Origin of the sequence: Microvirga puerhi, assembly GCF_020089865.1 — a bacterium.
Classification (GTDB): Bacteria; Pseudomonadota; Alphaproteobacteria; order Rhizobiales; family Beijerinckiaceae; genus Microvirga; species Microvirga puerhi.
On the sequence record NZ_JAIRBM010000003.1, the window covers coordinates 1 to 226,782 of the forward strand.

A 226,782-nucleotide genomic window follows, 5' to 3' on the forward strand; every position below is an offset into this window, starting at 1 on the left:
AGCGCAACGCGATGATGGCCTTTTTAGGATCCGTCACGACGGGCGTCAGCAGATGCGGGATGCCGTCGTAGACCGACAGTTCGAGCATCTTCGGATCGACCATGATCAGCCGGCATTCCTCCGGCTTCAGGCGATAGACGAGCGACAGGATCATGGTGTTGATGGCGACCGACTTGCCCGAGCCGGTGGTGCCGGCGACGAGCAGGTGCGGCATGCGCGCCAGATCCGCGATCACCGGCTCGCCGCCGATCGTCTTGCCAAGGCAGAGCGCGAGCTTCTGCTTGGTGGATTCGAAATCCTGGCTCGCGAGAAGTTCGCGCAGGAAAACCGTCTCGCGTTTGTGGTTCGGCAATTCGATGCCGATCGCGTTGCGGCCCTGCACCACCGCGACGCGGGCGGAAACCGCGCTCATGGAACGGGCGATGTCGTCGGCGAGCGAAATGACGCGCGAGGATTTGGTGCCGGGCGCCGGTTCGAGTTCGTAGAGCGTCACCACGGGACCGGGGCGCACGTTGATGATCTCGCCCTTCACGCCGAAATCCTCCAGCGTGCCTTCGAGCAGAGTCGCGTTCTGCTCCAGAGCGTCAGCCGAAATCGTGGGCACCTGCGGCTTCTTCGGTTCGGCCAGAAGGTTGAGGGCAGGCAGCTGATAGTCGCCCTGATCCAAGAAGGATGGCTGGGCCTCGCGCACCATGCGCTTTCCCGGCTTGGGCGCCGTCGGTGCGGGCCCAACCCGCGAGGGTGCGGGCTCCGGCATCGACACGCGGCTCGGCGCTGCGGGCGGGGCCTCGTCCCAGTTCTCGTCATCCTCGTCGTGAAGCGGCGCGGCCGCAGGAGCGGGCCTCGGGCGGCGCGGGGCCGCATCGTCCAGGATCGGCTCGCGCCGCGTCCAGATCGCATCAGGAGCGCCACGGCGGGCCGTCGCTCCGGCTGGGGCAGGCTCGTAATCGTCCTCCGGCGTGGCCCGGCGTTCGGCCCAGCGGCGGGCAGCGGCACGCAGGCTCATGGCGCCGTGTGCCAGGGCGCCGAGAGACACGATTCCCCAGCCGGGCTCATCCGCAGAAGCATCCTCCGGCTCGTCCCATTCGGGAGCCTTGCGACGGCTGCGCTTCGCCTCGGCCGGCTCGTCGAGATCGTCCGGCTCGGTCTGATGCCGCTCCTCGGACAGACCAAGGCCGCAGGCGGCGCTCAGCGTCAGGATCGCGATACCCGCGAAGACGAGACCGAGAATGGCACTGGCGGACCCGCTGGAGAGGCCCGTCACGGCCTTTCCGGCCGCGAGGACGGCGTCTCCGACCACCCCACCGAGCCCCGTCGGAAGGGGCCAGCGATCCGTCGCCGGCAGGGCACTGGCAAGCGCGGTCGCTGCGCCGGCACCGAGAACCCACAGGGCGAGGCGCAGCTGCGCCCGGCCGAGATGGCCGGATTTCATCAGGCGCCAGCCCCAGAGAGCCAATGGCAAAAGGGCCGCGATGGAGCCGAGCCCGAGAAGCTGCATCAAAAGGTCGGCAACGATGGAGCCCGGCCAGCCGAGCAGGTTGCGGATCGGCGCGTCGGTGGCGTTGTTGAGACTCGGATCGTCGACGGACCATGTGGCGAGCGATGCCGCCACCGCACCGGCGACGGCCAACAGGCACAGGCCGATCATCTCCTGAGCGCGCCGGGCAACAAACGCCCTTAGCGCGCTGGAGAGACCATCATAGGATGACGAGGAGCGGCGTGCCGTGCGCATCGAGAACCCTGAATCGCAATCTCTTTTCGACGAAATCGACCTGCGACATTAGAGGGATGGGGTTAAGGGTCCTTTAACCCTAAGCGCCCGCTCTTCCCGGTTGACGCCGTGCCTACGACGGACCAGTGTCCGCGCCATGACGAACAGGGCATCCCTCGCACGCTGGCAGCGGGCCGTAATGACGGCCGCGATCGCCTATGCCCTGGCGCTTCAGGCGCTGCTGTACTCCTTCGGCGGGGCACTCCATGCGGAAGCGAGCCTCTTCGAAGGCGTCGTCTGTGCGCAGACCTCGGAAAGCTCAGGTGCCCACGGGCCGGCGCAGGCGCATGACGCTCTCTGCTGCATCCTGAGCTGTCATGTCGCAGCCGCCTCGGGCGTGCCGATGCCGGATGCAGCGAGCCTCCTGCGCCCGGCCTCCCTTTCGGCTGTCGTTGCTTTTCTGCCGGACGAATCTCGCTTCGTCCGCTCCTTCGGCTTCCTTCCTGTCGGTTCGCGCGCGCCACCGCGCCGGGCTTGAACGTCTTTCGCGAAGATCGTTTCAACCCGACCACAGGACCAATCTCATGAAGCTCTCTCTTTCCGGCGGCGCGCTGGCCGCGTCGGTGCTCGCCCTCTCGGCCACCTCGGCTCTCGCCCACGTCTCTTTCGAGACGGCGCAAACAGCGCCGAATTCCACTTACAAGGCCGTCCTGCGCGTGCCTCACGGCTGCGGCGGCCAGCCGACCCTGAAGATCCGCGTGCGGATCCCGGAGGGCATCATCGCGGTCAAGCCGATGCCGAAGCCCGGCTGGACGCTGGAGACCGTGAAGGGCGCCTATGCGCGCTCCTATTCCCTCTACGGTGATCCGGTCGGCGACGGTGTGAAGGAAATCGTCTGGACCGGCAGTCTCGACGACGCCTTCTACGATGAGTTCGTCTTCCAGGCGCGTTTCACCGATGCGTTCCAACCGGGTGCGACGGTCTATTTCCCGGTAGTCCAAACCTGCAGCAACGGCTCCGAGCAATGGACGCAGGTGCCGACCGCCGGCCAGGACCCGAACAGCCTGAAATCACCGGCGCCCGCAGTGCGGATCGCGGCCGCAGGGATGGCGAATGCGGTGGCACCGGTCATCAAGGCGGGCGATCTGACCATCGAGCAGCCCTGGTCCCGCGCGACCCCCGGTGGCGCCAAAGTGGGCGGCGGCTATCTGCGTGTCACGAATACCGGCAAGGAGCCCGATCGGCTGATCGGCGGCTCGTTCCCGCTCGCCGATCGTGTCGAGCTGCACGAAATGTCTATGGCCGACAACATCATGCGTATGAAGCCCGTCGAGGGCGGGCTCGTCATTGCGCCCGGCGCGACCGTGGAACTCAAGCCCGGCGGCTACCATCTGATGTTCATGGATCTCAAGGAACCGCTCAAGGACGGACAAAGCGTGAAGGGCACGCTGGTGTTCGAGAAGGCCGGAACCGTCGATGTCACCTATGTGGTTCGCGGCATGAACGGCGCCATGGGCGGCCAGGATGCGGCCCCCATGGAGCACAAGCACTGAGGCGGAGGATACGATGGTTCTCAAGCGATCCCTCCTGTTGCCGCTGTCGGTCTTCCTGACGGCGGCGGTCGTCCTGCTCGGGACCCTGCTTCTGGTCCTGCCGGAGCCGAAGCCGGCCGGATCCGCCACGCGGGTTCCGATCGGCGGGCCGTTCCAGCTGACGTCGCAGGACGGTAAGCCGTTCTCCAGCGACAGCCTTAAGGGCAAGCCCTTCGCGATCTTCTTCGGCTTTACCCATTGTCCGGAGGTGTGCCCCACCACCCTCTACGATCTGACGCAGGATCTCGAGGCGATGGGTAAGAACGCGGATAGGCTCAACGTGGTCTTCGTCACCGTCGATCCAGAGCAGGACACGCCGGAGCTGATGAAGACTTATCTGTCCTCCTTCGATCCGCGGATCATCGGCCTGTCGGGCACGCCCGAGCAGATCGCCGCGACTGCGAAGGCCTACAAGGTCTTCTATGAGAAGGTTCCGACCGATTCCGGCTACACGATGAATCACACGGCAACGATCTTCCTCATGGATTCGAAGGGCGACTTCTACGGCTCCTCCAATTTCCAGGAGCCGCAGGAGACCCGGCGGACGAAGCTGAACAACCTGGTGAAGAACGGATAGCGCACTGTCATTCCGGGACGCGCCTAAGGGCGCGGGCCCGGAACCTATAAACGCGACACAGCAGGATTGGGCGCGACGACAATCACTGCGATCTTTCTTCAGGCGCTGGGGTGTATGGGTTCCGGGCTCCGCTACGCGGCCCCGGAATGACAGTGACGTGGTTCGCGATGATGCAGAAAACAAAAAGCCCCGGCCGTGAGGCCGGGGCTTCTCCTTTTGACGATCCTCTGGATAGTTTGTCTTAATCGTCGGAAAGCTCAGTAGTTGTACGCACGCTCGCCGTGGTCCGCGAGGTCGAGACCTTCGCGCTCCGCCTCGTAGGTGGCGCGCAGGCCCAATGTGAGGTCGACGATCTTGTAGAGGATGAGCGAGCCGATGCCGGTCCAGAGCAGGGTCACGACGACCGCGATGAACTGCGTCCAGACCTGCCCGGCGATCGTGTATTCGCCGGCCCCGTAGCCGCCGAGCGAAGGCGCCGCCACGATGCCGGTGCCGATGGCACCGACGATGCCGCCGATGCCGTGGATGCCGAACACGTCGAGGGCATCGTCATAGCCGAGTGCGTTCTTCACCGTCGTAACCGCGAAGTAGCAGACCACGCCCGCCACGAGACCCAGCACGATGGCGCCCATGGGACCCGCGAGGCCGGCTGCGGGCGTGATGGCGACAAGGCCTGCGACCGCGCCCGAGGCGATGCCAAGAAGTGACGCCTTGCCCTTCTCAAAGGACTCGACGGCCGTCCAGGCGAGGCCCGCTGCGGCGGGAGCCAGGATGGTGTTGAGGAGCGCGAGCGCCGCGCCGCCGGTCGCTTCCAAGTTTGAGCCCGCATTGAAGCCGAACCAGCCGACCCACAGGAGGCAGGCGCCCACGAAGGTGAGCGTCAGCGAGTGCGGGGCGAGGAGATCGCGTCCGTAGCCGATGCGCTTGCCGACGAGGAGCGCACCGATTAGGCCCGCGACGCCCGAGTTGATGTGCACCACCGTGCCGCCCGCGAAATCGAGGGCGCCGAGCTTGAAGAGATATCCTTCCGAGAACCACACCATGTGGGCGATGGGCAGATACACGAAGGTCAGCCACAGGAAGGTGAAGAGCATCACGGCCTTGAACTTGATGCGCTCCGCGAAGGCGCCGACGATGAGCGCCGGGGTGATCGCCGCGAAGGTCAGCTGGAAGGCGAGGAACGTGAATTCTGGAATCGCCACGCCCTTGGTGAAGGTGTCGGCGGTGGAATCCGTCGTCACCCCTGCGAGAAAGACCTTGGAGAAACCGCCAATGAAGGCGCCGATGCTTTCCGATCCGGTGCTGAAGGCGAGGGAATAGCCGTAGATCACCCACAGGATGGCGACGAGGCTGAATACCGAGAACACCTGCATCAGCAGGGACAGCATGTTCTTGGTGCGCACCAGGCCGCCATAGAACAGGGCGAGGCCCGGGATCGTCATGAGAATCACCAGGATGGTCGAAATCAGCATCCAGGTGGTGTCGCCCTTGTTGACGGTGGGCGCGGCGTCCTGCGCGAAGGCCGGATCGAAGGCCATGAGCGCGAGCCCGATGCCTCCGAGAATCGTGGCGAGGTTCAAGCGAAGTTTCATCGGATTCAGACTCCGGACGAGGGAAAGGGAGCGGGTGTCACAGGGCATCGGCATCGGCCTCGCCGGTGCGGATGCGAACCGCCTTTTCGAGGGGAACGACGAAGATCTTGCCGTCGCCGATCTGGCCCGTGCGGGCTGCCAGGGTGATGCCTTCGATCACCTTCGGGACGATCTCGGTGGGAACTGCCACCTCGATCTTCAGCTTCGGCAGGAAGCTCACGGCGTACTCGGCGCCGCGATAGATCTCGGTATGTCCTTTCTGCCGTCCGTAGCCTTTCACTTCGGTCACGGTGAGGCCGTGCACGCCGAGCGAGGTGAGCGCGTCGCGGACCTCCTCCAGCTTGAACGGCTTGATGACCGCCATCACGATTTTCATGGGTGAAGCCCCCTTCTGAAGGTTCCCATGAGCCGGCCGGGACCCGCTCATGAGACGATGCCATGCGAACCCGACCTGCCGGGCGGGTCTCGACCAGAGGCTAAGCAAAAGCCGTGCCAACTTGGACAGGCCCGGAGGTCGCCTCGGTGCCTCTGGAATGGGCAGACGAAAAACGGGCAGAATCTCAACTGGCCTGCCCAAAAAACAGGCAGTCGGCCTGCTACCTTTGGGGAATTCACGACCCTTTGGGAGGGTCAGGGCTCTTGCCATCGCAGGATGAACCCCTAGGCTGATGGGCAAGCGTCGCTCAAAAGACGCGGGAAACGCCCGATTCGATGCCCCTGACCGATAGTGCCGCCGCCGTATCCCTCCGCAATATCGCCATCACCTTCGGTGTGAAGGAGACCGGCTACAGAGCCGTCGCGGCCATCGACCTGGCGGTTCGTCCGGGCGAGTTCATCGCCATCGTCGGCCCGACCGGCTGCGGAAAATCGACCCTTCTGAATGCGTCCGCAGGGCTCCTCAAGCCGTCCGAAGGTGAGGTCGCGATCTTCGGAGCGCCCCTCACGGGCCTCAACCGCCGCGCCGGCTACCTCTTCCAGCAGGACGCCTTGATGCCGTGGAAAACGGCGCTGCAGAACGTCGCCGTCGCACTGGAGCCGAAGGGGGTGCCGGCAATCGAGGCGCGGGAAAAGGCCCGCGACTGGTTGCGCCGCGTCGGCCTTTCAGCCTTCGTCGACCGCTACCCGCATATGCTCTCCGGCGGACAAAGAAAGCGCGTGGCGCTGGCGCAGATGCTGATCCGCGATCCGGAAATCCTGCTCATGGATGAGCCCTTCGGTCCGCTCGACGCCCAGACGCGGCAGATCATGGGCAATCTTCTGCTCGACCTCTGGGCGGCGGACCGCAAGGCCGTGCTCTTCGTCACCCACGATCTGGAGGAGGCGATCGCGCTCGCGGACCGCGTCGTGGTGATGTCTGCAGGGCCGGCCGCACGCATCATCGGCGAGTTTCCCATTTCGTTGCCGCGTCCCCGCGACATCGCGGAGGTGCGGTTGGAGCCCGCCTTCCACCACATCCACAAGGAGATCTGGGCGCGCCTGCGCACCGAAGTGCAGAAGGCTTATGCGCAGGGTGAGGAAGCAATGCTGTGATGATTCAATCACTGTCATTCCGGGGCGAGCGTAGCGAGAGCCCGGAACTCATAAAAACCAGCGGTGGAGATATGAATGCAGCGATGGCCGCTGCTCTTTGTTCTGCGATGTCAGCGGCTATGGGTTCCGGGCCCGCGCCTTGCGCGTCCCGGAATGACGGTGAGTGCGATTCCGGAATGATCGAGGAGAGGACACCATGAAACGCATCAAACTCCTCGCGTTCCAGGTCGCGGTCGCCATTGCATTTCTGCTGCTCTGGCACGTCCTCACCACTTATCCGATCCTCGCGCCCGTCAAACAGTCGCAGTTCTTCTTCTCGAATCCTATCGACGTGTTCGTCCGCGTCGGACGAGAATTCGCGAGCGGAGAGATCTGGCGCCATCTCGGCATCACGCTGCTCGAGACCATATTGGCCTTTGCGTTCGGAGCGGCGGGAGGAATTCTATTCGGGTTCCTGTTCGCCCGGCGTGAATTGCTCGCGGCGGTGTTCGATCCCTACATCAAGGCCGCGAATGCGCTGCCGCGCGTGGTGCTCGCGCCGATCTTCGCCCTGTGGTTCGGGCTCGGCATCTGGTCGAAGGTGGCGTTGGGCTTCACCCTCGTGTTCTTCATCGTGTTCTTCAACGTCTATCAGGGCGTGCGCGAGGTGAGCCCGGTGGTGCTCGCCAATGCGCGCATGCTCGGCATGAACGAGCGCCAGCTTCTGCGGCACGTTTATTGGCCGGCGGCGCTGACCTGGATGTTCTCGTCGCTCCATACCTCCGTCGGGTTTGCGCTCGTCGGTGCGGTGGTCGGTGAATATCTCGGCTCGTCGGCGGGTCTCGGCTACAAGATTCACGAGGCGGAAAGCGTGTTCGACGTGACGGGCGTCTTTGCAGGCATGCTGATCCTGTCGATCTTCGTCATCCTCATCGACATGATGGTGACGGCGATCGAGCGCCGGCTCCTCGTCTGGCGGCCGGGATCGCCGACAAGCGGGCAGGGTTGAGCCATCTTTTTTTCGAAACCACAACGCGACAGGGAGACGAACATGGAACGCCGCACATTTCTCATCGGAACGGGCGCCGCCGCTCTAGCAGTGGGTCTCGGCCGCAGCGCTCTCGCGCAGGACAAGCCGGAAAAGACCAAGGTCACGCTCGGCGTCGGCGGCAAGCCGCTGCTCTATTACCTCCCGCTGACCATCGCGGAGCGCAAGGGCTTCTTCAAGGACGAAGGGCTCGATGTCGACATCAACGATTTCGGCGGCGGCGCGAAGTCGCTTCAGGCGCTGATCGGCGGCTCCGTGGACGTGGTGACAGGCGCCTACGAGCATACGATCCGCATGCAGGCAAAGGGCCAGGACGTGCGCGCCGTGACCGAGCTCGGACGTTTCCCGGCCATCGTGATCGCGGTGAAGAAGGAGAAGGCCGGGCAGATCAAGTCGGCTGCCGATTTCAAGGGCCTGAAGATCGGCGTCACGGCGCCGGGCTCCTCCACGGCGCTCACCGCGCAATACGCCATGGTGAAGGCGGGGCTGAAACCGTCCGACGCTGCCATCATCGGCGTCGGCTCCGGCGCGAGCGCAGTTGCGGCCATGCAGAAGGGCGAGATCGACGTGCTCTCGCATCTCGATCCGGTGATCGCGAAGCTCGAATCCGACGGCGATATCGCCATCCTCATCGATACGCGCACGGAAGCCGGCACCCGCGCCCTGTTCGGAGGCTCGAATCCCGCCGCGACGCTCTACACGAAGAAGGATTTCATCGACGCGAACCCCGTGACGACGCAGCGGCTCGTCAACGCCTTCATGAAATCGCTCAAATGGCTGCAGAATGCGAAGCCCGAGGACGTGGCGGATGCGGTGCCGCCGGAATATCACCTCGGCGACAAGCCGCTCTACATCAAGGCGGTGCAGAACTCGCTGGAAAGCTATTCTCGCACCGGCATCGTCCCGCCGGACGGCATGGCGAGCGTCATGGACATGCTCAAAACCCTCGATCCAGAGCTGAAGGACGCGAAGGTCGATCTGGCGACGACCTTCGACGATCGTTTCGTGAAGAAGGCAGCCGGCTGAAACGGCGCGATTGCTATTGATGGGGCGCGGACGGCTCGATCGTTCCGCGCTCCCCTTCATCCGGCTGCTCCGTCGTAAGGCAGCTTCACCGTCTCGGCGAGATAATCGATGAACGCGCGCACCCGCGCCGGCAGGCGTCCGCCCTGGCCGACGAAGACGGCGTGAATGTCCTCCGAATCGCCCGGGTTGAAGGCTTCGAGCATGGGCACGAGGCGTCCCGCCGCGATGTCGGGGCCGATATGGAACCAGGCCAAGCGCGCGAGCCCGACGCCGGCGAGCGCCATCCGGCGCGAGGTCTCGCCGTCGCCGGCCAGGGCATTGCCCACAGCCGGCAGCGTCCGAACCGCGTCGTTCTCCTTGAAGGGCCATTCGTCGAAGCTGCGGGCGAAGTTGAAGCCGATCCGGTTATGCGCTTCGAGATCGGTAGGGGTCTTCGGCGTTCCGTGGCGCGAGAGATAGCTTGGGGCTGCGACCACCACCATCCGGCTCGTTCCGAGCTTACGCGCCACGAGCTGCGACGTCCGCAAGGGCCCGACCCGGATCGCTACGTCGGCCCGCTCCTCGAACAGGTCGACGACCTGATCGGTCAGGACGATGTCGAGCCGCACGTCCGGATAGCGATCGAGGAAACCCGGCACGAGCGGCAGCAGGTGGTGGAGGCCGAACGGCACGTTGCTGTTGACCCTGACGCGGCCCTTCGGCGCCGCCCCGAAGGAGGCCTCCCGTTCCGCATCGTCGATCTCGGCAAGGATGCGCTTCGCCCGCTCGAAGAAGGCGACGCCCTCCGGCGTCAGCTGCAGACGCCGCGTCGAGCGGTGCACGAGGCGCGCCCCGAGCCGGGCTTCGAGCCGCGCCACCAGCTTGCTGACGGCGGATGGAGTCATGCGCAAAGAGCGCGCGGCGGCCGAGAAGCCTGACTGCTCGACCGCACGGACGAAAACTTCCATCTCTCCTGAGCGGTTGATGTCGAGCCGCGCCATGGGATCTCCGATACGTGAATTCAAATCACAAATGATGTTCCCATCGGCATTCTAATTCAAAGGCCCCCGACCTCCTAGTTTCGCGACACCACTTCGCAACGGTCACGACAGGAGCTTGTCCTTGCCCCTTGCCCTCTACACCCTTACCGCCGGGGCCTTCGCCATCGGCACTACCGAGTTCGTCATCATGGGCCTGCTGCTGCAGGTCGCCGGCGATCTCGGCGTTTCCATTTCGCTCGCCGGGCTCCTCATTTCCGGCTACGCGCTCGGCGTCACCGTCGGCGCGCCGCTTATCACGATCCTGACGCGGCAATGGCCGCGCAAGACCGTCCTGGTGGCCCTGATGGTGATCTTCACCATCGGCAACATCGCCTGCACCATTGCGCCGAGCTACGGCGCGCTGATGGCTGCGCGCATCGTGACGGCGCTGGCGCACGGCACGTTCTTCGGCGTCGGCTCCGTCGTTGCGACCGCACTCGTGCCGCCGGAGCGCAAGGCCTCGGCCATCGCCATCATGTTCACAGGCCTGACGGCCGCAACCTTGCTCGGCGTCCCGCTCGGCGCCTGGATCGGACTCGCCTATGGCTGGCGTGCCACCTTCTGGACAGTGGCGGTCATCGGGGCCCTGGCAACCGTCGTGCTTGCCGCCTTCGTCCCGTCGTCCGATAGCCGCAACAACGAAGCGGTGTCGCTGCGCGAGGAACTCGCCGGCTTGCTGCGCCTCCAGGTCCTGCTCGGCCTGGGCATGACCGTGCTCGGCTATGCGGGCGTCTTCGCGGTGGTCACCTATATCCAGCCGATCCTGACGCAGATCACCGGTTTCTCGGAGGCCGCCGTCTCACCGATCCTGCTGATCTTCGGCGCAGGCCTCGCCATCGGCAATCTCGGTGGCGGCTGGCTCGCGGACAAGCGCCTGATGCCGACCCTGATCGGGACGCTGGCGACGCTCGCCATCGTGCTCGCCGCCATGACGTTTGCCGTCCATGAGAAGACCCTTGCCGTCGCGTTCGTCGGGCTTCTCGGCGCTGCCGCCTTCGCCACCGTAGCGCCGCTGCAGCTGCGCGTCCTCGAAAAGGCCGGTGGCGCGGGCCAGGGACTCGCATCGAGCCTCAACATTGCGGCGTTCAACCTCGGCAATGCACTCGGCGCCTGGATCGGCGGCGTCGTGATTGATCACGGCCCCGGTCTCGGGTCGGTCCCCTTCGTCGCCGCGCTCGTCACCCTGGCCGGGCTCGTTCTCGCCCTGGTGAGCCATGGGCTCGACCGGCGCATACCCGCCTCCACTCTCTCGCATCAGGGAATCTGACCATGGAATACAGACGTTTGGGACATTCGGGCCTCGAGGTCCCGGTGCTCAGTTTCGGGGCCGGCACCTTCGGCGGCAAAGGTCCGCTCTTCGGAGCCTGGGGCGATACGGACACGGCGGAGGCGCGCCGACTGATCGATATCTGCCTCGATGCCGGCGTCACCCTCTTCGACACCGCCGACGTCTATTCGGACGGCGCGTCCGAGAGCGTGCTGGGCGAAGCGATCAAGGGGCGGCGAGACAAGGTTCTCCTGTCGACCAAGACAGGCCTCCCGACGGGCGAGGGGTCGAACGAGGCCGGCACGTCCCGCAGCCGGCTGATCGGTGCCGTCGAAGCAGCCCTGACGCGCCTTGGCACCGACTATATCGATCTGCTGCAGCTCCATGCCTTCGACGCCCGCACGCCGGTCGAGGAAGTTCTCTCGACCCTCGATGATCTCGTCCGGGCAGGAAAGCTCCGCTATGTGGGCGTGTCGAACTTCGCCGGCTGGCAGCTCATGAAGTCGCTGGCAGTGGCGGAGCGCTATGGCTATCCGCGCTACGTGGCGCATCAAGCCTATTACTCGCTGGTCGGCCGTGATTACGAATGGGAGCTGATGCCGCTCGCCCGCGACCAGGGCATCGGCGCGGTGGTCTGGAGCCCGCTCGGCTGGGGACGTCTGACCGGCAAGATTCGCCGGGGCGAGACGCTGCCGGAAACGAGCCGCTTGCATCAGACCGCCGAATACGGCCCGCCCGTCGACGACGAGCACCTCTTTCGTGTCGTCGATGCTCTCGATGCGGTGGCGGAGGAGACCGGAAAGACGGTGCCGCAGATTGCCTTGAACTGGCTCCTGCAGCGGCCGACCGTCTCGACCGTGGTCATCGGCGCGCGCAACGAGGAGCAGCTGCGTCAGAACCTCGGCGCCGTCGGATGGTCGCTGACGCCCGAGCAGATCGCCCGCCTCGATGCGGCGAGTGCCGTCGTGCCGGCCTATCCCTATTGGCCCTCTTATCGTCAGGCCGGTTTCGCCCGGGTCAATCCGCCGGCTGTCTAAACTCCGCCGGCCGACTAAACGAAGAACGCCGCTGCGTGGACGAAGATCCGCGCGGCGGTCCCATAAAGGTTATGCGTCCTACGCGCTGCGATCGCGGATCAGGCCCTCTTGGGCTACGGACGCGACGAGCGTCCCGTCCTGGCGGAAGATCAGCCCGCGCGAGAAGCCGCGGGCGCCGCCGGCAAAGGGCGTATCCTGGGCGTAGAGCAGCCATTCGTCGGCCCGGAAGGGGCGGTGGAACCATAAGGCGTGATCGAGGCTCGCGCCCTGAATAGTCGGATCGAACACGGTTCGGCCGTGAGGGACGAGAGACGTATCGAGCAGGGTCATGTCGGATGCGTAGGCCAGCACGGCCTGATGCACGGCCAGGTCGTCGGGCAGACGATCCGTTGCCCGGATCCAGACATGGAAGATCGGCTCGCCCGGATCCTTCGACATGTAGCGCTGCATTTCGACGGGACGCATTTCGATCGGCCGCTCGCGTTCGAAATAGGTTCGCATCGGCTCCGGCATCTTCTGCAGAAGCTCCGCCTTCACCTCGGTTTCGTTCGGGAGCTCATCCGGGCCGGGCACGTCCGGCATCGGCGCCTGATGCTCGAACCCTTCCTCCGCCACCTGGAACGATGCGGACATGGAAAAGATCGCTTGGCCGTGCTGGATCGCCACGACCCGCCGCGTGGCGAAGCTGCGCCCATCGCGGATGCGGTCGACCTCGTAGATGATCGGAACCTTGGGATCGCCCGGCCGCATGAAATAGCCGTGGAGCGAGTGGGGCAGCCGACCTTCGACGGTGCGGGCGGCCGCGACAAGCGCCTGGCCGATCACCTGCCCGCCGAACACCCGCTGCCAGCCCTCTTTCGGGCTCTGGCCGCGGAAAAGATTCACTTCCAGGGGCTCTAGGTCGAGAATCTTGAGCAGGTTGGCGACGGCGCTGGACATGGACGGCGGATCCTTTCGCGGAAATCCATCCATCGGAGAGCCGGTGACGAACGTCAAGCTTGACGGGTGCGCATCCATCGCGGACATCCCTTTGTGCCCTAGATTCCCTTTTGGGGCCATTGTCGGGAGAGCGCCATGAGCACAGAGCGTCCACGCATCGTCATCGCCGGTGGTGGCCTGGCCGGATTATCCCTGTCCTTGGCCCTGAAGCAGGCGCTCGGCGATGCCATCGAGGTCGCCATGTGCGATCCGGCTCTGAAGCGTGATCCCCATGGGGACAAACGCGCCTATGCCATCGCGGCATCGGCACGGCGGATGCTGGAAACGTTGCATATCTGGGACGCGGTCGCCGACAAGGCGCAGCCCATCCGCGACATGGTGATCACCGACAGCCGCTTGCAGGACCCCGTACGGCCGACCTTCCTGACCTTCGCGGGCGAAGTGGAGGAGGGCGAACCCTTCGCCCATATGGTGGCGGGCGGCGACCTGACCGCCGCCCTGGTCGAATCCTGCCGGAACGCCGGCGTCGCCCTGATGCCGACCAGCGTGGAGACCTTTTCCGCGCATCCGGGCGGAATCGATGTCGTAACAAATGGCGGCGGCATCACGCTCCGCGCTTGTCTTCTCGTGGCCGCCGACGGGGCTCGCTCGCGGCTGCGCGAACAGGCCGGCATCAGCTGGATCTCCTGGCCGTATCGCCAGTCGGCCATCGTGGCGACGATCCTTCATGCACGCGACCATGAGGGCCGGGCGGTCGAGCATTTCCTGCCGGCGGGGCCCTTCGCGATCCTGCCGCTCAAGCCGGAAACCCTGCCGGACGGGCGCATTCAGCACCGCTCCTCCATCGTCTGGACGGAGCGCAGCGAGGAGGTGCCTCATCTTCTCGATGCCCATACGGAAGATCTCCTGGATGAGCTGGAGCGCCGCTTCGGGCTCCAGCTCGGGGAACTCTCCTTCGAGACCAAACCACAGGCCTTTCCTTTGTCCTTCGGCGTCGCCCGTCGTTTCACCGCCGAGCGCCTCGCGCTGCTCGGCGATGCCGCTCATGTGATCCATCCGATTGCCGGGCAGGGGCTCAATCTCGGCTTGCACGATGCAGCAGCCCTGGCCGAGATCGTCGTGGAGGCTCTGCGCCTCGGTCGCGATCCTGGCAGCGCCGACGTGCTCGACGATTACGAGCGGGCGCGGCGGGCCGACATCACCGCCATGGGGCTGATGACGGATGGGCTCAACCGCCTGTTCTCTAACGATGCCCTGCCGGTCAGGCTGGTTCGGGATCTCGGCCTCGGCCTCGTCGACCGGATGCCGGGATTGAAGAAGTTTTTCATCCGCGAGGCAGCCGGCCTTGCCGGCGGCACTGCGCCGCGGCTGCTCCGAGGCGAGGCTCTGTAAGCCAGGAGAGGCCGCAGACCTTTATTATTGTAACGACATATCGTAATAGTTCGGAAATCCATTTCTCGATTCCTGGCGGATTTCCATGACCAATTACTTTTTCGACGCCACCCATCCGTTGCCGCAACCGGGCACCAACGCCCTCGTCGAACTTCCCGATGCCGGCACGACCTTCGTCGGCCTCGACATCGTCAACGCGACCGGCGTCGCGCTCATGACCCAAGCCAAGCAGAGGATCTCGATCGCCGAGACCTTCAAAGTTCAGGGCAACGGCAATGCGGTGGAGGTGAAGGGCAACGGTAGCGCCATCTATAACGACGGGACCATCCAGTCGACCAATGGTATCGGCGTCCACTTCCTGGCAGCTGGAACGGGCTTCGTCACGAATTACGGCCAGATCACCGGAACCAAGGGGATCGTTGTCGAATCCGCCAATGCGCAACAGCCCTCAGTCGCAGACAAGCTCGATCTCTACAATCTCGGAACCGTCTCCGCTTCGGGCCTCGCGATTCAGGGAAATATCGGCGCCGATCATGTCACAAATGCCGGCCTGATCAAGACGACAGGCAATGATGCGAGCGTCACGATCATTGATCTTGGAGCTGGCAGCGATTTCTATGACGGTACCCAAGGAACCGTGGTCGGACGGATCGAACTCGGGGCGGGAGATGATACGGCTTATGGCGGCGTCGGAAATGAGACCTTTTCCGGCGGCCCCGGCAGCAACTACATCGACGGCGGAGTCGGTACCGCCGATACGATCGATTATTCCTGGGCAACGGCGAGTGTCACACTCAGCCTGGCGCTGTCTGGAAGCCAGTGGATCGGCTTTCAGTCCGATCAGATCCTCAATGTCGAGAATATCATTGGCAGCGCCCAGGCCGACAAGCTGACCGGCAGCGATGTCGCCAACAAGCTCCAAGGCGGTGCCGGCGCCGATACGCTCGAGGGTGGGTTTGGCAACGATACCCTTGATGGCGGCGATGGTATTGATACGGCGCGCTATTCAGGCTCGTCCGGAGTCACTGTCAGTCTCGCGATCAATGGAGCACAGGACGCCGGCGTCTATGGCAGCGATACGCTGATCGGAATCGAGAACCTCGAAGGCGGCTCTGGAGCGGACAAGCTCACGGGCAACGACGGCAACAACACGCTGACGGGGGGCAACGGTAACGACACGCTGACGGGGGGACTCGGAAACGATCTTCTCGATGGAGGCGCCGGTGAGGACAGGGCGGTCTATACTGGCAACAGCACGGCTTACACGATCACGTCCAACACCGACGGTACCTTCACCATCGCCGGGCCCGAAGGGCAGGACATCTTGAAGGATGTCCGGCTTGCGCAGTTCGCTGACAAGACCATTGCGTTGGTCAACGGTGCGCCATCGAGCATTTTTCTGTCGGGAAGCACCATATCCGAGACGGCGGCGCCCGGCACGACCATCGGGACCCTATTCGGATCTGATCCTGACAACGACACGCTGACTTATTCCCTCGTTTCGAACGCGGGCGGCCTGTTTGGTCTCAACGGCACGAATCTCGTCCTGCAGGGAGCGCTCGATTACGAGACCGCGAAGCAATACACCATCGCCGTTAAAGCCAGCGACGCTTACGGCAAGGATCTCGTCAAGGCGGTCACGATCAACGTCCGCAACGTCGTCGAAACCAATCCGCTGAAACTGACCGGCACCGCGAAGCAGGATTCCCTTGTGGGAGAAGATGGCAACGACCTGATCAAGGGACTTGGCGGCAACGATACCCTATGGGGACAGGGCGGCAATGACACGCTGATCGGCGGCGCCGGAAACGATGCGCTTATCGGCGGCATCGGCAAGGATGTGTTCGTGTTCGACACGAAACCGAATGTGCGCTCGAATGTCGATACCATCTACGGCTTTACGCCGGTCGACGATACGATCGATCTGTCGCGAAAGATCTTCTCCAAGCTGCCCAAGAAGGGCACCCTCGCCAAGGGCGCCTTTTGGATCGGCGACCACGTCCACGACAAGGACGATAGAATCATCTACAACAAGAAGACCGGTGCCCTGTTCTACGATCCCGATGGAACCGGCAAGGCTTCGGCGATTCAGATCGCAGTCCTGTCGACCAAGCTCAAGCTCACCTATCACGACTTCATGGTGATTTGAGTCAATCACCGATTTGTCCTGGATTTCCTGCTGGTCCTGTAGGGCTCCGCCGTTTCATGCATAGGCCAGGAACGCGCGACTTGACCGATGACTGACTTGGATACCCAACACCCATGGGCATCGCCGTTGCCGGACCGTGGCAGTGGGCTTCACACTTAGCTCCGATACGTCCTACGGTTCGGGCGGAGTCGACATGGCGAGCGGTCCAGATGCCGGTAAGGGCGGCAAATATTCCATTCCGCCGCTGGCTACGCGGATGTGGCATGGCGGGATTCGTCTCCCTCCTAAGATTGCTCTCAACTCGTCGCATCCTTGCATTGTGATCCTGCAAATGGCGGAGCCGCATTCTCAGGCTTTGCCTAGTGTCGTTTCTTGCTATGATCGGCAAAATAGGTTGGGGGCGTCTGCAGATCGGCCGAAGACCAACGGCTGAGGGAGCGGACCGATGGATGAGCTCTCCTCCCAGGAAGTGGACCGGGTTGCAGCCCTTGCCCTGTATCGGGTCCTGAATACCGCTCCGGAATTTTCCTATGATGCACTGACCGAGCTGGCGGCCGAGATCTGCGGCTGTCCGGTTGCCCTGATCAGTCTCATGGACGAGCGGCGCGCATGGCTGAAATCCAAGTATGGCCTGCCGGCCGATATGGTCGAGTGTCCGCGTGAGATCACGATGTGCAACACGACACTGTGTTCCAACGATCTGATCTACGAGCCGGATTTGACGGCGAGCGAGCGCTTTCGTGATCTGCCCATGGTGACCGGCGAGCCCTTCGCCCGGTTCTATTGCGGGATGCCCCTGATCAACCGGGAAGGCTTCGCCCTCGGCACGCTCTGTGTCATCGGGTTCGAACCGCTCGAGCTACGCCCGTCGCAGCGGGAAGCAGTGCGCCGCCTAGCGCAGCAGGCCATGGCCCAGCTCGAACTGCGCAGGCAGCTTCTGGAGCGCGACGAGCTTATCGGCGAAGTCTCGCAAGCACGAGCTGCTGCCGAAGCGGCGCGCGAGCGTTCGGAAAAGCTTCTCAAAAACATCCTGCCGGAATCAATCGCCGAAGAGCTTCAGACGAGCGGCAGAGTCGAGCCGCGCTCCCACGAGGCAACCACCATTCTCTTTGCAGACTTCAAGGCGTTTACGCGTCTCACCGAAACCCTCGATCCGGCCGGACTGATCCGACAGCTCGACCTGAATTTTGCGCGCTTCGACGAGATTGCGCAAAGCCACGGAATGGAGACGATCAAGACGGTCGGTGATGCCTTCATTGCGGCAGGCGGCCTGCCGGTGGAAAATCGCAGCCATCCCATCGATGCATGTCTTGCTGCATTACAGATGCAGCGGTTCATTCACACTTCCAACCTGCAGCGTGAAAAGCTGCGCTTGCCGCTGTGGGAGCTGCGGATCGGTGTCAATTCAGGTCCCGTCGTGGCCGGAATCGTCGGACAGCGCCGCTTCACTTATGATGTATGGGGCAATGCGGTGAATGTGGCGCAGCGTTTGGAGGAGGCCTGCGAGCCAGGTCGCGTGAATATTTCCGCCAGCACATTGCATCACGTCTCCCGTCTGTTCGAGATCGAGGCCCGAGGTTCTGTCCAGGTAAAGCATATCGGTGCTATCGACATGTATTTCCTGGACCGCATTCGCCCGGACCTCTGTACGGATTCGGACGGCGTCAGTCCCAGCGATGCATTCTGGCGAATGAGCGGTATCCGGAGAAGCGCGGGATCTGACAACGCGGGGATCCGAGCCTGAACGGAAGACGAGTTCCCAGCTTGGCCTCTTGCATCGACGGTGCGTCTTCACCGTTCAGAGCATAAAGGCGCGGTTTCGTCCGGGGCTGTCTTCGAAAGGGGGAGAGCCATGCACTCCAAGGCTGTACAGGAGACCGTGAATTCCTCGGAGCAGACGGCCTCTCAGGAAGGGTCCTATGTCGAAAAGGCGATCGGCCTGGTCTTGCTCCTGGTTCTGATGGCCGGCTGCTTCTTCGTTCTGAAGCCGTTTCTGACCGCCATCTTGCTTGCCGTCATTCTCTGCGTGTCGACATGGGGATTGTTCCGACGCGTTGAACATATGTTTGGCGGACGGCAGAACCCCGCAGCCCTCGTCACAACCCTCACGATTGCGGGTTTTCTCGTGGTGCCGCTCGTGATCTTGGGCGCAAATCTGGCGGATGATGTCGCCCGGCTCGCTGCGGCCATCCATGTCGCGATCGATCAGGGGCTTCCACCGCCTCGCTGGCTGGGAAGCCTGCCTCTGGTTGGAAAAGAAGCTGAACGGATATGGACTGACATATCGCAGAAAGGTGCGGAGCTTTGGCCGACGCTCGCGCCCTATGTGCAACCGCTGCGCGAGGAGGCGTTATCGACGGGAGCCTCTCTCCTTTCGGGAACGCTCCAGGTCATATTCGGAATCGTTCTTGCCTTCTTTTTCTATCGCGACGGTGCCTATGTCGAGAGGCGCCTTGAATGGGCCATGAGTCGGTTAGGTGGCTGGCGAGCGCAGCATGTCTTGCAGATTGCGGGCAAGACCATCGTCAGCGTGGTCAACGGGGTGTTGGGTACGGCCCTCATTCAGGGCATCCTGTTGGGTGTCAGCTTCGGGATCGCCGGTGTGCCCGGCGCCGTTGTGTTCGGCGCCGTGGGATTGATAGCCACGTTACTTCCATTGGGTCTCGTGGTGCTCTGGCTCCCGGCCGGCCTGTGGCTGATGTCGCAGGGCCATACTGGTTGGGCCATATTCGTGATGATCTGGAACGGCGTTTTCGTCGGCAGCCTCGACAACATCCTGCGCCCATATCTCATTAGCCGTGGCGTCAGGATGCCGATGTTGCTGATCTTCCTGGGCGTGCTCGGGGGGCTTGTCACTTTCGGGATCGTCGGTGTTTTTCTTGGCCCGGTCCTGCTTGCGGTTGCTCATACCCTGTTTCAGGACTGGGGGCGTACCAGCGAAGCTGCATCTGAAACCGCGTAGGCTCTCACGCGATGCGGTTCATTGCTTCGTTCCGTATGGGCGCCGTTCTTCCCGTCAAACATGCAACAACTCCCTAGGCCGAACGTTTGTCCTCCGTCCGGGTTCGCCTGGATGCGTCCCATCCGCAATGTTGCAACAAGGGCGTCTGATGCCGCGGGACAGGATTTCCCGTCGCTTCAAGGCGAGGGGAGACTATCATGGCAGAGGAGATTCAGGGCGTCAGGCTGCAGGTGGCCAACGCACGGCCGGAGGATGCCGGACGTGGCGTCGCGCGGGTCAGTCAGAAGGTCTTGGCGGAACTCGGTCTCCAGGAGGGGCAGCCGATCGAAATCGTCGGCAAGCGGCACACCACTGCGATCGCCGTTCCTCCCTATGCAGAGGACGAGGGTCTCAACATCATCCGCCTTGATGGTCTGCAGCGCGTGAATGCGGGCGTCGGCAGCGGCGATCACGTGGAGATCAGGCGCGCCGAGGTGCGTCCCGCGACCAGAATCGTACTGGCGCCGGCGCAGAAGAACGTCCGTCTGCAAGGTTCCGCCGAGGCGCTGCGGCGGACCTTCTACATGCGTCCTCTGGCTGCCGGCGACGTGATTTCGACCTCGGTCCATTCACCCCGTGCCATCGACCCACGTCTCCCCGAGGAACTGCGCGGCCTCTTGAACATGCCTGCCTACGGTCTGCAGGAAATCCGCCTCGTGGTGGTATCGACTCAGCCTCGGGGAATCGTGCAGGTCACCGCCGAGACCGAGATGGAGCTGCGACCGCAATTCGAGGAGCCGAAGGAGGCGCGCCGGGCCGATGTGACCTATGACGACATCGGCGGCCTGGGCGACACCGTCGATCAGGTCCGTGAAATGGTCGAGCTGCCCTTGCGCCACCCGGAGCTGTTCCAGCGCCTCGGCATCGATCCGCCGAAGGGCGTCCTGCTCTACGGCCCGCCCGGTACCGGCAAGACGCTGCTGGCCCGCGCGGTCGCCAACGAGACGGAGGCACAGTTCTTCCATATCGCGGGCCCCGAGATCATGGGCCGGCACTATGGCGAATCCGAGCAGCGCCTGCGGGAGGTCTTCCAGGAGGCGCAGCAGAATTCCCCGGCCATCATCTTCATCGACGAGATCGACAGCATTGCGCCCAAGCGCGAGGAGGTGACGGGCGAGGTGGAGCGCCGCATCGTGGCGCAGCTCCTCACCTTGATGGACGGCCTTGAGCCGCGCCAGAACATCGTGGTGATTGGCGCCACCAACCGCCGTGAAGCCATCGATGAGGCTCTTCGCCGACCGGGACGGTTCGATCGGGAGATCGTCATCGGCGTGCCGGACGAGCCAGGGCGGCGCGAGGTTCTGGCGATCCATACCCGTGGCATGCCGCTCGCCGAGGATGTGGATCTCGGCGAGATCGCCCGCACGACTTACGGCTTCGTCGGCGCGGATCTGTCGGCTCTGGCGCGCGAGGCGGCCATGGATTCCCTGCGCCGCATCCTGCCCGGCATCAATCTCAAGGAAGGAATTCCCGCCGAGGTCCTGGAGAAACTCCAGGTTACGCGGGCGGACTTCATGAATGCCATGAGGCGCGTCCAGCCTTCTGCCCTGCGGGAAATCATGATTCAGGTCCCGAACGTGACCTGGAGCGATATCGGCGGCCTGGAGGAGGCGCGGACGAAGCTGCAGGAAGGCGTCGAGCTGCCTCTCAAGAGCCCGGAGGCCTTTCGGCGAATGGGGATCCGCCCGGCCAAGGGTTTTCTGCTCTTCGGCCCGCCCGGAACCGGCAAGACGCTTCTCGCCAAGGCGGTGGCGCGTGAGGCGCAGGCGAATTTCGTCGCGACGAAATCCTCCGATCTTCTGTCCAAATGGTACGGCGAATCCGAGCAGCAGGTCTCGCGTCTCTTCGCGCGTGCCCGGCAGGTGGCTCCGACCGTGATCTTCATCGACGAGATCGATTCCCTCGCACCGGTGCGCGGCGGCGGCCTCGGCGAGCCTGCCGTCACCGAGCGGGTCGTCAACACGATCCTGGCCGAAATGGACGGTCTTGAAGAGCTGCAGGGTGTGGTCGTGATGGCTGCCACCAACCGGCCCAATCTGGTCGATCCGGCGCTCCTGCGTCCGGGACGCTTCGACGAGCTGATTTACGTCTCTGTACCCGATGCCCAGGGGCGGCGGCATATTCTTGGCATTCACACCAGAGACATGCCCCTCGCCGAGGATGTCGATCTCGACAATCTGGCCGAGCGCACGAACCGCTTCACCGGCGCGGATCTGGAGGATCTGACGCGCCGCGCCGGCCTTCTTGCCTTACGCGAATCCATCGAAGCGCAGACGGTGACCATGGAGCATTTCGAACGGGCTTTACGCGAAACCCGGCCCTCCGTGACGCCCGAAATGGAGCAGGAATATCAGGAGATGCTCCGCACCCTGAGGCAGGAAGGCCCACAGCGCCAGCCGATCGGTTTCATGCCTGTCCGGCAGGCGGCGGAATAGGCCGGTCTTCAGCGCCAGAAGCGCTGCGCCGCGAAGGGGGTAGGATCGACCGGGCTGCTTCGTCCGTCGATCATTGCCGCCGCCATCCGCGCGGTCACGGCAGCCTGCGTCAGGCCATGATGACCGTGTCCGAAGGCATAGAGGATCCTACGGTCCATGCTGGCCGGGCCAATGACGGGCAGCGAATCGGGAAGCGAGGGACGGAAACCCATCCACCGTTTGGCCGGTTGCGTTTCGTCTAGATGGGGCAGGAAGCGCTTCAGCCGCTGCAGGATGGCGTCGGTGCGGCGATGATTGGGAGGTGCCTGCGTTCCCGCGAATTCCACCGCACCGCCGACCCTGTCCCCCGTATCGAGCGGTGTCGTGACGAAGCCTTCGCCCTCGAACATGACCGGGCGGCCGAGGCCGAAGGTGCCTTTTGGAAAAGTGGCGTTGTAGCCGCGCTCCGTATCGAGCAGGATCCGGTCACCGAGCTGTTGTGCCAGAGATCGCGACCAGATTCCGGCAGCGATCACGATCCGGTCGGATGTGACGTTTTTTACGTCTCCGTCCGTGTGGACGTGCACGATATCGTCCTTCGGGTCGACGGCCACGGCCTGCTCCGCGACCTGCACGGCGCCCCGTGCAAGGGCGAGCTTGAGGAGTTCGGAAGCCAGGATCGCGGGATCGGAAACGTGGCATATTTCCGGATAAAGCACCGCCGCTTCGACATTCTGCAGTGCCGGCTCGATACGTGCGACGTCTTCCGATGCGAGGGCCTCAACCGCGATTCCGAATTGGTGTTGTCGGGCGAAGACGTCTTCCGATTTTTGGAAGGCGCTGCGATCGCGCCACACCGTCAGGAGGCCGCGCTCGCGCAGATGATCTGCCAGGTCGAGCGAGGCAAGGAGCGCCTTCCAGGATGGCAGGGCCTCGGCGTTGATGGCGCGGATGGCCGTGATGCTCGATTCAATGCGGGCCGGAGAGGAGGCCAGCACGAAGCGCATCAGCCAGGGCGCCAGATGCGGCAGGTAGCCGGGCCTGATGGCGAGCGGGCCGAGGGGATCCATCAGCCAGCGCGGCAGATTCCGCCAGACCTTCGGCGAGGCCAGAGGCATGATATCGGTATGGGCGATCCAGCCGGCATTGCCGTCCGTCGGACGTCCCTGTTTCCCGCCTGGGTCGACGAGGGTGACCGCGTGTCCCTGGTCGAGAAGCGCGTGAGCCGTCGCGAGGCCGACGATGCCCGCACCGATGATCGTGATCCGCATGGCGTCTGCCCTCAGGCGCGACCGGTCTGGTCGACCACCTGGAAGCCGTGGGCGAAAGGATCACGGTCGTCGATGACGATGGTGTTGAACCCCGTGACGCGCGCCCAGCCCTCGATCGACGGGATGATGGCATCCCGGTCTCCGACCTTGGCGCGTCCCTCGATGCGGCCCGTGAAGGTCGAGCCGATGATGCTCTCGTGCACGAAGTCGTCGCCTTCCTTCAGTTCGCCGCGCGCGGCGAGCTGCGCCATGCGCGCCGAGGTGCCGGTGCCGCAGGGCGAACGGTCGATGGCTTTGTCGCCGTAGAACACCGCATTGCGCGCCGTGCCCCACGCCGTCTGCGGCTTGCCGGTCCACATCACATGCGTGAGGCGGTTGATGGCCGGATTGGTCGGATGGGCGATCGTGTGGCGGGCGTTGAACGCCTCGCGCAGCTTCGGACTCCAGCGCAGGACGTCGGATGGGTTGACCGCCGACAGGTCGGCGTAGCGTTCCTGCGGCTCGACGATGGCGTAGAAATTGCCGCCATAGGCCACGTCCACCTTGAGCGTCCCGAGACCTTCGACCTCGACCTCGTAATCCGTTCCATAGAGAAACGACGGCACGTTCGTGATGCGGACCTTCTCGATGAACGGACCGTTCTGCTCGTAGCGCGCCTCGACGAGCCCAGCGGGCGTATCGAGCTTCAAGAGGCCCGGCGTCTTCGGGTGAATGAGCCCGTTCTCGATCGCGATGGTCACGGTGCCGATCGTGCCGTGGCCGCACATGGGCAGGCAGCCGGACGTCTCGATGAACAGAATGCCGACGTCGCAATCGAGGCGTGTCGGCGGATAGAGGATCGAGCCCGACATCATGTCGTGTCCGCGCGGCTCGAACATCAGCCCGGTGCGGATCCAGTCGTGCTCGGCCAGGAAGTGCTGGCGGCGGTCGAACATGGTCTCGCCGTGGAGCGTCGGAATGCTGCCTCCGGTCACCACGCGGACCGGGTTTCCGCAGGTATGGCCGTCGATGCAGAAGAAGGTGTGCCGCGTCATGAGGAATTCTCGGGTGGCAATCGGTCGTCACGTATAGCGGAAAACAAAAGGGGCGGTCGAGCCGAGAGGCTTTCGACCGCCCGCGGGATCAGGCCGCCGGCTTGAGGCCTACTTCGGGGAGAGCGGGGCGGGTCTTCAGGGCCTTGGCCATGATGGCCTCGACGGTGGCGCGCTCCTCGTTGCTCAGGGGCAGCCGCGGCGGCCGCGTGATGGAGGAGCCGCGTCCCATGATCTCCTCGCACAGCTTGATGCATTGCACGAGATCGGGGCGGGCATCGAGGTGGAGCAGGGGCATGAACCACTCGTAGAGGGGCATGGCCTCGTCGTAGCGGCCGGCCTTGGCGAGGCGGAACAGGGTCTCGCCCTCGCGCGGGAAGGCGTTCGACATGCCGGAAACCCAGCCCTGCGCGCCGAGCATCACGCTCTCCACCACCACGTCGTCGAGGCCGGAGAAGATCACGAACCGGTCGCCCACCATGTTCTTCACATCGGTGAAGCGACGGGTATCGCCGGAGGAGTCCTTGAAGCAGACGATCGTCTCGCAATCGGCGAGGGAGACAAGAATCTCGGGCGTCACGTCGTTCTTGTAGATCGGCGGGTTGTTGTAGACCATGACGGGAAGGTCGGTGGCCTTGGCGACGCTACGGAAATGCGCCGCGGTCTCATGCGGCTTCGAGGAATAGACGAGGGCCGGCATCACCATGATGCCGTCGATGCCGACACGCGCCGCTTCCTTCGCGGTCTCGCAGGCGAAAGCCGTGGTGAATTCGGCGACCCCGGCGATCACCGGAACACGGCCACGGGAGATCGCCTTCGCGGTCTCCATCACCGCGACCTTCTCGGCCCGGCTCAGCGACGTGTTCTCTCCGACCGTGCCGCACACGATCAGACCCGAGACGCTGTCCCGGATCAGGCCCTCGAGGACCTTCGCCGTGGCATCGAGATCGAGGGAAAAATCGGATCTGAACTGGGTCGTGACTGCCGGAAAGACGCCTTCCCAGCCGATTGCCTTCGCCATGGCGCCATACTCCTGTTGGAGGTTGAGATCGCATAATGTAGATTGTATAAAATCTTCTCTGTCAACCCAATGCCGTCCGAAGGTGCTATGGTCCTGTCCAACCTATCCATTCTCATTTCGTCGCAATGACCCTCAAAGCTGCCTCTGCCGCGAAGCCGGTTCAGAAAACCCTTCGGCATCGGACGATCTCCGCCGCCGTCGCGGAGGATTTGCGCCGCCGGATCATCGACGGCGACTTCGCCGCGGGCTTTCAGCTGCGCCAGGACGCGCTGGCGAGCGAGTTCGGCGTCAGCCGGATTCCGGTCCGCGAGGCCCTGATGCAGCTCGAAGCCGAAGGCCTCGTAAAGATCCACCCGCATCGCGGCGCCATCGTATCGGAGCTCTCTACCGAGGAGGTCGAGGAGCTCTTCGAGCTGCGCGCGCTCCTCGAACCTCGCCTCCTGAAAGCCTCCGCGCGCCATCTGACGGAGGAGGACTACCGGCAGCTTCGGGCGATCCTTCAGGAATATGGCGCCGAGCTGCGGGCTCAGCATGTGGGCCGTTGGGGCGAACTCAATACGGAATTCCATCGCCTGCTCTACCGCCACGCGGAACAGCCCCGCACCATGGCGATGGTGTTCAACCTTCTCCAGGAATGCGACCGGCATACGCGGCTGCAGCTCTCGCTCACCGATGGCATGGAGCGCGCCGAGGCCGAGCATGCCGAATTGGTCGAGCTTTGCGCCGAAGGAAAGATTGCAGCGGCCTGCGCCTTGCTGAAGACGCATATCGAGAATGCGGGGAAGTCCCTTCGCGAATATATCAGGGATCACCATAAGGCGTGATACCGCGACCGTTTGAAGACCTAGACATTCAAAAGTCTAAGTAGGATGGAGCAGAGAGATGAAGCCGAATTACATTGCGGGTGCGTGGACCGAGGCGGCGCATGGAGCGCCCAACATCAACCCATCGAATACCAATGACGTGGTGGGCGACTTTGCTCGCGCCGAAGCGGCCGATGCCGAGCGCGCTATTGCTGCGGCTTACGATGCCTTCCCGGCTTGGTCGCGGTCCTCGATCCAGAAGCGGCACGATATCCTGAAAGCCATCGGCGACGAGATCATCGCCCGCAAGGACGAGCTTGGCCGCCTCCTGTCACGCGAGGAAGGCAAGACCCTGCCCGAAGGCATTGGTGAGGTCGTCCGCGCGGGCCAGATCTTTCTGTTCTTCTCCGGCGAAACCCTGCGGATGGCCGGCGACAAGCTGCCATCCGTGCGTCCGAACGTCGATGTGGAGATCACCCGCGAGGCAGTCGGTGTCGTTGGTCTGATCACACCGTGGAACTTCCCGATCGCGATTCCCGCCTGGAAGATCGCCCCTGCGCTCGCCTACGGCAACACCGTGGTGTTCAAGCCGGCGGAACTCGTTCCCGGCTCCGCACATGCCCTCTCCGAAATCATTGCGCGGACCGGCATTCCGGCAGGCGTATTCAACCTGGTGATGGGCAAGGGCTCGACAGTGGGCGAGGCCATGCTCAAGAGCCCGAAAGTCTCGGCAATCTCCTTCACCGGTTCTGTCGCAACCGGCCGTCGGGTGGCTGCCACCGCTATCGCCGCCGATCCGATGAAGAAACTGCAGCTCGAAATGGGCGGCAAGAACCCGATGGTGGTGCTCGACGACGCCGATCTCAACGTGGCGGTGGACTGCGCCATCAACGGCGCGTTCTTCTCCACGGGTCAGCGTTGCACGGCCTCCTCGCGGCTGATCGTGACGGAGGGCGTGCACAATCGCTTCGTCGATGCCTTGAGCGAGCGGATGAAGAGCCTCGTCGTGGACGATGCTCTGAAAGCCGGCACGCAGATCGGTCCGGTGGTCGACCAGAATCAGCTCGATCAGGATCTGTCCTATATCCGCATCGGTCAGGACGAGGGTGCCAAGCTCGTCGGTGGCGGCGAGCTTCTGAACCGGGACAATCCCGGCTTCTATATGGCTCCCGCTTTGTTCACGGAGGTGGACAATTCCATGCGCATCGCCCGCGAAGAGATCTTTGGGCCGGTCGCGACGGTGACGCGGGTGCGCGACTACGACGAGGCGCTGGCGGTGGCGAACGACACGCCGTTCGGGCTTTCGTCCGGCATCTGCACTACCAGCCTGAAACATGCCAGCCACTTCAAGCGCAATGCGGAAGCAGGCATGGTGATGGTCAACCTGCCGACGGCGGGCGTCGACTATCATGTGCCATTCGGCGGCCGCAAAGGCTCGTCCTACGGTCCGCGCGAACAGGGACGTTATGCGGAAGAGTTCTACACCACGGTGAAGACCGCCTATACGTTTGACGGCAATACCGGCGAACCGCCGAAGACCCGCTCCAGCGAGTGAGCGGATCCGCATCGGCGCAGCCAATCGCAACAGCAAGCGCCCTTCCGGTTCACAGGACCGGGAGGGCGTTTCTTATTCGGGCTCAGGACTTATTGATCGAAAGCGGAACGCATAATCTGCCGGAAAATTGGCAGATTCGTGCGATGGACGTATCGGTCGCATCGGGGGTCATGAGTACTTGCTTCTCCACAAGCCCCGGAAAGGGAAAATCTTGCCCGAGAACGACTATGATGCATTCGCGGCCGATTATGACGCCGACAACGAAGCCAACGCCTGGAATGCCTATTATGAACGGCCGGCCATTCTTTCGCTCGTTGGCGAGGTCGCCGGGCTTCGGGTGCTCGATGCGGGATGCGGCGGCGGGGCTCATGGTGCAGCGCTTCTCGACCGAGGGGCGATCCTGACCGGTATCGACTCAAGTTCGGGCTTGCTGGAAATCGCACAACGTCGTCTTGGAGGGCGTGCGCGATTGCTGTCGGCTGATCTGAACAAGCCACTGCCCTTTGAAGATGGCGCGTTCGACGTGATCCTCGCCTCGCTTGTCATGCACTATCTGCCTGACTGGTCGCTGCCCCTCTCGGAGTTCAATCGCCTTCTGCCCCAAGGCGGTCGTCTGGTTTTCTCCACGCACCATCCCTTCATGGATCACCCGTCGACCGGACACGACAATTACTTCGAGACCTACAGCTTCAACGAGACCTGGCAGCGTGGCGGGAAGGACATCGTGATGCGCTTCTGGCATCGACCGCTTCATGCCATGTTCGACGCACTCAAAGCGGCTGGATTTCAGATCGACGTCCTGAGCGAGCCGCAACCCGACCCTCGCGCCCGCACCCTTTTTCCGGAGGCCTATCAGAGCCTGACGACCAAGCCGCGATTCCTGTTCTTCTCGGCGGTGAAAGTGTGAGCCGTCCAAAGGGACGCGCCGTCGTAGCCTTGATCTGCAATCAGGACTTTGCCGGAGGCAGGGTCAGCGCCTTCCAAGGCTAATCCTGATCGGGCAGCACCACATAGATCAGGACGGCCAGGATCGTCACGACGAACCGGAAGGCGGAAGGCACGCCGTTCCATTGCTGCGACATCCACATTCCGAACCATTCGCCGCCGATCGACATGAAGCCCACCTGCCACACGAGAAAGCCCAGCGTGAGCCCGGCCACGGCGAAGGATTTCGATGCCTGGAAGGTGGCGGCATTCTGCCGAATGGCGGTGAACATCCTGAAGGCACCGATCCAGCAAAGAAGTGCCGTGGCGACCTCTGCGGCGATGATCAGGAGATAGGCCGCCTGATGCAGGGCCGGGCTTGTGATCGCCCGGTAGCGGATCGTCGTATCCGGGAACAAGGTGTCCATGTCGAGGACGTGGTGCACGAAGGCGAAATTGGTGCCGTAATCGGTGATGTTGCCGAAGCCGACGAGAGTCGCGAAGAGGGCGATCGCCGCCACCATGATGGTCTTCGACAGGCGGATCATCATGTCTCACTTCTCCATGCCGGCTGCGCAATTCCACTGCGGCATGGACGGAATTGTTAGGACCAGAGTCCGTCAGGCGCAAGGAGAGTGGCTGCCGGAAACAGGAGCATCAAACGCAAAATAGGAACCGGCTTTGTATGAAAAGATGCTTCAGGTCACGGTTGCCGTCGAATCCCGCACGATCAGGCGGCAAGCGAGCTCCGTGCGGCGCACCAGATGCGGTCCGCCCTCCGTGAGGCCGATCAGGCTTTCGACGGCCGTCTCCCCGAGTTCCCGCGCGGGAATATGCATGGTCGTGAGGCGCGGCGTCAGCAGGTCGGAGATCGGCAAATCGTCGATCCCCATCACGGATACGTCGCGGGGGCAGTGAATCTGGCGGGCTGCAAGCGCGGACAGGACGCCGAGGGCCAGACTGTCCGCGGCGCAGAGGAAGGCCGTGACGTGGAGCGTGCCCTTGTCGAGCCGGTCACCGATGGCGCGTTCCGCACATTCGGGCGTCCAGTCCTCCACCTCGATGATGTCGTCGGACGGGCAGGCTAGTCCGTGTTCCAGCAAGGCGTCGCGCCAGCCCTCGAGGCGGCGCTGGATGGTCAGGCGGCCGGGCCGCATGACGAAGGCGATGCGTTCGTGCCCCAGGCCGATGAGATAATCGCAAGCGAGCCGCGTTGCGGAGCGATTGCACGGGCTGACGCTGGAGATGCGCATCAGGGGATCGTCCCCGTTGATGAGGACCGCCGGCTTTCCACTCTCCGCGACGAGGGAGAGTACTTGAAGGTCGTCCACCGTGAGCAACAGAGTGCCACAGATGTCCTCGCTCTCCAGGGCCTCGACGAGCGGTGCGCGATTCTCGTCCGGGTCTGGGAGGGGAATGAGCGAGATCTCCAGCTCATGCGCTGCGGCCGACGATTTCAGGCCTTCCAGAACGTGCCAGGTGAACTGGGTGCGGCTGTAATCGGTCATGGCCGCCTTGCTGGCGATCACGGCGATTCGTGAGCCACGGGCCATGGTGGGCAAGGGATAGCGGACGTGCTTGGCGGCAGAAAGGATGCGCTGCCTAAGGTCCTCCCGCACCCCTTTCTGGCCCGCGAGGGCCCGGGACACCGTGCTGATGGAGACGTCGCAGGCAAGAGCGATGTCGCGGAGGCGGCTCCGTCCGAGGGTTGATTTCATAGCGATATCCGCAGGTTCATCAGTCGGCTCTAGATAGAAGCCACTCTGCAAAAAATTTTCATGTTGCGCAACTCGTGCCATTCATGAAAACTCCTCCCAAGTTCAGAAGAACGCCAGGGATGAAGCGCCGATGTGGGAACGGGATCGCCTGATCCGTCAGCTCGACCGTTTGGTCGATGGAATGGTCGCGTTGCAGCACGACGGTAGTTTCCATGAGCCGAATCTCGACGGGACTCCAGGCGACTACATCAGCTTCGACGGTTGGGAATGGCCGCAGGGCGTCGGGATCTATGGTCTCGTGCGCTACTGGGAGTTCAGCGGCCAGGACCGGCATCGCCAGCTCGTCGAAGCGTGGTACCAGCGCCAGCTCGGCCGACCTCTGCCCAAGGCCAACGTCAACACCACCGCGCCGATGCTGGCGCTCTCGATCCTCTGGGACAGGACCCGCGATCCGCGCTGGAAAGAGCCTCTCGAGCGTTGGGCCGGAATCGTCATGGACGACCTGCCGCGGACCGAGGAGGGGGGCTTCCAGCATATCGTGTCGGATAGCGTCAATCCGGGCGAGCTGTGGGACGACACGCTCTTCATGGTCGGCCTGTTTCTCGCCAGCTACGGACGCGCCGCAGGCCGCCGGGATCTCATCGACGAGGCCGTGCGGCAGTTCCTGCTTCACACGCATTACCTCACCGATCGCAAGACCGGCCTGTGGTATCACGGCTGGACTTTCGAGGGTCGCCACAACTTCGCCGGCGCTCTCTGGGCGCGCGGTAACGCATGGATCACCGCAGGTCTTCTCGACTTCATCGAACTCGGCGGCATCGAAGGCGGCGTGAGGGACTTTCTCCTCGGCTGCCTGCGCACGCAGGCGGCCGCGCTCCTGCGCTACCAGGACAAGAGCGGGGGCTGGCATACGCTTGTCGACGATCCGACGTCCTATCTCGAAGCGTCCGCCACGGCGGGCTTCGGCTACGGCCTCTTGAAAGGCGCGAGGCTCGGCATCCTCGGGGAGGACGCACGCGAGGCGGGTCTCAGGGCTCTCGATTACGTGCTGTCGAATATCGACGAGACCGGCACCCTGCAGAACGTCTCCTATGGCACGCGGATGGGCCGCAATCTGCAATTCTACCACGACATTCCGCTGCAGCCGACGGGTTATGGCCAGGCGCTGGCGATCCTGCTTCTGGCCGAGGCCGTCCGTCATACGAACGATGTTGAATTGGAGTCCGCATAGATGATCGAGGTGCGATATGGCGCCGGCCCGGAAAAGATCGGCCAACTCTCGACGGAGGAGTTGCGTTCGACCTTCCTGATCGAGAACGTTTTTCCGAAGGATGAGGCGCGGCTCGTCTATACTCATATCGACCGCATGATCCTAGGCGGCTGCAGCCCCGTCACCAGCACGGTCGAGATCGGCGACGGCACGGCCATCGGCACGCCGCATCTTCTCTCCTATCGCGAGATGGGGATCGCCAATCTCGGCGGACCGGGGCGCATTGAAGCCGACGATCAGAGCTTCGATCTCGCCAACCGCGACGTCCTCTATGTCGGGCGCGGCACGAAGCGCCTGCGCATGCAGAGCGCCGATCCCAACAATCCAGCATGCTTCTACATGACCTCCGTTCCGTCGCAGGTCGACATCCCAAACCGGCTGATCACGAAGGGTCAGTCGAAACTCCTCGAACTCGGCGAGGAGCGGCGCGCCAACAAGCGGTCCCTGCGCATGTACATCCATCCTCAGGTGGCCCCCTCTGCACTGCTGCTCATGGGAATTACGGATCTCGCGCATGGCAGCGTCTGGAACACTATGCCGCCGCATCTGCATGAGCGGCGCATGGAGGCCTATGTCTATTTCGACATGGAGGCCGAGGACCGGGTGGTTCACTTGATGGGTCGGCCGGACGAGACGCGCCATCTCATGGTGGCGAATGGCGACGCCATCCTCTCGCCGGCATGGTCCATCCACATGGGCGCGGGCACGGGGCCTTACGCCTTCGTCTGGAGCATGACGGGCGAGAACCAGGAATACACCGACGTAGACCCGGTTCCGGTCAGCACGCTGCGATAATGACAACAGGTTCGGGGACGCCCAGGATGCATCTGACCACTCCTCTGAAAACCGGCGACGCCATCGCCCACTGGCAGCTCGGAAGCGTGCATGAGGAGCGCTACGACGTTCCGGACCGCACCATGGAAGGGAAGATGGATGCGTTCTTCTTCCTGACCAAGGACCGCAACTTCATCCCGCACCAATATCCGTGCCGGACGGACTTCATCGCGGCCTTTCGCGGCAAGGCTCCGAAGCCCGTCACCAGCTTCGCGCCTACGCGCGTATGGCTGCCCTTCGGCTCGCCGCGGGTGGATCTGTCCGGTTTCTGGTTCCGCGCGACGCGTGTCGAATGCTGGGCTCGGACGATGGTCGAGAGCCCAAGCGATCAGGTGGCACGGGTGCGCTTCGCCACCTGCGGCGGCGCCTTCCTCGAAGTCAACGGCCGGCGCGTCCATGAACTGACCCGCTACCAGCGCAATTTCGAGGAGAATGTGGAGGTCGAGATCTCCCTGCAAAAGGGGCTGAACGAGCTCCGCGTCTGGTTTGCGGATCTCTGCGAGCGCGATGCCCGCTATTATTTCAGCCTTGAATTGCTGTCGGGCGAGGGACTTTCGACTGCCATGCCGTGTCCGGTCGACGGCAATCGTGCCAAGGCCATCGAGCAGCTCCTTGAAGGCATGCGGTTCGAAAAGCCGTTCTACGGTGGCGGCGAGGTCGCCGTCGTGTTCGATCAGGCATCGGATCGGGATCTCGGTCTGCATGTGGAAGTGCGCGGCGACTTCATGTCGACGGAGGGCAATGCCACCCTCGACCGTCGCCTGCCTGCCGGCGCAACCCGGGTGTCACTGGCGGACACGAGCGAGCTTCCCGCCGATTTCCGCCATTTCGACATCACGCTGCGCGACGGCGATTTCGTGGCGACGCGCGTGCTCGGCGTCGAGATCTGCCACCTGACGGACAAGCCCGTTCCTTCCGATATCCAGGCCAGGGCGCAAACCGTCCTCGACCACGTGGCGGAGCACGGCGAGCGAGACATGGTGGCGGTGCTGGCGCGTCTCGCTTTGGGACGGGGCGGACCGGAAACTGACCACATCATCGAATCATGCCTGCCGATCATCGGCGATTGCCATGATTGCGCGGACTTTCTCCTCGTGCCGCTCCTGTGGTCGCGCATCGCCTGGCCGGAGCGGATCGCACCGGAGACGCGCGCCCGCATGGACGACGTCATCCTGCGCTTCCGTTACTGGATGGACGAGCCCGGCAACGACGTCATGTGGTATTTCAGCGAGAACCACGCGCTGCTGTTCCACACCGCCTGCCATCTCGCCGGCACACTGTTCCCCGAAGAGACTTTCCGGCGTTCCGGCCGCAAGGGGAAGGAACAGGCCGAGATCGGCCGCCAGCGCCTCCTGGAATGGCTCACCCATTTCGAGGCCTGCGAGATGGCCGAGTGGAATTCGGCTCCGTACTTCCCCATCGACCTCAAGGGGCTTTGCGCTCTCTATGCGCTGTCTCCAGACAAGGGAATCCGCGAGCGTTCCGGCGCGGCCATCCGCAGGCTCCTCGAAATCATGGCCTTGTCGAGCCATCACGGCCTCATGACCGCTTCGCAGGGACGCAGCTACGAGCATACGCTCCGGCCGGGTCGGACGCTGGAGCTCTCCGGCATCATGTATCTGGCCTATGGCAAGGGCTGGCTCGGCCGCCGCTTCCATGCGCTGCCGCAGCTGGCTCTCTGCTTCGCGAAGCACGGGCTTTCCATTGCCGACAGTCTCGCCAGCTTTGCCGATTACAACGGCGACAAGGCCTATGAGTGGCGCTATCGCCAGGGCGAGAACGGAATTGCGTCGCTCTATCACTTCAAGTCGAAGGATTATGCGCTCGGCAGCATCGCGGCCTATCGCTGGGGCGAGTGGGGATATCAGGAGACGATCCTTCACCTGCGCCTGGGCAACCGTCCGGAATCGCAGATCTGGATCAATCATCCCGGCGAAGTGATCCATAGCGGCTACGGCCGCCCGTCCTATTGGGGTGGCTGCGGAACCGTACCGCGCGCCCACCAATACCGGTCCCTTGCGGTCCTCGATTTCAACGCTCACCCCACGCAGCCCGATTTCACGCATGCCTGGCTGCCGGAGGCGGAGATGGACGAAGTCATCCATCTTGGCGACCGGATTCTCGTGCGCTCGGGCGACGGTCTCTGTCTGCTCGTTGCAAGCGGCGTGCTGAAGCGGGTTGCAACGGGACCGACCGCAGGATGCGAGATTCGGCTGCCGGGTCATCGTGGACGCTGGATCGTCCGCCTCTCCGATCTGAAGACGGAGGGAAGCCTTGCCGCCTTCGGCCGGCGTTTCGCCGGATTGTCGGCCCAGGATCGGGGGGACAACGCCATTCTCCTCAACGATCCGGACTATGGAATCGTCGCCTGCGGCCCGGACGGCATCGTCCAGGCCGGCTCCGAGAGGCTCGATCCGAAGAGCTGGACTCTTTCGGGCGAGCTGACCCTCTACCCGGAGGGAGCGTCCATCGCGCTTCCCTCCCAATCACGACCACAAAAAGAGCATCTCAAGATCGCCTGAACAGCTTCATCATGGGAGGAAAATGATGAAAGGATTCAAAACTCTGGCCTGTGGGGCCCTGGCGCTCGCGTTGAGCGCATCGACTGCGTTTGCCGCCACCGAAGTCCGCATCATGTGGTACTCGGACGGCAACGAGGGCGAGGTCCTGCAGGACATCGTCAAGCGTTTCGAGGCCCAGAATTCCGACATCAAGGTCGTCATCGACAATGTCGCGTTCGGCATCATCAAGGATCAGCTGCCGGTGCAGCTGGAGGCCGGGCGCGGTCCGGATATCGTCCGCGTGGTCGAGTTGAAATCCCAGGCCAAGCACTGGCTCGACTTGCGGCCGCATCTCAAGGATGCCGCGACCTTCGAGAAGAACTTCTCCAACACGCTCGACTGGATGCGCGACGACGGCAGCAACGCGCTTCCCGGCTTCATGACCCAGCTCACCATCACCGGGCCTTTAGTGAACACGACCCTGTTCGAGCAGGCCAATGTTCCCGTCCCTGGCGACAAGGCGACATGGGACGAGTGGGCCGACGCTGCCCGCAAGGTCGCCAAGAGCCAGCAGATTCCGATCGCGCTCGCCTTCGACCGTTCCGGCCACCGCTTCATGGGGCCTGCGATCTCGATGGGCGCGAAGGTGATCGGTCCCGACGGCAAGCCTGCGGTCATCGATGACGGCTTCAAGGCCATGGCCCAGCGCATCGCCGACTGGCACAAGGACGGCACCATGCCCAAGGAGATCTGGGGTGGCGTGGCCGGCACTACCTACAAGGGCGCCAACGACGAGTTCGTGAACGGACAGGTCGCCGTCTATTTCTCCGGTTCCTGGCAGGTGGCGCAGTTCTCCCAGAAGATCGGCGACAAGTTCGACTGGTCGGCCGGATCGGAGCCTTGCGGGCCTGCCGCCTGCACGGGCATGCCGGGCGGCGCCGGTCTCGTGGCCGTGAAGTACACACAGCATCCCAAGGAAGTCGCGCGCGTGATGGAATATCTGGCGAGCGAGCCGGTGGTACGCGAGTTCTCCGAGCGCACGCTGTTCCTGCCTGCGCATCAGGGCGTGGCGGCCAAAGGCGTCGACTTCAAGTCGAACGATCCGAACGTGAAGAAGTCGCTCGATGTCTTCCTGAAGGCGACGCAGACGGCATCTCCGCTCGCGCTCAAGATGCAGAGCTACAAGTGGTCGGGCGCCATCTTTGCCGCCGTCATCAGCCGCCTCGGTCAGGTAGTCGCCGGCGAAGCGAAGCTCGACGATGCCTATGCGCGGATCGACGACGACATCAAGCAGAAGGTCGCCGAGGCCTCCCGCTGACGAGGCGTGACATCATGGCACTCGTGACAGAAGAGAGAGGGCAGGCGTCTAGCCTGTCCTCGCTGTTGGCCCTGCCGTTCCACTGGTTCATGGCCGCGCTGAACGCGCCCATGAGCTTTGTGCAGCGGCGGTTCGGCATTGGCGGAATGGGTGTCGTGTTCCTGGCACCGAACATGCTGATCTTCGGTGTGTTCGTGCTCATTCCCGTGGCGATCAACGTCGCCTATTCGCTCACTGGCGGCACGGCGATCTTCATGGACGGGCGTCATTTCGTCGGTCTCGATCAATATCGTTCGCTTCTCAACTGCGAGAACTATGCGATTCCCTCCACCTGCCAGGAGGATGCGTTCTGGCAGAGTGTCCACAACACGGCGTTCTTCGTCGTCGTGCAGGTGACGGTCCTGGTCCTCGCGGCTCTGGGCACGGCCCTGGTGCTCAATCGCGAAATGCGCAGCCGCGGCTTCTGGCGCAGCGTCTTCTTCTTCCCCGTGCTGCTGTCGCCGGTGGTCGTCGGCCTGATCTGGAAATGGATCCTGCAGCGCGACGGGCTGCTCAACGCGATCCTGCTCGATTTCGGATTCGAGCGTACGCTCTGGCTCGCCGAACGCCACTGGGCCATGTTCTGGGCGATCTTCGTCTCCGTCTGGGCTCATCTCGGATTCTACACGCTGATTCTGCTCGCCGGGCTCCAAGCGATCCCGCGTGACCTCTACGAGGCGGCGATGATGGACGGCACTGGACGCCTGCGCACCTTCTGGCGCATCACCCTGCCGCTTCTCTGGCCGAACCTTCTCGTGGTCGTGATCCTGGCCCTCATCCGCGCCGTACAGATCTTCGACGAGGCTTTCGTTCTCACCGGTGGTGGTCCCGGAACCAGCACCATGTTCATCACGCAGTACATCTACGAGACGGGCTTTGCCCATGTGCTGCGCAACCTCGGCCTCGCCTCGGCAGCCTCGATTCTGATGGGCATCGTTCTCGTGGCGCTCACCGCGCTGCAGCTCGCGGTTTCGAACCGGCGCGCGAAAAAGGAGGGCGCATGAACGCGTTGACCACCTTCCTCCTGCGCCGCCGCGGCGGTCAGAGCTGGCACTGGACCGACATGCTCGCCTATCTCTGGCTTGCGATCGGTCTGGTGCTGATGTTCGGGCCGGTGCTGTGGCTGACGGTCTCGTCCTTCAAGACCCCGGCGACCCTGGCCGAGTTCCCGCCGACGCTGCTGCCGCTCGACACCCAGGTGGCGACGGTCCCCGGCTACGACAAGCCGCTGCCGCTCTACCGCGTGACGATGGAGGACGGGAGCCAGCGGGTTCTGGCGCAGGTGCGCCGGGTCGGGATCATGGCGCAGATGGTCGACCCGCAGAGCCCGCAGGCCATCGTGCGGGTACCGATCGACAAGCGCGTGCCGGTGCGCGAGATCAGCCTTGCGACATCGAATTACAGCGAGCCGCTGCGGCAGTTCGACTTCCTGCGCTATTTCCAGAACTCGGTCTTCGTGACCGTCATGGCGACTTTGATCACGCTGGTCGTGAATTCCATGGCCGCCTTCGCGCTCTCGAAATACGAGTTCAAGGGTAGGGCGGCGGTGCTCGGGATCATCCTGGCGACCCTGATGGTGCCGCTCTCGGTGATCGTCGTGCCGCTCTATCTGGTGGTGAACCAGCTCAATCTCTTCGATACACTTTGGGGGGTGATCCTGCCCACCGTCGCCACGCCAACCGGTGTCTTCCTGCTGCGGCAATACATGCTGACCATTCCGGACGAACTCATCGATGCCGCGCGCATGGACAAGGCCTCGGAGTGGCAGATCTATTGGCGTATCGTCCTGCCGCTGGCGGCGCCTGCGCTCGCGGTGCTTGCGATCTTCTCCGTCATGTGGCGCTGGAATGACTTCCTGTGGCCCCTCATCGTGCTCTCGCGGAAGGAGCAGTACACCCTGCAGGTCGGGCTCAACGCGTTCTCCGGCGAATTGAACGTGCAATGGCACTATGTGCTGTCCATGACGGTGCTGTCGATCCTGCCGGTGGCGCTGATCTTCCTGTTCCTGCAGCGCTACATCACCGCCGGCATCGCCAATACCGGCCTGAAATGACATCCGTGAACGCGAGAAAGACACCGCCGTGAGTGACCTCGTTCTCAACCAAGTCGTCAAGGAATTCGGTGCCGTTCGCATTCTGCACGGCATCGATCTCGCAATCCGCGACGGTGAGTTCGTGGTCTTCGTCGGCCCGTCGGGCTGCGGAAAGTCGACTCTGCTCCGGGTCATCGCAGGCCTTGAGCGGGTCAGCAGCGGCGAGATCCGTCTCGACAGCCGTCTCGTCAACGACGTGTCCGCCGCCGATCGCGGCCTTGCCATGGTGTTCCAGTCCTACGCACTCTATCCGCATATGAGCGTGCGTCAGAATCTGGCCTTCGGGCTGGAGAACAGCCGCATGCCGAAGGCGGAGATCGACAAGCGCGTGGCGGAGGCCGCGCGGATGCTGCTCATCGAGCCGCTTCTCCACCGCAAGCCGCGCCAGCTCTCGGGCGGACAGCGTCAGCGTGTCGCCATCGGCCGGGCCATTGTGCGTCGGCCTGGCATCTTCCTTTTGGACGAACCGCTGTCGAACCTCGATGCGGAGCTGCGCGTCGTCATGCGCGCCGAACTCGCGGCCCTGCACAACAGCCTGAAGGCGACCATGATCTACGTCACGCACGACCAGACGGAGGCCATGACGCTTGCCGATCGGATCGTCGTGCTGAAAGACGGCCGTATCGAGCAGGTCGGCACGCCACTCGAGCTCTACAACCAGCCCGCCAATCGTTTCGTGGCCGGCTTCATCGGCTCACCGCGCATGAATTTCATCGAGGGTGAGGCGGCTGTTGCTGGCGCTGTTTCCATCAACGGCCGCACGCTGCCGCTTCCGGGCCTCGCGGCTCAAACGGGTGCGTCCATCGTTCTCGGCGTGCGCCCGCACGCGGTAACGCTGACGGCTCCGGAGGATGCGGCCATCCCGCTCGAAGTGACTCTGGTGGAGCAGCTGGGTGCGGAAACGGTTCTGCATGGACGCACGGTGAAGGGAGAATCCTTCACCGTCACGGCGCCGGGCCAGGGCCGTTTCTCCATCGGCGAGCGCGTCGGCGTGACCTTCGCACCCGAGCACGTTCATGTCTTCGACGGCGAGGGCCGGGTGATTTCGCGATCCTGACGAATCGGCTACAATCACCCGATTTCTCCGCAACAAAAAAAGGCCGGAGACATCTCCGGCCTTCCGTCGGTAGGAAAAGCGTTCAGGCTTTTTCCTTCAAGCTTTCTTCTTGGCGCGCTCGATACCCTCGCGAATGAGGCGCTTCGCGTCTTCCGCGTCGCCCCAGCGGATGATCTTCACCCACTTGCCGGGCTCGAGGTCCTTGTAGTGCTCGAAGAAATGCTCGATCTGCTTGAGAGTGATCTCGGGCAGGTCGGTATAGGTCACGACCCGGTCATAGCGCTGGGTGAGGGCGTGGGACGGCACGGCGATGATCTTCTCGTCCTCGCCCGCATTGTCCTCCATCACCAGAACGCCGACTGGACGTACATTCATGACCGCGCCGGGAATGATCGCGCGGGTATTGGCGATCAGCACGTCGCAGGGGTCGCCGTCGCCAGAGAGCGTGTGGGGAATGAAGCCGTAATTTCCCGGATAGCGCATGGCCGTGTAGAGAAAGCGGTCCACGAAAAGCGCGCCGGATTCTTTTTCCATCTCGTATTTGATGGGCTCGCCGCCGAGCGGTACTTCGATGATGACGTTCACGTCCTCCGGCGGGTTCTTTCCGATCGGGATCGCATCCAGGCGCATTCACTCATTCTCCGAGGAGGGATTTCTTTGGGGGCTTCCTAACCGGTGAGGGCGCCAGCAACAAGGTGCCGACGCGATTTTCGGGGAATTCTTCCGCCCAGCCGTGACAGTCTTCGCTCAGGCCGGCCGGCCGTCACCGAAGAGATAGGCGACTTTGGCCAGCGGAATGCCGCCGATTCGCTCCTCCACCCGGGCGATACGGCGTCCGCCCAGCCCCTCGTAGAAGCGGCAGGCGCGCTCGTTGTCCGCCAGCGCCCAGATGGCGATGCGGTCCATGCCCTTGTCGTGCAGATCGTTGCGCACCGCCTGGAACAGGCGGCGTCCGAGGCCGATGCCCTGGTATTCGGGCAGGAGATAGAACTCGTCGATCTCGCCCTCGGCGGGCAGGGACCGGTCACGGCAGCGGCCGTAGGAGATATAGCCCGCGACCCCTTGTCCGGGATCGATCACCACCAGGGGGCGGCCCCGGGTTACCGTAGAGCGCCACCAGCGTGGCCCGCGCCGGGTCAGCATCTTCTCCAGCGCCACTCCCGGAATGATGCCCCGGTAGGCCTCCCGCCAGGCGGTCTCGAAGACATGAGAGAGAGCCTCCGCATCGGCGGCTTTGGCGTGGCGAATACTGACGAGAAGGTCGCTCATGAACGGTTGGGCCAAGAGAAAAGCCAAGGGTGAAGTGTCCGCCCGACAGAGTTAACGGGCCGTTAACGGCGCCTCGCTCTTTGGGGGTGCAGGCCTGGCCTTAATAAGGGATTGAGCAGCGGCCGGGGGCGGGCAAAAGGACGCAAGGGCCAGCGGCGGAAACAGCTCAGATCCGCAGTCGGCGGCAAAGGCCAACAAACGACCGGTAAATCCGCACAGAAGTGTGAGCGTGTCGAATGGCACGTGACGCATCCGGGCAAGGGTTGATTTTTAATAACATTACGTTAAGTCGGAAAACAACATCTCATCCCATTAAAAAACCAAGTTTCAGCCTGCCCCCAACACAGCAAGGCTCAGTCCTGCCCATAGGAACATAAGGTTTACGGAGGTCGATCATGACGATTCCTGATCTGTGGAGCGATATTACCTCCATTGAAATGCATGTACCCTGGGTTTTGGAGCCAGTTGCCAACACCACCGTTTTGCGAGACGGATGGATCGTTGCGACCTGGTTGGATGCTGATGACCAGGTTTACAGGGGCCAAATCCTTAACGCCGATGGCACGCCCTTTGGGCAGACATTCATCATTGGAGACTCAGGTACATCAGCAGCCAGAGCTCCATCGGTCGCGGCACTGCCGAACGGGCGTTTCATCGTTGCTTACGGCCATTATGACGGCAGTAATAACTACACTCTCATCCAGAAAACCTTCGATGTTTTCGGCGGTCAGCTCGATGAAAATGCTATTGCGTCAGCAAACTTGATCGCAGGAATAGGACTTAGTCCTTCCGCCAATGTCTTTGCAGATGGTTCTTTCGACATCACCTATAATAGCGATGGAGCAGTTAAATACTTCCGGCATTCGGATGCCGGCGCTTTTTACGGCACGATCAGTTCAAGTGGTCTTAACATGGGAAAAAGTGCTGTATCCCAGAATACTTTCGCGAATTTGGAATACAACGATCAAAAACTTTACCTCTCGGTTTCATTCGCAAATGGCTTTCGCATAATCCGGACTGCCGTGAGCGATGCATCTTATGAGCTTGCTCAAGCCAGCGATGTGACGGCCCTTGCTGACGGGACGTTTGCAGTAACCTATGTGGAGAATACTGCCACATCGGGGAGCCTGAAGGCGAAAATCTTCTTTGCAGACGGCCGTGTCAAGGAGACGATCATTCTATACGATAGCAATAAGCCTCTAGGGCCCACGGCTATACAGCATCTGTCCGGTTCGGATTTTGCCTTCTCAGTGATCGATGGCGACGCTACCGGGCCGCTTCACGTGGGCACATTCCGGGATGGACAGGTTGATCAGTGGGATATGCCAACGGCGAGAGCTATCCATCCCGAAATCGTCGCCCTGAACGACGGGCGGTTTTTAGTTCAGTGGAAGACCGCAATCATCGGCGGCCCCGCGCAGTTTGCCATCTACGATCCGCGCACGGCAGCGGTCAATTGGACGGGCGACGAGATTGGCCAGCAATATGCCGGGACGAAGTTCGGCGATCAGCTTCATGGCGGCGATGGGGCGGACACGCTCTACGGAGCTGGAGGCGATGATCGCCTTGGTGGCGACGGCGGCAACGATACCCTTTACGGCGGCACAGGCAATGACACGCTCGAAGGCGGTGACGGCAATGACCTGCTCGTTGGCGGCGTTGGCGCCGATAGTCTCGACGGTGGCAACGATGATGACACCGTCACCTATATCGCCATGACAAGCGGCGTCATCGTTGATCTGTCGACCAACAACAACGGCGGGGCGGCGGCGGGCGATTTTCTCGTCAATATCGAGACCGTCGAAGGCACGAACCAAGCGGATACGCTCATCGGCGTCAAGCTGGCGAACGGCAACGGCGTCACGCTTTGGGGCAAGGGCGGCAACGATCATCTGATCGGCAAGGATGGCGCCGACCATCTTGACGGCGGCGAGGGTAACGACACGCTCTTCGGTGGGTTAGGCAGCGACACTCTCGATGGCGGAACCGATACCGACACGGTGTCCTATCTCGGAATGACGAGTGGTGTCACCGTCGACCTGTCGAACAGCGCGAATAATGGCGGCGGGGCGGCGGGCGATATCCTGATCAGCATCGAAGCGGTGCAGGGAACCGATTCCAGCGATACGCTGATAGGGATCGATCTTGGCGGTGGCCGCGGCGTCGCGCTCGATGGCATGGGTGGCAGCGACAGTCTGGCCGGCGCCGCTGGCAACGACCGGCTTGATGGCGGCGAGGGCAATGACACGCTCAACGGCGGCAAGGGCGACGATACCATGGCCGGCGGCGCTGGCAACGACGTCTACTATGTCGACAGTGCGGGCGATAAAGTCTTCGAGCTGGGCAACGAAGGGACGGACACGGTCCATAGCACGGTCGATTTCGACATTACAATCTGGGCGATCGAGAACGTAATTCTCGAAGGCACAGCCGACTTGAACATCGTCGGCAACCACTACGACAACATCCTGACCGGCAATGCCGGCAATAACCGCATCGTCGCTGCGGAGGGCAACGATACCGTCAAGGGTGGCGACGGTAACGACACGCTGATCGGCGGCGCTGGAGCCGATCTCCTGGACGGCGAGGGCGGCATCAACCGGGTGAGCTATGCGACCTCCTCCGCAGGTGTGATGGTGAATCTCGGCTCCGGCATCGGCAAGTATGGCGATGCCGAAGGCGATCAGTTGGTCAATATCCAGCAGCTCGAAGGCTCGAACTATGCCGATACGTTCATAGCAAGTGCGGCCGGCAGCCTGATCTCGGGCTTGGGCGGCAACGACACCATTACCGGCGCTGGCGGAGAAGATGTTCTCGGTGGCGATGAGGGTGACGATGTCCTTGATGGCGGTGGAGCGCACGATGTTCTCTACGGCGGTGCCGGCAACGACATCATGACCGGCGGAGCAGGCAACGATTACCTGGATGGGGAAAACGGCGTCGACACGGCAAAGTTCAGCGGCTCTTACGCCAGCTACAACATCGTCGAGAATGCAGACGGAACCTTCACCGTCAAAGGCCAAGACGGAGAGGACACCCTCAAGAACATCGAGTTCGCGGACTTCGACGGTCAGATCGTGAGGCTTGCACCGGGAGGCGCCAACCTCGCCCCGATCATCGATGGCCTGTCGAACAACGTTGTCGATGAGGACAAAGCTCCCCAAAGCGTAGTCGGCGCTTTCTCGGCCCATGACCCTGAGGATGGAACAACCGGGCTCGTCTATGAGCTCAAGGATGCGAACGGCCAGGCCGCTGATGCAGACGGTCGGTTCGAGGTTGATGCCAGCGGGAATCTGAAGGTCGCGAAGGAGCTTACGGGCGGCCCCGGAGACCAGACTTTCCAGGTGACGCTCAAGGTCTCGGACCAGAATGGCGCTGCCGCTTACCAAACCTTCACCATCACTGTGAAGGACGTTGTGAACGGCAACCACGTTCCAAATCAGCTTGAACTGAACAACAGTACGGTCGTCACGATCAACGAGAATGCCGCCTTCACCGGCAACCTCTCGGCGCATGACAGCGATCCAGGTGATACCACCTTCACCTGGACCTTCGACAATACGGTTGCCGGCAATGCCAACAACCTGTTCGAGATCGTCGACGATGGCAATGGCCACAAGCAGCTCAAGCTGAAAGCCCCCTTCGACTATGAGAAGCTGCCGGCCGGTCAGAAATACGTCATGGTCTATATGAAGGCCGATGACGGGCATGCTGGCGGCATCAGCGCGACGCAGGCCTTCAAGATCAATGTCGCCGACGTCAACGAGAACATCAATCATGCTCCGACCGGCATAACGTTGTCCGGAGCCTCGGCCGACGAATATGCCATGGCGGGACAACAGGTCGGCACCCTATCGGCGATCGATGCGGACAAGGATATCTTGTCCTATGCGCTGATCGACAACGCAGGTGGGCGCTTCGCTCTCTCCGGAAACCGAATCCTGGTCGCCGATGGCTTTCGCCTCGACTACGAGCAGGCGCACTCGCACAATGTCACCGTTCAGGTCTCGGACGGCAAGGGCGGCGTTGCCAATCAGACCTTCGCGATCAACATCAATGACATCAATCCGGAATTCACTTCGGGAACGTCGGGCAACGATGTCTTCTTTGGCGGCGCATCGAACGACGTTCTTCTCGGCAGCGCCGGCCATGATCGCCTGTTCGGCGGTGCAGGCAAGGACACGCTCAAGGGCGAGGCTGGCAACGACACCATCGGGGGTGGTGCGGGCAACGATAAGCTCTACGGCATGAAGGGCTCGGCGAGCCGAGACGCCTTCGTCTTCGACACTAAGCTCACCAGCAAGAGCGTCGCCGCGAAGAACACGGACACGATCTACGATTTCGGGCCAAAGTACGATTCCATCTTCCTCGACGATGCGGCGTTCACTAACAAGACAATCGCCAAGTACCTGAAGGGGAAGAAGGCAGGACTCGACAGCCCCTATAAGATGAAAAGCAGTTATTTCCGGGTTGGTGACAAGGCGCTCGATAAGGATGACTTCCTCATCGCCAAGAAGATCAAACCGACCGAGTATAAGCTGTACTGGGATGCAGACGGCTCGGGTTCGAAAGCCATGCTGGAGATCGGTACCGTAAAGCTCCAGAAGGGCGAAGGCACAACCCTCACCTACAAGGATTTCTTCTTCATCTGAGAGTACAGCGAGTGCAGCGCACATCGCGCCGCCGCCCAACAAAAAGCCCGCCTCTCGGCCGAGAGGCGGGCTTCTTTATTCAAGGAAACGCGGAACGTTACGCCGCGAGCTGACGCAGGACGTATTGCAGGATGCCGCCGTGGCGGAAGTATTCCAGCTCGTCGAGCGTATCGATGCGGCAGACGAGCGGGACCTTCTTCACGCTGCCGTCGGCGGATTTGATTTCCGCTTCCATGCGCTGGCGCGGCTTCAGGTCACCGGCGAGGCCATGGATCGTCACGGTCTCGTCGCCCTTCAGGCCGAGCGAAGCCCAAGAGGTGTCGCCCTCGAACACGAAGGGCACAACGCCCATGCCGACGAGGTTCGAGCGGTGGATGCGCTCGAAGCTCTCCGCGATCACGGCGCGCACGCCGAGAAGGTTCGTGCCCTTGGCCGCCCAGTCGCGGGACGAGCCGGTGCCGTATTCCTTGCCGGCGAGAACCACCAGCGGCACGCCGTCCGCCTGGTAGCGCATGGCGGCGTCGTAGATGAACATCCGCTCTCCGCTAGGCTGGTGGATCGTGTAGCCGCCTTCCACCACGTTGCCGGTCTCATCCTTCACCATCTGGTTCTTGATGCGGATATTGGCGAAGGTGCCGCGCATCATCACCTCATGGTTGCCGCGCCGCGTGCCGTACTGGTTGAAGTCGGCAACGGCGACCTGGTGCTCCTGCAGGTATTGGCCGGCAGGCGAATTCACCCGGATGTTGCCGGCGGGCGAGATGTGGTCCGTGGTGATCGAGTCGAGGAAGAGGCCGAGGATGCGCGCGTTCACGATATCGGTGACCGGCTTCGGCTCCTTCGTCATGCCTTCGAAATAGGGCGGGTCCTGCACATAGGTCGAGCCCATGTCCCACTGGAAATTCAGGCCCGGTTCCACCGTGACCTTCTTCCAGTTCTCGTCGCCCGTGAACACGTCCGCGTAGCGGGACTTGAACAGCTCGCTGGTGATCGTGCGGTCGATGAACTCCTGCACCTCGGCGGAGGACGGCCAGATGTCCTTGAGATAGACCGGCTTGCCGTCCGAACCGTTACCCAGCGGCTCCTTGGTGAGGTCCACCAGCATGGAGCCGGCGAGCGCATAGGCCACCACGAGGGGCGGGGAGGCGAGGTAGTTCGCTCGCACGTCCGGATTCACGCGGCCTTCGAAGTTGCGGTTGCCGGAGAGCACCGACACGGCCACGAGGTCGTTGTCGTTGATCGCCTTCGACACGTTCTCCGGCAGCGGGCCGGAATTGCCGATGCAGGTGGTGCAGCCGAAGCCGACGAGGTTGAAGCCGAGCGCGTCGAGATCTTCCTGCAGGCCGGCCTTGTTGAAGTACTCGGCGACGATCTGCGAGCCGGGCGCGAGGGAAGTCTTCACCCACGGCTTGGTCTTGAGGCCCTTCCTCACCGCGTTGCGGGCGAGGATGCCGGCACCGATCATCACGCTCGGGTTCGAGGTGTTGGTGCAGGAGGTGATCGCCGCGATCACCACGTCGCCGTGGCCGAGGTCGAAATTGGCGTCTTCGACCTTCACGCGCTTGCCGATCTCGGCGGCCTTCCGGAACTCCTTCTCCATCGCATTGCGAAAGTCGGTGTTGGAGGTGTCGAGGGTCACACGATCCTGCGGACGCTTCGGGCCGGCGAGCGAGGGCTGCACGTCGTTGAGATCGAGCGCGAGGGTATCGGTGAAGACCGGATCCGGCGTCTCGGCCGTGCGCCACATGCCCTGTTCCTTCGCATAGGCTTCGACGAGGGCAATGCGCTCGTCCGTGCGGCTGGTGGTCTTGAGATAGTCGATCGTCTTCTGATCGATGGGGAAGAAGCCGCAGGTCGCGCCGTATTCGGGTGCCATGTTGCCGATGGTGGCGCGGTCGGCAACCGTCATGTCGTTGAGGCCGGGACCGAAGAACTCCACGAACTTGCCGACCACGCCCTTCTTGCGCAGCATCTGCGTGACGGTGAGCACGAGGTCGGTGGCGGTCACGCCCTCACGGAGCTTGCCGGTGAGCTTGAAGCCGATCACTTCGGGAATCAGCATGGAGATCGGCTGGCCGAGCATGGCGGCTTCCGCCTCGATGCCGCCGACGCCCCAGCCGAGAACGGCAAGGCCGTTGACCATGGTGGTGTGGGAATCGGTGCCGACCAGGGTGTCAGGATAGGCGACGTCGAACTCGCCGGCCGCCATGTCCTTGCGGGTCCATACGGTCTGCGACAGGAACTCGAGGTTGACCTGGTGGCAGATGCCGGTACCCGGAGGCACGACCGAGAAGTTCTCGAAGGCGCTCTGGCCCCACTTCAGGAAGCGATAGCGCTCGCCGTTGCGCTGGTATTCGAGCTCGACGTTGCGGTCGAAGGCTTTCGGCGTGCCGAACTCGTCGACGATCACGGAGTGGTCGATCACGAGGTCAACCGGCACGAGCGGATTGATCTTGCGCGGGTCGCCGCCGAGGTTTTTCATGGCGTCGCGCATGGCCGCGAGGTCCACCACGGCCGGAACGCCGGTGAAATCCTGCATCAGCACACGGGCGGGGCGATAGGCGATTTCCTTTTCCGCTTTGCCGCGGTTATGGAGCCACTCGGCCACGGCCTCGACATCGGCCTTGGTCACGGTGCGGCCGTCCTCGTAGCGAAGCAGGTTCTCGAGGAGGACCTTCATGGAAAAGGGCAGCTGCGAAATGCCCTTCAGACCGTTCTTCTCGGCTTCGGCGAGAGAGTAATAGGTATAGATCTTGTCGCCCACCTTCAGGGTCTGGCGGGCATTGAAGCTATTGGAAAGCGTCACGGCGAATCCTCGCGTGCATTTGGGTTACGAACAGGTTGTTCGGCCGAAAGCGCGATAAGCGCGCGCCGCTCCGGGGGTGCCCGGACAGGGGAGAAGCGCGCGAAGCGGATTGGACGCCATGGCGCGCGGCGCAGCCGAGGGTGGTATAGATCATTTCCAACGACCCCGCTACACGGTTTAGAACCATTCTGGGGTGGATTCAGGGCAGGACTCCCAAAAGCGGAAACGGCTTTCGGGATTGTCCTTAATCAATGGTGATCCGTCAGGATCGCGGCAGGGGCGACAGGGTTTTGCGTCTTCACGTTGAGAATTTGGCCTGCAGCCGGGGCGAGCGCCGGATCTTCGAAGGGCTCTCCTTCGCTCTCGATTCGGGAGACGCTCTCCTGGTGCTCGGCCGGAACGGTGCCGGAAAATCCTCTCTTCTCGATATCCTCGCCGGGCGGCTTGCGCCCGCCGGAGGTTCTCTCGCTCTCGAAGAGGCGGGCGGCCGCAGCCTGTCGGAATGCCTTCACTATGTCGGCCACCGGGACGCTTTGAAGGCGGCTCTGACGGCCGAGGAGAATCTCACGTTCGCGCGGGACTTTCTCGGATCCCCGGCCCTGGCGCCGCGCGAGGCACTCGCCGCTCTGGGCCTCGCCCACGCGGCCCGGCTGCCGGTCGCCTATCTGTCCGCCGGCCAGCGCCGGCGTGTTGCTTTGGCGCGGCTTCTCGTAGCCGAGCGTTCCCTCTGGCTCCTCGACGAGCCCACGGCGGCGCTCGATGCCGCCTCCCAGGAAACGCTCCTTCGGCTGATCGACGAGCATCGCCGGAAAGGCGGGATCGTCATTGCGACGACCCATCAGCCGCTCGCTTTGGCTGAGGCCAAGACCATTCGAATCGAGCGTCCCGCACCGGATCGATCCGCCTTCGTCGTCGCGGACGGGGAGGGTGCCTGATGCGTCCGTTCCGCGCCCTTCTGATCCGGGACCTGAAGCTTGCCGCCCGCGTCGGCGGCTCGGGCCTCATGGGCCTCGTATTCTTCCTTTCCATCGTGACGCTGATCCCGTTCGCACTCGGGCCCGATCTCAACCTGCTGTCGCGCATCGGCCCGGCCATCCTGTGGATCGCCGCGCTGCTGGCCACCCTCATTGGGCTCGACCGGCTGTTCCAGGCCGATCAGGAGGACGGCTCCCTCGATCTCCTACGCCTGTCGGAGACCCCAATGGAGATGGTGGTTCTGGCCAAGGTCACGGCCCATTGGCTCGTCACCGGGCTTCCGCTCGCGCTCGCGGCTCCCTTTTTCGGCCTTCTGGTCGCTCTCACGCCGGAATCCATGCTCGCCATGGTCGCAACCCTTCTGGTCGGCACGCCGGCCCTGACCTTCATCGGGGCCGTCGGGGCGGCGCTCACGGCCTCCTTGCGGCGCGGCGGGCTGATCCTCGCGATTCTCGTCCTGCCGTTCATGATCCCGACCTTGATCTTCGGGGTGTCCGCCGCTACCGCGGCCACGGGCGGCACGATTCCCTTCGCAACACCCTTCCTGATCCTGATCGCCCTGTCTCTCGTCGCCGCCGTGGTCGGCACCGTGGGTGCCGCTGCAGCGCTGCGATCGGGAGAGTAGCGTCGGCTGATCGGTTCTTTTCTAGAGACTGCCTAAGGCCGCAGGCTGATTCCGAAGGCCTGCTCGATGGCGGGCTTTCCCTCGCGCGTGACCTTGTAAATGGCGCGATAAAGGCCGGGACGAAAACCGCCGGCGGGGCGTTTGAGGCCCGCAAACATCATCCATTGTGCCTTCGTGCGGTCGAGGGGTGGTGCGTCGTTGCGGGCCACGGGCGTGCCGTCCGGATCCAACAGGATCAGAACCTGCTGGTCGCCGCCTTTCAGATTGATGGCGCGCACGAAGGCGACGAGCGCCGGAGATTGCGTCGTTGGCAGGTCCTGTTCGGCCATGCCCGCCTCGATGGCCCCCATGGTCACCGGGCCAGGCGCGAAACCCTTGTTGAGAACGTGGCCGGCCTCGTAGTCGAGGCTGCGCCCGAGGTTCTCGGCCCAGAGAGAGGAGCCGCCATTGCAGGATCGCTCTTCGGCCCCATAAGCGAAAGGATCCACCACCTTACCGTCCTTGCGGATGGTAAGATGCAGATGCGGGAATTCGGTAAGACCGGAGAGGCCGACCAGGCCAAGCCGGTCGCCTGTCTTCACCTTGTCACCGGGATGAACTGCAAGGCTCCCCTTGGCCATATGACAGTACTGCGCCTCCCATCCCTCACCGAGATCGATGAGGACGCCGTTGCCGCATTCGATATTTTCGACGCGATCTCGTCCTTGAGCCGCGACGGAGACGTCCGGAACGCCGTCACGGACACGCAGGACGGTTCCTCCGGCTGTGGCGAGAACCGCCACGCCCCTCTTTTGCGCCGCCATGCTCGGGAGACGGATGTCGGTGCCGTCGTGGCCGTCATAGGTCGCCGTCCCGCAATGATAATCCTGCGCCTCCTTTCCGGGATCATGATCCACATAATGCTGAACGACGCAGCTCCGCCCGGCCTCGCAATCGAGAGGCCATCGGAGCGAGGGAGAGGCGGACGCGGCCGGGACGACGAAGAGGACGGCCGTAAGAGACATCGATACGCGCATGGAAACTCCATCGAAGGGTCGCGCAAACGTTAAAACGTGTCATGTGGCGATTTGAAGATGCCGTGATTGCGGCAATCCTCTCGTTGCAGCCTCACGCGCGGCCCGCTACATCGGTCTCATGATCCGCGATCTCGCCAACCCGACCCGTTTCATGACGCTCAGCGGCGCTCTTCTGCCGTGGCTGGCGGGGGCGGCGGCGATGATCCTGATGGTCGGCCTCTACATGACCTGGTTCACGGCCCCGGCCGACTACCAGCAGGGGGAGACGGTTCGGATCATGTATCTCCATGTGCCGGCTGCCTGGCTGTCCCTGTTCTTCTACATGATCATGGCGAGTTCGGCGATTGGCACCCTCGTCTGGCGCCATCCGCTGGCCGACGTCTCGCAGAAGGCAGCGGCGCCCATCGGAGCCGCCTTCACCTTCATCTGCCTCGTCACCGGCTCCCTGTGGGGCAAGCCCATGTGGGGAACCTACTGGCAATGGGATGCGCGGCTTACCTCCATGCTGGTGATGCTCCTGATCTATCTCGGCATCCTGGCCCTGTGGCGTGCCATCGAGGAACCGAACCGGGCCGCGCGGGCCGTTTCGATTCTCACGCTCGTGGGGGCCGTCAACGTGCCGATCGTCAAGTTCTCGGTCGACTGGTGGAACACGCTCCATCAGCCGGCTTCCGTCTTCCGCCTCGGCGGCCCGACGATTCACCCCTCCATGCTGATTCCGCTCTTGGTCATGGCGGCCGGCTTCACGCTTCTCGGGGTGACGCTGCATCTTTCCGGCATGCGGACGGAAATTCTCCGGCGCCGGGTCAGGACGCTCACCATTCTTGAGGCCGAGCGCCTCGATGCGCAGGCTGCCTGACATGTCCTCCCACGCGCTCTTCATCGCCAGCGCCTATGCAATCACGGCTCTCGTCGTGGTCGGCCTGATTCTCCGGGCCGTCGTCGATCACCGAATCCAGCGACGAGCGCTCGCCGAACTCGAGGCGCGCGGAGCGGGCCGGAGGTCGCGCCGTGGCTGAGATGGCGGCCGCCGCGCCGCGCCGCCGCCTGATCTTCCTGCTGCCGGTCCTCGTGTTCGTCGCGCTCGCAGGCCTCTTCGTGTTCCGCCTCGGGGACGGCGATCCCTCGCGGATTCCGTCCGCCCTGATCGGCAAGCCCGCGCCGACCTTCGCGCTGCAGCCCCTCGAAGGGCTCATGGCGAGCGGCAAGGCGGTTCCCGGCTTCTCCAACGAGGATCTCAAGGGCAAGGTCACGGTGGTGAATGTCTGGGCGTCCTGGTGCGCGCCCTGCCGGCAGGAGCATCCGCTCCTGGTGGAGCTCGCCAAGGATCCGACGATCCGGGTCGTGGGCATCAACCAGAAGGACAACCCGGACAATGCCCGCCGCTTCCTCGGTGCGCTGGGCAATCCCTTCTCCGCGGTCGGCGTCGACCCCAATGGCCGCGCCTCCATCGATTGGGGTGTCTACGGCGTGCCGGAAACCTTCATCGTCGGGCCGGACGGCACGATCCGTCACAAGCAGATCGGCCCGCTGACGCCGGAGAATTTTGGATCGTTCAAGGAAAAGTTGCGCCAAACCCCGCCCGCTTGAGCCTGACGACCGCCAGATCGAGCGCGGACAGGAAGGCCGAGCGATCCTTGCCGGAAAAGGGCTTCGGGCCGCCCGACACCTGTCCCATGGCGCGCAGGTCCTCCATGAGGTCGCGGGTGGCGAGCGCCATGCCGATGGAGGCTTCCGTGAAAGGCTTGCCAGTGGGGCCGATCACGTCGGCCCCGGCCGTAACACAGCGATGGGCGAGGGGGATGTCGGCGGTAATCACTACGGCGCCGCGCCGGGCCCGGGCGGCGATCCAGTCATCCGCCGCATCGAAGCCGCCGCCGACTACGACACGTTCGATCAGGGGACTAGGTGGGATCATCAGGAAGCTGTTCGCCACCACGAAGACTTTTACTCGATGCCGCTCCGCCACCTTGTATACTTCGGCTTTGACCGGGCAGGCATCCGCATCCACATAGATGGTGAGGTCCTGGGGCGATGCGTCCATGAATTCTGTCCTCTCTTCCGTCGCAGGCTTGGCATTGTTGTGCCAGAATCGGGTGACATGGCCTGCCGCGCCGCATGGTCCTGCTCAGCGACCTCGGAGGGTCTGCCATGTGGTCTGCCATGTGGCTGAAGTCCGGTCCACCTCGAATGGAAGTTCCCGCCTATGACGAGCCGCCTCTTTCCTGCCTGGACATTGCTCCGCAAGCTTGGGGCGCGGCGCTCCTTGAGCGATACCACGGACCGGCTCATGCGCGAGGCCGATGTTGCCGCCCTGCGACGGGCGGGCTTTGCGCGGCTGGTGGTCTCCGGTCTGCTGCTGATTGCCGTTTTGATCGCCACGCGGGATGTGCCTTCCGATTATATGATGGCGATCCACCAGATCCGCGCCGCTGAAATGACCCTGACATTGCTCGGGCTGGTCGGTCTCGGCAGCGCCTGGCTCGCCTCCCGTCGGATCGCTGTCACCTGGCTTCCCGGCCTGACGGCCACCCTCGACGCGGTGCTCGTTTTCGCCAATCTCGGCTACAGCCACTGGGTTCTCGAAATTCCGGGGGGCTTCTTCTCGGTATTTCCGGGGATATGGGTCATCCCGATCACCATGGCGGCGAGCGCGATCCATTACAGCCCGCGTCTCCAGGCCTATGTCGCCGCGCTCTACGTGACCGGGCTCGGATCGCTGGTCGTGTCGGGAGCATCTCTCACCTTTGCGGAAAGAGAGCAGGCCCTGGGGGCTTTTGCCGGCCAGTTCGGCTGGGAAGCCAACATGATCCGCGTCGCCATGGTGCTCTCAACCGCTCTCATCCTCGTCCTGGTGGCGCGGCAGGGTCGGCTCCTGCTGGAGCGGGCCGTGCGCGAGACCACGATGCGTCTCAATCTGACGCGCTACCTGCCGCGTGAGCTGGCGCCGATCCTGTCCGAGCGCGCCTTTGCGTCCTTGAGGGCGGGACGGCGCATTCCCGTCACCCTGCTGTTCGTCGATATGCGCGATTCCTCCGCCTATGGGGAGACCATGGATCCGGCACGGCTTGCGGTCTTCATCTCGTCATTCCGCCGCCGGGTCATGCGTGCGGCCGCCAAGCATGGCGGCGTCATCGACAAGTTCACGGGCGATGGAGCCCTGATCCTGTTCGGAGTGCCGACGGAATCCGGTTCGGATGCGGCGCGCGCGCTCTCCTGCGGCCGGACCCTCATCGAACTCATCGATCGCTGGAACGCCAAGCGCCATTTCGATCCGCCCGTGCGCATCGGCATCGGGATCCATACGGGCGAGGTCTTCTGCGGCGTAGTGGGCGACGAGGACAGGCTCGAATTCACGGTGCTCGGCGAGACAGTGAACACCGCGGCGCGCATCGAGCAAGCCACGAAGTCCGTGGATTGCCCGTTCCTCGTCTCGACTCAATGCGTGGTGGCCGCCGGCGAGAGTGACGACTGGATCACCATCGAACATCCGCCTCTGCCGGGCGTGACGCGCCCGATCCAGCTGATGAAGCCGCGGGCTTAGAGCTGTTTCCACTATCGTGGAATCATCTCATTATCCTTGGTGTGCCGCATTTTTCGGCGAACCGAATCCACTTCGCCGAAAAATGCTCTAGGCCTCTTCCGCTTTCTTGCTCGAATCGTAGCGGAGCAGCAGCGGTGTCTGCGCGAGCGCGAAGACGATGGTGAGCGGCATGATGCCGAATACCTTGAAGGCGACCCAGAAGTCGGTGGTCTGCGTGCGCCACACCACCTCGTTGAGAATAGCGAGGACAAAGAAGAACAGCGCCCAGCGAAAGGTGAGCTTGCGCCAGCCCTCGTCCGTCAGCTCGAACATGCTGTCGAGAACGATCTCGAGCAGCGGCTTGCGGAAATACAGGCCGCCGAGCAGCACGAGTCCGAACATCGCATTCACGATGGTGGGCTTGAGCTTGATGAACATGTCGTTCTGCAGGAACAGGGTCAGCCCACCGAACACCACCACCACGACGCCTGAGACGAGCGGCATGATCGGCAGCTTGCGGATCAATCCATAGCTGATGCTCAGCGCCACCAAGGTGGCGACGATGAACAGGGCGGTCGCCACATAGATCCGCTGATTTTCCGCGTAGCCGAAGCGGTCCGCATAGGCATTGGCGAAGAAGAACAAAGCCAGCGGCCCAAGCTCGAGGACGAGCTTGACGAGGGGCAGCAGGCGCTTGGCATCGGACTTGGTTTCGATCAGGCCTTCAGTCATGCGGTTTCTTCCAATCCGGCAATGGCACGGGCGAAATCCCGGGCTTCGAAGGGTTCCAGATCCTCGACGCGCTCGCCGACGCCGATGAAATGGACGGGGAGGCCGAATTTGGCCGCCAGCGCCACCAGAATACCGCCGCGCGCCGTGCCGTCGAGCTTCGTCATCACGAGGCCGGTGACGCCTGCGACCTTCTGGAAAAGCTCCACTTGGCTCATGGCGTTCTGGCCGACGGTGGCATCGAGCACGAGGAGCGTGGCATGCGGCGCGCTCTCGTCGAACTTCTTGACGACGCGCACGATCTTTTCGAGCTCGGCCATGAGCCCGGCCTTGTTCTGCAGGCGTCCGGCGGTGTCGATCATAACCACGTCCATGCCGGTGGCCTTTGCCTCCTGCAACGCGTCGAAGGCGAGGCCCGCGGCGTCGGACCCTTGCGCGCGGGCGATCACCGGTGCGCCCACCCGCTCGCCCCACACCTTGAGCTGTTCGATCGCGGCGGCCCGGAAGGTGTCGCCGGCCGCCAGCATCACCTTGAGGCCCTGGGCGCGGAATTTCTGCGACAGCTTGCCGATCGTGGTGGTCTTGCCGGCGCCGTTGACCCCGACCATGAGGATCACGAACGGCTTCTTCTCACGCGCGACGGTGAGCGGCAGCGCCACGGGAGCGAGCGCCTTTTCCACCTCGCTGGCCAGGATCGTCTTTACTTCCTGCGGGGAGATCTCCTTGTTGTAGCGCCCGGCGGAGATCGCCTCGGTGATGCGCAAAGCCGTGTCGACGCCGAGATCGGCCTGAACGAGAGCGTCTTCCAACTCTTCGAGTGTCGCCGCATCGAGCTTGCGCTTGGTGAAGAGACCCGTGACGCTTTCCGACAGGGACGTGGAGGTCCGGCGCATGCCTTCGGTCAGGCGCTGCCACCAGCTCTGCTTTCCGGGCGGCGGGACCGCGGGCGCCTCCGGCTCAGGGGGGAATGCAGGCTGTGCTTCCGGCTCCGGCTCTGGCGTGGCTGCGGGCCGTGCTTCCGGTACCGGTTCGGCGACGATCTCCTTCAGGTCGTGTTCCGGCGCGAGGCCTTCTACCGGCTGGAGGTCGGCACCGGTCAGTTCCAGAGCGACCTTGTCCTCTTCCGGCGTATCCGGAGAGGCAGCCGTGACAGTCGGGGGAGCAGGCACAAGGTCGTCGGCCGCCGTCGCGGGCGGCGATGGCATGGTCTCGGGCTCGCCGCCGGCCTGCGGCACCGCCGGAGCGGCCGGGACTGGTACATCGGCCTTGCGCCCGAACAGGCGGGACAGGAATCCGGGCTTCTCGGGCTTCGTCTCAGCCATGGGTTCTCGTTCCGCCTTTCGCTTTGCTGCTTGCCTTAACGCGTGGGCCTCGATAGCCGAGGCATCATGAATGCGGAAGAGATAGTATCGAAGATCTTATATCGCGATGCCCTGATGCTCGTGATCGACAAGCCCGCTGGGCTGCCCGTGCATCCGGGCCCCAAGGGGGGCGAAACCCTGTTCCAGCATCTCGATGCCCTCCGCTTCGGTTTGCCGCGGCGCCCGGAAGCGGCGCACCGGCTCGATAAGGACACCTCGGGCTGCCTTGTGCTCGGCCGTCATCCGAAGGCCATTGCCCGCCTCAACGAACTCTTCCGCAAGAACGAGGTCGACAAGGTCTACTGGGCGGTGGTCGAAAGCGGACCGCATGACGACGAGGGTGAGATCGACCTTCCGCTGGCGCCGAAATCGCCCGATCGCGGCTGGTGGATGAAGGTGGATCCCAAGGGCCAGCCGTCATTGACGAAGTGGAAGGTGCTGGGACGGGGAGAGGGCCTCACCCTCCTCGAGCTGCGCCCCGTCACGGGACGGACCCATCAGCTGCGCGTCCATTGCGCCGCCATGAACTTCCCGATCCTGGGCGATCCGATCTACGGCACGGCGCCGCGCTTCGGCGGGCCGGGTCTGCATCTCCATGCCCGCAGCGTGACGATTCCGCTCTATCCGAAAAAGCCGCCGATCACCGTCGAGGCGCCGGTGCCGGAACATATGCGGGAGCGCATAAGGGCATGTGGTGTCAGACCCGACAGCGCAACGGTTCCAGGGAGGACTGGCGAGTAAAATCCTCGTCATGGCCGGGCCTGTCCCGGCCATACGCGTCTTAAGGAAACACAGCGCTGCAAAGACGTGGATCCCCGGGGGAAGCCCGGGGATGACGCCGGTTTACGCCGCCAGCAGCTCCTTGCCGTCATGCCCGGCGATGGTGACGGGGAGGATCTCGCCCGGGGCAACGCTTCTGTCGAAGCGAACCAGGGTGAAGCCTTCCGTGCGGCCGAGCTGGCCGGTCTCTACAAGCACGTTACGTCGGGCTCCGACCTCTTCCCCGAGATGCTTCAGGAGCGCCGCCTCGCCCCTCTCGCGCAGGCGCCGTGCGCGGTCCTTCACCGCGTCGCGGGCCACTTGCGGCATGCGGGCGGCCGGGGTGCCGGGGCGGGGGGAGAAGGGAAAGACGTGGAGATGCGTCAGGCTGCATTCCTCGACGATGTCGAGGGAGCGGGTGAACATCTCCTCGGTCTCGGTCGGAAAGCCCGCGATGATGTCGGCGCCGAACACCATGTCGGGACGAAGCCGCTTCACCTGATCGCAGAAGGCAATCGCATCCTTGCGCAGGTGCCGGCGCTTCATGCGCTTGAGGATCATGTCGTCGCCGGCCTGCAGAGAGAGATGCAGATGCGGCATCAGCCGGGTCTCGTTGGCGATGGCGTCGAGAAGGTCGTCGTCCGCCTCCACCGAGTCGATGGAGGAGATGCGCAGCCGTTCGAGTTCCGGAACGTGCCGCAGCAGGCTCTTCACCAGGGAGCCGAGCTTCGGCTCGCCCGGCAGGTCCTTGCCGTAGCTGGTGATGTCGACGCCGGTGAGCACCACTTCGCGGGAGCCGTGCCCGATCAGGGTGCGGACCTGGTCCACGACCGCACCCATAGGCACCGAACGGGAATTTCCGCGGCCGTAAGGGATGATGCAGAAGGTGCAGCGATGGTCGCAGCCGTTCTGCACCTGCACGAAGGCGCGGGTCCGCCCACGCATGCCATCGATGAGATGCACGGCGGTTTCCTTCACCGCCATGATGTCGTTGACGAGAACCTTCTCGCTCGCTCCCACGCCGAAATCGCGTAAAGCGCCCCAGGTCTCCGCCTTCATCTTCTCGTGGTTGCCGAGAACCTTCGCCACCTCGGGCATGGTCGCGAAAGTCTCCGGCTCGACCTGCGCCGCGCAGCCGGTGACGACGATGCGCGCGCCCGGCTTCTCGCGGGCGATCCTGCGGATCGACTGGCGCGCCTGGCGCGTCGCCTCCGCGGTGACCGCGCAGGTATTGACGATCACCACCTCGCCGAGGCCTGCCTCTTCCGCATGGCGCTGCATCGCCTCTGACTCGTAGGTGTTGAGCCGGCAGCCGAAGGTGACGACCTCGATGCCCATCAGGCGGCTCCCGCGAAGAGGGCAGGGGAGAAGGTTCCCTCGTGCTCGAGTTCGGTGGGTCCGGTCATGAGCACGTGATCGTCGCCCTCCCGCCATTCGATCAGGAGATCGCCGCCGGGAAGCGAGACGATTGCCTTGCGCCCGGTCAGGCCCTTGCGGGCGGCGGCGACCACCGTGGCGCAGGCGGCGGAGCCGCAGGCGCGGGTGATCCCGGCTCCGCGCTCCCAGACGCGCAGGATGATGCGGTCCGATCCGACGACCTGGGCGAGGGAAATGTTTGCCCGCTCCGGAAACACCGGATCGTGCTCGAACTTGGGGCCGATCGACTTCAGATCATAGGCGTTCGCATCCGCAACCCAGAAGATCGCGTGGGGATTGCCCATGCTGACGGCCGAGGGGCCGGCGAGTTCCGGGGCCTCCGCCAGAGAGGTCTCGATTGCGATGGTGCGGGTGTCCGGGAAGGGACGGCTCAAGGGAATCTCGTTCCAGGCGAGACGCGGCGGGCCCATATCGACCGTAAAGACCCTGTCCGAGACCTGCTCGGTCGGCAAAAGCCCGGCCTTGGTCTCCAGCACGAGCGTTCGCCCCGAGGCATGGCCCATGACCGGGTCGGTCATCATCGCCCAGCCGACGCAGCGGGTCCCGTTGCCGCAGGCGCCGGATTCCGAGCCGTCGGTGTTGTAGATCCGCATATAGGCGTCGGTGCCGGGCGTGACGGGATCGTGCAGAACCATCAGCTGGTCGAACCGCGACCGAGGATCTGCGGCAATCGCGCGCGCCTCTGCGGCGCTGACGCGCAGGGGCGTGCCGCGCAGATCGAGCACGGTGATCTCATTGCCGAGACCGTTCATCTTGAGAAAGCGATGGTTTGCGAGAAAACTCATGGCCGCTATATGGCCCAAATTCGAGAAAATCGCGAGAGGCAACGCGTCACTACCGGCATCAGCGACGGATGATCGGCCTGCCACGGACCGCATCATTCGGCCTCAGGACGGCTTCTGACCCAGCGGCATGGCCTCGCGGCTCCTTTGAAAGGCCTCTATGGTGCACCGAAAGATCCTTTTCGTGATTCGATGGGTGGACCCCTGATGCGGCTCCGTTTTTCCCTTCTCTGCCTCTTGGCGTCCCTCTCTGTAGGGCCCGCATTCGCGCAAACGCCGTCCCCGGCCCCGGCAGGAGAGGCGGCCATGCCGGCGCCCGCTACCCCCGCGCCAGTTGTCCTTCCCTCTGCCGAGAAGGCCGCCCCGACCGCGCAGAACGAGGCGCCGGCCCAGCCTGCGCCAGCTCAGCCTTCCGCTCCCGCACCGACCCCGAACCAGGCTCAAGGCCAGCCGGCACCGGTCCAGCCGGCCCCGAGCGCTCCTGCGAGCCCGGCTCCTTCGGCGACGACGCTGCCGACTCTGATCCCAACGCCCGGCGATCCGACCGGCGTCGAGGAGGTGGTGTTGCCGGCGAAGCCCGCGGCCATCATCACCGGCACGAGCAACTGGGAGGATGCGTTCAGCAACCTCAAGGGCGTGTTCGGCAAAATCGAAGGCGCGCTCAAGGCCGCCGGAATCGCCCCAGCCGGCAAGCCGATCACGGTCTTCGCTCAGACCGACGACAAGGGTTTTCGCTACGAGGCCATGATCCCGATCGCTCAGGCGCCCGAGGGCAAGACGGAGCTCACCCCCGAGGTCAAGCTCGGCAAGACGCCGGAGGGCAAGGCCCTGCGCTTCGTCCACAAGGACGCCTATGACGAGATCGATGGCACCTACGAGACCATCACCGCCTATCTCGACGCCAAGGACATTACGGCCAAGGATGCCTTCATCGAGGAATACGTGTCCGACATGACCGAACCTTCGGACACCAATCTTGAGATCAACATCTACGTCCAGCCCAAGGAATAAGCGCTTCCGATGATCGCCCTCTTCGACCTCGATGGGACGCTGACCGATCCGAAGGTCGGCATCACCCGCTCGATCCAGTATGCCCTGGAGCGGCTTCATCGCCCCGTCCTCGAAGCGGATTCCCTGACCTGGATGATCGGGCCGCCGCTGATCGACGGTTTCACCAGGCTCCTCGGAGGTCCGGAGGATGCGCCGGAGGCCGTGCGGCTCTATCGCGAGCGCTACAGTGAGGTGGGCCTCTTCGAGAACGAGGTCTATCCTGGCATTCCAAATCTTCTCGATCGCTTGAAAGGGCAGGGCATCCGGCTCCTCGTCGCGACCTCGAAGCCCCACGTCTATGCCAGACGGATCGTCGAGCATTTCGGCTTGTTGCCTTCTTTCGCGGCGGTCTACGGCTCCGAACTCGACAATCGCAATGCCGACAAGCGTGACCTGATCCGCCATATCCTGGATCTCGAGGGCTTCGAACCGCGCGACGCCATCATGATCGGCGATCGGGAGCACGATGCGATCGGGGCGCGGGCGAACGGCCTTACCCCCATCGGCGTCACCTGGGGCTACGGCTCGCGCGAGGAGCTTCTCAAGGCTGGCGTCGCGCGTCTGGTGGATACGCCTGCGGCGCTCGAAGCGCCGATCCGCGAGCTTATAGGGTCCACACCTCTCCGGGCCGCAGGGGCCTGAACCGCTCGGCCGGCGTAGCGGCTTCCGCCAGTGCTGCGGCGAGAGCCTGAGGCGGCGCATCGATGGCTTCGTCGGTGAGCCGGAACGTGCCCCAATGGTGGCCAAGGGCCTGCTCCGCTCCGAGAAGCTGGAAGGCCTGCACAGCGTCCTCCGGATTCATGTGCTGCGGCTTCATGAACCAGCGCGGCTCATAGGCGCCGATGGGCAGATGGGCGACGCGCGGCGGACCGAAACGGGCTCGCACGGCGCGGAAGATCTCGCCGTCGCCGAAACCCGTATCCCCGATGTGATAGACGGTCCCCGCCGGGGTGGTAAGCACGTAGGCGCACCATAGGGCCATGCGCCGGTCGCGCATGCCGCGAGCAGACCAGTGATAAGACGGGGTCAGATGCGCCGTGATCCCGTGGCCGAGATCGAAGGCATCTCCCCAATCTCCCGTCGTCACCGGAATGTCGGGATAGCGCGCGCGAATGATCGTGTCGTTGCCTAGCGGAGCGACAAAGCGCGGCCGATGATCACGCCAGAGGCGTCCCAGCGTTGCGAGATCGAGATGGTCGTAATGGTTGTGCGTGATCAGCACGACGTCGATGGGCGGCAGATCGGAAAACGCGATTCCGGGCGGATTCACCCGTTTCGGCCCGGCGAAGGGCAGCGGGCTTGCCCGCTCGGAGAAGACCGGATCGGCCAGGATATTGAGCCCGGCCGCCTGGATCAGGAACGATGCGTGGCCGATGAGGGTGATCCGCAGGCCCTCGACGCGCTCCGGCGGCTTGTCCCGGAACGGACTCGGATGGCGCTTCGGCCACGCAGCCCCTTTACCCTCTCGCCGCCAACGCAGCAGATCCTTCAGCGTCTTGTCCGGGGCCTGGACCGGCGAGAAGAAGCGAAGGCCGTCGAAATGGTCGGAGGCCGGACCGGAATAATAGGGATTGCGCACGGCTTTGGGCGGCTTGTGGTGTTTCATCGGCGGTCACGGAATGAGACGTGGCCTTAAGCGTGGGGTGGCGAAGAGATCTCCGCAAGGGGAATCCTCACCGCCGTCATTCCGGGGCCGCGTCAGCGGAGCCCGGAACCCATAAACGTCAACGGTTCAGGATAAGTGCAGCGGCAACCATAGCTCTCATTCTGAAATGTTAGCGGCTATGGGTTCCGGACTGGCCTTCGGCCATCCGGAATGACAAGGGTGGTGCGCGGAATGACAGGCATGGCCTTAGCCCAAACTCCCCCAGGAGGCCACCTTTCCTTGACTTTGCCCCGTTTCACCCTTACGTGCTGGCCTCAAATCTGTAGAGCGAGCCCTTGAGCCGCCGACCAGCCCGCGAGGCTGGAGGTCAACGCCCGACAGCGCGATGCGCCCTCGGGCGCGTTCTCATTTGGGTCTTTCTCTCGCCCGTTATGACCGGGCTCGTCCCGGTCATCCATGCCTTGGCATCGTGCCTTAAAAGACGTGGATGGCCGCATCGAGTGCGGCCATGACGAAAAGGATGAAACGGATGTCGAACGACACATTGCGGATCGAGGACGCGGTCAACGAGACCTGCCCGTGGTCGGGAAAGCCGATCGCGGCGGATTCGCTCACCCTCTATCGTGGCGAGGTCGTCGGCTTCTGCAATCCGGGCTGCCGGGACAAGTTCGCGGCGGCCATCGACCACTTTGAAAAGGCCCTTGCGAAGCGCGATGTACCGCTCATCGCAAAAGAGATGGATTGATCATGTTCGAAGGCCTTTCCGACAAGCTCTCCAATATCCTCAACTCCCTCACGCGCCGCGGCGCGCTGACGGAAGAGGATGTGAATGCGGCCCTGCGCGAGGTGCGCCGCGCCCTGCTCGAAGCCGACGTGGCCCTCGAGGTGGTGCGCTCCTTCACCGACAAGGTCCGCACCCGCGCTGTCGGTGCCGAGGTGATCAAGTCTGTCTCGCCCGGCCAGCAGGTGGTCAAGATCGTTCACGATCAGCTCGTGGACATGCTGGGTGCCCAGGCCGAGGTCATCGACCTGAATGCGGCGCCGCCGGTCGGCATCCTGATGGTCGGTCTCCAGGGTTCGGGTAAGACCACCACCACCGCCAAGATCGCCAAGCGCCTGACCGATCGCGAGAAGCGCAAGGTTCTGCTCGCCTCCCTCGATACCCGCCGCCCGGCCGCCATGGAGCAGCTCGCGGTGCTCGGCAAGCAGGTCGGCGTCGATACCCTTCCCATCGTGGCCGGCCAGTCGGCGGTGCAGATCGCCCGCCGCGCCATGGAGGCCGCGCGCCTCGGCGGCTACGACGTGGTCATGCTCGACACCGCCGGCCGCGTCACCGTGGACGAGGGCCTGATGATGGAGGCCGCCGAGGTGAAGGCGGCCACGAACCCGCATGAGGTGCTCCTCGTCGCGGACGCGCTGACCGGCCAGGACGCGGTCAACACCGCCCGCGCCTTCGATCAGCGTCTCGGCGTCACCGGCATCGTGCTGACCCGTATGGACGGCGATGCCCGCGGTGGCGCGGCGCTCTCCATGCGCGCGGTGACCGGCAAGCCGATCAAGCTCGTCGGCACGGGCGAGAAGGTCGATGCGCTGGAGGAGTTCCATCCCTCGCGCGTCGCCAACCGCATCCTCGGCATGGGCGACATCGTCTCCCTCGTCGAGAAGGCGGCGGAAAACATCGACCAGGAAAAGGCGATGGCCCTGGCGCAGAAGATGCGCAAGGGCAAGTTCGACCTCGAGGATCTGCGCGATCAGCTCGCCCAGATGGAGAAGATCGGCGGCATCGGCGGCATGCTCGGTATGTTGCCCGGCATCGCCAAGATGAAGTCGCAGCTTGAGAACGCCAATCTCGACGACAAGGTCATCAAGCGCCAGCGCGCCATCATTGATTCCATGACCCCGGCGGAGCGCCGCAATCCGGACATCCTGAAAGCGTCGCGCAAGAAGCGCATCGCCGCCGGTTCCGGCATGAAGGTCGAGGACATCAACAAGCTGCTCAAGATGCACCGCCAGATGGCCGACGTCATGAAGATGATGGGCGGCGGCAAGGGCAAGGGCATGGCCGGTGCGCTCGGCAAGATGTTCGGGCTCGGTGGCGGTGGCATGCCCGGAATGGGCGGCATGCCCCAGCCGACGCCGGAGCAGATCGAAGCGCTGCAGAAGCAGATGGGCGGCAAATTGCCTGAATTTCCGGGCGGAGCCGGCGGCCTGCCGCAGATGCCAAAGGGCCTGCCGGGCCTGCCCGGCCTCGGTGGACCGAAGATCCCCGGCCTTCCTGGTCTTGGCGGCTTCCCGTTCGGGGGCAAGAAGAAGTGAATTTTTGAAATTCGCTGTCAGCCCCGCGCCGCATGAGCGGCGAAGGGTGATGACAGTGAGAGGTTTGATCGAAGGACACTACAGGAGAAACGAACATGTCCCTCAAGATCCGTCTGACCCGTGGTGGCGCGAAGAAGCGTCCCTACTACCGCATCGTCGTCGCCGACTCGCGCTCCCCGCGCGATGGCCGCTTCATCGAGAAGGTCGGCACCTACGACCCGATGAAGCCGAAGGACGACGCCGGCCGCGTCATTCTCGAGACCGAGAAGATCCAGGCTTGGCTCGCCAAGGGCGCCCAGCCGACCGACCGCGTCCTGCGCTTCCTCGATGCAGCCGGCCTCCTGAAGCGCACGGCGCGCAACAACCCGCAGAAGGCCGTTCCTGGCAAGAAAGCCCAGGAGCGCGCTGAAGCCAAGGCCGCTGCGGCTGCGGCTCCCGAAGGCGAGGCTGCGTAAGCGCCATGAAAAGGGAGCGCTTCAACCAGCGCTCCACTTCTTCCCTCCCCCTTGCGGGGAGGGACAGGGGTGGGGATGTGAGTGCCAGGAAGCCAGAACGTGGTGCTGACATCCCCGCCTCCTCCCAACAAGGGGGAGGAGAGTTTCGTCTACCGCCGCGAGACGATCTCGTTCTCGTCGGCGAGTTCGGCCGTGCCCATGGCCTCAAGGGCGAAGTGCGGCTGAAATCCTTTACAAGCGTTTCCGCTGCGATCGTGGATTACGATCCACTGATCACGAGCCAGGGGCGCACGATCTCTCTCAAGAATGCCCGTCCGGTTGGCGGCGCCGCGCCTGACATGCTGATCGCGCAGGTCGCTGGAGTCACGTCGCGCGAAGCTGCGGAAGCGCTGAATCGCATCCAGCTCTTCATCGCACGCGAAAAACTTCCTCCCCCCGAAGAGGAGGACGAGTTTCTTCTGGCCGATCTCATCGGCCTTACCGTCGAGAACGAAACCGGCGAAAGCACCGGAACCATCGTCGGCGTGCCGAATTACGGCGGTGGCGATCTTCTCGACATCAAATCCGCAGCGACGGGTGCAACCGCGCTTCTGCCTTTCACCAAGGCCTTCGTGCCTGTCGTCGATATTGCCGGAAAGCGTATCGTCGCCGCGCTGCCGGAGGATTTTTTCGCGCCCGCACGGCATCAGCCCGAGGACGAGGCGTGACGTTTTCGGCCACCATTCTGACGCTGTATCCCGAGATGTTTCCAGGCCCGTTGGGACTGTCGCTCTCGGGCGATGCGCTTGCACGAGGCATCTGGTCGCTGGAGGCGCGCAACATCCGCGATCACGGGATCGGTCGCCACCGCAACGTGGACGATACGCCGGCCGGCGGCGGTGTCGGCATGGTTCTGCGTTGCGACGTGATGGCAGCTGCGCTCGATGCCGCCGTTACCCCGGACGATCTGCGTCCGAAATTGCTCATGAGCCCGCGTGGCAAGCCGCTGACTCAAGGTCGCGTGCGCGAGCTCGCAGCCGGTCCCGGCGCCGTGATCGTCTGCGGCCGGTTCGAGGGCGTCGATGAACGGGTCATCGAGAGGCGGAACCTCGAAGAGGTCTCGATCGGCGATTACGTGCTGTCCGGCGGCGAGATCGCGGCCATCGTGCTTCTCGATACATGCGTGCGGCTCCTTCCCGGCGTTATGGGCAAGGAAGCCTCGGGCCATGAGGAGAGTTTTGAAGGCAATCTCCTCGAATATCCGCAATATACGCGGCCCCGCGAGTGGGAGAGCCGGTCGATTCCGGACGTGCTGCTCAACGGCAACCACGCCGCCATCGAGAAATGGCGACGGGCTGAAGCCATGCGGATCACGAAGGAGAGGCGGCCGGATCTCCTCGACAAGTCCAGCTAGTCCTCGATCCGTCCCTAGTCTCGGGCCGCAAGCGGCCGCAACGGCTCGCTGAGGCCGAGTTTCCATTTCAGGTTCACGCCTGCGCTTCCGAGCAGGATCAGGATGATGCCGCTCCACTGTGCGAGCGAGAGGTCGCGTCCGTAGGCAATGTAATCGACCAGGATCGCAACCGCCGGATAGACGAAAGACAGAACCGCAACCCGTGTCGTCGGCAGCTTCTGAATGGCCGAATAGAGCAGGATATACATGATGCCGGTATGAGCGACGCCGAGCGTCACCAGATAGCCCCACTGAAAGCCGTGAGCCGGAAGCGCCGTGAAATCGGCGAAGGGCCACAGCATCAGCGTGCCGAGCACGGCCTGAACCAGCGCGATCAGATGCGGTGGAAGGTCCTTCAGATGCTTCGCGACGACGGCGGTAACGGCATAGAGCGCGGCCGCGCCGAGTGCGAGCCCAAGGCCGGCAAGATATCCACTGGTCAGCGAAAACCCTGACGGATCGATCTTCACGACCAGCAGCAATCCGATGAACGCGAGGGCGATGAAGCCCCAGGCGTCACGGGTCGGTCGCTCGCCGAACAGCACGATCCCCAAGAGGATCAGGAAGAAGGGCTGCATGTTGTAGACGGCGGTGGCAATCGAGATCGATGTCAGCCGGTAGGACGAGAACAGCAGGACCCAGTTCAGCACGATGGCCGCGCCGCCCAAAAGCGACAGCAGAAACGTCCGCGTGGTAAAGCGCCAGGGGAAGAGAAAGCCGCGCCAGCCGCAATAGACCAGGAGGCTCATCGCGCCGAAGAGACAGCGGAAGAACACGACGTTCCAGATCGACTGCCCCGACTCGATGACGAAATAGCCGATGGTCCCCGACATCGCCATGGCGCCGACCATCTCCAGCCAGCCTGTTTTCCCGGTCCGCTCGCCCATGAGGTGCTCCTGCCTTAAAAGTTACGCCACTTTACGAGGCGTTTAGCGAAGAGTACCCTTTGAATGGAAGGCAAAGGGTAAAATGGGTCTTTGAAATCATGGCTATTTCGACAAAAAAGCCCAGAAATCAAAATGCCGATCTCGATGACGTCGATCGGGCCCTTATCGAAGCGCTTGCGGAGAATGCGCGCCTGTCCCTGGCGGATCTTGCCAGGGTGGTCGGCTTGTCGGCTCCGAGCGTTGGCGAAAGGCTTCGCCGCCTGGAGGACGGCGGCCTGGTCAAGGGCTACACGGTTGATCTCGATCACCGGGCGCTCGGCTTCACCCTCACGGCCATCGTCCGCGTGCGCCCGCTGCCGGGGCAGCTTCACCTGGTCGAAAAGCTCCTGATCGAGAGTCCCGAGGTCATCGAATGCGACAAGGTTACCGGTGACGACTGCTACATCGCCCGCTATGCCCTGCGCAGCATCGACGAACTCGATCCGATCCTGGACAAGATCGCCCAGCGGGCGCAGACCAGCACCTCGATCGTCAAGTCGACGCCGGTCAAGCGGCGGCTTCCGCCCTTGCCAGCCGCTTGACGGGGCATTTGCCCATCGACACGAGCTGGAAATTCCTGTATAGCGCCCGCCTCAACTGAAAACAGGACGCCGAAATCCAGCGGACTCGGACATTCCGAGAATTCGTAACGGCAGGAGCTTAGACCATGAACCTCATTCAGCAGCTCGAGCAAGAGCAGATTGCCAAGCTTGGCAAGACCATTCCGGACTTCCAGCCCGGCGACACCGTCATCGTCAACGTCAAGGTGAAGGAAGGCGAGCGCACCCGCGTTCAGGCCTATGAAGGCGTCTGCATCGCCCGTTCCGGCGGCGGCCTCCACGAGAGCTTCACCGTTCGCAAGATTTCCTACGGCGAGGGCGTCGAGCGCGTCTTCCCGATCTACTCGCCGATGATCGATTCCATCAAAGTGGTGCGCCGTGGCGCCGTTCGCCGTGCCAAGCTCTACTACCTGCGCGACCGTCGCGGTAAGTCCGCCCGTATCGCCGAGCGCGCCGAGCGGCAGGACAAGGGCGGCGCTGCTCCGGCTGCAGCCGAGTAAGCCTTTCCGTTCTGTAAGGCTCAAGGAAAGCGCGGCACCAACGGCCGCGCTTTTTGCTTTCTGCAGGTCTGGCACGGCATACGCAAAAATTTTCTTGCGCGGCTAAGGCTGCCCGCTATGCAATGATTTCAAGGCCGTGCGCGCTCTCGACATCTTTTCGTCGGCGGAATGACCGGCTAAACACCCAATTCCGTATTCGTTGTTTGTGGACCGAGAACATGGCTAACCCCCGCACCCTCTACGACAAGATCTTCGACGACCACGTCGTCGACCGGCAGGATGATGGGACGTGCCTCCTCTACATTGACCGCCATCTCGTGCACGAGGTGACGAGCCCGCAGGCCTTCGAGGGGCTGCGCATGGCCGGGCGCAAGGTGCGCCAGCCGGGAAAGACCTTGGCAGTGGTGGACCACAACGTGCCGACGACGGATCGTTCCAAGGGCATCGACGACCCGGAATCCGCCACGCAGGTGCAGACCCTGGCGGATAACGCCAAGGAATTCGGGGTCGAATATTACAATGAGCGCGATACCCGCCAGGGAATCGTGCACGTGGTCGGTCCGGAGCAGGGCTTCACGCTGCCGGGCATGACCATCGTCTGCGGCGACAGCCACACCTCGACCCACGGTGCCTTCGGAGCCTTGGCCCATGGCATCGGGACGTCCGAGGTGGAGCATGTGCTCGCTACCCAGACCCTGATCCAGAAAAAGGCTAAGAACATGCGCGTGACCGTGGATGGGCAGTTGCCCGCCGGCGTCACTGCGAAGGACATCATCCTGGCCATCATCGGCGAGATCGGCACGGCCGGCGGCACTGGTCACGTGCTCGAATATGCCGGCGAAGCCATCCGGTCCCTGTCGATGGAAGGCCGCATGACGGTCTGCAACATGTCGATCGAGGGCGGCGCCCGTGCCGGCATGGTGGCGCCGGACGAGAAGACCTACGCCTACCTGAAGGATCGCCCCAAATCGCCGAAGGGCGAGGCCTGGGATGCGGCCCTGCGCTACTGGGATACGCTGCGCTCGGACGAGGGCGCGTTCTTCGACACCGAGATCCGTCTCGATGCCGCCAACCTGCCGCCGATCGTGACCTGGGGCACGAGCCCTGAGGACGTGATCTCGGTGACCGGTGCAGTCCCGAATCCGGACGAGATCCAGGACGAGAACAAGCGTCGTTCCAAGTGGCGCGCGCTCGAGTATATGGGCCTCAAGCCGGGCCAGAAGATCACCGATATCATGCTGGATCGCGTCTTCATCGGCTCCTGCACCAATGGCCGCATCGAGGACCTGCGGGCTGTCGCTCAGATCGTGGAAGGCAAGCGCGTTGCCGAGAGCGTGAACGCCATGATCGTGCCAGGCTCCGGCATCGTGAAGATGCAGGCTGAGGCTGAGGGTCTCGACAGGATCTTCCGGGCCGCCGGCTTCGACTGGCGTGAGCCGGGCTGCTCCATGTGCCTGGCCATGAACGCCGACCGCCTCGCTCCCCATGAGCGCTGCGCCTCCACCTCGAACCGCAACTTCGAGGGCCGCCAGGGCTTCAAGGGCCGCACCCATCTCGTCTCTCCCGCCATGGCGGCGGCGGCGGCGATCGCAGGACGGTTTGTGGATATCCGCGCCTGGGGCTAATGGCCTTTCATATTTTTCGTAAAAAAGGCGGCGACCGATCCGGTCGCCGCCTTTTTTGCTTTCGAGAGGGCACCGGTCCCCTGTCCTGGTGAAAGTGGCGCGCGAACTCCTTATCTCTGATAAAACGACGCTTGCTGTGGCGCACGAGAAGCGTCGCCATGGAGCGTCGGCACATTGGGGAAGCGGGAGGAGATCATGAGCGAAAGACAGGATGAATCCCGTGAAATTCTCGATCGGGTTCAACGCGACTCGGAAACCCTTGGATCGTCTTCACTCAAGCGCATGACCCAGCGCATGGCGGATCACTTCGGCGGGCGCGATGCTATCGGCGAGGCAGCGGGCGGCGGTACCGACCCGATCGAGCTGTGGGGACGCCGCATCGGCCGGAGCCTGTCCCTGGTCGGCGTCGTCGTTCTGGCGTACTGGCTGGCCGTGCAGCTGAAGCTTCTTTGATGCACCTCATGACGACTCATTCACTCGCCTCTTTGCAGGCCCCTTCCGTTGCCGATTTCGAGGCGCTCGCGCACGAGGCCTTTGCGCGTTTGCCGGAGACGTTTCGCAAGCTCTGCGAAGGCGTCGTGATCCGCATCGAGGACTTTCCCGATGACGAGACCATGCAGGACATGGGCTGCGAAAGCCCCTTCGATCTGCTCGGCCTGTTCCGCGGCATCGGTCTGGCGCAGGACAACGCCGTGATGGCGACCGGCCAGTTTCCGAACATGGTCTGGCTCTACCGTCGTCCCATCCTCGATTACTGGGCCGAACACGAGGAAAGCCTGGGCGACCTCGTCACGCATGTGCTGGTACACGAGATCGGCCATCATTTCGGCTTGTCCGACGACGACATGGAAGCCATCGAGGCTGCGGCCGGCTAGCGCCTTTGAAAACGTGGCTTCAAAAGCCAGCGATCGCGCCATAGACCTGAGAAAAGGGCGCACTGACTTACCTGCCGATCCTGAGGCGGAGACCGCGCAAAAAGCGCCGGGCCAAGCTCCGGCGCGACTTCGCCCGTCAGCTCAGGCTGTTCCAATTTCTCACTCGGAACCGCCTGCTGGGCCGCACCAGCCGGGCAAATATTCGGCCTCCCGGCTCTTGGCGAGCGTCAGCGCCCGCTCCAAGGCCCTCTCGAACTCATCATCCACCCACTTTCGCTTGATGTTGCGCCGAAGGAAGTCGGCCCAAAGAAACTCGCTGTAGAGAGTCGTGTCCTTGGCGAACCCACCCATGCGCCGAAGCGCACCGGCGAGGGAGCGATAGGGATCGTCGACGAGGCCCTCGATCGACTTTGGAATGTCCCGATGGGTCCTGAGGCGGCCCTCGGCATCATAGACATGCATCCAATTCTTGTGGGCGAGCACAAACCAGAATGCATCCCTCTCCAGCCCGCTCAAATCCGCCACGACCGAGGCCATCAGATGCTCGACGCCTTCGAGATGGAGCGCCAGGGCCAAATGGTGGTGATCGAGAATGTAGCAACGATGCTTCGGCCCGATGATCACCGGGATCGTGGGCATGTCTGAAGAGTCGGTTCCCTTCTTGTCCCTGTCGCGCCAGCGGCGGCGCTTCTCCTCTACCTCTCGCATGCCCACGGTGATCTGCGTGGGTCGCAGATCGGCAATCACGACGGAGATGAGACTTGGCTCTTGCATGCCGATACCCATCCTTCATGGTCAGCAGCGAGCCGCCACGCTGACCCTTCCATCTGGGATGAAACCGTGCTCCGTCATGTAGGGCGGGGCGCAGCGCGCATCCATAGGAAAGCTCATGAGAGTGGTTGGCCGCTGGAAGCAGCTCTAATCCGGTTCGCGCAGCCGGTATCCCACGCCCGTCTCGGTGAGGATGTATTGCGGCCGCTCCGGGTCGGCTTCGATCTTCTGGCGAAGCTGACGGACGTAGACGCGCAGATACTGCGAATCCGTGGCGCCGCCCCAGACCTCGTGCAGAAGGAAACGATGAGTGAGAACCTTGCCCGCATGCTGGACGAGCGTTCGCAGCAAATCATACTCCTTGGGTGAGAGCTTCACGTCCGTATCGCGGATCTTGACGATCCGGCGGACGAGATCGACGGACAGATCGCCGACACGGAAGACCGGGCGTTCTCCCTGCTGCTGCAGGCGATGGCGCAGAGCAGTGCGGATCCTCGCCAAGAGCTCATTCATGCCGAAAGGCTTGGTGACATAATCGTCCGCGCCGAGATCGAGAGCCTGGACCTTGCCCGCTTCGTCTTCGCGACTCGAGAGAATGACGATCGGTATCGAGATGCCGCCCTCGCGCCATTGCCGGAGCAGTTCGAGTCCCTGCACGTCCGGAAGCCCGAGATCCAGAATGATCAGGTCAGGCTTCTCTGCGAGCTTCTCGGTTGCCGTCCTGCCGTTCTGCGCCTCGATGACGGGATAGCCATGCGCCCCGAGACCCATGCGCAACAGCTTGCGGATCGGCGGCTCGTCGTCCACCACGAGAATGCGGATGGGAAGGTTGCTCATGCGGCAGGTTCCAATTCTTTCATATCCTTCGGAATCGGCAGGGTCAGGGTGAAGACCGCGCCGACGCGGTCGGATCGATTGCCAGCCTTGATGGCGCCTCCCATCGCTTCGATGAATCCGCGGGAAATCGCAAGTCCGAGGCCGGTGCCGGCGCGAACGCGGTCGCCCTTCTGAGCCCTGTGAAACTTGCCGAAGATCGTTTCCAGTTCCTCTGATGGAATTCCATCGCCCTCGTCGAGGATCTGAAGGTAGACGGACGACGCGTCCTGCCAGCCCTGGATTCGAATGGTCGTACCGGGATCCGAATATTTCGCTGCGTTGTCGAGGAGATTGAACAGCAGCTGCTCGAACAGCACGGCATCGAGCTTAAGCATCGGCAGGTTTGCTGCGAGATCCATCTCGACCTCATGGTGCGACAGGATCTTGCTGGCTCGGCGCAGCGCCGTTCCAACGATTTCGCCGACATCATGCAGCACGACGTTTGGAGTGACAGCGCCTGATTCCAGACGCGTCATATCGAGAAGATTGGCAATGAATCGGTTCAGGCGCTCGGCCTCGTCGATGATCGTTGCCAGGAGATCAGTCTTGGACGCATCATCGAGAGCCAGGGAATAGTCGCGCAGCGTCCCGGCCGAGCCCAGGATCGACGCTAACGGCGTCTTGAGATCGTGCGAGATCGAAGTCAGCAGCGCTGCGCGAAGCCGGTCCGTCTCGACGGCGAGCTTCGCTCGATCGAGATCCTCAACCAGAAAGACCCGCTCGATCGCAAGCGCTGCCTGATCTGCAAGCGCGTCGAGGAGGCGCCGCTGCTCGGGCGTGAGGAGAGCTCCAGGCTTGTCGCCGTCAATTCCCAAGACGCCGACGGCGCCGCGTCCCGTTCGCATGGGGAAGAACAGGCGTTTCGCGCCGGGAAGCGTATCCGCGCCCCGGCCCGCCGGATGGTTGTTCTCCCAAGTCCACTTTGCGGCGGCAAGATCGGCTCCATCGAGCGTATCCTCGGGGGGATATCCGGCCTTGACCGCGATCGAACCGTTCTCCGGGAGCAGGATCACGACACGGACCTGCAACATCGACGCGACTTGGAAGGCCGTCGCCCACAGGACGTCATCGAGCGTCCCGACGCCGGCGAGCTTGCGACTGAAGCTATAGAGAGCCTCCGTCGTTCGCGCGCGTCCTTGTGCCGTCACCGCCTGGCTCCGGACGCGCGCGGCGACGTTTGAAACGACCACGGCGACGATGGTGAAGAAGATCACAGCCGCGACGTTCTTCGGGTCCGCGATGGTGAATGCATAGAGTGGTGGAAGAAAGAAGAAGTTGTAGAGGAGCGATGCCGCAACGACAGCCGCGAGGGAAGGGCCAATACCAAGCCGGACCGCGACACCGATGACGGTGGTCAGGAAGATCAGGTCGACATTTTCGACGCCGATCAGCGGCTGAATCAGCTTGCCGACGAGCAGTGCCGATGCGACGCTCGCCAGGGCGATCCCATAGAACGCCCAATTGACCGGTTCGCGACCCTCTCCGGTGCTGACGGTTTTTCGGGGAACCGGCTCCCCGTCGAGGTCCTCGCCAGCGATCACGTGAACGCTGATATGGCCGGCGCGGCGCACTAGATCATGTACCACGGAGCCGTTGAGAATCTCGAACCAGCGGGACCGCATCGATTTGCCGATCACGATCTGCGTGATGTTGTTCCTCTGCGCGAATGAGAGAACATCGTCCGAGATGCGTCGCCCCCCGCCTGGCTCGGCATGGGCCTCGCCTCCGAGCCGTTCGGCCAAGCGGAGCGTGTCGGAGACACGATCGCGTTCCTCCTCCGAGAGCTGAAGGCTGCGACGGGTCTCGATGTACAGCGCCGTCCAGGGCGCGTGGAAGCGATCCGCGAGGCGTTTGGTGTAACGCACGAGACCGGCGCTGTTCGGATGCTCGCTCGCGCAGACCAGGATCCGCTCCCCGGCTGGCCAGGGACCGCGAATGGCATGAGCCTGCATGTGCGTGAGGAGCTGCTCGTCAACACGTTGGGCGGTGCGTCGCAGAGCCAGTTCCCTCAGGGCCGTGAGATTACCGGACGAGAAATAATGGTCGAGGGCAGCCCTGGCGGTTTTTGGTACATAAACCTTTCCCTCTCTCAGACGCCGGATCAGGTCGTCCGGTGTGAGGTCGACCACCTCGATGTCGTCGGCCCGGTCGATGATCGAGTCCGGAACGGTTTCCCGCACCCGGATCCGCGTGATCTGGGCCACGACGTCATTCAGACTCTCGACGTGCTGAATATTCACGGTCGTGTAGACATCGATGCCGGAGGCGAGCAGCTCTTCTACGTCGAGGTAGCGTTTAGGATGTCGGCTTCCCGGCGCATTGGTGTGTGCCAGCTCGTCCACGAGCACGAGCCGGGGTCGGCGCGCCAGGATGGCATCGAGGTCCATTTCCTCAAGGATATGTCCCTTGTAATCGACCGGGTGGCGCGGGATGACTTCAAGCCCGGACAGGAGCGCTTGGGTCTCCTTGCGGCCATGGGTTTCCACCACGCCTACGATGACGTCCGTGCCTTCCCGACGCCGCGCTTGCGCCGTGAGCAACATCTCGTATGTCTTGCCGACGCCCGGTGCGGCTCCCAGGAAAATCTTGAGACGGCCCCGGCGCGAATCCTCGCGCCTGGCGGCTTCAAGCAGAGCTTCCGGCGACGGGCGTTGGTCCGGATCGCGCCACGGATCGGACATCCAATATTCCCTCAGGAGACACAGACCTAGCGGGAGAGGTCGTCCAGGGCAAGGTTCAGGGCTAGCACGTTCACGCGGGCCTCGCCCATGAAGCCGAAAAGGCGCCCGTCCACATGCTGCGCGACGAGCTGCCGAACCCGGTCTTCGGGAAGCCCGCGCGCTCGGGCAACCCGCGGAACCTGGAAGAGTGCCGCTTCAGGAGAGATGTCGGGATCGAGCCCGGACGCCGTCGTCGTCACGAGATCGATTGGGACGGGAGCTGACGGGTTTTCCTGCTTGAGGCGCTCCATATCCGCCTGAACCCGGTCCAGCAAAGCCTGATTGGTCGGACCGACATTCGCGCCGGCGGAATTCGCCGCATTGTAAGGTGCCGGCACGGATTTCGAGGGGTCCGCCGGATCGGCGGCCGTCGTGGCGGAAGGACGGCCATGGAAGTAGCGCTCGCTGGTGAAGGACTGGCCGATCAGCGCTGAGCCGACAAGCTGGCCGTTCCGCTCGATCAGGCTGCCATTGGCCTGCTTCGGCATGACGGCCTGTGCGATGCCGGTCATGGCAAGCGGATAGGCAAGTCCGGTCACGGCGGTCAGGAGCAGGGCCAGGACGACAGCAGGACGGAGTTCTTTGAGCATGTTCATCTCCTCAGACGAGGTGCAGGGCCGTGACGGCGAGGTCGATGGCCTTGATGCCGATGAACGGCACCACGATGCCGCCGAGGCCGTAGATCAGCAGATTGCGACGCAGCAGCGCCCCCGCGCCGATCGCCTGGAAGCGAACGCCGCGCAAGGCGAGAGGGATCAGTGCGATGATGATCAGGGCATTGAAGATGATCGCCGACAGGATGGCGCTTTGTGGGCTTGCGAGCCGCATCACGTTGAGGGCCTGAAGCTGCGGATAGAAGGCGAGAAACATCGCCGGGATGATGGCAAAGTACTTGGCAACGTCATTGGCGATCGAGAACGTCGTCAAAGCGCCGCGGGTCATGAGGAGCTGCTTGCCGATCTCCACGATCTCGATGAGCTTGGTCGGATCAGAATCGAGATCCACCATGTTGCCGGCCTCGCGTGCCGCAACGGTTCCGGTGTTCATGGCAACCCCGACATCCGCCTGCGCTAGGGCCGGAGCGTCGTTCGTGCCGTCACCACACATGGCGACGAGCTTCCCCTTCGCCTGCTCTTCACGGATGAGCAGGAGCTTGTGCTCCGGCGTCGCCTGGGCCAGAAAATCGTCGACGCCGGCTTCCGCTGCAATAGCTGCGGCGGTCATGGGATTGTCGCCGGTAATCATCACGGTCCGGATTCCCATCCTGCGCAGTTCGGAAAAGCGCTCGCGAATGCCGCCTTTCACGATGTCCTTGAGGTGGATGACACCGAGCAGACGTCCATCTTTCGCAACGGCGAGGGGCGTGCCGCCGGTTTTCGCGATCTCGTCGGCAATGGCCTGAACCTCGCGGATCGCTTCCATGCTGACGAGCGGACGCAGCGTCTGAACGGCTCCTGTGGGCGTGACGGCCGTGCCGGAGGCGTGGACGGCAGTGAGAACCGCGTCGACGGCGCCTTTGCGAATCGAACTCCCTTCTACGTCGACCCCGCTCATCCGGCTCTGCGCGGTGAAGGGGATGAAGTGCGCATGAAGCTGGTTCATGTCGCGGCCGCGGATGCCGTAATTTTCCTTCGCAAGAACTACGATGGAACGGCCCTCCGGTGTCTCGTCGGCGAGAGAGGCGAGTTGAGCGGCATCGGCCAGCTCACGCTCGCTGACGCCCTTGATCGGTCGGAACCCGGTGGCCTGTCTGTTGCCGAGCGTGATCGTGCCGGTCTTGTCCAGAAGGAGCGTGTCCACATCGCCGGCGGCCTCGACCGCGCGGCCGGACATGGCCAGCACGTTGAACCGGACGAGACGGTCCATTCCGGCAATGCCAATGGCCGAGAGGAGCGCGCCGATGGTGGTCGGGATCAGCGTCACGAAGAGAGCGACCAGAACCACGACCGGAATCACGCCGCCCGCATAGGCGGCAAAGCTCGGGATGGTCACGGTCGCGAAGACGAAGATGATCGTCATTCCGGCCAGCAGGATGTTGAGTGCGATCTCGTTCGGCGTCTTTTGCCGCTCCGCGCCCTCCACGAGCGCGATCATGCGGTCCATGAACGTCGAACCCGGAGCCGCGGTGATCCGTACCTTGATCCAGTCCGACAGAACCTGTGTCCCGCCCGTGACGGCCGACCGGTCTCCGCCGGATTCGCGGATGACGGGCGCCGACTCACCTGTGATCGCCGCCTCGTTGACGGAGGCGACGCCTTCGATCACTTCGCCGTCGGACGGAATGATCTCCCCCGCTTCCACCAGGACGACATCATTCACCTTCAGGCTCGTGCCTGGAACGACCTTGAACGGTGTCCGGCCAGGACCGGCCAGGAGTTTGGCCTGCGTCTCCGTCCGGGTGCGGCGAAGCGAATCCGCCTGCGCCTTGCCCCGTCCCTCTGCGACGGATTCGGCAAAGTTGGCGAACAAAACGGTAAACCAGAGCCAGAGAATGATCTGGAAGGAGAAGCCAAGATCAGCGCCGCCGACGGCTACGTCGCGCGCGAACAGGACCGTGGTCAGTGCGGCCACCACCTCTACGACGAACATGACCGGGTTGCGAACCATGACTCGTGGATCAAGCTTGCGCAGGGATGCGCCAAGCGCCGGAAAGAGAATGTGTCGGTCGAAAAGAGATGTCTGGGTCTTCGCCATGGAAGTGGGCTCCAAAGCCTGGGATCGGAAGGGTTAGTGGGTGCCGGCGAAGAAGCTGGCCGCCAGTTGAACGAGAAACCCTGCGAGGATCACGGTTGCGGTAAGCGCGAGAACAAGGTTTGCGGCTTGGCGCCTGCGTTTCGCGCTATGTGACGAGCGGGTGGCAAACCCGACGCTGCTCTCGTGGGGTCTGCTCGGCGATGTGGATGCCATGGCTAGCCTCCACCGCCGAAGGTCTGTCCGGCGATCATCGCCAGATGCTCGACAATGGGTCCGAGTGCCAGGGACGGAAAGAAGGTCAGCCCGCCGACGATGATAATCACGCCGACCAGCAGGCCCACGAACAACCCGCCGTTGGTCGGAAAGGTGCCCAACGAGGCTGGGACGATCTTCTTTGCTGCGAGGGAGCCCGCAATGGCCAGCGCGGGAACGATGACCATGAAGCGGCCCATCAGCATGGCGATGCCGAGCGTGAGGTTGTACCAGAGAGTGTTGCCTGAGAGCCCACCGAAAGCGGATCCGTTGTTGGCTGCACCTGACGTATAGGCATAGAGCACTTCGGTGAAGCCGTGCGGTCCGGGATTGGCGATCGAGGAAAGGCCCGTCGGCAGGACGACGGCGATTGCCGTGAAGCCGAGCATGGCCAGGGGCAGGCACAGGACAGCGAGGACCGCCATCTTGACCTCCTTGGCCTCGATCTTCTTGCCGACATATTCGGGCGTGCGCCCAACCATGAGGCCGGCGACGAAAATAGCGATCACGGCGAAGATCAGCATGCCGTAGAGGCCTGCGCCGACACCGCCGATAATGATCTCGCCGAGCTGCATGTTGATGAGCGGGATCATGCCGCCGAGAGGCGTGAACGCGTCGTGCATGGCGATGACGGCGCCGCAGGAGGCTGCCGTCGTGACAACGGCGAAGAGGGATGACAGGGCGATGCCGAAGCGGATCTCCTTACCCTCCATGTTGCCGCCGTCGAGACCAAGATTGGCCAGGAGAGGATTGCCTGCCGCTTCGGACCAATAGGTGACGGCAACACCGATGAGAAAGAGGGTTCCCATGGCGGCGAAAATGGCCCAGCCTTGGCGTTCGTCGCCAACCATCCGCCCGAACACGTTGGTCAGTCCGGCGCCGAGCGCGAAGATCGACACCATCTGCACGAAGTTCGAGAGAGCATCCGGATTCTCGAAGGGATGCGCGGAGTTTGCATTGAAGAAGCCGCCGCCGTTCGTTCCCAGCATCTTGATCGCGAGCTGCGAGGCGACGGGCCCGATACTGAGCGTCTGCTTGGCACCCTCCAATGTCGTTACATCAATCGACGGCCCCAGGGTCTGGGGGACACCGCAGAACACGTAGAAAAGTGTCAGCACGATTGAAAGCGGCAAGAGCACGTAGAGTGTGCTGCGGGTCAGGTCGAGCCAGAAATTGCCGATGGTCTTCGTGGATGCTCGCGCGAAACCCCGGATCACGGCGACAGCAATCGCGATGCCTGTGGCGGCTGACACAAAGTTCTGAACCGTAAGACCCGCCATCTGCACCAGATAGCTCATGGCGGTTTCGCCACTATAATTCTGCCAGTTGGTGTTCGTGACGAAGCTGGCGGCCGTGTTGAAGGCAAGATCCGGCGCGACCGCCGACATGGCCGTGGGATTGAGCGGCAATGATCCCTGGAAGCGCTGCAGGCCATAGAGAATGACGAAGCCCGCGGCATTGAACAGGAGCAAGGCGACTGCATAGGAAAGCCAATTTTGCTCGCGGTGTTCGTCGACGCCGCTCAATCGATAGAGCACCCGCTCGACCGGCCGCAAAAGGGGTGAGAGAAACGTCCATTCTCCGTTGAAGGTGCGCGTCATGTACCAGCCGAGAGGCTTCGCGAGGGCGATGATGACGGCGCAGAAGACGAGGATCTGGATCCAACCATTGAGTGTCATGGCAGTGGACTTTCAGAAGCGCTCGGGCCGCAGCAGAGCATAGGTGAGATAGACGAGGAGGCCGGCGGTCACGAGCGCTCCCAGAACGAGATCGAGGAACATAGGCGTCTCCTCAAAGTCGATCACATGCGAAAGCGTAGCCGACAAAAAGAGCGATGGAGCCGAGCCCAACGGCCAGCATGACGACATCCAACAGCATCGGGATTTCCTCTCGTTTCGGCCGTGACCACAAAGCCTGTCGGTTGTGGCGCAGCCCTCGGATCAGTACTTGCTCAGGCGCACGATTCCGTCGCCCGGCAGTCCTTCAATTGCACGGGCTTGCGTTAAGGATCGAGAGGACACGAGACGGCACAATATAAAGATCCCATAAAGGCCGACGCGCAGTGCAGACAGATCGACACGGCCATGCTGCCGCGCTCCTTACGGCGCAGCATGGCGGCAAGCCGCCTGATCGATACCTTGAGTGAAAGCGCCTTCGCAGCGAATATTCATCCTGCGGACAGAGCCTTTTACCGAGTCTGCCTCGCGCCAGCCGTCTTTATGGGATTTTTATATGACTGTGCCGGCGTGCTCATAGCATTTATATACGCCGGTCTTTACCTGGAACGGCAGCGCCGAAGCGGTGAGCTCGAAAGCGGCCTGCCGGTCGTTCAGCAATGTCTCGTGCAGGCGGGACAAGATTCATGTGGCCGAAACAGAACCAGATTCGTGAACTTGAGATCGTCCTGGCAAGAATCCAGGCTGCTTCGGCGATCGACGATGGTCTGGCGAGGGACGTCATGACTCATGCCTGTCCACGGCTGGCTATTGCCCTGCGGCCGAGCTTGGAAGCAACGCGGCTGATCGATGCGGAGGCATGGGTTGATCTTGGCTTCTGGCTTATCAGCTGGGAGCTGCCCGACTGGGTCATTCACCGTCTCTCGTGCGATGATCGCGGCTGGAGCTGTACGATCTGTATCCGAGGTCTAGCGATCAACTGGGTCGAGGATTTTGCCGAGTTTCAGCATCACAGTCCGGCGCTCGCCATCCTTGGCGCGTTCGTTCAGGCGCAAATTCTGAAGGTTCAAGGAGAGGCCCCGAGCAACGTCACGCCTTTCAGGCGGCACGGGCATGTCGAAGCGGACCTTCTGGAAAATAAGGCAGATCGATAAATGACCGTTCCGGCATCGAGCCGACCACATGTTTCGGAAGCTTCCGAGGTTCCGTCCGTACAAGCCTCCAATTTTTGGATGCTGACCCTCGGCACCCTCGGCGTCGTTTACGGCGATATTGGAACGAGCCCTCTCTATGCCCTGAAGGAATCTCTCTCGGCGGCGGCAGGCGAAGGATTGCCTACGCGCGAGATGGTTTTCGGAATCACGTCGCTGATCATTTGGGCCCTGATCGTTATCGTCACGGTCAAATATGTGCTGTTCATTCTCCGAGCTGACAACAACGGCGAGGGCGGAACGCTGACTCTGATGGCGCTGGCGCAGCGCGCGATGGGTCACAACATCTTCCTTATCGCTTTGCTCGGGATGGTCGGTGCAGCCCTGTTCTATGGCGATGCGATCATTACTCCGGCCATTTCGGTCCTCTCGGCCGTCGAGGGATTGAACGTGGCAAGCCCATCCTTCGAGCACTATGTTCTGCCGCTCAGCCTCCTGATCCTCATTGCGCTGTTCGCGGTGCAAAGCCACGGGACCGCGCGCGTCGCCGCCTGGTTTGGTCCGATCATGGTGGCGTGGTTCATGCTGCTCGCGCTCGGCGGGCTTCGTCACATCGCGGACGATCCGGGTATCCTGGCCGCCATCAGCCCGACTTACGGCATCACCTTTCTTGCCACGCATGGCACGGCCGGTCTGTTCGCTCTCGGGGCCGTATTCCTCGCGGTGACGGGAGCGGAGGCGCTCTACGCGGATATGGGGCACTTCGGACGCCGGCCCATTCAAATTGCATGGCTCGGCTTTGTCCTGCCGTGTCTTGCTTTGAATTATTTCGGTCAAGGCGCTCTTCTGCTGGCCGATCCGGCCAAGATCGAGAATCCGTTTTTTCTGCTCTATCCGGATTGGGCATTGCTGCCGATGATCATCATGGCGACGGTGGCGACCATTATCGCGAGCCAGGCGGTGATCACGGGTGCGTTCTCAATCACCCAGCAGGCAATCCAGCTCGGGCTTCTCCCGCGTATGGAAATCCGTTGGACGTCCGAGACTGAAAAGGGGCAGATCTACATGCCGAAGGTGAACTGGCTGCTCCTGGTGGCGGTTCTGTTCCTTGTGATCAGCTTCAAGAGCTCGAGCGCCCTGTCTCACGCTTATGGTCTCGCCGTGACGGGAACGATGGTGGTCACGGCCATCATGGCGTTCTTCGTGGTCCGATATTTCTGGAACTGGTCGCTCTGGACCTCAGTCGCCGTGGTCGCGCCGTTCTTGATCGTGGACACGATCTTTCTCGCCGCCAATGCTCTCAAGATCCCGCAAGGTGGCTGGATGCCTCTTCTCGTCGGTGGGCTGCTGGTGATGATCATGATGATCTGGCGGCGTGGCACCCGCATCCTCTTCGAAAAAACCCGTAAGAACGATGTCCCTGTGATCGACCTCATCGGCATGCTTGGAAAGAGCCAGCCCTACCGGGTGAGGGGAACTGCCGTGTTTCTCACGAGCGATCCCGACATGGCTCCCGCGGCTCTCCTGCATAACCTCAAGCACAACAAGGTGCTGCATGAGCAGAACGTGATCCTGACGATCAAGACGGAAGATGCGCCCCGTCTCAGCGACAGGGACCGTGTGCGGATCGAGTCCATCGGCGATTCGTTCTGGCGGGTCATCATGAGCTATGGCTACATGGAGACGCCGAACGTGCCGCGTGGCCTGGCGCTCCTGCGCAAGCAGGGCTTCAAGTTCGATATCATGGCGACGTCGTTCTTCGTCTCGCGGCGCTCGATCCGGCCTTCCGTCCATGGCGGCATGCCGCTCTGGCAGGACAAAATCTTCATCAGCCTTGCCAAATCGGCCAGCGATGCGACGGACTTCTTCCAGATCCCGACCGGACGTGTTCTCGAAGTCGGGACGCAGGTGACGGTCTGAGGCATCCGAGGACCCGCGAGAACCCGCTTCAAGCCCGGGGGAGGGGAGCGGTTTCGAATCTTGGCTCCGCCTGACATCTCTCGTGCGCCGGTGTTGGACCGCTCGGTGGGTCCTACATTACGCGACGACCGTCTCGTCCTGCAGGGAATGCAGGGTGCCCGCGACCGCGAAGGGCCTAGTCCTCTCGAAAGTCGTTTGATATGAGGCTGCCAGGGCAGGTCCGCTGCCGCTCGAGGATGGATGAGACCATGGACAAGTTCACTGTGCTGGAAAGCGTCGCGGCGCCGCTGCGGATCATCAATGTCGATACCGACATGATCATCCCCAAGCAGTACCTGAAGACGATCAAGCGCACGGGGCTCGGCAAGGGGCTCTTTTCCGAGATGCGTTACCGCGAGGACGGCACCGAGAACCCGGATTTCGTCCTCAACCAGCCAGCATACCGCAAGGCGCAGGTCCTGGTGGCCGGCGACAATTTCGGCTGCGGCTCATCCCGCGAGCATGCTCCCTGGGCACTCCTCGATTTCGGGATTCGCTGCGTCATCTCCACGAGCTTCGCCGATATCTTCTATAACAACTGCTTCCAGAACGGCATTCTGCCGATCACCGTGAGCGCGGAAGACCTCGAAAAGCTCTTCGACGATGCCGAACGGGGCGCCAACGCGACGCTGACAGTCGATCTGGAAAACCAGGAAATCCGCGGCCCGGACGGCGGCAGGGTCAAGTTCGACATCGACCCCTTCCGCAAGCACTGCCTGCTCAACGGTCTCGACGGCATCGGCCTCACCATGGAGAAGGCTAAGACCATCGACACCTACGAGGAGAAGCTCGCCGAGCGCGCCTGGGCCTAAGCAGAACCAGCCACTCTCGCGAAGAAGGGGCAATCCCAACCAGAGTCCGGTCCTTATGCGGCCGGGCTCGTCTGCCGCCGGTTGCCAAATATTAACCAAATTGCCAGCACATTGGGGGGCATGACCCGTCTTTTTGCCCCCACGCTTCTCGCATTCCTCGGCTTGGCCGCGGCAACGCCGGCCCTCGCCCAGGCGGATTTCCGTTCCTGTCTATCGTCCCTGCGTGGTCAAGCTGCCGCCAAGGGCATTTCCGGCCAGGCTTTCGACCGGGCAACCAGCGGTCTTGCCCCGGACATGAGCGTTCTGCCACTCATGGACAATCAGCCCGAATTCAAGACGCCGATCTGGGATTATCTCTCAGCCCTTGTCGATGACGAGCGGGTGCAGGATGGCCGCGCCGCCATGCGCCAGTGGGGGCAGGCCCTGGCTTCGGCGGAGTCGCGCTTCGGCGTCGATCGCTACGTGATCGCAGGCGTCTGGGGCGTAGAATCCAATTTCGGCAAGGATATCGGGGGGCGCCCCCTGGTGCAGTCGCTGGCGACGCTCGCCTGCTACGCTCCCCGCCGCCGCGAATACTTCACCGGCGAACTCATGGCGACGCTCAAGATCGTCCAGGACGGCGACATTGATCCGGCGAACCTGCGCGGCTCCTGGGCCGGGGCCTTCGGCCATACCCAGTTCATGCCCTCCACCTTCCAGCGGCTCGCGGTCGACGGCGATGGCGACGGACACCGGGACATCATGACATCGGTGCCGGACGCGGTCGCTTCGACGGCGAATTTCCTCAAGAAGGCAGGTTGGGTGAACGGCCTGCCCTGGGGTTACGAGGTTCAGCTCCCGGCCGGTTTCAATACCGGGCTTGCTGGACGCAAGAACAAGCGTCCGCTCTCCGCCTGGGCCGCGATGGGGGTCCGGCACGTGGATGGCCGGCCACTGTCGGGAAATTATGCTGCAGGGATCATCGCCCCGGCGGGTCTCAACGGTCCGGCCTTCGTGGTGACCAAGAATTTCGATGCGGTCTATTCCTACAACGCGGCGGAATCCTATGGCCTCGCCATTGCGCTCCTCGGCGACCGTCTCAAGGGCCAGCCTGGCATCCGCACGGCATGGCCGACGGACGATCCGCCCCTCTCTCGCGCGCAGCGCCGGGAGCTGCAGCGGCTCCTCGCCGCTCGCGGCTACGATGTCGGCGAGCCGGACGGCAAGATCGGTCAGAAGACCCGCGAGGCGATCAAGGATGTGGAGCGGCAGATCGGCATCGAGCAGCGCGGCCGCCCCGGTGCCAAAGTCCTGCAGGCCCTGGGAGGCTAGGGACCTGTCATGGCCTGGAACAGCTTTCTGCTCTTCGTTCCCGCCTGCTTTGCCCTGAACCTTGCGTTCGGGCCCAATAATCTCCTGTCTCTCACCTATGGGATGCGTAGCGGCGTTCGCATGGCGACGGCTGCTGCCGTCGGGCGCCTGGCAGCCTTCGCGCTGATGATCGCTGTGACGGCGTTCGGGCTCGGCGCGGTCCTCGCAGCGTCGGAATTTGCCTTCTCGGTCATCAAATGGGTGGGCGCAGCCTATCTGGTGTGGATCGGCGTTAAGGTATTCCGCTCGGCCGGGGAGACGTCCGGCGCGGCCGCCGATACGGCGTCTCGCCGAACACTCGCCCCGCTAATGGCCCAGGAATTTTGGACAGCACTCGGCAACCCCAAGGCGATTCTGATCTTCACGGCCTTCTTCCCGCAATTTCTCGAACTTGAAGCCTATGGAACGAGCTTCGCGGTGATGGGGATAACATTCCTGAGCCTCGAGATCGTCGCGGTCCTTCTCTATGCCCTTCTGGGGCGCCGGCTCGGATCCCTGGCCCGGACGGGCCGGACGCTGGCTTGGTTCAACCGTCTCTCCGGGTCGATGATGATCGGTTTCGGCATCGCCCTGGCCTTCACGAGGCGACCCGCCTGACGTCATTTTCTGAAAGGCGCAGCTTCCATTCCTCAGCGTGAGCGTTACGTTCCCCTGACGGTCCTTGCGGGTGGGCAGGGGAAATTCAAAGTTTGACAAGGGGCAGCGGGAGGATCGATGCGGCGTATAAGTTCCATCGTGTTGGCGACCCTGGTGGGCGCCGGCGGGGCGTGGGCTGCGGATCTGCCATCCAAATTCCATGCCAGAGGCGAACGCGGAGCCGCGACCCTGGTCTATGAAGCTTCGGAAGATCGCGGCCATCGCCTGCGGTTCACCTGCGATCGAACAACCGGCGCCATCGTCGTGCGTCCTGAGCTGGCTGTGACAGGTTTCAAGGCTGGCGATCCGACGGCCATCACATTGTCGAGCAAAGGCGGGCGGAGCGTCATCGCCGCCACCGTTTCGCGGGATAGGCGCTCCGGTGAGATGATGGCGGCGGGAAAACTCTCGCGGCCGGGCGATCTCGTGCGGCTTCTCAACAGAGGCACGCGCCTCGAAGTCGACGTGTCCGATACATTCATGTCGGTGCGACTCAACCGGCGGACCCGCGCGGAATTCGCGCAATTCCGCGCTCGCTGCCCATCCCTTCGCTAGATCCTTCTTCGCGAGAACGGCCCGGTTCGCGGTCAAAAAAGACAGCACGGACAAGGGTGATGATCACACACAAGGGGGATCGGCTCTCGTTCGCCTAACGATCGCTGCGAAGGATGCTTGCCAAACCTGGGCCGGCAAGCCTAAACCCTCACCGTCATTCTCAGGCATGGCCCTGTGAATCCACGCCTTCAACCACGGCGTGCTCAACGTGGATGGCCGGGCTCGGATCCGGTCATGACGGCATGTCATCGGATCAGGGTTCTCTCATGGCAACGCACAAGCTCCTCCTTCTCCCCGGCGACGGCATCGGTCCGGAAGTCATGCGCGAAGTCGAGAAGATTGTGCGCTGGTTCGCCAAGAACGGCATCGGCTTCGAGACCGAGACGGATCTTGTCGGCGGCGCCGCCTACGACGCTCACGGCGCATCGATCTCCGAAGCTGCCATGGTGCGCGCGCAAGAGGCTGACGCGGTGCTTTTCGGCGCGGTCGGCGGCCCGAAATGGGACGGCGTTCCCTACGCGGTGCGGCCGGAAGCAGGCCTCCTGCGCTTGCGCAAGGATCTGGGCCTCTTCGCCAACCTGCGCCCGGCGATCTGCTATCCGGCGCTCGCTGACGCCTCGTCCCTCAAGCGCGAGGTGGTGGAAGGGCTCGACATCATGATCGTGCGCGAGCTCACCGGCGGCGTCTATTTCGGCGAGCCGAAGGAGATCGTGACCCTGGAGGACGGATCGCAACGCGCTGTCGATACGCAGCTCTACACCACGGCGGAGATCGAGCGCATCGTGCGCGTCGCCTTCGACCTCGCCCGGAAGCGCCGCAACAAGGTCTCGTCCGCCGAGAAGAGCAACGTCATGAAGACCGGCGTGCTCTGGCGCCAGATCGTATCGCGGCTGCACAAGGCGGAGGGCTCCGACCTGCAGCTCGAACATGTCCTGGCCGACAATTGCGCCATGCAGCTCGTGCGCAACCCGAAGCAGTTCGACGTCATCGTCACCGACAACCTGTTCGGCGACATCCTGTCGGATATCGCCGCGATGCTGACCGGCTCGCTCGGCATGCTTCCCTCCGCGTCTCTCGGTGCGGAAGACCCGAAGACCGGCACCCGCAAGGCCCTCTACGAGCCAGTCCATGGTTCGGCGCCGGACATTGCCGGCAAGGGACTTGCCAATCCCATCGCGATGATCGGCTCCTTCGGCATGGCTCTGCGCTATTCCTTCGGTCTCATCGAGGCCGCGGATATGCTCGACAAGGCCATCGCCAACGTGCTCGCTTCCGGCACGCGGACAAAGGACATCGCAGCTCCGGGTGCCAACGCTGTCGGCACCCAGGAGATCGGCGATGGGATCGTAAAGGAACTCAGCGCTCTCTCATGAGCGGACACATGCGGCGGCTGCGGGGTGATCTTCGCCCCCGGCCGTCAGCGAATCGAACCTGTCGATTCGACGTTTGGATTGAAATCGAGTGGTCCGAATGGATTCCGCGATCCGACGAAGGGACCGTTAAGGACCGGATCGGGTAGCACGCTGGCTCCGCCGAAGCGCTCGTTGTTCTGGCCGTAGGGTGGGTACAAGAGATAGGACTGCGTCTGGCCCTGGCCGGTATAGCCCGGGTTGATCGTATTCGGAGCGACCACATTCCCGGGGTCGAGGAAGCTGCGGGGCGTGACCCTGAACGTGAGGGGACGATTCCTGTTCTGCGCTTCCGCCGCGCCCGAGACGGCTACGGCGACGAGGGATGCCAAGCTCAAAACGACGAAGCGGCGCATCTTAGCCTCCAGCAAGAGCATTGAGGAAAGGCGCCGTTCCATCCCGCCTGCGCCTTTGTATGGAATCGGCGGACCTTGGAAAAAGTGCGCCGTTGCCTAAATTGTTCCGCTCTCCGGAGCGAGGCTTACGGATGACCTCAGAAAGGACGACGGTTGGATCGGCGCGACGATATTCCTGAGTTGCGAGGCAAGGATCGCCTCTCTGTCCTGGGCCGCGTTCCTCTCGTGGCCGAAACGCCGGAAGAGGGACTGGACGATCCGACGACTCCCGTTGCGCGCTTCTTCGTCCGCAACAATGGCTTGTTGCCCGAGCCCGTGGAGGATCCGGAAACCTGGAGCATCATGGTCGACGGCGAGGTCGAACATCCGCTCCGTCTGACCCTGGCCGAATTGAAGAGCCGCTTCGCCGTCAAGACGTTCCGCATGGTGCTGGAATGTGGTGGGAACGGACGCTCCTTCTTCACCCCTGCGGCCGAGGGAAATGCCTGGACGAATGGCGGCGTCGGCTGCGCCGAATGGACAGGAATTTCCCTGGCCGACGTCCTGCGGGCCGCCGGGCCGAAGCCGTCTGCGGTCTATACCGCTCATTACGGGGCCGATCCCGATAAGTCTGGTAGCCGCGACGCCGCATCGATTTCCCGAGGGATGCGACTGGCAAAGGCGCTCGAAGAGCACACGCTTCTGGCCTTCGCCATGAATGGGGAGCCGCTTCCTTTCCTCCATGGCGGGCCGCTGCGCCTCGTGGTGCCGGGTTGGCCTGGGTCGCTAAGCCAGAAATGGCTGACGCGGATCTGGATCCGCGATCGGGAGCATGACGGCCCGGGCATGACCGGTCTGTCGTATCGCGTGCCCGTCGATCCGATCTCGCCAGGATCGTCCGTGGAGGGTATTCCGCTCCGCATTCTCGAGTCGATGCCAGTGCGCAGCATCGTCACCGCGCCGGCGGATGGCGCAACTTATCCAGCCGGGACGAGGCAGATCGCCATCCGTGGTGCTGCCTGGGCGGGAGACGATACGGTCGTGCGGGTCGCGCTCTCCGTTGACCGCGGGAAGACCTGGGTCGACGCAACTCTCGAACCCCTTTGCAACCGCTACGATTGGGCGCGCTGGGCCGTGTCCCTCGCGGTCCCTGGGGATGGGGCATGCGAGATCTGGGCCCGGGCAACGGACGCGACGGGGCGGACGCAACCTCTTGCTCCGGAGAACTGGAATCCCAATGGCTACGGCTGCAACGCCGTGCACCGCGTAGCAATCACGGTCGGACCGGCGATTTGACGGCAATGGCGGCCGTCCGGGCCGCAAGCGCGCAAGCTTCCGTGCGATTGCGCTCCGCGTGAGCGAAGAATGCCTTTAAGATAAGGCTGTCGGTTCCGGCCAACGTCACCCGGTCGATGAAGCAGGCCGTCTGTGTGGGGTCGATGCTCTGCGGATCCACCCCGCACAGCCAGCCCTGGATGCCGAAAGCGGAATCCGCATCCGCGAACCGGAAGGCTTGGCAGGTCTGCTCGGTTGCACCCGCCAGCGTCATCTCCGCGATTTCCACAGGGCCGAACTTGGTCGCCATCAGCCGGCTCTGCGCATTGCGGGTCACCGAGAGCCCGGCTTCAGCGGCCTTGCGGACCGTGTCGACGAAGAAGCTGCGCTTCCCACCGTCCGGGCTGCCCTGGGTCACGACGAGCCTGGCATGACGCGGATCGCCGAACTGTCCGAGAAGGACGGTGTCCTCGCGGGCTCCGGACGTATGTTGACGCGCGGTAAGAAGTGGCGGAGCGAAAGCCTTCTCCAGGCCGAAGACAGCGCTGGCCTGGGGCAGTGGCCGCCATGCTGGAGGCGGCGCGATGAGGGGAGAGGCCGGAACATCCTTCGGTTCGGCTGTCGGGCGGCTCTGTCGGTCGTCCTGCCGAGCGAAATGAACCAGAGCCGCGACGGTCAGCCCGGAAATCAGGCACATCCGCAGCCAGGGCAAGCGGGAGCGCCCACGCTGAGACGGCCGCTCGTCATCAAGATCGAGCGGATCGTCGTCCCAGTCGGCGTCGATCGCCTGCGGCATGGTGCTCCCGTTCCAGGTGGTGACGTAACTTGAGCGAGTGTTCTACCGTAGCATTCGCGCGCATTCGAAACCTTTCGTTCAGCATCGTGAACGAAAGGTTACCGATCCCCACCCTATCGACAGCTCATCCCCGGCCTCTCCAGGCTCGGCGACGACCGCGGTGAGAGGCGTTCGCTACCGCGGCGATCGACGGTTGGGCGTCCGGAAACGCCACCCGACGGCATGAAACAGGATCAGGTCTTCTGCCGTTTCCCTCCCGGCGCTGCCGGAACGCGCTTTCGCCGTAAGAATGACTTGACGCAGCTTTGCCTTTGATGTGTTGGTGGAGGGATCTTCGGCCCGACAATGGGCCATGCGATGGACGATGGCTATGACGCTGCTCAGCACGACGAGCAAAACGAAAACCGTCACGACGGCCGTGAAAACGGCCGCCTAAGCCTCGTCGTCCCCGGTCCTCTCTCCCGTCGGGGCGAGAGGCGACACCCGACAAGGGTCTTCATCATCTCCCGGGGAGAGCGAAAACAGGAGAAGTCCAATGGGTTACAAGGTCGCTGTGGTCGGCGCGACGGGCAATGTGGGCCGTGAGATGCTGAGCATTCTCTCCGAGCGGGCCTTCCAGGCCGATGAGGTGGTGGCGCTGGCCTCCCGCCGCAGCCAGGGAACGGAAGTTTCCTATGGCGACAAGACGCTGAAGACGAAGGCCCTCGATACCTACGACTTTTCCGACGTGGACCTCTGCCTCATGTCGGCGGGCGGCGATGTGTCGAAGGAATGGTCGCCGAAGATAGCCGCCCAGGGTGCCGTCGTGATCGACAACTCCTCGGCCTGGCGCTACGACCCGGACGTGCCGCTGGTGGTTCCGGAGGTGAATGCCGACGCCGTGCGCGGGATGAAGAAGAACATCATCGCCAACCCGAATTGCTCGACCGCCCAGCTCGTCGTGGCACTCAAGCCGCTTCACGACCGCGCCACGATCAAGCGGGTGGTGGTCGCAACCTATCAGTCGGTGTCTGGCGCCGGTAAGGACGGCATGGACGAGCTCGATCGTCAGACCAAGGCGCTCTATTCGCTCCAGGACGTGCAGGAAAAGAAGTTTCCCAAGCGCATCGCCTTCAACCTGATCCCCCATATCGACGTGTTCATGGAGGACGGGTACACGAAGGAAGAGTGGAAGATGATGGCCGAGACCAAGAAGATTCTCGACCCGAAGATCAAGCTCACGGCCACCTGCGTGCGCGTTCCGGTCTTCATCAGCCATTCGGAAGCGGTGAACGTGGAGTTCGAGAAGCCGATCTCCGCCGACGAGGCCCGGGACATCCTTCGTTCCGCGCCCGGCATCGTCGTGATCGATAAGCGCGAGCCGGGCGGCTACATCACGCCCCATGAGGCCGCCGGTGAGGACGCAACCTATGTGTCGCGCATCCGCGAGGACATCACGGTCGAGAACGGCCTGTCCTTCTGGTGCGTGTCGGACAATCTGCGCAAGGGCGCAGCCCTGAACGCGATCCAGATCGCCGAAGCGATGGCCAATCGCAACCTGCTGCCCTCGAAGAAGAAGGCAGCCTGATCGACGGCAGATCCAAGCCGATCAAGCGACAATGGCCGGGACATTTCCCGGCCATTTTCATAGGGGCTCTCAAAAGTCAGGATGCATCGATCTCGTTTGCCAGCGGACGCCCTGCTGCGAAATCCGAGATGCTGACGAGAGTCGTGTTCAAAATCGTCTCTAGAGCCTCGCGCGTGAAGAACGCCTGATGCCCGGTGAGGATCACGTTTGGAAACGACACGAGGCGCTGGATCACGTCATCCGGGATGATCGTGCTCGACAGATCCCTGAAAAAGAGGCCGGCTTCCTGCTCATAGACGTCGATCGCGATTCCGCCGAGCTGGCCGGATTTGAGGGCATCGATCGCGGCCTCCGTGTCGACGAGACCACCGCGGCTCGTGTTGATCAGCAGAGCGCCGCGCTTCATTCGGGCCAGCGTCCGTGCATTGATGATGTGGTGGGTCTGCGGCGTCAACGGGCAGTGCAGCGAGATGACGTCTGCTTCCTCTAGCCCCTCGGCTTCGACATAGCGGCCGCCGATTCTTTCGAACTCGGGTGAATGGTACATATCGAAGCCGATCACGGTGCAGCCGAAGCCCGCCATGATCCGGGCGAAGATCGTTCCGATCTTTCCCGTGCCGATTACAGCGACAGTGCGACCGACGAGATCGAAGCCCATCAGGCCGTCGAGCTCGAAATTGCCCTCGCGCGTGCGATTGTAGGCCCGCGGAATTTTGCGATTGAGCGCAAGCAGCAGGCCGACGGCGAATTCAGCGACAGAGTTCGGAGAATAGTCGGTGACGCGTACGATCCTGATGCTGAGCTCTTTTGCAGCTTCGACGTCAATATGGTTGAATCCTGTCGACCGCGTCGCAACGAGTTTTGTCCCACCGGTAGCGATCTGCTTGAGGACATTGCGATCGACGGAATCATTTACGAAGACGCTGACAACCGGGAATCCCATCGCGAGCGGCGCTGTACCGACTTCGAGCGGTGTTTCGAAATAGACGAGATCGTGCCCGTGCTTTTCGTTTAACTTATCGAGAATCGTGCGCTCGTATTTCTTGGCACTGAAGACCGCGATCCGCATTGGGGCAGCTCCCTCGTGATGTTCTCAGGCCGACAAGCCGGCGACCGACCATGCCCTGGGTTCGCCAGGGACAGCACCTCAAGCAAGGACCATCAGTAAGAAGCCTGGTTCGAGCCGAAACCGTCCATGCGATCATAAAGGGCTGAGGAGCTTCGGCAAGGCTTGCACGAAGCAGTGAATATCGAAGGGCTTTTCCCAATGCGGAACGTCCTGAAATTCGGACGGGATCGAACTATGGTCGAAGCCGGACGCGAAGACAAAAGGGATACCTCGGGAGCGCAGGACGCGGGCGACGGGATAGACCGAAAGGCCCTGCAGATTGAGATCGAGAATGGCCGCATCGACGCGCTCGGCCGCCAGGAGGGAGAGAGCGAGCTCTGGATTGGGCGCCGGACCGACGACCTCGAGACCGGCGCTCTGCAAAGCCAAGACCATATCCTCGGCTATGAAATACTCGTCTTCGACGACAAGGATGCGACGAGAACCCAGGTTGTTTTCCGTATGCGATCGAAACATGAAAGCCCCGAGTCCAGCTACCGCAACAGTAACGACAGTTAAACGTAGAGCACCCAAACCCAATGTCCAAACGTGATCAAGTAATCGATCGCATTGGTCGGCTCGTTCGAGGCGCAATCGAGCTGCTGATCGGAACATCTTCTCCTCGCAGCTCTTACAGAATTGCAGTTCATGCGTGATGGAACTGCTGAGGTAGGGTCCCATGTCCAATCGAGATATCATCGTCATCGGGGGCTCCAGCGGCGCAACAAACCCTCTCAAGCAAATCCTGGGCAGCCTGCCCGCGGATCTGCCGGCTGCGGTCTTCGTCGTCCTTCATATTCCTGCCCGTAGCGTCGGCATTCTCGCAACCGTGGCTTCTGCGGCAGGGAAGCTGCCTGTTCAGCAAGCGGAAGATCAAATGGTCATCAAGCAGGGCCATATCTATATCGCTGCTCCCGATCACCACTTGCTGATAGCGGATGGTCATATTCGCCTTGGCCATGGCCCGAGAGAGAATCTGGTCCGGCCCGCCATCGATCCGTTATTCCGGTCAGCTGCGGTCGCCTACGGCCCCCGCGTGATCGGTGTCGTGCTGAGCGGCCTGCTTGGAGACGGAGCGTCCGGCCTCAACGCGATCAAGCGTTGCGGTGGGTTTGCGCTGGTGCAGGATCCGGAGGACGCGATTGCTGACGAGATGCCGGTCCGTGCTCTCGAGGCGACGACCGCGGATCTCTGTGTGCCGGGAGGCAAGCTTGGCGACGTCCTCTCGGAGCTCGCCCGGGAAACGGCAGGGCCCAGATTGCCGATCCCACCCGAAATCCGCCTTGAGGTTGATATTGCAGCCGGCGAGCGTATCGACAGCGACGTTCTGCGTCAGATGGCAGATCCGGTTGCTCTCTCATGCCCTGCCTGCGGCGGCGTTCTTTCAGAGATGCGGTCCGGCCATCCGCTCCGCTTTCGTTGCCAGGTCGGTCATGCCTACACGGCGGACATTCTTGCCAAGGAGCAGGAAAGCCAAGTGGACGAGGCCATGAGAGTTGCCCTCCGCATTGTGGAGGAACGGGCTGAACTGGTAACGCGCATGGCCGAGGATGGCGCTCAGGCTGGCCGCACCGCAATTGCCGAGCTGTATACGGAGCGCGCAAAGGAGTATCGCAGCTATGCCGATACGATCCGGCGCGCCGTGTTGCTGTCGTTCGATCGCCAGAACAAGACGTAGTTGGGCAAGACAGCGAAATCTACAGACGTCTCGGCAGTCACTCTAACCGGCGTTTTTATGATCCGGAGAAGGATTGTCGTGCATTTCTTCGATGATCATGCGGCGATGGATATAGAGCTGCTCCAACGTCTCTCGGAAGTTTTCCAGCAGCCGTTTGCTCTCGGTGGTATCTTCACCAGCCGCTTCGGCCGCGGCGACCCTTTGCTCCTGCTCAGTAATGCGCAGCTCGGCGGCAGCAATGTGCCGGTCGGCCTGTGCAAGGTGAGCGGTCTCGTCAACCATCTCTCATTATTGCACGGAACGGGTTTTCGTATCGCAAATATTTAGACATTACCGTATGCTTACCACTTGGACATGCATAGGTATGGAGCCAATGGGATCTGCCGCCTGGTCGAGAGCTTGGATGTCTCGGATATGAACAACCGCAAGATCAATAAGGCCAACAAGGCCAACCAGGCAGGCAAGGCAAAAACGGCCAAGGCGAAAGGAAGCTCAGATAGCGGCAAGGCACCGCTGATTGTTGCAATCGGCGCCTTGAGCACTTCGCTTGAGTCCTTCGAGCGCCTGATTGCGAGCCTCGGTGGTCTAATTGAGATGGCCGTCGTTATCGTCCTTCAGCAACGCGAGGCCCTCGACGAGGAAAAATTCCTAAAGGCGCTTTCCCAGGCTCGCGGATTCACAACGGCTCCCATCGAGCATGGCGCCGCCGTCGAGGGCGGCCGCATCTACCTCGCAGGTCCGAACATTGCACTGACCATCAAAGGCGGCAAATTCCAATCCCAGCCTGCACAGGAGACTCCGGGCAGACGGGCCACCATCGACAGCTTTCTCCTCTCGCTGGCCGAGGACCAGCATGAGAGGGCCATCGGGATCGTCTTCAACGGCACGGGAGGTGATGGCACGCTCGGCGTTGCCGCGCTGAAGGAATATGGCGGCCTCAGTATCGCTGAAAGCGACGGAAATGATTGGGAGCACGACTTGGCTTCCAGCAACACCGCCGCCGCGCTCGCAGACTTTCTCCTGCCTGTGGAGCGCATCCCTGAGTGCATTGAAGCTTATGCTCAGCATCTCGCATCGTTGCAGGAAGCCGCGCCGCTGGACACGGTGCAGCCTGAAGTCACGGCAGCGCTGACGCGGGTCGCCGCCATACTGCGCAATGCCACCGGCCATGACTTCCACGGCTACAAACAGAACACCTTCCTGCGTCGCGTCCAGCGCCGCATGCAAGTGGTTCAGGCTCCGGATATCGACGCCTATGCGGACTTTCTTCGAAACGACCCGAGCGAGGCGCAGAACCTCTTCAACGATCTCCTCATTGGAGTGACGCAGTTTTTCCGCGATGCCAAGGAGTTCGAACTCCTTGAAACCGAGGTCATCCCGAAACTGTTCGAAGGCAAGGGAGCCAGAGATCAGGTCCGCGTCTGGGTCCTAGGCTGCGCAACTGGCGAGGAGGCTTACTCGATCGCGATCCTGCTGCGCGAGCACATGGCCAAGCTCGACATCGTTCCGCAGGTCCAAATCTTTGCCACCGATATCGACGGTCGAGCGCTCGCGGCAGCGCGTGTCGGACGTTATCCCGAAACCGTTGCCAATGATGTTTCGCCGGAGCGGCTGGCACGCTGGTTCATCAAAGAGGGCAAGACCTATTCCGTGGTCAAGGAGCTACGGGAGATGTGCATCTTCTCGGCTCACAATGTCATCAAGGATGCGCCCTTTTCACGACTCGATCTGATTTCCTGCCGGAATCTGCTGATCTATCTCAACAGCGACCTGCAAAGCCGCGTCATTCCGCTCCTTCACTTTGCCCTGCGGCCGAACGGCTTTCTCTTCCTCGGCAACTCGGAGAACGTCACTCGGCATCCCAAGCTGTTCACGCCGATTGACCGGCGTGCCCGCATCTTCCGGCGCCTTGAGACGGCGGGACGCGTGCTTCCTGATTTCCCCATCACAACAGCATCGGGCCATCGTCCCGATACCGCCATCGCGACCGGACGCCCCCGCATGTTCGCAACCCGGTTGCTCCGAGGTGCCGAGCACATCGCGCAGAGCTATGCGCCGGCTTACGTTATCATTGATGAGCATCTTGAGGTTCTTCATTTTTCGGAGCGCACTGGACGGTATCTCGATCCGCCCGGCGGCGCGGCAAGCCTCAACCTGCTCAATCTGATCAATCGCGATCTTCGGCTCGACCTGCGAGCAGCGCTGCAAAAAGCGGCTGATCATGATGAAGTCGTGAAGGCCGAGAAGCTGCAGATGAGGACGAATGACAGCCGCGTCTTCGTCGATCTTGTCGTCGAGCCGGTTCGGGACGGATCTGACACGCCCAGAAACTACGTGGTCATCTTCAAAGATTCCGTTGCGGCTCCCGATACCGTAGATGCCGTCGTTCAGCATGGAGGCTTGAGCGAGGAACACGTTCAGCAGCTTGAGGCGGAGCTTCGCAGCTCCCGGGATCGTTTGCAGGCGACCATCGAGGAGCTGGAATCGACGAATGAAGAGCTGAAATCCTCAAATGAGGAATACCAGTCCCTGAACGAGGAGCTGCAATCAGCCAATGAAGAGCTCGAGACTTCCAAGGAAGAGCTGCAATCCGTCAACGAGGAGCTGACGACGGTCAATACGGAGCTGGCTCAGAGAGTGCAGGAGCTGGCACGGCGGAACAGCGACCTGAAGAACTTCTTTGAAAGCACCCAGATCGCAACGATCTTTCTCGACAACGACTTTCGGGTAATGAGCTTCACACCGGCGGTGACTGAGATCTTCCATCTCGTCGAGACCGACATCGGGCGTCCGATCACACACATCAAGTCACGCATTATCTACGAAGAGTTGCACGACGATATTCGCCGGGTCATACGTACTCTCGCCACGGTGGAGCGCGAAATCGAGAACGAGATGTCGGGCGCCCGCTATATCGTGCGCATCCTGCCCTACCGCAGCGTCGACAATTTCATCGGCGGTGTGGTCGTAACCTTCGTGGATGTGACGCCGCTTGCTCGCGTCCAAGAAGCGCTGCGTGTAAGCGAGCGTCGGCTCTCAGCGATTCTTGATCAGTTGCCGGTGGGCGTCGGCGTCTTCGACCGGGAAGGGGACGCCGAGTTGAGCAATCGCGTTCTTGCGAATTATGCTCTAGAGCATATTCCATCCCGTGACACGATCGATAGTTCTCGTTGGCGAGGGTATAGGCCGGACGGCTCGCCGCTCGATCGCTCGGAATACCCAGGAGGCCGGGCACTGCGTGGCGAAACCGTATCGCCCGGCGTGGATTTCCTGTTCACGACAGCGGATGGACAGGAGCGATGGACGCGAGTGACCTCGGCGCCGTTCCGAAATGCGGCCCAGGAAATTACCGGGGCCATCGTCGTCGTGCAGGACGTTGATCGCGAGAAGCGGGCCGAGGAGCACCAGAAGCTGTTGCTGGCCGAGCTGCAACATCGGGTTCGCAATACCTTGACAATCCTGAGATCGGTTGCCCGGCAAACAGGGAAGACCAGTTCGACGGTCGAGGAATATGTCGCGAACTTTGACGGCCGCCTGAACGCCTTCGCGCGGGTTCAGACCCTTGCAACGCGCGATCCCACGTCCGGCGTCGATCTCGAGTATCTGATTGCCGAAGAACTGTTTGCCCACGCCACCCGCGAGAGCGAGCAAGTCACGCTTGCCGGGCCCGAAATTCGTCTTCAGCCCAAGGCGGCCGAAACATTCGGCCTTGTGATGCACGAACTTACGACGAACGCCGTAAAATATGGGGCTCTCTCCTCGGCGAATGGACGCGTCTCGGTGGACTGGCATATCGAATCGGACAAGCAGGCGCACCGCCTTGTCTTCAACTGGGTCGAGTCGGGTGTTCTGCTCACGAGGCAAACCCCATCCCGGCGCGGTTTTGGAACCGAGCTCATCGAGCGGACACTGTCCTACGACCTGGACGCGCAGGCGAGCCTGTCCTTCCCTCCCGAGGGCTTCCGCTGCACCATCATGCTACCTTTGACCGAGAGGATCATGAAAAGCCCGGGTCCCCAGAGTCCATAAATTCCTCGGGACATTCGGCGCTCAATGCGGAATTGAGACTGCCTTGTGAGACATACAGAGAGCACTCCGAGGCTCCGCGCTTATCCCGACGCATGTCTGCCGCCCGGTGCGGGGCTCTCGAGGCCGTAACGTGCCGATGTCCCAATAGCACCGAAAATGGGCCGGAAAAGGCATTCCGTCACACCGCGTCCCGACGATTTGACAAACCTAGCAATGTGTACCAGCATGACACCATCATGTTGAGCATCGCACAATACCATCGCGGTCTGCATCGGGCAGGCAACCTCATCGCGGGCACGTAGCCCCGAGCTCAACGCGCATCCGCGCCCCGGGCTCGGGGTGCTCCAGGATATCTAAACCTTCAGACATCTTGTGAGGCCGGCTGCCGACGCAACCGGTATTGCGGCATGCTTCAACGCTTCTCCAAATTCATGCTCCGCGTGGCGGACAATAGGGCCGCTTCGTCGGCTGGCAACAAGCGCGAGGTGTCGGGACCGACGCTGACGTTCATCACGCCAGATCAACGACAAAGCCACGCAGAGCAGGATCCGGCGTCTCTCCCGTCAAGCGCGGAAGATGCCGTGCCATGCGCCACTTCTCGAGTGAGTAAATGGCGTGATGTCCTCCTCCGGATGGAAAAGAGCCATCCGGAAAAGAGGTCCGGCTGACGCCCGGCCAGGGGCCCGCGCCGGACCAAATGCCGGATCGAACGATAGCCGACGACGATAATTCCAGCTTGCAGGCAGCGTGAGCGCTGCCATTGCGCACAACCGAACAGGAGACATTCTATGACGAAGAGTACCAAGCCCCGCATTATTCTGACGGCCACAGATCACGAAAAGCTCTCGGTACTGGCGAATGCGGCCGTCAATACCATGCCGGACGTGGCAGCCGGGCTGACGGAGGAGCTCGAGCGGGCACATGTTCTTTCGCCAGGGCGTCACGCGGCCGACACCGTGTGCATGGGTTGCGTGGTCGATTTTCGGGATGACATGACTGGCCGGGTACAGACGGTGACACTCGTCTATCCGAACGAGGCCGACATCTCGAAGGGCCGCATCTCCGTATTGACGCCGATTGGTACGGCGCTGATCGGACTTCCCGTCGGCAAGTCGATTCATTGGACCACGCGGACAGGCGAGAACAAGCGCCTGACGGTGCTTCAGGTCCGCGAGCCCGCGGTCGCGGAGCCCCAACCTGCCTAACGCACGCCTAGGTATATCACATGAACGATCGCCACGCGGCCAGTCGCGTGGCCCATCCCCGTCTTGCCATCGGCAGAATTCCTGCCAACGGAGTACTGAATGGCCGAACCGAACCGCCGCAGCGGAGTTGCCGCCTCCGACCTGCGCCCGCCCGCGCATGGCTTCGAAAGCCGCTCGCGTCATGCTGGCCGGAAAACACCTCTCTCGATTCTGCCACCGACTCACGAGCCGTCCGATGGCGGTCGCCTCGACCATTTCATTCGACGCGACGGACTCCTCTTTGCGGGGACGCATCTGATCGTCGACCTCTGGCATGCGACGAACCTCGATGACTTGCCTGTTGTCGAGCAAGCCCTGAAGGATGCTGCAGTCCGCGCGGGCGCGACATTGCTGAACATCGATCTCCACCACTTCACACCGAATGGCGGCATCTCCGGCGTTGCGGTTCTGGCGGAGAGCCACATCTCCATCCATACCTGGCCTGAGATTTCTTATGCGGCGGTCGATGTCTTCATGTGCGGAAATGCGCAGCCGCATAAAGCCGTTGAGATTCTGAAAGGCGTATTCCTGCCCGGGATCGTGACACTCGCCGAGCATAAACGGGGAGTCGTCGTATGAGATGGTTTCAAGAAAAGTTATACGAGCATCATAAGCAAGCGCTTTCCATCGATACCGTTCATTATCATTGGCGGACTGAGTTCCAGGACGTGCTGATCTTCGAGAACGCGACTTTTGGCAAGGTCCTCGTGCTCGACGGCATCGTACAGCTGACCGAGCGCGACAATCACATTTACCACGAGATGATCGTTCACGTGCCCATGCTGGCGCACGGGGCCGCTCGAAACGTGCTCATTATCGGCGGAGGCGACGGTGGCGCCCTGAAGGAGGTCCTGAAGCATCCCGTCGAACGAGTGACCCTGGTCGAACTCGATGACGAGGTGATCAGTCTTTCCCAGCTCTACCTGCCGAACGTATCGGATGGAGCATTTATCGATCCGCGAGCCAGCGTGCAGGTCATGGACGGCACACGGTACGTCGAGCAGACGCGAGAGAAGTTCGATGTCATCATCATCGACTCGACGGATCCGCTGGGACCTGGAGAGACACTCTTTACCGCAGCATTCTACGAAGCATGCCGACGACGACTCCGGCCCAGTGGCATCATCGTGGTCCAGAGCGGAGCGCCCTTCTTCCAGCCGAAGGAGTTGGAGATGGTGTGCAGATCTCTGTCGGAATCTTTCGACGGGGTAAGGCCTTATCTTGCGCCGGTTCCGACCTATGCAGGCGGAATGCTGGCGCTTGTCGCCGCGGGCGCGTCCCGCGACGCATTGCGCCCGCCGTGCAAAGTCCTGCGCGAGCGATTCCGACCTTTGCAGGGCCAGACGCGCTATTACACACCCGAGGTGCATCGGGCCGCGTTCACGCTTGCGCCTATTTTCGCGCCATAGTGCCCTACAGACTGCCGTGAGTCGAAGGTCGGAGGGGCATCAATCCTGAATTCAGACGAGCCGGAGAATGCATCTCACAAGCCTAGGCGCCTGGCCATCAGTTCCGCGACATGGAGTGTCTCTTTCCCGGCTCCCTGCTCGATCTGTTCCCGGCAGCTATAGCCATTCGCCAGGATCAAGGTTTCAGGCTCGGCCGATCGCACAGTCGGCAGCAGCACCCGCTCGCCCGCCGCCATGGCGACATCGTAGGTTTTCGCGCTGAAGCCAAAGGCTCCGGCCATGCCGCAGCAGCCTGACCGCATGATGTCATAATCAAGGTTGAGCCTGTCGAGAAGCCTGCGCTCCCCGCCGTCCTTGATCACCGCATGCTGATGGCAATGGATCTGCACTAGGGCCTTGGCATGCGAGTCCGGTTGTAGCGTGCGGCCATCGGCATGCTGGTCCATGAAGTCGCTGAAGAAGACGCTTTGTTCGGAAAGCCGCTTGGCGATTTCATCCTCGGGATAGAAGTTTATAAGCTCGTCCTTGAAGGAGGTCAGACAGGCAGGCTCGAGACCGATAAGCGGCGTTCCGGCGCGGATCTCCTCGCCCAGAACCGTCATCGTCTGCCGCCACAATCGCTTGGCCGTTCCAAGCCAACCCCAGTCGTATAATGGGCGCCCACAGCACAGCGGCCGATCGGGAATGACGACCTGAAAACCGAGCTCTTCGAGAATCTTCGTGGCGGCGATGGCAGTTGCAGGGCGAAAGTAATTGTTGAACGTGTCCGGCCAAAGCAGGACCCGTCGACCTCCGTTCCGTGGTGCCTCACGGCGGCGGAACCAGTCGGTAAAGGGCTCGGGGGCGAAGCGAGGGATCGAACGCTGCTGCGCGATTCCGCCCGCGGCCTTGGCAAGGCCGCGCAACACCGGCGTCTGCGTGAGGAGGTTGGCGGTCCGGGGCATGCGCGACGCCTCGCGCGCCAGCCAGTAGATCCAGCCCATCGCATAGGCATGTCGGGGCCGCAGGCGCCAGGCATAGTGATGAGCACGAAACTCGGCCTTGTAGCTCGCCATGTCGACGCTGACGGGGCAGTCGCTCTTGCAGCCCTTGCAGGCCAGACACAAGCTCAGCGCATCTTCGACGGCATTGCTGCGCCAGCCGTTGTTGATCGGTCCTCCGTGCAGCATCTCGAACAGAAGCCGCGCCCGTCCACGGGTCGTATATTTCTCCTCGTGCGTCGCGAGATAGCTCGGACACATCACCTCACCGTCACTGTTGTGACGGCGGCATTTCCCGACGCCGACGCAACGCTGGGCAGCGCGCTCGAAACCTCCTTCGTTCGGAAAAGTGAAGTAGGTCTCGAGCTTGCGGGGGTGATAACTTGGCCCGAGCCGAAGGTTGGATGTGATCGGGTACGGATCGATCACTTTGCCGGGATTCATGAGCCATTGCGGGTCCCAGATCGCCTTGAACTCTCGAAAGGCGCGGACCAGATCCGGCCCATACATCTTCTCAAGAAGGGCTCCTCTTGCTTGCCCGTCTCCGTGCTCGCCCGAGAGGGAGCCGTCGTGACGAACGACGAGCTCCGCCGCCTCATCCAGGAATTCACGCCAGCGCTCTATCCCCGGTTCGTCGTAAAGTTCGAAGGCGATGGCACAATGGACGACGCCGCCTGCGAAATGACCATAGATGACGGGATCATAACCATACTTGGCGAAGAGCGTCTTAAGCTCGCGAAGATAATCACCGAGCTGGTCCGGAGAGACCGCGCTGTCCTCCCATCCCGGCCAGGTATCGGGATGATTCGGGACGTAGGATTCAGCTCCAAGGGAATCATCACGAACGTTCCAGATCCGCTTCTGCTGGTCTTTGTCCTGGATCAGCTTCGGGTCGACGCCATCGCTCCCCTTGAATGAATCGACAAATTTCTGGGCTTTCGCGACGGCGTCATCGTCGTTCTCGCCACCGAACTCGACGAGGAGCCATCCCTTTCCTTGCGGGAGAACTTTCAGGTCGTCGGTGTGCAAGCCCTTTGTCTTGTATCGATCGATCAGGGTTTCATCGAAGCCCTCAAGGCCGATCGGCTGGTATTTGAGAACGTTGGGAACGGCGTCGGCAGCCTGAAAGATGTCCGGAAACCCGACAATGGTGATGACGCGTGCCGGAGGATTGTGAATGAGGTTGAGGGTCGCCTCGAGAACGATCACGCATGTGCCTTCGGTTCCAACGAGGGCACGGGCAACGTTCATGTCTTTCTCTGGCAGGAGCTGGTCGAGATTCTCATAGCCCGAAACCCGACGCGGGATCTCCGGGTATTTCTGTCGGATCAGGTCACCGTATTGACGGCGCAGTTCGTCGAGACGACGATAAATCTCGGCACGGCGTCCACCAGCGCGCAGAATCGACCGAAAGGCCTCGTCGTCGGTGGGACCGACTTTCAGCTGCAGCCCCTCATAGGTCAGGATCTCCAACGCATAGACGTTGTGCACCGTAATCCCGTTCATGACCGCATGGACGCCGCCGGAATCGTTGCCGATCATGCCGCCGAGGGTGTTGTGATCGTGCGTGGCGGGATCGGGACCGAAGGTGAGACCGTATTTGGCGGCTTCGTCCCGCAGATGGTCCAGAATGCAGCCAGGTTCGACGCGCGCCAAATGGCGTTCGGGGTCGATTTCGAGCACGCGATTGAGATATTTCGAGAAGTCGATCACAACAGCCGTATTGCAGCACTCGCCCGCAAGGCTCGTTCCTCCGCCACGCGGCAAGATGGGCGCGTGGTGGCGACGGCAGATCTCGAGGGTCTTGACGACAGCTTCACGGGTTCTCGGAAGCACGACTCCGATCGGAACCTGCCGGTAGTTCGAGGAATCCGTCGCATAAAGAGCCCGGCTTCCATCATCGAAGCGAACTTCGCCATCCACTGCGGCCTCAAGCTCCCTGAACAGAGCCTTGGGATCGAGACCGGGTACGTCCGTGTATACAGTTCTGATGCGGCCCCCAGGAGCGCGCTCAATTCTTCGTTCCGGGTGCCTTTTGCGGTTCTCCGACGACAGCTCGTTCGCCTCTGTCACCGCCACGTTGGCCATTGCGGCATCCTTCCGTTAACGTCGGGCCTCGTGCATTCCAGCAACGCCTATGGGACCTTCAGTGCACGATGACATCGCGCTGGACGGTCTTCACATCCGTCACGCCTGTGAGCGCCATGCCGGCATCGAGCTCCTCCGATATCAAGGACAGGGCCTTGGAGACCCCTGCCTCTCCACCGGCCCCCAGCCCGTAGAGATAGGCGCGTCCGATAAGGCATGCCTGTGCGCCGAGAGCGAGAGCTTTCAGGACGTCGAGACCTGAACGGATTCCGCTGTCGAAGAGGATCTCGGCGCGGTCACCGACTGCATCCCGTACCGCCGGGAATGCCTCCACGGTCGAGGGAGCCCCATCGAGCTGGCGACCGCCATGGTTCGACACGAGGACCGCGTCCGCGCCTGCGGCAACCGCGATCTCGGCATCTTTCGGATCGAGGATGCCCTTGATGATGAGCTTGCCCGGCCAAAGCTTCCGCACCCACTCCACGTCATGTCGGTCGAAGGAGGGATCGAACTGCTGCTTCACCCATTCCGACAGGATCCCGAGATTGCCCGAATGCTTGATAGCGTCCTTGAGGTTGCCGAAGGTGTATTCCTTGCTTCCCAGCATTCCGAAGGCCCAGCGCGGATGCATGGCGATGTCCATGACGTTGGACAATGTCATTCGCGGGGGAATGCCGAGGCCGTTATGGACGTCAGCCGTGCGCTGGCCTTCGACATGGAGGTCCATGGTCAGGATTAGCGTCGGGCATTGTGCTGCATGCGCCCGCTCGATCAGAGATTGGCTGAAGCCCCGATCCTTCATCAGGTAGAGTTGAAACCAGAAGGGTTTTCCGGTCGCGGCAGCAACGTCCTCTATGGAACAGACCGACATGGTGCTCAGGCAAAAGGGCACACCTGACGATTGCGCAGCCCGCGCGGCATGAATTTCACCGTTGGGATACACGGCGCCCGTCAGACCCGCCGGCGCGAGTGCGACCGGCAGTGATACGGGCTCACCGACGATGGTCGTCTCCTGTATCCGTGCGGAAACGTCGACCATGACCCGCTGGCGCAGCTCCAGCGCATCGAGAGCCTCCCTGTTCGCCCGCAGGGTGAGTTCGTCATAGGATCCAGCTTCGACATACTCGAAGAACGTCCGTGGCATGCGCCTTTTCGCAATCTCGCGAAGGTCTTCAATATTGGCGATCGTATCCCACGACGGGCGTGTCTCTGTCTTAGCGGCCGATGCAGAAGCCAGCTCCTTCGATCCGACAATGGCATTGATGAAGGGCATGGCTGCCTCTCAGATGATCTCGCGTACCTTATCCGACGCAATCGTGAGTGCGATGGAGCCGGCATTCGATGTGCCGCGTGCGAGCGCTTCCGCAAAGTGGGCAGCCTGCTCGGGGCTGATCTTCGGCGGCATGGGAGGCTCATTTGGATCCACGACAGCTTCGATCACGACAGGTCCCCGGGTCGCGAGCGCTTGCCGCAGGATTTCACCACAAGTCTTCGGGTCCTCAATGGTGAAGCCGGTGCAGCCGAAGCCTTTGGCGACGGTTGCGAAATCGATCGGCTGGAGCGCGCAGACATATTCCGGATTGCCGAGGAAAACCATCTGTTCCCATTTGATCTGACCGAGAACGTTGTTCTTGATCACGATGATCTTTACATCGAGATCATATTTGACAGCCGTCGCCAGCTCTCCGAGCAACATCGTGATCCCGCCATCTCCGACGAATGCGACAACCTGCCGGCTCGGATAGGCAAGGGCAGCGGCGTTCGCATAGGGAAGGCCGCAGGCCATCGTGGCGAGATTTCCGGAGCAGGAGAACATCATGTTCCCGCGCATGTCGAGGTGACGCGCCGCCCAGGTCGTAATCGTTCCGGAATCGGTGGCGATGATCGCATCGTCGGACAGGAGGTTGTTGAGTTCGTGGGCGACGACCTGCGGCTTCATCGGCATGCCGGTCCGTGTTCCGCGCTCCCGCATGAGTTCGCGCCACTTGGTCATCCCGGCCTGGGCCGTTTCCAGAAACGAGCGATCTTGGTGGTGATCGAGTTTCGGCAAAAGCGCCCGAAGAACCCGTGCGGAATCGCCGACAAGCGCCGCATCGACAGGGTAGCGAAGGGAAACGCGCTTAGGGTCGAGCTCAACCTGAACGCATTTGGCCTTGCCGGGCTTCGGGTAGTACTCGATGTATGGGAAACTGGAGCCGACGATCAGAAGCGTATCGCAGCTTTCCAAAGCTTCCTGGGATGGCCGCGTCCCCAGAAGCCCTGTTCCACCTGTGGTGTAGGGATGATCATCAGGCAGGACGCCTTTGCCGAGAAGCGGCTTCACGACCGGCGCGCCGAGTCGCTCCGCGACGGTCTCGACCTCGCCTCCTGCGCCGAGGGCGCCCCTTCCTGCCATGATAACGATTTTCCGCCCCTCGTTCAGGATTGCCGCCGCGCGGGCGAGCTGATCGTCCGTCGGGATATGGGCGCTTTCGGCCATGAGTGCCGAGACATGATCGGGCCGATTGCGCTTCGAGCGGAGATCCTTCCTGACAGGCTGATCCTGAATGTCCGCCGGTGCCGTGATGTGAGCGACACCCCGGTAGGCCAGAGCCGTGCGACAGGCGAGTTCGGTTACATTCTGAACATGGGCGGCGCCCATGATCCGTGAATTATAGACACAAACATCCATGAAGAGCTTATCGAGCTCCACATCCTGCTGCGTGTAAGTGTGCAGGAGATCGTGGAACTGAAGGCCTGTGATGGCGAGAACCGGTTGCCCGTCAAGCTTGGCGTCATAGAGCCCGTTGAGGAGATGGATCCCGCCGGGACCGGAGGTGGCGATGCAGACGCCGAGTCTGCCCGTCCATTTGGCATGAGCGCAAGCCATGAAGGCAGCCGCCTCCTCGTGCCGAACTTGAATGAACCGGATTCGATCCTCGGCTTTGCGTAGCGACTCGATAATGCCGTTGATTCCATCGCCTGGAATTCCGAAGACCCTGTCGACGCCCCAGTCGATCAGAGTTTCAACGAGGATGTCTCCGGCAGTCATTGACATGATCATCTCCTCGATGAATGGGCGGCGGATCGCCAGCCAAATGAGGCCTGGCCTGTCGGCTGCCGCCGCGCAGGAAGCGTGCGCTCGCGGGGAAGCGAGAATTGCCAAGGTCAGGCTTGACTCCGCAGCCCCCACGCGACGACGAAAATGAGGCCTCATCTCACCGCGCGCTCCTTCGACCGAAACTGGGTGACTAAAAGGGCGCCTCGTGCGAGAGTTCCAGGGTCGACGAAAGTTTGTCCGCTGCCGTACCATGTTGCCGGGTAGATCCAGGCGGCCGAGGCTCTACCATGGTCAAGCTGGAGCGTGAGCGTGACGGAGAGCCAAGGCGCGGCAAAGCATCGGCAAATTCCAATCCGAAATCGCCTGCTGCAAGCCATTTCGTCCCGAGATCTGCAGACGCTTTGGCCTCGTTTGGAGAGAGTAGAGCTTAAGCCCCGACAGACGCTCCATCATTCCGGCACTCCGGTGGAGTCCATCTATTTCATCGAAAGTGGACTTGTCTCCGTTTCGGCCAAAGCATCACCCGGTACATGGGTGGAGGTCTGGCTGATCGGCTCCGAGGGAATGACCGGCGTTCCGGTCCTCCTGGAGGATACGGACGACCCTCCGTTCCGACGCGTGGTCCAAGTGGGCGGAAGCGCACACCGGATCTCCCGCCAAGAGTTTCAGGATGCGGTCCAAAGGTTGTCGTCGCTGCGGGCGATATTGCTCAAATATGCCCAGTTCGTCTTGCTGCAAACTTCCCAATCGGCTGTTTGCGAAGCGCACCATCCCCTGAAGCAACGCCTGTGCCGCTGGCTCCTGCTGGCGCGGGATGGGTTGGAAAGAGACGATATCCCTCTCACACACCAGATGCTTGCGCGACTGCTCGGCGTAAGGCGCGCAAGCATCACGGAATGTTTGCGTATCCTTGAGGAAGAAGCAGCCCTTGAGAACACACGAGCGCTGATCCACGTGAGCCACCCGGAGAGATTGGAGGGCCTGGCGTGCAGTTGTTACAACCTCATCAGAAGCGAGTACCGGCGGCTGATCACGTGAAGCCCCATAGTCGCAGTTGCTGCACGAACGACTCCGGCGCGAAGTCGCCGAAGAGACGTATGTCCGAGGAGCCGTCGCAGATTCTCTAATCCCTCGATCCGATCGAGGTCTCGGGTAGACTTCTTAGGAAGGGCCTTTTCCTGAGACCGCCAGTGGTGAGACGACGAGGCAAAGGAGAAAGCGATAGAGACGTGAAGTCACGCATATCCTCTCCCCGGATCGTGAAGCGGGGAGAGGATATGAAGGCAGGAGAGGATCGTCAGATCATGAAGAAGTCCTTGTAGGTCATCTTCAGTCCCTTCTTGAGAGTCGCAATCTCAATGGCGGCCTTGGCACCCGATCCGTCCGCGTCGTAATACAGCACGCCCTTCTTGTTGTCATAGATCAGATAGTCGTTCTTATCCTTGGCCTTGTCGCCGATGGTGAAGAACTTGGCGTTCAGCTTGAGCGGCTTGGCCTCCGTGCCCTTCTTGGTCGCGGCATAGAGGGCCTTGTTGGCCTTGAAGAGCGCGTTGTCGAGCCAGATCGTGTCATCCTTGACGTTGAAGTCTGTGATCTTGTCGAGATTGGTCTTCCGGTTGAATTTCGTGTCGAAGACGAAGATGTCCTTGCCCTTGCCGCCGGTGAGGACGTCCTTACCGAGGCCGCCCCAGAGTACGTCGTTGCCGGCATCACCCTTCAGGGTGTCGTTGCCTGCGCCGCCATAGAGCTTGTCGTTGCCGAGATTGCCGGACAGGCGGTCGTTGTATTTTCCGGCCTTGAAGATGTCGTCTTCGAGGCTGCCGGATGTTATCTCCTGAGCAACATCGGCAACCGCGAGGGCGAAGGACTTGATCTCGCTTCCGCCATGACCATCGGTGACCTGCACGGTCACCATATGGGATGTGGCCTGCTCGAAATCGAGACGGAAGCCATTGTCGACGAGAAGCTGGTTGCCTTCGAGTTTGAAGCGCCCATTGGCCCCGTCGAGGAGAGTATAAGTAAGGGTGTCGCCGGCATTGGTCTCAGTGGCGCCAAGCGTTCCGACCACCGTTCCCGTTACCGCATATTCCGCCGCCGAGAGAGCGCCGGTGAGAGTCAGACCCGTCGGTGCGCGGTTGACGGCGGAAGCCTCGACCTTGATGAAGCTACTGGAATCCTGCGCGTTGTGGTCGTCGGTGACCGTCAGTGTGAAGGTCGTTGTCTCCTTGTCGCCGACTGCTCCGTTTGGTCGGTCGCGCGGATCGAACACCAGGCCTTGCAACGCAGTCTGCACCGCCGCCACCGAACCCGTCATGGAATAGGTGTGCGTCTGCGTATTGTAGGCGAAGCCATTCAGACTTGCGGCCGTGAAGGCGCCCTTGGCGTCGACATCGAGAGCGATGGTCGCCGTGACCGTCGCGCTGTCAGGATCGGTAATCGTCACGGTCTTGAACGGCGTTGCGGTCCCGATGTCCAGGGTCGATGCGACGACCGGATTGGCTGCGCTGCCGCCGTTGCCGATGACCGGCGCCACATTGCTCGACTTGTCCGCAATAGTAGTGACGACCTGCACCGCGTTCGGATGGGCGCTCGCAGCATGGAAGTCATCCTTCAAGGTGAAGGAGAACTGCGTCGTGAACTGGCCCGAATTCGCCGCGCTGTCTGTCGGATCGAAGGTCACATCGCCAAGGAAGGCCTGGAGATCGGCTGCCTTGCCGACCAGGGTGATGGTCCGCGTGGTAGCGGTCGGATTCGGATCGCTCACCGTGACAGCGGCGGTCGAATCGATATGGCCGATTGCGCCGTCCGCATTGGTGAACGAAAGGGTGAGCGTCAGCGTATCGTTGTCTGTCCCATCCGAAAGCACGACGCCTCCGAAGGGCTTCACGGCCGGGCCGTTATCTGTCGCTGGTGTCGATGGGCTCCCGGTGACCGTGAAGGTCGGATCGCTGTTGCCATCCACCACCGGGTTCACGGTGATCAGGAAGTCCTTGTAGGCGGAGGCGGCGCCGGGGCCTCCATTCTTATCCGTAACCTTGACGCTGACCGTGTAGGTTTCCGTTTTGGTAATGTCGGAGAGTGCGGCCACCTTGAGCTGGCCGTTCTCGATCTTGAAGCGGCCGCCCGCATTGCCGGCGCCGCTCGATCCGCCAGCGCCGCTCGTATCGAAGGCATAGATGAAGGTGCTGGCGGCAGCGCCCTCCGGATCGATCGCTTGCAGGGTTCCGACGACGGTCCCGTCCGTCGCGCTCTCGAGAATCGTCGCTGTCGTCGTGCTATTCGTGAAGCTCAGGCTCGTCGGCGCTTCGTTTACGTTGTTGACGTAGACCTTCACGGTAGTCGTGCCGGACGAGAGGCTGGTCTCGGTATCCGTTGCCCGCACTTGGAGGAGATAGAACTTGCGCTCCTGCGGCGTGCCGCCAAACTCCGTCTGGAGGTCGGGATCAGCCGCGACCGAAGCCTCGTAATCCACGTCGCCGACCAGGCTGATCGCCCCGGAGGCCTCATCGATCATGAACTTGCCGCCGGGATTCGTGGCCAGCGAATAGGCAAGGGAGCCTGAGGCGAGGCTCGGAGAGTGCACACTCGCCACGTAAGTGTAGAACGGCGCATTCTCGTTGATGGCGTTTACGCCGCCCTGCACCAAAGGTGCATCGGGAGCGCTCGTCGACAGCGTCAGGGTGCCGTCGGCAAATTTCAGCATCTCGATGTTGTGCAGAGTGTCGCGGCCGTCACGGCCGGCCTGCTTGTCGAGAACTTCGACGCTGCCGTCGGCATGGCGGGTGATGATGTAGTCGGCCTTGGAGCCGTTATAGACCGCCGTGTCGAGACCAGCGCCGCCGTCGATGTCGTCGTCGCCTCCGCCGCCCTCGAGAATATTGCTTCCCACGTTGCCGACGATGATGTTCGAAAGCGCGTTGCCGGTGCCGTTGATGCTGCTTGACCCGGTGAGGGTGAGATTCTCGACGTTCGCGCCGAGAGCATAGCTGACGGAGGCGAGAACGGTGTCGGTTCCTTCGCCCGCCTCCTCGGTCACGGTGTCGCCGGCATTGTCGACCACGTAGGTATCGTCGCCCCGGCCACCGGCGAGAATGTCCGCTCCAGCGCCGCCGTCGAGGACATTGTCTCCGATATTCCCGATGATCGTGTTGGCGAGCGCGTTGCCGGTTCCATCGATGTTGTCGGTCTTGATGAGCACGAGATTTTCGACATTGGCGCCGAGAGCATAGCTCACCGAGGCCTGGACCGTGTCGTTGCCCTCATTCGCCGCTTCGATCACCAGATCGTCGGCATCGTCGACGATGTAGGTGTCGTTGCCGAGACCGCCGCGCAGGATATCGGCGCCTTCGCGGCCATCGAGGATATTGTTTCCATCGTTTCCGATGATGATATTGGCCGACTCGTTGCCGGTCCCATCGATGTTGCCGGTGCCCGTGAGAATCAGATTCTCGACATTCGTCGACAGCCCGTAGGAGACGGACGCCCGCACGGTGTCCAAGCCTTCGTCCGGACGCTCGACGACGATATCGCTCGCATTGTCGACGATGTAGGTGTCGTTGCCGCCGTGCCCCGTGAGAATGTCCGCGCCGCCGCCGCCGTCGAGCACGTTGTCGCCGTTGTTCCCCATAATGGCGTTGACGAGATCGTTGCCGGTGCCGTCGAGATTGGCCGAGCCTTCGAGGATGAGGTTCTCTACGAACGCCGAGAGGGCATAGCTGACCGTTGCATGCACGGTGTCGTTACCGTCGCCGGCGGCTTCGATCACACGGTCGCCCTCATGGTCGACGATGTAGGTGTCGTCCCCACCACCGCCCAAGAGCAGATCCGCGCCTGCGCCGCCATCGAGAATGTTTTTGCCCGCGTTGCCGGTGATGACGTTCGCCAGCTCGTTGCCGGTGCCATTGATATCGCCGGTGCCGCTGAGGATGAGGTTTTCTAGATTGTCAACAAGTCCGAAGCTGATCGAAGTCCTGACCGTATCGAGACCCTCGTCGATACCCTCGATGATCACGTCATTGATATCGTCGACGATATACGTGTCGTTGCCGATACCGCCTTGCAGGCGATCGGCGCCCGCCCCACCGTCGAGGGTGTTGTCCCCGTCATTGCCGGTGATGATATTGGCGAGTTCGTTGCCGGCCCCGCTGATATGCGCGGAGCCGGTCAGGACGAGATTTTCCAGATTTCTGCCGAGGGTGTACGAGATCGAGGTTTGAACCGTATCTCGACCCTCGTCGAAACCTTCCGTCACGACGTCGCCGGCATTGTCGACGACGTAGGTATCGTTGTCCGTGCCCCCGACCAAGGTATCGGCGCCGGCGCCGCCATCCAGATAATCCTGCCCGATGCCACCCACGAGGCTGTCATTACCGCCGTTGCCGAAGAGGGAATCGTCGCCGGCGCCGCCGAGCAATGTCTCGACGCCCGCGCCGCCATAGGCCGTATCGTTCCCTTTCCCCATGTCGACGACATCGGTCACCGTTCCGCCGCGTCCGTCATAGAGGTCATTGCCGTCGTTGAGCAGGACGGCGCCCTGGACGATTCCCTGGTTGAGGAACGTATCCCCCTCCAAGGAGCCGGAGACGGCCATCTGCGCAGCGATCGTGCCGGTATTGTTTAGGAAGGCATTGCCAGCCGTGAAGCTCACGCCGACGCTGCCCGCCTGTATGAGGCCGCTATTGGTCACGTTACCGGATAGCTCGACGAAAATCCCCGTCACGCCGGCAATGATGACGCCGCTGTTAAAGACGCCGTAGGGGCTATCCGGTGTCACAGTCGTGGAGGGGGCAAAGCTGGCGCCACCGGTCAGCTTAATACCGGTATCGGTCGCCTCGATCCGACCGACATTGACGATATGATTGAGCTCGCCGCTGCCTAGATCACCGTTGGCGCGAATGCCGTAAAAACCGGACAGGAGACCATTGTTGAAAATATGATTGTCAGATCCGTTCAGATAAATGGCGGCGGTATCATAATACGTCAGGGAGCCCGATATCTGACCGTTGTTGATCACGACGTTGGCGTCGTCCCCCAGAACAATGCCATTGAGGGTGCCTCTGACGGTGCCGGTCGAGCCGACTGTGATGGCATTGCTGTCTCCGCCGAAAGCGATGGCATCGGCTTGCGAGCGGATCGACCCGTCGACGACGACGGTCGATCCCGGATACCCCGTGACGGCCGTATTGGTCGTGATGATTGACCCGCTTTGCGTGACCTGCAGCGTGTCGAAGGTCGTCGGATCGAGAGTGGTTTCCGTGGTTCGTGTCGCTGAAACAAATAAAGTAGACATGCCGGCCCCCTGAATATTTCTGCCATGTTATTACATGTCATGGGGCCGTCAATCTCTAAACAGTCCAGAAATGAACGGAATGGCCACCGTCTTGCGGCCGAAACGCCCCTGTCAGGGCGCGTCGACGCGGCGGGCGTTGAACATGGAGATTCGCTGGGGCATGTCCTCGACGGCGGCCTTGAACTCGCCCGTCTCCGGATCGCGGACCATCAGGACGCCCGAGGCGACGCCGAAGAAGGCACCGTGGAGCTGCAGCTTGCCCCGCTCGACGAGAATGCGGACGCAAGGGAAGGTCATCAGGTTGTTGAGGCTGTTCTCGATCGCCGCCAGTTCGAGCCGGGTCAGATAGTCGGAAAAGTCGGCATCCCCTCGGGGGCCGATCCGCTCGGCGGCCGGGGCGATCAGGTTCATCCAGCGGCCGATGAAGTCGCCGGGAGAGAGGGGGGCGGTGTCGTCCGCGAAGGCCCGGATGCCGCCGCAGCGGGCATGTCCCAGAACCACGATATGCTTCACCCGCAGGGCCTGGACCGCGAATTCAAGGGCGGCGGAGGTGCCGTGGTAGTCACCGCCGGTCTCGAAGGGCGGTATGAGATTGGCCACGTTGCGCACGACGAAGAGCTCGCCCGGACTCGCGTCGAAGATCACCTCCGGCGAGACGCGGCTGTCGCAGCACCCGATGATCAGGACCTCCGGCGACTGCCCCTGCTCGGCAAGAGCCTCGTATCGCCCCTTCTCGCGGGAGAAACGCTCGTCGAGAAAGGCACGGTAGCCGTCGGTCAGGCGCTGTGGAAACATGGGCAGGCTCCTTTTCCAGTCCCCCGTGTCCTAGTCCCATCCGGTCGGGATTGGCAACTGGGGCGGGGTTTCACTCGATTCCGGTGAGCGGTTCGGAAGCCCGCCTTCCCGGCCAGAAGCCGGCATGGCATGAAGAGAATGCTTAACGAGGATCGGTCATGGTCGACGCGACGACGCTTCTGGCTTTCGCTCTGGTGGCTCTGGGCATGGTGCTGACGCCCGGCCCCAACATGATCTACCTGATCTCGCGATCGATCTGCCAGGGACCCATGGCCGGCTTGATCTCGCTGGGCGGCGTTGCCCTCGGGTTCCTGTTCTACATGCTCTGCGCGGCGCTTGGGATCACCTCGCTCATCTTCGCGGTCCCTTACGCCTACGACGCCTTGCGCCTTACCGGGGCGGCCTATCTCCTTTATCTCGCCTGGCAGGCCCTGAGGCCGAACGGCAAATCGCCGTTCCAAGTGCGTGACCTGCCGCGCGACGGCGCCGGCAAGCTGTTCACCATGGGGCTCGTCACCAACCTCCTGAACCCGAAGGCGGCGATGCTCTACCTCTCGCTCCTGCCGCAATTCATCGATCCGGCCCGGGGCAACGTGCTCGGCCAGTCGCTGCTCCTTGGGACGATCCAAATCTCGATCAGCGTCACGGTCAACGCGCTGATCGCGATCACAGCGGGAACGGTCGCCGCCTTCCTCGCCAAGCATCCTGGCTGGGTACTGGCCCAGCGCTGGCTCATGGGCACGGTGCTCGGTGGCCTTGCCGTGCAGATGGCGATCGAGGCGAAGAAATAACCTGAAGCGTCAGAACCCAGCGACGCTCTCAAGCTTCGACAGTTCTACATTGGCGCCGCAGAGGAGCACGCCGATGCGTTCGCCGTGTGCCGGCCGATAGGCGCCGGAGAGCAGCGCCGCGAGGGCTGCGGCCCCGCCCGGCTCCGTGGCGATGCGCCAGTCGCGCCAGAGCAGTCCTTGCGCCTCGCGGATGGCGGCATCGGTCACGAGCGCCACGTGGTCGACGGTCCGGCTGCAGATCGCATGGACGAGTTCGCCCGTGTTGCGTGCTCCGAGCGAATCGGCCGCGACCGAATCGACATCTACGTCCACGGGTCGTCCCGCTGCCAGCGCCGCATGGAGCGCCCGCGAGCCTTCGGGCTCCACGCCCACCACCTTCACACGGCCGGCCCACCAGCTGGCGAGGCCGCTGATCAGGCCACCGCCGCCCACCGCCACCAGGACCGTGTCGAGGGAAGGACCATCCTCCTCCCATTCGAGCGCGGCGGTGCCCTGGCCGATCATCGTGGCCTCCGCTGCGAAGGGGTGGACCCTCAAGGCGCCGGTCTCGGCCACATAAGCATCGCAGGCCGCCTGGGCATCCGCATAGCGGGCCCCGCCGATCACCACCTCGGCTCCGTGAGAGCGGATGACGGCTATCTTCGCGGGACTCGAGATTTCGGGCACGAAGATCCGCGCCCGGAGCCCGAGCTGCCGCGCCGCATAGGCTACCGCCGCCCCGTGATTGCCACCGGAGGCTGCCGCGGCGCCCGCGGCAGGAATCGGCATCGAGAGCAGGGTATTGAAGGCGCCGCGCGTTTTGAACGAGCCTGCATGCTGCAGGAATTCCAGCTTCAGGCTGACGGGACCCTCATGGCCGAAAGCCTGGGGCAGGGTCCAGACGGGCGTCCGGCGAATATGGGGAGCGATGCGGGCGTGGGCCTGCGCAATGTCATCACGGGTGATCGGAAGGGCGGAGGAAGCGGACATCGAAGCGAACCTGGGAGCCTGGGAGGACAGAGTCCAGATGGCGACCGGAAGACCATGGGAATCCCGGCCGGGAGGATTGGGGAAGGAGCGTCCTCCACCTCTAGCGATGTCGAGGGCCACGGCCAACCCCGCCAGTGCATCGACGAGATCGTCTTCCGCCGCTCCGCGCGGCGGCTGCGCTCCCACGAGGTTGGGCGGGAGCCCGATTCCCATGAGAAGACCCCGCCGCAAGGCGAGGCCGGGCGGATAGGGCCTGCTCTTTACTTTCTTCGGTTCGGCAAGGGCGCGGTCGCCGTTCATCGCCCAGAATGCGAGTTCGGGATGAGCCTCCACGATCCGGTTCACGAGATCCCGCCTTTGCCGCAGCAGAATGTCGATTTCGCAGATCTTCGTGAAGAGATGAAAACCCTGCTTCGAGACCTTGCGTGGCGGATCCGAGGTCGCGAGCGCCGCCGTGCAGGCGGCGCGATAATCGGCCGTTTCCACGGCGCGGCGCGAGGGGATCGCGAAGACGGAAGATTGCCGTGCCCCGAGGAGAGGCCGGACCAACTGCTCGGGATGGCGCCCCGAGCCCGTCGTCCATTCCGGCAATCCGATCGGCATGTCGATCGCGACCATGTCGGGACGCTCGGGCGCATCGAGGATCTCGGCGATGTGCCTGACGACGCGGATCACCGGCGCTGCAAGTCCGTCGCGATGCGCGAAGACCGCGATCCATCCCGCCGGGCATCCATCGACGCCTGCCACCCACATCCTTTGCGTTTCCTTCTGTTTCCCGTGAGGCCGATGCGCGATTACACTTCCCCATCGACCGGGAGATCATGATGACCGAGATTCGTCCGCGCCGCAGCGCCCTTTACATGCCGGGTTCGAACCTGCGCGCGATCGAGAAAGCCAGAACCTTGCCTGCCGATGTGCTGATTCTCGATCTCGAGGATTCGGTTGCGCCCGATGCCAAGGCAGAAGCACGCGCGCAGGTCTGCGCCGCTGTCGAACAGGGCGGCTTCGGTCCGCGGGAAGTGGTTATCCGCATCAACGCCCTCGATTCGCCATGGGGCGAGGATGATCTCGCCGCAGCAGCCAGGACCGCGCCGGATGCGATCCTGGTTCCCAAGGTATCGTCGCCCGAAACGCTCGCCGCCGTCGGCCTCAGGCTGCGCCGCCTCAAGACCGCGGAGACCGTCCGCATCTGGGCGATGATCGAGACCGCGCACGCGATTCTCCGGGCGGATGCCATCGCGAGCGCCACGCATGACGTGGATACGCGCCTGTCCTGCTTCGTGCTCGGCCTGAACGATCTGGCGCGGGAGACGCAGACCCGTCTCGTGCCCGGTCGCGCGCCGATGCTGCCATGGATGATGATCGCTCTCGCGGCGGCGCGCGCGAACGGCATCGCGATTCTCGACGGCGTCTACAACAACCTGTCGGATCAGGAGGGCCTTCGCGCCGAGTGCGAACAGGCGCGCGATGCTGGCTTTGACGGCAAGACTTTGATTCATCCGAATCAGATCGCTCTCGCCAACACGATCTTTTCGCCGACCCCCGCAGAGTTGGAGGAAGCGCAGGCCGTCGCGTCGGCCTTCGAAAAGCCAGAGAATGTCGGACGCGGCGCTATCGCTCTGAATGGGCGCATGGTGGAAAGGCTTCATGCGGACATGGCGCAGCGTGTCCTCGGTCTCGCGCAGGCGATCGAGAAGCGATGTGTGTGACACCATCATTCCGAGGCTGCGGAGCGGTGCCGAAATAGTGGAATTTCAGTCCGTCAGAGGCCGCGCTTCTTCCGGCAGCATGATTGGGATGCCGTCGCGGATAGGATAGGCGAGTTTCGCCTGACGGCTGATGAGTTCCTGCCGGACGGCATCGTAATCGAGCGATTCCTTGGTCAGAGGACAGACCAGCATTTCAAGGAGCTTGGGATCGATGCGCGTGGCTTCCACGGGCTGGGGCGTATTGTCGGTCATGGCGTGTTTCCTATTGCAGTGGTGTATCGGATCCGTTGCTGCCACGGGCGAGTTCGATCTCCGTCAGGGCGATCAGAACCTCGGCGCGGGTCTTGAGATCCTGCGCTTCGAGCAATGCCTGTTTCTCGCGCACGCCGAAGGGGCTCATCATGCATAGCGCATTGACCAGGGCTTCGTTGGGCGCCTCGTCGATGCCCTTCCAGTCGACGCGCACGTCCGCTGCCTTCACGAAGTCACGCAAGGCACGCACGACGCCGGAGCGGTCCACCTCGCTTTCGCCGGCGCGCGCGACGAAGTCGGTGCGATAGCGGTCGAAATCGACGCGACATTGCCGGTAGAGCGTGGTCGTCGCCATCTCATCGATGATGCGGAAGCGGGAGATGCCCACCAGGGTGACCAGATAGCGGCCGTCGCCGGTCTCGGCGAATTGGGTGAGACGTCCGGCGCAGCCCACATGGTAGAGCTGCGGGTTGAGGTGTGTGCCACCGCCGTCCGCGTCCGGCTGCACCATGCCGATGACACGATCGCCCTTCAGGGCATCGTCGACCATGGCGAGGTAGCGCGGCTCGAAGATGTTGAGGGGGATCTGGCCGCGCGGCAGGAGGAGGGCGCCGGGAAGCGGGAAGACGGGTATGACCGATGGGCAATCTTCAGGCCCCCGGTAGACCGCGTTCATTCCCATTCCCATCTCCTGCGCGTGGATCGGTCGGCGTCAGGCAAACAGGATCGAGGAAAGTCTCCGCCTCCCTGCGAGCGTCGCCTCGTCCATCGGGCCCCAGGCCTCGAAGAACTGGACGAGCTGCTTGCGCGCGCCGTCCTCGTTCCAATTGCGGTCGCGGCGCACGATTTCAAGGAGTTGATCGACGGCTTCTTCACGCTTGCCGCGCGCGTTGAGTCCGACCGCGAGGTCGAAACGCGCCTGATGATCGAGGGGATTCACCTGGATCCGATGCTCGAGGTCCGAAAGGTCTCCGAGCGAGCCCGCCTGCTCGGCAAGCTCCACTGCTGCGCGGGCGCCCGCGATCGTCGGATCGTTCGCCTTTTCCGGAGGCACCATCTCGAGCAGGCGCTTGGCGCCCTCGATGTCTCCGAGTTCCACGTGAAGCTTCGCCAATGCGGCAAGCGCCGGCACATGGGATGGGTCCTGTGCCAGGATGCCCGCATAGAGTTCCGCCGCGCCGGATGCGTCACCCTCGGCAGCAAGGTGGTCGGCTTCCGCCATGATCTCCTCGGTGGCGCTCGGGCCCAAGGGGCCGATGAGGCGCTCGATGAAGGTCTTGATCTGGCTTTCCGGCAGGGCGCCCATGAAGCCGTCCACCGGCTGGCCGCGCTGGAAGGCGAAGACCGCGGGGATTGACTGCACGCCGAGCTGTCCGGCGATCTGGGGGTGCTCGTCGATGTTCATTTTGACCAGCTTGACCTTGCCGCCGGCCTCGCGGACGACCTTTTCGAGCACGGGGGTCAGCTGCTTGCACGGACCGCACCAGGGAGCCCAGAAATCCACCAGAACCGGCTGCTGCATGGATTCGGTGAGAACGTCCTGACGGAAGGTCGCCGTGGTCGTATCCTTGATCAGGCCGTCGGCGGGGTTGCCGTTGGGGGGAGTGTCGGTGAGCATGCGATCCTCGAATGCGGTCTTGAGGGATACGAAGTCTGTCTCAGATGGGAGCGTCGGCACTGTCTGGCAATTGCTCCGGCGGTTCGGGCAGGCGTAAAATCACCGGCTCGTGGCCCGTGGCGCGCAGGAACTTGAGCAGATCGTCCCGCGAGACACCGGTGGTCATGGAATTGACCAGCGGATGAAAATTCATCCGCTCATGCTCCATGAGATTGGCATCCAGGATCATCGTTACCTGACCCTCGCGGTCGTTCGCTACGGCGAAAGGCGTCACCGAGCCGGGCTCGACGCCGAGCAGGGCGCGCAGCTGATCTGCCGAACCGAAGGACAGGCGTCCCGAGGCCCCAATGGCCGCATGAGCCCGCTTCAGGTCGATTCTCGTCTCGTCCTTGGCGGTGATCAGGAAATAGCGGCCCTTTTTGTCTTTCACGAACAGGTTCTTGGAGTGGGCGCCGGGGATCTGCGCCTTGACGGGACGCGATTCGGCGACGGTGAAGACGGGTTCGTGCTCGACCGTTTCCGCCGCAATGCCCAGGGCGGCCAGCCGGTCGAGGAGAGCGCGGGGCGAGAGATGGGTCACGGGATAGACAACCTCCGGAAGACCGGGAGGGTTCTAACGGCCTGCCGCTCCCGCCTCAAGTCGCCGGGGCGAAAGATTGCCGCGGTTCTGGCGGCAGCCTCGAAAGAACCCCTTGCAATATGACTCGTTTTGGGGCACATCAGCGGCCTCGCAACGGCGCAAGCCGGGGAGCGCGGGTGTAGCTCAGGGGTAGAGCACAACCTTGCCAAGGTTGGGGTCGAGGGTTCGAATCCCTTCGCCCGCTCCAATTTCCAAAGCCATGCTTCGGATCCGCAAAGACCGCCTTCAGGGCGGCTTTTTGCTGTCTTGCCCGGGCGTCATGTCCGAACGGGCATGCCGATCCGCTCGTCGTGCCGGCGGAGCCAGCCGATCACCGGGATGCTGAGAATCACCATCCAGGCCTTGCCGATGATCTGCGCCCCGAGGAATTCCAGGCTGCCGAAGGCGAGCGACAGGAACACGATGCTGTCGATCACGAGGCCGACGAAGCTGCTCGCTACGACGGCCAGCACCAGCCCTCGGCGCTGGAGCGGCGTATAGACCCCGAAATCCGCAAGCTCTGACAGAAGGAAGGCGGCCGTCGAGGCGACGATGAGGGAGGGCGGCGCGACTGCCGCCGAGAGAAACGCTCCGAAAACGATGGCGGCGAGTGCCCAGGGGCGCCCAAGGCGGCGCTGCACGAGGTCGCGCAGGATCAGCGCCAGTCCGACGACGAGCACGCCGCTCGGTGCGGCGATCCCGGGTGCGACAGGAACGAGGCACGGGCCGCCCGGAACGCAGACCGTGCCCACATGGCCGATCATCCAGTTCGCCAGCGGAACGCAGGCGGCGAAGCAGGCCAGAAAAGCCGAGCCCTCGATCTTCCGACGTGTCTCCACATTCATAACGGGCTCCTGCCGTCAGGCGGCGCCGACGCTCTCCTTTTCGGCCGCCACCGACTCGGCGATGCGCCGCTCGATCTCGACGCGATCGATGATGCCGGAAGGATTGTCCTTGGAGGGCATGAATTTGCGATAATGCAGGTAGCGACCGCGGCTGACCTCTTCGAGCCGCGCAAGTTCGGCGAGCGGATCCGCGTGGTCGTCGACCCGGATGTCGAGGAAGGGATATTCCTCGCCGTCGTGGATGAGCATGGCGGCCGATTGCTTGCCGCGCTTGTCGCCGCCTGCCGCTTCGCCGGCCTTCAGCGCCGCCAGGAAGCGCCGTGGCAGTGGAAGATGTGCTGAGGATTCGAAGACGCGTGCCGTCTCCTCGATGACCTGCGAGCCCGCCAGCATGTTGCCGGCGACCGAAAATCCATCACGAATCAAGTGCCCGCACCAGGGCACGCAATCGGCGCCCGTATAGGCTGCGGAGCGTCCTTGCGTGTCCATCACATGAACCTGCCGTTGTCCTCGGCCCTCGTCCGCCGCGGTGACGATCCGGATCACGTCCTCGGCGGGGGCGCCCGCCCGCAGGAGTTCGAGGCCGCGATAGCCGTAGAACGGATTGACGAAAGCCTGCGTCGCCACGGCACCGGCGCCCGTCGCAACGAACGGCACGCGCGCGCCGACGGCAAAGGCGCAGGTCGACACCGCGATCCCGATCTGCCCCGTCGCCTCGTCTCTGGCCACGATCGACCATGTCATTGTGATATCCCCTGCTTGAATGCGTTCCGTTTCCTATTCAACCGGGCACTCACACCGTGCGCAATATGCCCTAAGCCATCACCCGCAAGGTCGTGGCGATCGGCGTGCCGCGTTTCAGGGTTTTCGTGACCGGAGTCTTCTCGCAGATCTCCGCGAGCCGCGTCTGCTGCTCCGGGCTCAGGGGAGCGCTGAGGCGGACCTCGCGGGTGATCGATTCGGTGCCAGCCTCGTCGCGTGCGAAGCGGGCATCCACCTCGACGCGTCCGAGCTCCCAGCCTTTCCGGTCCGCATACATCCTGAGCGTCAGGGACGTGCAGGCGGCCAGCGAGGCGAGCAGCAATTCGTAAGGCGAGGGGCCGCTATCCGTCCCACCGAGACTGGCCGGCTCATCGGCCGTGAGAGTGTGAGTGCGGGCACGGATCTCCTGCCGGTAGCCGGCGGCGCTCGCGAGATGGATGGTGGCCATGAAATCTCCTCGTTCGAGAAAGCTATTCGGGCAGGGGGATGAATTCGCTCTCGTCCGGCACGTGGGCGAAGCGGCCCATCTTCCAGTCCTCCTTCGCCTGCTCGATGCGCTCGCGGCTTGACGAAACGAAGTTCCACCAGATGTGGCGCGGTCCTTCCAGGGCAGTGCCGCCGAGGAACATCATGCGCGTGGGCTTCACGGCCCGCACCGTGATGCGGTCGCCCGGTCGGAAGATGAGGAGCCGCGGTCCCTCGAAACGGTCGCCGGCGATGTCGACCTCGCCCTCGACCACGTAGATCGCCCGCTCCTCATGGTCGGCATCGAGGGGAGCGGTCATGCCTGCGTCGAGGGCGACCTCCACGTAGAACCAGTCGGAGACCTGCTCCACCGGCGCCGTGACGCCGAAGGCCGAGCCGGCGATCACCCGAGCATAGAGCCCCGTATCGCGAATCTCCGGCAGGCTCGCCGCATCGTAGTGCTGGAAGGAGGGGGCGATTTCCTCCCTGGCAGCGGGGAGGGCGATCCAGCTCTGCAGGCCGAGCATGCGCCCGCCATGTCGCTCCGCTTCCGGAGAGCGCTCGGAATGGGCGATTCCCCGTCCGGCGGTCATCAGATTCATGGCGCCGGGTGCGATGTCCTGCACGTTGCCGTTGCTGTCCCGATGGGTGATGCGGCCATCGAACAGATAAGAGACGGTCGCGAGCCCGATATGGGGATGCGGCCGTACATCCATGCCCTTGCCGTCGATGAATTGCACCGGGCCGAAATGATCGAAGAAGATGAAAGGCCCGACCATCTGGCGCTTGCCGTGCGGCAGGGCGCGGCGCACCGAGAAGCCGTCGCCGAGATCCCGCACGCGTGGGACGACGATCAGTTCGAGGGCATTGCAGGATGGGGCATCGCCCAGGATCGGATCTTCGCTCGGAAGCCAGCTCATGGCGCTTCTCCTTGTTCTCACCTGCGTCGTGACCGCAAGATAGGCACTCTCACGGGCAAGCCAAGCGCAATCGGGAAAGGCCGCCTTTGCACGGCTGCCGCTTGACGCGGCAATCCGTTCCGTCCTTCACCCTGGGGTTTGGGAATGACCCTGTGCTAAGGAGCGCTCTCCCGCCGCGCCGGCACAGCCAGCTTGCCATGAGGAATTGAGACGGATGGAACTGCCGCCGCTTTTGCGACAGGGCGTGGATGCCGCGCTTGTGGGCATCAGCCTTTCCGATCTGGGCAGGGCGGCCGGGACTTTGTCCGCGCGCTACCGGGCCGAGATCCGCGACGGGCGCTTCCATCTCTCCGATGATCTCGCGGCGCGGGCCTATCTCGCCACGCGCCTGCCGGCGACCTATGCGGCGATCCGCGCCGCCATGGTGGCGATCTCCGATCTGCGCTCCGATTTCGCGCCCGCCGACATGCTCGATCTCGGTGCCGGCCCTGGCTCCGCGTTCTGGGCGGCGATGGATTGCTGGCCTGGTCTCAGCCATGCCCTGCTGGTGGAGGGCAGCGCCTCGATCCGGGCCTGGGGTGAAAAGCTCAGCCTGAGCGCGCCTGTCGAAGCGGAATGGCGCAGCGGCGATGTGAGCGGGTCCCTCGCCGATCTACCATCCCGCGATCTGGTCACGCTGGCCTATGTGCTCGACGAGTTGGACGAGGCCGCACGAGGGCCGCTCATTGCGCGGCTCTGGGAACTGACCCGGGACACGCTTCTCGTGGTCGAGCCGGGAACGCCTGCGGGCTGGGAGCGCATCCTGGCCGCGCGGGAGCGCCTGATCGCTGCCGGTGCGACGCTGCTTGCGCCCTGCACGCATGCCGCCGCCTGTCCGCTCGTCCGGCCGGACTGGTGCCACTTCTCCCGCCGGGTCGCGCGCTCGCGCCTGCATCGGCAGGCCAAGGGAGCGGAGGTGCCGTGGGAGGACGAGAAATTCATTTATCTGGCGGCGTCGCGTTTTCCGGGCGACCGGCCGGCGGCCCGCGTCATCGCGCCGCCCCGGCTCGGCAGCGGCCAGGTCCGCCTGAAGCTCTGCCTGAGCGACGGACAGGCGCAGGAAAGCCTTTTCACGAAACGCTCCGGTGCCGATTTCAAGCAGGCGCGGCGTGCCGAATGGGGCGATGCGCTGTAACACCTGTTTGCCGCCGACAGCGCCCCCGTGCTAACGCGACAGCCCGTTGGAATAAGAGTTTTGAGACGATGGCTGGCAAGAACCTGCTCCTGCGCGGCGATACGCTTCCCCTGATCCGCCGCCTGTGGCGCGACTGGATGCGGCCGCATGCCCGGACGCTGGCGTTGGTGCTCATCCTCGTGGCCCTCGTCTCGGGAGCGACCGGCCTCTATCCGGTCCTGATCAAGGCGGCCTTCGACGCCTTCACGGCCAAGGACCAGACCGCGATCCTGCTGGCGCCGCTCTTCGTCATCGCGGTCACTTCGGTGAAGGGCTTTTCGCTCCTCGCCCTCACGGTCCTGACCAACCGGGTGGTGACCAAGATTGAAGCCGACATGCAGACCGCTCTCTACGGCCATATGATCGACGCCGACATCGCGCAAATCGGGCGCGAGAGCCCTGCGGCCCTGACCCAGCGCTTCACCACGGATTTCCTATTCATCAAGGAAGCACTGACCCGCATCTCCACCGTGTTCCTGCGGGAGGTGACCACCATCATTGCGCTCATCGGCGCCATGCTGTGGATCGATCCGGTCCTCACCCTCGTCGCCGGCCTCACCGTGCCGTTCATCGCTCATCCGATCGGCAAGATCGGTAAGAAGCTGCGCCGCGTCGCGATCTCCACCCAGGAACAGACGGGCCAGATGGCGAGCCTCATCACCGAGAGCCTCGCCGGTACGCGCATCGCCAAGACCTACGAGCTCGAGGGCTATCTCAAGAGCAAGGCCGCCTTCACGTTCGACGAGGTGCGCAAGCTCAAGATGAAGGCTGCCAATGCCCGCGGCCGCCTCGATCCGCTGCTGGAGGCGGGCGGCGGCTTCGCTGTCGCGGCCGTGCTGGTGCTGATCGGCCAACGCATCGTCTCGGGGGGCAGCACGGTCGGCGACTTCACCGGCTTCGTCAGCGCCTTGATCCTCGCCGCGCAGCCGATCCGGGCGCTGGGCAATCTCAACGCCATCGTGCAGGAGGCAGCAGCGGCCCTCCAGCGCACCTTCGACGTGATGGACGACAAGCCAAAGATCAAGGATCGGCCGGGCGCCACGGCGCTCAAGGTCGCCGGCGGCGAGATCCGCTTCAAGGACCTCGGATTTTCCTACAATACCGAGCAGGTCGCGGTTCATCACGTGGATTTCACGGCCGAGGCTGGACGCACCACGGCGCTCGTCGGCCGTTCCGGGTCGGGCAAATCGACTCTCCTGTCCCTCGTGCCCCGGCTCTATGACGTCACCTCCGGAACCGTGCTGGTGGACGGGCAGGATGTGCGCGACGTGACCCTTCATTCCTTGCGTGCAGCCATTGCGGTTGTGAGCCAGGAGGTGGTGCTCTTCGACGATACGGTGCGCACCAACATTGCCTTTGGCCGACCGGGCGCGACGGAGGACGAGATCATCGCAGCCGCCAAGGCGGCGGCGGCGCACGATTTCATCATGCGGATGCCTCAGGGCTACGACACCGTCGTCGGGCCCGGTGGCGGGCGACTCTCAGGTGGCGAGCGTCAGCGTGTGTCGCTGGCTCGGGCTTTCTTAAAGGATGCGCCGATCCTGCTTCTCGACGAGGCGACGAGCGCGCTCGATTCCGAGTCGGAACAGCTGGTGCAGGAGGCGATCCGCAAGCTGATGAAGGGCCGCACGACTCTGGTGATCGCGCACCGCCTGTCGACGGTGCGGGATGCGGACAGGATCGTGGTGATGGAAGCTGGGCGTGTGGCCGAGATGGGCTCCCACGAGGCGCTGATCACGACTGGCGGCACTTATGCCCGCCTGCATCGCCTCCAGCTGTCCGGCGAAGCGGAGCCCGCGAGCCCGGCAGCCTAGAGCATTTTCAGGCGAAGTGGGAATCGGTTCGCCGTCCGAAAATGCGGCAGATAAAGACTTTCACAGACGCTTCGCGATTTCGGGGAAACGCAACCGCCCCAGGTTTTCCGGTATATTATTACAATATTAAGGTGACCCTCTTAGGCTGGCTGTGCCTTCAAGGAGGAAATCCATGCTTCGCTCCCTTCTCGCAGCCGCAGCGCTGATCTTCGCAACCTCGCTCGCCGGAACGACGGGCGCCGCCGCCCAGGGCCTCGTTCCCTGCGCGCCGGAGCACGGCTTCTGCCGCGTTCCCTATCCGACGCGCGTCATCTACGGCGTCCCTGGCCGTCAGGCGGTGATGGACGTCGCGGGACGCGGCATTCCCTGCTCCAACGAGGCCTTCGGCGATCCAGCGCCCGGAATTCCGAAGCGCTGCGCCTACATTGCCCGCGGCTATGGTGGAGGTTTCGAGGAACCGGCACCGCGTCCCCGTCGCGACTGGCACGGCTGGCGCGAAGCCACCTATAGCGAGCCGGCCTGGCGGACCTGTGCTGACGAGAACGGCTTCTGCGGTTTCAGGGGGCAGAAGCGGGTCCGCTATGGCGCTCACGGCCGCTACGCCGAGGGCTTTTACCAGGGTGGGGTCGGCTGCAACAACGGCACCTTCGGCGATCCGATGCCCGGCGTGCGCAAGCAGTGCCAAGTACTTGATTGACCACGTGCTCGATTGATCAAGGGATCGATTGATTTGTGATCGAAGGATCGGTGCGAGAGAGCTTCGTCCTCACTCGCGCCGCATGATCCGATCGACGAGCATGTTGGACCAGAAACCCGGGCGGAAATCGCGCTCGAGGGCCTCCGGATCGTAGCCCGTTTCGAGCCAGGTCAGGAACGGAATGCCCTTCGCCTCGCCATTTCTGCGATACTGTTCGAAGAAGGCATCGAGAATCCCGGTCTTGGAGAAGCGGAAATGGCCGTAGCGGGCCGAGAGTTGGCGCAGAGCCTCGTCGACGCTGCGCCCCTCATGGACGATGAGATAGAGCGCGGCCACGAAGCCCGCCCGATCGGCGCCCGACTTGCAGTGCAGGACGGCCGGATATTCTATCGTCTCGAAGAAATCCTTGGCGGTGAGAAGCGTCTCCCGGTCCGGTGCGCCGCGGGAGCGCACCACGAACTCGACGAGATTGATGCCGAGCCGTTCGCAGACGTCCTTCTGAAGCTGCCATGAGCCGTGCTCGCGCCCGCCGCGCAGGTTGACGATGGTGCGCACACCCTCGTCCTTGAGGCGCGAGATCTGGTGCGGCGCCGGCTGCGCCGAGCGCCAGAGCCGCCCTGAGACCCGGTGCTTGTTGAGGTAGAGCAGACGGAAGACTCCGTGATCGACCAGAAGCATATTGGCCCAGGCGCGCACGCGCGCGAGACTGCCCTCCACGGGCTTGTCCCAGCGGGCGATCCGGGCCATGCGGCGCGCATAGCGGGTCTCAGGCTTGAGGAACCTGTTGATCACGGCGATCCAATGTTGCGGTTTCAGAGCGTCAGCCGACCCTGCGGTCAGGCCGCCTTATCGACGATCAGTCGCCATTAATCAATCATATGGCCGGAATGCCGTCCTCTCCCAGGCCTGAAGCCGATCCTATCTGTTGCCGCCCCGCGCCCCGTCGTGTAAGGGGTGCGTTTCGATACAACCCTCCTTGACGGATATGGCCGCCGAGTTCGGGCCTGAGACTGCCCGAAGGTCGCCTGCCGTCGAGACCAAGCACTTCAGGAGAGCGGCGTCATGTCGTCCACCTTCGAGACCGTCGCCGGCATCATTTCCGAGACCGCCGACATCCCGCGCGATCAGATCACGCCGGAAAGCCATGCCATTGACGATCTCGGCGTTGATTCGCTGGCGTTTCTGGACATCGCGTTTGCCATCGACAAGGCTTTCGGGATCAAGTTGCCTCTCGAGCAGTGGACGCAGGAGGTCAACGAGGGCAAGGCTCCGGCCGAGGAATACTTCGTCCTGAAGAACCTCGTGGCGCATATCGACGCGCTCGTCGCCGCCAAGACCGCCTAAAGACACGCAACGAAAGCGTCCGTCGCGGACGCACGACCCGGCGGGCCGGCCGCGCAGCCGGCTCCAGACGATGGAGCAGCTTCGGCCGGAATGCCGTCCCTGCTTGGCCCGCCCGGGACGACAGGAGAATGGTTCGGATCGCGGATGCGCCTCGAATATTTTGAAATGATCGATCGGGTGACGCGGCTCGACCGGGATGAGCGGCGAATCGAGGCCACCTCCACGGTGCCGACCGAAAGCCCCGTCTTCGAAGGCCACTTCCCGGGCCATCCCCTGGTACCGGGCGTCCTCCTGACCGAGACCATGGCCCAGGCCTCCGGCTATCTCGTGCTCGGCCTGATGAACTTCACCCACATGCCGTTCCTGATGGCCGTCGACAAGGCGCGCTTTCGCACCTTCGTCGGGCCCGATACGGTGCTCACCGTCACGGCGCAGCTCGAGCATGAGGGTTCGGGCTATGCGGTGACGAAGGCGAAGATCCTGGCCGAGGGCAAGCCGATCTGCGATGCGGAGCTGCGCTTCCGGATCATGCCCTTCCCGGCCGGGATGGACGAGCTGATGCGGGCCCAGGCGCGCCGCATCAGCCTCTTGGCGGAGACAGCTTGATGCGCGACGTCGTGATTACCGGGATCGGGATCATCTCTGCGGCGGGAGAGGGAGTCGAGGCGCATCTGAACGCCCTCACGGCCGCTTCACCACGGGTCGATGCCGAAACATTCGCCCCCTATCTGGTCCATCCGGTCGCGACGCCCGACTACGACAAGCAGATCGCCAAGAAATCCGACCAGCGGCAGATGGAAGCCTGGCAGAAGCTCGGCTGCTATGCGGCGGGCCTCGCCCTCGACGCGGCCGGGGTGAAGGAGAATGCGGAGCTGAAAAGCCGCATGCACCTGATCGTGGCGGCAGGTGGCGGCGAGCGTGACTATGCGGTCGACGGGCAGATCCTCACGGGCCTGCGCAAGGCCGACAATCCCGGCGTGTTCCTGAACGAGCGTCTGATGGGCGACCTGCGCCCGACCTTGTTCCTCGCCCAACTTTCGAACCTGCTCGCCGGCAACATCGCCATCGTGCACGGCGTGACCGGAGCCTCCCGCACCTTCATGGGTGAGGAATCGAGCGGTATCGATGCGATGCGCATCGCCCATTCGCGCATCGCCTCGGGCCAGAACGACATCTTCCTGGTCGGCGGGTCCTACAATGCCGAGCGGCCCGATGCGCTGCTGATCTACGCCATGGGCGGCTTTCTCTGGAAGAACGCCCATCGGCCGGTCTGGGAGCGTCCAGCGGAGGGCGGCGGCATGATCCTGGGTTCCGGCGCCTGCTTCCTCGTGATGGAATCCCGCGAGCATGCCGAAGCGCGGGACGCAAAGCCTCTCGCCGCCATCGCCGGCATTGCCTCGGACCGAACCCGGCGCGAGCCGGGGAGCGTCGCGAAAGCGGTCCGCTCGCAGATCGATCTGCTCGGGGCGAAGCCCGACGTGGTTCTCTCGGGCGCGACGGGCGTCAAGGGGCTGACCGAGGAGGAGCAGGGCGCTCTCCTGGACGCGCTTCCGAACGCCGCCATTCATGCGACGAGCGACGTGACCGGCCACCTCATGGAGGGCCTGGCTCCCGCGGGCGTGGCTCTCGCGGCCGCGCTCATCGCGCAAGAGCAATCCAACGAGGCGCTCGTCACCTCCGTCGGCCATTGGCGCGGCGAGGGTGCCGTGCGGCTCACCAAAGCCAACTGAAGGGGGACCGGCATGGCGCTTCGCGACAATCAGGGCCGCCCGCTCGTCGCCGTCACCGGCATGGGCGTGATGACCTCCCTAGGCCAGGGCAAGGACGATACCTGGGCCGCGCTCACGGCGGGGAAGTCCGGCATCCGCCACATCTCCCGGTTCCCGATCGAGGGACTGCGCACCAGCATTGCCGGGACCATCGACTTCGTCGAGGCGGACCCTTTCTGCGCGCCGGTGCTCTCGGAACATCTCGCCGTGCGGGCAGCCGAGGAGGCCGTCGGCCAATCGGGCCTGGGTGCGGGCGATTTTCCGGGTGCCCTGTTCATCGCGGTGCCGCCGGTCGAGATGGAATGGCCGCAGCGCGAAGCCCTCGCGGAAGCCTCCGGCCAGGATGGGGACATCACCTACCGCGATCTCCTGAAGGCCGCCGAGACCGGCCGGTTCAAATCCTGGCACGACCTGTTCATCTTCGGCACGGTGGCCGACCGCGTGGCCGACCGTTTCGGCGCCAAAGGCTCGCCGATCTCGCTCTCGACCGCCTGTTCCTCCGGCGCCACCGCGATCCAGCTCGGCGTCGAGGCGATCCGGCGTGGTGAGACGGATGCGGCCCTGTGCATCGGCACCGACGGCTCCGTAAATCCGGAATCCCTGATCCGCTTCTCGCTTCTCTCCGCGCTTTCGACCCAAAACGAGAGCCCGGAAGGCGCGTCGAAGCCGTTCTCCAAGAACCGGGATGGCTTCGTCATGGGCGAGGGCGGCGCGGCCCTCGTCCTGGAGAACGCGGAGACCGCGAAAGCGCGCGGCGCGACCATCCTGGGCTATGTGCTCGGCTGCGGCGAGAAGGGTGACGGCTTCCACCGCACCCGTTCCTCGCCGGACGGCATGCCCGCCATCATGGCGATCCGCGAGGCTCTGTCGGATGCCGGTCTGGCGCCGGATGATATCGATTACATCAATGCCCACGGCACCTCGACGCCCGAGAACGACAAGATGGAGGCGATGAGCTGCACCGCCGTGTTCGGCGAGCGCATGGCGCGCCTGCCGATCTCGTCGAACAAGTCGATGATCGGTCATACGCTCACCGCTGCCGGCGCCGTCGAAGCGGTGATGTCTCTCCTGACCCTCGCCAACGGGCGCATTCCGCCGACGATCAACTACAAGGTTCCGGATCCGACGATCCCCCTGGACGTGGTCCCGAACGAGGCGCGGGACGCCGATGTCCGCTACGTGCTGTCGAACTCCTTCGGGTTCGGCGGCCAGAACACCTGCCTCGTGTTCGGGGCTGAGCCGAAAGGGGCTTAAAATCATGGGCCGGATCTTCGTGACGGGCGGCGGCAAGGGCGTCGGCGCCGCCATCGTGCGGGCGCTGGTCGCGTCCGGCCACGACGTGGACTTCACCTATCGCTCCTCGACGGAAGCGGCCCTGGCGCTCGCCGACGAGCTGATGGCCGCCCATCCAGGCCGCACGGTGAAGGCCCATGCGCTCGATCTCACCCGCAAGGAAGCCATCGACGATTATTGCGCGAGCCTCGAATCCGAGACTTTCTTCGGCTTCGTGCACAATGCCGGCCAGCCCTACGACGCGCTCGCCGCCATGATGCAGCAGGACAAGGCCGAAACGGCCATGCAGGTGAATTTCTGGTCCTTCACGCGGATCGCGAAATCGCTCATGCGCGGCATGATCCGCGCCCGCGCCGGGCGCATGGTCGCCATCGGCTCGGTGGCGGCGCTCCAGGGCAATCCCGGCAACGCCGCGTACGCGGCATCCAAGGGCGCCCTGATCTCCTATTGCCGCACGCTCGCCATCGAGACGGCGAAGCGCGGGCTCACGGTCAACGTGATCGCGCCGGGCTTCATCGATACGGACATGATGGCTCCTTATGCAGCTTACCGCGAGAGCATGGAAAAGCAGATTCCTGCCGGCCGTTTCGCGAAGCCGGAGGAGATCGCCGGCGTCGCGGCTTTCCTGATGAGCGAGCCCGCCGCCTATGTGACCGGCGCCGTGCTGCCCATCGACGGCGGCCTGACATCGATGATCGGCATTCACCGCTGATCGGCGGCGTCGCCGGTCAATCGATCCTGGTCACGTCTCCCGGGCCGAGCAGTTTAAGAGCCTCGGCGACGGTCGTGCCTCGGATCGCGAGGTCTGGGGCGATCTCCGCAAGCGGGACGAGCACGAACCGGCGCTCCAGCACGAAAGGATGCGGCAGCACCAGTTCGGGCGTATCTATGGCGACGTCGTCGTAGGTGAGGATGTCGATATCGATGATCCGAGGCCCCCACTTCACCTCGCGGATGCGGCCGAGGTCCCGCTCGACTTTCAGGCACAGGGCGAGCAGATCGGGCGCCGACAGCGCCGTCTCGACGAGCACGCAGGCATTGACGAACCAGTCCTGCGCCACCGGCCCCCACGGCTCGGTGCGGTAATCGGCGGACCGGGCGACAGTCTTGGCGCCGCCGGCATCCAGAGCCGCAATGGCCCGTGCGATGGTGCCGCGCTTGTCCCCGAGATTGCTCCCGAGACTCAACGCCGCCCTGATGGGCTTCGGCTCAGTCATGACGGGAGCGCCTGATCTCGATGGCGACGCTTTCCAGGATGAGTGGAATGGGAGCCTCCGGCTTCTCGACGCGCACCACGACCTCCTCGATCCGCGGGAAGGCCTGCAGCACGTCAGCGGCGATCGCTTCCGCGAGGCCCTCGATGAGGTTGAAACGCCGGTTCACCGCAAGGTCGTTCACGCGCTTGGCGAGCGTCGCATAGCAAACCGACAGGCCGTAATCGTCGGCTTCCCCAGCCGGTCTGAGATCGACCTGGCAGGTGAGGGTCACGTAGAAGCGCTGGCCCAGCTCCGCCTCCTCCTGATGGAGGCCGTGATAGGCATAGACCGCAAGGCGGGAGAGAATGATGCTATCGCTCATGACCGACCTCTGACCAGTGCATCCGCCACGCGGCAGGCCTCCTTGTGGGCCTTCACGTCATGAACGCGAAGGATGTCCGCGCCGCTGCAGATCGCGACCATATGCGCGCCTAAGGTCCCAAAGAGCCGCTCCTTCGGCGGCACGCCGGGCGGGTAGAAGCGGCCGATGATCGATTTGCGCGACACGCCGACGAGCACCGGCAGGCCCAGGGCCTTCAGCTCCGGCAGGCGCCGGAGGGCGTCGAGATTCTGCTCCGCTGTCTTGCCGAAGCCGATGCCCGGATCAAGGATCAGGTGGTCGTCGGGAATTCCGGCCCGCCGCGCGAGGGCGAGAGAACGCTCGAAGAAGTGTAAAGAATCGGCCACGATGTCGAGGGCGGGGTCGATCTCGTGCCGGTTGTGCATGAGCACCGCGTAGGCGTCGTGATCGGCAACCACGGCCGACATGTCGGGATCGTGCTGAAATCCCCAGATGTCGTTGACGATCCGGGCCCCGGCCGCCAGGGCGCCGCGAGCCGTGGCGGCCCGATAAGTGTCGATGGAGATTGGCACGCTCACCTGCGCGGCAAGGTCGCGGATGATCGGGATCACGCGTCTTTGCTCCTCTTCCGCCCCGATCGGCGTATAGCCGGGGCGGGTCGACTCACCGCCGATATCGAGGATGTCGGCGCCCTCCAGCGCCAGCTCAAGGGCATGGGCGCGCGCCGCGCCGGAATCGAAGAAATCGCCGCCGTCGGAGAAGGAATCCGGCGTGACGTTGAGGACACCCATGATCAGGGTGCGCGATCCGAGTTCGGCGAGAAGGGCTGGCATGGCAAGCGTCCGAAGGGCAGGTCGTTTCTTTTTCGCGATTTGGACGGATTGTCGAGAGCGGGCCTGTCCATTTCCCATGATGGCAGCGAGGGTGTGGTCCTGGGAAAGGAGCCGAGGCTTGTCATTCAGAGGCCTGCGCTTTAAGCCCCGTCTCAAATCTCCCGTCATGGCCGGGCTTGTCCTGGCCATCCACGTCTTAAGACGCTTGAGAAGGCGTGGATCCCTAGAACAAGTCCGGGGATGACGACGAAAAGGATCTTAAAAATGCGTGCCCTTCAGCTTTTCGGCGACCGCGATCTCCGCCTGACCGAGATGGACGCTCCGCCGCCTCCCGGTCCGGGCGAGGTGCAGGTCCGCGTCAAGGCACTGGCGCTGAACTATCTCGATGTTTGGGGCTTTCGCGGCATGGCTTTCGCCAAACGCAAGATGCCCCAGGCGGTCGGTGTCGAAGCCTCCGGCGAGATTGCGGCGGTGGGCGAGGGCGTCACGCGGTTCAAGGCAGGCGATCCGGTCACCATGTACGGCGCCGAGACCTGCGGCCATTGCAAGGCCTGCCGGGAGGGCCGCGACAATCTGTGCGAGAACGTCGCCGGCATCATGGGCTTCCACATCGACGGCTTCGCCCGCGAGCTGATCAACCGGCCCGAGCGGCTCGTCATTCCGGTGCCGCAGGGCGTGTCCTTCACCGACGCGGCCTGCGCGCCCATCGGCTTCGGTACCGTTCAGCACATGCTGTTCGACAATGCGAAGCTGGAGCCGGAAGAATCGATCCTCGTCCATGCGGGCGGGTCGGGCATCGGCACCGCGGCTATCAAGATGGCGAAGGCGATCGGCTGTACTGTCTACACGACGGTAGGCGACGACGAGAAGGGCGAGAAGGCGAAGGCGCTCGGCGCCGATCACGTCATCAATTACCGCACCGAGCGCTTCGAGGGCGAGGTCCGCCGGCTCACCAAGCGCAAGGGCGTCGACGTGGTGTTCGAGCATGTGGGCACCGATACCTGGAACGGGTCGCTTCTGTGCCTCAAGCGCGGTGGCCGCCTCGTGACCTGCGGCTCGACAAGCGGCGTCTCCACCACCATGAACCTGATGCAGCTCTTCCAGCAGCAATACCGGATCTTCGGCTCCTTCGGCTGCTCCATGCGCAACATCCGCGAATCGCTCGCCAAGATGGCCGGCGGCATGAATCCGGTGATCGATTCCGTGTTCCCGCTCGACGAGTTCCAGAAAGGGCTGGAGCGTCTGGAAAGCCGCAAGGTGTTCGGCAAGGTGGTCGTGACGTTTTAGAGCAGAACCGCTCCCTGTCATTCCGGGACGGCCCTTTGGGCCGGGCCCGGAACCCATAAACGCCGAGCTTTACGAAGAGGACGCTGCGGCTTGAGTTGCATCCTATCCTAAGCTGTCAGTGGCTATGGGTTCCGGGCTCCACTTCGTGGCCCCGGAATGACAAGGGTGGCCGGCCCGCTATTCCGTCCCAAGAACCGTCCTGATCACCTCTGCCGTCTCGGCGGCCCTGACGTCCCAGGAATGCGCGGTGGCGATCAGCGCCGCGCCGGCCGCGCCCATGGCCGTTGCTCCTGAGGGATCGGCCACGAGCCGGGCAACGGCGTGGGCCAGCGCCCCAGGAGCGCCCGAGGGAACGACGAGGCCGCAGCCTCCGCCCCGGACGATGTCCGCCATGCCGGGGAAGTCGCTGACGATCACCGGCCGTCCGCAGGCCAGCATTTCGAAGAGTTTTAGGGGCGTGATGCCGTGGGCCGTGATGCCGCTCGGATCGACGCTCGGCACGAGGGCCGCCACGGCGCTGCGGATCAGGGCCGGCAGCTCCGCCTGCGGCACCCGGTCGAGCCAGGTGACGGGGGCGGAGGCGCCTTCCAGGGCAGTTCTCAGGCTCTCGTCGACGATGGGGCCGGCCATGACGAGCTCGACGCCCGCGGGCCAGGCAGGCGAGCGGGCGGCCTTGAGCATCACCTCGACCCCGTGCCAGCGGGTCATGCCGCCGAAGAAGAAGGCGTAGGGACGTTCGCGCTCCGCGCATGGACCTTCCGGGCTGAAGACCTTCGTGTTCGCCCCGTTGCCCACATGAAAGGCGCGGGCATGGCCCGCCTCCGCCGATCCCCAGGCTACAAGCTGGGGCGTGACGGCGATCAGGGCGCTCGCCCAGCGATATTGCAGCCTCTGGAGAGAGGTGAGGATCCCTTTCAGCCGCTTGAAGCGGGGATGGGTGACGAAGGCCTCCGCATAGACGCCGTTGATCTCCTGAATCACCGGCTTTCCAAAAATCTTCGCCGCGAGCGCGATAGGGAAGGCCGCGAAATGCGAGCGGAAATAGACGAGATCGGCCCGGCGCAGTTTCGCCAGCGCCGACAGAGTAACGCGGGCATAGCGGCCCAGCTGGCCGGCAAGGCCGCTGCGAGAGGCTCCCCGTTCGGCGACGAGCGTCACCGGATAGCCCCGTCGCTCCAATCCCTCGCAGATCTCCAGCACATGCGTCGCAGCAGCGCTGCCGGGGACGATCCGCTCGCAGCAAACGTAGAGAATACGGGGTTTTTCGGTGGCGTTCAGGGGAAGCGCTCGCAGATTTTGAGACGAGGCGGCCTTGTACAGAGCCATGGCGGCACCGTCGAGTGTTTCGCGGCCCTTACTGGACAACCTTGCCCGTGCGGTCTATCGGCGCGGTTCAAGGATTTTCATCGCCCATGCGCATTGCCGTCCTCGATTTCCATTCTCTCGCCAACGATTCACGCGTGCTGCGGACGGCCGAGGCGTTGCATAGGGCCGGCCACGAGGTGCTGCTGATCGGCTATGGGCCTGCACCGAAGGACGTGCCCTACCGTGTGGCGCTACTTCCCGATCTGCCTTCGCCGTTCCTGATTAGAGCCGGGATTCTACTTCGGCAGGCGCCCGCCAACCTGCTGCCGGCCTCCTCGCATTTCTTCTATTGGCTGCACGAGGGGCGACGCAGCGCCCGCAAGCTCCTGCGGGATTTCCGGCCGGAGGCGGTCCATGCCAACGATTGGACGACCCTGCCGCTCGCCCTTGACGCAAAGGCCCGCTTCGGTGCCCGCATCGTCTACGACAGCCACGAGATGGCGATTGCCGAATACGAGCACAGCCTGAAATGGCGGATCGCCGCCCTGTCGCATGTGCGGGCCATCGAGGGGCGCGGGATCCGCGCCGCCGATGCGGTGATCACGGTCAGCCCGGGCATCGCCGATGCGCTGCCGGAGGCCTATCCGGGTCTTGCCCGGCCAACCGTCATCCGCAACGTGCCCGATGCGACGCTGGCCCCGTTCCGGCCCGTCGGTGCGACGATCGAGGTCCTGTTCCACGGTCTTTTGCGCGACAACCGGGGCCTTGAGGCCATCGTCGATTCCCTGCCGCATTGGCGCGACGAATTTCGCCTGACCCTGCGCGGGCAGGCTGCGCCTTCTTACCTTGAGGCCCTGAAAGCCCGCGCCGAGGCGAGAGGCGTGACGCAGAGAATTCGCTTCGAACCCGCCGTCGCGCCGCAGGAGGTCGTGTCCCGCGCCTCCGAGGCGGATCTGGGATTGTGCATCCTCCCCGATTCGAGCCGTCACAACCGCTTCGCCCTGCCCAACAAACTGTTCGAATACCTGGCCGCAGGCCTCGCGGTGGTGGTCTCGCCGCTGCCGGACATGGCGGAGATCGTCACCCGCTATCGCTGCGGCAGTCTCGCCAGCGACGATGCATCTGCCATCACGGAGGTCATCAACGGCCTCGACCGCACGGCCCTCGACCACATGAAGCGGCAGGCCCTGGTTGCCGCTGCGGAACTGAGCTGGAACCGGGAGCGGGAGACCCTGGTCGGCCTCTACGACCAATTATCGCGCACCCGTCCTGGGGGTTGACGAAGCTCGCTGAGCACGGAATGAGGCATGGCCTTTTCCGAGACGGATTTTCAGGAGACTCCGTGGTTCATCGTTCCCTCCGCCCCCGCAGCCTCGCCTCGCGCGTGACCGAGACGGTCATGGTCGGCCTCGTGCGGAGCGTGTTCGCTCTGTCGCGGGTCCTTGGCCCGGAACGGTCCGGCGCCGTCGGAGCGGCCCTGGCGCGGACGATTGGTCCTCTGCTTCCGACCCACAGGACCGCGCTCGCCAATATCCGGGCAGTCTATCCCGGCAAGCCCGAGAGCGAGGTCCGGGCCCTGGCGCGAGCGGCCTGGGACAATCTCGGACGGGTTGGCGGCGAATACCCGCACCTCGGCACGCTCTTCGATTTCGATCCCGACCGGGCCGAGCCCGGCCGCACCGAGGTGGATGGGATCGAGCATTTCCTCAGTCTCAGGGACGACGACAAGCCGGGCATCATCTTCTCCGCCCATCTCGCCAACTGGGAATTGCCGGCGATCTGCGCGGCCCGGTTCGGGCTCGACGCGACGGCGGTGTTCCGCGCGCCCAACGATCCCGCGATTGCCCGCGTCCTGCACGAGATCCGTTCCGAGACTATGGGCGGGCTCGAAGCCGCGCGTCAGGGCGCGGCGTTCGCCATGCAGGGAGCGCTCGAGAAGGGCGGCCATCTCGGCATGCTGATCGACCAGCATTTCACCCGTGGCGTGCTCGTGAACTTCCTCGGCCGTCCGGCCCTGGTGAACCCGATCCTCGGCAAGTTCGCCCGCCGGTTCGATTGTCCGGTCCACGGAGTCCGCGTCATCCGCCTGCCCGGACATCGCTTCCGGCTGCAATTGACGCCGCCTCTCGATCTGCCGCGCGATCCGGACGGGCAAATCAACGTGCAGGGTGCCATGCAGGCGATGACCTCGGTGGTGGAGAGCTGGGTGCGTGAAAATCCTGAGCAATGGCTGTGGATGCACCGCCGCTGGCGCGCGCCTGCGGGCCTCAAGCTAACGTGAGTTTCCTTTGAGGTTGTTTTCGTGGTTCTCTAGCGGGACCATGGTCTCACGTTCGAACAGTTCCCGTGTGAAGACGGTCCTGGCGGCGCTCGGGCTCGCCATTCTCATTCAGCCGGCCCTTGCGGAGCCGCCGCGCGCCGTCATCGAACTCTTCACCAGTCAGGGCTGCTCGTCCTGCCCGCCGGCCGATGCGCTGCTTTCGAGCCTCTCGCATCAGGCCGATCTCGTGGCGTTGTCGTTCCCGGTGGATTACTGGGATTATCTCGGTTGGAAGGACACGCTCGCGCAGCCTCTCTTCACGGCCCGGCAGAAGGCCTATGCGGAATCGCGCAGCGACAAGCAGGTCTACACGCCGCAGATCGTCGTCAACGGAACGAAGCCCTGCATCGGCTCGGATCATGCGCGGATCGAGAAATCCATCCAGACCACAAATGAGGGCCGACCTTCCTTGCCGCTCGATGTCAGTCTCAAGGAAGAGAACGGGATCGTCACGATCTCTGTCGAAGAGACACCGCACAGCAATCTGAGAAGGGGCGAGGTGTGGGTTCTACCGGTCCTGCGTTCCCAGAGCGTCACCATCGGCCGTGGCGAGAATCGCGGGAAAACCGTGACTTACGCCAATGTGGTGCGCGGCATGACGCGGGTCGGTGAGTGGCGGGGCGGTGCGGCGCGATTCCAGATCCCGCTCGCCGCCGCTCGCCGCGAGGCAGACGGCTATGTGGTGCTCGTGCAGTCCGGCGAGGACAGCAGGCCGGGACCGATCCTCGGCGCCGCGAAAGGCGGCGGCCTTTAATCCCTAAAGCAGGATGACCTTGTTCGGCAGTTCGTCGACATCGTCGAAGCGGGGCGGCGCATGTTCGGCGAGAATAGCGCCGGTGCGCTGGATCGCCGCCACGAGCCCGTCCGTGAGATGTCCATCGCCGATCTGCCGGGTCAGGTCGGCGATGATGTCGCGCCAGACATCCGGCGCGACCCGGTCGGCGATGCCGACATCGGCCAGAATCTCCGCATGATGCTCGGCCAGCGCGATGTAGAGGAGGACGCCGGTGCGTTCCCGCGTGCGCGTGAGGCCGCGGCTTAAAAACTCCCTCGCCGCCGCCTCGCGGGCCCGCGCCCGCTTGATGAATCCCGGCACCATGCTGTGACGGCGGGACGGCCAGGACAGGAAGAGGCTCAAGAAGAGCGCGACCAGGAGCTGGATCAGGAAGATCCGCGACGGGCCCAAGGTGGTGATTGCGATGAGCGGCCACGGCACCACCAGCGCGATCAGAAGCGCCCACAGGACGGGAATCGACCGATAGCTGCTCGCCTGTTCGGCGATCACGACGACGATCTCGCCGGCGGTGAGATCCTCCACATCACTGATGGCCTGGGTCAGGCGGGCATGGTCCTGCTGCGAGATCATCTACCAGCTCCCCGATGCGCCGCCGCCCCCGGAGGAGCCGCCTCCGCCGGAAAAGCCTCCACCCCCGCCAGACCATCCGCCTCCCGAACCACCGGACCAGCCGCCGCCGGTCGGGATGATCCACGGCCCGCCGCGGCCACGACGGAGCGGCCGTCCCCGCGCGTCGCGGACGATGCTGGAAATGATGATGAACAGGAACACCATGACGACGATCGCGACCCAGGGGTCGATGGAATCGCTTTCATCCTCGCGCACTTGGGCGCGTCGCTGCCATTCCTCCGCGTCGCCGGTCAGGATCGACAGCATGGCATCGACGCCGGCATTGATGCCGCCGGCGAAATTTCCCTTCTGGAATTGCGGTGCGATGGCCGTGGTGATGATCACCTTGGAGAGCGCGTCGGTCAGCGCGCCTTCGAGCCCATAGCCCACCTCGATACGGACCTTGCGCTCCTTGGGGGCGACGAGGAGGAGGGCGCCGTTGTTTTTGTCGCCTTGTCCGAGCTTCCATTGGCGGAAGAGGCGGTTGGCGTATTCCTCCACCTCCAGGCCGTCGAGGGACGGAACGGTCGCTACCACCACCTGGTCGGAGGTCTTGTCCTCATGCGCCTTGAGCTTCGCTTCGAGTGTCGCCTTTTCGTCGGGCTTCAGGAGGTTCGCCGCATCGACCACCCGGCCGGTGAGGGCCGGAACCGACTGGGCGAGCGCCAGGACCGGAAAAAGAATGAGGAGGACAAGGAAAAGGGCCGCGCGTACTCCCTCCCCCTTGCGGGGAGGGGTAGGGGTGGGGGTGGTTCGACGGGGGACGAGATCCGACGCGGCCGGTAATGGCCTCAGCTTTCTTAACCTCGAGAAAGCCGCTTTGACTTTGCGACCCCCACCCTCGGTCCCTCCCCGCAAGGGGGAGGGAAGATCGCGTGCCGTCACCCTCATCCGCCTAGAACTTCACCGTCGGGGGGCGCTCGGAATTGGGTGTCGCCGTGAAGGTCTCCATCGGCTTGGCCTGCGGATAGAGAACGGCGGCGATCCAGCGGCCCGGGATGGTGCGCAGCTCGGTGTTATAGGCCCTGACCGCTTCGATATAGTCGCGCCGCGCCACGGCGATCCGGTTCTCGGTCCCTTCGAGCTGCGACTGCAGGGCCAGGAAATTGGCGTTGGATTTCAGCTCAGGATAGCGCTCCACCGTGACGAGGAGGCGGCCCAATGCGCCGGAGAGCTGGTTCTGCGCATCCTGGAACTGGCGGAATTTCTCCGGATCCGTGACCGTCGAGGCATCGACCTTGACTTGGCTTGCTTTGGCGCGGGCTTCCGTCACCTGCGTCAGTACCTCGCGCTCCTGATTGGCGAAGCCCTTCACCGTCTCGACCAGGTTGGGGATCAGATCGGCACGGCGCTGATACTGATTCTGTACCTCGCTCCAGGCGGACTTGGCCTGTTCCTCGAGAGTCGGCACGTTGTTGATGCCGCAGGCGGAGAGCCCGAAGGCCATGGCGATCATGGCCAGGGCGACGCGAAGCCGCGCCGGCAACAGCAAAGTCGTCATGTATGTCCTCTCGCGAATCGCTCACCCCGTCGACGGTTTCACAAATGGAGCAGCGCTGCCGTTTCAACAAGCCGCTTCCGTATGGCCCGGACGATCGGTTTGGGGCATAATCCCCCGCAATTTCCCGTTTCGAGACGATCCATGACCTTCCTGCCGGATCTGAGCACGTTCCTGACCTATTCGCTCGCCTGCACGATTCTGTTCATCACGCCGGGGCCCGACATGAGCCTGTTCCTGGCGAAAACCATGTCCGGCGGCCGCAAGGCCGGTCTTGCCGCCATGCTCGGCGCCATGGCGGGAAGCTGCGTCCACACGCTGCTTGCTGCGCTCGGCCTCTCGGCCCTGCTCGCCGCCTCGGTGACGGCATTCACCGTCCTCAAGATCGTCGGTGCGCTCTATCTCATGTGGATGGCCATCGATGCCGTCCGCAACGGCTCGGCCCTGCACGTGAAGGACGAGGGCCGGATCGAGGTGTCGTTCTGGAAAACCTTCCTGGTGGGAGTCGGTATCAACCTGACGAACCCGAAGGTCGTTCTGTTCTTCGTGACCTTCCTGCCGCAATTCGTCCAGGCGACCGATCCGCATGCCTCGGAGAAGCTGCTCTTTCTCGGGCTCTATTTCGTCGCTGTGACGGGGCCGATGGGCGCCGTCATGATTCTTGGCGCCGACAAGGTCCTGGCCCTCCTGCGCAGCCGCCCGAAGCTCATGCGCGGCATCGATTATTCCTTCGCCGGCCTCTTCTCCGCCTTCGCTCTCAAGATCCTGGCGACCGCTGCGCGGTGAAACGCGCCCCGTCATTCCGGGACAGCGCAAGCGCTGGGCCCGGAACCCATAAACGCTGACGGTAAAGGATAAAGAGCAACGGCTACCTCTGCGCCCTATCCTTCAACACTGGCGTTTATGGGTTCCGGGCTCTCGCTGTGCTCGCCCCGGAATGACAGGCGTCTATGGCGCCGCCCTGCCGGGAAATGGCGGATCAGATGGCTTGAAGCCGCCGGCATCCCGGCCCGCAATCGCCCAGTAGATCAGGCCGGCCACGGCGCCGGTGAGGCCGAGGACGGCGCTGACATGGAGTTCACCCGGCGTCGCGATGCGGGCGCTGCCGCGCAGAACCCAGGGAATCGCGGCGGTCAGCACGGCCATGGCGCCAGCATACCAGATCACGCTCCGAGCCCGCACGACCTCTCCCACCACCGCGACGAGAAGCGGCGGGAAGACCAGCAGCAGGAAGGCGACGCGACCCACCGCGAAGGCCGTCTCGGCGATCATCGGACCGGGATCCTCGACGGAGAACACCTCGTCCACGAAGGCCCAGAATCCGACGAGCAGCGTGTCGCCGGTGAGCGTTCCCATGACGGGATCGACCACGGAAGCGATGAAAAGGAAAAGCGTGCTCGCGCCGACCGCGATGAGCAGCGCGAGGGGGATAAGGAGAAGATAACGGATCATGCCGTCCCATGGTCGCAAAGTTCGGCCCATCGCGCCAGTGCGGATGGAACGGCCCGACTCAGCTTTGCGTTCACCGGGCATCCCATGCGCAAGAGGAGAGAGCCCGATGTCCACGTCGAAACGCAATGAGCGGCGGCTCTTGAATGACGAGGAATACACCCTTGTGGAGCAGACCCGACATCCGGTGCTCGGCAAGCTGGAGGAGGCGGCGCTCAAGGACCTGACTCAGCGTCTCCGCGAGCGGCGCGACCGAGCGCGCGATATCGCCAGCAGGCAGCGGCGCGAGGTCCGCGGCAAGGGCCGGCAGACGACGACCTTCGAGAAGAAGGATGCGGGAAACCGGCACAAGGCAGGCGTGCTCGCCGAGGCGCTGACCCGCATCAACGGCGAACATGCGCGGCGCAAGGCCGATGAACTGCGCACCAATGCCCGCCGCGCCCTCGCGTTGCGCCAGGAAGCGCCGAAAGCCGCCCGCCCGAAATCCGGGCGCACGCCGCGCGAGGGCATGGCCAAGAAGCCGAACACCCGTCGGGAGAAAATCGGCAATCCCATGGATGCGGGCCGCATCTCGCAGGCCGGCAAGTCTGCCCAGGCGAAGCGCGACAAGGGGTGATCAGGGGAGACGGCTACTCCGCATCCCCCAGAGCATAGACCCCCTCGGCGCCGATGCCCTGTTCGGCCATCATGCGGGCGCGGGCGCGCAGCTTTTCGGTCTCGCTCTTGAGCTGGCCGCAGGCGGCGAGGATGTCGCGGCCGCGGGGCGTGCGCACGGGCGAGGCGTAGCCGGCGCGGAAGACGATCTCCGAGAAGCGCTCGATCCGCTCCCAGTCCGAGCACTCATATTTGGAGCCCGGCCAGGGATTGAACGGGATCAGGTTGATCTTCGCCGGAATGCCTTTCAGGAGGCGCACCAGCTCTCTGGCATCCGCGTCGGAATCGTTCACGTCCTTCAGCATCACGTATTCGAAGGTGATGCGGCGCGCGTTCGAGAGGCCCGGATAAGCGCGGCAGGCATCGAGAAGCTGCGCGATGTCGTATTTGCGGTTGATCGGCACCAGCACGTCGCGCAGGTCGTCGCGCACCGCGTGGAGCGAGATGGCCAGCATGGTGTTGGCCTCCGTGCCGAGACGCTCCATCTGCGGCACGACGCCGGAGGTCGAGACGGTGATGCGCCGGCGCGAGAGGCTGAGGCCCTCGCTGTCCGACAGGACGCTGATGGCGGCGACCACGTTGTCGGTGTTGTAGAGCGGCTCGCCCATGCCCATGAACACGATGTTCGACACGAAGCGCCCGCCGTCGCTGGGCACGAAGGCGCCTTCCGGCGGCGTCGCGTCCGGCCAGTCGCCGATGCAGTCGCGGGCGACGATGAGCTGCGCCACGATCTCGGCAGAGGTCAGGTTGCGCACGAGGCGCTGGGTGCCGGTGTGGCAGAACGAGCAGGTGAGGGTGCAGCCGACCTGGCTCGACACGCAGAGCGTGCCGCGATCGGTCTCGGGGATGTAGACGCACTCGATTTCGGCGCCCTTGTCGAGGGGGCCGGTGGAGGGCATGCGGATCAGCCATTTGCGGGTGCCGTCCTTCGACACCTGCTCGGAAACCACCTGCGGGCGCGCGAGGGTATAGGCCTCTGCGAGCGCCGCCCGCAGGCCCTTGCCCACGTTGGTCATCTCGTCGAAGTTCTTCGCGCCGCGGAAATAGATCCAGTGCCAGAGCTGCGCGACGCGCATCTTCTGCTCGCGCTCCGGCACGCCGATCTCGGCCAGCTTGTCCTTCAATTCGTCGCGGGTCAGGCCCACGAGAGAGGACTGGCGGGCAGCCTCGACGGTGAAGTCGGCCTTCTTTTCGATGGCAAGTTTCTCGGCGGCAAGAGCATCCTTGCCGGCCGCGCGCGCGGATTCGGTCACGGCCACCGGGGCCGCATTCGTGTTGTGCTTGGCGATGTCGAGCGCCGTCGCCATGGGAAATCACGCCTTCGTTTTATGGGATCGCAGGCGGCATATAACACGAAAGCGGCGGAAACGTGAGAGGGCCTGACGATTTCGTGTCGGGCCCGCCGGAACGGCGCTTACTGAGAGCATTCCTTGCGGGCGCGATCGAGGGCCTGGCTGAAGCCGGTCAGGGAATAGCGGTCGGTCAGCTGGTTGCCGCGGGCGGAGTGCGCCTTCACGACGACGTTCGGCGATTTGGCCATGGTGCCGATGGCCTGGCTCTCTTCGGCCGGGTTCTTCAGCCAGGCATTGGTATCCTTGGTGAGGAGGGCATAGGTGGCCTTGCCGATCACAGCCTCGGCGGGGCCGTTGTCTTTGGCGGCGAAGCCCAGCACCACCGCCACCTCGTTCTTCACGTTCTCCGCCGGGCGGAACGACACGAAGAGATAGGCGGCATCGCGGTTGAGGTTCTTCGGCTGCCGGTCCTTAGGCTGGCTCAAGGCATAGCAGATCTCGGAGCGTCCGGTCTTGGCGGTATAGACGCCCCAGTCGCCATACGAGGCGAGAAGCGTCGCCCCGCCAGGGCCCGAAGCGGCCTGTCCGCCCTTCGCGGCGGCCGCACCGGCGCCGGCAGCAGCGGCTGCCGCGGCAGGCTTGGCTGCCGAGGGCTTTCCGGGTGCCGTCTTGGCCGCCGGCTTTGCGGCCGGCTTGCTCTGCGTCGCAGGGGCCGGCTTCTTGGTGCCCTGGGCCATGGCCTCAGGTCCCAATCCGACGGCGAAAACGGCGGAAATGACGCCCGCGGCCAGGCCGCGCTGAAGAGATGCGAGAATCATGAGACGAACTTTACGGAGAGATGGTTAAGAACTCTTCACCATCTCCGTTAAGCTTAAACACGGCGCTTTGGCGATGCGTCGAAACGCGGCGGCCAGCGCCTCAGTCCGTGCCGTCGAGCGCCTTCTTCGCCTTCTCCCGGTGCTCGTCGGTGATCGAGCCTGCCACCTGCGCGATGGCGGCCGCGAGCACCGCCGCGTCGTCGGCGAAGCCGATGATCGGCAGGAAATCCGAAATCGCATCGGTGGGCAGGATGAAATAGGCGATCGCTCCCATGAGGATGAGCTTGACGCGCTTCGGCGTCGCTGGATCCGTGGCGCAGTAGAACGCCGCCACGAGATCCTCCGCGAACGGGATCTTGCCGCCGACACGCCTCAGCTTGCCCCAGAATTTCCGGATCACGCCGTCGTCGCCGCCGGCCTCCCGGCGGATCGCGTCCATCTCGGCCTTGGTGAACGGCCGTGCGAACTCGCTCATTCCGCTATGCTCCTTCGATACCTTTCGTTCCAACCCGGCGAATCTTGGCTTATGAACGCCGCGAGACACAGGAGGAAACGCATGAAGCTCGACAAATTCATGGCAGCCATCGTCACGGGCGGCGCTTCAGGCCTCGGGGGCGCCACCGCGCGCATGCTGGCCGCTGATGGGGTTAAGGTGGCGATTCTGGACCGCGATGTCGAGCGGGGCGAGAAACACGCCCGCGAGATCGGTGGCCTGTTCTGCGAGGCGGACGTGACGGACGAGGCCTCCATCGACGCGGCCCTCGCCAAGGCTCGGGCGGCCCACGGCACCGAGCGCATCCTCGTCAACTGCGCCGGAATCGCGCCGGGCAAGCGCACGGTGACGAAGAAGCGCGAGACGGGCGAACTCATTCCTCACGATGTGGCGAGCTTCCGCCGCGCCATCGAGATCAACCTCATCGGCACCTATGCGATGATCGCCAAATGCGCCGCCGCCATGGCTGGTCTCGACCCCGTGACCGAGGATGGCGGGCGCGGCGTCGTCGTCTCGACCGCCTCCGTCGCCGCCCAGGACGGGCAGATCGGCCAAGCGGCGTATGCGGCCTCGAAAGGTGGCGTGCTCGGCCTGACGCTTCCCGTCGCACGCGATCTGTCCGGCTTCGGCATCCGGGTCATGACGATCATGCCCGGCCTCTTCCATACGCCGCTTTTCGAAGGCATCGCCGAGGATTACCGCAAGGCGCTGGAGGCCAACGTGCCATTCCCGTCCCGCCTCGGGCGGCCGGAGGAATATGCGGCGCTGGTGCGCAGCATCATCGAGAACGACATGCTCAACGGCGAGGCGATCCGCCTCGACGGAGCATTGCGCATGCAGCCGAAATAGAACGCCGAATCAGGCGAGAGCGAAAAACCGTGCGGTATCGGGATCGATCGGGATTCCGGTCCGCTCCCGCTCCTCCATGACCCGCCATTCCCGATCGCCGGGCGCGAGGGCCGGCGCTGCATTCTTCCCGGGGGTCGTCCGCAATCCCGCCAGATACCGGGCCATCAGGCCATCGTAGGCCTGTCGTCCCACGAAGCGCTCCGGATCGATGGCGAGGCAGAAATGGCCGATGTCGTAAGGCTGGACGCTTCCGCCGTCTGGGTTCATCGGCGGAACGAACGGGTCGGGCGACGCGCCGGTGAGGATCGCGGAAAGAATCGTCACGAGGCCGGCGAGACCCGCTCCCTTGAAGCCGAAATTCTCGCCGCCCAGCGGCATCAGCATCTGGGCGAGATGGGGATTGCGGGTCGGCTCGCCATCGAGACCGGCGGCCACATCGGCGGGCAGTTCCCGCTGCAGGGAGCGGAAGAGCAGAACCCGATTGAACGGAACGGAAGAGGTCGCCATGTCGAGGAGCCACGGCTTCGCGCCCGCGACGGGGGCCGCTGCGGCGATCGGGTTGGTTCCGTGGAACGGCGTCGTGCCGCTATAGAGCGAGACGATCGAATCGGCATTCGTGGTCGAGATCGCGATGAAGCCGCGCTCCGCTCCCGCGAGTGCATAGGCGCCTGCTGCTCCGTAATGGGTCGAGCGGGCGACGCCGACCGCGCCAATGCCGCTTTCCGCGGCGATCCGGCAGGCCTCTTCTATGCCCGCATAGGCAGCCACGTGGCCGAGCGCATGGTCGGCGTCCAGCGTCGCTGTCGCGGCCGCCGTGCGCCGCACCTTGAGCGCCGGGCGGCTGTTGACGCGGCCGGTCCGCAACTCCTCGGCATAGAAGGGCGTGAGCCTGACGCCGTGACTGTCCACGCCGAGACGGGAGGCGTGCATCATCGCCCGCGTGGCGGCAGCAGCAGACGATTCATCGGCGCCTGCATCGCGCAATGCCGCGAGCGCCCGTTCTTCCAGGATTCCGGCAGGAAACCGCAGATCTTCGCTCAGACGGGCCATCGTTTCGGACATCGCGCATCTCCAGTGATTGCGCAGATTGTTTTTCAGGTCCGGTGCCCGAAAGGCAAGCTCTTTAACGCTCTGTTCGGCCGCCTGCGAAGAGATCCATCTTCTGAGCCAGCTCCACGTCGCGGCGCGTCAGGCCGCCGGCATCGTGAGTCGAGAGGGTGACGTCGACCTTGTTGTAGACGTTGAACCATTCCGGATGGTGATTGGCCTTCTCCGCCGCCAGGGCGACGCGCGTCATCCAGGCAAAGGCGGCGCCGAAATCGGCGAAGACGAATTGCTTGCGAATGGCATCCCGGCCCTCCATGAGGCTCCACCCTTCGAGGGCGGGCAGGAGTTCGGTGCGCTCAGTCTCGGAGAGAGGTCTCATGGCTTCATCCACGCAGGGCAGGGCTGTCGCTATTGATGAAGCGCGTCCACCGAGTTTCAAGCCCCGGCAGACCCAAATCCTCCGTCATTCCGGATTGCCGTCAGGCAAGTCCGGAACCCATAAACTCTATCGGTTCAGAATGAAGAACTGCGGCCGCCGCTGCATCTTATTCGCAAAGCTCCGCGGCTATGGGTTCCGGGTTCTCGCTACGCTCGCCCCGGAATGACGGCGGAGCACGGGTGTTCCAGCCGGACTCACGCCACACCGAGCAGGCGGATGAGGCCGATGCTGATGCCGAGGAGGACGAGGAGCGACAGGCTCACGGCCAGCGTCACCCGTCCGCCGACACGTCCGAGGACGCGCAGGTCGACGCCGAGCCCGAGGGCGGCCATCGACACGATGGTGAGCGCCGTCGCCACCGGCAGCACGGCTTTGAGTGCCATGTCGGGGATCGCACCGGCCGAGCGCAGGGCCGCAAGCGCCAGGAATCCGATGATGAACCAGGGCACGAGCCGCTTGAACGACAGGTTGGTGCTGCCGGAGCGCGTGCCGGCGAAGATCGACAGCAGAATGACGACCGGTCCCAGCATCAGGACGCGCACCAGCTTCACGAGGGTGCCGAGCTGGGTGCTCACCATGCCCACCGGCATCGTGGCGGCGAGAACCTGCGGCACCGCATAAACGGTGAGGCCGGCGAGAACGCCATATTGCGTCTCGGAGAGATGCAAGAGCGGGACAAGAAGCGGCAGCGACAGCACGACGATCACGCCGAGGATCGCCGTGAAGGCGATGGAGGAAGCGACATCCTCGCTCTTGGCGTCGATGACGGGCGCCACCGCGGCGATGGCCGAGTTGCCGCAGATGGAATTGCCGCAGGCCACCAGGACGCCCATGCGCCAGGGCAGGCCGAGCAGCCGGCACAGGCCGAAGCTCGCGGCAATCGCCGCAAAGACCACGACGGCGATGCCGAGGATCAGGCCGGAGCCAGCCTGGGCCACCGCCTGGAAGCTGATCGAGGCGCCGAGCAGCATCACGGCGATCTCCAGGAGCATCTTGCCGCTGAACACGATGCCGGGAAGAAAACGCTGGCTCGGGGTCCAGGCCGTCCTGACGGCGGTCCCGAGGAGGATCGCGAGGACGAGCGCCTCGATCCAGGCGCGCCCGGTCCAATGTTCCTCGACCAGTTGCAGGCCGAAGGCGGCAAGGGCGATTCCTGCACAAAGGATCACACCCGGTCCGTTACGCATCCATGCCTTGGCCGTCATCGCAGAACCTCTCGCGAACAATTGCGATTGTCCTGACGCCGGAAGCGATATAACTCAAATATATCTTTCTCATTGAACTATGCATTTAAGTTATAGGAATGAATCTTCATCTGCTTCGCCTGTTCGATGCAGTGGCCCGCCACCAGAGTTTTTCCCGCGCGGCGGAGGCATTGCATGTCAGTCAGCCGGCCGTCTCGAAGGGCGTGCGTGAGCTCGAAGCGCAGCTCGGCAGTCCACTCCTCGAGCGCGGTCCGGGCGGCGTCCGCCCCACCGAAGCCGGGCTGCTTCTCTTAAGTCATGCCCGCACCGTCTTTTCCGCCGAACAGGCGGCTGAGGAGGCGCTCGACGCCTTGCGCGGCCTGCGGCGCGGAACGTTGCGCATCGGCGCTTCGACCACCATCGCGACCCATTTCCTGCCGCCTCTGCTCGGCGCCTTCCACCGGGCCAATCCCGAGGTGGACTTACGTCTCACGAGCGCGAACACGGTGACGATCGCCGGGCTTCTGACGCAGCGCGAACTCGACGTGGCGATGGTGGAGGGGCCGCTCGATTCCGGAGAGATCATCGTCCAGCCCTGGCGCGAGGACGAGCTGGTCTTCATCGCTGCCGCGACCCATCCGCTCGCGTCCCGGGCGGCTCCGCTTCCGCTCGACGCATTGGCGGACGAAACCATCGTGCTGCGCGAGCCCGGCTCCGGGACCCGCGATATCGCTCAGAGCGCCCTTGCGCGCGCCGGCTTCATACCCCGCCGGATCTTCGAAGTCAGCGGCAACGAGGTCATCGCCCGGATCGTGGCCTCCGGGCTCGGCATCGGCATCGTGTCGTCCGTGGTGGTCGCCGATCAGGTGGCGCTCGGGCGGCTGAAACAGCTTTCCATTTCAGGAGTGATCCTACGGCGCTCCCTAACGCGGCTGATCCTGCCCAACCGGCAGCCGAGCCCGGCAACGCTCGCCTTCGACAGGCTGCTCGACCGGGCCTCCATCGCGCCTTAGGCCGCCTGGTAATCCTCGATCGTCCGCCAGTCCTGCTGGAGGGCGAGGGGGTTGCGTGAGGTCACCAGAAAACACCCGCCGCCGGGATGGGACGGACGGCTCCCCTTGCCGATCTCGAGCTTCTGCAGATGGTCCGTGAGCAGGCTGCCGACGCCGCCGTGGGAGACGATGACGATGTCGCCGGAAGTCTCATCGGCTGCGGCGCGGTGCACCGCCTTCACGATGCGGGTCTGGGCATCGACGGCCCGTTCCCATCCGCGGATGCTTTCATGGGGGCGGCCGAAGAATTCCGCGACCACCTCCCAGAATTCCGGCGGCGCGATGTATCCGGTGGCCGAGCGGTCGTTCTCGCCGAGGTCCGGATCGACCACGATCGGTAGGCCGAGCCGGCTCGCGAGAATCTCCGCGCCGTCCCGCGCCTTGCGTTCGGCGCTGGCATAGATGGCGGAGATGTTTCGCCCCGCGACGGCCTGCGCGAAGTTCTCCATGCGGGCGCGCCCGACGCCGGACAGGGGCCAGTCGGGGACCGGCACCTGCGGATCGATGACCACTTCGGGATGGGTGACGAAGATGAGCGACGGCATGGGCGACACATAGCCGAGCTTGCGTGTCTCGTCGATGACGCTTCCGGTCATGGGCGATGGGTGTCTCTTACTCGAGCGGATAGGCGGCTTCGACCACGTATGGTCCGCCGCCGACGGAATCCCGGGAGGAGAAGAGCACGAAGCGCGGTGCCGTGAAGGTGAGCTTCTGGAAAGGCGCGCGTGCCGCGAAATAATCGGCCACGGCCAGGGCCGAAGCATCGCGCAGGCGGGCCAAGGTCACGTGCGGGGTGAACTTGCGCTTTTCGGGGGGAAGCCCGACGCGGCGGACCAGACGCTCCTGTTCGGATTGCAGGTCGCTCAGCGCCTCGGTCGCGGTGGCGCGGGCGAAGACGGCGCGCGGACGTCCGCCGCCGAAACTGTCGAGGCCCTCGATGGTCACGGTGATCGGATCACGCTGACGCCTTTCGCCGAGGACGGAGAATAGATCCTGGGCGGTCCGGTCGTCCACGTCGCCGATGAAGCGAAGGGTGATGTGATAATTCTCGGGATCGATCCAGCGCGCGCCCGGCAGGCCGCCGCGATAGGTGGAGAGGGTCCGGCCGATCTCGGGAGGAATTTCGAGGCCGGTGAACAGACGGGGCATGGCGGCCTCCCGAACCGGGAAGAAGAGAGCAGGGCCGGGGCAGCGTGGCCGCCCCGGCAAAGATCAGAATCAGACGATTAAAGGCCTGGTTGGTTCCGGATCCGCACCCTCATGGGCACGGATTGCAGTGGTCGAGATGGATCGCGTCGATGCGCTGCTCCAGCTCCGGCGTGATCGTCACGTCGATGGAGGCGATGTCCGTCTTCAGCTGCTCCATGGAGGTCGCGCCGATGATGTTCGACGTCACGAACGGGCGGGAATTCACGAAGGCCAGAGCCATCTGCGCGGGATCGAGGCCGAATTCCTTGGCGAGCGCGATGTACCTGCGGATCGCCGGTTCCGCACCGGGCGTCTCGTAGCGCTGTCCGCGCTGGAAGAGCGTGGTGCGGGTGCCGGCCGGGCGGGCACCATCGAGATACTTGCCGGTGAGATAGCCCTGGGCGAGCGGCGAATAGGCGAGCAGGCTGACGGTCTCGCGCAGGCTCACCTCGGCGAGTGCCACCTCATAGGTGCGGTTGAGGAGATTGTATGCGTTCTGGATCGACTGTGCTCGCGGCAGGTTCGGATTTGCCTCCGCGGCCTTGAGGAAGGTCATCGTGCCCCAGGCGCTCTCGTTCGACAGGCCGAAATGACGGATCTTTCCGGCTTTCACCAGGTCGCCCATGATCTCCACGGTTTCCGCGATCGGGTGCGACGCGCCTTCCTGGTGACGGTAGATGGTGGGATTCGATCCCCACTGCATCGGGCGGTCCGGATAATGGATCTGGTAGAGGTCGATATAGTCGGTGCCGAGACGCTTCAGGCTCTTGTTCACCGCTTCTTCCATCTGGGCCCGCGAAAGCTCCGTCGGCGATCCGTCGTCCCGGAACCAAGTGTTGGCGGAGCGTCCGACGATTTTCGTGGCCAGGATGACCTTGTCGCGGCTGCCGCGGGACTTGAACCAGGAGCCGATGATGCGTTCCGTCGATCCTTGCGTCTCCGGCTTGGGTGGGATCGAATAGAGTTCAGCGGTGTCGAAGAAGTTGATGCCGTGGTCGACGGCATAGTCCATCTGGGCGTGGCCTTCGGCCTCTGTGTTCTGCTGGCCCCAGGTCATGGTGCCGAGGCAGATGAGGCTGACATCGAGGTCCGTGCGACCGAGGCGGCGATATTCCATAAGACGAGGCTCCTCGCGGCAGGAGCTGCCGCGTTCAGGCAGGAAGAGGGCGCCGACGGACGTCAGCGCTGGGGGAGGGTGGCGAGAAACTTCTCGACGGTGGGCAGGATGCGCCCGACGATGATCTCGATCCCCTTGGCCGTGGGATGCAGGCCGTCTGGGAGATTGAGGCTGGTATCGCCGGCCACTCCGTCCAGGAAGAAGGGATAGAGCACAAGGCCGTGCTTCTCCGCAATGTCCTGATACAGCGAATCGAACTTCTCGGCATATTCCGGGCCGAGATTGCGCGAGGCGAGCATGCCGACGAGCATCACCGGGATGTTGCGGGCCTGCAGCCGCTCCACGATGGTCTCAACGGCCTTGCGCGGAATCGCAGGGTCGAGGCCGCGCAGCATGTCGTTGGCGCCGAGTTCCACGATGACGCCATCCGTTCCATCGGGGATCGACCAGTCGAGCCGGTCGAGGCCGCCCGACGCCGTGTCGCCCGAGACGCCGGCATTGGCGACCTGCACGTTGTAGCCCTTGGCCTTCAGGGCCTGCTCGAGGACATTCGGGAAGGCGGCACCCTGTGGCAAGCCATAGCCGGCCGTCAGGCTGTCGCCGAGAGCGACGAGGCGGACAGGGTCCTTCTGCGGTGCGCCCTGGGCCCTCGCGGATCCGGGCGCAACGAGGGCGAGGGCGGCGGCACACGCAAAAATGATCGCCATGAGAGGGCCGAATTGGCGCTTCATCGATAGGCTTCCCATATGGTTCGGACGACAAACGGATTGCGCCCGGCCTTGGCCGGGAGCGTTTCTCAAGAGTTTCTCCGAAAGATCGGGTGAGTGGGCATGCAGGACAAGGCCATTGCGCTGCAGGATGTGGATCTGAGTCTGGGCCGCGGTGCTGCGCGGGTGCATATCCTGAAAGGCATTTCCCTCGATATCGGACAGGGCGAGGCGGTCGGCCTCGTCGGTCCCTCGGGTTCCGGAAAATCCACCCTGCTCATGACGATGGCGGGCCTCGAACAGCCCGATTCCGGCAAGATCCTCGTGGACGGGACGGACCTTGCAGCCCTCGACGAGGACGCGCTGGCGCGGTTTCGAGGCCGACGCATCGGCATCGTGTTCCAGTCCTTTCATCTCATTCCCACCATGACGGCGCTGGAGAACGTGGCGCTGCCGCTGGAACTTGCCGGCGAGGCTGACGCCTTCGCGCGAGCAGAGGCAGAGCTCGAGGCCGTAGGTCTCGGGCACCGTTTCCATCACTATCCGGCCCAGCTCTCGGGCGGTGAGCAGCAGCGGGTGGCGATCGCCCGGGCCATCGTGTCCAATCCCGCGATCCTGGTGGCCGACGAGCCGACGGGGAATCTCGACGAAGCGACCGGCCAGGCGATCATCGAATTGCTCTTCGCCCTCAAGCGCGGCCGGGGCGCGACGCTGGTCCTCGTCACGCACGACCTCAATCTCGCCAGGCTCTGCGATAGAACCGTGCGCCTGCGCTCGGGCCGCATCGATACCGATGCGGTCGTGACGGCCTGAAGGACAGCGCCCGATGCACGGCACCCTCTCATCCCCGGCACGGAAGCCGCTTCAATCCGCCTTTCCGCCGCTCATTCTCCGCCTGGCCCTGCGCGAGCTGCGCGCCGGCCTGAAGGGCTTCGGGATTTTTCTTGCCTGTATCGCACTCGGCGTCGCGGCCATTGCCGGGGTGTCCTCCTTATCCCGCTCCCTGACGGAGGGCATTTCGAAGGAAGGGCGCCGGATCCTGGGCGGCGACATGGCCTTTTCCCTGCTCCAGCGGGAGGCGAACGAGGCCGAGCAGATCTATCTCGCATCGAAGGGCATGGTCGCGTCGGTCGCCACCATGCGGGCCATGGTCATCGCGGGGGACAAGGGTTCGGCCCTCGTCGAGCTGAAGGCGGTGGACCCATCCTATCCGACTGCCGGCACGCTCGAAACCGATCCTGCCATGACGCCGGCCGATCTCTTCGCCGTCCGCGACGGGGCCTATGGAGCGGCGGTGGATACCGCTCTGCTGGCCCGCCTCGACCTGAAGGTCGGAGACCGGATCAAGGTGGGTGGCGCTACCATCGACCTGCGCGCGAGTCTCGTCTCCGAACCGGACAAGATCGCCAACGGAATCGGCTTCGGGCCGCGGCTCCTCGTCTCGCAGGAGGCTCTGAGGGCGACTGGCCTCGTCCAGCCCGGCAGCCTGGTGCGCTGGACCTATCGGGTGACCGTCCCGCCGGCCCAGTCGACGGAGGCGGGCCTTGCCGCGATCGAGGCGGATGCGAGCCGGGCCCTGCCCGAGGCCGGGTGGGATGTCCGCAACCGGCTCAATGCCGACCCGCGTTTTGCGCGCAACATCGAGCGCTTCACCCAGTTCCTGACCCTGGTCGGGCTCACGGCCCTTCTCGTCGGCGGTGTCGGCGTCGCCAATGCGGTGCGCGGCTTCATCGACCGCAAGCGGGCTTCCATCGCCACCTTGAAGAGCCTCGGCGCACCGGGTGGACAGGTCGTCGCGCTCTATCTCGTCCAGGTGCTGCTCATCGCCGCCGTCGGCATCCTGATCGGCCTTGTCGTCGGCGGGGCGCTGCCTTTCGTGGTGACCGGCCTCTTCGGCCATCTCCTTCCGATTCCGATCGAGCCGACCCTTGCCGGGACGGAGCTGGGCATCGCGCTGCTCTACGGGATCCTCACCGCCCTCGTCTTCGCCCTCATGCCGCTCGGGCGAGCCCACGACATTCCGGTCTCGGGCCTGTTTCGGGACCAGATCGAGCCGGAGCGGCGCTGGCCCCGCCGGCGCTACCTTCTGGCCCTCAGCCTCGCACTCGCCGCTCTTGTCGGGCTCGCCGTGATCGCTGCCTACGACCGCCGCATCGCCCTGATGTTCGTCGGTGCCGCGGCCGCATCCTTCGTGCTGCTTCGCCTAGTGGCGGTCGGCATCATGGCGCTGGCCCGGCGACTGCCCCGGCCGCACAGGACCGCACCGCGGCTGGCGCTCGCCAATATCCATCGTCCCGGTGCGCTGACGCCGTCGCTGGTCCTGTCCCTCGGGCTTGGGATCACGCTGCTGGTGACCCTCGCGCTGATCGATTCCAATCTCACGCGCCAGCTGCGCCAGATGCTGCCCGAGCACGCCCCGAGCTTCTTCTTCCTCGACATTCCCAACGCCCAGGCGGATGCCTTCGAGGGCTTCATCAGGCAGCAGGCGCCAGAGGCCGCGATGGAACGCGTCCCGATGATGCGCGGGCGGCTCGTGACCTTAAGGGGCGTGCCCGTGTCCGAGATCAAGGCGAACGAGGAGGTCTCCTGGGTCCTCGACGGCGACCGCGGCATCACCTACGCGAAGACTCCGCCGGAAGGCTCGCAACTGATGGCCGGCTCCTGGTGGCCGGAGGATTATCGCGGCAAGCCCCTCGTCTCCTTCGACGCTAAGATCGCGGACGGTCTCGGCCTCAAGCTCGGCGACGAGGTGACGGTCAACGTGCTCGGCCGCAACATCACCGCCACCATTGCGAACCTGCGGCAGGTGGAATGGCGCTCGCTCGGCATCAATTTCGTGATGGTGTTTTCTCCCAACACCTTCGCCGGAGCCCCGCACACGCATCTGGCGACTGTGACCTTCCCCAATGGCTCTGACGCGGCAACCGATGCCCGTCTGCTCCGCAGCGCCGCGCTGACCTATCCCATGGTGACGAGTGTACGCGTGAAGGATGCGCTCGAGGCGGTCAACGACGTGGTGTCTCAGCTCGTCACGGCGATCCGGGGCGCGAGCGGGATCGCGCTTCTGGCCAGCCTGCTGGTGCTCGCCGGCGCGCTCGCGGCCGGCCATAGGGCCAGACTCTATGACGCGGTAGTCCTGAAAACCCTAGGAGCCACCCGCGGACGGCTCGTCCTCGCCTATGCTCTGGAATACGGATTCTTGGGCGCCGCGACGGCAATCTTCGGTCTTTTAGCCGGGAGCTTGGCCGCCTACCTGATCACCACCCGTGTGATGAACTTAAGCTTTGTACCTGATCTTTCCGGCGCGCTCCTCGCATCTCTCCTCGCCGTTCTGGTAAGTGTATGTCTAGGGCTCCTGGGGACATGGCGGATCTTGAGTCAAAAGCCTGCACTATACTTGAGAGATCTTTAACCGCCCGTGCTGGTATAAAAGTACGCTCCGAGAGGGCACGAGTGTAGCCTCGCGCTTTAAACTTCACTGTTCTTTATCACGAAGCGTTGAAGCTTGACCTTGCCTCTTGCAGAAGCAGAGGCGACCTCTCATATTCTGGCTGTCGCCGAAAATCGCGGCGGCCGAGGGCTGACTTCCCAGCCTTTCGAGGGAACATCAACGGGACACCGTGAGAAAGGGCTCCGATGCAACCGTATGAGCAAAACCAATACGCCTCTGGCACCGGCTTTGCCCGGACGGCCGCACAGGTCGACCAAGGCCTGCGCGCCTTCATGCTCGGCGTCTACAACAACATGATCCTGGGCCTTGCCATCTCGGCCCTGGTCGCGCTTGGCATCAACATGCTCGCCACCACGAGCGATCCGTCCATGGCTGCCGCCCGCATGGGCAGCATCTACGTGACCGAATTCGGTCGCCTGCTGTACGGCTCGCCGCTCAAGTGGGTCGTGGCGCTGGCGCCGCTGGCGTTCATCTTCCTCTTCTCGTTCCGCATGGACCGCATGTCGGCAGCCGCGGCGCGCGGCACCTTCTTCGCCTTCGCTGCGGTGATGGGCGCTTCGCTCTCGACGCTGCTCATCGTTTATACGGGCGCGAGCGTCGTGCAGGTCTTCTTCATCACGGCAGCCGCCTTCGGCGCGCTGTCGCTGTGGGGCTACACCACGAGCCGCAGCCTGTCGGGCATCGGCTCGTTCCTGATCATGGGCCTGGTTGGACTGATTCTCGCCTCGCTCGTGAACATGTTCCTCGCGTCGAGCGCGCTGCAGTTCGGCATCTCGATCATCGGCGTTCTGATCTTCGCGGGCCTCACCGCCTACGACACGCAGAAGCTGAAGGAGATGTATCTCTACGGCAATTACGACAGCGAGGCGGCTGCGAAAGTGTCGGTCTTCGGCGCACTGCAGCTCTATCTGGACTTCATCAACATGTTCCAGTTCCTCCTGGCGCTGTTGGGCAACCGCAATAACTGATCGCCCGGAACGAGAACGTTCTCCCAGAAGCCCCGGCCTTTTGCAGGCCGGGGCTTTTTTCATGGCGTATTCGCGGGCTTCCGGCGCGGTAGATCGGCTGTCGACCGGTAACCGAACCAGGCGCTCACGATGGCCGCTGCGGCGCAGATCAGCGCGACAGCCTGAAACCCGCCGATCATGGCGCGCGCATAGAGGCCGGGGGCCGTCCCGTCGAGCCGGGCGGGCGGCGTGCCGAACGTCGCTTCCGCGAACAGGTGCGCCAGAGCCGGCTCCATGACGGCCGCGCTGTGCTGGAATCCTAGGGTCGCGACGATGCCGAGGCCCGCGACGGCGAGAAGACCAGCCACCCGCGAGACCGCGTTGTTGATCCCCGAAGCCACGCCGATGCGATCGTCGGGAACCGCATTCATGACGGTGGTGGAGAGGGGCGCCACCGTGATGCCCATGCCCAACCCCATCACGATCATCACCGGAACGACAGCGGTCCAGTAGTCGCCGCGGGCGACGGCGGGTGCGAGGAGCCCGAAGCCGAGACCCGTCAGAAAGGGGCCGGCCGTCAGGAGAATTCTCACACCGAACCGGTCCGCCATCACGCCGCCGAGCTGCGACAGGACCGCCATGACGAGGGTGAAGGGCAAGAAGACCGAGCCGGCCTTCGCCGCCGAATAGCCATGGGCCTCAATCAGCGTGGTGGGCAGGAAGAACAGGGCTCCGCTCAAGGCGAAATACAGCAGCAGCGTCAGGATGTTCACGCCCGAGAAGGCGCGCACCCGAAACAGATCGAGCGGCATCATCGGCGCTTCGCTGCGGGACTCATGGACCAGGAAGGCGCCGAGCAGAATGACACCCACGACCGTCCCTAGGATCGCCAGCCGATGGCTCGCAGCCACCTCGCCGAAGGCGGTAAGGCCGTAAGCGAGGGCGCCGAGACCCGCGACTGCCAGAACGCTGCCCCAGACGTCCATGCGTGCCTCTCCCCCTGGCCGGCTTTCCGGGACTTTTCGCGCGCAGAGCCAGAGGGCGAGAGCGGCGAGCGGCACGTTGATCCAGAAGATCGCCTGCCAGGGGCCGATATCGATCAGCCAGCCGCCGAGGATCGGCCCCAGGGCAGCTGCGATCCCCGAGGCGGCAGCCCAGGTGCCGATCGCCCGGCCGCGCTCGTCTTGGGGAAAATTGGCGCTGATCAGGGCGAGCGAACCCGGCACCAGAAGGGCGCCGCCGATGCCCTGGATCGCCCGGGCGCCGATCAGCATTTCCACCGTTCCGGAAAGGCCGCAGGCGATGGATGCCAAGCCGAAGATCGCGATGCCGATCATGAAGATGCGCTTCAGACCGTAAGCATCCCCCGCCGCGCCGCCGAGGAGGAGGAAGGCCGAGAGGGTCAGAGCATAGGCATTCGTGACCCATTGCATCGCGGAAAGCGAAGCCTGAAGGCTCTCGCGCATCTGCGGCATGGCGACGGTGACGATGGCGCCGTCGGCGAACACCATGCTGGAGGCCAGAATCGCCGTCCAAACCACAAAAGGCTTCGTCGACGAGGCGTTGTCGGAAGTTCGAGGATCCACGGGGCGGCGTCCTGCTCGGCTTCATGTTAGAGCCTCGGACCCAAAAGTGGATTCCACTTTTAGGATCATGCGATGCTTTCCCTCCGAGGCCCAAGAGACCGACGCCCAGGCACCAACCCGGGGTGGAAGTAATATCATTCCCACCGCCGTGAAGATCGTCTACGAAAGCGCTATGACCATTCTCGTCCGCCCCTCCGTCGCATCCGACCTTCCCGCTATCACGGCCATCTATGCCCACGCGGTGACCCATGGCACCGCCTCGTTCGAACTGGCGCCCCCAGACGCAGCCGAGATGGCCCGTCGGCGCGATGCGCTTCTCGATGGCGACTACCCCTATCTCGTGGCGGAGCGGGACGGCGAGATTCTCGGATATGCCTATGCGGGTCCTTACCGGCCGCGTCCTGCCTATCGCTCGACGGTGGAGGATTCGATCTATGTGGCTCCTTCCGCTCAGCGGCTCGGCGTCGGCCGCCAGCTGCTCATCCGGCTCATCGAAGAGAGCGAGGCGCGCGATTTCCGGCTCATGGTCGCAGTGATCGGCGACGAGGAATCTCACGGTTCGATCGGACTTCATGCGAGCCTCGGATTCGAACCGGTCGGCGTCCTCAGCGGAATCGGCTACAAGCACGGACGCTGGCTCTCCACCGTGCTGATGCAAAAAAGGCTCGGACGCGGGATGGAAGAACCGCCGACGCGGCCCATTCCCTGAAAGCCCGGCGATGTTTCAAGCCTTGTCCGCGCTCGGTGGTCCCCTCCGGCACAATCCCGATTTCATGAAGCTGTGGGCGGCGCAGAGCCTCTCGGCAATCGGGACCCGCTTCACGCGGGAGGGGCTGCCGATGATCGCCGCGCTGCTGCTCGATGCGAGCGCCCTGGACCTCGGTCTGCTGGTGGCGTTGAGCGGCCTGCCGGGCGTGGTGCTCAGTCCTTTCGCAGGCGCCTGGATCGACAGAACACGCCGGCGTCGCGTCCTGATCATGGCCGATCTGGTGCGGGCGGGAGCACTTGCGACTCTGCCCGCGATGGCCTGGTTCGGCAGCATCACCATCGGACAGGTCATGGGCGTGGCGACTTTGGTGTCGCTGTTCTCCGTGCTGTTCCAGACCGCCGACAATGCCTATCTGCCGACGGTGGTGGAACGTGACGAGCTGATAGACGGCAATGCGAAGCTCGCGACCACGGACGCGGTGGCGGAGATCGTCGGCCCGGCCCTCGCGGGCGTCATGATTCAGCTCCTGACGGCGCCATTGGCGGTGCTCTTCGATGCACTGTCCTATCTCTGGTCCGCAGCGCTCCTGGGATCGATCAGGCGCAAGGAGCCGGCGCTCGTCACCGGTGACCGTGCGCCGCATCTCTGGGAGGAAACGAAGGAAGGGCTGCGTTTTGTCTTTTCCCATCCTGTGCTGCGGCCGCTGACGCTTTGCCAGGCGACGCTCACCTTTTTCCTGTCGTTCTTCGGTCCGCTCTATGTGCTCTACGCGGTTCGCGATCTCGGCGTTCCGCCTGGAACGCTCGGCTTCGTCGTGGCGCTCGGCGGAATCAGCGCCCTGGTCGGTGCTCAGTTCTCTGCCGTCGCCGCGCGGCGCGTTCCTCTCCGCACGCTCCTCTTCCGGACCCTTCTCGCCTACAGCCTCGTGATGGCGTTCATCCCGCTGGCGCACGGAGGTCTTTGGACGGCGGTTCTCTTGCTCTGCATTGCGCAGCTGCTAGGCGACGGGCTTTCGGTGGTGTTCTTCACCAATGTCGCCGCCTTGCGTCAGAAGGAGACGCCCGATGCCTTGCGAGGCCGCGAGGGCGGAACGCTGCACATGCTGACGGGAGGCCTCGGCATCGTCGCGGCGCTGATTGCAGGCGTGGCGGCCGACCGGTTCGGCATCCGGCCGGTGCTCGTCGTTGCGATGCTCGGCGCCGTCGCATCGAGCCTGTGGCTCCTGGCCCTGCCGAAGGACAAGGACCTCTAGCGCATTGGACGTGAATGCGAATTCACGTCCAATGCTTTCATCTTTTGATTTTGAGCATCTTTTCACGCAAAACCGGTTCCCACTTTTGCGTTCGATGCTCTTGCGCGTCATCAGTATTCCTGGCTCGTGGGGCGGAACAGGATCTCGTTGATGTCCACGTCGTCCGGCTGGCTCATGGCGAAAGCCACCGCCCGCGCAAAGGCATCGGCCGGGATCGCGCCTTCATAGGCTTTGTGCATGGCTTCTGCGATGTCGGGCTCTGTGATGCTGTCGGGTAGTTCGGTGGCGACCATGCCGGGCGAGATGACGGTCGTGCGGATGTTGTAGGGCTTGACCTCCTGACGCAGCCCCTCGGAGATGACGCGCACCGCATGCTTGGTCGCCGAATAGACGGCGCCTCCTGCCCGCACCTTGTGGCCGGCTACCGACGACACGTTGATGATGTGTCCACTCTTCCGCTCCTTCATGTGGGGAAGCGCAGCGCCGATGCCATAGAGCACGCCCTTGATGTTCACGTCGATCATGCGGTCCCAGTCCTCGGCCCTGCCGCGGTCGAGGGGCGAGTGAGGCATCAGGCCGGCATTGTTGAGGAGGACGTCGATGCGCCCATGGATCTGCACCGCACGGTCGATCAGGCGTTTGACCTCATCGTAGCGGGTGACGTCGGTCTGCACGGCGACGTCATTGCCCAAGGAAAGATCCCTGGCGAGCGCCTGCAGCCTGTCGAGGCGTCTTGCGCCCAGCATCAGCTTGGCGCCGTTCCGCGCGAGGTGGCGCGCGGTCGCTTCTCCCAGCCCGCTGCTGGCTCCGGTGATGACGACGACTTTGTCCTGAATGCCTTGTGTCATGGTCAGCCTTCCTTTTCTTTCAGCCGTCGCCCTTCGGTTCCGTCACCCGATCGTGCCGCGCTGAGCCGTCTGCGCATGTTCGACGCCCCCGGGGTCGGACAGCGATGCCATGTCGATCACGAAGCGGTAGCGGACGTCAGAGCGTTCCATGCGCTCGTAAGCCTCGTTGATCTGGTCCATGCGAATCGTCTCGGTCTCCGGCAAGATGGCCTTGCGGGCGCAGAAGTCGAGCATCTCCTGGGTCTCGCGAATGCCGCCGATGGGCGAGCCGGCGACGCGCCGCCGTCCCAGCAGGAGCGGAACGGTGGACATTTCGTCGAGCGGACCGATCTGGCCCACGATCACCAGCGTGCCGTCCACATCGAGCAGCGGCAGATACGGATCGAGGTCATGCTTGTTCGGAACGGTGTCGATGATGAGGTCGAAGCTGCTGGCGGCCTGCGCCATCGCGTCCGGATCGGTCGAGACGAGAAGCCGGTCGGCCCCGAGGGCCATTGCATCCGCCTTCTTGTCGGGGGTTCGGCTCATGACGGTCACATGAGCGCCGAGACCGGAAGCGAGCTTCACCGCCATGTGGCCGAGGCCTCCTAGGCCGATCACGCCGACCCGGCTGCCGGGGCCGACATTCCAGGTGCGCAGCGGCGAATAGGTCGTGATGCCCGCGCATAAAAGCGGAGCGGCACGGGACAGATCTAATCCATCGGGCACGCGCAGCACGAATTCCTGTCGGACCACTACATGTTTGGAATAGCCGCCCTGGGTCATCTCCCCGGAGATTCGATCGCGGCCGCCATAGGTTCCGGTATTGCCTTCACGGCAGAGTTGTTCCTCGCCCTTGCGGCACTGGTCGCAATGCTGACAGCTGTCGACCATGCATCCGACCGCCACGTGATCGCCCGTCTTGAAGCGCGTCACCTCAGAGCCGACCTCGATCACGCGGCCGACGATCTCGTGACCCGGCACGACCGGATAGTCTGACCAGCCCCAGTCGTTGCGCGCCCAGTGGAGATCCGAATGGCAGACGCCGCAATAGAGGATTTGCATGGCGACGTCGTTCGGCCGCAGGGCCCGCCGTTCGAACGAGAAGGGTTCGAGACGTACACCGGCAGAAGGCGCCGCATAGCCGAAGGTGTTGTAGCGAAAGCTTGCCATATCCTGAATTCCATTCACGGGATGGGCTGTCGAGCGACAGCATTGAGACACACATAGGCCGCCCTCGCCGATGTCATAGAGACGCCGGCGAGGATGCCTGATGGCGAAGACGACATCTGTCGATCAGCGATCGACTCTCGCCTGAAGATGCGGTGGGTAGCGGTCCCCCTGCACGGTGATGTGCGAGACGGCATCATCGATGGCGCGCAGATCGTCCGGAGTCAGCGCGACGGCTGCGGCACCGATATTCTCTTCCAGACGATGCAGTTTCGTCGTTCCGGGGATCGGCACGATCCACGGCTTCTGTGCCAGGAGCCAAGCGAGGGCGATCTGGGCCGGTGTCGCCTTCTTCCGGCTTGCAATGGCTCCGAGCAGATCGACCACGGCTTGGTTTGCCTTTCGCGCTTCCGGCGCGAAGCGCGGCACGATGTTGCGGAAGTCCTTGCTGTCGAACGTCGTCTTCTCGTCGATGGTGCCGGTAAGAAAACCCTTGCCGAGTGGGCTGAAGGGCACGAAGCCGATGGCGAGTTCCTCGAGCGTCGGCAGGATCTCCTTCTCCGGCTCCCGCCACCACAGGGAATATTCGCTCTGAAGCGCCGTGACGGGCTGCACCGCGTGGGCACGACGGATCGTCTGCGCACCCGCTTCGGAGAGGCCAAAATGCTTCACCTTGCCGTCGCAGATCAGGTCCTTCACCGTGCCGGCGACATCCTCGATCGGCACGTTCGGGTCGACGCGATGCTGATAGAACAGATCGATGCGGTCCGTCCTCAATCGCGTGAGCGCGGCGTCCGCAACATCCCGGATGTGCTCCGGACGGCTGTTCATGCCGCTCTGCCCGCCATCTGCCCCGAACTCGAAGCCGAATTTGGTCGCGATCACCACCTGATCACGGAGCGGCGCCAGCGCTTCCCCGAGAAGTTCCTCGTTCTTGTAAGGCCCGTACGCCTCGGCGGTATCGAAAAACGTCACGCCGCGTTCGAACGCCGCGCGGATCAGCTTCACGGCCTCCTGCGTATCCGTCGCAGGGCCGTAGCCATGGCTCAGGCCCATGCAGCCGAGGCCGATGGCGGAGACCTCAAGGCCGCTGTTACCCAGTTGACGCTTTTGCATAGGGATTCTCCTCGACGACGAAGGTTGCGCGATCATCGCGCCTGGTATTGTCCGTCGGTGACGTGCTCCATCCAGTCGACGGTTTTCCCGTCGAGGGCTTCCTGGATGGCGATGTGAGTCATCGCGGTCGTCGGCGAAGCGCCGTGCCAATGCTTCTCGCCAGGCGCGAACCAGACCACGTCGCCCGGCCGGATCTCCTCAATGGGGCCGCCTTCGCGCTGTGCCCGGCCGAGACCCGCCGTCACGATCAAGGTTTGGCCGAGCGGATGCGTGTGCCATGCAGTTCGCGCGCCGGGCTCGAACGTGACGCTGGCACCTGCGACGCGGGCCGGATCAGGAGCCTGGAACAGAGGATCGATGCGAACGGTGCCGGTGAACCATTCCGCCGGTCCTTTGCCGGAGGGTTGAGCGCCGCTGCGCTTGATTTCCATCGTTCTTCTCCTTCGTCGAACGGGCCTGCAGATCTGCCGGAGCAGTCGGTATGCGCTGATCTAGCGGGTTCGGCCGCAGGCGATTAGGTGGTAGAACGCGCATGGACTTATATCTGGAATTCATGAATGCAGCGCGGCGAGTTGGGCGACCTGATGGCATTCCTTGCGGTCGCGGAGGAGCGAAGCTTCACGCGGGCGGCCGCCAGGCTCGGAACCTCCCAGTCCGCACTCAGTCACACCATCCGCCGCCTTGAAGCCCGGCTCGGGGTGCGGCTGCTGACGCGCACCACCCGCAGCGTCGCGCCGACTCAGGCAGGCGAGCGCCTGCTCCAGACCCTCGGTCCGGCCTTCGACGGGATTGACGCGGAACTTGCAGCCCTCAGCGAGTTCCGCGAGAAGCCGGCCGGCATGATCCGGATCACGACAGGCGCGCATGCAGCCAGCTCGATTCTCTGGCCCACGCTGCGGAGGCTGCTGCCGGACTATCCTGACATCAAGGTGGAGGTGGTCGTCGATCCCGGTCTGACCGACATCGTGGCCGAGCGTTACGATGCCGGGATCCGTCTCGGCGAGCAGGTGGCGAAGGACATGATCGCGGTTCGCATCGGGCCGGAAATGCGCATGGTGGTCGTGGGCGCGCCTTCCTATTTCGCGAGGCGGCCGCGACCGGTGCGGCCGCAGGATCTCGTCGGCCATGACTGCATCAATCTGCGTCTGCCGACCTTGGGCGGTCTCTATGCGTGGGAATTCGAGAAGGATGGCCGTGAGCTGAAGGTGCGGGTCGAGGGGCAGCTCGTCTTCAACGACCTCGCCTTCATCCGCGAGGCGGCCCTGGCCGGTGCAGGCCTTGCTTACCTGCCTGAGGACTATGTGCGGCCATATATCGGCGATGAGAGCCTGATCTGGGTGCTTGCGGATTGGTGTCCGCCCTTTCCGGGCTACCACCTCTATTACCCGAGCCGCCGGCAGCCGACACCGGCCTTCGCGCTGCTGGTGGATGCGCTCCGCTATCGCGGATGAGCAGAGCTGCCCCGGAGAAATCCGATTGTTTCGATCAGGAGACGATCTTCAGGGGCTTGTCGAGGACGCGCAGAACCGCCGCCAGTTCATGGCCGCGTTTCAGAATGAGGCCGGACGAGACGATGACCGAATAAGCGCCCTGCTTGCGGGCGAGCTTCGGAGCCTTTTCGATCCGGTAGAGGGGCATCTCGGAGGTGCGTCGGAAGATGGAGAAGACCGCTCTATCGGTCAGGAAATCGATCGCGTAGTCGCGCCATTCGCCATCCGCTACCTTCCGGCCGTAGAGATTCAGGATGGTCTGCAGCTCCAGGCGGTCGAACGAGACCTTTCGGGGAGTGGGGAAGGGCAGCACATGGCCCGACGAAGGGGCCAGGCTGCCGCGAAACGGCTCCGCGATATCACCTTCGCTCATGCATCCTCCAGCAAACAATGATCATTAGCCAGATGATGGGTCTCCCTAGCCACGGGCGCAACCCCGTCCAGGCTCGCTCCCTCACGTCTTCGTGGGGGTGATCTTAGTTTTGCCACATTCGCGCCGCGCCTCAGCCCTACTAAGGGATGATAACTAGACCGTTGCCTCGACGGCCCGGTCTGCAGATCGCCTCGGACACGTCAGCCCCCCAGCCCCCGGGGTAATCGGTGGGCCGGGCCTCACATATGTCGAGGGTAAAAGCCGCCTGCTCAGGGCGGCTTTCTTTTTGGTCCCGTGAAATCGGGCTATCCTCCCGCGTCTCAGAATCCCTCCAGTACGATCTTGCCCCGGGTCTTTCCGCTCTCGATGAACGCGTGGGCGCGTTTCAGATTGGCGGCATTGATGGTGCCGAATGTCTCGGCCAGGGTCGTGCGGATCGTGCCCGCATCCACCAGGCGCGCGACTTCGCCCAAGATCTCGTGCTGGCGTTCCATGTCGGAGGTCTGGAAGACCGAGCGGGTGAACATGGATTCCCAGTGCAGGGACACGCTCTTACGCTTGAGCAACGTCACGTCTACCTGCTGCGGATCGTCGATAAGCCCAAGCCGTCCCTGCGGCGCGATCAGATCCGCAAGGGCCGCGAAATGCCGGTCCGTATGGGTGATCGAAAAGACGAAGGCAGGAGCGCCGAGACCGAGCGCCTGCACCTGATCGACGAGGGAAGCAGTATGGTCGACCACGTGATGGGCGCCGAGCTCCCGGCACCAGGCCTTCGTCTCCGGCCGCGAGGCGGTGGCGATGACCGTCACGTCCGTCAACCGGCGCGCGAGCTGGATGGCCATGGAGCCGACGCCGCCGGCCGCTCCGACGATGAGAAGGGCAGGGGCCGCCCCAGGCACCTCCCTCCGGATATCGATCCGGTCGAACAGGGTCTCCCAGGCGGTCAAGGAGGTCAGCGGCAGAGCCGCTGCCTGGGCAAAGCCCAGCGTCCGCGGCTTGTGGCCGACGAGGCGCTCGTCCACCAGATGATACTCGGCATTCGTACCGGCTCGGGCGATCGAGCCCGCATAGAACACCTCGTCGCCGGGGCGAAACAGGGACACGCCCGACCCGACCTCGCGGACGATTCCCGCCGCATCGAAGCCGAGCACCCGGGCCGTGCCCGGTTCCGGGGCCACCTTGGAGCGCACCTTCATGTCGACCGGATTCACCGAGACCGCCTTGATCTCGACCAGGAGGTCGTGTCCCCGGGCTTCGGGTCTCGGCAGGTCGAGATCGATCAGGGACGATTCGGCGTCGATAGGCAGGGGCTCGCGATAGGCGACGGCACGCATGGTTGATCTCCTGGCGGGTATGAGCCAAGGTGTGACATACGTATGATCGGCGCAAGAACGCACATTCTGTGCACATAGTGTCGAAAAGGATACCATGATGGCCCGTCTCTCCCGCAAGGAGATCCCAGGCACCACCTGCTCGGTCGAAGGCACGCTCAACCTGATCGACGGCAAGTGGAAGATCGTGATCCTCTACAAGCTCCTACGGGGCACCCTGCGCTTCAATGAGATTCGTCGTCTCCTGCCCGGCGTCACGCAACGCATGCTGACGAATCAGCTGCGCGAGCTGGAAGCCGACGGCTTGGTGACCCGGACGGTCTATGCCCAGGTGCCGCCGCGGGTGGAATACGATCTGTCGGATCTCGGGCGCAGCCTGGAGCCGGTCCTGGTCGCAATGAAGACTTGGGGTGATGCGAACCTGAATCTGTCGTCGCCGACTGCAAAGGCAGCCTAAACGGTCGTTTGCATCGGTCGCGACCGGGTTCCGTGTGCAGAATGGCAGGCTTTGGTTGCTTGTCCTGCCCGTCTGTGGCAACGCTCCCGCAACGACGATAAGCGAGGATGCGCGCATGAAGCTGGACCCATCTACCAGCGGAGGCGATCTGACGGCTCAAGCCGTCGCCGTGCTCGAGACCGGGCATGCGGACGTGCCCCCTACTTTCCCCCACGTGCTGTTCGGCCGGGTTCCTTCGGAGGACCTGGCGTCCTATTCGCCGCAGGCCCTCGCGGATCTGGCGGCGGCGGCCTATGCGCATCTCAAAGCGCCGCGCCGCGAGACCGACGCGGATATCCGCCTGATCGATATCGAGATTGAGCGCGAAGGCCGGCCCCGAGACGTGACGGTCCTCGAGGTCGTCAACGAGAACATGCCGTTCCTGCTCGATTCCACCTTGGCGAACCTCGTCGACGAGGGTTACGAGCCGCTCCTGGTGGCACATCCGATCCTGGCAGTGGAGCGTGATGCGAGCGGTGCGCTCGTTCGCCTCCTCGGCGAGGCGACGGCCCAGGCCCGCGTCGGCGTGAAGCGGGAGAGCTTCATCCACATTCATCTGCCCCGCATCGACAATGCAGAGGAGCGCGACCGGCTGGTCGACACCATGCGGCGGGTCTTCAAGGACGTGGCGCTTGCGGTGAACGATTGGCCAGGAATGCGCGCCCGCGTCACGGAGATCGTGCAGAATTACAGGCTTCATCCGCCGCCGCTGCCGGAAGACGAGGTGAGGGAGGCCGTCGCCTTCCTCGACTGGATTTCCCAGGACAATTTCACATTCTTAGGGTTGCGCGAGTATCGCCTGCCATCCGGTGACACGGCGGCCGACCCGGTTGAAGGATCGGGCCTCGGTCTATTGCGCGATCCCTCGGTGAAGGTTCTGCGCCGTGGCCGCGAGCTCGTGGCCATGACCCCCGAGATCCGGTCGTTCCTGGATCTGCCGAAGGCTCTGATCATCACCAAAGCGAACGTCAAGTCGCGCGTCCATCGCCGCGCCCATCTCGATTATGTGGGCGTGAAGCTCTTCGACGGGGCAGGACGCCTTGAGGGCGAATTGCGCATCGTCGGGCTCTTCACGGCGAGCGCTTATACGAACACGACCGGAGAAGTTCCTTATCTGCGCCATAAGGTGGCGAAGATCGTCGCCCGCGCCGGCTTTGATCCGTCGAGCTATTCGGGCCGTTCGCTCCTGAACGTGCTTGAGAACTATCCGCGCGACGAGCTCTTCCAGATCGACGAGGACACGCTCTACCGCTTCGCGCTGGACATCATGAGCCTGTCGGAGCGGCCCCGGATCCGCGCGCTTGCTCGGCCGGATCAGTTCGACCGCTTCGTGTCGGTGCTCGTCTACGTTCCCAAGGATCGCTACGACACCGATATTCGCCGCCGCATCGGCGAGTTCCTGGCAAGCGTCTACGAGGGGCGCTTGTCGGCCTCCTACCCGGCCTATCCGGAAGGTCCGCTCTCGCGCACGCACTACATCATCGGGCGCGACGAAGGCGAGACGCCGGACGTCTCCCGGGAGACGCTGGAAGCGGGCATTGCCGGGATCGCGCGGACGTGGAGCGACTCGCTGCGCGATCAGCTCGACGACACGATCGGCGGCGCCCGCGCGCGGGCGCTTGCATCCCGCTACGCGCATGCCTTCAGCGCCGCCTATCGCGAAGCTTTCGGAGCCGAGCAGGCGATCGCCGATATTTCCATCCTTGAGCAGCTCTCCGAGGCCCGTCCGCGCGCGGTCGATCTCTATCGTCGCGAAGGCGACGAGGACACGCGCGTCCATCTCAAGGTCTTTTCGCGCGCCACGGCTCTGCCGCTGTCCGAGCGTGTGCCGCTTCTCGAAAATCTCGGCTTCCGGGTCGTGAACGAGAGGACCTATAGGGTCATCGCTTCCGGCGTCACCGGCATGGACCGGGTCTGGCTCCATGACATGACATTGGAGCGCGCGACCGGCGGGCCCATCGACATCGATGCGATCCAGGATCTCATCGAGGCTGCACTGCTTGCGCTGTTCCGCGGCCTCGCCGAATCTGACGCCTTCAACCGTCTCGTGCTTGAAGCAGGGCTCGGCTGGCGCGACGTCGCCATGATCCGCGCGTTCGGGCGTTATCTGCGTCAGATCCGCATTCCTTATGCGCAGGACTATCTCGCCGAGACGCTGGCGCGCCACAGCGCGATCGCGGTGAAGCTGGTGGAATTGTTCTATGCCCGCTTCGATCCGCGCATCGAGGATGCGGAGGTCCGAGCGAACAGCGAAAGCACGCTTCGGGCGGAGATCGAAGATCTCCTGAAGAACGTCACTAGCCTCGACGATGACCGCATTCTGCGCCGCTTCACGAACCTGATCGAAGCGGCCGTGCGCACCAATTTCTTCCAGCTCGAGGACAATGGCCTGCCGCGGCAGACCATCGCGTTCAAGTTCGAGTGCGCGAAGGTCGACGGACTTCCGCTGCCAAAGCCGCTCTATGAAATCTTCGTCTATTCGCCGCGGGTCGAAGGCGTGCATCTGCGTTTCGGCAAGGTTGCGCGCGGAGGATTGCGCTGGTCGGACCGGCCGCAGGATTTCCGTACCGAGGTGCTGGGCCTCGTCAAGGCCCAGCAGGTCAAGAACGCGGTGATCGTGCCGGTAGGTGCTAAGGGCGGATTCGTACCGAAGCAGCTGCCGCCTCCCGGCGACCGGCAGGCGTGGCTCGCCGAGGGAACGGAGAGCTATCGCATCTTCGTGCGCACGCTGCTGCAGCTCACCGACAACATTGAGGGCGATCACGTCGTTCCGCCGCTCGAGACCGTGCGGCACGATGGGGACGATCCCTATCTCGTGGTCGCTGCCGACAAGGGTACGGCGACGTTCTCCGATACGGCGAACGCACTGTCAGTCGAGAAGCATCATTGGCTCGGCGATGCGTTCGCATCGGGCGGCAGCCAAGGCTACGATCACAAGAAGATGGGCATCACCGCCCGCGGTGCGTGGGAGGCGGTGAAGCGCCACTTCCGCGAGATGGACGTGGACATCCAGAGCGAGCCCGTGACCGTGGTCGGCGTTGGCGACATGTCGGGCGACGTGTTCGGCAACGGCATGCTGCTGTCGCGCTCGCTCAAGCTGGTCGCAGCCTTCGATCACCGGGACATCTTCCTCGACCCGAATCCGGACCCGGAAACCGCCTTCAAGGAGCGCGAGCGGCTGTTCAACCTGCCGCGTTCAAGCTGGCAGGATTATGACAAGAGCCTGATCTCGAAGGGCGGTGGCATCTTCTCGCGCAGCGCGAAGTCGATCCCACTGTCGGAAGAGGTCCGCGCCGTGCTCGGAATCGACAAGGCACAGGCGGCGCCGGGCGAGGTGATGAGCGCGATCCTGAAGGCGCCGGTCGGCCTCCTCTGGTTCGGCGGTATCGGCACCTACATTCGCTCTTCGTCGGAAACCGACGAGCAGGTGGGCGATCGCGCCAACGATCCGATACGCATCACCGGATCGGAAGTGCGGGCGCAGGTGATCGGCGAAGGCGCCAATCTGGGGATGACGCAGCGCGGCCGCATCGAAGCGGCACGCTCCGGCGTTCGTCTCAACACGGACGCGATCGACAATTCCGCAGGCGTCAACACCTCCGACGTGGAGGTGAACATCAAGATCGCCCTGGCCGTTCCCGAGCGAGACGGGCGGCTCAGTCAGGATGCACGCAACGCACTGCTTGTCGAGATGACCGACGAGGTCGCCAAGCTCGTGCTGCGCAACAATTACCTGCAGACTCTGGCTCTGTCGCTCTCCGAGCGGCGCAGTGTCGCCGACATGGGCTTCGCGCGGCGTCTCATGCACATGCTCGAAGCGCAAGGCCGCCTCGATCGCAATGTGGAGTACCTCCCCGACGACAATACGCTGGCCGAGCGCGCCCGCCGCGGCGAAGGCCTGACGCGGCCGGAAATCGCCGTGCTTCTCGCCTATGCGAAGCTCTCGCTGCATGACGAGCTTCTCGAAAGCACGGTTCCGGACGATCCCTATCTCGGCAAGGAGCTGGATCGTTACTTCCCGGTGGAGATGCGGGAACGTTTCCCCGATGCCATCGCCAGCCACCGGCTGCGGCGCGAGATCATCGCCACGCAGCTCGCCAACGCGATCATCAATCGCGGCGGCCCGACCATGGTGGCACGCCTCGTCGACCAGACGGGAGCCGATGCGCCGACCATCGCAGCGGCCTATGCAGCAACCCGCGATTCCTTCGGTCTCACGGAACTCAATGCCGCCATCGATGCCCTCGATGGCGTGGTGCCGGGCGCCGTGCAGCTGCGGCTCTACGGCGACCTGCAGGATCTGCTCATGAGCCGGATCGTGTGGTTCATCCGCAATGTCGACTTCACGAGCACGACCCTCGACGAGGTGATCGGGACCTACGCGGCCGGCATTGCCGAGATCGAGCGGGGCCTGCATGACACCTTGTCCCACGAAGCCCGGGAAACGTGGGACGCCCGCACGAAGGCGCTGGTGGATGAGGGGACGCCCGAGGATCTGGCGCGTCGCCTCGCGGCTCTGCCCGATCTGGTCGCCGCCCCGGACATCGTGCTCACCGCGCACAAGACCGGCAAGCCCGTTACCGAGATCGCACGCACCCATTTCGCCCTCGAAGGCACGTTCCGTCTGGGTTCGCTCATCGGTGCAGCACGGGAGATCAGCGTCAGCGATTACTTCGATCGTCTGGCGCTCGATCGGGCGATCGACAGTGTCGCTTCCGCTCACCGCAACCTCACGGCCGAAGTCGCCGCGCAGGAATCCTCGGGAGAGGAAGCGGTTCAGGCCTGGAGCGAAAGGCGTGGTGCCGACGTCGCGCGGATCCGGAACGCAGTCGACAGCATCGTCCATTCGGGACTGACGCTGTCGAAGGTCACGGTCGCGGCAAGCCTTTTGGGCGACCTGGCGCGGGTGTAAGGCACGAACGAAAGGACTCGCCGCATGGCGGCGGGGCGGTCTAAGGAGATTCCATGAACGATCACGACGTCCTGGAATCCCGACCGCCGGCGGTTGCGCGGATGACAGAGCCGGCCAGGCGAGCGTCGCGCTCCGCCATTCTCGGCTGGCTCCTGTTCGACTGGGCCTGCCAGCCCTTCTTCACCCTGGTCACGACCTTCGTGTTCGCGCCGTTCTTCGCGGCGGCGCTGGCGCCGGATCCCGTCACCGGGCAGAGCCTCTGGGGCTACGCGACGGCCTGCGCGGGGCTGACTCTCGCCTTCCTGTCGCCGGTGCTCGGCTCCATCGCCGATGCCACCGGACCGAAGAAGCCGTGGATCGCGGCCTGCGGGCTGGTGCTCTTCGCGTCTTCCTTCGCCTTGTGGTTCGCGGCGCCCGGCGCATCCTATGCAATTCCTGTCGCCCTCGTCGGCTTCGGAATCGGGACCGTCGCAGTCGAAGTCGCGGCGGTCTTCAACAATGCCATGATCCCCCATCTCGTGCCGCCGGAACGTTTCGGACGCCTCTCGGGGACCGGATGGGCCATCGGCTATCTGGGCGGGCTCGTCTCCCTCGTGATCGTGCTCGGCTTCCTTGCGGCCAGCAGCGATACTGGCAAAACCGTCCTGGGCCTTGCGCCCCTGTTCGGACTCGATCCGGCGCTGCGCGAGGGCGATCGCATCACGGGCCCGCTCTCGGCGGTGTGGTTCCTTATCTTCATTATGCCGCTCTTCGTCTTCACACCGGACATTGCCCGCTCGTCTCTGAGCCTGCGCGATGCCGTCGCCAAGGGACTGGCTCAGGTCCGGACCACGATTGCCGACGCCCGCCGGCACGAGAGTGTCGGCCGCTTCCTTCTCGCCAACATGGTCTACCAGGACGCGCTCGTGGCGCTCTTCGCCTTCGGCGGCATCTATGGCGCCGGCGTTTTCGGCTGGCAGGCGACGGAGCTTGGCGTTTTCGGCATCCTGCTCACCATCACGGGCACCGTTGGGGCTCTGATCGGCGGACGCCTCGACGACCGGTTCGGCGCGAAACCGGTCATCCTCGGTGCGATCGTGATCTTATGTCTCGTGTGCTTCGGCGTGTTGTCCCTCGGTCCGGGCCATGTGCTGTTCGTGATCGAGACCATACCCGCCCGGCCCAGAGACGGCCTCTACGGCAGTGCGCCGGAGAAGGTGTTCCTGGCCCTGGGCCTCGTGATCGGTGCCGTGGCCGGTCCGCTCCAGGCCTCGTCCCGCAGCCTTCTGGCACGCCTCGTGCCGGCCCATGAGGCGGGGCGGTATTTCGGACTTCTCGCTCTGTCGGGCAAAGTGACCTCGTTCATGGCGCCCCTGATGGTCGCGGTCGCGACCAGCCTGTTCCAGACCCAGGCCGCAGGCCCTGCGGTGCTGATTCTTTTCTTTCTCGCCGGGGGTGGATTGATCGCCGGCGTGAAGCGCGCGTGATTGGACACGCGCCGGGACCGGTGACGCTTGAGCCCGTTCGGCCATGACGTTACGATGACGCTGATTGAAGGAGGCCATTTATGTCCCTGAAAAGGTTGTTCACAGAGCATCCGGACGCCGTCGGCGAGTCCTATTTCGAGCATATGGGCGTAGCGCTCAGCTTTGCCTGGCCGCTGCTCGGTGCGGGCTTGGCTGCGCTCGTCCATGCTTTCCTGCCTTTCCTGTGCGTGACGACCGCCAGCAAGACGGTGAAGCAGCTCTACGCGCGCATGACCAACCGCACTCCCCGGCCAGTCCAGCAGGGCGCGAACGATCGCATGCTGGCATGGGATCCGGTGATCTGATCCCACGGATGCTCTGAAACACGCGACTCAAAAGTGCATTCCACTTTTGAGATCCGGCTGATGCATCTTTTTGAGCAGTGCATCGTTTGATACCGGTCGCCAGGCCGACTTTTCCGCATGATGCGCCGGAGGGCCGGAACCGTTGCCTTTCCTTTTGCGTCTCACCTCTGTTGAGCTTGCAACAGGAGGTTCGCGATATGGGAAGGAGCATCGCTGTCGTGGCAGCCGCCGTCATGGGAGCCATGAGTCTCGGATCGGTTGCAGTCGCCCGCGAAATCGTGCCGTTCGATGGCGCGGTCGCGCCTGGCACCATTCTGATCCGCACGGCCGAGCGCAAGCTCTACTACGTCCGCAGCGACGGCACGGCTTTGCGCTACCGGGTCGCTGTCGGCAGGCCGGGCAAGCAATGGTTCGGTGAGGCGCGGATCGACGGGAAATACGTCAAGCCAGCTTGGGCTCCTCCTCCCGAAGTCAAGCATGACAATCCCCGCCTGCCCGCTGTGATCCCCGGCGGTTCTCCCGGCAATCCCATGGGTGCACGGGCCCTGACCCTCGACGGCGGCGAATATGCCATCCACGGCACCAATCGCCCGGCCTCCATCGGCACCTACGCTTCTTACGGCTGCATCCGCATGCTCAACGAGGACATTGTCGATCTCTACGATCAAGTCGCCGTTGGAACCCGCGTGATCGTGGAACGATGAAGCATGGCCCTTAGCCGCCGCGCCGATCTGCGCCGGGTGCGCCCACATTTCCGCTTCAGGCAAGGGCTGCCGGAACTCCGCCTGTATGAAGAACGCAAGCACCTTCCTCAGGGAGGATCACGCGCCTCGTAACAACATCGATAAGCCCGGCAAATGTCTTGGCCACGTAGGTCTGCTCGAGGACAAGCGCCTCAAGCTGCCCGAAAAGACGGCTGGCGTGAAACGAGTCCTCCGTTGGCGCGCCATAACCTTGGCCGAGTTGGTTCATGTGAACACGCACTGAGTCCATCATATTGATCGCTGGTACGAAGCCCGTCAGGCGACAGAGGTCATCCAATATGTCGGCAATTCTCTTCCGGAGAACCTCTTCCTGATATTCGACGCTGACGAGATGAAAGGTCCAGGATTGCCTTAGAATGGCAGCGCCGAAAATCATGCCGGCCTCCGTCACGCCCATGGAACCGGGCATTATGACGTGGCGAAGTTCGATCTTCTGGTCCCTGGTCTGGTCAAATAACTCTTGGGCTGCGCGTGCATAGCCCAATGCGCCGACAACTGGGTCGCCAATCAGATAGGGCCGTCGTCCTGCGGCCTCCAGTGCGATCATATGGCGTTTGGCCAGAAGACCACGTTCTTCCTCGTCGACCGGACCGAGAAAATGGATCTTTGGGCCCATCAACGCGGCGATGCGGAGGTTGGGATGGGTCCTTTCATCACCGGCATAAAGGATGTGACATTCGAGTCCGAGTTTTGCCGCCGCCGCCGCCGCAAGGCGGCACTGGTTGGACGCAGTCGCACCAGCAACGACAAGCACGTCGCAATTCCGATCCAGGGCCTCACCGAGCCAATATTCGAGGCTTCGAACCTTATTTCCGCCGAGAGCCAGCGACATGCAGTCGTCGCGCTTGATCCAGAGACCCGGATGATTCAAGTGCGCTCCAGCCCTCAGCATGGTCTGCAAGGGGGTCGGACCATCGAGGAGTGCGACGCGGGAAATGGTGCTCAGCATCCGCTCAATCCAGATCGACGGTCCGAGCCATTCCGACGCGACGCTCGGCCCAGCGAGCAAAACGCAGGACAGGATAGCAATACAAGAAATAAATGAAGGCGATCAGGCCGTAGATGAAGAGAATGTCGCGAGGATAGCGCAGGATCGACACTTCACCCTGGCGGGTCAGCTCCGAGATGCCGACGACCGACAGAATCGCCGTGCTCTTGATGATCATCACATAGACACTGCTCATGGGTGGCACGGTCAGCTTCAGAGCCTGCGGAAAAACGACATACCAAAGGCGCTGGATTCGATTCATGCCGAGCGCCGTCGCAGCTTCGGATTGTCCGCGCGGCACGGCTTCGATCGCGGCCTTTATGATCTCGGCGACGTAGCTCGATGTATAGACCGAAAGCGCTACGAAGGCAGCCGTGCGGGAATCCCAGCTGAGCCAGGAAATGCCGGTATTCGGCAGGACGAAATAGAACACATAGAGCTGCACGAGAAACGGCGTACCGCGCAGGACATGGATGTAGAGCCCGAAGAGCCCGGTCAGGAGCGGTATGCGCTGACTCCGGACGACGCCGATCAAGGCGCCGATCAGGGAGCCGACGACAATCGCCACGAGCGACACGTAGAACGTCTCGAGAAAGCCTTTCCATAGGAAGGGCAGAAGGGATGTCGTGACGGACCAATAGTGCTCGAGCATGACGTCAGGCCTGCGCGTTCCAGGCCGGGCCCGCCAACCATTGTTTGACACCGCGGGACAGGAGCAGGATGGCCAAATAAATGAGCAGATAACCGAGCGCGATGGTGAGAAAGCTCTCGTTCGGTTTCACGCGCTCGCTGTTCAGGAGAATGCCTGCGCTGGTGAACTCGAAAACCGTAATAATCGAGAGAAGGGACGTATCCTTGATGAGAACGGCGGTTTGCCCGAGGAGGGGAGGCAGGGTGTTGGCGAAAGCCTGGGGTAGAACGATGTACCGAAGCCGCTGCCCGTAGTTCATGCCGACTGCCTTGGCAGCTTCGATCTGCCCGCCGGGAACGGATTCGATGCCGGCACGGATGATCTCGCCAATATACGGCGTGCTGTTGAGAACAAGAGCCGCGATTCCGAAATACATGTCGTTCCAGCTCTTTGCGAACGGCAGCAGAGCCGGAAACCCGTAATAGACCAAGTAGATCTGCACCAGCAGCGGCGTTGCGCGAATGAAGGCGACATACGCTGCTGCGGGGCGATGAAAGGCATCGCGCTTCGAGAGAAGGGCAAGGGCGATGATCGTGCCGAACACGAGTGACAGGACAAGGCTAACCCCGGCAGCCGTCAGCGTATTGCGAAGCCCTTCCGCGAAGCGGTCGAGATACTGCGCGACAATGCGGTAATTGTAGAAATCGAGAAGCCAGGTCATCCGGGTGTTTCAGTCTTCGCCAGAGAGAAGACGGCCGGTACGGTGACCGGCCGTCAGACTGCACTACTTGTGGTCTTTCTCCCAGTCGGAGCTGTTCCACCAATAATTGACCTGGTTCTCCAGTCGGCGGTCGGCCGTGATCAGCTCCACGTAGTTGTCGAGCCACATCTTGAGATGAAACGCATTGCCTTGAACGGCGAAGGCGAGGGGTTCGCGGGTGATGACGCCGTCGAGGATTTTCAAATTGCCGAACTCCTTCACGAAGTTGGTGACGTTGCCGAGGTCGGAAACTGCGCCATCGAGACGGCCGCTGGAAAGCGCCTGGGCCACTGCCGCGGTGCCGCCTGCGAACTCCTTCAGAGTTGCCTTCGGCATGTATTTCTTGACGGCGTCACCGTAGGAACTCGCCTGCGTCGCGCCGATGTTCAGGCCCTCCTTATTGAGATCCTGCCAGGACTTCGCCTGGGAGTCCTTGGCGGCGACCGCTACCGTCTCCTGATAGAACATGGGGCGGGAGAACAGGAGCTGGGCTGCCCGTTGAGGAGTGGGCGTCATGTCGGCAGCGATCATGTCGACCTTGCCGGCGAGGAGGGCCGGGATGAGGCCTTTCCAGTCATAATCCTGGATCGTCAGCTTTACTCCGAGATCCGCCGCCATCATTTTTGCAAGCTCGACAGCGAGGCCGGTACGCTCGCCCTTCTTGTCGACGAAGCTGACAGGAGCTCCCTGGGTCTGAACGGCAATGCGCAGCTCGCCGCGCTTAAGGATTTCATCCATCTCGTCGGCATGGGCTGCAGCCCCGAGTCCGAAGCAGGCGGTCACTGCCGCCAAGATGATATTGCGAAGTTTCTTCATTGTTCTCCCCTCTGGTGAATGGTTGAGGCGTTCTTCCTAAGCGTACGTTCGCCTCAGAGAATTTGGTCGAGAAATGCCCGGGTTCTCTCGTGAGACGGTGAAGTGAAGAAGGAGCCGGGCGTCCCTTCCTCCACAATCCGTCCCGCATCCATAAAGATGATACGGTCCGCAACCTCGCGTGCGAAGCCCATCTCGTGCGTCACCACCGCCATCGTCATGCCTTCGGCCGCAAGCCCTCGCATCAGGTCGAGGATGCCACCGACCATTTCCGGATCGAGCGCCGATGTCGCTTCATCGAAGAGCATGATCTTAGGGTCCATCGCGAGCGCCCGCGCAATCGCCACGCGCTGCTGCTGACCGCCGGAAAGTTGGCTAGAATAGTGGTTGGCGCGATCGGCGATGCCGACCTTCTCCAAGAGACTTTGCGCACGGGACAGCGCTTCGCTGCGCGACCGCTTTCGAACGACAATCTGTGGCAGCACGACGTTCTCGAGGGCCGTCTTGTGCTGGAACAGATTGAAATTTTGAAACACCATGCCGATCTCGGCCCGCAGGCGGTTGAGATCGGTGCTCCTGTCCGCCAAAGAGACTCCGTCGACCATGATGCGGCCGGAATCGAAGCTTTCAAGGGCGTTCAGCGTTCGGAGCAGGGTGCTTTTGCCAGATCCAGACGGGCCAATGATGACAAGGACCTCACCCTTCTCAAGAGTCAGCGAGATATCGTCGAGGGCGCGATGCGCGCTGCGTCCGTGGGCAGAGCGGAAGGTCTTGGAAATATGTTCGACGGATACAATGGGGTTTGCAAACATATCTTATGAGTTCTGTAGAGGATCTGCCTAGAACAGCTCGACAAGGACCGCCGGATCAGGCTGATGAGAGTACCGGCATTCTGGATATCGGCCTTTAAAATGCCTCCGAGCCCCCCCGCCATCAAGTGTTCTTCCAGTGGAAGCCTAACGACGGTCGGAGTGATCTCTTGTGTTCGTCGACAATAACAGAGTCGTTGCCGCACTCGCGCACTTTCAGAAACGGCCAGGGTGTACGAAAGAGCAAGATCTATCCTGCGCGGGGAATGAAGGCCATAACCGGAACGTCCGACAGATGAAAAGACTGAGTGTTCCCTTTCGCATTGTCAAGCTAACCGGAATATATGAAATAGGAATAGTTGCATTCAATGTGCCCCCGCTAAGCTTTTGAGGGCGAACCTGTTCGCCCCACAGCAAAGATTCAAAGTCGACCTCGCCGAGCTTCTGGGGATGCACTGGCGTTCCGACACTCTTTTGGAGCTGGAACATAGCTGTATTTGAGATGGTTAGATTAGGCTGTCCGGAGATCGTGGATGCGCCTTCGCCGTCGAGATTTTCTGCTGACAACGGCTGCTATCCTGGGCGGAAGCCATATCGCGCTGGCTGACAGCATATCGGGCAGCTTACCTTGGGAGCCTGATGCGGGCATCCCACCCGAGCGCATAAAACTGGGATCCTGGCTTTATTTTACCAGCGAGGAGGCGAGGACCGTCGAGGCTCTCGCGGACCGGATCATCCCGCCCGATCCTGCGACGCCCGGGGGAAAGGACGCCGGTTGCGCTGTTTACCTTGATCGCCAGCTGGCGGGGCCATACGGCAGCCAGCACGGTCTTTATGTAAAGCCGCCCTTTCTCAAGGGGCTCAAGCAGCAAGGCCCTCAGACAGAGGATGGCCCGGCGCAGGTCTATAGAAAGGGCCTCGCCGCCCTGAACCGCTATAGCTCCCAAGGGCAGGATGGAAAGGTTTTCGCGGAACTGACTGGCGAGCGTCAGGATGAAATCCTGAAAGGTTTGGAGAGCGGCAAGCTCCAACTTCCGGAAGCCGACGGGCAGGCTTTTTTCGAAGCGCTTCTTAAAGATATCCAGCAAGGTTTCTTCGCCGATCCGATTTATGGCGGCAATCGCGACATGGTCGCCTGGCGGATGATTGGCTTTCCAGGTGCGCGCTACAATTACCGGGATTGGGTGAATCGTCACAACGAGCGTTACCCGCTCCCGCCTGTCGGCATCACGGGACGTCCCGAATGGACGCCGAAGAAGAGCTGAAAGGGGTGCGATGAGCCGCAAGCTTCCTCACAAAGATGTCGTTATCGTCGGCTTCGGCTGGGTAGGCTCGATCATGGCGCAGGAGCTCACCGACGAGGGGCTGGAGGTTATCGCGATCGAGCGCGGTCCCTGGCGGGACACGGCCACGGACTATCCGCCGACTTATGATCAGGACGAGCTCCGCTATCGCATCAGGCATGAGCTTTTCCTGCGGCCGGACCAGACCACGTTTACATTCCGCAACAAGATGAACCAGACGGCTCTTCCCATCCGCACATGGGGTGCCTTCATGCCGCCGAACGGTGTTGGAGGAGGCGGCGTTCACTGGAATGCCGAAACATGGCGCTTCCTCCCATCCGATTTCGTTCTGAAGACACATCTCACGGAACGCTACGGGGCAGATTTTCTGCCTTCCGACATGACTATTCAGGATTGGGGCGTCACGTATGAGGAGCTGGAACCGCACTACGACCGCTTCGAATATCTTTGCGGTACGAGTGGAACAGCGGGCAATCTGCAAGGTCAGATCCAGGAGGGAGGAAACCCCTTCGAGGGGCCGCGATCAAGGCCCTATCCCAATCCGGCCCAACCGCAGCCGTTCAGTCACACGCTCTTCGGCAAGGCGGCCCGCGAGCTTGGCTACAAGCCATTCCCGCAGCCGTCGGGTAACATGTCCCAAGCCTACACCAATCCCCTGGGTGTGCGGCTCGGACCCTGCACCTATTGCGGCTTCTGTGAATGGTTCGGGTGCGGCAATTACTCGAAGGCCAGCCCGCAGACCACGATTCTGCCGGTGTTGATCCGGAAGTCCAATTTCACGGTCCGCGACAACAGCGAGGTTGTTCGGATCAATCTTGACCCGTCAGGGAAAACTGCGGCCGGCGTCACCTTCGTCGACACTAGCGGCGAAGAATGGGAGCAGCCCGCCGACATTGTTATCGTGTCGGCCTATGCCATCTTCAATGCCCAATTGATGCTGCTTTCCGGCATCGGCAAACCCTACGATCCTCTGACAGGCGAAGGCGTGATGGGCCGAAACTTCACGCACCAGACCATTTCAGATGCCGTCGGGTTTTTCGACAATACGAAATTCAACTTCAATCCGTTCATTGCCTCCGGCTCGATCGGGATGTGCATCGACGAGTTCAACGGCGACAATTTCGATCATGGCCCGCACGGTTTTGTGGGCGGCGGCTATATGGGGCAGGTGCAGAGCAATGGACGTCCCATCGAGACGACGCCCGTTCCCTCAGGGACGCCGCGCTGGGGCGCGGAATGGAAAGCCGCCGTGCGCGACAATTATCTCAGCTCGGTCAAGCCGGGAACGGGCGTGCATGGAAGTTTCTACAGCTACCGGGATGTCTATCTGGATCTGGACCCGATCTACAAGGATCGCTTCAACCGCCCTTTGATGCGGATGACCATCGATTTTCATGACAACGAACTGAAGCAGAACGCCTTTCTGACCGATCGCTTCGCCGAGATCATCCAGGCCATGGGGGCCAAAAAAGTCGATAAAGAATATCGCCAGGGCCCTTATGACATCACCAAGTACCAGACGACCCATCTTTGCGGCGGCGTGATTATGGGAACGGATCCGCGGACAAGCGCGGTCAACCGCTACCTTCAAAGCTGGGACGTCCCCAACCTCTTTGTCGTCGGAGCGAGCGCCTTTCCGCAAAACGCCGGCTACAACCCCACGGGCACGGTCGCTGCGCTGGCCTATTGGGCGGCGGCCGCCATCAGAGAGCAATACCTGAAGAATCCTGGAGTTCTCATCCATGCCTAGGCATTCGGGAGCATCGGGCGTTGCGCTTTCCACCCTTGTGGCCTTGGCGTTCTGCACCAGTGTATCCCCTCGAGCCGCAGAGAAGCAGGACGCACAGGATTTCACGCAAATCGAGCGGGGCCGCTACCTGACAACGGCAGCTGATTGTGCGGCCTGCCATACCATGCCGGATCAGAAGCAGCCCTTCGCCGGCGGACGGCCGATCGAGACGCCTTTCGGTGTGATTGTCGCGCCGAACATCACACCCGACCGCGAGACGGGCATCGGGACATGGACCGATGATGAGTTCGATGCGGCCTTAAGACAAGGCAAGCGCCCCGACGGGTCGCGGCTTTATCCGGCGATGCCGTATCCGGCCTATACCAAGATGTCTCGGGAAGATGTCCAGGACATTCGAGCTTATCTTGCCACGATTGCCCCGGTCCACAATCAAGTGGAACCGAACCAACTACCATTCCCGTTCAGCGTCCGCGCTGCCATGATGGCCTGGGATGCTCTCTACTTCCAGGAAGGCGAATTCCGACCGGACGCGACCAAGTCCGCAACCTGGAACAGAGGCGCCTATCTGGTTCAAGGACCCGGGCATTGCGCCTCCTGTCATACGCCGAAGACAGTTCTTGGCGGCGACAAGACGGAGCAGGCTTTTCAAGGAGGCGTCATCCAGGGATGGTTTGCACCGGATCTTACGAACGACAAGGCCACGGGCCTTGGTTCCTGGAGCGCCGAGGACATCGTCGCCTATCTCGGGACAGGGCATAACGCCAGTACGGCAGCGACCGGACTGATGGCGGAGGTGGTCGAACGCTCGACCTCGAAAATGACCAAGGCGGACCTGGAGGCTATTGCGGCTTATCTCAAAGACCAGCCCGCCGCGGGCCATACGGCGACAGCGGTCCAAGCCACGGATCCGCTTATGGTCGCAGGTGGGGCTATCTACCACGACGTCTGTTCCGCCTGCCATGCCATCGACGGCACCGGCGTGCCCCACCTTATTCCATCCCTCGCCGCATCTCCCTCCGTCCATTCGACCGATCCCACGACGCTCGTCAGAGTCACACTGAGCGGAGCCCGCAGTGTCGCCACGGATCAGGAGCCGACGGCTCCGGCAATGCCGGCATTCGCTTGGCAGTTTAATGACGAACAAATCGCAGCGGTGCTGACCTATGTGCGAAACAGCTGGGGTTCTGCTGCTCCTGCCGTCACTGCGCATGATGTGGAGACAAAAAGAGTGGAGCTTAAGACCAGAGGCGAACATTAACGGCAGACAAGAAACTGGTCGGAGCCTTTGCTCGACAGGTGGTCAAGCTATGCCCGTGACTTATATGCGATAGAGTTGCCGATACATCGCAAGCGCAACAGGCAAGAATGGCGGTGGCGACATCATCACTTTCGCACCTCCGCCTCGGTAACGAGCGGGCGACCTGCCGAGTGACAACGCTAAAGTGTGTAGGGTTCAATGCCCCAGATCTTTACAGCGTCGGCCGACACGCGCCTTCGCGCCATCGCCCTGATCTTGGCGGCCGGCATCCTCGGCGGTGGGATGTTTATTGGCGGCTATATGAACTCAACCTATACGACACGCATCGGCTGGGTCCAAAACCAGCCCGTTCCCTTCAGTCATGAACATCACGTGGGTGGTCTTGGTATCGATTGCCGCTACTGCCATACGGCGGTCGAAACCAGCGCGCGTGCCGGCCTGCCGCCGACCCATATCTGCATGACCTGTCACTCCCAGATCTGGACAGGAGCACCAGCACTGGAGCCTGTGCGCCAAAGTCTCGCATCTGACAAACCATTGGAGTGGAACAGGGTCGCGCGCGTGCCCGACTATGTTTTCTTCAATCACTCCATTCACATCAATCGCGGTGTCCCTTGCGTGGAATGCCATGGCCGTGTCGATCAGATGCCGCTCATGATGCAGGCCAAGCCGTTCCAGATGCAGTGGTGTCTCGACTGCCACCGGGATCCCGCGCCGCACTTGCGCCCTCCCGATCAGGTGACGCGTCTCGACTGGACGCAGTGGGAGGCTGACAAGGACCATGAGGTCTATGGCAAGCTCATGGTCAAGGCCTTTGGCATCGAGCCGAAGCACCTCGATTCCTGCAACATCTGTCACAGATAAATCTGGCATGAAGCAGCTCCCCAGCCAGCACCCGGAAACAAAGACTCGCTCCGCCATTCGGCGCCATCCGGAGGGGAAGGGCGAGCGTTCGTTCTGGCGTAGTCTTGAGGAACTGGCAGGCACGGAGGAGTTCCGCCGTTCCTTGGAAGCAGAATTCCCATCTCTTGCGCCCCTCGATCTTGATCGTCGCACCCTGCTCAAAGCCATGGGCGCATCCCTCGCCCTTGCCGGGCTCACAGGCTGTCAGGTTCAGGAGGATGAAAAAGCACTTCCTTATGTGACCGCGCCTGAGTTCAATGTGCAGGGTGTCGCCAAATGGTACGCCACCGCCGTGACCATGGGCGGCTATGCGCAGCCTGTTCTCGGGAAAACCCTTGACGGACGCCCCGTCAAGCTTGAGGGCAACCCGGATCACCCCTTCTTCGAAGGCCGGAGCAATTCCTTTACCCAGGCAGCCTTGCTCGATCTCTATGATCCTCACCGGTCGCGCGCGCCCCGTTATCTGGGCAGGACAGCGACCTGGGACGCATTTGACAAGGCCATGCTCGAGAATGCGGCCCGGATGGACGCATCACAAGGAGAGGGCTTCCGTCTTCTGACGGGAACCGTGACATCTCCGACCTTGCAGCGTCAGATCGCAGAGCTGCTTCAACATTGGCCCAAAGCGCAATGGCATGTGTTGGAGCCGATCAACGAAGATTTCCGACGCGAGGCTCTGCAGCTCTTGTTCGGGCGTCGGTTGGACGCGCACTATCGGCTTGAGGAAGCAGACGTCATTGTCAGCCTCGACGACGATCTCTTAGGCTCAGGTCCTCGTCAGACCTTGCATGGGCGTTCATGGTCGAAACGCCGTCTGGCTTTTCAAAAGGGACAGGGTCGTTGTCTCCTTATGGCGACCGAGCCGTCGCCGACGCTGACGGGCATCACGGCATCGGACCGCCTGATCGCTTCGCACAGCAGGATCGAGACTCTGGCAAGTGCACTGGCCCATCAGTTGGACGCCGGCATCGGCCGGGCTGCCAATCTGACGCCGAAGGAGCAGACCTGGGTCAGCAAGGCCGCCGATGCCCTCACAGCCAGCAGGAGCCGCTGTCTGGCCACGATCGGCGCACATCATCGACCGGAGGTGCAGGCTCTCGGTCTCCTCATTAATGAGCGTCTCGGGAATTTCTCACGCACGATCCGGTTCACCGAACCCATCGCTACAATGCCTCCGGAAGGCGAACGCTCCTTCGATCGGCTTTGCGAGGATATGGCATCAGGGCGGGTCGCCACTCTTGTGATGATAGCCGCAAATCCTGCCTACGCTGCGCCCGAGGATAGGGGCTTTCGTGACCATCTCGGCAAAGTCGGCCTCGCGGTTCATGCAGGTCTTCATTACGATGAGACTGCAGCGTTAAGCCAATGGCATGCCCCCTTACCGCACGAGCTCGAGTCCTGGAGCGATGCGCGAAGCCCGGACGGGTTGGTGGGTCTCATCCAGCCCCTCATCCGTCCCATTTACGACGTCCGCTCTGCCCATGTCGTGATGGAGAATCTGCGTGGGCAATTCGGAGGTGACGATCACGCGATCGTGCAGGCCACGTGGCGTCAGGCGTGGAGCGGCGCTTTCGATCAGCTATGGCGTACGAGTCTCCATCGCGGCTTCATTGAGAGGAGTGCCTATCCCGACATCGTCATAGAAGCCATTCGAGCCATCCCGCCGACTCCGCCCTCCCAGAGCGAGCCAACTCTGCATCTCATCGTCAGGCCCGATCCGACGATCTGGGATGGACGCTATGTGAATAATCCCTGGCTCCAGGAGTTGCCTAAGCCGCTGACGAAGGTGACATGGGAAAACGTCATCCTCGTCTCTCCGCAACTTGCCGAGGAACGCAAGATCAGCAATGGCGATACGATCCGGCTTGTCACGGATCGGACCAGCGTCACGGGCCCGGCCTGGATCATGCCTGGCCAGGAAGCCGCGACGGTTGTCGTCACCCTGGGTTATGGCCGAGGTCCCTTCGGGAGTGCGATGGATCAGATGGGCTATGACGCCTATCGACTCCAGGCGGCCGAGAGCCCATGGCACCGATCCGATGTGAAGCTCGAGACGACAGGGCTGAAACAGGATGTGGCGACGACGCAGAAGCATCATGCCATCGATGGCTTTGACTTCATCCGCACGGTCGCTGCTCCAGATGAAGAAGTAAAAACAGGCCGGAACTCTCCACCACCTTCCTTTTATCCTCCCACGGTGAAAAACGATCCTTCCTGGGGTATGTCGATCGATCTCGATACTTGCATCGGATGCAATGCTTGTGTCGTCGCCTGCGTGGCGGAAAACAACATTCCCATGGTGGGAAAGGAGCTCGTGGGGCAAGGCCGTGAGATGCACTGGCTGCGGATCGATCACTATCACGAGGGCGAACCGAACGATCCCCGTCATTACTTTCAGCCGGTACCCTGCATGCATTGCGAGCAGGCTCCATGCGAGATGGGATGCCCCGTGAATGCCGCCGTTCATAGCTTCGACGGCATGAACCTTCAGGTCTACAATCGCTGCATCGGCACACGCACCTGCTCATCGTTCTGTCCCTACAAGGTGCGCCGTTTCAATTGGTTCAACTTTACCGAGAACGATCCGCCGGAGATCCAGGCTGTCCGAAACCCGAACGTCACCGTTCGTGCCCGTGGCGTCATGGAGAAATGTACTTACTGCGTGCAGCGCGTGAGCGACGTCCGCATTCAGGCCAAGAAGGAGGGAAGATCCATTCGTGATGGAGAGGTCGTGACAGCTTGTCAGCAGGCATGCCCGACCAGCGCCATCGTCTTCGGCAATGTCAGCGATCCCCAGTCGCAGGTCAGTCAACGCAAGGGATCGGGACGCGACTATAGTCTACTGGAAGAGGTCAACACTCGCCCGCGCACAACTTATCTGGCGCGGATCGAAGAAGACCTCGCTCCCCAAAAGCAGAGCAAAGAGGGTAAGGAATGACGCAACAAGTCAGTCCCGGCGCCCACGGTTCGTCTCTGAATCGCTATGCAGCGATCACCGGCGAAATCACGCAAATTCCAATCTCGTTCCCGCAGAGGCGGAATTGGTGGATCGCCTTTGCCTTCGCTCTGACCTTGCTATTGATCTTCTTCGTCTCGGCCATCGTCGTTTTCTGGAACGGAGTCGGTGTGTGGGGCATCAATATCCCTGTCAACTGGGGCCTGGCGATCTCCAACTACATCTGGTGGCTCGGCATCGGCCATGCCGGGACCTTGATATCAGCCATGCTGCTTCTCATGAACGAGCATTGGCGTAACGCCCTCAACCGCTTCGCCGAAGCCATGACGCTTTTTGCCGTCGTTTGCGCGGGTCTCTATCCCATCCTGCATCTCGGGCGCTTCTGGTACTTCTATTGGATGGCTCCCTATCCCAATACGATGAACATCTGGCCGCAATTCAAGAGTCCGCTGACCTGGGACTTCTTCGCGGTTCTCACGTATCTCATCGTGTCCGTTCTCTTTTGGTATATCGGCGTCATTCCCGATCTCGCCGCCACGCGTGACCGTACCCAGAAACGGCGACAGCAGGTTTTCTATGGCCTTTTCGCACTCGGATGGCGCGGTTCGGCGCGGCACTGGGCGCGCTGGCAACAGGCCTATCGCCTGACGGCGGCCATCGCGGTGCCGCTCGTCGTTTCCGTCCATTCCGAAGTATCGCTCCTCTTCGCCGCCGGGCCCATTCCCGGCTGGAACTCCACGGTCTTTCCACCCTACTTCGTGTTGGGAGCAGCGTTCTCGGGCTTCGCGGTGGTATCCATGATCGCGACTGTCCTGCGGTATGCTTTCGACCTAGAGGATCTTGTCACCGCCCGCCACTTGGACCTTCTGGGAAAGCTTCTGCTCGCAAGTGGATTGATGACGTCCTACGGCTACATATCCGAGGTTTTCTTTACTCTGTATTCAGGCGTTCAGCATGATGTGCTGACCTTGCAGCATAGACTCGGGGGCACCTATGCCTGGAGCTATTGGGGCGCCGTCATCTGCAACTTCGTGCCGCTGCAACTGCTCTGGTGGCATAACATCCGAACGAATCCGCTGCCCCTCTTTCTGATCGGGCTTTCCGTGACGGTCGGCATGTGGTGCGAGCGCTACATGCTTCTGGTGACGGCTCTCTACAAGGATTATCTCGTTTCTTCCTGGGGCGAGTATCATGCCAGCTTCTGGGAATGGAGCCTTTATATCGGCACACTCGGCGTCTTCCTGGTGCCGTTTCTGCTCTTCGTGCGCTTTCTGCCCATGATCTCCTCCTTCGAGATCAAGGAAGCATTGTATGAGGAAGAAGAAAGGGGGCGTGATGCGTGAGCCTGCGCCTCACGAACCCATCTTCGGAATACTGGCCGAGTTCAGCCATCCGGATGCACTGCGGGATGCGGTTCGCAAGACATATGCAGGAGGATACACCCATATCGATACCTATACTCCCTTTCCCATAGAGGGCTTGGCCGAGGCGCTCCATTTTCAAGACAGCCGCGTTCCGCTCCTTTGCCTTGCCGGTGGTATCACGGGAGCTCTGACGGGCTATGGGATGCAGGTCTATACGAACCTAGACTTTCCCATCGATATCGGCGGACGGCCTTTGATATCCTGGCAGGCCTTCATGCTCATTACGTTTGAGCTGACGGTTCTCTTTGCGGTTCTTTTTGCCATTGCGGGCATGCTTCTTTTCAATCGCCTGCCGCGGTTGAATTATCCGGTCTTCGACATCGAAAGCTTTCATCTCGCCTCATCGGATAAGTTTTTTCTCATCGTCTTCAGCAACGATCCTCGTTTTGATCCGGAAGAGACGAGCAGCTTCCTGTCGGATTTGGATCCTGTGCGCGTGGATCAGGTCGGAAAAGCGGAGGAGGCAGAATGAAGTTCTTCTGCCTCATCCTCCCGCTTCTGCTGACGGCTTGCGATAATTTGGACCATCAGCCGCGCGATGATCACTACAAGAGGACTTCTCTCTTCGCCGATGGCAAGGTTCTGCAATCGCCGCCGCCGGGCACGGTCGGGCGAGATGATCTCGCTCTGGAGGCCGCTCTCACTACACGCCCGCCGCTGACCCAGGCGCTCCTGGAGAGAGGGCGGGAGCGGTATGATATCTATTGCTCCGTCTGCCACGATTTTTCAGGCTATGGGCAAGGCACGGTTCCCAGTCGCGGCTTTCCTCATCCGCCAAGCTTCCACATCCCCAGGCTGCGCGCTGCTCCTCCAGCCTATTTCGTCGATGTCATCACCCATGGTCATGGGGTGATGTACTCCTATGCCGACCGTGTGGCACCGGCAGATCGCTGGGCCATTGCGGCCTATATTCGTGCTCTCCAGGTCAGTCAGGACACATCGGTGACGGCTCTGTCGGATGAGGAGAGAACCAAGCTGGAGGCCGCTCATGACCAATGAGCGCAGCCCGATACCCTTGTGGTGGCCCATCGCTGGGTTTGCGCTTTGCGTTCTGTCGCTTCTAGCGTGCCTGTGGGATCCGCAGGCCGCTTTGCGTGCCTGGCTGGGAAGCGCTTTTTTCTGGAGCGGTATCCCCATCGGAGCACTTCTGCTGCTGATGACGATGCGGCTCATTCCGGGGGGCTGGGCCAACGAGCTTCTGGTTTTCGCAGAGACGGCGACGCTGCTCATGCCTTTGGCCGCCTTGATGTTCATTCCCGTTCTGCTTGGGATAGGTTCCATCTATGACTGGGCTGACCAACCACCACGAAATGCCTTTCAAAGCATCTACCTGATACCCTGGTTCTTCGCAGCAAGAACCCTGATCTGGTTTGCGCTTCTCGGAGCATTCACCTTCCTGCTTTCACAGCGGCGGGGGAATTTCACGATCCTGTCCTGCATCGGACTTCTGATCTTCGTGCCGATGAGCACGATGATTGCCGTCGATTGGATCATGTCTCTCGATCCAGCCTTCAGTTCTTCGGGCTTCGGCCTTTATATCCTCTCGAGCCAAGTGGGCACATCTCTGGTTTGGATCAGCGGCACTGCTCTTCTGCTCAAACCTCATCTGAGGCGCATCAGTCTTCTGTCGGGGCTTTTGCTCTTGCTGCTGTTGCTTTGGACTTATTTCGCCTTCATGCAGTACATCATCACATGGTCGGGCAATCTTCCGCAGGGCGTTCTCTGGTATAAGAGACAGTCGTCGGAAGGCTGGTCGCATGTGGAGTGGGCCATATCCGGTCTGCACCTTCTCCCGGCTTTCATTCTCATGCTTCCCGTTCGGTCCTCGAAGACATGGCTGTTCGCCATGTGCGTTGCAGTGTTGGCCGGGAAGATTCTGGAGGCATCTTGGCTGACCCTGACCGGTGTCACATCGCCTCTCAGTCTTGGTCTCTTCGTGCTGTCATTGTCAGGCACGGGTCTCATCGTCGCGACCGCTTTCATGGAGACATTCAGATACCGCGTCAGTGCCCGCTCCCCATCGAGCGTCGAAGTAGGAGAGGCATCATGAGCGACCATCAAGCCAAAGGCTATGAAGCATCCGACGTTTCAGTCAGGGGCGTAGCCTATGTCCTTGGCATCCTCTTCGTCTGCCTTGGCCTCACAGGAGGTTTGGTCGCGGGCATGTTCGCGCTTTTCTCTCAGAGAGAGGACCATTCCGCTGCAAGTCCGCTGGAGATGCGCGTCTTGTCTCCTCCATCGCCGCGCCTCGAAGTCTCGCCTGCGGGCGACCGGGCGGCGGTGGAAGCGAGAGCACGCGGCCGTCTCGAAGGTTACGGCTGGACCAATCGGGAAACTGGGCGTGTGCATATTCCCATCGAGGCTGCCATGCGGCTCACGATCCAGCAGGGCTGGCAGGACGAAACCGGAAAGCCGCAGCCATGAGATCCCTGTTCGTGCTTTTTCTGGCCGTGTTCTCTCTCAGCGCTGCGGCTGCTCCGTTCAACGCATTCGAGGTGGCAGGGATCGATCGGCGACCCGACGCGCAAGTGCCGCTCGACGTCGTGGTTCGGGATGAAACCGGCAGAAACATTTCGTTGCGCGCATTGGGAAGCGGAAAACCCATCATCCTGATCCCCGTCCAACACCAATGCCCCAACATCTGTGGCGTCACGCTCGGTGGAATTGCCAGCGCTGTCCTGGCTCAGCCCTACAAGCTCGAGAACGATTTTTCGCTCATCGCCTTCGGCATCGATCCGAAGGAAACCTCTCGCGAGTCGGCCGCCTCGCTCAAGGACTTGCAGGTTCGTCTTCGCGAGCTCGCGGCTCGTGGCGGTCTCCATGCCGTGACGGCGTCGCCCGAAACCACGAAAGCGGTGACGGATGCCTTGGGCTATCGCTATGCATGGGACGAGCAACTGGGCCAATTTGCCCACATCGCAGCCACGGCCGTTTTGACGGAGGATGGACGCCTCGAGCGCTGGCTTTACGGCCTCAACCCGGATCCATTGGATTTACGGCTTGCGCTCACCGAGGCCGGTCAAGGCCGCATCGGCGGATGGGGTGAGCAACTTCTCCTGCTTTGCTATCACTACAACCCGCAGACGGGGCAATACGGTGCGCTCGTGTGGCTGATGCTGCGCATCGGAGGCGGCCTAACGGTTGCGATTCTGTTGGCCTTCCTCATTCGTGCTTTCATGCGTGAACGCAGGGAACGCATGTCATGAGGTCGGATCTGCCCCTCTGGCCGGACCAAGCCTCCGCTCATGCGAGTGCCGTCGACATCCTCCTCTATGGCTTCACCGGCCTGATTTTTGCCCTATCGGTTCCAGTCTTCATCCTCATCATCGTCTTCGCGGTACGGTATCGTCGCGGCCGCAAAGTCAATCGCCGGCACCAGGTTAACCGGAATGCGTTGCTCGAAGTGTCGTGGTCGGTGATCCCCTTTCTCTTGATTCTGTGCTTTTTCTTCTGGTCGGCTTGGCTCTTCTTCGATCTCAAGCATCCTCCTGCCAGCGCACTTGAGATCGATGTGGTGGCGAAGCGATGGATGTGGAAGTTTCAGCATCCCGGTGGGCAGGGGGAAATCGACGAGCTGCACGTGCCAGTCGGTGAGCCTGTCAAGCTCACCATGATCTCGCAGGACGTCATTCACAGCCTCTACATGCCGGCCTTGCGTCTCAAGCAGGATGTCCTGCCCGGGCGCTACACCACCATGTGGTTCCAAGCCGATAAGCCGGGCATCTACCGTCTCACCTGTGCCGAGTTCTGCGGCACCAACCACTCCCTGATGGGAGGGCATTTCGTCGTCATGGCGCAACAGGATTATGCGCGATGGCTCCAGGAATCGGGTGTGGATCAGACGCTTGCGGCGCAAGGCGAGACGCTTTTCCGCACCTATGGTTGCAGCGGGTGCCACAGCCCGGCCGCGACCGTTCACGCCCCCTCGCTCGACGGGCTCTACGGACGGCCCGTTGCACTGCAGGGCGGCGAAACGATCATCGCCGATGAGCAATATATCCGGGACAGCATTCTCTTGCCGCAGCAGCAGATGGCGGCGGGCTATCCGTCCATCATGCCCACGTTCAAAAATGTGCTGGGAGAAGACGATCTGACGAAGATCGTCGCATACATCAAGTCGCTGAAAGCGACGCAATGGCGAGAACATCCATGACCGAGCGCCATATTCCCGAAACCGACGTCGAGAAGGTCAGCTACCTCAGGGCAGGCCATAGCCTGCGGTCCTGGCTCCTCACCACGGATCACAAGCGCATCGCCATCCTTTATCTTTATGCCGTCACATTCTTCTTCTTTATCGGTGGTGCGGCGGCGGCTCTGGTGCGAATAGAACTCCTGACGCCCGGGGGCGATTTTCTGACAAACGAGGGATATAACCGCACCTTCACGCTGCACGGCGTCATCATGGTGTGGTTCTTCCTGATCCCATCTATTCCCAACACCTTCGGCAACTTTCTCATACCGCTAATGATCGGCGCGAGAGATCTGGCCTTCCCGCGGCTGAACCTCTTGAGCTGGTATATCTATCTGCTCGGCGGCACGCTCACTCTTTACGTACTGGTGGCGGGAGGTGTCGATACGGGCTGGACGTTCTATACGCCCCTGTCCAGCATGTTTGCCAACGGCAATGTGGTGGCGGCGACCGTTGCCATTTTCATCGCAGGCTTCTCGTCGATCCTGACAGGCCTCAATTTTATCGTCACAATTCACACTCTGCGCGCTCCGGGCATGACCTGGGGCCGACTGCCTCTCTTCGTCTGGTCGCATTATGCGACGTCGCTGATCCTCGTGCTGGCAACGCCGATCCTCGCGATCACACTCGCCCTGATCGCGGCAGAGCGGCTCTTCGGAATCGGCATCTTCGATCCGTCGCTGGGCGGTGACCCGTTGCTTTATCAGCACCTGTTCTGGTTCTATAGTCATCCGGCCGTCTACATCATGGTTCTGCCCGCGCTCGGAGTGGTGAGCGAGCTTGTGGCGGCTGCGGCCCGCAAGCCTGTCTTCGGCTACTGGTTCGTCGCCTTCTCTTCCATTGCCATCGCCATCATCGGCTTCCTGGTCTGGGGACATCACATGTTCGTATCCGGCCAGTCGATGTATGCGAGTGCGGTCTTCTCGTTCTTGAGCCTTGCGGTGGCAGTCCCATCCGGCATCAAGGTCTACAATTGGACAGCCACTCTTTACAAAGGCCATATCTCGCTGGATCCACCTTTTCTCTTCGCCATGAGCTTCATCGGGCTTTTCGTCTTCGGCGGATTGACGGGCCTGATTCTCGCCATGCTGGCCATCGACGTGCACGTGCACGATACCTATTTCGTCGTTGCGCATTTCCATTACATCATGGTGGGCGGAACGGTATCCGCTTTCTTCGGTGCGCTGCATTTCTGGTGGCCCAAGATCACCGGGCGCGAGTACATAATGGTTTGGGGCAGATTGACCGCGATCTTCATCTTCCTCGGCTTCAATCTGACATTCTTCCCGCAATATCTTCTCGGCTATCTCGGTATGCCGCGCCGCTACCATATCTATGATCCGTCCTTCCAGGTGCTTCATGTGATGTCGTCATTGGGCGCGAGCCTCCTAGGCGTCGCCTATGTCCTGCCCTTCACTTACCTCTTCTATTCTCTGCGCTACGGTAAGCCCTCTCCTCCGAATCCCTGGGGCGTGACAGGTCTCGAATGGACCACGCCCTCGCCGCCGCCGAAGCAGAACTTCGATCAAATTCCGGTCGTGACGACAGGGCCCTACGATTATCCGGTCGAGATGGAAGACCGCCGATGACCCAGGGCAGTCCGGTTCACGAGCCATATACGGAGGCCAGCCAGCAGCATGAGGCGAACATGCTGGGCATGTTCATCTTTTTGGGAACCGAGATCATGCTGTTCGGCGGCCTGTTCGCTGCGATCATGGTTTATCGGATCGAACATCGGGAGCAGCTGATAGAAGCGTCGAAGCGTCTGTATCTCTGGATCGGCACCGCCAACACCGTCATTCTTCTCACTTCGAGCCTGCTGGTTGCCCTGGCCGTTCAAGCGTCGCGCGCGGGCTCGCGTCGCGTGGGGGCGACCCTGCTGGTCGCGTCGGCTTGCATGGGAGTTGGTTTCCTCGGTCTCAAGGGTATCGAATATGCCAAGGAATGGCAGGAAGGCCTTCTTCCCCTGACAGGCGTCCGCCATGCGTTCTCGGGGCCCGTCCAAGAGCTTTTCATGGGTCTGTATCTTGCAGCCACAGGACTTCATGCAGTGCATCTGACCATCGGCATTGCACTGATGGTCGGTCTGTCCTGGCGCGTGGGGCGCGGCTCGCTTCGCCTCCCGCAGAAGGCCTTGACGGTCGAACTTTGCGGGCTCTACTGGCATTTGGTCGATATCATTTGGATTTTCCTCTTTCCCGCCCTTTATCTGGTGCGCTGAGATGGCTCGCGCACAGATCCTTCAAGCTATCCTGATCTGGGTTTTGCTTCTGATCCTGCTAAGCCTGACCGTTGGCGCGAGCTTTCTCCCGCTCGGTCGCATGAACCCTGTCGTCAGCATGGGTATTGCCCTCATCAAGGCGAGCCTGATCTTCTGGTTCTATATGCAGTTGAAGAAGGAGCGCGGCCTCGTCCGATTGGCTGCGCTAGGGGCCGGAGCGTGGTTGCTCATTCTATTTCTTCTGGTTTCAAGCGATGTTGTGACCCGGGGATCATTTTAGATCGCGCTCGTGCCCCAACCTGTCGGTGTCAAAGACCACAAGCTGCGCCTCTTAGATCATCACCTCACAGCCACGGGTATTTGGCTCAACCGCAGCAAGTTCCTGGGGACCGCTTTGGCCGAGGGTCTTCTGTAGAGTGGTCATCGCGAACCCTTCCGATACACCATGCAGAGCTATGGAAAGGCACTTCGGCGCCGTCCGACGGATCGGGAGCATCGTGATGAACAACAGAACATTCAGCCCACGCACGTCGCTGCGCCTTGCGGCCGGGCTGCTGCTCCTGGGGCAACTCCTCCACATCGCGATCACCCGGTTTCACGCCGGCGGTGACGCCAATAATCACTCTGCCATCTTCGCTGTATATGCCGGCAACACGATCTGGGGGGCCGTGCACCTCGGCCAGTTCGCGAGCATGGCGATCCTGCTCGCAGGGCTGATCGCCTTGTTCTGCGCCCTGGATGTTCAGGGCGGTGCGGCGAGATGGGCGGGTCGCCTCGGTGCTGCTTCTGTGGCCGCGGCGCTGGCGCTGTACGGCGTTCTACAGGCGGTGGATGGAGTCGCCCTTAAGCAGGCTGTGAATGCATGGGCGAGTGCTCCAGACGCCCAGAAAGCGGCGCGATTTGCGAGTGCCGAGGCAATCCGCTGGCTGGAGTGGGGAGTAAGAAGCTACCAGGACTTCACCCTCGGCCTCGCTCTGCTTCTGTTCGCAGTTGCGGTCGTGCAGACGACTTGGATCCCGCGGACGATTGCGGGCCTGATGGGTCTCTCCGGTTTCATCTATTGGGTTCAAGGCTGGTTGGTTGGCTCCGAGGGCTTTTCGCCGATGCACTCGGTTGCAATCGTGCTGACCTGGGTTGTGAGTGCGGTATGGATGGTCTGGCTGGTCATCGTGGCTTCGCGGATGCAAGATTCGGGGCACGCCGATACGAGTGCAGGCCACCCCAGCATCAGCTAGCTGTCGCCCTCTCGCCCTCTGTCAAATTCCGGAAGCGCACGCGCAGCCTGAGCGCCATATGACCTCTTGGCAAGTTAGCTTGGCTCGACGCATCCGATCGTGATTAACGTAACGATTCCGAACGGAATTACAGTTAAGTTGAAGTTTGTGTGCTGGAACATTGTGTCGTTTCACCGTTGATCGGCGGCGCAATTGTTAAAATAGCTCAAACAGTATTTTGAAATTGTGCTCATTTTAGACTAGCCAATGCACAAGGGCGGCATGTAAAGCCCGCAATCTACATCTGCACTGAAATTCTATTAAGGAGAGCTGTATGACACGCGCAACCGGAAGCGACGGTGGCACGTCACCGGCAGTCATGCGCTCTGCACACGCTCTTCTATCAGGTGTCAGCCTTGTTGCTGTCCTGACCGTCCTTGCTGGCGCCGCCGCGCATGCGGATGAAGTCAGCAAATGGCTCGGCATTGGCTTGAGCGGCAAGGACGCCCAGAATCTGGGTTGGTTCAGGACGAGTGCTGCGACCCAAGCGCAACCCGGAGGCAGCCTCAGCATCATCAACAACTACTCGACGACGGCGGCCAACGGTCCTGCCGTCGAGATCGGCTCCATCGGAGGTAACGGCGGCAATGGTTTCCGATCGGTCGGCTTTGTCGGCGGAGAGCCCGCAACGCCAGGTGCCCCTGGCGGAACGCTGACCATCACGCAAGACGGGGTTCTCGGGGGAGCTGGCGACCAGAGCAACCCCACTGCACTTCTTCTCCTTTATTCCCGTGGCGGTACGAGTGGCAATCACATCGTCGACGTCCCACCTGGTGGACGCGGCGGTGACGTTATGCTCGTGGCGAACAAGGCGGTGCGCGCTGTCGGCAACAACTACGCGGCGATTTGGGTCCGCTCCATCGGCGGCAATTCGGGCAAGTCGGAAGGCAGCACCGAAGCGGCCTACCGGTCCACGTCAGCGGGCGGCGCGGGCGGGGCCGTCTCTGTGACGGTCGCCAAGAATGCCGTCATTTCTACGAAAGGGACCAATGCCCCCGCGATCATTGCAGAATCGGTTGGTGGCGAGGGCTCCAAGCGCTCGTATAGCACCACTTGGTCCGCGCCCTATCCGACGGATGGCGGCGCCGGCGGAACCGTCACGTTTGTCAACAACGGCACCGTGTCCACAGAGGGCGCCGCATCTCCGGCCGTCCTGCTTCAAAGTCTCGGCGGTCAGGGCGGGCAGCAGGCGCGTCTGGCGGACGGAGGGCAGCCCGGGGGCACGGGCGGACGCAGCGATGAGGTGAAAGGTACGAATGCGGGGACCATCACGACCAAGGGCGACTACAGCTTCGGCATCATTGCTCAATCGGTGGGCGGCTCAGGCGGGCGAGGCGCGGGTGGCTATTTCGGCGGCGGTGATGGCGGCCGGGCAGGCACCCCCGGCAAGGTGGAGGTCACCAATCAGGGAACTTTGGCGACACAGGGTGCAGGCGCGCATGCCATCGTGGCGCAGAGCATCGGCGGAGGCAACGCCATCAACGCCTTTGCGGTCGGGCCGATCAAACCTGCCAATGCAGGCGATCCCACGGCAGGTGGGGGCGGCGGCATGGGCGGGGCGAGCTTCTTCCTTGGCAAGGGTGGCGTCGGTGGCATGGGGGGCAATGGCGGCACTGTCACAGTGGCCCAGGGCGGCGCCATCACGACCCAGAGCGAGAACGCATACGGCATTCTGGCCCAGAGCATCGGTGGCGGTGGCGGTCGTGGCGGCGATGCGGATTCCTTCAACACCTTCGTCGGCGTGGCCATCGGCGGTCGTGGCGGCGGCGGCGGAAATGGCGGCGACGTCCTCATCGTGCCGACCCCTCCACTTCCGACACTCGCAGGAGCTCCGCTGCCGAGCATTACCACCTGGGGAAAGCTTTCCACTGCCGTGATCGCCCAGAGCGTCGGTGGCGGCGGCGGCGCGGGAGGAACGGCCTCGGCTACGTCGGCAGGGATTGACGTGTCCGTGGCTGTTGCGGTGGGCGGTGCGGGCGGTGATGGAGGTAGCGGAGGCGATGTAAGTATCGTCAACGGCTCGGTCATCACAACCCACGGCCTGGAGTCGCATGGCATCCAGGCCCAATCCATTGGCGGCGGCGGCGGCGCTGCGGGCAGTGCCAAGGCCTATGCCTTGGCCATCGCGCCGCCGGAAACGCTCGACTTCGGAGTGTCCTTTGCCGTTGGCGGCTCGGGAGGGGGCGGCGGGTCGGCGAAGACCGTGACGGTGACGAACCTCGCGAAGGTGACCACGCAAAGCGACAAGAGTTATGGCATCCAGGCCATCAGTGTCGGCGGTGGTGGCGGGACGAGCGGGTCGGCCGCATCCGTGGTGGACCTTCTCGGCACCTATCTCAATTTTGGCCTCGGCGTGTCCGTCGGCGGCTCAGGCGGCGGAGGCGGCAACGGCAGCACGGTCACCGTCGTGAACGAGGGAAAGCGGGACAAAGACGGAAACTTCACGTCAGGCATTATCGAAACCCATGGTGCATTCTCGACGGGCATCATGGCCCATAGTATCGGCGGTGGCGGCGGAGATGGTGGACCGGCTTCGGCCTCCGCAGCCTCTGGCCTGTCCTGGAACGAAACGATCGGTGAGATCACGAAGGCGGCCTTGCCGCTCGGGAGTTCTTACACCGGCAAGTTCGAGATCGGAGGCAGTGGCGGCGGCGGCGGCAACGGCGGTGGCGTGAGCGTGGTCAACGACGGCTCCGTCCTCACTTACGGCAACAACGCCCGCGGCATCTTCGCCCAGAGCGTCGGCGGCGGCGGCGGCGATGGTGGAGGCTATCAGGCCAGCGGCACAGGCAAACCCGCCACCGTCAAGCAAGGGACCTTTTCGGCCAAACTCGACATTGGCGGTCGGGGCGGTGACGGCGGTGTCGGTGGCCAAGTGTTCGTCAACAATTCCCTTGGCGGCGTGGTGGAAACCTATGGCAATGGCTCTGCGGGCATCGTGGCCCAGAGCATTGGCGGTGGTGGCGGCTCCGGAGGTGCGTTCGGCGGCAAGCAGAAGGCCGCGGCCGATTTTGGCGAAGATCCTGGGAAGTTCATTTATCAAGTCACGGACGAGCTGCTGAAATCCGACCAGGTCCTCGTTTTCCTACTGGGCGACAAGGACAAGAAACAGAACGTCGCGGATTATAAGTTCTTCGACAAGCATGCGCCTCAACAGAAGAAGCTTTCCAAGGCGAAGGATATCCTTTCAGCGCTGAAGGTTCTGACTGACAAGGACAAGAGCTGGCCTCAACGTATTACTCAAGCCGGAGGCACGCTTGGTGCAGGTTATGCGCTGAACAAGCTCAAGGATTATCTCAAGGATAACTACGCAGGCAAAAAGGTCGAAAGCGTGCCTGACGTCGAACTGACCGTGACACTCGGCAAGACCGGAGGCAAGGGCGGAAATGGCGGCGAGGTCGGTGCCTACAACGAAGGAAGCATCATCACGCACGGCGACAATAGCTGGGGCCTGTTCGCCCAGTCGATCGGCGGCGGTGGCGGCCAGGGGGGAGGGGCCCTCTCCACGGGCAACAACAAGGTGAACGCCAATGTCTCGCTCGGCGGCAGCGGAGCAGAGGGCGGCGATGGCGGGAAAGTCTCCGTGCGCCAGCTCGGAAGCATCGCGACATCCGGCGCGGGAGCCTTCGGAATCGTTGCGCAGAGCGTCGGCGGCGGCGGTGGTATCGGCGGCATTGCCACGAGTGCAAATACGGTTTCCGTCTCCGGCACGTTCAAGCTCGGAGGCAGCAACGGCAAGTCGTCTCCCGGAGGAAGTGTGGAGGTCAGCAACAGCGGCACCATCGCCACAAAGGGACGCGAGGCTCATGCTTTGGTGGCACAGAGCGTCGGCGGCGGCGGCGGTGTCTCCTTCCTCACCCGGGTCGATCCCGCAGACCCGACGGTGCTCGCTACAACGCAGACGGAGAAGGAGGCGCTGGAAGCCGCTTTCGGTCTTCTCAAAAATCTTGGCCTCATCGAGGATGGCAGCATTCTCGACCGCTCAACCAACATCGTCGCAATGCCGAATCTGTCGCTCGGTCTCGGCGGCAGTGGAGGCCCCGGCGGAAAAGGCGGCGACGTCACCGTGACTCATTCGGGAACCATCAGCACCGCTGGTCTGGGTGCTTTCGGCATCTTTGCCCAATCGGTTGGCGGTGGTGGCGGCTTTGCTGCCGATGCGAGCAAGGTCGGCTATATGGAGAGCGGCGTCACCCTCGGTGGAAGCGGTGGCATCGGCGGCAAGGGCGGGGACGTCCGCCTGAACTTCGAAGGCAAGTCCAGCATCACGACCACAGGCGAGGGGGCAAGTGCGGTTTTCTTGCAGTCGATCGGCGGCGGCGGCGGGTACGGCGGCGCAGGAGCGATCAAAGCTCCGAGCGGTCCACAGCCTCTCACGCTGGTCCGAGACGATGCGACGAGCGGCGACGGTGGCGCGATCCGGGTCGAGATGCGCGATTCAGCGACGGCCCTCAGCTCCATGGCCATCAAGGCCAGCGGTGCGCGGGCCCATGGGATCTTCGCTCAATCGATTGGCGGCGGTGGTGGTACGGCCTTCGATGTGAATGGAAAGGCATTCGCAGAGCCCTTCAGCGGCGCAACGCGGCGCAATGCAGCCGGCCAAGGCGGTCTGATTTTTGTGTCGACCAACGGCAGCATCGAAGCGACGGGAAGCGGCGCATACGGATTCTATGGTCAGAGCGGCGTGCAGAAAACCGACGGCACTTTGGATCCGACCCGAACCGGTGGAAACATCGTGTTCAAGCATGTCGGTACGGTGACCGGCGGCTCTGGCGATGGCGCTGCAGTACGCATCGATGGCGGCGGGGCAAGCAACTTCATCATCGCCGAATATGGTTCGCGCTTCAGCGCTGTCTCGGGCACGGCAATCCTTGGCTCTTTTGGGCGCGAGGAAGTGTTCAACCGGGGCACGATCATCGGTGACGTCAACCTTGTTTTCGGCAATCCGAATGGGCGTGAGGAGAACGTTTTCAATAACGAGACCAGCGGCCTTTACGCTTCAGGCACGCAAGGCATCGTCAATCTCGGAACCGGCGGTGTGTTCCACAATCGCGGAGCGTTCGCCGTCGCCGGAACCGAGTTCATCGGGAAGGCGATGGTTACTGGCCGATATCAGCAGGAGGCGAGCGGGTCGCTTCTTGTCGACGTGACATCGACACCGGCCCCTGGGCAAGCTCGCAGCGATCTTCTCACTCTGACGGGTCCGAGCCGGCTCGACGGCCGACTCGTGGCTGGCGTCGTGGGCGGCCTGCGACCGGAGACCTTCACGGTCCTGACGGCAAAGGACGATACCTCCGGGACGATGACAGGTGCCGGAAATCCTGCGGCACCCTTCACCTGGAGGGCCGATCGGGTCGGACAGACCATGACCATCACTCCGAGCGCTAATTTCGCCGCGCCGGCTGGTGCCGTCGTTTCCAACAGCGAAAGGAACGCGATCGACTATCTCCAGCGAATCTGGAGTTCCGGGCGTATCAGCGACAAGGATGCGCATCGGTTCGGCTACTTCGCGCGGGTAGGCTCGACGCAGGACTATCTTGCGGCCGTCGACCGGATTTCGCCGGAGGAGTCGGCGAGTTCCTCCACCATTCAGACAATGGGTGCACGGGACTCGATGCATTTCGCCATGAGCTGCCCCGTATTCGCGAGCACGGGTACGCTTATGGAGGAAACGAGTTGCGTCTGGGGGCGCATGATCGGCAACTGGACCCAACAGAGCGGAACAGCGGAGGCGGACGGCTATCGGCGTGATGCAGTCACGCTCCGGACAGGGTTGCAGCGCGAATTTGCGACGGATTGGTTCTTCGGAGCGACTGCGGGCCTCAGTCTTTCGTCCTTGTCGGACGCGGACGGGTTTTCGAACACGTCCGGCATGACGGGCGATATCGCCCTTTCCGTCAAGCACCAGATCGGACCCTGGCTGCTTGCTGCCTCCGGGCACCTAGGGTGGGGCCGCTATGAGACCGAGCGCTATCTCGGGTTAGGTGAAGGCGGGTCGATCACGCGGGGCGACGCCGACGTTTTCACTGCGGCGGCGCGGTTCCGGGCGAGCTACGAGCTGGCTTTCTCGAATTGGTACATGAAACCCTATGCCGATATCGACGTCATCCACACGTCCCTACCGGCGCACACGGAGGCCGGTTTGGGCTTCGGTTCGGGCCTTGCCTTTGGCGCGGCGCGGCAATGGAACTTCGCGTTCAGCCCCAATATCGAAGTGGGCGCACGCGTGGATCTTGCTCCCGACATGTGGCTGCGACCATACGTGTCAGCAGGTCTGACCATGTTTGCGAAAGACAGTCTCTCGATGCGGGTGAATTTCTCGGATACGGATCCACAGTTGGCGCCCTTCCTCACCCATGTCACGATGCCGGACATTCTCGGCAATGCAACGGTCGGCGCGCAGGTCTACAACACCAAGGGCTACGAGATCCGGGCAGAATATCGCGCAGATTTCGGACGGGACTACTTGTCCCAGGAAGTGAGCGCACGCGTCGCCATTCCGTTCTGAACGGCGTGCTGCGGTGTCGTAGACCAAGCAGATAGCGGGAAAGGGCTGCGTCGCAACGCAAGCATGCGCGGCGACCCGCGGTTGACCCGTGCCGAAGATCGAAAGCCCACTAAAGCCTGCTCCCGCTGAGCAGTTCGAAGGTCCGTGGGCGCGATAGATCTGTATGACAGGCTTGCATCGCCTGACCCTTGCGCGTCCTATGAACCAGGATCACCGCGCGATCAAAATGACGGCCCTGAGCCTCAAGCGTCCGCGAAGCTGGCCAGAGTGTAATCCGAACTCAATTGCTGAACGGTTGGCGGCACTTCTTCATCACCCGCTCCAGATCCCTCGGGCTCGTCGGAATCATACATTCAAATCCATCAATGTTACGATTTGCAGGCCGGGTATTTACCCCCGTCTGGTCACATGCAGGATAGTTCTCAAGAAAGTCAAAAGCATAATTTCCTAGAGGGCCTAAGTAGATGGATGCCACTCACGGAGCCAAGGTGACAGCGTTGCCTGCCCGGCGCCCTGTTGTCAAAGAAAGTTTGGTGCGTCTGCCGCGTGTTAAGCGAACGCATTATGGTCGCTACCTCAGCGGTGTCGTGCTGATCGCGTTGTTTGTCCTGATTGTCCGTGCATTCGCGCATGGGAAGATCGATTGGGAGATCGTGGGAGAATTTCTGACCGCCCGCTCGATTTTGAGCGGGTTGCTACAGACCATCATCATGGCACCGCTGGCGATGGGTGTCGGCTTGGCACTCGGGCTTATTTTCGCGCTGATGCGCATGTCGGAGAACCCCGTCGCGCGCTATACGGCCATCTTCTACATGTGGATCTTCCGCGGCAGCCCACAGCTCCTGCAACTCTTCCTTTGGTTCAACCTTGCACTGATCTTTCCCGTCATCGTCATTCCAGGCCTATTTGAGATCTCCACCGTCACGGTGATGACGCCCTTCGTCGCCACATTGCTGGGACTGGGCATCTGCCAAAGTGCCTATACGGCCGAGGTCATCCGCGCGGGAATTTTGTCAGTCGACGCCGGACAAGCAGAGGCGGCCGACGCGCTCGGAATGACCCGTCACCAGGCCATGAGACGCATCATCCTCCCGCAGGCGTTGCGCTCAATCATCCCACCGGTCGGCAACGAGTTCATTGGCATGGTGAAGGCCACGTCCCTCGCCAGCGCTATCCAATATACCGAGATTCTGAATGCGGCTCAGCGCATCTACTACGTGAACAACTACATCATTGAGCTGCTGATCGTTGCGACGTTCTGGTACCTGCTCGTCGTCACGCTTCTCACGATCGGCCAGTACTTCCTTGAGCGTCGCATGAGCCGTGGCTTCTCACGCACCGAGTCCGTCACTTCCCTCAATGTCGAAGATCAAAGAGCATGATGATGGGCGCTCCTAAGATAGTGATCCGCTCGCTGAGCAAGTACTTCGGCGCGGTCCAGGTCCTGAACAACATCAATCTCGACGTTGCCGAAGGAGACATCGTCTGCCTAATCGGTCCATCAGGCTCTGGCAAGAGCACGCTGCTCCGCTGCATCAACCAACTGGAGCGCAATGAGGAGGGGCTGATCTGGATCGATGGCGTTCCCCAGGGCTGGAAAGAGCAGAGCGGCCGTCTCGTTCAGCTCACCTCGGCCGAGGTAGTCAGGCAACGCGCGAAGATCGGCATGGTATTTCAGCGCTTCAACCTCTTTCCCCATTTTACCGCACTCGAAAACATCGTCGAGGCGCCGATGCAGGTAAAAGGGATGTCGCGTCGCGATGCACAGGCAAGAGCATTGACCCTGCTCGAGAAAGTAGGCCTGCGCGACAAGGCGGGCTCCTATCCGTCTCAGCTCTCCGGTGGTCAGCAGCAGCGTGTCGCGATCGCTCGCGCGCTCGCCATGGACCCGGATGTCATGCTGTTCGACGAGCCGACATCGGCGCTCGATCCGGAGCTCGTTGCCGAAGTTCTCACAGTCATGCGCTCTCTTGCCGAAAGCGGAATGACCATGATCGTGGTGACCCATGAACTCGGGTTCGCCCGGGAAGCCGCCAGCAAGGTGGTCTTCATGGACAAAGGCGCGGTCGCCGAGGAAGGCGATCCCGAGGCCGTTTTGTTCGCACCGCAGAACGACCGCACCAGGGATTTCATCTCGACTGTCCTGAGATGACGACGAAGAGGGAAAAATGCAGAAGTTTCGATTGATGACGGGCCTTGCCATCGGCGCGTTGATTGCGGGTCTTACGTTTCAAGCTAGCTCCGCTCTCGCTAAAGAGCCGATCAAGCTTCCACAGCAGTTCGAGTCTCGAAAGAGCTGGAATGTCGGCATGGAAACGAATTCTCCTCCGATGGAATACGAGGATATCAAGAGCGGCAAACTGACCGGCTTTAACGTCGAGCTGGTCGAAGCCATTTCCGCGAAACTGGGACTTGAGCTCAAGCTCCAGACAATGGATGTGCCTTCCATGAGTCCGGCGCTGGATTCCGGCCGCATCGACATGATCGGTTCGCACTTCAATGACATCCCCGGTCGCCACCGCAAGCTAACGTTCGTCGACTATCTCGCCACTGGCCCGGTCTTTTACACGACCAAGGAAAACGCGGCGATTTACAAGGAGCCGGCGCAACTGTGCGGCAAGGCGCTTGGTGCGCCTGAGCACACCACATACTTCCGGCTGATCAAGGAATGGGGCGAGAAGAACTGCCCGGCGGACAGCCAACCGGTCATCCTCGGTACGAAGGGGCTCCCCGATACGCAGCTTCAGATCCGCCAGGGTCGGCTCATTGCCGGCGCCATCGGAGCCGAGAAGATCAACTATTGGGCGGAAGATCCGAAGAACATCTTCGCCGCCATCGGAAAGCCTTTCTACAAACAGCTCTACGGCTTTGCCTTCACCCGCGAGAATGCCGAGCTGCGTGATGCCGTTAAGGCAGCACTCGACCAGCTCGCTTCCGAGGGCGAGTACAAGAGAATCATCGAGAAATACAAGCTGTCCGAGCAAATGCTGCCGGAGATCACGATTGACAAGGGTGAGGATTGATCGGCCACCCACCTGTCATGGCACCACAGAAAACGAGTACACACACGATGAATGCTATCACGATTGCAGGCGAGAGATTCGATATCGATGTCCTCGGCAAGTGGGCTCCCAAGACGGTTGCCACCCTGCAGGAAATCGGCCGTATCGATCTCGACTTCGTCCGCTCGAGCTGGTGCGGTCCGGTCTTACACGCCACCCTCGACAGCGGGCCCGTTCTGGAGATCGGTGAGGTCGAACAACCGGTGATCTCGCTCTATCCCGGAATCATCTGCCTTCGCCCGGTCGAACGCCGTAACTCGACATACCAAACAGATGTCTGGGCGCGGTTGCCTCAATCCTATTCTTCTACGGTGGAGTTCGTCGTCGCCTTCGGCCATGGCGAGTTCCGCGGTCCCATCGGCCCGTCTTACGTGACGCCTTTCGGCCGGATCACCAATTTCGGGCCTGAGGTTGCCGCCCATCTGGAAAACGTATCCCGTGCCGGCCAAGGTGCTGGCGCCCTGACGATCAACGGAGACCGGTAATGGAACGTCGGCTTCACTTCAAAATCGGCGACGTCACCGGTTCTGCCATCCTGTATGACGACGTTGCACCGAAGAACATCGCAGTCCTCTGGAACGCGCTGCCCATTCTCGGTCCATTGCGGCATGCGCGCTGGAGCGGTCAGCAGGTCTACATGAAGATCGATCCGCTCGCCCGGCTGTGCGAAGCTGTCGAGAATCCGGTCTCGATCGTTTCGCGCGGGCAGGTCGTCTTCCGCCCAGAACGGGGCATGTTCAGCGTCTGTTATGGGCGCGCGCAGCAGCGGGATCAACCCCTGCATCATCGCGTCGTCAACGGATACGGCTCGTTGATCGGCTATGTCGACGACAATACCGATGCCCTGCTGGCAGCCTTCGCCGAAACCGATTTCAGAGGCTCTATTCCTATCGAAATCAATCGTTGAGAGAACCGGAATGATCAAGATCTCAATCGGCGAGAAGTCAGTCTTCGCTGAGCTCTTTGCAGAACAATCACCACTGTCCGCGCAGACTCTCGAAGCGGCATTGCCGCTAACGACGAAATTGCGAAGCCACAGCAACTGGTCCGGACGATGCAGCACCTTCGATCTTCCTGGAGCCCGTGAACTGAAGTCTCTGGAATCGGCAGTGTGCTCGCTCTATCCCGGCTACCTTGCCCTACGGCCGGATCAAGGCGTCGTCGAAATCGGTTACGACGCGGCGGAACTGCGTTCGGAACTCGGACGGGAATACGGCTCGCTCGTCGGCCGACTGATTGGCGACGGCGTAGACGATTTCCTCACCTACCTGGACGCGATGCACTATACCGAGGGTGATCAGATCCTGACGATCACGTCGGCGAACGAGGAAACCGTCTGAGGATGTGTCGGCGACGCTGAGGATCTCCATCAGGTCGATATCGTGGTCGTGTCACTATTGGACGCTATCCTGGCTTCGTCGACGCAGGAGAGAAATGCTCGGACGAGCCGGGACATCTTCCGATTGTGACGACGATAAATGGAGATCTTTCTCGTGAACCGCATCTCCGTCGCTTCGATCGGCTCCATGCGGGACATGGCAACGAACCGACTGGCCCGGGATTCCGGAAGGAAGCCGACAAACGAGCCGGTCAGGATCAGAGCGATCGCAGCCTCGGTCGTATTCACGACGGCCCCGGCATTGATGCCACTGAGACAGCGGGTCTCCTGAAGATCGGAGTAGCTTCGCCTGATGAAGCGCGCTCCGCGGATGTCTTCTGGGCCGGGGGATTCTTTCGAGCAAAGGAAGTGCTGCGGAGCGGCGTATAGCCGGTGCTCGTCGGTATAAAGCTGATGTCCGTAATAGAATTCCGGCTTGGTGAGATCGCCGATAACGACATCAAGCCGGCTTTCGTTGAGGGCCTGCTCGAGTTGAGACGGATCGGCACTCGTTACGCTCAGGCGGACATTGGGCGCCTGTCGAGCGAAAGTCCCGATGATCCCTCTGATGAGAGGGCTCTCGTCGAACAGGCCATCCATGATGCCGAGACGAAGCTCGCCCAGCAGCACCTGGTGCAGAGCGGTCGCCTCGTTCTGGAATGTCTCGATTGAGGAGAACAGTTGTTGCGCCGACCGGTAAATCTCCTCGCCCTTCAGAGTGAGCCGAAATCCCGCCCGTCCGCGATCACACAGACGAAAGCCGAGGCGCCGCTCCAGGGCGGCGATCTGATTGGAGATTGTCGGTTGGCTGACTTGAAGGATCACCTGAGCCTTCGAGAAGCCACCGCATTGCACGACGCTCGAGAAGACTCTCAGGAGGTGAATATCAGCATCTGTCAGTCGCATCATCAACCCGAAACTTCGAGTCTGAACCTCACACACCGGAGGTGTGTCACATCTTCCAACACGCACATGCCGTCGTTGAATCAACCTCTACCATCGACCAACCTGCTCAACAATCCGTCATGAGAAGTGAAGCCATGCAGAACATTAAGCCACAACCCGCGAACCTCGCGCCGCGATCGCCCGAGTTTCCCTGGCCAGACAACAAGAAAACCGCTCTCTTCGTCGGTTTCGATGTCGATGCGGAATCAGTCTGGATCGGCATGGATCCGAAGAACACCGAGCGCCTCGTCACCATGTCATATGGCGGTTACGAAGCGCGGGTGGGCGTTCCCAAGCTCCTGGAAGTCCTGGCCCGGCACGAGGTGAAGGCGACGTTCTTCATTACGGGTTGGACCGTCGAGGCGCATCCGGCGATGTGCGAGGACATCCTGGCCGGCGGCCACGAGGTGGCGCATCATGGCTATCTTCATCTTCGCCCCGAGCCGGGCAATATCGATGTCATGGCGGAGGAAGTTGATCGCGGCCTCGAGGCATTGAAGCGCGTTCTCGGCATCGTGCCGAAGGGCTACCGCGCTCCCGGAGGCGAGAGCTATACCGAATTCCTTGAACTGCTCGCCGACCGTGGCTTCCAGTATTCCAGTTCCTGGCGCGATGACATCCGGCCCTACAGACATGTTCTGCCGCGGGGCGCTGGCCCCATCGAAATTCCCGTCAACTACAGCTTCGACGACTGGAATTTCGGAATGACCCATCGCTCCGGCTCCCGCGCTCTGTTCGGCCGGGAGGATGTGCTCGGCATCTGGAAGGATGAGTTCGAACAGACCCGGGACTGGGGCGGCGTCACGACTATGGTCATGCATCCGCAGGTCAGCGGACGGCCGATGCGGATCCGCATTCTCGATCAGTTCCTGACGCATGTGCGCAGCTACGAGGATGTCTGGTTCGCGACCGGCGCCGAGATCGCCGATCATTTCGAGAGGCATGAGGCCGCGCAAAACAATTCCACGCAACGCTGAAGACAATAAAATGATCGATTCAGAAAAGCTTGCCGCCCTGCGGGCGCGTTACGCCGACACCTCCGGAGGCGACATCGACGATCCCGATTTCCGGAAAGCCGCCAGTCTGCAGTTCTCGGAGAGCGATCGTCGTAAATGGCCCTTCGCCGATCCGGCGACCTTTCTCGATGCTCCTTTCAAGCCGGTGGCCTCGGCAGGATATCTGGCGGAGCTCGATATCGCTCTCATCGGCGTCCCCATGGATCTTGGCGTGACGAACCGGGCGGGTGCTCGGCTCGGGCCGCGTGCCGTGAGGGCGATCGAGCGTGTCGGCCCGTACAATCACGTCCTGCGCATGACGCCCATGGCCGATTGCAAGGTGGCTGACGTGGGGGATGTTCCTTTCCGCAGCCGATTCAACCTTGAATCCTGCCACCAGGACATCGAGGACTTCTATCGCATAGTGGTGTCTGCCGGTGTACTGCCTCTCTCCGTTGGCGGCGACCATTCGATCAGCCGCGCAATTCTGTCGGCCGTCGGAAAGGAGCGCCCTGTCGGGATGATCCACATCGACGCGCATTGTGACACCGGCGGCAGCTACGAGGGCTCGAAGTTCCATCATGGCGGTCCGTTCAGACAGGCCGTTCTCGAGGGAACGCTCGATCCTGAACGCACGATCCAGATCGGGATCCGCGGGGGTGCTGAGTATCTGTGGGAGTTCTCCAGGGCATCCGGGATGACCGTGATCCATGCTGAGGAAGTTCCGCATATGGGGATCGGGCGCATCATTGAGGAAGCGCGGAGGGTGGTAGGAGATGGGCCGACTTACATCTCCTTCGACATCGACAGTTTGGACCCCGGCTTTGCGCCCGGAACCGGGACACCGGAGGTCGGTGGTCTCCAGCCTCGGGAGGTTCTCGAACTGCTGAGAGGACTCAACGGGGTCAACATGGTCGGCGGCGATGTCGTTGAAGTCGCCCCTCAGTATGACGCTACCTCCAATACCGCGCATGCGGGTGCGCAGGTTCTGTTCGAGCAATTGTGTCTTGCCGTCACAGCGATAGGCCAGAGAAAGGCATGATGCGGCTCTGATCCTAACCGAGGCGCAGGTCGACTCCGGCCTGCGTCTGTCATTCAGATCTGCTGCTTGCGGAGCGCTTCGCGCTGCTCGCATCTATAGCGCCGATATGGCGACACTCATGCCTCAAGGCGCGTAAAGATCCGCCCGCGTCGGCGGCAGATTGGCCGGGCCCTTGGTGCGCTTGGAGGCAAGCGTCTGGTTAACGCCGATGACGCCGCGCCCGAATCCCAGCGAGACGCCGGCAAGATAGAGCAGCCATGTGCGCGTCTTCTCCGGCCCTACCTCCGCCTCCGCCGCGGCGCGGCGGGCGTTGAGGTTTTCCCACCACAGCCGCGTCGTGCGCTGATAATGCTCTCGCCAGGTTTCCACGTCGTGCACCTCGAAACCGTAGCGTTCGAGATTGGCGACAGACATGCCAAGATGGTCGAGTTCCGCACCGGGGAAGATGTAGCGCATGATCGCCTTGGCTTCCGGCTTCAACCGTCCGAAGGCTTTGTCCGAGCGCTTGGCCCGGCGCGCGATGCAGTGATGGAGGTAGAGACCGCGTGGCCGCAGGAGGCGATGCACGGTGCGATAATAGGTGGGATGATTGGCGATCCCCACATGTTCGAACATGCCGATGGACGAGATCTTGTCGAACTCCCCTTCCATCTGGGTAAAGTCTTTCAGGATTACCTCGACCCGGTCCTGTAGCCCGAGCCGTGCGATCTTCTCTCGGGCGAGGGCGGCCTGCTCCTCGGCGAGCGTGACGCCGGTCGCCTTGACGCCGTAATGCTGCGCCGCATGGCAGATGAGCGCCCCCCAGCCGCAGCCGATGTCGAGCAGGCGCTCACCGGGTTTGAGCCGCAGCTTGCGGCAGATCATGTCGAGCTTGTCGACCTGCGCCTTGGCGAGGTCGTCGTGCCAATCCGGCTGGAAATAGGCGCAAGTATAAACCATCTCCGGATCGAGAAAGAGCCGGTAGAAGGCATTCGACACGTCGTAGTGGTAGGCGATGTTGCCCTTGTTGGTCTCGGGCCGTCCGTCGCGCGCGCCGGGCTTTTCCTTCACGACGTCGAGGGGGCGAGGCATGTCGGCGGGCGCGCGCCAGAACTGGTAGGCGGCCTTCAGCGCCTTGATCTTGCTCACACGCCTCAGGCGCCGGCCGATCTTGCCCTGGGGGCGCTGATCCGCCAAATCGAAAATCGTGCCGTTCTTGAGGTCAAGGAGCCCTGCCACGTGGGCATTGACGACGGTGTCGAGCGCCGGGCGGCGCAGGAGAGCGGCCACGACGCTCTCGTGGCGGATCACGAGGCGCATGGCATAGGGCGGCAGGTCGGCCGGCACGGCCGATCCGTCCCACAGCTCGAAGCCGAACGTCAGTTCGAGCGCCCGATGGGCGTCGGTCAGAAGGCTCCGGATGGTCTCCAGCCGTTGGGTTCCGCTCATCATCCCTCCCCGTTTGGGGGAGTACCGTAACGGGGCCATGCAAGCCGGACAATCGTTCCTTTGACCTGAAGGGCCTCTCAGTGTTCGGAAAGGCCGGCGCTCGCCGCGACGTGCCGGAGCTTCTCGGGGTTGCGGACGATGTAGATCGCCGTCACGAGGCCGTTCTCGATCTGCAGGGCGAGACTCTGTAGCTCTCCGTCGCTCTCGCGGGTGATCACGCCGGGCAGGCCGTCGATAAGGCCCCGATAGACGACGGACGGGATGTCGCTGTCCCACTTGCGGGCGGCGCCCGCGAAGAAACCAGCCACCCTGCGGATGCCGAGGAGCGGATTGAGAAATGCTTTTCGAATGCCGCCGCCGTCCGAATAGGCGACGACGTTCTCGGCCAGCAGGTTTTGGAGCGTCGCGAGGTCGCCGGTGCGGGAGGCCGTAAAGAAGGCATCCGTGATGCGACGACCCTCGTCCGATGAGACGGTGAAACGCGGCCGGGCATCCCGTACATGCTTGCGGGCCCGCGCCGCCAGTTGGCGGCAGGCAGCCGGATCCCGATCGAGCGTGGTGGCGACCTGCTCGAAGTCCATGCCGAAGACGTCATGCAGCAGGAAGGCGGCCCGTTCGAGCGGGGACAACCGCTCGAGCGCCATCATGAGGGTGAGCGACAGGTCGTCCTCGCCATCGGGATCCAGGGCCGATTCGACCACCGGCTCGGGAAGCCAGGAACCGATATAGGTCTCGCGCCGCACGCGCGCCGACTTGAGATGATCGAGGCAGAGCCGTGTGACCATGCGCGACAGGAAGGCGCCCGGCTCGCGGATAGCGGCACGGTCGGTCCCATGCCAGCGGATATAGGCCTCCTGAACGATATCCTCCGCCTCGCTCATGGAGCCGAGCATGCGGTAGGCGAGGCGGATCAGCCGGGGCCGGTAGGCCCCGAACGGATCCGCCATGGCGTCCATGTCACGCAGCGGCACGGTCGGACCCGACCGGATGAATGGACCGGAAGCCGATGGCGAAACGGTTCCAGGCATTGATGGTCGAAATCAGGAGAGTGAGCTTCACCTGCTCCTCCTCGGTGAAATGAGCAGCGAGCAGCTCGTAATCGGCGTCCGGCGCATGGGTCTGGGAAACGAGCGTCAGAGCCTCCGTCCAGGCGAGCGCTGCCCGTTCCCGGTCACTGTAGAGGGGCGATTCGCGCCAGGCGTCGAGCAGATAGAGGCGCTCCTCGGTTTCCCCATGCGCCCGCGCGTCCCGGGTATGCATGTGGATGCAGAAGGCGCAGCCGTTGATCTGGGAAGCCCGGGTCTTCACGAGTTCGATCAGGCTTTGCTCGAGGCCGCTCTTCTGCACATGCTGCTCGAGATCCAGCATCGCCTTGAGAGAGTCGCCTCCCACCTTGTAGAGGTTCAAACGGGGTTTCATCGTCATCTTCTCCTTGGACATTCAAGCTGACGGAGTAAAGACGAGACAGCCCTGCCGAATGTGACATCGGGGGCGAAAGATTTTTTAGAAGTCGGTGGCGAGCCCCTTCACCTCCCAGTCCTCGTAGCGGACCGGCTCGAGGCCGCCACGGCCGCGAAACTCCTTCTGCTTGGTGAGATCGGCCGCTTTCGCATCGATGGCGCGCCGGCGCTCCTCCGCTTCGCGCAAGGCCCGCTCGGCGGCGGGAGAGAGGGTTTTGCCGGGCGCTGCCCCATCGGGGCGGACATTGTGGCTTGTGTCTGGGATGTCGTTCGTGCTCATGAGCGTCCTGATACCGATTGTTTGCGCCGCCGGCGAGGCCTTGGGAGCCGTCCGGGGCGACCCCACATGATATGCGTGAAGGGGATGCCTTGAGGTCCTTCCTGATCCTGAGGACGTGGAGACTACAATGAACACCGTCAAGACCGGCCTGCTGCTGGCGGCCCTGACAGCCCTGTTCGGTGTCGTCGGCTACATGCTCGGCGGCGGAACCGGCATGCTGATCGCCCTGGGCTTGGCCGTCGCGACGAATCTGTATGCCTATTGGAATTCCGACCGCCTCGCGCTGGCGGCCCATCACGCCGTCGAGGTCGACGAGCGGACGGCGCCCGATCTCGTGCGCATGGTGCGCGACCTCGCCCAGCGGGCCGGGCTCCCCATGCCGCGGGTCTATGTGGTCGAGAATCCGCAGCCGAACGCCTTCGCCACCGGCCGCAATCCGGAGAACGCCGCGGTTGCCGTCACCACGGGTCTTCTCAGCATGCTGACTCCGGACGAAGCGGCGGGCGTCGTGGCCCATGAGCTCGCCCATATCAAGAACCGCGACACCCTCATCATGACGGTCAGCGCCACGGTTGCCGGCGCCATCGCGAGCCTCGCGCAGTTCGGCTTCCTGTTCGGCGGCCGCGGCAACGATCGGCCGAACGCCATCGTGATGCTGCTCACTGCCCTGATAGCGCCTCTTGCCGCCATGATCCTGCAGATGGCGATCAGCCGCTCGCGGGAATATGATGCCGACCGGGATGGTGCGATGATCGTGGGCCAGCCGATGGCGCTGGCCTCCGCGCTGGCCAAGATCGCCGGCGGCGTGGCCCAAGTCCCCAACATGGATGCGGAGCACCATCCCGCGACCGCGCCGCTCTTCATCATCAACCCGCTTTCAGGCCGAGGCATGGACAATCTTTTCTCGACACATCCGGCGACGGAGAACCGCATCGCTGCTCTCCAGGCTCTGGCGCGTGAGATGGGGCCGACGGCCCCGGCGCCTGGAAGCTTTACTGGCAATGCCTCGGCGAGTCCGTGGAACAGGGACACCCGCCGAGGACCCTGGGGTTGAGCGCGATGGATTCGAGCGATCGGCAGACCGGACTCGGCCCGCGGCGCCTCGCCTGGAGGGCCGTCAACGAGACCTTGAAACGGCGTGTCCCCCTCGATGATGTGCTGGAGGAGCTTGCCGCTGAGGAGCGCCTGTCTTCTCGGGACGAGGCTCTGGCAAGAGCCATCGCCATCGTGACCTTTCGGCGTCTCGGCACGCTCGGCTGGGCGCTGCGCGAGCGGCTGAGCAAGGGCACCCGCGACGAGCGGCTCCTGCATCTTCTGGCCATCGGCGCCGCGCAGATCCTGTTCCTCGACGTGCCGGATCACGCGGCCGTCGATACCGCCGTGCAGCTCGCGCAGGGCGATCACCGCCTCAGGCACGCGGACGGGCTGATCAATGCGGTGCTGCGGCGCGTGGCGCGCGAGCGCGACGCGATTCTCGCCGCGCAGGATCCGTGGCTCGACACGCCGGATTGGTTGGCAAAACGGTGGAGCGGCCAATATGGAGAGGCAATTGCCGCCCGCATCGCGGAGGCGCATCGCACGACCGCGTCCGTGGATTTGACTGTGAAGGGGGACGCATCCCTGTGGGCTGAACGCGTCGATGGCCTCGTCCTGCCGACCGGCAGCGTGCGGCTGACCGAGCGCACGGCGATCCGCGACCTTCCCGGCTATGCGGAGGGGGAATGGTGGGTGCAGGATGCGGCCGCGGCGCTGCCGGCTCGCCTGCTTCGGCCGCAACCGGGCGAGCGCATCGCCGATTTTTGCGCCGCTCCTGGCGGCAAGACCGCACAGCTGGCTTTCGCCGGCGCCGATGTTCTGGCTGTCGACCGCTCCGCTCGGCGCCTGAAGCGCTTGGAGGAGAATCTCGATCGGCTCGGTCTGAAGGCGCAGACCCTCGCCATCGATGCCGAAAAGCTCGAAGGGCCGCCCTTCGACGGCATCCTGCTCGATGCGCCCTGTTCGGCGACCGGCACCATCCGGCGCCATCCGGACGTGGCCTGGACCAAGTCCAACGAAGATATTGAGAAGCTCGCCGGTCTCCAGTCACGGCTCCTGGACAAGGCGGCACAGCTTCTCAAGGATGGGGGACGGTTAGTCTATTGCACCTGTTCCCTCGAAGCCGAGGAAGGCGAACAGCAAGCAGCCCATTTCCTCGCCCGTCATCCGGAGTTTGTTCGCCTTCCGATCGAGGCGGCCGAGATCGGCAATCTCGATGAGTGTGTGACGGAGCAGGGAGACCTGCGGACGCTGCCGTTCCACCTGATCAGCCCGACAAGCGACCGTGGAGGTCTCGATGGATTCTTCGCGGCACGTTTCGTGAAGCGCTCCGCAGGGTGATGCGACGGGAATGAGCGCGCCTGCGGACCGATCGTTAAGGCGCCGTTGAGGATAATGTAACGGAAGTGTGTGCGGATCGCGCAATTTCGCGCGCATCCCTCCAAAGACCGTGCCGTCGATGGTTCCCGGTTACCCAATATTAACCTAACGACGAGCATTTCTTCTCTGAGCGATCGTTAACGTGACCTAAACGAGAGGAGCGCCGGGCGTGGATTGGGGGCCGGACCGCTGGCGTCTTTATGGCCTCGCCTTCCGCGAGGCAGGCAGAGCCATGCGCGAGGCCATGGTCTGGGGTGCCTCGAAGGTCTTCGTGGGAACGCCGACGCCGACACGCCTTCTGTTTGCGCCGCAGGATCTGCGCACCGCGGATCCGACCATCGCCACCGACATCTATTCCGGATTCTTCGCCTTTGCCGGGCGGGCCATCACAACCGGCGGCCGCTCGCCCTTCGGCTTCGTGCCTCCGAGCCGCGCCTGGGCGGAAGCTCTCTATGGCTTCGGCTGGCTGCGGCACCTGCGGGCGGCCGGGACGGCGCTCGCACAGGCCAATGCGCGCTCCCTGGTCGACGAGTTCGTATCGTCCCGGCTCGGTGACCGGCAGCTCGCCAACGACACGCAAGTAATGGCGCGGCGGCTGATCGCCTTCATCAGCCAGTCTCCGCTTATTCTCGAAGGGGCGGATCACGGCTTCTATCAGCGTTTCCTCAAGATCATCGGCGGTGCCGTGCGCGATCTGGAGCGTCATGTCCGCGCCGGAGCTCTGCCGCAGCAGCAGCTCATGGCGGCGATCGCGCTCTGCTATGCGGGGCTTTGCTGCGAGGGGCTCGACAAGACCCTGCGTCGCGCCACCCGACTTCTGGTGCGTGAGCTCGACCGGCAGGTCCTGGCCGATGGCGGGCATGCCAGCCGCAATCCACGCATTCTCGTCGATCTTCTGTTCGATCTCCTGCCTCTGCGCCAGATGTTCGCGAGCCGCGAGGTGGATACGCCGGAAGCGCTGCTCAATGCCATCGATCGCATGCTGCCGATGGTGCGCCTGTTCCGGCATGGGGACGGCACGCTGTCCCACTTCAACGGCATGGGCGTCACGGCAGCCGATCATCTGGCGACGCTCCTGACCTATGACGACATGCGCAGCCAGCCGATCCACCATGCGGCCCGATCCGGCTACGAGCGCATGGAGGCGGGCTCCTCTCTTCTCGTGGCCGATGTGGGCGCGCCGCCCGTACCAGCCCTCTCGACGGAGGCTTGCGCAGGCTGCCTGTCCTTCGAATTTTCCAGCGGAGCGCAGCGCATCGTTGTCAATTGCGGCACGCCCCGCATCGCCAACGATGCGATTCTCCAGGCGTCCCGTTCGACGGTCGCCCATTCCACCGCGTCCATCGACGATATGTCGTCCTGTCAGATCGCGAGCGTGCGCGGCAATTGGCTCGACCGGATCGCGGCGCGCTTTCTCCTGCACCGGGTCGGGCCGGTCGTCGTTGCCGGTCCGCAGCGCGTTGCAGCAGAGCGCGGCGAGCGCGACCACGTGCAGACGCTCCATGCCAGCCACGACGGCTATGTGCGCCGCTTCGGGCTCACGCACGAGCGGCGGATCCAGCTTTCCTCCACCGGCGACCGGCTGGAGGGGGAGGATCTGTTCTGGGGTGAGGGAAGCTCGACGTCGCGCGAGGCGATTATCCGCTTTCATCTCGCCCCGGGAATCCGGGCTAGCCGCGCGCAGGGCGGGCGAGTCGTCATGCTTGTGCTGCCGAACCGCGAGGCGTGGCAGTTTTCCGCGAGTCCCGGTGAGGCCTATGTGGAAGACAGCATCTTCCTAGCAGTGCCCGACGGCATGCGCCGGACGGAGCAGATCGTTCTGGCCTTCCGCCCGAGCGAGACGCCCTCCGTCCGCTGGCGCTTCGAGCGATTGGCGCGCAGCTTCAATCCCACGCCCCCACAGGCTGCCGAGCCCGTCTCGGACCAGGCCTGAAATTCGAGCAGAGGCTGCGGTTTTCATCCTGGCCCGGCCGTGCTATCGCGCCCCACATCCTCGGGCAGAGCTGGCAACGCCTCCGGCGAAGCCGGCTCTTGCCTTTTCGTGGTCGCATTTTCACGCGCAGGCCCCATGTTCCTGCCTGAAAGTGCCTGAATGGAGCGGCTGCCCATGCCGAGCGATCTCAAGCGCGTCACCCGCGCTCTTCTGTCCGTTTCCGACAAGGCCGGACTGGTGGAATTTGCCCGCGCGCTCGTGGAGCGCGGCGTCGCGCTGGTTTCCACGGGCGGTACGAAGAAGACTCTGCAGGATGCCGGCCTTTCCGTTCAGGACGTGAGCGATCTGACCGGCTTTCCCGAGATGATGGACGGACGCGTGAAGACCCTGCACCCGGCGGTTCACGGCGGCCTTCTCGCGATCCGCGAGAATCCTGAGCATCAGGCCGCGATGTTGGCGCACGGGATCCAGCCGATCGATCTGCTGGTGGTGAATCTCTATCCCTTCGAGGCGACCGTGGCGGCGGGCCGTCCTTACGACGATTGCATCGAGAATATCGATATCGGTGGACCGGCCATGATCCGTGCGGCCGCGAAGAACCACGGCGATGTCGCCGTCGTCGTGGACGGCACCGACTACAAGGCGGTTCTGGACGATCTTGCGGCCCATGACGGCGCGGTGACCTTCACCTTACGCCGCCGCCTGGCGCAGAAGGCCTATGCCCGCACGGCCGCTTACGATGCGGCGATCTCGAACTGGTTCGCAACGGAGATCGGGGAAGAGACGCCGCCTTATCGGGCGCTCGGCGGCACGATCGCGGAAGTGCTGCGCTACGGCGAGAACCCGCATCAATCGGCGGCGTTCTACCGGACGCCGGAGAGCCGTCCGGGCGTCTCCACCGCCCGTCAGGTGCAGGGTAAGCAGCTCTCCTACAACAACATCAACGACACGGACGCGGCCTACGAGGCAGTGGCGGAATTCGCGCCGGAGCGCTCGGCTGCGATCGTGATCGTCAAGCACGCCAATCCTTGCGGCGTCGCGGAGGGCACCACTCTGCGAGAGGCCTATGAGAAGGCTCTGCGCTGCGATCCGGTCTCGGCCTTCGGCGGCATCGTGGCGATGAACCGGCCGCTCGACGAGGAGGCCGCGAAGGCCATCGTCGAGATCTTCACTGAGGTGATCATCGCGCCCGACGCATCGGAGGAGGCGATCGCCATCGTGGCAGCCAAGAAGAACCTGCGACTTCTGCTTGCCGGCGGCCTGCCCGATCCACGCCAGGAAGGCCTGACCCTGCGCACGGTGGCGGGCGGTTTCCTCGCTCAGAACCGTGACAACGCCGTCGTCGACGCCATGGATCTGAAAGTGGTGACAAAGCGCGCCCCGACCCAGCGCGAGCTCGACGACATGCGCTTCGCATTCCGCGTCGCCAAGCACGTGAAATCCAACGCCATCGTCTATGCCAAGGACGGCGCGACGGTCGGCATCGGAGCGGGCCAGATGAGCCGCGTCGATTCCTCCCGCATCGCTGCGTGGAAGGCTGCGGAAGCCGCGAAGGCCGCGGGACTTTCGGAGACGCTGGCCAAGGGTTCCGTGGTTGCCTCCGACGCCTTCTTCCCGTTCGCGGATGGGCTTCTCGCCGCCGCCGAGGCCGGCGCTACGGCCGTCATCCAGCCGGGCGGGTCGATGCGCGACGAGGAAGTGATCCGCGCCGCCGACGAGGCAGGCCTCGCAATGGTGTTTACCGGCTACCGACACTTCCGGCACTGAGGCGCAGCGTCATTCCGGGACGGTCCAAAGGGCGGGCCCGGAACCCATAAACACTGAAATTCGTGGATAAGGCGCAGCATCAGCCGTTGCGCCATATCTCGAAATGTCAGCGGCCATGGGTTCCGGGATCCGCTGACGCGGCCCCGGAATGACGGTTGAGGTGTGACGCACTTCCCTCCCCATAAGGGGGAGAGAAGTGCTGCCATGCTACGCCGCCTGCGTGCGCTTGTTCTGGCGGTTCGTCACCAGGTCGTCGACGACGGTCGGATCGGCGAGCGTCGAGGTGTCGCCGAGATTGCCGTATTCGTCCTCGGCGATCTTGCGCAGGATGCGGCGCATGATCTTGCCGGAACGGGTCTTGGGCAGGCCCGGCGCGAACTGGATCAGGTCCGGCGAGGCAATGGGGCCGATCTCCTTGCGGACCCAGGCCACCAGCTCCTTGCGCAGGTCCTCCGATGGCTGCTCGCCCGCCATGAGGGTGACATAGGCGTAGATGCCCTGGCCCTTGATGTCGTGCGGATAGCCGACGACCGCCGCCTCCGAGACCTTGGGATGGGCCACGAGGGCGGATTCCACCTCCGCCGTGCCCATGCGGTGGCCGGAGACGTTGATCACGTCGTCGACGCGGCCGGTGATCCAGTAATAGCCGTCCGCGTCGCGGCGGCAGCCGTCACCGGTGAAATACTTGCCCGGATAGGTGGAGAAGTAGGTCTGCACGAAGCGCTCGTGGTCGCCGTAGACCGTGCGCATCTGGCCTGGCCAGGAATCGGCGATGACGAGATTGCCCTCGGTCGCCCCCTCTAGGACCTTCCCCTCCGAATCCACCACTTCGGGCTTCACCCCGAAGAAGGGGAGGGTGGCCGAGCCCGGCTTTTGCGGGATCGCGCCGGGCAGCGGCGAGATGAGGATGCCACCGGTTTCGGTCTGCCACCAGGTATCGACGATCGGGCAGCGGCCGTCGCCGACGACCCGGTGATACCATTCCCAGGCTTCCGGATTGATCGGTTCGCCCACGGAGCCCAAGAGGCGCAGGGACTTGCGCGAGGTCTTCTTCACCGGCTCCTCGCCCGCCTGCATCAGGGAGCGGATGGCGGTCGGGGCGGTGTAGAAGATGTTGACATTGTGCTTGTCGATCACCTCCCAGAAGCGGGAGATCGACGGAAAGGTCGGCACGCCCTCGAACATCAGCGTCGTCGCGCCGTTCGAGAGGGGACCGTAGAGGATGTAGGTGTGGCCCGTCACCCAGCCCACATCCGCCGTGCACCAGTAGATGTCGCCGTCATGATAGTCGAAGACGTATTGGTGGGTCATGCCGGCCCAGACCAGGTAGCCGCCCGTCGTGTGCAGCACGCCTTTCGGCTTTCCGGTCGAACCCGAGGTGTAGAGGATGAAGAGCGGATCCTCCGCGTTCATCTCCTCGACCGGGCAATCGGCGGTCACCATTTCCGCGGCTTCGTCGTAATAGACGTCGCGGCCCGGAACCATATTCACCGGCGAGCCGGTGCGGCGCACCACGAGCACGTGGTCGACACCACCGACGCGAGCGATGGCAGCGTCGACGTTCTCCTTTAGCGGAACCTTTCGTCCGCCGCGCAGACCTTCGTCTGCGGTCACGACGAAGGCGGATTTCGCGTCCTCGATGCGGCCAGCGAGGGAATCAGGGGAGAAGCCGCCGAATACCACGGAATGGATGGCGCCGAGCCTGGCGCAGGCAAGCATCGCATAGGCCGCCTCCGGGATCATCGGCATGTAGATGGTGACCCTGTCACCCTTCGTGACGCCGCGGTTGCGCATGACATTGGCCATCCGGCACACTTCGTCATGCAATTCGCGATAGGTGATCTTCTTCGATTCCGATGGGTCGTCGCCTTCCCAAATGATCGCGACCTGATCACCCCGGGTCTCGAGATGCCGGTCTATGCAGTTATAGGCGACGTTGGTGACGCCGTCCTCGAACCAGCGGATCGAGACTTCGCCGGGGCCGAAATTGGTATTCTTGATTCGGGTCGGCTCGCGGAACCAGTGAATGCGCTCGGCTTCCTCCGCCCAGAAGGCGGTCGGATCCTTGATGGAGGCGACGTATTTGGCCCGATAGCCGGCCTCGTCCACATAGGCGCGGCGGCTCCATTCGGGCGATACGTCGTAGATCTTCTCTTGCATGGCGCTTCTCCCAGACTCCCTGCCTTCTTATCCTAGCTTTACGGAAAGACCGAGGCCGCGGGCAAGCATGCGGGACTCGGACTTTGGTCGCTGACGGCCGTTTCCGTTAAAGTCCACCCATCTTGCAGATGAGGCCCCATTCCGTGTCCGTCACCGGTTGAACGGACAGGCGGGAATTATTGACGAGGATCATGTCCTTGAGTTTCGGCTCGGCCTTGATCTCGTCGAGCGTGACCGGGCGCTTGAGCGGCTTCACGGCTTTGATGTCGACCATGCCGAACTTGCCCGTCTCGTCCGTATGATCCGGGTAATATTCCTTGATCACCTCGACGATGCCGACGACCGCCTTGCCCTCGTTGGAATGGTAGAAGAAGCCCCGCTCGCCCTTTTTCATCGCCATCAGGTTCTGCTTGGCGACGTGGTTGCGCACTCCGTTCCAGAACGTGCCCTTCGCGCCTTCCGCAACTTGGTGGTCCCAGGACCAGACGGAGGGTTCGGACTTGTAGAGCCAATGCGCCATGGCGGTTTCCTCAATGCTCGGATTTGATTGGTCTGTTCATCAGGGCATCGACTGCCTGATCGATGGTGGAGGTGCCGCTCAGCACGCGCTCCACCGCCTCGGCGATCGGCATGTCGACGCCCCTGGCGCGGGCGAGTGCCACCAGGGCGCGGGCCGTCGTCGCGCCCTCCACCAATTTGCCGCCCGCCGCCTCTTCGGGCGACAGGCCCTCGCCGAGGCGCTGGCCGAACGCGAAATTGCGGGACTGCGCCGTGGAGCAGGTCAGGACGAGGTCGCCAAGCCCCGATAGCCCCATCAGCGTCTCTGCCTCGCCGCCATAGGCGCGGGCGAAGCGCAGGAGTTCGGCGAAGCCGCGGGCGATGAGGGCAGCCTTGGCACTCTCGCCGAGGCCGCGCCCCGCCACCGCTCCGCAGGCGATGGCAAGCACGTTCTTGGCCGCGCCGCCGATCTCGACGCCGCGCAGGTCGGTGCGGTGATAGACCCTGAAGGTCGGCCCCGATAGGGCGGTAGCGATGTCCTCGGCAAGCGCCGGATTCCGGCAGGCCAGGGTCACGGCGGTGGGCAGCCCGCGGGCGACGTCATCGGCGAAGCTGGGTCCCGAGAGAGCGGCGACCGGGCTGCCGGGCCGGACATCCTCGGCCACGTCGGTGAGCAGCATGCCGGTTTCGCGCTCGATTCCCTTGGCGCAGAGGACGAGCGCGGTTTCGCGGGGCAGTACGGTCGCCAGGGCCGCAGTCATCTCCCGTGTCGTCTGCGCGGGCGTGACGAGAAGGACGAAGTCGGTCGCCACAAGATCGTGAAGGTCGGATGTGGGCCGGATCCGGTCATGAAGGAGGATCCCGGGAAGAAGCCGTTCGTTGATCCGCGTTGCGGCCAGGGTCTTTGCCTGTTCCGGGCTTCGCGTCCACAGGATCACATCATGGCCACCGAGCCCCGCCACATTGGCCAGGGCCGTTCCCCAGGCTCCGGCTCCGGCGATGCCGATCGTTCCCATGAGAGCGTCCCGATTTTACGATTGAGCGGCGGCGAGGAAGGCCGGCCGGGAGAGGCGGTAGAGAACGTGCAGGCGCAGCGGATGGCCCTCGGCCACACTCGGATGCAGGAAATCGGCCGTCGGATCGTAGATCATGCCAAGCTTGTCCATGACCCGGCGCGACGGCTCGTTCTGTGTCGCCGTGAAGGCGACGATCTCAGGAAACTCTGTTCGCCGGAAAACGTCCGCCAAGGCGGCGTTGGCGGCCTCCACCGCATAGCCTTTGCCCCAATAGGGCCGATCAAGGCGCCAGCCGATCTCCACGTCGGTGGCGAAGGGCATCGGCTGTTCGAACCGCCAGACACCGACGAAGCCGATGAAATCCGCAACGCCGGGGGCTTCGACCGCCCAGGGACCGAATCCGTCGAGGTCGAAGCGGTCGTCCAGCCATTGCGCCGACCGGTCGCTTTCCTCACGGCTGCGTATGTCAGGGAAGAAGCGCATCACATGCGGATCGGCATTGAGCTTCGCGAAAGCGTGCCGATCCTCCTCGCGCCAGCGGCGCAGGATGAGGCGTTCGGTGCGAATCTCGGTGGGGCAGGGCAGCGTCATGCCTTCGCTCCCGCTTCGTCGCGGCTCGAATCCAGGGGCCAGCGGGCGCGAGCCGGGGCCGAAATATCGTCGATCAGGCCAAGCCGCATGCGCTCGAGACCGGCCCAGGCAATCATGGCGCCGTTGTCGCCGCATAAGGAAAGGGGCGGCGCGACGAGACGCAAACCGGTTTCCACCGCGAGCCGCTGCAGGGCCTGCCGCATCGCTTGGTTCGCGGCAACGCCGCCCGCCACCACGAGGGCGGTCGGATGGCCGGCGATGTCGCGGAAGGCGCGCAGGCCCACCCGGGTTCGGTCGACCACCGTGTCGACGATGGCGGCCTGGAAGCTGGCGCAGAGATCGGCCACGTCACTCTGGGTGAGGGGCGCGATACGTTCGGCCTCGAGCCTGACGGCTGTCTTGAGGCCGGAGAGCGAAAAGTTCGGCTCGGGCCTGCCGATCATCGGGCGGGGCAGGGCGAAGCGTTCCGGGTTGCCGCGGGCCGCTTCCTGTTCCACATGCGGGCCGCCTGGATAGGGAAGGCCGAGGAGCTTCGCTACCTTGTCGAAGGCTTCGCCGATGGCGTCGTCGATGGTGGTGCCGAGCCGCACGTAATCGCCGACGCCCCGCACGGCGACAAGCTGCGTATGGCCGCCCGAGGCAAGAAGGAGCAGGAAGGGAAATCCGATGCCATCGGTCAGGCGCGCGGTCAGCGCATGGGCCTCCAGGTGGTTGACGGCCATGAGCGGCTTGCGGGTCACCAGCGAGATCGCCTTCGCGGTGGTCAGTCCGACCAGCACGCCGCCGATGAGGCCGGGGCCGGCCGCGGCGGCGATGCCGTCGATGTCGTTGATGGTGCAGTTGGCGTTCTTGAGGGCGCGGGCGACGAGGCGGTCGATGACCTCCACATGGGCGCGGGCTGCGATCTCGGGAACCACGCCGCCATAACGGGCGTGCTCGGCGATCTGGCTCAGGACCTCGTTCGACAGGATTTCTCCACGTCCGTCGAATCCGATGCCGACCACAGCGGCGGCCGTTTCGTCGCAGGTCGTCTCAATGCCGAGGATGCGCATGGTAGGGCACGCTATGGTTTGATTGGAGCTGATCTTTCGGGCTTCACGGCCCGCCTCTCCTCCCCCTATAGTCCGCCGCGCCGCCCGAGATCAAACATCGATCGTCGCGCTCAAGGAGAAGACAGCCAGAATGTCCACATCGCCCGCCTTCGTCATCGGCACACGCGGCTCGCCGCTCGCGCTCGCCCAGGCTCATGAGACGCAGCGTCGGCTGATCGACGCGCATGGGCTTCCGCCGGAGCGTCTGCCGTTGCAGATCATCAAGACGACGGGCGATCGCATTCAGGACCGGGCGCTGTCCGAAGCCGGGGGCAAGGGACTGTTCACCAAGGAACTCGACATCGCCCTTCTCGAAGGATCCATCGATTTGGGCGTTCACTCGGCCAAGGACCTTCCCACCGCGCTGCCCGAAGGGATCGTGATCGCGGGCTATCTTCCGCGCGAGGACGTGCGCGATGCGTTCATCAGCCTCCACGCCAGGAATCTGCAGGACCTGCCGGAGGGCGCCGTGGTCGGCTCGGCCTCCTTGCGGCGGCAGGCCGAGATCCGCCGCCTGCGGCCCGATGTCAAGGTCACGCTGCTCCGCGGCAACGTGGAAACGCGGCTCGCGCGGCTCAAACGCGGTGAGATCGATGCCACTCTTCTGGCCATGGCGGGGCTGCGCCGCCTCGGGCTGACGGAGCA

At 63.1% G+C, this 226,782-nt stretch carries 206 protein-coding genes and 1 tRNA gene (1 of these 207 only partly in view); 118 read left to right on the forward strand and 89 right to left on the reverse strand.

Features of this window, described 5'->3' with window-relative positions; genetic code table 11:
* Window positions 1-1,732, reverse strand: a 1,732-nt coding sequence (locus K9B37_RS04395; RefSeq protein ID WP_224311603.1) for a DNA translocase FtsK 4TM domain-containing protein, incomplete at its 3' end; no start/stop codon positions are given.
* A gap of 136 nt (window positions 1,733-1,868) precedes the next feature.
* On the opposite strand from K9B37_RS04395, the gene K9B37_RS04400 reads away from it, so the two are divergent.
* The 3 genes from K9B37_RS04400 to K9B37_RS04410 are packed head-to-tail and all read left to right on the forward strand — an operon-like array spanning window position 1,869 to window position 3,880.
* A complete protein-coding gene (locus K9B37_RS04400; RefSeq protein WP_224311605.1) occupies window positions 1,869-2,249 on the forward strand; it encodes a DUF2946 family protein in 381 nt (126 codons plus the stop codon).
* 46 nt (window positions 2,250-2,295) lie between these two features.
* Window positions 2,296-3,264: a DUF1775 domain-containing protein gene (locus tag K9B37_RS04405; protein ID WP_224311607.1), complete on the forward strand. Its 969-nt coding sequence runs from the start codon at window positions 2,296-2,298 to the stop codon at window positions 3,262-3,264.
* A gap of 13 nt (window positions 3,265-3,277) precedes the next feature.
* On the forward strand, window positions 3,278-3,880 hold the full coding sequence (locus K9B37_RS04410; protein ID WP_224311608.1) for an SCO family protein: 603 nt from the start codon (window positions 3,278-3,280) through the stop codon (window positions 3,878-3,880).
* Between the two features lie 257 nt (window positions 3,881-4,137).
* Here the strand turns inward: K9B37_RS04410 and K9B37_RS04415 are convergent, their stop codons facing one another.
* Both K9B37_RS04415 and K9B37_RS04420 read right to left on the reverse strand, forming a co-directional pair.
* A complete protein-coding gene (locus K9B37_RS04415; RefSeq protein ID WP_224311610.1) occupies window positions 4,138-5,472 on the reverse strand; it encodes an ammonium transporter in 1,335 nt (444 codons plus the stop codon).
* 37 nt (window positions 5,473-5,509) lie between these two features.
* Complete coding sequence (locus K9B37_RS04420) at window positions 5,510-5,848, reverse strand: P-II family nitrogen regulator (RefSeq protein ID WP_224311611.1); 339 nt, start codon at window positions 5,846-5,848, stop codon at window positions 5,510-5,512.
* 335 nt (window positions 5,849-6,183) lie between these two features.
* Between K9B37_RS04420 and K9B37_RS04425 the strand changes: the two genes are divergently transcribed.
* The 3 genes from K9B37_RS04425 to K9B37_RS04435 all read left to right on the forward strand — a co-directional run bounded on the left by K9B37_RS04425 (window position 6,184) and on the right by K9B37_RS04435 (window position 9,055).
* Entirely contained in the window at window positions 6,184-7,002 is an 819-nt protein-coding gene (locus K9B37_RS04425; RefSeq protein WP_224311613.1) for an ABC transporter ATP-binding protein, read from the forward strand.
* 196 nt (window positions 7,003-7,198) lie between these two features.
* A complete protein-coding gene (locus K9B37_RS04430) occupies window positions 7,199-7,990 on the forward strand; it encodes an ABC transporter permease (protein ID WP_224311615.1) in 792 nt (263 codons plus the stop codon).
* Window positions 7,991-8,032: 42 nt separating this feature from the next.
* A complete protein-coding gene (locus K9B37_RS04435) occupies window positions 8,033-9,055 on the forward strand; it encodes an ABC transporter substrate-binding protein (protein ID WP_224311616.1) in 1,023 nt (340 codons plus the stop codon).
* A gap of 56 nt (window positions 9,056-9,111) precedes the next feature.
* Here K9B37_RS04435 and K9B37_RS04440 read toward each other — a convergent pair whose 3' ends face one another.
* Complete coding sequence (locus tag K9B37_RS04440) at window positions 9,112-10,035, reverse strand: LysR family transcriptional regulator (RefSeq protein WP_224311617.1); 924 nt, start codon at window positions 10,033-10,035, stop codon at window positions 9,112-9,114.
* Window positions 10,036-10,156: 121 nt separating this feature from the next.
* On the opposite strand from K9B37_RS04440, the gene K9B37_RS04445 reads away from it, so the two are divergent.
* Together K9B37_RS04445 and K9B37_RS04450 are read left to right on the forward strand one after the other, a co-directional pair.
* Window positions 10,157-11,341, forward strand: a complete 1,185-nt coding sequence (locus K9B37_RS04445; RefSeq protein ID WP_224311618.1) for an MFS transporter — start codon at window positions 10,157-10,159, stop codon at window positions 11,339-11,341.
* Window positions 11,342-11,343: 2 nt separating this feature from the next.
* Window positions 11,344-12,378, forward strand: coding sequence for an aldo/keto reductase (locus K9B37_RS04450; RefSeq protein WP_224311619.1), 1,035 nt, complete (start codon window positions 11,344-11,346; stop codon window positions 12,376-12,378).
* 78 nt (window positions 12,379-12,456) lie between these two features.
* On the opposite strand, the gene tesB is transcribed toward K9B37_RS04450, so the two are convergent.
* Window positions 12,457-13,317 carry an acyl-CoA thioesterase II gene (tesB, locus tag K9B37_RS04455; RefSeq protein ID WP_224311620.1) on the reverse strand — a complete coding sequence of 287 codons (861 nt, stop codon included), beginning with the start codon at window positions 13,315-13,317 and terminating at the stop codon, window positions 12,457-12,459.
* Window positions 13,318-13,452: 135 nt separating this feature from the next.
* Here tesB and K9B37_RS04460 point away from each other — a divergent pair, with 135 nt between their 5' ends.
* From K9B37_RS04460 to K9B37_RS04485, 5 genes are all read left to right on the forward strand, one after another.
* The gene (locus tag K9B37_RS04460) at window positions 13,453-14,709 is read left to right on the forward strand and encodes a ubiquinone biosynthesis hydroxylase (protein ID WP_224311622.1); all 1,257 of its coding nucleotides are present in this window, start codon (window positions 13,453-13,455) and stop codon (window positions 14,707-14,709) included.
* An 85-nt stretch (window positions 14,710-14,794) separates the two neighbouring features.
* Window positions 14,795-16,858 (forward strand): cadherin domain-containing protein, encoded by a 2,064-nt coding sequence (locus K9B37_RS04465; protein WP_305072126.1) that lies wholly within the window; start codon window positions 14,795-14,797, stop codon window positions 16,856-16,858.
* A 445-nt stretch (window positions 16,859-17,303) separates the two neighbouring features.
* Window positions 17,304-18,602: an adenylate/guanylate cyclase domain-containing protein gene (locus K9B37_RS04475; protein ID WP_224311624.1), complete on the forward strand. Its 1,299-nt coding sequence runs from the start codon at window positions 17,304-17,306 to the stop codon at window positions 18,600-18,602.
* 108 nt (window positions 18,603-18,710) lie between these two features.
* Window positions 18,711-19,820 (forward strand): AI-2E family transporter, encoded by a 1,110-nt coding sequence (locus K9B37_RS04480; protein ID WP_224311625.1) that lies wholly within the window; start codon window positions 18,711-18,713, stop codon window positions 19,818-19,820.
* A gap of 197 nt (window positions 19,821-20,017) precedes the next feature.
* Window positions 20,018-22,294, forward strand: coding sequence for a CDC48 family AAA ATPase (locus tag K9B37_RS04485; RefSeq protein WP_224311626.1), 2,277 nt, complete (start codon window positions 20,018-20,020; stop codon window positions 22,292-22,294).
* Window positions 22,295-22,302: 8 nt separating this feature from the next.
* On the opposite strand, the gene K9B37_RS04490 is transcribed toward K9B37_RS04485, so the two are convergent.
* From K9B37_RS04490 to K9B37_RS04500, 3 genes are all read right to left on the reverse strand, one after another.
* On the reverse strand, window positions 22,303-23,544 hold the full coding sequence (locus tag K9B37_RS04490) for an NAD(P)/FAD-dependent oxidoreductase (RefSeq protein ID WP_224311627.1): 1,242 nt from the start codon (window positions 23,542-23,544) through the stop codon (window positions 22,303-22,305).
* 11 nt (window positions 23,545-23,555) lie between these two features.
* On the reverse strand, window positions 23,556-24,578 hold the full coding sequence (locus K9B37_RS04495; RefSeq protein WP_224311628.1) for a 4-hydroxyproline epimerase: 1,023 nt from the start codon (window positions 24,576-24,578) through the stop codon (window positions 23,556-23,558).
* A gap of 88 nt (window positions 24,579-24,666) precedes the next feature.
* Complete coding sequence (locus K9B37_RS04500; RefSeq protein ID WP_224311629.1) at window positions 24,667-25,596, reverse strand: dihydrodipicolinate synthase family protein; 930 nt, start codon at window positions 25,594-25,596, stop codon at window positions 24,667-24,669.
* Window positions 25,597-25,721: 125 nt separating this feature from the next.
* On the opposite strand from K9B37_RS04500, the gene K9B37_RS04505 reads away from it, so the two are divergent.
* From K9B37_RS04505 to K9B37_RS04515, 3 genes are all read left to right on the forward strand, one after another.
* Window positions 25,722-26,420, forward strand: a complete 699-nt coding sequence (locus K9B37_RS04505; RefSeq protein ID WP_224311630.1) for a GntR family transcriptional regulator — start codon at window positions 25,722-25,724, stop codon at window positions 26,418-26,420.
* A gap of 58 nt (window positions 26,421-26,478) precedes the next feature.
* Window positions 26,479-27,954 carry an aldehyde dehydrogenase family protein gene (locus K9B37_RS04510; RefSeq protein ID WP_224311631.1) on the forward strand — a complete coding sequence of 492 codons (1,476 nt, stop codon included), beginning with the start codon at window positions 26,479-26,481 and terminating at the stop codon, window positions 27,952-27,954.
* A gap of 211 nt (window positions 27,955-28,165) precedes the next feature.
* On the forward strand, window positions 28,166-28,861 hold the full coding sequence (locus K9B37_RS04515; protein ID WP_224311632.1) for a class I SAM-dependent methyltransferase: 696 nt from the start codon (window positions 28,166-28,168) through the stop codon (window positions 28,859-28,861).
* Window positions 28,862-28,940: 79 nt separating this feature from the next.
* Here the strand turns inward: K9B37_RS04515 and K9B37_RS04520 are convergent, their stop codons facing one another.
* Together K9B37_RS04520 and K9B37_RS04525 are read right to left on the reverse strand one after the other, a co-directional pair.
* Window positions 28,941-29,429 (reverse strand): DUF2165 family protein, encoded by a 489-nt coding sequence (locus tag K9B37_RS04520; RefSeq protein ID WP_224311633.1) that lies wholly within the window; start codon window positions 29,427-29,429, stop codon window positions 28,941-28,943.
* Between the two features lie 147 nt (window positions 29,430-29,576).
* Window positions 29,577-30,596, reverse strand: a complete 1,020-nt coding sequence (locus K9B37_RS04525) for a LacI family DNA-binding transcriptional regulator (protein ID WP_224311635.1) — start codon at window positions 30,594-30,596, stop codon at window positions 29,577-29,579.
* 130 nt (window positions 30,597-30,726) lie between these two features.
* Here K9B37_RS04525 and bglB point away from each other — a divergent pair, with 130 nt between their 5' ends.
* From bglB to K9B37_RS04560, 7 genes are read left to right on the forward strand one after another with little or no spacing between them, the layout of a single operon-like run.
* Complete coding sequence (gene bglB / locus K9B37_RS04530) at window positions 30,727-31,827, forward strand: beta-galactosidase BglB (protein WP_224311636.1); 1,101 nt, start codon at window positions 30,727-30,729, stop codon at window positions 31,825-31,827.
* Complete coding sequence (kduI, locus tag K9B37_RS04535) at window positions 31,828-32,661, forward strand: 5-dehydro-4-deoxy-D-glucuronate isomerase (protein ID WP_224311639.1); 834 nt, start codon at window positions 31,828-31,830, stop codon at window positions 32,659-32,661.
* 26 nt (window positions 32,662-32,687) lie between these two features.
* Entirely contained in the window at window positions 32,688-35,222 is a 2,535-nt protein-coding gene (locus tag K9B37_RS04540) for a hypothetical protein (protein WP_224311640.1), read from the forward strand.
* Between the two features lie 25 nt (window positions 35,223-35,247).
* On the forward strand, window positions 35,248-36,519 hold the full coding sequence (locus K9B37_RS04545) for an ABC transporter substrate-binding protein (protein WP_224312121.1): 1,272 nt from the start codon (window positions 35,248-35,250) through the stop codon (window positions 36,517-36,519).
* Between the two features lie 14 nt (window positions 36,520-36,533).
* Window positions 36,534-37,562, forward strand: coding sequence for a carbohydrate ABC transporter permease (locus K9B37_RS04550; RefSeq protein WP_224311641.1), 1,029 nt, complete (start codon window positions 36,534-36,536; stop codon window positions 37,560-37,562).
* The gene (locus K9B37_RS04555) at window positions 37,559-38,611 is read left to right on the forward strand and encodes a carbohydrate ABC transporter permease (protein ID WP_224311644.1); all 1,053 of its coding nucleotides are present in this window, start codon (window positions 37,559-37,561) and stop codon (window positions 38,609-38,611) included. The genes K9B37_RS04550 and K9B37_RS04555 overlap by 4 nt, the downstream gene beginning before the upstream one ends.
* Before the next feature lie 28 nt (window positions 38,612-38,639).
* Window positions 38,640-39,707, forward strand: a complete 1,068-nt coding sequence (locus K9B37_RS04560; RefSeq protein ID WP_224311645.1) for an ABC transporter ATP-binding protein — start codon at window positions 38,640-38,642, stop codon at window positions 39,705-39,707.
* A 96-nt stretch (window positions 39,708-39,803) separates the two neighbouring features.
* Here K9B37_RS04560 and ppa read toward each other — a convergent pair whose 3' ends face one another.
* Entirely contained in the window at window positions 39,804-40,337 is a 534-nt protein-coding gene (gene ppa, locus K9B37_RS04565; RefSeq protein ID WP_224311647.1) for an inorganic diphosphatase, read from the reverse strand.
* Between the two features lie 117 nt (window positions 40,338-40,454).
* A complete protein-coding gene (locus tag K9B37_RS04570; protein ID WP_224312123.1) occupies window positions 40,455-40,976 on the reverse strand; it encodes a GNAT family N-acetyltransferase in 522 nt (173 codons plus the stop codon).
* A 1,022-nt stretch (window positions 40,977-41,998) separates the two neighbouring features.
* Here K9B37_RS04570 and K9B37_RS04575 point away from each other — a divergent pair.
* On the forward strand, window positions 41,999-45,628 hold the full coding sequence (locus K9B37_RS04575) for a hypothetical protein (RefSeq protein WP_224311649.1): 3,630 nt from the start codon (window positions 41,999-42,001) through the stop codon (window positions 45,626-45,628).
* Between the two features lie 97 nt (window positions 45,629-45,725).
* Here K9B37_RS04575 and acnA read toward each other — a convergent pair whose 3' ends face one another.
* On the reverse strand, window positions 45,726-48,434 hold the full coding sequence (gene acnA, locus K9B37_RS04580; RefSeq protein ID WP_224311650.1) for an aconitate hydratase AcnA: 2,709 nt from the start codon (window positions 48,432-48,434) through the stop codon (window positions 45,726-45,728).
* A 290-nt stretch (window positions 48,435-48,724) separates the two neighbouring features.
* Here acnA and ccmA point away from each other — a divergent pair, with 290 nt between their 5' ends.
* Together ccmA and ccmB are read left to right on the forward strand one after the other, a co-directional pair.
* On the forward strand, window positions 48,725-49,369 hold the full coding sequence (gene ccmA, locus K9B37_RS04585) for a heme ABC exporter ATP-binding protein CcmA (protein ID WP_224312124.1): 645 nt from the start codon (window positions 48,725-48,727) through the stop codon (window positions 49,367-49,369).
* On the forward strand, window positions 49,369-50,034 hold the full coding sequence (gene ccmB / locus K9B37_RS04590; RefSeq protein ID WP_224311652.1) for a heme exporter protein CcmB: 666 nt from the start codon (window positions 49,369-49,371) through the stop codon (window positions 50,032-50,034). The genes ccmA and ccmB overlap by 1 nt, the downstream gene beginning before the upstream one ends.
* Before the next feature lie 32 nt (window positions 50,035-50,066).
* On the opposite strand, the gene K9B37_RS04595 is transcribed toward ccmB, so the two are convergent.
* A complete protein-coding gene (locus K9B37_RS04595) occupies window positions 50,067-51,050 on the reverse strand; it encodes a M23 family metallopeptidase (protein ID WP_224311654.1) in 984 nt (327 codons plus the stop codon).
* 118 nt (window positions 51,051-51,168) lie between these two features.
* Here K9B37_RS04595 and K9B37_RS04600 point away from each other — a divergent pair, with 118 nt between their 5' ends.
* Genes K9B37_RS04600 through K9B37_RS04610 form a run of 3 tightly spaced genes read left to right on the forward strand, consistent with a single transcriptional unit; the run spans window position 51,169 to window position 52,640 of the window.
* A complete protein-coding gene (locus K9B37_RS04600; RefSeq protein ID WP_224311656.1) occupies window positions 51,169-51,909 on the forward strand; it encodes a heme ABC transporter permease in 741 nt (246 codons plus the stop codon).
* Entirely contained in the window at window positions 51,893-52,069 is a 177-nt protein-coding gene (ccmD, locus tag K9B37_RS04605; RefSeq protein WP_369414212.1) for a heme exporter protein CcmD, read from the forward strand. The genes K9B37_RS04600 and ccmD overlap by 17 nt, the downstream gene beginning before the upstream one ends.
* On the forward strand, window positions 52,062-52,640 hold the full coding sequence (locus K9B37_RS04610) for a DsbE family thiol:disulfide interchange protein (protein ID WP_224311657.1): 579 nt from the start codon (window positions 52,062-52,064) through the stop codon (window positions 52,638-52,640). The genes ccmD and K9B37_RS04610 overlap by 8 nt, the downstream gene beginning before the upstream one ends.
* Here K9B37_RS04610 and K9B37_RS04615 read toward each other — a convergent pair.
* The gene (locus tag K9B37_RS04615; RefSeq protein WP_224311659.1) at window positions 52,606-53,094 is read right to left on the reverse strand and encodes a YaiI/YqxD family protein; all 489 of its coding nucleotides are present in this window, start codon (window positions 53,092-53,094) and stop codon (window positions 52,606-52,608) included. The two genes, K9B37_RS04610 and K9B37_RS04615, sit on opposite strands and share 35 nt — an antisense overlap.
* Before the next feature lie 162 nt (window positions 53,095-53,256).
* Between K9B37_RS04615 and K9B37_RS04620 the strand changes: the two genes are divergently transcribed.
* Window positions 53,257-54,594 (forward strand): adenylate/guanylate cyclase domain-containing protein, encoded by a 1,338-nt coding sequence (locus K9B37_RS04620; protein WP_224311661.1) that lies wholly within the window; start codon window positions 53,257-53,259, stop codon window positions 54,592-54,594.
* A gap of 87 nt (window positions 54,595-54,681) precedes the next feature.
* Here the strand turns inward: K9B37_RS04620 and K9B37_RS04625 are convergent, their stop codons facing one another.
* Together K9B37_RS04625 and ftsY are read right to left on the reverse strand one after the other, a co-directional pair.
* On the reverse strand, window positions 54,682-55,305 hold the full coding sequence (locus tag K9B37_RS04625) for a septation protein A (RefSeq protein WP_224311663.1): 624 nt from the start codon (window positions 55,303-55,305) through the stop codon (window positions 54,682-54,684).
* Window positions 55,302-56,624, reverse strand: a complete 1,323-nt coding sequence (gene ftsY, locus K9B37_RS04630; RefSeq protein WP_224311664.1) for a signal recognition particle-docking protein FtsY — start codon at window positions 56,622-56,624, stop codon at window positions 55,302-55,304. The genes K9B37_RS04625 and ftsY overlap by 4 nt, the downstream gene beginning before the upstream one ends.
* A 66-nt stretch (window positions 56,625-56,690) precedes the next feature.
* Between ftsY and K9B37_RS04635 the strand changes: the two genes are divergently transcribed.
* Complete coding sequence (locus K9B37_RS04635) at window positions 56,691-57,404, forward strand: RluA family pseudouridine synthase (protein ID WP_224311665.1); 714 nt, start codon at window positions 56,691-56,693, stop codon at window positions 57,402-57,404.
* 102 nt (window positions 57,405-57,506) lie between these two features.
* On the opposite strand, the gene mtaB is transcribed toward K9B37_RS04635, so the two are convergent.
* Together mtaB and dapF are read right to left on the reverse strand one after the other, a co-directional pair.
* Window positions 57,507-58,760, reverse strand: a complete 1,254-nt coding sequence (mtaB, locus tag K9B37_RS04640; protein ID WP_224311666.1) for a tRNA (N(6)-L-threonylcarbamoyladenosine(37)-C(2))-methylthiotransferase MtaB — start codon at window positions 58,758-58,760, stop codon at window positions 57,507-57,509.
* Entirely contained in the window at window positions 58,760-59,644 is an 885-nt protein-coding gene (dapF, locus tag K9B37_RS04645) for a diaminopimelate epimerase (protein WP_224311667.1), read from the reverse strand. Before dapF ends, mtaB begins: the two co-directional genes overlap by 1 nt.
* 303 nt (window positions 59,645-59,947) lie before the next feature.
* Here dapF and K9B37_RS04655 point away from each other — a divergent pair, with 303 nt between their 5' ends.
* Both K9B37_RS04655 and K9B37_RS04660 read left to right on the forward strand, forming a co-directional pair.
* Complete coding sequence (locus K9B37_RS04655) at window positions 59,948-60,652, forward strand: GyrI-like domain-containing protein (RefSeq protein WP_305072128.1); 705 nt, start codon at window positions 59,948-59,950, stop codon at window positions 60,650-60,652.
* Between the two features lie 9 nt (window positions 60,653-60,661).
* Window positions 60,662-61,333 carry an HAD family hydrolase gene (locus K9B37_RS04660; protein WP_224311668.1) on the forward strand — a complete coding sequence of 224 codons (672 nt, stop codon included), beginning with the start codon at window positions 60,662-60,664 and terminating at the stop codon, window positions 61,331-61,333.
* Here the strand turns inward: K9B37_RS04660 and K9B37_RS04665 are convergent.
* Entirely contained in the window at window positions 61,296-62,297 is a 1,002-nt protein-coding gene (locus K9B37_RS04665; RefSeq protein WP_439651680.1) for an MBL fold metallo-hydrolase, read from the reverse strand. The two genes, K9B37_RS04660 and K9B37_RS04665, sit on opposite strands and share 38 nt — an antisense overlap.
* 529 nt (window positions 62,298-62,826) lie before the next feature.
* On the opposite strand from K9B37_RS04665, the gene K9B37_RS04670 reads away from it, so the two are divergent.
* The 5 genes from K9B37_RS04670 to trmD all read left to right on the forward strand — a co-directional run bounded on the left by K9B37_RS04670 (window position 62,827) and on the right by trmD (window position 66,461).
* Entirely contained in the window at window positions 62,827-63,042 is a 216-nt protein-coding gene (locus K9B37_RS04670) for a glutathione S-transferase (RefSeq protein WP_439651681.1), read from the forward strand.
* Between the two features lie 2 nt (window positions 63,043-63,044).
* Window positions 63,045-64,613 (forward strand): signal recognition particle protein, encoded by a 1,569-nt coding sequence (gene ffh, locus K9B37_RS04675; RefSeq protein ID WP_224311669.1) that lies wholly within the window; start codon window positions 63,045-63,047, stop codon window positions 64,611-64,613.
* Between the two features lie 95 nt (window positions 64,614-64,708).
* A complete protein-coding gene (gene rpsP / locus K9B37_RS04680) occupies window positions 64,709-65,068 on the forward strand; it encodes a 30S ribosomal protein S16 (RefSeq protein ID WP_224311670.1) in 360 nt (119 codons plus the stop codon).
* A gap of 77 nt (window positions 65,069-65,145) precedes the next feature.
* Complete coding sequence (rimM, locus tag K9B37_RS04685; RefSeq protein ID WP_439651682.1) at window positions 65,146-65,775, forward strand: ribosome maturation factor RimM; 630 nt, start codon at window positions 65,146-65,148, stop codon at window positions 65,773-65,775.
* Window positions 65,772-66,461 carry a tRNA (guanosine(37)-N1)-methyltransferase TrmD gene (gene trmD, locus K9B37_RS04690; protein WP_224311671.1) on the forward strand — a complete coding sequence of 230 codons (690 nt, stop codon included), beginning with the start codon at window positions 65,772-65,774 and terminating at the stop codon, window positions 66,459-66,461. The genes rimM and trmD overlap by 4 nt, the downstream gene beginning before the upstream one ends.
* A 14-nt stretch (window positions 66,462-66,475) precedes the next feature.
* Here trmD and K9B37_RS04695 read toward each other — a convergent pair whose 3' ends face one another.
* A complete protein-coding gene (locus tag K9B37_RS04695) occupies window positions 66,476-67,387 on the reverse strand; it encodes a DMT family transporter (protein ID WP_224311673.1) in 912 nt (303 codons plus the stop codon).
* A gap of 98 nt (window positions 67,388-67,485) precedes the next feature.
* On the opposite strand from K9B37_RS04695, the gene K9B37_RS04700 reads away from it, so the two are divergent.
* The 5 genes from K9B37_RS04700 to K9B37_RS04720 all read left to right on the forward strand — a co-directional run bounded on the left by K9B37_RS04700 (window position 67,486) and on the right by K9B37_RS04720 (window position 70,986).
* Window positions 67,486-67,968 carry an Lrp/AsnC family transcriptional regulator gene (locus tag K9B37_RS04700; RefSeq protein ID WP_224311675.1) on the forward strand — a complete coding sequence of 161 codons (483 nt, stop codon included), beginning with the start codon at window positions 67,486-67,488 and terminating at the stop codon, window positions 67,966-67,968.
* A gap of 125 nt (window positions 67,969-68,093) precedes the next feature.
* Window positions 68,094-68,486: a 50S ribosomal protein L19 gene (gene rplS, locus K9B37_RS04705; protein ID WP_224311676.1), complete on the forward strand. Its 393-nt coding sequence runs from the start codon at window positions 68,094-68,096 to the stop codon at window positions 68,484-68,486.
* Window positions 68,487-68,704: 218 nt separating this feature from the next.
* The gene (gene leuC / locus K9B37_RS04710) at window positions 68,705-70,111 is read left to right on the forward strand and encodes a 3-isopropylmalate dehydratase large subunit (protein WP_224311677.1); all 1,407 of its coding nucleotides are present in this window, start codon (window positions 68,705-68,707) and stop codon (window positions 70,109-70,111) included.
* A gap of 195 nt (window positions 70,112-70,306) precedes the next feature.
* On the forward strand, window positions 70,307-70,564 hold the full coding sequence (locus K9B37_RS04715; protein WP_224311679.1) for a hypothetical protein: 258 nt from the start codon (window positions 70,307-70,309) through the stop codon (window positions 70,562-70,564).
* An 8-nt stretch (window positions 70,565-70,572) separates the two neighbouring features.
* The gene (locus tag K9B37_RS04720) at window positions 70,573-70,986 is read left to right on the forward strand and encodes a metallopeptidase family protein (RefSeq protein WP_224311681.1); all 414 of its coding nucleotides are present in this window, start codon (window positions 70,573-70,575) and stop codon (window positions 70,984-70,986) included.
* A gap of 159 nt (window positions 70,987-71,145) precedes the next feature.
* On the opposite strand, the gene K9B37_RS04725 is transcribed toward K9B37_RS04720, so the two are convergent.
* The 8 genes from K9B37_RS04725 to K9B37_RS04760 form a co-directional block, all read right to left on the reverse strand.
* Window positions 71,146-71,766: a ParB-like protein gene (locus K9B37_RS04725; RefSeq protein ID WP_224312131.1), complete on the reverse strand. Its 621-nt coding sequence runs from the start codon at window positions 71,764-71,766 to the stop codon at window positions 71,146-71,148.
* Window positions 71,767-71,904: 138 nt separating this feature from the next.
* A complete protein-coding gene (locus tag K9B37_RS04730) occupies window positions 71,905-72,594 on the reverse strand; it encodes a response regulator (RefSeq protein ID WP_224311684.1) in 690 nt (229 codons plus the stop codon).
* The gene (locus tag K9B37_RS04735) at window positions 72,591-75,314 is read right to left on the reverse strand and encodes a DUF4118 domain-containing protein (protein WP_224311685.1); all 2,724 of its coding nucleotides are present in this window, start codon (window positions 75,312-75,314) and stop codon (window positions 72,591-72,593) included. The genes K9B37_RS04730 and K9B37_RS04735 overlap by 4 nt, the downstream gene beginning before the upstream one ends.
* A 26-nt stretch (window positions 75,315-75,340) precedes the next feature.
* On the reverse strand, window positions 75,341-75,943 hold the full coding sequence (locus K9B37_RS04740; protein WP_224311687.1) for a K(+)-transporting ATPase subunit C: 603 nt from the start codon (window positions 75,941-75,943) through the stop codon (window positions 75,341-75,343).
* Between the two features lie 10 nt (window positions 75,944-75,953).
* Window positions 75,954-78,047: a potassium-transporting ATPase subunit KdpB gene (gene kdpB, locus K9B37_RS04745; protein WP_224311689.1), complete on the reverse strand. Its 2,094-nt coding sequence runs from the start codon at window positions 78,045-78,047 to the stop codon at window positions 75,954-75,956.
* A 33-nt stretch (window positions 78,048-78,080) separates the two neighbouring features.
* Window positions 78,081-78,260: a hypothetical protein gene (locus K9B37_RS04750; RefSeq protein ID WP_224311690.1), complete on the reverse strand. Its 180-nt coding sequence runs from the start codon at window positions 78,258-78,260 to the stop codon at window positions 78,081-78,083.
* Window positions 78,261-78,262: 2 nt separating this feature from the next.
* Complete coding sequence (gene kdpA / locus K9B37_RS04755) at window positions 78,263-79,978, reverse strand: potassium-transporting ATPase subunit KdpA (protein WP_224311692.1); 1,716 nt, start codon at window positions 79,976-79,978, stop codon at window positions 78,263-78,265.
* 12 nt (window positions 79,979-79,990) lie between these two features.
* Window positions 79,991-80,080: a K(+)-transporting ATPase subunit F gene (locus tag K9B37_RS04760; protein ID WP_224311694.1), complete on the reverse strand. Its 90-nt coding sequence runs from the start codon at window positions 80,078-80,080 to the stop codon at window positions 79,991-79,993.
* 581 nt (window positions 80,081-80,661) lie between these two features.
* On the opposite strand from K9B37_RS04760, the gene K9B37_RS04765 reads away from it, so the two are divergent.
* The 7 genes from K9B37_RS04765 to leuB all read left to right on the forward strand — a co-directional run bounded on the left by K9B37_RS04765 (window position 80,662) and on the right by leuB (window position 87,811).
* Complete coding sequence (locus tag K9B37_RS04765) at window positions 80,662-81,129, forward strand: hypothetical protein (RefSeq protein WP_224311695.1); 468 nt, start codon at window positions 80,662-80,664, stop codon at window positions 81,127-81,129.
* On the forward strand, window positions 81,130-83,046 hold the full coding sequence (locus K9B37_RS04770) for a potassium transporter Kup (RefSeq protein ID WP_439651683.1): 1,917 nt from the start codon (window positions 81,130-81,132) through the stop codon (window positions 83,044-83,046).
* Between the two features lie 248 nt (window positions 83,047-83,294).
* Window positions 83,295-83,897: a 3-isopropylmalate dehydratase small subunit gene (gene leuD, locus K9B37_RS04775; protein WP_224311697.1), complete on the forward strand. Its 603-nt coding sequence runs from the start codon at window positions 83,295-83,297 to the stop codon at window positions 83,895-83,897.
* Window positions 83,898-84,017: 120 nt separating this feature from the next.
* Window positions 84,018-85,208: a lytic murein transglycosylase gene (locus tag K9B37_RS04780; RefSeq protein WP_224311699.1), complete on the forward strand. Its 1,191-nt coding sequence runs from the start codon at window positions 84,018-84,020 to the stop codon at window positions 85,206-85,208.
* Between the two features lie 9 nt (window positions 85,209-85,217).
* Entirely contained in the window at window positions 85,218-85,844 is a 627-nt protein-coding gene (locus tag K9B37_RS04785) for a LysE family translocator (protein WP_224311701.1), read from the forward strand.
* A gap of 117 nt (window positions 85,845-85,961) precedes the next feature.
* Window positions 85,962-86,438, forward strand: a complete 477-nt coding sequence (locus K9B37_RS04790; protein WP_224311702.1) for a hypothetical protein — start codon at window positions 85,962-85,964, stop codon at window positions 86,436-86,438.
* Between the two features lie 266 nt (window positions 86,439-86,704).
* A complete protein-coding gene (gene leuB / locus K9B37_RS04795; RefSeq protein ID WP_224311704.1) occupies window positions 86,705-87,811 on the forward strand; it encodes a 3-isopropylmalate dehydrogenase in 1,107 nt (368 codons plus the stop codon).
* Between the two features lie 44 nt (window positions 87,812-87,855).
* Here leuB and K9B37_RS04800 read toward each other — a convergent pair whose 3' ends face one another.
* Window positions 87,856-88,203, reverse strand: coding sequence for a hypothetical protein (locus K9B37_RS04800; RefSeq protein ID WP_224311706.1), 348 nt, complete (start codon window positions 88,201-88,203; stop codon window positions 87,856-87,858).
* A gap of 153 nt (window positions 88,204-88,356) precedes the next feature.
* On the opposite strand from K9B37_RS04800, the gene K9B37_RS04805 reads away from it, so the two are divergent.
* Window positions 88,357-89,478: a sulfite oxidase gene (locus K9B37_RS04805; RefSeq protein WP_224311707.1), complete on the forward strand. Its 1,122-nt coding sequence runs from the start codon at window positions 88,357-88,359 to the stop codon at window positions 89,476-89,478.
* Here the strand turns inward: K9B37_RS04805 and K9B37_RS04810 are convergent.
* Window positions 89,456-90,253: a hypothetical protein gene (locus K9B37_RS04810; RefSeq protein ID WP_224311709.1), complete on the reverse strand. Its 798-nt coding sequence runs from the start codon at window positions 90,251-90,253 to the stop codon at window positions 89,456-89,458. The genes K9B37_RS04805 and K9B37_RS04810 overlap by 23 nt on opposite strands.
* A gap of 535 nt (window positions 90,254-90,788) precedes the next feature.
* Between K9B37_RS04810 and K9B37_RS04815 the strand changes: the two genes are divergently transcribed.
* Window positions 90,789-91,820, forward strand: coding sequence for an aspartate-semialdehyde dehydrogenase (locus tag K9B37_RS04815; protein ID WP_224311710.1), 1,032 nt, complete (start codon window positions 90,789-90,791; stop codon window positions 91,818-91,820).
* 76 nt (window positions 91,821-91,896) lie between these two features.
* Here the strand turns inward: K9B37_RS04815 and K9B37_RS04820 are convergent, their stop codons facing one another.
* Together K9B37_RS04820 and K9B37_RS04825 are read right to left on the reverse strand one after the other, a co-directional pair.
* On the reverse strand, window positions 91,897-92,889 hold the full coding sequence (locus K9B37_RS04820) for a 2-hydroxyacid dehydrogenase (protein ID WP_224311711.1): 993 nt from the start codon (window positions 92,887-92,889) through the stop codon (window positions 91,897-91,899).
* A gap of 132 nt (window positions 92,890-93,021) precedes the next feature.
* Window positions 93,022-93,405, reverse strand: coding sequence for a response regulator (locus K9B37_RS04825; protein WP_224311713.1), 384 nt, complete (start codon window positions 93,403-93,405; stop codon window positions 93,022-93,024).
* A 202-nt stretch (window positions 93,406-93,607) separates the two neighbouring features.
* On the opposite strand from K9B37_RS04825, the gene K9B37_RS04830 reads away from it, so the two are divergent.
* On the forward strand, window positions 93,608-94,606 hold the full coding sequence (locus K9B37_RS04830; RefSeq protein ID WP_224311715.1) for a chemotaxis protein CheB: 999 nt from the start codon (window positions 93,608-93,610) through the stop codon (window positions 94,604-94,606).
* A gap of 42 nt (window positions 94,607-94,648) precedes the next feature.
* On the opposite strand, the gene K9B37_RS04835 is transcribed toward K9B37_RS04830, so the two are convergent.
* Complete coding sequence (locus tag K9B37_RS04835) at window positions 94,649-94,888, reverse strand: hypothetical protein (RefSeq protein WP_224311717.1); 240 nt, start codon at window positions 94,886-94,888, stop codon at window positions 94,649-94,651.
* Between the two features lie 132 nt (window positions 94,889-95,020).
* On the opposite strand from K9B37_RS04835, the gene K9B37_RS04840 reads away from it, so the two are divergent.
* From K9B37_RS04840 to speE, 4 genes are all read left to right on the forward strand, one after another.
* Window positions 95,021-98,635 carry a CheR family methyltransferase gene (locus K9B37_RS04840; RefSeq protein ID WP_224311718.1) on the forward strand — a complete coding sequence of 1,205 codons (3,615 nt, stop codon included), beginning with the start codon at window positions 95,021-95,023 and terminating at the stop codon, window positions 98,633-98,635.
* 788 nt (window positions 98,636-99,423) lie between these two features.
* The gene (gene rnk / locus K9B37_RS04845) at window positions 99,424-99,840 is read left to right on the forward strand and encodes a nucleoside diphosphate kinase regulator (protein WP_224311720.1); all 417 of its coding nucleotides are present in this window, start codon (window positions 99,424-99,426) and stop codon (window positions 99,838-99,840) included.
* A 99-nt stretch (window positions 99,841-99,939) separates the two neighbouring features.
* The gene (speD, locus tag K9B37_RS04850; RefSeq protein ID WP_224311722.1) at window positions 99,940-100,458 is read left to right on the forward strand and encodes an adenosylmethionine decarboxylase; all 519 of its coding nucleotides are present in this window, start codon (window positions 99,940-99,942) and stop codon (window positions 100,456-100,458) included.
* Complete coding sequence (speE, locus tag K9B37_RS04855; protein ID WP_224311724.1) at window positions 100,455-101,288, forward strand: polyamine aminopropyltransferase; 834 nt, start codon at window positions 100,455-100,457, stop codon at window positions 101,286-101,288. Before speD ends, speE begins: the two co-directional genes overlap by 4 nt.
* Window positions 101,289-101,362: 74 nt before the next feature.
* Here the strand turns inward: speE and K9B37_RS04860 are convergent, their stop codons facing one another.
* The 3 genes from K9B37_RS04860 to K9B37_RS04870 are packed head-to-tail and all read right to left on the reverse strand — an operon-like array spanning window position 101,363 to window position 107,393.
* Window positions 101,363-104,356, reverse strand: a complete 2,994-nt coding sequence (locus K9B37_RS04860) for an FAD-binding and (Fe-S)-binding domain-containing protein (RefSeq protein WP_224311726.1) — start codon at window positions 104,354-104,356, stop codon at window positions 101,363-101,365.
* Window positions 104,357-104,414: 58 nt separating this feature from the next.
* Window positions 104,415-105,629, reverse strand: a complete 1,215-nt coding sequence (locus K9B37_RS04865) for an alpha-hydroxy acid oxidase (RefSeq protein WP_224311727.1) — start codon at window positions 105,627-105,629, stop codon at window positions 104,415-104,417.
* A 9-nt stretch (window positions 105,630-105,638) separates the two neighbouring features.
* Window positions 105,639-107,393, reverse strand: coding sequence for a thiamine pyrophosphate-dependent enzyme (locus K9B37_RS04870; protein WP_224311728.1), 1,755 nt, complete (start codon window positions 107,391-107,393; stop codon window positions 105,639-105,641).
* 312 nt (window positions 107,394-107,705) lie between these two features.
* Here K9B37_RS04870 and K9B37_RS04875 point away from each other — a divergent pair, with 312 nt between their 5' ends.
* Window positions 107,706-108,434 (forward strand): Crp/Fnr family transcriptional regulator, encoded by a 729-nt coding sequence (locus tag K9B37_RS04875; protein ID WP_224311729.1) that lies wholly within the window; start codon window positions 107,706-107,708, stop codon window positions 108,432-108,434.
* 259 nt (window positions 108,435-108,693) lie between these two features.
* On the opposite strand, the gene K9B37_RS24760 is transcribed toward K9B37_RS04875, so the two are convergent.
* A complete protein-coding gene (locus tag K9B37_RS24760) occupies window positions 108,694-113,685 on the reverse strand; it encodes a hypothetical protein (protein WP_305072129.1) in 4,992 nt (1,663 codons plus the stop codon).
* A 111-nt stretch (window positions 113,686-113,796) separates the two neighbouring features.
* Window positions 113,797-114,480, reverse strand: coding sequence for a carbonic anhydrase (locus tag K9B37_RS04890; RefSeq protein ID WP_224311731.1), 684 nt, complete (start codon window positions 114,478-114,480; stop codon window positions 113,797-113,799).
* Window positions 114,481-114,638: 158 nt separating this feature from the next.
* On the opposite strand from K9B37_RS04890, the gene K9B37_RS04895 reads away from it, so the two are divergent.
* On the forward strand, window positions 114,639-115,271 hold the full coding sequence (locus tag K9B37_RS04895) for a LysE family translocator (RefSeq protein ID WP_224311732.1): 633 nt from the start codon (window positions 114,639-114,641) through the stop codon (window positions 115,269-115,271).
* A 9-nt stretch (window positions 115,272-115,280) separates the two neighbouring features.
* Here K9B37_RS04895 and K9B37_RS24865 read toward each other — a convergent pair whose 3' ends face one another.
* Window positions 115,281-116,993, reverse strand: a complete 1,713-nt coding sequence (locus K9B37_RS24865) for a serine/threonine dehydratase (RefSeq protein WP_369414214.1) — start codon at window positions 116,991-116,993, stop codon at window positions 115,281-115,283.
* A gap of 71 nt (window positions 116,994-117,064) precedes the next feature.
* Here K9B37_RS24865 and K9B37_RS04910 point away from each other — a divergent pair, with 71 nt between their 5' ends.
* On the forward strand, window positions 117,065-117,949 hold the full coding sequence (locus tag K9B37_RS04910; RefSeq protein WP_224312136.1) for an HpcH/HpaI aldolase/citrate lyase family protein: 885 nt from the start codon (window positions 117,065-117,067) through the stop codon (window positions 117,947-117,949).
* Between the two features lie 45 nt (window positions 117,950-117,994).
* Here K9B37_RS04910 and K9B37_RS04915 read toward each other — a convergent pair whose 3' ends face one another.
* Genes K9B37_RS04915 through K9B37_RS04930 form a run of 4 tightly spaced genes read right to left on the reverse strand, consistent with a single transcriptional unit; the run spans window position 117,995 to window position 120,399 of the window.
* Window positions 117,995-118,201, reverse strand: coding sequence for a Trm112 family protein (locus tag K9B37_RS04915; RefSeq protein ID WP_224311734.1), 207 nt, complete (start codon window positions 118,199-118,201; stop codon window positions 117,995-117,997).
* Between the two features lie 10 nt (window positions 118,202-118,211).
* The gene (locus tag K9B37_RS04920) at window positions 118,212-118,883 is read right to left on the reverse strand and encodes an LON peptidase substrate-binding domain-containing protein (RefSeq protein ID WP_224311736.1); all 672 of its coding nucleotides are present in this window, start codon (window positions 118,881-118,883) and stop codon (window positions 118,212-118,214) included.
* Between the two features lie 30 nt (window positions 118,884-118,913).
* Window positions 118,914-119,819: a thioredoxin gene (gene trxA, locus K9B37_RS04925; RefSeq protein ID WP_224311737.1), complete on the reverse strand. Its 906-nt coding sequence runs from the start codon at window positions 119,817-119,819 to the stop codon at window positions 118,914-118,916.
* A 40-nt stretch (window positions 119,820-119,859) separates the two neighbouring features.
* Window positions 119,860-120,399, reverse strand: a complete 540-nt coding sequence (locus K9B37_RS04930) for a prolyl-tRNA synthetase associated domain-containing protein (protein ID WP_224311739.1) — start codon at window positions 120,397-120,399, stop codon at window positions 119,860-119,862.
* 172 nt (window positions 120,400-120,571) lie between these two features.
* On the opposite strand from K9B37_RS04930, the gene K9B37_RS04935 reads away from it, so the two are divergent.
* A tRNA-Gly gene (locus tag K9B37_RS04935) sits at window positions 120,572-120,646 on the forward strand.
* Between the two features lie 70 nt (window positions 120,647-120,716).
* Here K9B37_RS04935 and K9B37_RS04940 read toward each other — a convergent pair.
* The 4 genes from K9B37_RS04940 to K9B37_RS04955 form a co-directional block, all read right to left on the reverse strand.
* Complete coding sequence (locus tag K9B37_RS04940; RefSeq protein WP_224311741.1) at window positions 120,717-121,283, reverse strand: VUT family protein; 567 nt, start codon at window positions 121,281-121,283, stop codon at window positions 120,717-120,719.
* Window positions 121,284-121,298: 15 nt separating this feature from the next.
* Complete coding sequence (locus K9B37_RS04945) at window positions 121,299-122,027, reverse strand: DUF1028 domain-containing protein (protein WP_224311742.1); 729 nt, start codon at window positions 122,025-122,027, stop codon at window positions 121,299-121,301.
* 70 nt (window positions 122,028-122,097) lie between these two features.
* Window positions 122,098-122,493 carry an OsmC family protein gene (locus tag K9B37_RS04950; RefSeq protein ID WP_224311743.1) on the reverse strand — a complete coding sequence of 132 codons (396 nt, stop codon included), beginning with the start codon at window positions 122,491-122,493 and terminating at the stop codon, window positions 122,098-122,100.
* 22 nt (window positions 122,494-122,515) lie between these two features.
* A complete protein-coding gene (locus tag K9B37_RS04955; protein WP_224311745.1) occupies window positions 122,516-123,430 on the reverse strand; it encodes a pirin family protein in 915 nt (304 codons plus the stop codon).
* Window positions 123,431-123,644: 214 nt separating this feature from the next.
* Here K9B37_RS04955 and K9B37_RS04960 point away from each other — a divergent pair, with 214 nt between their 5' ends.
* The 3 genes from K9B37_RS04960 to K9B37_RS04970 all read left to right on the forward strand — a co-directional run bounded on the left by K9B37_RS04960 (window position 123,645) and on the right by K9B37_RS04970 (window position 127,154).
* Entirely contained in the window at window positions 123,645-124,604 is a 960-nt protein-coding gene (locus K9B37_RS04960) for a small ribosomal subunit Rsm22 family protein (RefSeq protein WP_224311746.1), read from the forward strand.
* A 68-nt stretch (window positions 124,605-124,672) separates the two neighbouring features.
* The gene (locus K9B37_RS04965) at window positions 124,673-126,457 is read left to right on the forward strand and encodes an ABC transporter ATP-binding protein (protein ID WP_224311747.1); all 1,785 of its coding nucleotides are present in this window, start codon (window positions 124,673-124,675) and stop codon (window positions 126,455-126,457) included.
* Window positions 126,458-126,629: 172 nt separating this feature from the next.
* Window positions 126,630-127,154, forward strand: coding sequence for a hypothetical protein (locus K9B37_RS04970; protein WP_224311749.1), 525 nt, complete (start codon window positions 126,630-126,632; stop codon window positions 127,152-127,154).
* Between the two features lie 69 nt (window positions 127,155-127,223).
* On the opposite strand, the gene K9B37_RS04975 is transcribed toward K9B37_RS04970, so the two are convergent.
* Window positions 127,224-127,946, reverse strand: coding sequence for a fused DSP-PTPase phosphatase/NAD kinase-like protein (locus K9B37_RS04975; protein WP_224311751.1), 723 nt, complete (start codon window positions 127,944-127,946; stop codon window positions 127,224-127,226).
* Between the two features lie 270 nt (window positions 127,947-128,216).
* Here K9B37_RS04975 and K9B37_RS04980 point away from each other — a divergent pair, with 270 nt between their 5' ends.
* From K9B37_RS04980 to K9B37_RS05000, 5 genes are all read left to right on the forward strand, one after another.
* A complete protein-coding gene (locus K9B37_RS04980; protein WP_224311753.1) occupies window positions 128,217-128,498 on the forward strand; it encodes an acyl carrier protein in 282 nt (93 codons plus the stop codon).
* Between the two features lie 144 nt (window positions 128,499-128,642).
* Window positions 128,643-129,104: a 3-hydroxyacyl-ACP dehydratase FabZ family protein gene (locus K9B37_RS04985; protein WP_224311754.1), complete on the forward strand. Its 462-nt coding sequence runs from the start codon at window positions 128,643-128,645 to the stop codon at window positions 129,102-129,104.
* A complete protein-coding gene (locus K9B37_RS04990) occupies window positions 129,104-130,228 on the forward strand; it encodes a beta-ketoacyl-ACP synthase (RefSeq protein WP_224311756.1) in 1,125 nt (374 codons plus the stop codon). Before K9B37_RS04985 ends, K9B37_RS04990 begins: the two co-directional genes overlap by 1 nt.
* 12 nt (window positions 130,229-130,240) lie before the next feature.
* Complete coding sequence (locus K9B37_RS04995; protein WP_224311757.1) at window positions 130,241-131,521, forward strand: beta-ketoacyl-ACP synthase; 1,281 nt, start codon at window positions 130,241-130,243, stop codon at window positions 131,519-131,521.
* A 4-nt stretch (window positions 131,522-131,525) separates the two neighbouring features.
* The gene (locus K9B37_RS05000; RefSeq protein WP_224311759.1) at window positions 131,526-132,272 is read left to right on the forward strand and encodes an SDR family oxidoreductase; all 747 of its coding nucleotides are present in this window, start codon (window positions 131,526-131,528) and stop codon (window positions 132,270-132,272) included.
* Window positions 132,273-132,288: 16 nt separating this feature from the next.
* Here the strand turns inward: K9B37_RS05000 and folK are convergent, their stop codons facing one another.
* Genes folK through folP form a run of 3 tightly spaced genes read right to left on the reverse strand, consistent with a single transcriptional unit; the run spans window position 132,289 to window position 133,950 of the window.
* Window positions 132,289-132,777 (reverse strand): 2-amino-4-hydroxy-6-hydroxymethyldihydropteridine diphosphokinase, encoded by a 489-nt coding sequence (folK, locus tag K9B37_RS05005; protein ID WP_224311760.1) that lies wholly within the window; start codon window positions 132,775-132,777, stop codon window positions 132,289-132,291.
* The gene (gene folB, locus K9B37_RS05010; protein ID WP_224311762.1) at window positions 132,770-133,138 is read right to left on the reverse strand and encodes a dihydroneopterin aldolase; all 369 of its coding nucleotides are present in this window, start codon (window positions 133,136-133,138) and stop codon (window positions 132,770-132,772) included. Before folB ends, folK begins: the two co-directional genes overlap by 8 nt.
* Window positions 133,135-133,950, reverse strand: a complete 816-nt coding sequence (gene folP, locus K9B37_RS05015; protein ID WP_224311763.1) for a dihydropteroate synthase — start codon at window positions 133,948-133,950, stop codon at window positions 133,135-133,137. The genes folB and folP overlap by 4 nt, the downstream gene beginning before the upstream one ends.
* A gap of 264 nt (window positions 133,951-134,214) precedes the next feature.
* Here folP and K9B37_RS05020 point away from each other — a divergent pair, with 264 nt between their 5' ends.
* On the forward strand, window positions 134,215-135,237 hold the full coding sequence (locus K9B37_RS05020; RefSeq protein WP_224311764.1) for a zinc-binding dehydrogenase: 1,023 nt from the start codon (window positions 134,215-134,217) through the stop codon (window positions 135,235-135,237).
* Window positions 135,238-135,414: 177 nt separating this feature from the next.
* Here the strand turns inward: K9B37_RS05020 and K9B37_RS05025 are convergent, their stop codons facing one another.
* The gene (locus K9B37_RS05025) at window positions 135,415-136,563 is read right to left on the reverse strand and encodes a glycosyltransferase family 4 protein (RefSeq protein ID WP_224311766.1); all 1,149 of its coding nucleotides are present in this window, start codon (window positions 136,561-136,563) and stop codon (window positions 135,415-135,417) included.
* Window positions 136,564-136,649: 86 nt separating this feature from the next.
* Here K9B37_RS05025 and K9B37_RS05030 point away from each other — a divergent pair, with 86 nt between their 5' ends.
* The 3 genes from K9B37_RS05030 to K9B37_RS05040 all read left to right on the forward strand — a co-directional run bounded on the left by K9B37_RS05030 (window position 136,650) and on the right by K9B37_RS05040 (window position 139,616).
* Window positions 136,650-137,822: a glycosyltransferase gene (locus K9B37_RS05030; protein WP_224311768.1), complete on the forward strand. Its 1,173-nt coding sequence runs from the start codon at window positions 136,650-136,652 to the stop codon at window positions 137,820-137,822.
* Window positions 137,823-137,884: 62 nt separating this feature from the next.
* Window positions 137,885-138,823, forward strand: coding sequence for a lipid A biosynthesis lauroyl acyltransferase (locus tag K9B37_RS05035; RefSeq protein WP_224311769.1), 939 nt, complete (start codon window positions 137,885-137,887; stop codon window positions 138,821-138,823).
* 40 nt (window positions 138,824-138,863) lie between these two features.
* A complete protein-coding gene (locus K9B37_RS05040) occupies window positions 138,864-139,616 on the forward strand; it encodes a DUF1223 domain-containing protein (RefSeq protein ID WP_224311771.1) in 753 nt (250 codons plus the stop codon).
* 3 nt (window positions 139,617-139,619) lie between these two features.
* Here K9B37_RS05040 and K9B37_RS05045 read toward each other — a convergent pair whose 3' ends face one another.
* The 3 genes from K9B37_RS05045 to K9B37_RS05055 all read right to left on the reverse strand — a co-directional run bounded on the left by K9B37_RS05045 (window position 139,620) and on the right by K9B37_RS05055 (window position 141,768).
* Window positions 139,620-140,228: a TPM domain-containing protein gene (locus K9B37_RS05045; RefSeq protein WP_224311773.1), complete on the reverse strand. Its 609-nt coding sequence runs from the start codon at window positions 140,226-140,228 to the stop codon at window positions 139,620-139,622.
* Window positions 140,229-141,062 (reverse strand): TPM domain-containing protein, encoded by an 834-nt coding sequence (locus K9B37_RS05050; RefSeq protein ID WP_439651690.1) that lies wholly within the window; start codon window positions 141,060-141,062, stop codon window positions 140,229-140,231.
* A gap of 100 nt (window positions 141,063-141,162) precedes the next feature.
* Window positions 141,163-141,768, reverse strand: coding sequence for a LemA family protein (locus K9B37_RS05055; protein WP_224311774.1), 606 nt, complete (start codon window positions 141,766-141,768; stop codon window positions 141,163-141,165).
* A 141-nt stretch (window positions 141,769-141,909) separates the two neighbouring features.
* Here K9B37_RS05055 and K9B37_RS05060 point away from each other — a divergent pair, with 141 nt between their 5' ends.
* A complete protein-coding gene (locus tag K9B37_RS05060) occupies window positions 141,910-142,551 on the forward strand; it encodes a LysE family translocator (protein WP_224311776.1) in 642 nt (213 codons plus the stop codon).
* A gap of 162 nt (window positions 142,552-142,713) precedes the next feature.
* On the opposite strand, the gene K9B37_RS05065 is transcribed toward K9B37_RS05060, so the two are convergent.
* Window positions 142,714-143,217 (reverse strand): hypothetical protein, encoded by a 504-nt coding sequence (locus K9B37_RS05065; protein ID WP_224311778.1) that lies wholly within the window; start codon window positions 143,215-143,217, stop codon window positions 142,714-142,716.
* Window positions 143,218-143,323: 106 nt separating this feature from the next.
* Between K9B37_RS05065 and K9B37_RS05070 the strand changes: the two genes are divergently transcribed.
* Entirely contained in the window at window positions 143,324-143,830 is a 507-nt protein-coding gene (locus tag K9B37_RS05070; protein WP_224311780.1) for a hypothetical protein, read from the forward strand.
* 13 nt (window positions 143,831-143,843) lie between these two features.
* On the opposite strand, the gene rlmN is transcribed toward K9B37_RS05070, so the two are convergent.
* From rlmN to K9B37_RS05085, 3 genes are all read right to left on the reverse strand, one after another.
* Window positions 143,844-145,175 carry a dual-specificity RNA methyltransferase RlmN gene (gene rlmN, locus K9B37_RS05075; protein ID WP_224311782.1) on the reverse strand — a complete coding sequence of 444 codons (1,332 nt, stop codon included), beginning with the start codon at window positions 145,173-145,175 and terminating at the stop codon, window positions 143,844-143,846.
* Window positions 145,176-145,282: 107 nt separating this feature from the next.
* Entirely contained in the window at window positions 145,283-145,978 is a 696-nt protein-coding gene (locus tag K9B37_RS05080; RefSeq protein ID WP_224311784.1) for an invasion associated locus B family protein, read from the reverse strand.
* Window positions 145,979-146,078: 100 nt separating this feature from the next.
* Window positions 146,079-146,417 (reverse strand): YkvA family protein, encoded by a 339-nt coding sequence (locus K9B37_RS05085; protein ID WP_224312139.1) that lies wholly within the window; start codon window positions 146,415-146,417, stop codon window positions 146,079-146,081.
* A 117-nt stretch (window positions 146,418-146,534) separates the two neighbouring features.
* Here K9B37_RS05085 and K9B37_RS05090 point away from each other — a divergent pair, with 117 nt between their 5' ends.
* Window positions 146,535-147,320: an SDR family NAD(P)-dependent oxidoreductase gene (locus K9B37_RS05090; protein WP_224311785.1), complete on the forward strand. Its 786-nt coding sequence runs from the start codon at window positions 146,535-146,537 to the stop codon at window positions 147,318-147,320.
* Between the two features lie 9 nt (window positions 147,321-147,329).
* Here K9B37_RS05090 and K9B37_RS05095 read toward each other — a convergent pair whose 3' ends face one another.
* The 3 genes from K9B37_RS05095 to K9B37_RS05105 all read right to left on the reverse strand — a co-directional run bounded on the left by K9B37_RS05095 (window position 147,330) and on the right by K9B37_RS05105 (window position 150,011).
* Window positions 147,330-148,382 carry an Ldh family oxidoreductase gene (locus K9B37_RS05095; RefSeq protein WP_224311786.1) on the reverse strand — a complete coding sequence of 351 codons (1,053 nt, stop codon included), beginning with the start codon at window positions 148,380-148,382 and terminating at the stop codon, window positions 147,330-147,332.
* Between the two features lie 61 nt (window positions 148,383-148,443).
* A complete protein-coding gene (locus K9B37_RS05100; RefSeq protein ID WP_224311787.1) occupies window positions 148,444-148,746 on the reverse strand; it encodes a 4a-hydroxytetrahydrobiopterin dehydratase in 303 nt (100 codons plus the stop codon).
* Window positions 148,747-149,000: 254 nt separating this feature from the next.
* On the reverse strand, window positions 149,001-150,011 hold the full coding sequence (locus K9B37_RS05105; protein ID WP_439651684.1) for a YeiH family protein: 1,011 nt from the start codon (window positions 150,009-150,011) through the stop codon (window positions 149,001-149,003).
* Window positions 150,012-150,109: 98 nt separating this feature from the next.
* Here K9B37_RS05105 and K9B37_RS05110 point away from each other — a divergent pair, with 98 nt between their 5' ends.
* Window positions 150,110-151,003: a LysR family transcriptional regulator gene (locus K9B37_RS05110; protein WP_224311789.1), complete on the forward strand. Its 894-nt coding sequence runs from the start codon at window positions 150,110-150,112 to the stop codon at window positions 151,001-151,003.
* On the opposite strand, the gene K9B37_RS05115 is transcribed toward K9B37_RS05110, so the two are convergent.
* The 4 genes from K9B37_RS05115 to K9B37_RS05130 form a co-directional block, all read right to left on the reverse strand.
* Window positions 151,000-151,638: a histidine phosphatase family protein gene (locus tag K9B37_RS05115; protein WP_224311791.1), complete on the reverse strand. Its 639-nt coding sequence runs from the start codon at window positions 151,636-151,638 to the stop codon at window positions 151,000-151,002. The genes K9B37_RS05110 and K9B37_RS05115 overlap by 4 nt on opposite strands.
* Before the next feature lie 16 nt (window positions 151,639-151,654).
* Window positions 151,655-152,191 (reverse strand): RNA 2',3'-cyclic phosphodiesterase, encoded by a 537-nt coding sequence (thpR, locus tag K9B37_RS05120; RefSeq protein WP_224311793.1) that lies wholly within the window; start codon window positions 152,189-152,191, stop codon window positions 151,655-151,657.
* A gap of 109 nt (window positions 152,192-152,300) precedes the next feature.
* Complete coding sequence (locus tag K9B37_RS05125) at window positions 152,301-153,347, reverse strand: aldo/keto reductase (protein ID WP_224311794.1); 1,047 nt, start codon at window positions 153,345-153,347, stop codon at window positions 152,301-152,303.
* Between the two features lie 62 nt (window positions 153,348-153,409).
* Window positions 153,410-154,078 carry an arylesterase gene (locus tag K9B37_RS05130; protein WP_224311796.1) on the reverse strand — a complete coding sequence of 223 codons (669 nt, stop codon included), beginning with the start codon at window positions 154,076-154,078 and terminating at the stop codon, window positions 153,410-153,412.
* Between the two features lie 99 nt (window positions 154,079-154,177).
* Between K9B37_RS05130 and K9B37_RS05135 the strand changes: the two genes are divergently transcribed.
* The 3 genes from K9B37_RS05135 (at window position 154,178) to K9B37_RS05145 (ending at window position 158,473) form a co-directional block, all read left to right on the forward strand.
* Complete coding sequence (locus K9B37_RS05135; RefSeq protein WP_224311797.1) at window positions 154,178-154,867, forward strand: ABC transporter ATP-binding protein; 690 nt, start codon at window positions 154,178-154,180, stop codon at window positions 154,865-154,867.
* 13 nt (window positions 154,868-154,880) lie between these two features.
* Window positions 154,881-157,466 carry an ABC transporter permease gene (locus K9B37_RS05140; protein ID WP_224311798.1) on the forward strand — a complete coding sequence of 862 codons (2,586 nt, stop codon included), beginning with the start codon at window positions 154,881-154,883 and terminating at the stop codon, window positions 157,464-157,466.
* Between the two features lie 224 nt (window positions 157,467-157,690).
* Entirely contained in the window at window positions 157,691-158,473 is a 783-nt protein-coding gene (locus tag K9B37_RS05145; protein ID WP_224311799.1) for a Bax inhibitor-1/YccA family protein, read from the forward strand.
* Between the two features lie 59 nt (window positions 158,474-158,532).
* Here the strand turns inward: K9B37_RS05145 and K9B37_RS05150 are convergent, their stop codons facing one another.
* Window positions 158,533-160,038, reverse strand: coding sequence for an MFS transporter (locus tag K9B37_RS05150; RefSeq protein WP_224311800.1), 1,506 nt, complete (start codon window positions 160,036-160,038; stop codon window positions 158,533-158,535).
* Window positions 160,039-160,210: 172 nt separating this feature from the next.
* On the opposite strand from K9B37_RS05150, the gene K9B37_RS05155 reads away from it, so the two are divergent.
* Complete coding sequence (locus K9B37_RS05155) at window positions 160,211-160,747, forward strand: GNAT family N-acetyltransferase (protein ID WP_224311801.1); 537 nt, start codon at window positions 160,211-160,213, stop codon at window positions 160,745-160,747.
* 10 nt (window positions 160,748-160,757) lie between these two features.
* Entirely contained in the window at window positions 160,758-161,999 is a 1,242-nt protein-coding gene (locus tag K9B37_RS05160; protein WP_224311802.1) for an MFS transporter, read from the forward strand.
* A gap of 110 nt (window positions 162,000-162,109) precedes the next feature.
* Here K9B37_RS05160 and K9B37_RS05165 read toward each other — a convergent pair whose 3' ends face one another.
* The 4 genes from K9B37_RS05165 to K9B37_RS05180 all read right to left on the reverse strand — a co-directional run bounded on the left by K9B37_RS05165 (window position 162,110) and on the right by K9B37_RS05180 (window position 165,543).
* Window positions 162,110-162,847: an SDR family oxidoreductase gene (locus K9B37_RS05165; protein ID WP_224311803.1), complete on the reverse strand. Its 738-nt coding sequence runs from the start codon at window positions 162,845-162,847 to the stop codon at window positions 162,110-162,112.
* Window positions 162,848-162,889: 42 nt separating this feature from the next.
* Complete coding sequence (locus K9B37_RS05170) at window positions 162,890-163,999, reverse strand: NAD(P)-dependent alcohol dehydrogenase (RefSeq protein WP_224311804.1); 1,110 nt, start codon at window positions 163,997-163,999, stop codon at window positions 162,890-162,892.
* A gap of 123 nt (window positions 164,000-164,122) precedes the next feature.
* Window positions 164,123-165,112, reverse strand: coding sequence for an aldo/keto reductase (locus K9B37_RS05175; protein ID WP_224311806.1), 990 nt, complete (start codon window positions 165,110-165,112; stop codon window positions 164,123-164,125).
* Window positions 165,113-165,144: 32 nt separating this feature from the next.
* Window positions 165,145-165,543, reverse strand: a complete 399-nt coding sequence (locus tag K9B37_RS05180; protein ID WP_224311808.1) for a (R)-mandelonitrile lyase — start codon at window positions 165,541-165,543, stop codon at window positions 165,145-165,147.
* 126 nt (window positions 165,544-165,669) lie between these two features.
* Between K9B37_RS05180 and K9B37_RS05185 the strand changes: the two genes are divergently transcribed.
* Window positions 165,670-166,563 (forward strand): LysR family transcriptional regulator, encoded by an 894-nt coding sequence (locus tag K9B37_RS05185; RefSeq protein WP_224311810.1) that lies wholly within the window; start codon window positions 165,670-165,672, stop codon window positions 166,561-166,563.
* A gap of 34 nt (window positions 166,564-166,597) precedes the next feature.
* Here K9B37_RS05185 and K9B37_RS05190 read toward each other — a convergent pair whose 3' ends face one another.
* Together K9B37_RS05190 and K9B37_RS05195 are read right to left on the reverse strand one after the other, a co-directional pair.
* Entirely contained in the window at window positions 166,598-166,975 is a 378-nt protein-coding gene (locus tag K9B37_RS05190) for a DUF2794 domain-containing protein (RefSeq protein ID WP_224311812.1), read from the reverse strand.
* A 320-nt stretch (window positions 166,976-167,295) separates the two neighbouring features.
* The gene (locus tag K9B37_RS05195) at window positions 167,296-168,309 is read right to left on the reverse strand and encodes a zinc-binding alcohol dehydrogenase family protein (protein ID WP_224311814.1); all 1,014 of its coding nucleotides are present in this window, start codon (window positions 168,307-168,309) and stop codon (window positions 167,296-167,298) included.
* A gap of 97 nt (window positions 168,310-168,406) precedes the next feature.
* On the opposite strand from K9B37_RS05195, the gene K9B37_RS05200 reads away from it, so the two are divergent.
* The 5 genes from K9B37_RS05200 (at window position 168,407) to K9B37_RS05220 (ending at window position 176,228) form a co-directional block, all read left to right on the forward strand.
* Window positions 168,407-168,763, forward strand: coding sequence for a winged helix-turn-helix transcriptional regulator (locus K9B37_RS05200; protein ID WP_224312142.1), 357 nt, complete (start codon window positions 168,407-168,409; stop codon window positions 168,761-168,763).
* A gap of 115 nt (window positions 168,764-168,878) precedes the next feature.
* Window positions 168,879-173,714 (forward strand): NAD-glutamate dehydrogenase, encoded by a 4,836-nt coding sequence (locus tag K9B37_RS05205; RefSeq protein WP_224311815.1) that lies wholly within the window; start codon window positions 168,879-168,881, stop codon window positions 173,712-173,714.
* Between the two features lie 53 nt (window positions 173,715-173,767).
* Window positions 173,768-175,180 (forward strand): MFS transporter, encoded by a 1,413-nt coding sequence (locus K9B37_RS05210; RefSeq protein WP_224311817.1) that lies wholly within the window; start codon window positions 173,768-173,770, stop codon window positions 175,178-175,180.
* A gap of 80 nt (window positions 175,181-175,260) precedes the next feature.
* Window positions 175,261-175,524 (forward strand): DUF6356 family protein, encoded by a 264-nt coding sequence (locus tag K9B37_RS05215; RefSeq protein WP_224311819.1) that lies wholly within the window; start codon window positions 175,261-175,263, stop codon window positions 175,522-175,524.
* 233 nt (window positions 175,525-175,757) lie between these two features.
* The gene (locus tag K9B37_RS05220; RefSeq protein WP_439651691.1) at window positions 175,758-176,228 is read left to right on the forward strand and encodes a L,D-transpeptidase; all 471 of its coding nucleotides are present in this window, start codon (window positions 175,758-175,760) and stop codon (window positions 176,226-176,228) included.
* 55 nt (window positions 176,229-176,283) lie between these two features.
* Here K9B37_RS05220 and K9B37_RS05225 read toward each other — a convergent pair whose 3' ends face one another.
* From K9B37_RS05225 to K9B37_RS05245, 5 genes are all read right to left on the reverse strand, one after another.
* Complete coding sequence (locus K9B37_RS05225) at window positions 176,284-177,237, reverse strand: 1-aminocyclopropane-1-carboxylate deaminase/D-cysteine desulfhydrase (RefSeq protein WP_224311823.1); 954 nt, start codon at window positions 177,235-177,237, stop codon at window positions 176,284-176,286.
* Between the two features lie 4 nt (window positions 177,238-177,241).
* Entirely contained in the window at window positions 177,242-177,928 is a 687-nt protein-coding gene (locus K9B37_RS05230; protein WP_224311824.1) for an amino acid ABC transporter permease, read from the reverse strand.
* A 4-nt stretch (window positions 177,929-177,932) separates the two neighbouring features.
* Window positions 177,933-178,628 carry an amino acid ABC transporter permease gene (locus tag K9B37_RS05235; protein ID WP_224311826.1) on the reverse strand — a complete coding sequence of 232 codons (696 nt, stop codon included), beginning with the start codon at window positions 178,626-178,628 and terminating at the stop codon, window positions 177,933-177,935.
* A 63-nt stretch (window positions 178,629-178,691) separates the two neighbouring features.
* Window positions 178,692-179,483 carry a transporter substrate-binding domain-containing protein gene (locus tag K9B37_RS05240; RefSeq protein ID WP_224311827.1) on the reverse strand — a complete coding sequence of 264 codons (792 nt, stop codon included), beginning with the start codon at window positions 179,481-179,483 and terminating at the stop codon, window positions 178,692-178,694.
* 53 nt (window positions 179,484-179,536) lie between these two features.
* Complete coding sequence (locus tag K9B37_RS05245; protein ID WP_224311829.1) at window positions 179,537-180,292, reverse strand: amino acid ABC transporter ATP-binding protein; 756 nt, start codon at window positions 180,290-180,292, stop codon at window positions 179,537-179,539.
* Window positions 180,293-180,822: 530 nt separating this feature from the next.
* On the opposite strand from K9B37_RS05245, the gene K9B37_RS05250 reads away from it, so the two are divergent.
* The 23 genes from K9B37_RS05250 (at window position 180,823) to K9B37_RS05360 (ending at window position 208,478) form a co-directional block, all read left to right on the forward strand.
* Entirely contained in the window at window positions 180,823-181,554 is a 732-nt protein-coding gene (locus K9B37_RS05250) for a gluconate 2-dehydrogenase subunit 3 family protein (protein WP_224311831.1), read from the forward strand.
* 10 nt (window positions 181,555-181,564) lie between these two features.
* The gene (locus tag K9B37_RS05255; RefSeq protein WP_224311833.1) at window positions 181,565-183,343 is read left to right on the forward strand and encodes a GMC family oxidoreductase; all 1,779 of its coding nucleotides are present in this window, start codon (window positions 181,565-181,567) and stop codon (window positions 183,341-183,343) included.
* The gene (locus K9B37_RS05260) at window positions 183,336-184,601 is read left to right on the forward strand and encodes a c-type cytochrome (RefSeq protein WP_224311835.1); all 1,266 of its coding nucleotides are present in this window, start codon (window positions 183,336-183,338) and stop codon (window positions 184,599-184,601) included. The genes K9B37_RS05255 and K9B37_RS05260 overlap by 8 nt, the downstream gene beginning before the upstream one ends.
* Before the next feature lie 198 nt (window positions 184,602-184,799).
* Window positions 184,800-185,465: a cytochrome c3 family protein gene (locus K9B37_RS05265; RefSeq protein ID WP_224311837.1), complete on the forward strand. Its 666-nt coding sequence runs from the start codon at window positions 184,800-184,802 to the stop codon at window positions 185,463-185,465.
* Between the two features lie 7 nt (window positions 185,466-185,472).
* Entirely contained in the window at window positions 185,473-188,442 is a 2,970-nt protein-coding gene (locus tag K9B37_RS05270) for a TAT-variant-translocated molybdopterin oxidoreductase (protein WP_224311838.1), read from the forward strand.
* Window positions 188,439-189,803, forward strand: coding sequence for an NrfD/PsrC family molybdoenzyme membrane anchor subunit (gene nrfD / locus K9B37_RS05275; protein WP_224311840.1), 1,365 nt, complete (start codon window positions 188,439-188,441; stop codon window positions 189,801-189,803). The genes K9B37_RS05270 and nrfD overlap by 4 nt, the downstream gene beginning before the upstream one ends.
* Entirely contained in the window at window positions 189,772-190,356 is a 585-nt protein-coding gene (locus K9B37_RS05280; RefSeq protein WP_224311842.1) for a DUF3341 domain-containing protein, read from the forward strand. The genes nrfD and K9B37_RS05280 overlap by 32 nt, the downstream gene beginning before the upstream one ends.
* Window positions 190,353-190,883: a c-type cytochrome gene (locus tag K9B37_RS05285; protein WP_224311843.1), complete on the forward strand. Its 531-nt coding sequence runs from the start codon at window positions 190,353-190,355 to the stop codon at window positions 190,881-190,883. The genes K9B37_RS05280 and K9B37_RS05285 overlap by 4 nt, the downstream gene beginning before the upstream one ends.
* Window positions 190,873-191,934, forward strand: a complete 1,062-nt coding sequence (locus K9B37_RS05290; RefSeq protein ID WP_224311844.1) for a hypothetical protein — start codon at window positions 190,873-190,875, stop codon at window positions 191,932-191,934. Before K9B37_RS05285 ends, K9B37_RS05290 begins: the two co-directional genes overlap by 11 nt.
* Window positions 191,931-192,308: a hypothetical protein gene (locus tag K9B37_RS05295; RefSeq protein WP_224311846.1), complete on the forward strand. Its 378-nt coding sequence runs from the start codon at window positions 191,931-191,933 to the stop codon at window positions 192,306-192,308. Before K9B37_RS05290 ends, K9B37_RS05295 begins: the two co-directional genes overlap by 4 nt.
* Window positions 192,305-193,090 carry an SCO family protein gene (locus K9B37_RS05300; protein WP_224311847.1) on the forward strand — a complete coding sequence of 262 codons (786 nt, stop codon included), beginning with the start codon at window positions 192,305-192,307 and terminating at the stop codon, window positions 193,088-193,090. The genes K9B37_RS05295 and K9B37_RS05300 overlap by 4 nt, the downstream gene beginning before the upstream one ends.
* Window positions 193,087-194,037: a cytochrome c oxidase subunit II gene (coxB, locus tag K9B37_RS05305; protein WP_224311848.1), complete on the forward strand. Its 951-nt coding sequence runs from the start codon at window positions 193,087-193,089 to the stop codon at window positions 194,035-194,037. Before K9B37_RS05300 ends, coxB begins: the two co-directional genes overlap by 4 nt.
* Entirely contained in the window at window positions 194,034-195,662 is a 1,629-nt protein-coding gene (locus K9B37_RS05310) for a cytochrome c oxidase subunit I (protein ID WP_224311849.1), read from the forward strand. The genes coxB and K9B37_RS05310 overlap by 4 nt, the downstream gene beginning before the upstream one ends.
* Complete coding sequence (locus K9B37_RS05315) at window positions 195,659-196,294, forward strand: cytochrome c oxidase subunit 3 (protein WP_224311850.1); 636 nt, start codon at window positions 195,659-195,661, stop codon at window positions 196,292-196,294. The genes K9B37_RS05310 and K9B37_RS05315 overlap by 4 nt, the downstream gene beginning before the upstream one ends.
* A gap of 1 nt (window position 196,295) precedes the next feature.
* A complete protein-coding gene (locus K9B37_RS05320; protein WP_224311851.1) occupies window positions 196,296-196,574 on the forward strand; it encodes a cytochrome C oxidase subunit IV family protein in 279 nt (92 codons plus the stop codon).
* A 220-nt stretch (window positions 196,575-196,794) separates the two neighbouring features.
* Window positions 196,795-197,529 (forward strand): DUF4386 family protein, encoded by a 735-nt coding sequence (locus K9B37_RS05325; RefSeq protein WP_224311852.1) that lies wholly within the window; start codon window positions 196,795-196,797, stop codon window positions 197,527-197,529.
* 313 nt (window positions 197,530-197,842) lie between these two features.
* Window positions 197,843-204,076, forward strand: a complete 6,234-nt coding sequence (locus tag K9B37_RS05330; protein WP_224311853.1) for an autotransporter outer membrane beta-barrel domain-containing protein — start codon at window positions 197,843-197,845, stop codon at window positions 204,074-204,076.
* Between the two features lie 464 nt (window positions 204,077-204,540).
* Window positions 204,541-205,458 (forward strand): amino acid ABC transporter permease, encoded by a 918-nt coding sequence (locus K9B37_RS05335; protein ID WP_439651685.1) that lies wholly within the window; start codon window positions 204,541-204,543, stop codon window positions 205,456-205,458.
* A 2-nt stretch (window positions 205,459-205,460) separates the two neighbouring features.
* Complete coding sequence (locus K9B37_RS05340) at window positions 205,461-206,228, forward strand: amino acid ABC transporter ATP-binding protein (RefSeq protein WP_224312144.1); 768 nt, start codon at window positions 205,461-205,463, stop codon at window positions 206,226-206,228.
* Between the two features lie 16 nt (window positions 206,229-206,244).
* Window positions 206,245-207,099, forward strand: a complete 855-nt coding sequence (locus K9B37_RS05345; RefSeq protein WP_224311857.1) for a transporter substrate-binding domain-containing protein — start codon at window positions 206,245-206,247, stop codon at window positions 207,097-207,099.
* 47 nt (window positions 207,100-207,146) lie between these two features.
* Entirely contained in the window at window positions 207,147-207,623 is a 477-nt protein-coding gene (locus tag K9B37_RS05350) for a hypothetical protein (RefSeq protein WP_224311859.1), read from the forward strand.
* Window positions 207,623-208,045, forward strand: a complete 423-nt coding sequence (locus tag K9B37_RS05355; protein WP_224311860.1) for a DUF3830 family protein — start codon at window positions 207,623-207,625, stop codon at window positions 208,043-208,045. Before K9B37_RS05350 ends, K9B37_RS05355 begins: the two co-directional genes overlap by 1 nt.
* 10 nt (window positions 208,046-208,055) lie before the next feature.
* The gene (locus K9B37_RS05360) at window positions 208,056-208,478 is read left to right on the forward strand and encodes a hypothetical protein (RefSeq protein WP_224311862.1); all 423 of its coding nucleotides are present in this window, start codon (window positions 208,056-208,058) and stop codon (window positions 208,476-208,478) included.
* A gap of 29 nt (window positions 208,479-208,507) precedes the next feature.
* Here K9B37_RS05360 and K9B37_RS05365 read toward each other — a convergent pair whose 3' ends face one another.
* Window positions 208,508-209,425: a LysR family transcriptional regulator gene (locus K9B37_RS05365; protein ID WP_224311863.1), complete on the reverse strand. Its 918-nt coding sequence runs from the start codon at window positions 209,423-209,425 to the stop codon at window positions 208,508-208,510.
* 131 nt (window positions 209,426-209,556) lie between these two features.
* Here K9B37_RS05365 and K9B37_RS05370 point away from each other — a divergent pair, with 131 nt between their 5' ends.
* Together K9B37_RS05370 and speB are read left to right on the forward strand one after the other, a co-directional pair.
* Window positions 209,557-210,438, forward strand: a complete 882-nt coding sequence (locus K9B37_RS05370; RefSeq protein ID WP_224311865.1) for a polysaccharide deacetylase family protein — start codon at window positions 209,557-209,559, stop codon at window positions 210,436-210,438.
* 10 nt (window positions 210,439-210,448) lie between these two features.
* A complete protein-coding gene (gene speB, locus K9B37_RS05375) occupies window positions 210,449-211,498 on the forward strand; it encodes an agmatinase (RefSeq protein WP_224311867.1) in 1,050 nt (349 codons plus the stop codon).
* A gap of 123 nt (window positions 211,499-211,621) precedes the next feature.
* Here the strand turns inward: speB and K9B37_RS05380 are convergent, their stop codons facing one another.
* From K9B37_RS05380 to K9B37_RS05395, 4 genes are all read right to left on the reverse strand, one after another.
* On the reverse strand, window positions 211,622-212,929 hold the full coding sequence (locus K9B37_RS05380) for a class I SAM-dependent methyltransferase (protein ID WP_224311869.1): 1,308 nt from the start codon (window positions 212,927-212,929) through the stop codon (window positions 211,622-211,624).
* 74 nt (window positions 212,930-213,003) lie between these two features.
* Window positions 213,004-213,882 (reverse strand): sigma-70 family RNA polymerase sigma factor, encoded by an 879-nt coding sequence (locus K9B37_RS05385; RefSeq protein ID WP_224312145.1) that lies wholly within the window; start codon window positions 213,880-213,882, stop codon window positions 213,004-213,006.
* Window position 213,883: 1 nt separating this feature from the next.
* The gene (locus tag K9B37_RS05390) at window positions 213,884-214,345 is read right to left on the reverse strand and encodes a carboxymuconolactone decarboxylase family protein (RefSeq protein WP_224311870.1); all 462 of its coding nucleotides are present in this window, start codon (window positions 214,343-214,345) and stop codon (window positions 213,884-213,886) included.
* An 84-nt stretch (window positions 214,346-214,429) separates the two neighbouring features.
* Complete coding sequence (locus tag K9B37_RS05395; protein WP_224311872.1) at window positions 214,430-214,666, reverse strand: DUF1674 domain-containing protein; 237 nt, start codon at window positions 214,664-214,666, stop codon at window positions 214,430-214,432.
* 127 nt (window positions 214,667-214,793) lie between these two features.
* On the opposite strand from K9B37_RS05395, the gene htpX reads away from it, so the two are divergent.
* The 4 genes from htpX (at window position 214,794) to purH (ending at window position 220,781) form a co-directional block, all read left to right on the forward strand.
* The gene (gene htpX / locus K9B37_RS05400; RefSeq protein WP_224311873.1) at window positions 214,794-215,720 is read left to right on the forward strand and encodes a zinc metalloprotease HtpX; all 927 of its coding nucleotides are present in this window, start codon (window positions 214,794-214,796) and stop codon (window positions 215,718-215,720) included.
* A gap of 5 nt (window positions 215,721-215,725) precedes the next feature.
* Entirely contained in the window at window positions 215,726-217,042 is a 1,317-nt protein-coding gene (rsmB, locus tag K9B37_RS05405; RefSeq protein WP_224311875.1) for a 16S rRNA (cytosine(967)-C(5))-methyltransferase RsmB, read from the forward strand.
* A 208-nt stretch (window positions 217,043-217,250) separates the two neighbouring features.
* Window positions 217,251-219,014, forward strand: coding sequence for a heparinase II/III family protein (locus K9B37_RS05410; protein WP_224311877.1), 1,764 nt, complete (start codon window positions 217,251-217,253; stop codon window positions 219,012-219,014).
* Between the two features lie 174 nt (window positions 219,015-219,188).
* On the forward strand, window positions 219,189-220,781 hold the full coding sequence (gene purH, locus K9B37_RS05415; RefSeq protein ID WP_224311878.1) for a bifunctional phosphoribosylaminoimidazolecarboxamide formyltransferase/IMP cyclohydrolase: 1,593 nt from the start codon (window positions 219,189-219,191) through the stop codon (window positions 220,779-220,781).
* 207 nt (window positions 220,782-220,988) lie between these two features.
* Here purH and acs read toward each other — a convergent pair whose 3' ends face one another.
* The 5 genes from acs to tsaD all read right to left on the reverse strand — a co-directional run bounded on the left by acs (window position 220,989) and on the right by tsaD (window position 226,098).
* Window positions 220,989-222,941, reverse strand: coding sequence for an acetate--CoA ligase (acs, locus tag K9B37_RS05420; RefSeq protein WP_224311880.1), 1,953 nt, complete (start codon window positions 222,939-222,941; stop codon window positions 220,989-220,991).
* 106 nt (window positions 222,942-223,047) lie between these two features.
* Complete coding sequence (locus K9B37_RS05425) at window positions 223,048-223,461, reverse strand: EVE domain-containing protein (RefSeq protein WP_224311883.1); 414 nt, start codon at window positions 223,459-223,461, stop codon at window positions 223,048-223,050.
* A 10-nt stretch (window positions 223,462-223,471) separates the two neighbouring features.
* A complete protein-coding gene (locus tag K9B37_RS05430) occupies window positions 223,472-224,455 on the reverse strand; it encodes an NAD(P)H-dependent glycerol-3-phosphate dehydrogenase (protein WP_224311884.1) in 984 nt (327 codons plus the stop codon).
* Between the two features lie 15 nt (window positions 224,456-224,470).
* Window positions 224,471-225,046: a GNAT family N-acetyltransferase gene (locus tag K9B37_RS05435; protein WP_224311886.1), complete on the reverse strand. Its 576-nt coding sequence runs from the start codon at window positions 225,044-225,046 to the stop codon at window positions 224,471-224,473.
* Complete coding sequence (gene tsaD / locus K9B37_RS05440) at window positions 225,043-226,098, reverse strand: tRNA (adenosine(37)-N6)-threonylcarbamoyltransferase complex transferase subunit TsaD (RefSeq protein ID WP_224311887.1); 1,056 nt, start codon at window positions 226,096-226,098, stop codon at window positions 225,043-225,045. The genes K9B37_RS05435 and tsaD overlap by 4 nt, the downstream gene beginning before the upstream one ends.
* Window positions 226,099-226,228: 130 nt before the next feature.
* Between tsaD and hemC the strand changes: the two genes are divergently transcribed.
* Window positions 226,229-226,782, forward strand: the 5' portion of a protein-coding gene (hemC, locus tag K9B37_RS05445) for a hydroxymethylbilane synthase (protein WP_224311889.1). Its footprint extends 373 nt past the window's final position; the window shows 554 of its 927 coding nt (coding positions 1-554); it begins with the start codon at window positions 226,229-226,231; the stop codon falls past the right edge of the window.

Bases quoted from the DNA above. Each gene is read 5' to 3' on its own strand.
- K9B37_RS05240 (WP_224311827.1), bottom strand. From the start codon at position 179,483: ATGAAGAAACTTCGCAATATCATCTTGGCGGCAGTGACCGCCTGCTTC.
- K9B37_RS04400 (WP_224311605.1), top strand. From the start codon at position 1,869: ATGACGAACAGGGCATCCCTCGCACGCTGGCAGCGGGCCGTAATGACG.
- K9B37_RS04440 (WP_224311617.1), bottom strand. From the start codon at position 10,035: ATGGCGCGGCTCGACATCAACCGCTCAGGAGAGATGGAAGTTTTCGTC.
- K9B37_RS05315 (WP_224311850.1), top strand. From the start codon at position 195,659: ATGACCCAGGGCAGTCCGGTTCACGAGCCATATACGGAGGCCAGCCAG.
- K9B37_RS04665 (WP_439651680.1), bottom strand. From the start codon at position 62,297: ATGAAACACCACAAGCCGCCCAAAGCCGTGCGCAATCCCTATTATTCC.
- K9B37_RS04750 (WP_224311690.1), bottom strand. From the start codon at position 78,260: ATGGCATCCACATCGCCGAGCAGACCCCACGAGAGCAGCGTCGGGTTT.
- K9B37_RS05100 (WP_224311787.1), bottom strand. From the start codon at position 148,746: ATGAGACCTCTCTCCGAGACTGAGCGCACCGAACTCCTGCCCGCCCTC.
- K9B37_RS05055 (WP_224311774.1), bottom strand. From the start codon at position 141,768: ATGACGACTTTGCTGTTGCCGGCGCGGCTTCGCGTCGCCCTGGCCATG.
- K9B37_RS05360 (WP_224311862.1), top strand. From the start codon at position 208,056: ATGATCAAGATCTCAATCGGCGAGAAGTCAGTCTTCGCTGAGCTCTTT.
- K9B37_RS04615 (WP_224311659.1), bottom strand. From the start codon at position 53,094: ATGGACGCATCGCCCCAGGACCTCACCATCTATGTGGATGCGGATGCC.
- K9B37_RS05040 (WP_224311771.1), top strand. From the start codon at position 138,864: ATGGTCTCACGTTCGAACAGTTCCCGTGTGAAGACGGTCCTGGCGGCG.
- K9B37_RS05145 (WP_224311799.1), top strand. From the start codon at position 157,691: ATGCAACCGTATGAGCAAAACCAATACGCCTCTGGCACCGGCTTTGCC.
- K9B37_RS04790 (WP_224311702.1), top strand. From the start codon at position 85,962: ATGCGGCGTATAAGTTCCATCGTGTTGGCGACCCTGGTGGGCGCCGGC.
- K9B37_RS04810 (WP_224311709.1), bottom strand. From the start codon at position 90,253: ATGCCGCAGGCGATCGACGCCGACTGGGACGACGATCCGCTCGATCTT.
- K9B37_RS05300 (WP_224311847.1), top strand. From the start codon at position 192,305: ATGAGATCCCTGTTCGTGCTTTTTCTGGCCGTGTTCTCTCTCAGCGCT.
- K9B37_RS04770 (WP_439651683.1), top strand. From the start codon at position 81,130: ATGACCGTTCCGGCATCGAGCCGACCACATGTTTCGGAAGCTTCCGAG.
- K9B37_RS04620 (WP_224311661.1), top strand. From the start codon at position 53,257: ATGACGAGCCGCCTCTTTCCTGCCTGGACATTGCTCCGCAAGCTTGGG.
- K9B37_RS04840 (WP_224311718.1), top strand. From the start codon at position 95,021: ATGAACAACCGCAAGATCAATAAGGCCAACAAGGCCAACCAGGCAGGC.
- tesB (WP_224311620.1), bottom strand. From the start codon at position 13,317: ATGTCCAGCGCCGTCGCCAACCTGCTCAAGATTCTCGACCTAGAGCCC.
- rplS (WP_224311676.1), top strand. From the start codon at position 68,094: ATGAACCTCATTCAGCAGCTCGAGCAAGAGCAGATTGCCAAGCTTGGC.
- K9B37_RS05140 (WP_224311798.1), top strand. From the start codon at position 154,881: ATGCACGGCACCCTCTCATCCCCGGCACGGAAGCCGCTTCAATCCGCC.
- K9B37_RS04430 (WP_224311615.1), top strand. From the start codon at position 7,199: ATGAAACGCATCAAACTCCTCGCGTTCCAGGTCGCGGTCGCCATTGCA.
- K9B37_RS04800 (WP_224311706.1), bottom strand. From the start codon at position 88,203: ATGCGCCGCTTCGTCGTTTTGAGCTTGGCATCCCTCGTCGCCGTAGCC.
- K9B37_RS04435 (WP_224311616.1), top strand. From the start codon at position 8,033: ATGGAACGCCGCACATTTCTCATCGGAACGGGCGCCGCCGCTCTAGCA.
- K9B37_RS04830 (WP_224311715.1), top strand. From the start codon at position 93,608: ATGTCCAATCGAGATATCATCGTCATCGGGGGCTCCAGCGGCGCAACA.
- K9B37_RS04475 (WP_224311624.1), top strand. From the start codon at position 17,304: ATGGATGAGCTCTCCTCCCAGGAAGTGGACCGGGTTGCAGCCCTTGCC.
- K9B37_RS04895 (WP_224311732.1), top strand. From the start codon at position 114,639: ATGGTCGACGCGACGACGCTTCTGGCTTTCGCTCTGGTGGCTCTGGGC.
- K9B37_RS05435 (WP_224311886.1), bottom strand. From the start codon at position 225,046: ATGACGCTGCCCTGCCCCACCGAGATTCGCACCGAACGCCTCATCCTG.
- K9B37_RS05430 (WP_224311884.1), bottom strand. From the start codon at position 224,455: ATGGGAACGATCGGCATCGCCGGAGCCGGAGCCTGGGGAACGGCCCTG.
- K9B37_RS04525 (WP_224311635.1), bottom strand. From the start codon at position 30,596: ATGAAATCAACCCTCGGACGGAGCCGCCTCCGCGACATCGCTCTTGCC.
- K9B37_RS04700 (WP_224311675.1), top strand. From the start codon at position 67,486: ATGGCTATTTCGACAAAAAAGCCCAGAAATCAAAATGCCGATCTCGAT.
- K9B37_RS05025 (WP_224311766.1), bottom strand. From the start codon at position 136,563: ATGGCTCTGTACAAGGCCGCCTCGTCTCAAAATCTGCGAGCGCTTCCC.
- speD (WP_224311722.1), top strand. From the start codon at position 99,940: ATGGCCGAACCGAACCGCCGCAGCGGAGTTGCCGCCTCCGACCTGCGC.
- coxB (WP_224311848.1), top strand. From the start codon at position 193,087: ATGAGGTCGGATCTGCCCCTCTGGCCGGACCAAGCCTCCGCTCATGCG.
- K9B37_RS05060 (WP_224311776.1), top strand. From the start codon at position 141,910: ATGACCTTCCTGCCGGATCTGAGCACGTTCCTGACCTATTCGCTCGCC.
- purH (WP_224311878.1), top strand. From the start codon at position 219,189: ATGCCGAGCGATCTCAAGCGCGTCACCCGCGCTCTTCTGTCCGTTTCC.
- htpX (WP_224311873.1), top strand. From the start codon at position 214,794: ATGAACACCGTCAAGACCGGCCTGCTGCTGGCGGCCCTGACAGCCCTG.
- K9B37_RS04785 (WP_224311701.1), top strand. From the start codon at position 85,218: ATGGCCTGGAACAGCTTTCTGCTCTTCGTTCCCGCCTGCTTTGCCCTG.
- K9B37_RS05385 (WP_224312145.1), bottom strand. From the start codon at position 213,882: ATGGACGCCATGGCGGATCCGTTCGGGGCCTACCGGCCCCGGCTGATC.
- K9B37_RS04970 (WP_224311749.1), top strand. From the start codon at position 126,630: ATGCTTCGCTCCCTTCTCGCAGCCGCAGCGCTGATCTTCGCAACCTCG.
- K9B37_RS05310 (WP_224311849.1), top strand. From the start codon at position 194,034: ATGACCGAGCGCCATATTCCCGAAACCGACGTCGAGAAGGTCAGCTAC.
- kdpB (WP_224311689.1), bottom strand. From the start codon at position 78,047: ATGGCGAAGACCCAGACATCTCTTTTCGACCGACACATTCTCTTTCCG.
- K9B37_RS05330 (WP_224311853.1), top strand. From the start codon at position 197,843: ATGACACGCGCAACCGGAAGCGACGGTGGCACGTCACCGGCAGTCATG.
- K9B37_RS04695 (WP_224311673.1), bottom strand. From the start codon at position 67,387: ATGGGCGAGCGGACCGGGAAAACAGGCTGGCTGGAGATGGTCGGCGCC.
- K9B37_RS04730 (WP_224311684.1), bottom strand. From the start codon at position 72,594: ATGAGCAACCTTCCCATCCGCATTCTCGTGGTGGACGACGAGCCGCCG.
- K9B37_RS05210 (WP_224311817.1), top strand. From the start codon at position 173,768: ATGAACGATCACGACGTCCTGGAATCCCGACCGCCGGCGGTTGCGCGG.
- K9B37_RS05020 (WP_224311764.1), top strand. From the start codon at position 134,215: ATGCGTGCCCTTCAGCTTTTCGGCGACCGCGATCTCCGCCTGACCGAG.
- K9B37_RS04825 (WP_224311713.1), bottom strand. From the start codon at position 93,405: ATGTTTCGATCGCATACGGAAAACAACCTGGGTTCTCGTCGCATCCTT.
- K9B37_RS04495 (WP_224311628.1), bottom strand. From the start codon at position 24,578: ATGACGCGGCACACCTTCTTCTGCATCGACGGCCATACCTGCGGAAAC.
- K9B37_RS05380 (WP_224311869.1), bottom strand. From the start codon at position 212,929: ATGATGAGCGGAACCCAACGGCTGGAGACCATCCGGAGCCTTCTGACC.
- K9B37_RS05290 (WP_224311844.1), top strand. From the start codon at position 190,873: ATGACCAATGAGCGCAGCCCGATACCCTTGTGGTGGCCCATCGCTGGG.
- K9B37_RS05245 (WP_224311829.1), bottom strand. From the start codon at position 180,292: ATGTTTGCAAACCCCATTGTATCCGTCGAACATATTTCCAAGACCTTC.
- ccmB (WP_224311652.1), top strand. From the start codon at position 49,369: ATGCGTCCGTTCCGCGCCCTTCTGATCCGGGACCTGAAGCTTGCCGCC.
- K9B37_RS04410 (WP_224311608.1), top strand. From the start codon at position 3,278: ATGGTTCTCAAGCGATCCCTCCTGTTGCCGCTGTCGGTCTTCCTGACG.
- K9B37_RS04890 (WP_224311731.1), bottom strand. From the start codon at position 114,480: ATGTTTCCACAGCGCCTGACCGACGGCTACCGTGCCTTTCTCGACGAG.
- K9B37_RS05340 (WP_224312144.1), top strand. From the start codon at position 205,461: ATGGGCGCTCCTAAGATAGTGATCCGCTCGCTGAGCAAGTACTTCGGC.
- kduI (WP_224311639.1), top strand. From the start codon at position 31,828: ATGATCGAGGTGCGATATGGCGCCGGCCCGGAAAAGATCGGCCAACTC.
- K9B37_RS04505 (WP_224311630.1), top strand. From the start codon at position 25,722: ATGACCCTCAAAGCTGCCTCTGCCGCGAAGCCGGTTCAGAAAACCCTT.
- K9B37_RS04950 (WP_224311743.1), bottom strand. From the start codon at position 122,493: ATGGCCACCATCCATCTCGCGAGCGCCGCCGGCTACCGGCAGGAGATC.
- K9B37_RS04990 (WP_224311756.1), top strand. From the start codon at position 129,104: ATGCGCGACGTCGTGATTACCGGGATCGGGATCATCTCTGCGGCGGGA.
- K9B37_RS04870 (WP_224311728.1), bottom strand. From the start codon at position 107,393: ATGTCAATGACTGCCGGAGACATCCTCGTTGAAACTCTGATCGACTGG.
- K9B37_RS05395 (WP_224311872.1), bottom strand. From the start codon at position 214,666: ATGAGCACGAACGACATCCCAGACACAAGCCACAATGTCCGCCCCGAT.
- K9B37_RS04940 (WP_224311741.1), bottom strand. From the start codon at position 121,283: ATGAATGTGGAGACACGTCGGAAGATCGAGGGCTCGGCTTTTCTGGCC.
- K9B37_RS05335 (WP_439651685.1), top strand. From the start codon at position 204,541: ATGGATGCCACTCACGGAGCCAAGGTGACAGCGTTGCCTGCCCGGCGC.
- nrfD (WP_224311840.1), top strand. From the start codon at position 188,439: ATGACGCAACAAGTCAGTCCCGGCGCCCACGGTTCGTCTCTGAATCGC.
- K9B37_RS05030 (WP_224311768.1), top strand. From the start codon at position 136,650: ATGCGCATTGCCGTCCTCGATTTCCATTCTCTCGCCAACGATTCACGC.
- trxA (WP_224311737.1), bottom strand. From the start codon at position 119,819: ATGCTCACCGACACTCCCCCCAACGGCAACCCCGCCGACGGCCTGATC.
- K9B37_RS05130 (WP_224311796.1), bottom strand. From the start codon at position 154,078: ATGAAGCGCCAATTCGGCCCTCTCATGGCGATCATTTTTGCGTGTGCC.
- K9B37_RS05125 (WP_224311794.1), bottom strand. From the start codon at position 153,347: ATGGAATATCGCCGCCTCGGTCGCACGGACCTCGATGTCAGCCTCATC.
- K9B37_RS05065 (WP_224311778.1), bottom strand. From the start codon at position 143,217: ATGATCCGTTATCTTCTCCTTATCCCCCTCGCGCTGCTCATCGCGGTC.
- K9B37_RS04540 (WP_224311640.1), top strand. From the start codon at position 32,688: ATGCATCTGACCACTCCTCTGAAAACCGGCGACGCCATCGCCCACTGG.
- K9B37_RS05180 (WP_224311808.1), bottom strand. From the start codon at position 165,543: ATGGAAATCAAGCGCAGCGGCGCTCAACCCTCCGGCAAAGGACCGGCG.
- K9B37_RS05225 (WP_224311823.1), bottom strand. From the start codon at position 177,237: ATGCTGAGCACCATTTCCCGCGTCGCACTCCTCGATGGTCCGACCCCC.
- folK (WP_224311760.1), bottom strand. From the start codon at position 132,777: ATGACTGAGCCGAAGCCCATCAGGGCGGCGTTGAGTCTCGGGAGCAAT.
- K9B37_RS05390 (WP_224311870.1), bottom strand. From the start codon at position 214,345: ATGAAACCCCGTTTGAACCTCTACAAGGTGGGAGGCGACTCTCTCAAG.
- K9B37_RS05230 (WP_224311824.1), bottom strand. From the start codon at position 177,928: ATGCTCGAGCACTATTGGTCCGTCACGACATCCCTTCTGCCCTTCCTA.
- K9B37_RS04865 (WP_224311727.1), bottom strand. From the start codon at position 105,629: ATGCCCTTCATCAATGCCATTGTCGGATCGAAGGAGCTGGCTTCTGCA.
- K9B37_RS04545 (WP_224312121.1), top strand. From the start codon at position 35,248: ATGAAAGGATTCAAAACTCTGGCCTGTGGGGCCCTGGCGCTCGCGTTG.
- K9B37_RS04735 (WP_224311685.1), bottom strand. From the start codon at position 75,314: ATGTCCGATCCGTGGCGCGATCCGGACCAACGCCCGTCGCCGGAAGCT.
- K9B37_RS04965 (WP_224311747.1), top strand. From the start codon at position 124,673: ATGGCTGGCAAGAACCTGCTCCTGCGCGGCGATACGCTTCCCCTGATC.
- K9B37_RS04465 (WP_305072126.1), top strand. From the start codon at position 14,795: ATGACCAATTACTTTTTCGACGCCACCCATCCGTTGCCGCAACCGGGC.
- K9B37_RS04405 (WP_224311607.1), top strand. From the start codon at position 2,296: ATGAAGCTCTCTCTTTCCGGCGGCGCGCTGGCCGCGTCGGTGCTCGCC.
- K9B37_RS04520 (WP_224311633.1), bottom strand. From the start codon at position 29,429: ATGATGATCCGCCTGTCGAAGACCATCATGGTGGCGGCGATCGCCCTC.
- K9B37_RS04510 (WP_224311631.1), top strand. From the start codon at position 26,479: ATGAAGCCGAATTACATTGCGGGTGCGTGGACCGAGGCGGCGCATGGA.
- K9B37_RS04655 (WP_305072128.1), top strand. From the start codon at position 59,948: ATGCCGGCGCCCGCTACCCCCGCGCCAGTTGTCCTTCCCTCTGCCGAG.
- folB (WP_224311762.1), bottom strand. From the start codon at position 133,138: ATGAGCGATAGCATCATTCTCTCCCGCCTTGCGGTCTATGCCTATCAC.
- K9B37_RS05260 (WP_224311835.1), top strand. From the start codon at position 183,336: ATGCCTAGGCATTCGGGAGCATCGGGCGTTGCGCTTTCCACCCTTGTG.
- acs (WP_224311880.1), bottom strand. From the start codon at position 222,941: ATGCAAGAGAAGATCTACGACGTATCGCCCGAATGGAGCCGCCGCGCC.
- K9B37_RS05325 (WP_224311852.1), top strand. From the start codon at position 196,795: ATGAACAACAGAACATTCAGCCCACGCACGTCGCTGCGCCTTGCGGCC.
- K9B37_RS04820 (WP_224311711.1), bottom strand. From the start codon at position 92,889: ATGCGGATCGCGGTCTTCAGTGCCAAGAAATACGAGCGCACGATTCTC.
- mtaB (WP_224311666.1), bottom strand. From the start codon at position 58,760: ATGGGCATCGAGGTCGTCACCTTCGGCTGCCGGCTCAACACCTACGAG.
- K9B37_RS05285 (WP_224311843.1), top strand. From the start codon at position 190,353: ATGAAGTTCTTCTGCCTCATCCTCCCGCTTCTGCTGACGGCTTGCGAT.
- K9B37_RS04780 (WP_224311699.1), top strand. From the start codon at position 84,018: ATGACCCGTCTTTTTGCCCCCACGCTTCTCGCATTCCTCGGCTTGGCC.
- K9B37_RS05215 (WP_224311819.1), top strand. From the start codon at position 175,261: ATGTCCCTGAAAAGGTTGTTCACAGAGCATCCGGACGCCGTCGGCGAG.
- K9B37_RS04485 (WP_224311626.1), top strand. From the start codon at position 20,018: ATGGCAGAGGAGATTCAGGGCGTCAGGCTGCAGGTGGCCAACGCACGG.
- K9B37_RS04910 (WP_224312136.1), top strand. From the start codon at position 117,065: ATGACCGAGATTCGTCCGCGCCGCAGCGCCCTTTACATGCCGGGTTCG.
- K9B37_RS04760 (WP_224311694.1), bottom strand. From the start codon at position 80,080: ATGTTCCTCGATCTCGTTCTGGGAGCGCTCGTGACCGCCGGCCTCCTC.
- K9B37_RS04550 (WP_224311641.1), top strand. From the start codon at position 36,534: ATGGCACTCGTGACAGAAGAGAGAGGGCAGGCGTCTAGCCTGTCCTCG.
- K9B37_RS04715 (WP_224311679.1), top strand. From the start codon at position 70,307: ATGAGCGAAAGACAGGATGAATCCCGTGAAATTCTCGATCGGGTTCAA.
- K9B37_RS05000 (WP_224311759.1), top strand. From the start codon at position 131,526: ATGGGCCGGATCTTCGTGACGGGCGGCGGCAAGGGCGTCGGCGCCGCC.
- K9B37_RS04500 (WP_224311629.1), bottom strand. From the start codon at position 25,596: ATGGCGAAGGCAATCGGCTGGGAAGGCGTCTTTCCGGCAGTCACGACC.
- K9B37_RS04415 (WP_224311610.1), bottom strand. From the start codon at position 5,472: ATGAAACTTCGCTTGAACCTCGCCACGATTCTCGGAGGCATCGGGCTC.
- leuB (WP_224311704.1), top strand. From the start codon at position 86,705: ATGGCAACGCACAAGCTCCTCCTTCTCCCCGGCGACGGCATCGGTCCG.
- thpR (WP_224311793.1), bottom strand. From the start codon at position 152,191: ATGCCCCGTCTGTTCACCGGCCTCGAAATTCCTCCCGAGATCGGCCGG.
- K9B37_RS04985 (WP_224311754.1), top strand. From the start codon at position 128,643: ATGCGCCTCGAATATTTTGAAATGATCGATCGGGTGACGCGGCTCGAC.
- K9B37_RS05110 (WP_224311789.1), top strand. From the start codon at position 150,110: ATGAATCTTCATCTGCTTCGCCTGTTCGATGCAGTGGCCCGCCACCAG.
- K9B37_RS05220 (WP_439651691.1), top strand. From the start codon at position 175,758: ATGGGAGCCATGAGTCTCGGATCGGTTGCAGTCGCCCGCGAAATCGTG.
- K9B37_RS04625 (WP_224311663.1), bottom strand. From the start codon at position 55,305: ATGACTGAAGGCCTGATCGAAACCAAGTCCGATGCCAAGCGCCTGCTG.
- K9B37_RS05205 (WP_224311815.1), top strand. From the start codon at position 168,879: ATGAAGCTGGACCCATCTACCAGCGGAGGCGATCTGACGGCTCAAGCC.
- K9B37_RS04815 (WP_224311710.1), top strand. From the start codon at position 90,789: ATGGGTTACAAGGTCGCTGTGGTCGGCGCGACGGGCAATGTGGGCCGT.
- K9B37_RS04945 (WP_224311742.1), bottom strand. From the start codon at position 122,027: ATGACATGGTCGATCGTGGCCAGAGACGAGGCGACGGGGCAGATCGGG.
- K9B37_RS05070 (WP_224311780.1), top strand. From the start codon at position 143,324: ATGTCCACGTCGAAACGCAATGAGCGGCGGCTCTTGAATGACGAGGAA.
- K9B37_RS05295 (WP_224311846.1), top strand. From the start codon at position 191,931: ATGAGCGACCATCAAGCCAAAGGCTATGAAGCATCCGACGTTTCAGTC.
- K9B37_RS05105 (WP_439651684.1), bottom strand. From the start codon at position 150,011: ATGACGGCCAAGGCATGGATGCGTAACGGACCGGGTGTGATCCTTTGT.
- K9B37_RS24760 (WP_305072129.1), bottom strand. From the start codon at position 113,685: ATGTCTACTTTATTTGTTTCAGCGACACGAACCACGGAAACCACTCTC.
- K9B37_RS05185 (WP_224311810.1), top strand. From the start codon at position 165,670: ATGCAGCGCGGCGAGTTGGGCGACCTGATGGCATTCCTTGCGGTCGCG.
- K9B37_RS04765 (WP_224311695.1), top strand. From the start codon at position 80,662: ATGTGGCCGAAACAGAACCAGATTCGTGAACTTGAGATCGTCCTGGCA.
- K9B37_RS04720 (WP_224311681.1), top strand. From the start codon at position 70,573: ATGACGACTCATTCACTCGCCTCTTTGCAGGCCCCTTCCGTTGCCGAT.
- ppa (WP_224311647.1), bottom strand. From the start codon at position 40,337: ATGCGCCTGGATGCGATCCCGATCGGAAAGAACCCGCCGGAGGACGTG.
- K9B37_RS04425 (WP_224311613.1), top strand. From the start codon at position 6,184: ATGCCCCTGACCGATAGTGCCGCCGCCGTATCCCTCCGCAATATCGCC.
- K9B37_RS05200 (WP_224312142.1), top strand. From the start codon at position 168,407: ATGGCCCGTCTCTCCCGCAAGGAGATCCCAGGCACCACCTGCTCGGTC.
- K9B37_RS05155 (WP_224311801.1), top strand. From the start codon at position 160,211: ATGACCATTCTCGTCCGCCCCTCCGTCGCATCCGACCTTCCCGCTATC.
- K9B37_RS05170 (WP_224311804.1), bottom strand. From the start codon at position 163,999: ATGGCAAGCTTTCGCTACAACACCTTCGGCTATGCGGCGCCTTCTGCC.
- folP (WP_224311763.1), bottom strand. From the start codon at position 133,950: ATGCCAGCCCTTCTCGCCGAACTCGGATCGCGCACCCTGATCATGGGT.
- K9B37_RS05045 (WP_224311773.1), bottom strand. From the start codon at position 140,228: ATGATCTCGCAGCAGGACCATGCCCGCCTGACCCAGGCCATCAGTGAT.
- K9B37_RS05265 (WP_224311837.1), top strand. From the start codon at position 184,800: ATGCCCCAGATCTTTACAGCGTCGGCCGACACGCGCCTTCGCGCCATC.
- K9B37_RS05250 (WP_224311831.1), top strand. From the start codon at position 180,823: ATGCGCCTTCGCCGTCGAGATTTTCTGCTGACAACGGCTGCTATCCTG.
- leuD (WP_224311697.1), top strand. From the start codon at position 83,295: ATGGACAAGTTCACTGTGCTGGAAAGCGTCGCGGCGCCGCTGCGGATC.
- K9B37_RS05095 (WP_224311786.1), bottom strand. From the start codon at position 148,382: ATGTCCGAAACGATGGCCCGTCTGAGCGAAGATCTGCGGTTTCCTGCC.
- K9B37_RS05365 (WP_224311863.1), bottom strand. From the start codon at position 209,425: ATGATGCGACTGACAGATGCTGATATTCACCTCCTGAGAGTCTTCTCG.
- ccmD (WP_369414212.1), top strand. From the start codon at position 51,893: ATGCGCAGGCTGCCTGACATGTCCTCCCACGCGCTCTTCATCGCCAGC.
- K9B37_RS04920 (WP_224311736.1), bottom strand. From the start codon at position 118,883: ATGGGAATGAACGCGGTCTACCGGGGGCCTGAAGATTGCCCATCGGTC.
- K9B37_RS05135 (WP_224311797.1), top strand. From the start codon at position 154,178: ATGCAGGACAAGGCCATTGCGCTGCAGGATGTGGATCTGAGTCTGGGC.
- kdpA (WP_224311692.1), bottom strand. From the start codon at position 79,978: ATGACACTCAATGGTTGGATCCAGATCCTCGTCTTCTGCGCCGTCATC.
- K9B37_RS04860 (WP_224311726.1), bottom strand. From the start codon at position 104,356: ATGGCCAACGTGGCGGTGACAGAGGCGAACGAGCTGTCGTCGGAGAAC.
- K9B37_RS04980 (WP_224311753.1), top strand. From the start codon at position 128,217: ATGTCGTCCACCTTCGAGACCGTCGCCGGCATCATTTCCGAGACCGCC.
- K9B37_RS05255 (WP_224311833.1), top strand. From the start codon at position 181,565: ATGAGCCGCAAGCTTCCTCACAAAGATGTCGTTATCGTCGGCTTCGGC.
- ftsY (WP_224311664.1), bottom strand. From the start codon at position 56,624: ATGGCTGAGACGAAGCCCGAGAAGCCCGGATTCCTGTCCCGCCTGTTC.
- K9B37_RS04490 (WP_224311627.1), bottom strand. From the start codon at position 23,544: ATGCGGATCACGATCATCGGTGCGGGCATCGTCGGCCTCGCGACGGCT.
- rlmN (WP_224311782.1), bottom strand. From the start codon at position 145,175: ATGGCGACGGCGCTCGACATCGCCAAGCACAACACGAATGCGGCCCCG.
- K9B37_RS05085 (WP_224312139.1), bottom strand. From the start codon at position 146,417: ATGGACGCGATCCGCCGGGAGGCCGGCGGCGACGACGGCGTGATCCGG.
- speE (WP_224311724.1), top strand. From the start codon at position 100,455: ATGAGATGGTTTCAAGAAAAGTTATACGAGCATCATAAGCAAGCGCTT.
- K9B37_RS05115 (WP_224311791.1), bottom strand. From the start codon at position 151,638: ATGACCGGAAGCGTCATCGACGAGACACGCAAGCTCGGCTATGTGTCG.
- ffh (WP_224311669.1), top strand. From the start codon at position 63,045: ATGTTCGAAGGCCTTTCCGACAAGCTCTCCAATATCCTCAACTCCCTC.
- K9B37_RS04595 (WP_224311654.1), bottom strand. From the start codon at position 51,050: ATGCGCGTATCGATGTCTCTTACGGCCGTCCTCTTCGTCGTCCCGGCC.
- K9B37_RS05345 (WP_224311857.1), top strand. From the start codon at position 206,245: ATGCAGAAGTTTCGATTGATGACGGGCCTTGCCATCGGCGCGTTGATT.
- K9B37_RS05320 (WP_224311851.1), top strand. From the start codon at position 196,296: ATGGCTCGCGCACAGATCCTTCAAGCTATCCTGATCTGGGTTTTGCTT.
- K9B37_RS24865 (WP_369414214.1), bottom strand. From the start codon at position 116,993: ATGTGGGTGGCAGGCGTCGATGGATGCCCGGCGGGATGGATCGCGGTC.
- K9B37_RS04660 (WP_224311668.1), top strand. From the start codon at position 60,662: ATGATCGCCCTCTTCGACCTCGATGGGACGCTGACCGATCCGAAGGTC.
- K9B37_RS04555 (WP_224311644.1), top strand. From the start codon at position 37,559: ATGAACGCGTTGACCACCTTCCTCCTGCGCCGCCGCGGCGGTCAGAGC.
- K9B37_RS04480 (WP_224311625.1), top strand. From the start codon at position 18,711: ATGCACTCCAAGGCTGTACAGGAGACCGTGAATTCCTCGGAGCAGACG.
- K9B37_RS04420 (WP_224311611.1), bottom strand. From the start codon at position 5,848: ATGAAAATCGTGATGGCGGTCATCAAGCCGTTCAAGCTGGAGGAGGTC.
- K9B37_RS04740 (WP_224311687.1), bottom strand. From the start codon at position 75,943: ATGCTCAAAGAACTCCGTCCTGCTGTCGTCCTGGCCCTGCTCCTGACC.
- K9B37_RS05235 (WP_224311826.1), bottom strand. From the start codon at position 178,628: ATGACCTGGCTTCTCGATTTCTACAATTACCGCATTGTCGCGCAGTAT.
- tsaD (WP_224311887.1), bottom strand. From the start codon at position 226,098: ATGCGCATCCTCGGCATTGAGACGACCTGCGACGAAACGGCCGCCGCT.
- K9B37_RS04670 (WP_439651681.1), top strand. From the start codon at position 62,827: ATGTCGAACGACACATTGCGGATCGAGGACGCGGTCAACGAGACCTGC.
- K9B37_RS04955 (WP_224311745.1), bottom strand. From the start codon at position 123,430: ATGAGCTGGCTTCCGAGCGAAGATCCGATCCTGGGCGATGCCCCATCC.
- K9B37_RS04600 (WP_224311656.1), top strand. From the start codon at position 51,169: ATGATCCGCGATCTCGCCAACCCGACCCGTTTCATGACGCTCAGCGGC.
- bglB (WP_224311636.1), top strand. From the start codon at position 30,727: ATGTGGGAACGGGATCGCCTGATCCGTCAGCTCGACCGTTTGGTCGAT.
- K9B37_RS05190 (WP_224311812.1), bottom strand. From the start codon at position 166,975: ATGAGCGAAGGTGATATCGCGGAGCCGTTTCGCGGCAGCCTGGCCCCT.
- dapF (WP_224311667.1), bottom strand. From the start codon at position 59,644: ATGAGTTTTCTCGCAAACCATCGCTTTCTCAAGATGAACGGTCTCGGC.
- K9B37_RS05175 (WP_224311806.1), bottom strand. From the start codon at position 165,112: ATGCAAAAGCGTCAACTGGGTAACAGCGGCCTTGAGGTCTCCGCCATC.
- K9B37_RS05270 (WP_224311838.1), top strand. From the start codon at position 185,473: ATGAAGCAGCTCCCCAGCCAGCACCCGGAAACAAAGACTCGCTCCGCC.
- rpsP (WP_224311670.1), top strand. From the start codon at position 64,709: ATGTCCCTCAAGATCCGTCTGACCCGTGGTGGCGCGAAGAAGCGTCCC.
- K9B37_RS05080 (WP_224311784.1), bottom strand. From the start codon at position 145,978: ATGATTCTCGCATCTCTTCAGCGCGGCCTGGCCGCGGGCGTCATTTCC.
- speB (WP_224311867.1), top strand. From the start codon at position 210,449: ATGATCGATTCAGAAAAGCTTGCCGCCCTGCGGGCGCGTTACGCCGAC.
- K9B37_RS05165 (WP_224311803.1), bottom strand. From the start codon at position 162,847: ATGACACAAGGCATTCAGGACAAAGTCGTCGTCATCACCGGAGCCAGC.
- leuC (WP_224311677.1), top strand. From the start codon at position 68,705: ATGGCTAACCCCCGCACCCTCTACGACAAGATCTTCGACGACCACGTC.
- K9B37_RS05350 (WP_224311859.1), top strand. From the start codon at position 207,147: ATGAATGCTATCACGATTGCAGGCGAGAGATTCGATATCGATGTCCTC.
- K9B37_RS04570 (WP_224312123.1), bottom strand. From the start codon at position 40,976: ATGAGCGACCTTCTCGTCAGTATTCGCCACGCCAAAGCCGCCGATGCG.
- K9B37_RS05090 (WP_224311785.1), top strand. From the start codon at position 146,535: ATGAAGCTCGACAAATTCATGGCAGCCATCGTCACGGGCGGCGCTTCA.
- K9B37_RS05195 (WP_224311814.1), bottom strand. From the start codon at position 168,309: ATGCGTGCCGTCGCCTATCGCGAGCCCCTGCCTATCGACGCCGAATCG.
- K9B37_RS04460 (WP_224311622.1), top strand. From the start codon at position 13,453: ATGAGCACAGAGCGTCCACGCATCGTCATCGCCGGTGGTGGCCTGGCC.
- K9B37_RS04960 (WP_224311746.1), top strand. From the start codon at position 123,645: ATGGAACTGCCGCCGCTTTTGCGACAGGGCGTGGATGCCGCGCTTGTG.
- K9B37_RS05355 (WP_224311860.1), top strand. From the start codon at position 207,623: ATGGAACGTCGGCTTCACTTCAAAATCGGCGACGTCACCGGTTCTGCC.
- K9B37_RS04835 (WP_224311717.1), bottom strand. From the start codon at position 94,888: ATGGTTGACGAGACCGCTCACCTTGCACAGGCCGACCGGCACATTGCT.
- K9B37_RS05370 (WP_224311865.1), top strand. From the start codon at position 209,557: ATGCAGAACATTAAGCCACAACCCGCGAACCTCGCGCCGCGATCGCCC.
- K9B37_RS04915 (WP_224311734.1), bottom strand. From the start codon at position 118,201: ATGACCGACAATACGCCCCAGCCCGTGGAAGCCACGCGCATCGATCCC.
- K9B37_RS05160 (WP_224311802.1), top strand. From the start codon at position 160,758: ATGTTTCAAGCCTTGTCCGCGCTCGGTGGTCCCCTCCGGCACAATCCC.
- rsmB (WP_224311875.1), top strand. From the start codon at position 215,726: ATGGATTCGAGCGATCGGCAGACCGGACTCGGCCCGCGGCGCCTCGCC.
- K9B37_RS05425 (WP_224311883.1), bottom strand. From the start codon at position 223,461: ATGGCGCATTGGCTCTACAAGTCCGAACCCTCCGTCTGGTCCTGGGAC.
- rnk (WP_224311720.1), top strand. From the start codon at position 99,424: ATGACGAAGAGTACCAAGCCCCGCATTATTCTGACGGCCACAGATCAC.
- K9B37_RS04450 (WP_224311619.1), top strand. From the start codon at position 11,344: ATGGAATACAGACGTTTGGGACATTCGGGCCTCGAGGTCCCGGTGCTC.
- K9B37_RS04635 (WP_224311665.1), top strand. From the start codon at position 56,691: ATGAATGCGGAAGAGATAGTATCGAAGATCTTATATCGCGATGCCCTG.
- K9B37_RS05280 (WP_224311842.1), top strand. From the start codon at position 189,772: ATGAGGAAGAAGAAAGGGGGCGTGATGCGTGAGCCTGCGCCTCACGAA.
- K9B37_RS04995 (WP_224311757.1), top strand. From the start codon at position 130,241: ATGGCGCTTCGCGACAATCAGGGCCGCCCGCTCGTCGCCGTCACCGGC.